The 217,405-nt window shown below is 65.6% G+C and carries 240 protein-coding genes, 4 tRNA genes and 2 pseudogenes (2 of these 246 running past the window's edge); 105 read left to right on the forward strand and 141 right to left on the reverse strand.

What is annotated here, in order from left to right; genetic code table 11:
* Positions 1 to 600: the 3' end of a SpoVR family protein gene (locus VJ109_RS01430; protein WP_324758487.1), read on the forward strand. The gene continues 1,434 nt to the left of window position 1, outside the view; 600 of the gene's 2,034 nt are visible here — the last part of the coding sequence; its start codon lies beyond the left edge, outside the window; it ends in the stop codon at positions 598 to 600.
* A gap of 63 nt (positions 601 to 663) precedes the next feature.
* Positions 664 to 1,050, forward strand: a complete 387-nt coding sequence (locus tag VJ109_RS01435; protein WP_324758488.1) for a secondary thiamine-phosphate synthase enzyme YjbQ — start codon at positions 664 to 666, stop codon at positions 1,048 to 1,050.
* A 31-nt stretch (positions 1,051 to 1,081) separates the two neighbouring features.
* Here the strand turns inward: VJ109_RS01435 and VJ109_RS01440 are convergent, their stop codons facing one another.
* Together VJ109_RS01440 and VJ109_RS01445 are read right to left on the reverse strand one after the other, a co-directional pair.
* On the reverse strand, positions 1,082 to 3,067 hold the full coding sequence (locus tag VJ109_RS01440; RefSeq protein ID WP_324758489.1) for an AMP-dependent synthetase/ligase: 1,986 nt from the start codon (positions 3,065 to 3,067) through the stop codon (positions 1,082 to 1,084).
* Between the two features lie 74 nt (positions 3,068 to 3,141).
* A complete protein-coding gene (locus tag VJ109_RS01445; RefSeq protein ID WP_324758490.1) occupies positions 3,142 to 3,540 on the reverse strand; it encodes an Hsp20/alpha crystallin family protein in 399 nt (132 codons plus the stop codon).
* Between the two features lie 150 nt (positions 3,541 to 3,690).
* Between VJ109_RS01445 and VJ109_RS01450 the strand changes: the two genes are divergently transcribed.
* The 5 genes from VJ109_RS01450 to VJ109_RS01470 all read left to right on the forward strand — a co-directional run bounded on the left by VJ109_RS01450 (position 3,691) and on the right by VJ109_RS01470 (position 7,781).
* The gene (locus VJ109_RS01450; RefSeq protein WP_324758491.1) at positions 3,691 to 4,536 is read left to right on the forward strand and encodes an NOP5/NOP56 family protein; all 846 of its coding nucleotides are present in this window, start codon (positions 3,691 to 3,693) and stop codon (positions 4,534 to 4,536) included.
* Positions 4,533 to 5,159, forward strand: a complete 627-nt coding sequence (locus tag VJ109_RS01455) for a fibrillarin-like rRNA/tRNA 2'-O-methyltransferase (RefSeq protein WP_324758492.1) — start codon at positions 4,533 to 4,535, stop codon at positions 5,157 to 5,159. Before VJ109_RS01450 ends, VJ109_RS01455 begins: the two co-directional genes overlap by 4 nt.
* Before the next feature lie 52 nt (positions 5,160 to 5,211).
* Positions 5,212 to 6,294 (forward strand): glutamate--cysteine ligase, encoded by a 1,083-nt coding sequence (locus tag VJ109_RS01460; protein ID WP_324758493.1) that lies wholly within the window; start codon positions 5,212 to 5,214, stop codon positions 6,292 to 6,294.
* 395 nt (positions 6,295 to 6,689) lie between these two features.
* Positions 6,690 to 7,235, forward strand: a complete 546-nt coding sequence (locus VJ109_RS01465; RefSeq protein ID WP_324758494.1) for a winged helix-turn-helix transcriptional regulator — start codon at positions 6,690 to 6,692, stop codon at positions 7,233 to 7,235.
* A 63-nt stretch (positions 7,236 to 7,298) separates the two neighbouring features.
* On the forward strand, positions 7,299 to 7,781 hold the full coding sequence (locus VJ109_RS01470; protein WP_324758495.1) for a phosphopantetheine adenylyltransferase: 483 nt from the start codon (positions 7,299 to 7,301) through the stop codon (positions 7,779 to 7,781).
* Between the two features lies 1 nt (position 7,782).
* On the opposite strand, the gene VJ109_RS01475 is transcribed toward VJ109_RS01470, so the two are convergent.
* Positions 7,783 to 8,091 carry a cyclin family protein gene (locus VJ109_RS01475; protein ID WP_324758496.1) on the reverse strand — a complete coding sequence of 103 codons (309 nt, stop codon included), beginning with the start codon at positions 8,089 to 8,091 and terminating at the stop codon, positions 7,783 to 7,785.
* Positions 8,092 to 8,181: 90 nt separating this feature from the next.
* On the opposite strand from VJ109_RS01475, the gene VJ109_RS01480 reads away from it, so the two are divergent.
* A tRNA-Leu gene (locus tag VJ109_RS01480) sits at positions 8,182 to 8,265 on the forward strand.
* A 304-nt stretch (positions 8,266 to 8,569) separates the two neighbouring features.
* On the opposite strand, the gene VJ109_RS19605 is transcribed toward VJ109_RS01480, so the two are convergent.
* Together VJ109_RS19605 and VJ109_RS01490 are read right to left on the reverse strand one after the other, a co-directional pair.
* Positions 8,570 to 8,812 (reverse strand): DUF8028 family protein, encoded by a 243-nt coding sequence (locus VJ109_RS19605; protein WP_491745815.1) that lies wholly within the window; start codon positions 8,810 to 8,812, stop codon positions 8,570 to 8,572.
* Between the two features lie 176 nt (positions 8,813 to 8,988).
* Positions 8,989 to 9,402, reverse strand: a complete 414-nt coding sequence (locus VJ109_RS01490) for a DUF8009 family protein (RefSeq protein ID WP_324758498.1) — start codon at positions 9,400 to 9,402, stop codon at positions 8,989 to 8,991.
* A gap of 151 nt (positions 9,403 to 9,553) precedes the next feature.
* On the opposite strand from VJ109_RS01490, the gene VJ109_RS01495 reads away from it, so the two are divergent.
* The 4 genes from VJ109_RS01495 (at position 9,554) to mce (ending at position 12,857) form a co-directional block, all read left to right on the forward strand.
* On the forward strand, positions 9,554 to 10,123 hold the full coding sequence (locus tag VJ109_RS01495) for a response regulator transcription factor (protein WP_324758499.1): 570 nt from the start codon (positions 9,554 to 9,556) through the stop codon (positions 10,121 to 10,123).
* Positions 10,124 to 10,239: 116 nt separating this feature from the next.
* Positions 10,240 to 11,922, forward strand: coding sequence for an acyl-CoA mutase large subunit family protein (locus VJ109_RS01500; RefSeq protein WP_324758500.1), 1,683 nt, complete (start codon positions 10,240 to 10,242; stop codon positions 11,920 to 11,922).
* Positions 11,923 to 12,188: 266 nt separating this feature from the next.
* Positions 12,189 to 12,425: an SHOCT domain-containing protein gene (locus tag VJ109_RS01505; RefSeq protein ID WP_324758501.1), complete on the forward strand. Its 237-nt coding sequence runs from the start codon at positions 12,189 to 12,191 to the stop codon at positions 12,423 to 12,425.
* Between the two features lie 42 nt (positions 12,426 to 12,467).
* Complete coding sequence (mce, locus tag VJ109_RS01510) at positions 12,468 to 12,857, forward strand: methylmalonyl-CoA epimerase (RefSeq protein ID WP_324758502.1); 390 nt, start codon at positions 12,468 to 12,470, stop codon at positions 12,855 to 12,857.
* A 202-nt stretch (positions 12,858 to 13,059) separates the two neighbouring features.
* On the opposite strand, the gene VJ109_RS01515 is transcribed toward mce, so the two are convergent.
* From VJ109_RS01515 to VJ109_RS01545, 7 genes and pseudogenes are all read right to left on the reverse strand, one after another.
* A complete protein-coding gene (locus tag VJ109_RS01515; protein WP_324758503.1) occupies positions 13,060 to 13,479 on the reverse strand; it encodes a DUF8147 domain-containing protein in 420 nt (139 codons plus the stop codon).
* A 155-nt stretch (positions 13,480 to 13,634) separates the two neighbouring features.
* Positions 13,635 to 14,273, reverse strand: a complete 639-nt coding sequence (locus VJ109_RS01520) for an NUDIX domain-containing protein (RefSeq protein ID WP_324760374.1) — start codon at positions 14,271 to 14,273, stop codon at positions 13,635 to 13,637.
* Positions 14,274 to 14,448: 175 nt separating this feature from the next.
* Positions 14,449 to 14,562: pseudogene (locus VJ109_RS01525) on the reverse strand (diphthine--ammonia ligase); the annotation flags it as partial.
* A 139-nt stretch (positions 14,563 to 14,701) separates the two neighbouring features.
* Entirely contained in the window at positions 14,702 to 15,421 is a 720-nt protein-coding gene (locus tag VJ109_RS01530; protein ID WP_324758504.1) for a diphthine--ammonia ligase, read from the reverse strand.
* Between the two features lie 35 nt (positions 15,422 to 15,456).
* Complete coding sequence (locus tag VJ109_RS01535; RefSeq protein WP_324758505.1) at positions 15,457 to 16,581, reverse strand: DUF373 family protein; 1,125 nt, start codon at positions 16,579 to 16,581, stop codon at positions 15,457 to 15,459.
* 40 nt (positions 16,582 to 16,621) lie between these two features.
* Positions 16,622 to 17,623: a signal peptide peptidase SppA gene (sppA, locus tag VJ109_RS01540; protein WP_324758506.1), complete on the reverse strand. Its 1,002-nt coding sequence runs from the start codon at positions 17,621 to 17,623 to the stop codon at positions 16,622 to 16,624.
* On the reverse strand, positions 17,623 to 18,363 hold the full coding sequence (locus VJ109_RS01545; RefSeq protein ID WP_324758508.1) for a proteasome assembly chaperone family protein: 741 nt from the start codon (positions 18,361 to 18,363) through the stop codon (positions 17,623 to 17,625). The genes sppA and VJ109_RS01545 overlap by 1 nt, the downstream gene beginning before the upstream one ends.
* 87 nt (positions 18,364 to 18,450) lie before the next feature.
* Here VJ109_RS01545 and VJ109_RS01550 point away from each other — a divergent pair, with 87 nt between their 5' ends.
* Both VJ109_RS01550 and VJ109_RS01555 read left to right on the forward strand, forming a co-directional pair.
* Complete coding sequence (locus VJ109_RS01550) at positions 18,451 to 19,359, forward strand: RsmB/NOP family class I SAM-dependent RNA methyltransferase (protein ID WP_324758510.1); 909 nt, start codon at positions 18,451 to 18,453, stop codon at positions 19,357 to 19,359.
* Positions 19,356 to 19,856 (forward strand): DUF7122 family protein, encoded by a 501-nt coding sequence (locus tag VJ109_RS01555; protein WP_324758511.1) that lies wholly within the window; start codon positions 19,356 to 19,358, stop codon positions 19,854 to 19,856. The genes VJ109_RS01550 and VJ109_RS01555 overlap by 4 nt, the downstream gene beginning before the upstream one ends.
* A 58-nt stretch (positions 19,857 to 19,914) precedes the next feature.
* Here VJ109_RS01555 and VJ109_RS01560 read toward each other — a convergent pair whose 3' ends face one another.
* Both VJ109_RS01560 and VJ109_RS01565 read right to left on the reverse strand, forming a co-directional pair.
* Entirely contained in the window at positions 19,915 to 21,462 is a 1,548-nt protein-coding gene (locus VJ109_RS01560; protein WP_324758512.1) for a DUF790 family protein, read from the reverse strand.
* 56 nt (positions 21,463 to 21,518) lie between these two features.
* Positions 21,519 to 22,856: a DEAD/DEAH box helicase family protein gene (locus VJ109_RS01565; RefSeq protein WP_324758513.1), complete on the reverse strand. Its 1,338-nt coding sequence runs from the start codon at positions 22,854 to 22,856 to the stop codon at positions 21,519 to 21,521.
* 93 nt (positions 22,857 to 22,949) lie between these two features.
* On the opposite strand from VJ109_RS01565, the gene VJ109_RS01570 reads away from it, so the two are divergent.
* The gene (locus tag VJ109_RS01570; RefSeq protein ID WP_324758514.1) at positions 22,950 to 23,570 is read left to right on the forward strand and encodes a hypothetical protein; all 621 of its coding nucleotides are present in this window, start codon (positions 22,950 to 22,952) and stop codon (positions 23,568 to 23,570) included.
* An 11-nt stretch (positions 23,571 to 23,581) separates the two neighbouring features.
* Here the strand turns inward: VJ109_RS01570 and VJ109_RS01575 are convergent, their stop codons facing one another.
* Complete coding sequence (locus tag VJ109_RS01575; RefSeq protein WP_324758515.1) at positions 23,582 to 25,348, reverse strand: YndJ family protein; 1,767 nt, start codon at positions 25,346 to 25,348, stop codon at positions 23,582 to 23,584.
* A gap of 5 nt (positions 25,349 to 25,353) precedes the next feature.
* Entirely contained in the window at positions 25,354 to 26,256 is a 903-nt protein-coding gene (locus VJ109_RS01580; RefSeq protein ID WP_324758516.1) for a DoxX-like family protein, read from the reverse strand.
* Between the two features lie 160 nt (positions 26,257 to 26,416).
* Between VJ109_RS01580 and VJ109_RS01585 the strand changes: the two genes are divergently transcribed.
* A complete protein-coding gene (locus VJ109_RS01585; RefSeq protein WP_324758517.1) occupies positions 26,417 to 27,100 on the forward strand; it encodes a nucleotide exchange factor GrpE in 684 nt (227 codons plus the stop codon).
* Positions 27,101 to 27,349: 249 nt separating this feature from the next.
* On the forward strand, positions 27,350 to 29,263 hold the full coding sequence (gene dnaK, locus VJ109_RS01590; RefSeq protein WP_324758518.1) for a molecular chaperone DnaK: 1,914 nt from the start codon (positions 27,350 to 27,352) through the stop codon (positions 29,261 to 29,263).
* A gap of 248 nt (positions 29,264 to 29,511) precedes the next feature.
* Here dnaK and VJ109_RS01595 read toward each other — a convergent pair whose 3' ends face one another.
* Complete coding sequence (locus tag VJ109_RS01595) at positions 29,512 to 30,024, reverse strand: hypothetical protein (protein WP_324758519.1); 513 nt, start codon at positions 30,022 to 30,024, stop codon at positions 29,512 to 29,514.
* 87 nt (positions 30,025 to 30,111) lie between these two features.
* On the opposite strand from VJ109_RS01595, the gene VJ109_RS01600 reads away from it, so the two are divergent.
* A complete protein-coding gene (locus VJ109_RS01600; RefSeq protein ID WP_324758520.1) occupies positions 30,112 to 30,915 on the forward strand; it encodes a hypothetical protein in 804 nt (267 codons plus the stop codon).
* Between the two features lie 59 nt (positions 30,916 to 30,974).
* Complete coding sequence (gene dnaJ, locus VJ109_RS01605) at positions 30,975 to 32,123, forward strand: molecular chaperone DnaJ (protein WP_324758521.1); 1,149 nt, start codon at positions 30,975 to 30,977, stop codon at positions 32,121 to 32,123.
* Between the two features lie 28 nt (positions 32,124 to 32,151).
* Here dnaJ and VJ109_RS01610 read toward each other — a convergent pair whose 3' ends face one another.
* Complete coding sequence (locus VJ109_RS01610) at positions 32,152 to 32,457, reverse strand: MazG-like family protein (protein ID WP_324758522.1); 306 nt, start codon at positions 32,455 to 32,457, stop codon at positions 32,152 to 32,154.
* Positions 32,458 to 32,535: 78 nt separating this feature from the next.
* Here VJ109_RS01610 and VJ109_RS01615 point away from each other — a divergent pair, with 78 nt between their 5' ends.
* Positions 32,536 to 33,291 carry a hypothetical protein gene (locus VJ109_RS01615; protein ID WP_324758524.1) on the forward strand — a complete coding sequence of 252 codons (756 nt, stop codon included), beginning with the start codon at positions 32,536 to 32,538 and terminating at the stop codon, positions 33,289 to 33,291.
* Here VJ109_RS01615 and VJ109_RS01620 read toward each other — a convergent pair.
* From VJ109_RS01620 to VJ109_RS01630, 3 genes are all read right to left on the reverse strand, one after another.
* Positions 33,283 to 33,468, reverse strand: coding sequence for a DUF7333 family protein (locus tag VJ109_RS01620; RefSeq protein ID WP_324758526.1), 186 nt, complete (start codon positions 33,466 to 33,468; stop codon positions 33,283 to 33,285). The genes VJ109_RS01615 and VJ109_RS01620 overlap by 9 nt on opposite strands.
* A gap of 59 nt (positions 33,469 to 33,527) precedes the next feature.
* Complete coding sequence (locus tag VJ109_RS01625) at positions 33,528 to 34,271, reverse strand: hypothetical protein (protein WP_324758527.1); 744 nt, start codon at positions 34,269 to 34,271, stop codon at positions 33,528 to 33,530.
* Positions 34,272 to 34,358: 87 nt separating this feature from the next.
* Complete coding sequence (locus VJ109_RS01630) at positions 34,359 to 35,150, reverse strand: aldo/keto reductase (protein WP_324760375.1); 792 nt, start codon at positions 35,148 to 35,150, stop codon at positions 34,359 to 34,361.
* A gap of 151 nt (positions 35,151 to 35,301) precedes the next feature.
* Here VJ109_RS01630 and VJ109_RS01635 point away from each other — a divergent pair, with 151 nt between their 5' ends.
* Positions 35,302 to 35,964 (forward strand): halocyanin domain-containing protein, encoded by a 663-nt coding sequence (locus VJ109_RS01635; RefSeq protein WP_324758529.1) that lies wholly within the window; start codon positions 35,302 to 35,304, stop codon positions 35,962 to 35,964.
* 1 nt (position 35,965) lies between these two features.
* Here VJ109_RS01635 and VJ109_RS01640 read toward each other — a convergent pair whose 3' ends face one another.
* On the reverse strand, positions 35,966 to 36,496 hold the full coding sequence (locus VJ109_RS01640; protein WP_324758530.1) for an SRPBCC family protein: 531 nt from the start codon (positions 36,494 to 36,496) through the stop codon (positions 35,966 to 35,968).
* Between the two features lie 142 nt (positions 36,497 to 36,638).
* Here VJ109_RS01640 and VJ109_RS01645 point away from each other — a divergent pair, with 142 nt between their 5' ends.
* Both VJ109_RS01645 and VJ109_RS01650 read left to right on the forward strand, forming a co-directional pair.
* Entirely contained in the window at positions 36,639 to 36,914 is a 276-nt protein-coding gene (locus VJ109_RS01645; RefSeq protein ID WP_324758531.1) for a MarR family transcriptional regulator, read from the forward strand.
* Positions 36,915 to 36,958: 44 nt separating this feature from the next.
* A complete protein-coding gene (locus tag VJ109_RS01650; RefSeq protein WP_324758533.1) occupies positions 36,959 to 38,032 on the forward strand; it encodes a tubulin/FtsZ family protein in 1,074 nt (357 codons plus the stop codon).
* Here the strand turns inward: VJ109_RS01650 and radB are convergent, their stop codons facing one another.
* Together radB and VJ109_RS01660 are read right to left on the reverse strand one after the other, a co-directional pair.
* On the reverse strand, positions 38,033 to 38,749 hold the full coding sequence (gene radB, locus VJ109_RS01655) for a DNA repair and recombination protein RadB (RefSeq protein WP_324758535.1): 717 nt from the start codon (positions 38,747 to 38,749) through the stop codon (positions 38,033 to 38,035).
* Between the two features lie 42 nt (positions 38,750 to 38,791).
* Positions 38,792 to 39,631, reverse strand: coding sequence for a hypothetical protein (locus VJ109_RS01660; protein WP_324758537.1), 840 nt, complete (start codon positions 39,629 to 39,631; stop codon positions 38,792 to 38,794).
* Positions 39,632 to 39,823: 192 nt separating this feature from the next.
* Here VJ109_RS01660 and VJ109_RS01665 point away from each other — a divergent pair, with 192 nt between their 5' ends.
* Positions 39,824 to 40,561: a hypothetical protein gene (locus VJ109_RS01665; RefSeq protein ID WP_324760376.1), complete on the forward strand. Its 738-nt coding sequence runs from the start codon at positions 39,824 to 39,826 to the stop codon at positions 40,559 to 40,561.
* Here the strand turns inward: VJ109_RS01665 and larC are convergent, their stop codons facing one another.
* Positions 40,562 to 41,791 carry a nickel pincer cofactor biosynthesis protein LarC gene (gene larC, locus VJ109_RS01670; RefSeq protein ID WP_324758539.1) on the reverse strand — a complete coding sequence of 410 codons (1,230 nt, stop codon included), beginning with the start codon at positions 41,789 to 41,791 and terminating at the stop codon, positions 40,562 to 40,564.
* A 32-nt stretch (positions 41,792 to 41,823) separates the two neighbouring features.
* The gene (locus VJ109_RS01675) at positions 41,824 to 42,240 is read right to left on the reverse strand and encodes a universal stress protein (RefSeq protein WP_324758541.1); all 417 of its coding nucleotides are present in this window, start codon (positions 42,238 to 42,240) and stop codon (positions 41,824 to 41,826) included.
* A gap of 129 nt (positions 42,241 to 42,369) precedes the next feature.
* On the opposite strand from VJ109_RS01675, the gene VJ109_RS01680 reads away from it, so the two are divergent.
* From VJ109_RS01680 to VJ109_RS01690, 3 genes are all read left to right on the forward strand, one after another.
* Positions 42,370 to 43,023: an L-threonylcarbamoyladenylate synthase gene (locus VJ109_RS01680; RefSeq protein ID WP_324758543.1), complete on the forward strand. Its 654-nt coding sequence runs from the start codon at positions 42,370 to 42,372 to the stop codon at positions 43,021 to 43,023.
* A 106-nt stretch (positions 43,024 to 43,129) separates the two neighbouring features.
* On the forward strand, positions 43,130 to 45,358 hold the full coding sequence (locus tag VJ109_RS01685; RefSeq protein WP_324758545.1) for a CDC48 family AAA ATPase: 2,229 nt from the start codon (positions 43,130 to 43,132) through the stop codon (positions 45,356 to 45,358).
* Between the two features lie 103 nt (positions 45,359 to 45,461).
* A complete protein-coding gene (locus tag VJ109_RS01690; RefSeq protein WP_324758547.1) occupies positions 45,462 to 45,848 on the forward strand; it encodes a hypothetical protein in 387 nt (128 codons plus the stop codon).
* A gap of 53 nt (positions 45,849 to 45,901) precedes the next feature.
* Here the strand turns inward: VJ109_RS01690 and VJ109_RS01695 are convergent, their stop codons facing one another.
* Positions 45,902 to 47,044, reverse strand: coding sequence for a CBS domain-containing protein (locus VJ109_RS01695; protein ID WP_324758549.1), 1,143 nt, complete (start codon positions 47,042 to 47,044; stop codon positions 45,902 to 45,904).
* Between the two features lie 108 nt (positions 47,045 to 47,152).
* On the opposite strand from VJ109_RS01695, the gene VJ109_RS01700 reads away from it, so the two are divergent.
* On the forward strand, positions 47,153 to 47,467 hold the full coding sequence (locus tag VJ109_RS01700; RefSeq protein ID WP_276220823.1) for a lycopene cyclase domain-containing protein: 315 nt from the start codon (positions 47,153 to 47,155) through the stop codon (positions 47,465 to 47,467).
* A 178-nt stretch (positions 47,468 to 47,645) separates the two neighbouring features.
* Complete coding sequence (locus tag VJ109_RS01705) at positions 47,646 to 48,134, forward strand: HTH domain-containing protein (RefSeq protein ID WP_324758550.1); 489 nt, start codon at positions 47,646 to 47,648, stop codon at positions 48,132 to 48,134.
* A 121-nt stretch (positions 48,135 to 48,255) separates the two neighbouring features.
* Here VJ109_RS01705 and VJ109_RS01710 read toward each other — a convergent pair.
* Positions 48,256 to 48,330 (reverse strand) — tRNA-Val (locus VJ109_RS01710).
* A 176-nt stretch (positions 48,331 to 48,506) separates the two neighbouring features.
* Here VJ109_RS01710 and trpD point away from each other — a divergent pair.
* From trpD to trpG, 4 genes are read left to right on the forward strand one after another with little or no spacing between them, the layout of a single operon-like run.
* Positions 48,507 to 49,502, forward strand: a complete 996-nt coding sequence (trpD, locus tag VJ109_RS01715; protein WP_324758551.1) for an anthranilate phosphoribosyltransferase — start codon at positions 48,507 to 48,509, stop codon at positions 49,500 to 49,502.
* Complete coding sequence (locus VJ109_RS01720) at positions 49,499 to 50,134, forward strand: phosphoribosylanthranilate isomerase (RefSeq protein ID WP_324758552.1); 636 nt, start codon at positions 49,499 to 49,501, stop codon at positions 50,132 to 50,134. The genes trpD and VJ109_RS01720 overlap by 4 nt, the downstream gene beginning before the upstream one ends.
* On the forward strand, positions 50,131 to 51,747 hold the full coding sequence (gene trpE, locus VJ109_RS01725) for an anthranilate synthase component I (RefSeq protein ID WP_324758553.1): 1,617 nt from the start codon (positions 50,131 to 50,133) through the stop codon (positions 51,745 to 51,747). The genes VJ109_RS01720 and trpE overlap by 4 nt, the downstream gene beginning before the upstream one ends.
* The gene (trpG, locus tag VJ109_RS01730) at positions 51,744 to 52,382 is read left to right on the forward strand and encodes an anthranilate synthase component II (RefSeq protein WP_324758554.1); all 639 of its coding nucleotides are present in this window, start codon (positions 51,744 to 51,746) and stop codon (positions 52,380 to 52,382) included. The genes trpE and trpG overlap by 4 nt, the downstream gene beginning before the upstream one ends.
* Positions 52,383 to 52,419: 37 nt before the next feature.
* Here the strand turns inward: trpG and VJ109_RS01735 are convergent, their stop codons facing one another.
* Positions 52,420 to 52,608: a DUF8029 family protein gene (locus tag VJ109_RS01735; RefSeq protein WP_324758555.1), complete on the reverse strand. Its 189-nt coding sequence runs from the start codon at positions 52,606 to 52,608 to the stop codon at positions 52,420 to 52,422.
* Positions 52,609 to 53,044: 436 nt separating this feature from the next.
* Here VJ109_RS01735 and VJ109_RS01740 point away from each other — a divergent pair, with 436 nt between their 5' ends.
* The gene (locus VJ109_RS01740) at positions 53,045 to 56,191 is read left to right on the forward strand and encodes an adenosylcobalamin-dependent ribonucleoside-diphosphate reductase (protein ID WP_324758557.1); all 3,147 of its coding nucleotides are present in this window, start codon (positions 53,045 to 53,047) and stop codon (positions 56,189 to 56,191) included.
* Positions 56,192 to 56,517: 326 nt separating this feature from the next.
* Here the strand turns inward: VJ109_RS01740 and VJ109_RS01745 are convergent, their stop codons facing one another.
* Positions 56,518 to 58,017 (reverse strand): sulfite oxidase, encoded by a 1,500-nt coding sequence (locus tag VJ109_RS01745; protein ID WP_324758559.1) that lies wholly within the window; start codon positions 58,015 to 58,017, stop codon positions 56,518 to 56,520.
* Between the two features lie 85 nt (positions 58,018 to 58,102).
* Between VJ109_RS01745 and VJ109_RS01750 the strand changes: the two genes are divergently transcribed.
* Both VJ109_RS01750 and VJ109_RS01755 read left to right on the forward strand, forming a co-directional pair.
* Entirely contained in the window at positions 58,103 to 58,228 is a 126-nt protein-coding gene (locus tag VJ109_RS01750; protein ID WP_324758561.1) for an HVO_2523 family zinc finger protein, read from the forward strand.
* A 57-nt stretch (positions 58,229 to 58,285) separates the two neighbouring features.
* Positions 58,286 to 61,180 carry a hybrid sensor histidine kinase/response regulator gene (locus tag VJ109_RS01755; RefSeq protein WP_324758563.1) on the forward strand — a complete coding sequence of 965 codons (2,895 nt, stop codon included), beginning with the start codon at positions 58,286 to 58,288 and terminating at the stop codon, positions 61,178 to 61,180.
* Here the strand turns inward: VJ109_RS01755 and VJ109_RS01760 are convergent.
* Positions 61,155 to 61,817: a TVP38/TMEM64 family protein gene (locus VJ109_RS01760; RefSeq protein ID WP_324758565.1), complete on the reverse strand. Its 663-nt coding sequence runs from the start codon at positions 61,815 to 61,817 to the stop codon at positions 61,155 to 61,157. The genes VJ109_RS01755 and VJ109_RS01760 overlap by 26 nt on opposite strands.
* Positions 61,818 to 61,892: 75 nt before the next feature.
* On the opposite strand from VJ109_RS01760, the gene VJ109_RS01765 reads away from it, so the two are divergent.
* The gene (locus VJ109_RS01765; protein ID WP_324758566.1) at positions 61,893 to 62,264 is read left to right on the forward strand and encodes a DUF5830 family protein; all 372 of its coding nucleotides are present in this window, start codon (positions 61,893 to 61,895) and stop codon (positions 62,262 to 62,264) included.
* A gap of 8 nt (positions 62,265 to 62,272) precedes the next feature.
* On the opposite strand, the gene VJ109_RS01770 is transcribed toward VJ109_RS01765, so the two are convergent.
* Entirely contained in the window at positions 62,273 to 63,208 is a 936-nt protein-coding gene (locus tag VJ109_RS01770) for a DUF7115 domain-containing protein (RefSeq protein WP_324758567.1), read from the reverse strand.
* A gap of 112 nt (positions 63,209 to 63,320) precedes the next feature.
* Between VJ109_RS01770 and VJ109_RS01775 the strand changes: the two genes are divergently transcribed.
* A tRNA-Met gene (locus VJ109_RS01775) sits at positions 63,321 to 63,464 on the forward strand.
* Position 63,465: 1 nt separating this feature from the next.
* Here VJ109_RS01775 and VJ109_RS01780 read toward each other — a convergent pair.
* Together VJ109_RS01780 and VJ109_RS01785 are read right to left on the reverse strand one after the other, a co-directional pair.
* Positions 63,466 to 63,681 (reverse strand): hypothetical protein, encoded by a 216-nt coding sequence (locus VJ109_RS01780; protein ID WP_324758569.1) that lies wholly within the window; start codon positions 63,679 to 63,681, stop codon positions 63,466 to 63,468.
* A gap of 352 nt (positions 63,682 to 64,033) precedes the next feature.
* Positions 64,034 to 64,189, reverse strand: coding sequence for a hypothetical protein (locus tag VJ109_RS01785; RefSeq protein ID WP_324758570.1), 156 nt, complete (start codon positions 64,187 to 64,189; stop codon positions 64,034 to 64,036).
* 83 nt (positions 64,190 to 64,272) lie between these two features.
* On the opposite strand from VJ109_RS01785, the gene VJ109_RS01790 reads away from it, so the two are divergent.
* From VJ109_RS01790 to VJ109_RS01805, 4 genes are all read left to right on the forward strand, one after another.
* Positions 64,273 to 64,482 (forward strand): hypothetical protein, encoded by a 210-nt coding sequence (locus VJ109_RS01790; RefSeq protein ID WP_324758572.1) that lies wholly within the window; start codon positions 64,273 to 64,275, stop codon positions 64,480 to 64,482.
* A gap of 742 nt (positions 64,483 to 65,224) precedes the next feature.
* Positions 65,225 to 65,494, forward strand: a complete 270-nt coding sequence (locus VJ109_RS01795) for a HalOD1 output domain-containing protein (protein WP_324758574.1) — start codon at positions 65,225 to 65,227, stop codon at positions 65,492 to 65,494.
* Between the two features lie 410 nt (positions 65,495 to 65,904).
* Positions 65,905 to 66,147 carry a UPF0058 family protein gene (locus tag VJ109_RS01800; protein ID WP_324758575.1) on the forward strand — a complete coding sequence of 81 codons (243 nt, stop codon included), beginning with the start codon at positions 65,905 to 65,907 and terminating at the stop codon, positions 66,145 to 66,147.
* A 505-nt stretch (positions 66,148 to 66,652) separates the two neighbouring features.
* Entirely contained in the window at positions 66,653 to 67,861 is a 1,209-nt protein-coding gene (locus tag VJ109_RS01805) for a DUF4352 domain-containing protein (RefSeq protein ID WP_324758576.1), read from the forward strand.
* 774 nt (positions 67,862 to 68,635) lie between these two features.
* On the opposite strand, the gene VJ109_RS01810 is transcribed toward VJ109_RS01805, so the two are convergent.
* A complete protein-coding gene (locus tag VJ109_RS01810) occupies positions 68,636 to 69,853 on the reverse strand; it encodes an ABC transporter substrate-binding protein (protein WP_324758577.1) in 1,218 nt (405 codons plus the stop codon).
* A 79-nt stretch (positions 69,854 to 69,932) separates the two neighbouring features.
* Positions 69,933 to 71,174, reverse strand: coding sequence for an ABC transporter substrate-binding protein (locus VJ109_RS01815; RefSeq protein ID WP_324758579.1), 1,242 nt, complete (start codon positions 71,172 to 71,174; stop codon positions 69,933 to 69,935).
* Positions 71,175 to 71,451: 277 nt separating this feature from the next.
* Between VJ109_RS01815 and VJ109_RS01820 the strand changes: the two genes are divergently transcribed.
* Both VJ109_RS01820 and VJ109_RS01825 read left to right on the forward strand, forming a co-directional pair.
* On the forward strand, positions 71,452 to 72,003 hold the full coding sequence (locus VJ109_RS01820) for a hypothetical protein (protein ID WP_324758580.1): 552 nt from the start codon (positions 71,452 to 71,454) through the stop codon (positions 72,001 to 72,003).
* 212 nt (positions 72,004 to 72,215) lie between these two features.
* A complete protein-coding gene (locus tag VJ109_RS01825; RefSeq protein WP_324758581.1) occupies positions 72,216 to 72,692 on the forward strand; it encodes an FKBP-type peptidyl-prolyl cis-trans isomerase in 477 nt (158 codons plus the stop codon).
* On the opposite strand, the gene VJ109_RS01830 is transcribed toward VJ109_RS01825, so the two are convergent.
* The gene (locus tag VJ109_RS01830) at positions 72,689 to 73,270 is read right to left on the reverse strand and encodes a GNAT family N-acetyltransferase (RefSeq protein WP_324758582.1); all 582 of its coding nucleotides are present in this window, start codon (positions 73,268 to 73,270) and stop codon (positions 72,689 to 72,691) included. The two genes, VJ109_RS01825 and VJ109_RS01830, sit on opposite strands and share 4 nt — an antisense overlap.
* A 106-nt stretch (positions 73,271 to 73,376) precedes the next feature.
* Here VJ109_RS01830 and VJ109_RS01835 point away from each other — a divergent pair, with 106 nt between their 5' ends.
* Entirely contained in the window at positions 73,377 to 75,419 is a 2,043-nt protein-coding gene (locus tag VJ109_RS01835) for an AMP-binding protein (RefSeq protein ID WP_324758583.1), read from the forward strand.
* A gap of 13 nt (positions 75,420 to 75,432) precedes the next feature.
* Here VJ109_RS01835 and VJ109_RS01840 read toward each other — a convergent pair whose 3' ends face one another.
* Complete coding sequence (locus VJ109_RS01840) at positions 75,433 to 76,599, reverse strand: MFS transporter (protein ID WP_434737285.1); 1,167 nt, start codon at positions 76,597 to 76,599, stop codon at positions 75,433 to 75,435.
* A 116-nt stretch (positions 76,600 to 76,715) separates the two neighbouring features.
* Between VJ109_RS01840 and VJ109_RS01845 the strand changes: the two genes are divergently transcribed.
* From VJ109_RS01845 to VJ109_RS01855, 3 genes are all read left to right on the forward strand, one after another.
* Positions 76,716 to 77,273 carry a type IV pilin domain-containing protein gene (locus tag VJ109_RS01845; RefSeq protein ID WP_324758586.1) on the forward strand — a complete coding sequence of 186 codons (558 nt, stop codon included), beginning with the start codon at positions 76,716 to 76,718 and terminating at the stop codon, positions 77,271 to 77,273.
* 700 nt (positions 77,274 to 77,973) lie between these two features.
* A complete protein-coding gene (locus VJ109_RS01850) occupies positions 77,974 to 79,089 on the forward strand; it encodes a glutamate-cysteine ligase family protein (protein WP_324758587.1) in 1,116 nt (371 codons plus the stop codon).
* Between the two features lie 98 nt (positions 79,090 to 79,187).
* Entirely contained in the window at positions 79,188 to 79,904 is a 717-nt protein-coding gene (locus VJ109_RS01855) for a type 1 glutamine amidotransferase (protein ID WP_324758589.1), read from the forward strand.
* Positions 79,905 to 79,942: 38 nt separating this feature from the next.
* Here the strand turns inward: VJ109_RS01855 and VJ109_RS01860 are convergent, their stop codons facing one another.
* Positions 79,943 to 80,920, reverse strand: a complete 978-nt coding sequence (locus tag VJ109_RS01860; RefSeq protein ID WP_324758591.1) for a phosphoadenosine phosphosulfate reductase family protein — start codon at positions 80,918 to 80,920, stop codon at positions 79,943 to 79,945.
* 130 nt (positions 80,921 to 81,050) lie between these two features.
* Here VJ109_RS01860 and VJ109_RS01865 point away from each other — a divergent pair, with 130 nt between their 5' ends.
* On the forward strand, positions 81,051 to 81,668 hold the full coding sequence (locus tag VJ109_RS01865; protein WP_324758592.1) for a stage II sporulation protein M: 618 nt from the start codon (positions 81,051 to 81,053) through the stop codon (positions 81,666 to 81,668).
* Between the two features lie 89 nt (positions 81,669 to 81,757).
* Here VJ109_RS01865 and VJ109_RS01870 read toward each other — a convergent pair whose 3' ends face one another.
* The 9 genes from VJ109_RS01870 to glmS form a co-directional block, all read right to left on the reverse strand.
* Entirely contained in the window at positions 81,758 to 82,360 is a 603-nt protein-coding gene (locus VJ109_RS01870) for a DUF7110 family protein (protein ID WP_324758593.1), read from the reverse strand.
* A gap of 198 nt (positions 82,361 to 82,558) precedes the next feature.
* A complete protein-coding gene (locus VJ109_RS01875; protein WP_324758595.1) occupies positions 82,559 to 82,891 on the reverse strand; it encodes a 2Fe-2S iron-sulfur cluster-binding protein in 333 nt (110 codons plus the stop codon).
* 122 nt (positions 82,892 to 83,013) lie between these two features.
* Positions 83,014 to 83,799 (reverse strand): ABC transporter permease, encoded by a 786-nt coding sequence (locus tag VJ109_RS01880; RefSeq protein WP_324758597.1) that lies wholly within the window; start codon positions 83,797 to 83,799, stop codon positions 83,014 to 83,016.
* Positions 83,792 to 84,778, reverse strand: a complete 987-nt coding sequence (locus VJ109_RS01885) for an ABC transporter ATP-binding protein (protein WP_324758598.1) — start codon at positions 84,776 to 84,778, stop codon at positions 83,792 to 83,794. The genes VJ109_RS01880 and VJ109_RS01885 overlap by 8 nt, the downstream gene beginning before the upstream one ends.
* Before the next feature lie 41 nt (positions 84,779 to 84,819).
* Entirely contained in the window at positions 84,820 to 85,866 is a 1,047-nt protein-coding gene (citE, locus tag VJ109_RS01890; RefSeq protein ID WP_324758599.1) for an L-malyl-CoA/beta-methylmalyl-CoA lyase, read from the reverse strand.
* A complete protein-coding gene (gene mch / locus VJ109_RS01895) occupies positions 85,863 to 86,963 on the reverse strand; it encodes a 2-methylfumaryl-CoA hydratase (RefSeq protein ID WP_324758601.1) in 1,101 nt (366 codons plus the stop codon). The genes citE and mch overlap by 4 nt, the downstream gene beginning before the upstream one ends.
* Positions 86,960 to 88,282 (reverse strand): methylaspartate ammonia-lyase, encoded by a 1,323-nt coding sequence (locus VJ109_RS01900; RefSeq protein WP_324758603.1) that lies wholly within the window; start codon positions 88,280 to 88,282, stop codon positions 86,960 to 86,962. The genes mch and VJ109_RS01900 overlap by 4 nt, the downstream gene beginning before the upstream one ends.
* Entirely contained in the window at positions 88,272 to 89,717 is a 1,446-nt protein-coding gene (locus VJ109_RS01905) for a methylaspartate mutase subunit E (RefSeq protein WP_324758604.1), read from the reverse strand. The genes VJ109_RS01900 and VJ109_RS01905 overlap by 11 nt, the downstream gene beginning before the upstream one ends.
* 3 nt (positions 89,718 to 89,720) lie before the next feature.
* Positions 89,721 to 90,161 (reverse strand): methylaspartate mutase subunit S, encoded by a 441-nt coding sequence (glmS, locus tag VJ109_RS01910; RefSeq protein ID WP_324758606.1) that lies wholly within the window; start codon positions 90,159 to 90,161, stop codon positions 89,721 to 89,723.
* Positions 90,162 to 90,281: 120 nt separating this feature from the next.
* Here glmS and mct point away from each other — a divergent pair, with 120 nt between their 5' ends.
* From mct to VJ109_RS01930, 4 genes are all read left to right on the forward strand, one after another.
* Complete coding sequence (gene mct / locus VJ109_RS01915) at positions 90,282 to 91,472, forward strand: succinyl-CoA:mesaconate CoA-transferase (RefSeq protein ID WP_324758607.1); 1,191 nt, start codon at positions 90,282 to 90,284, stop codon at positions 91,470 to 91,472.
* A gap of 49 nt (positions 91,473 to 91,521) precedes the next feature.
* Positions 91,522 to 93,957: an ATP-dependent DNA helicase gene (locus VJ109_RS01920; protein WP_324758608.1), complete on the forward strand. Its 2,436-nt coding sequence runs from the start codon at positions 91,522 to 91,524 to the stop codon at positions 93,955 to 93,957.
* 86 nt (positions 93,958 to 94,043) lie between these two features.
* Positions 94,044 to 94,205, forward strand: coding sequence for a DUF7563 family protein (locus VJ109_RS01925; RefSeq protein ID WP_276220728.1), 162 nt, complete (start codon positions 94,044 to 94,046; stop codon positions 94,203 to 94,205).
* 50 nt (positions 94,206 to 94,255) lie between these two features.
* Complete coding sequence (locus tag VJ109_RS01930; protein ID WP_324758610.1) at positions 94,256 to 95,329, forward strand: ArsA family ATPase; 1,074 nt, start codon at positions 94,256 to 94,258, stop codon at positions 95,327 to 95,329.
* Here VJ109_RS01930 and VJ109_RS01935 read toward each other — a convergent pair.
* From VJ109_RS01935 to VJ109_RS01945, 3 genes are read right to left on the reverse strand one after another with little or no spacing between them, the layout of a single operon-like run.
* Positions 95,326 to 96,141 (reverse strand): SDR family NAD(P)-dependent oxidoreductase, encoded by an 816-nt coding sequence (locus VJ109_RS01935; RefSeq protein ID WP_324758611.1) that lies wholly within the window; start codon positions 96,139 to 96,141, stop codon positions 95,326 to 95,328. The two genes, VJ109_RS01930 and VJ109_RS01935, sit on opposite strands and share 4 nt — an antisense overlap.
* 54 nt (positions 96,142 to 96,195) lie before the next feature.
* On the reverse strand, positions 96,196 to 96,987 hold the full coding sequence (locus VJ109_RS01940) for an endonuclease V (RefSeq protein WP_324758612.1): 792 nt from the start codon (positions 96,985 to 96,987) through the stop codon (positions 96,196 to 96,198).
* A gap of 2 nt (positions 96,988 to 96,989) precedes the next feature.
* On the reverse strand, positions 96,990 to 97,958 hold the full coding sequence (locus tag VJ109_RS01945; protein ID WP_324758614.1) for a rhomboid family intramembrane serine protease: 969 nt from the start codon (positions 97,956 to 97,958) through the stop codon (positions 96,990 to 96,992).
* Between the two features lie 107 nt (positions 97,959 to 98,065).
* Here VJ109_RS01945 and VJ109_RS01950 point away from each other — a divergent pair, with 107 nt between their 5' ends.
* Complete coding sequence (locus VJ109_RS01950) at positions 98,066 to 99,106, forward strand: zinc-dependent alcohol dehydrogenase family protein (RefSeq protein WP_324758615.1); 1,041 nt, start codon at positions 98,066 to 98,068, stop codon at positions 99,104 to 99,106.
* Between the two features lie 2 nt (positions 99,107 to 99,108).
* Here VJ109_RS01950 and VJ109_RS01955 read toward each other — a convergent pair whose 3' ends face one another.
* Positions 99,109 to 100,017: a response regulator gene (locus VJ109_RS01955; RefSeq protein WP_324758616.1), complete on the reverse strand. Its 909-nt coding sequence runs from the start codon at positions 100,015 to 100,017 to the stop codon at positions 99,109 to 99,111.
* 391 nt (positions 100,018 to 100,408) lie between these two features.
* On the opposite strand from VJ109_RS01955, the gene VJ109_RS01960 reads away from it, so the two are divergent.
* Positions 100,409 to 100,543 (forward strand): DUF7503 family protein, encoded by a 135-nt coding sequence (locus tag VJ109_RS01960; protein WP_324758617.1) that lies wholly within the window; start codon positions 100,409 to 100,411, stop codon positions 100,541 to 100,543.
* Positions 100,544 to 100,602: 59 nt separating this feature from the next.
* Here VJ109_RS01960 and VJ109_RS01965 read toward each other — a convergent pair whose 3' ends face one another.
* Positions 100,603 to 102,675 carry a hypothetical protein gene (locus VJ109_RS01965; RefSeq protein WP_324758618.1) on the reverse strand — a complete coding sequence of 691 codons (2,073 nt, stop codon included), beginning with the start codon at positions 102,673 to 102,675 and terminating at the stop codon, positions 100,603 to 100,605.
* A gap of 111 nt (positions 102,676 to 102,786) precedes the next feature.
* Here VJ109_RS01965 and VJ109_RS01970 point away from each other — a divergent pair, with 111 nt between their 5' ends.
* The 3 genes from VJ109_RS01970 to VJ109_RS01980 are packed head-to-tail and all read left to right on the forward strand — an operon-like array spanning position 102,787 to position 105,431.
* Complete coding sequence (locus tag VJ109_RS01970; protein ID WP_324758619.1) at positions 102,787 to 103,239, forward strand: DUF5788 family protein; 453 nt, start codon at positions 102,787 to 102,789, stop codon at positions 103,237 to 103,239.
* A gap of 1 nt (position 103,240) precedes the next feature.
* Entirely contained in the window at positions 103,241 to 104,977 is a 1,737-nt protein-coding gene (gene polX / locus VJ109_RS01975; RefSeq protein ID WP_324758620.1) for a DNA polymerase/3'-5' exonuclease PolX, read from the forward strand.
* Positions 104,970 to 105,431 carry a Mut7-C RNAse domain-containing protein gene (locus VJ109_RS01980; protein ID WP_324758622.1) on the forward strand — a complete coding sequence of 154 codons (462 nt, stop codon included), beginning with the start codon at positions 104,970 to 104,972 and terminating at the stop codon, positions 105,429 to 105,431. The genes polX and VJ109_RS01980 overlap by 8 nt, the downstream gene beginning before the upstream one ends.
* Here the strand turns inward: VJ109_RS01980 and VJ109_RS01985 are convergent.
* The 5 genes from VJ109_RS01985 to VJ109_RS02005 all read right to left on the reverse strand — a co-directional run bounded on the left by VJ109_RS01985 (position 105,426) and on the right by VJ109_RS02005 (position 110,623).
* Entirely contained in the window at positions 105,426 to 106,286 is an 861-nt protein-coding gene (locus VJ109_RS01985) for a hypothetical protein (protein ID WP_324758623.1), read from the reverse strand. The two genes, VJ109_RS01980 and VJ109_RS01985, sit on opposite strands and share 6 nt — an antisense overlap.
* A gap of 50 nt (positions 106,287 to 106,336) precedes the next feature.
* Positions 106,337 to 107,173, reverse strand: a complete 837-nt coding sequence (locus VJ109_RS01990) for a hypothetical protein (RefSeq protein WP_324758624.1) — start codon at positions 107,171 to 107,173, stop codon at positions 106,337 to 106,339.
* An 84-nt stretch (positions 107,174 to 107,257) separates the two neighbouring features.
* A complete protein-coding gene (locus VJ109_RS01995) occupies positions 107,258 to 108,397 on the reverse strand; it encodes an ABC transporter permease (protein ID WP_324758625.1) in 1,140 nt (379 codons plus the stop codon).
* Complete coding sequence (locus VJ109_RS02000) at positions 108,390 to 109,073, reverse strand: ABC transporter ATP-binding protein (protein ID WP_324758626.1); 684 nt, start codon at positions 109,071 to 109,073, stop codon at positions 108,390 to 108,392. Before VJ109_RS02000 ends, VJ109_RS01995 begins: the two co-directional genes overlap by 8 nt.
* A complete protein-coding gene (locus tag VJ109_RS02005) occupies positions 109,070 to 110,623 on the reverse strand; it encodes a COG1361 family protein (RefSeq protein WP_324758627.1) in 1,554 nt (517 codons plus the stop codon). Before VJ109_RS02005 ends, VJ109_RS02000 begins: the two co-directional genes overlap by 4 nt.
* 97 nt (positions 110,624 to 110,720) lie before the next feature.
* On the opposite strand from VJ109_RS02005, the gene VJ109_RS02010 reads away from it, so the two are divergent.
* Positions 110,721 to 111,200: a DUF5797 family protein gene (locus VJ109_RS02010; RefSeq protein ID WP_324758629.1), complete on the forward strand. Its 480-nt coding sequence runs from the start codon at positions 110,721 to 110,723 to the stop codon at positions 111,198 to 111,200.
* A 6-nt stretch (positions 111,201 to 111,206) separates the two neighbouring features.
* On the opposite strand, the gene VJ109_RS02015 is transcribed toward VJ109_RS02010, so the two are convergent.
* Positions 111,207 to 112,274, reverse strand: a complete 1,068-nt coding sequence (locus VJ109_RS02015) for a DUF5787 family protein (RefSeq protein WP_434737266.1) — start codon at positions 112,272 to 112,274, stop codon at positions 111,207 to 111,209.
* Positions 112,275 to 112,400: 126 nt separating this feature from the next.
* Here VJ109_RS02015 and VJ109_RS02020 point away from each other — a divergent pair, with 126 nt between their 5' ends.
* Positions 112,401 to 112,751 (forward strand): hypothetical protein, encoded by a 351-nt coding sequence (locus tag VJ109_RS02020; RefSeq protein ID WP_324758632.1) that lies wholly within the window; start codon positions 112,401 to 112,403, stop codon positions 112,749 to 112,751.
* Between the two features lie 212 nt (positions 112,752 to 112,963).
* Here the strand turns inward: VJ109_RS02020 and VJ109_RS02025 are convergent, their stop codons facing one another.
* Positions 112,964 to 113,392, reverse strand: coding sequence for a hypothetical protein (locus tag VJ109_RS02025; RefSeq protein WP_324758633.1), 429 nt, complete (start codon positions 113,390 to 113,392; stop codon positions 112,964 to 112,966).
* Positions 113,393 to 113,785: 393 nt separating this feature from the next.
* Positions 113,786 to 114,211, reverse strand: a complete 426-nt coding sequence (locus VJ109_RS02030; protein WP_324758634.1) for a bis(5'-nucleosyl)-tetraphosphatase — start codon at positions 114,209 to 114,211, stop codon at positions 113,786 to 113,788.
* A 166-nt stretch (positions 114,212 to 114,377) separates the two neighbouring features.
* Here VJ109_RS02030 and VJ109_RS02035 point away from each other — a divergent pair, with 166 nt between their 5' ends.
* Entirely contained in the window at positions 114,378 to 114,710 is a 333-nt protein-coding gene (locus VJ109_RS02035) for an uS10/mL48 family ribosomal protein (RefSeq protein ID WP_324758636.1), read from the forward strand.
* A gap of 25 nt (positions 114,711 to 114,735) precedes the next feature.
* Complete coding sequence (locus tag VJ109_RS02040) at positions 114,736 to 116,016, forward strand: amidohydrolase (protein WP_324758638.1); 1,281 nt, start codon at positions 114,736 to 114,738, stop codon at positions 116,014 to 116,016.
* 16 nt (positions 116,017 to 116,032) lie between these two features.
* Here VJ109_RS02040 and VJ109_RS02045 read toward each other — a convergent pair whose 3' ends face one another.
* From VJ109_RS02045 to VJ109_RS02055, 3 genes are read right to left on the reverse strand one after another with little or no spacing between them, the layout of a single operon-like run.
* On the reverse strand, positions 116,033 to 117,448 hold the full coding sequence (locus VJ109_RS02045) for a geranylgeranyl reductase family protein (protein WP_324758639.1): 1,416 nt from the start codon (positions 117,446 to 117,448) through the stop codon (positions 116,033 to 116,035).
* Between the two features lie 59 nt (positions 117,449 to 117,507).
* Positions 117,508 to 118,626: a pyridoxal phosphate-dependent aminotransferase gene (locus VJ109_RS02050; protein WP_324758641.1), complete on the reverse strand. Its 1,119-nt coding sequence runs from the start codon at positions 118,624 to 118,626 to the stop codon at positions 117,508 to 117,510.
* 39 nt (positions 118,627 to 118,665) lie between these two features.
* Entirely contained in the window at positions 118,666 to 118,809 is a 144-nt protein-coding gene (locus VJ109_RS02055; RefSeq protein WP_324758642.1) for a hypothetical protein, read from the reverse strand.
* Positions 118,810 to 118,885: 76 nt separating this feature from the next.
* On the opposite strand from VJ109_RS02055, the gene VJ109_RS02060 reads away from it, so the two are divergent.
* Both VJ109_RS02060 and VJ109_RS02065 read left to right on the forward strand, forming a co-directional pair.
* Entirely contained in the window at positions 118,886 to 119,395 is a 510-nt protein-coding gene (locus VJ109_RS02060; RefSeq protein WP_324758643.1) for a CinA family protein, read from the forward strand.
* Positions 119,396 to 119,430: 35 nt separating this feature from the next.
* Positions 119,431 to 119,937 (forward strand): metal-dependent hydrolase, encoded by a 507-nt coding sequence (locus tag VJ109_RS02065; RefSeq protein WP_324758644.1) that lies wholly within the window; start codon positions 119,431 to 119,433, stop codon positions 119,935 to 119,937.
* On the opposite strand, the gene VJ109_RS02070 is transcribed toward VJ109_RS02065, so the two are convergent.
* Positions 119,934 to 120,695, reverse strand: coding sequence for a PHP-associated domain-containing protein (locus VJ109_RS02070; RefSeq protein ID WP_324758645.1), 762 nt, complete (start codon positions 120,693 to 120,695; stop codon positions 119,934 to 119,936). The genes VJ109_RS02065 and VJ109_RS02070 overlap by 4 nt on opposite strands.
* A 117-nt stretch (positions 120,696 to 120,812) precedes the next feature.
* Here VJ109_RS02070 and VJ109_RS02075 point away from each other — a divergent pair, with 117 nt between their 5' ends.
* A complete protein-coding gene (locus VJ109_RS02075) occupies positions 120,813 to 121,118 on the forward strand; it encodes a DUF7565 family protein (RefSeq protein ID WP_276220684.1) in 306 nt (101 codons plus the stop codon).
* A 3-nt stretch (positions 121,119 to 121,121) separates the two neighbouring features.
* On the opposite strand, the gene VJ109_RS02080 is transcribed toward VJ109_RS02075, so the two are convergent.
* The 7 genes and pseudogenes from VJ109_RS02080 to VJ109_RS02110 all read right to left on the reverse strand — a co-directional run bounded on the left by VJ109_RS02080 (position 121,122) and on the right by VJ109_RS02110 (position 126,847).
* Positions 121,122 to 121,790 (reverse strand): DUF4166 domain-containing protein, encoded by a 669-nt coding sequence (locus VJ109_RS02080; protein ID WP_324758646.1) that lies wholly within the window; start codon positions 121,788 to 121,790, stop codon positions 121,122 to 121,124.
* A 185-nt stretch (positions 121,791 to 121,975) separates the two neighbouring features.
* Positions 121,976 to 122,065: pseudogene (locus tag VJ109_RS02085) on the reverse strand (transcription elongation factor Spt5); the annotation flags it as partial.
* Positions 122,066 to 122,190: 125 nt separating this feature from the next.
* Positions 122,191 to 122,628 carry a transcription elongation factor Spt5 gene (locus VJ109_RS02090; RefSeq protein ID WP_276220680.1) on the reverse strand — a complete coding sequence of 146 codons (438 nt, stop codon included), beginning with the start codon at positions 122,626 to 122,628 and terminating at the stop codon, positions 122,191 to 122,193.
* Between the two features lie 3 nt (positions 122,629 to 122,631).
* The gene (locus VJ109_RS02095) at positions 122,632 to 122,811 is read right to left on the reverse strand and encodes a protein translocase SEC61 complex subunit gamma (protein ID WP_276220679.1); all 180 of its coding nucleotides are present in this window, start codon (positions 122,809 to 122,811) and stop codon (positions 122,632 to 122,634) included.
* Between the two features lie 48 nt (positions 122,812 to 122,859).
* Positions 122,860 to 124,017 carry a cell division protein FtsZ gene (gene ftsZ, locus VJ109_RS02100; RefSeq protein WP_324758648.1) on the reverse strand — a complete coding sequence of 386 codons (1,158 nt, stop codon included), beginning with the start codon at positions 124,015 to 124,017 and terminating at the stop codon, positions 122,860 to 122,862.
* 92 nt (positions 124,018 to 124,109) lie between these two features.
* Complete coding sequence (locus tag VJ109_RS02105) at positions 124,110 to 125,462, reverse strand: D-aminoacyl-tRNA deacylase (protein ID WP_324758650.1); 1,353 nt, start codon at positions 125,460 to 125,462, stop codon at positions 124,110 to 124,112.
* Positions 125,462 to 126,847 carry a calcium:cation antiporter family protein gene (locus tag VJ109_RS02110; protein ID WP_324758651.1) on the reverse strand — a complete coding sequence of 462 codons (1,386 nt, stop codon included), beginning with the start codon at positions 126,845 to 126,847 and terminating at the stop codon, positions 125,462 to 125,464. The genes VJ109_RS02105 and VJ109_RS02110 overlap by 1 nt, the downstream gene beginning before the upstream one ends.
* Before the next feature lie 89 nt (positions 126,848 to 126,936).
* Here VJ109_RS02110 and aroE point away from each other — a divergent pair, with 89 nt between their 5' ends.
* The 6 genes from aroE (at position 126,937) to VJ109_RS02140 (ending at position 131,689) form a co-directional block, all read left to right on the forward strand.
* Positions 126,937 to 127,758 (forward strand): shikimate dehydrogenase, encoded by an 822-nt coding sequence (aroE, locus tag VJ109_RS02115; protein ID WP_324758653.1) that lies wholly within the window; start codon positions 126,937 to 126,939, stop codon positions 127,756 to 127,758.
* Positions 127,759 to 127,782: 24 nt separating this feature from the next.
* Complete coding sequence (locus VJ109_RS02120; protein ID WP_324758654.1) at positions 127,783 to 128,208, forward strand: helix-hairpin-helix domain-containing protein; 426 nt, start codon at positions 127,783 to 127,785, stop codon at positions 128,206 to 128,208.
* Positions 128,209 to 128,256: 48 nt separating this feature from the next.
* Entirely contained in the window at positions 128,257 to 129,729 is a 1,473-nt protein-coding gene (gene pabB, locus VJ109_RS02125; protein ID WP_324758655.1) for an aminodeoxychorismate synthase, component I, read from the forward strand.
* Positions 129,726 to 130,343, forward strand: a complete 618-nt coding sequence (locus tag VJ109_RS02130; protein WP_324758656.1) for an anthranilate synthase component II — start codon at positions 129,726 to 129,728, stop codon at positions 130,341 to 130,343. Before pabB ends, VJ109_RS02130 begins: the two co-directional genes overlap by 4 nt.
* Positions 130,328 to 131,200, forward strand: a complete 873-nt coding sequence (locus VJ109_RS02135; RefSeq protein WP_324758658.1) for an aminotransferase class IV — start codon at positions 130,328 to 130,330, stop codon at positions 131,198 to 131,200. The genes VJ109_RS02130 and VJ109_RS02135 overlap by 16 nt, the downstream gene beginning before the upstream one ends.
* 72 nt (positions 131,201 to 131,272) lie before the next feature.
* A complete protein-coding gene (locus tag VJ109_RS02140) occupies positions 131,273 to 131,689 on the forward strand; it encodes a Rieske (2Fe-2S) protein (RefSeq protein ID WP_324758659.1) in 417 nt (138 codons plus the stop codon).
* Between the two features lie 19 nt (positions 131,690 to 131,708).
* Here VJ109_RS02140 and VJ109_RS02145 read toward each other — a convergent pair whose 3' ends face one another.
* Positions 131,709 to 131,999 (reverse strand): transcriptional regulator, encoded by a 291-nt coding sequence (locus tag VJ109_RS02145; RefSeq protein WP_324758661.1) that lies wholly within the window; start codon positions 131,997 to 131,999, stop codon positions 131,709 to 131,711.
* A gap of 111 nt (positions 132,000 to 132,110) precedes the next feature.
* Positions 132,111 to 132,740 (reverse strand): FAD-binding oxidoreductase, encoded by a 630-nt coding sequence (locus VJ109_RS02150; RefSeq protein ID WP_324758663.1) that lies wholly within the window; start codon positions 132,738 to 132,740, stop codon positions 132,111 to 132,113.
* A gap of 144 nt (positions 132,741 to 132,884) precedes the next feature.
* Here VJ109_RS02150 and VJ109_RS02155 point away from each other — a divergent pair, with 144 nt between their 5' ends.
* The 3 genes from VJ109_RS02155 (at position 132,885) to VJ109_RS02165 (ending at position 137,170) form a co-directional block, all read left to right on the forward strand.
* Positions 132,885 to 134,660, forward strand: a complete 1,776-nt coding sequence (locus tag VJ109_RS02155; protein WP_324758665.1) for a 2-oxoacid:acceptor oxidoreductase subunit alpha — start codon at positions 132,885 to 132,887, stop codon at positions 134,658 to 134,660.
* Positions 134,657 to 135,520: a 2-oxoacid:ferredoxin oxidoreductase subunit beta gene (locus tag VJ109_RS02160; protein ID WP_276220658.1), complete on the forward strand. Its 864-nt coding sequence runs from the start codon at positions 134,657 to 134,659 to the stop codon at positions 135,518 to 135,520. The genes VJ109_RS02155 and VJ109_RS02160 overlap by 4 nt, the downstream gene beginning before the upstream one ends.
* 279 nt (positions 135,521 to 135,799) lie before the next feature.
* Positions 135,800 to 137,170 carry a cryptochrome/photolyase family protein gene (locus VJ109_RS02165; RefSeq protein ID WP_324758668.1) on the forward strand — a complete coding sequence of 457 codons (1,371 nt, stop codon included), beginning with the start codon at positions 135,800 to 135,802 and terminating at the stop codon, positions 137,168 to 137,170.
* Positions 137,171 to 137,198: 28 nt separating this feature from the next.
* Here VJ109_RS02165 and VJ109_RS02170 read toward each other — a convergent pair whose 3' ends face one another.
* A complete protein-coding gene (locus VJ109_RS02170) occupies positions 137,199 to 138,365 on the reverse strand; it encodes a hypothetical protein (RefSeq protein ID WP_324758669.1) in 1,167 nt (388 codons plus the stop codon).
* 125 nt (positions 138,366 to 138,490) lie between these two features.
* Here VJ109_RS02170 and VJ109_RS02175 point away from each other — a divergent pair, with 125 nt between their 5' ends.
* The 3 genes from VJ109_RS02175 to VJ109_RS02185 are packed head-to-tail and all read left to right on the forward strand — an operon-like array spanning position 138,491 to position 141,013.
* On the forward strand, positions 138,491 to 139,726 hold the full coding sequence (locus VJ109_RS02175) for a digeranylgeranylglycerophospholipid reductase (RefSeq protein ID WP_324758671.1): 1,236 nt from the start codon (positions 138,491 to 138,493) through the stop codon (positions 139,724 to 139,726).
* Between the two features lie 48 nt (positions 139,727 to 139,774).
* Entirely contained in the window at positions 139,775 to 140,491 is a 717-nt protein-coding gene (locus tag VJ109_RS02180) for an NAD(+)/NADH kinase (protein ID WP_324758674.1), read from the forward strand.
* A gap of 60 nt (positions 140,492 to 140,551) precedes the next feature.
* Positions 140,552 to 141,013, forward strand: a complete 462-nt coding sequence (locus VJ109_RS02185; protein WP_324758675.1) for a DUF7313 family protein — start codon at positions 140,552 to 140,554, stop codon at positions 141,011 to 141,013.
* 235 nt (positions 141,014 to 141,248) lie between these two features.
* On the opposite strand, the gene VJ109_RS02190 is transcribed toward VJ109_RS02185, so the two are convergent.
* From VJ109_RS02190 to VJ109_RS02225, 8 genes are all read right to left on the reverse strand, one after another.
* Entirely contained in the window at positions 141,249 to 141,518 is a 270-nt protein-coding gene (locus VJ109_RS02190) for a DUF7314 family protein (protein ID WP_324758677.1), read from the reverse strand.
* Positions 141,511 to 141,816: a DUF7315 family membrane protein gene (locus VJ109_RS02195; RefSeq protein ID WP_276220647.1), complete on the reverse strand. Its 306-nt coding sequence runs from the start codon at positions 141,814 to 141,816 to the stop codon at positions 141,511 to 141,513. The genes VJ109_RS02190 and VJ109_RS02195 overlap by 8 nt, the downstream gene beginning before the upstream one ends.
* 85 nt (positions 141,817 to 141,901) lie before the next feature.
* Positions 141,902 to 142,678 carry a cytochrome b family protein gene (locus tag VJ109_RS02200; RefSeq protein WP_324758680.1) on the reverse strand — a complete coding sequence of 259 codons (777 nt, stop codon included), beginning with the start codon at positions 142,676 to 142,678 and terminating at the stop codon, positions 141,902 to 141,904.
* Between the two features lie 4 nt (positions 142,679 to 142,682).
* Positions 142,683 to 143,486, reverse strand: a complete 804-nt coding sequence (locus tag VJ109_RS02205) for a cytochrome b (protein WP_324758682.1) — start codon at positions 143,484 to 143,486, stop codon at positions 142,683 to 142,685.
* Positions 143,487 to 143,488: 2 nt separating this feature from the next.
* Positions 143,489 to 144,352, reverse strand: coding sequence for a ubiquinol-cytochrome c reductase iron-sulfur subunit (locus VJ109_RS02210; RefSeq protein ID WP_324758683.1), 864 nt, complete (start codon positions 144,350 to 144,352; stop codon positions 143,489 to 143,491).
* 1 nt (position 144,353) lies between these two features.
* Positions 144,354 to 144,773 carry a DUF7318 family protein gene (locus VJ109_RS02215; RefSeq protein ID WP_324758685.1) on the reverse strand — a complete coding sequence of 140 codons (420 nt, stop codon included), beginning with the start codon at positions 144,771 to 144,773 and terminating at the stop codon, positions 144,354 to 144,356.
* Complete coding sequence (locus VJ109_RS02220; RefSeq protein WP_324758687.1) at positions 144,773 to 145,432, reverse strand: halocyanin domain-containing protein; 660 nt, start codon at positions 145,430 to 145,432, stop codon at positions 144,773 to 144,775. Before VJ109_RS02220 ends, VJ109_RS02215 begins: the two co-directional genes overlap by 1 nt.
* Positions 145,433 to 145,492: 60 nt before the next feature.
* Complete coding sequence (locus VJ109_RS02225) at positions 145,493 to 146,368, reverse strand: DUF7319 domain-containing protein (RefSeq protein ID WP_434737267.1); 876 nt, start codon at positions 146,366 to 146,368, stop codon at positions 145,493 to 145,495.
* An 87-nt stretch (positions 146,369 to 146,455) separates the two neighbouring features.
* Here VJ109_RS02225 and VJ109_RS02230 point away from each other — a divergent pair, with 87 nt between their 5' ends.
* Positions 146,456 to 146,938: a DUF7321 family protein gene (locus tag VJ109_RS02230; RefSeq protein ID WP_324758689.1), complete on the forward strand. Its 483-nt coding sequence runs from the start codon at positions 146,456 to 146,458 to the stop codon at positions 146,936 to 146,938.
* 52 nt (positions 146,939 to 146,990) lie between these two features.
* Here the strand turns inward: VJ109_RS02230 and nth are convergent, their stop codons facing one another.
* The gene (gene nth / locus VJ109_RS02235; RefSeq protein WP_324758691.1) at positions 146,991 to 147,674 is read right to left on the reverse strand and encodes an endonuclease III; all 684 of its coding nucleotides are present in this window, start codon (positions 147,672 to 147,674) and stop codon (positions 146,991 to 146,993) included.
* 130 nt (positions 147,675 to 147,804) lie between these two features.
* On the opposite strand from nth, the gene VJ109_RS02240 reads away from it, so the two are divergent.
* Complete coding sequence (locus VJ109_RS02240) at positions 147,805 to 148,332, forward strand: GNAT family N-acetyltransferase (protein ID WP_324758693.1); 528 nt, start codon at positions 147,805 to 147,807, stop codon at positions 148,330 to 148,332.
* 3 nt (positions 148,333 to 148,335) lie between these two features.
* Here VJ109_RS02240 and VJ109_RS02245 read toward each other — a convergent pair whose 3' ends face one another.
* Entirely contained in the window at positions 148,336 to 148,791 is a 456-nt protein-coding gene (locus VJ109_RS02245; protein WP_324758695.1) for a peroxiredoxin family protein, read from the reverse strand.
* Here VJ109_RS02245 and VJ109_RS02250 point away from each other — a divergent pair.
* Positions 148,790 to 148,915, forward strand: coding sequence for a hypothetical protein (locus VJ109_RS02250; RefSeq protein ID WP_324758697.1), 126 nt, complete (start codon positions 148,790 to 148,792; stop codon positions 148,913 to 148,915). The two genes, VJ109_RS02245 and VJ109_RS02250, sit on opposite strands and share 2 nt — an antisense overlap.
* Here the strand turns inward: VJ109_RS02250 and VJ109_RS02255 are convergent.
* Both VJ109_RS02255 and VJ109_RS02260 read right to left on the reverse strand, forming a co-directional pair.
* Entirely contained in the window at positions 148,902 to 149,186 is a 285-nt protein-coding gene (locus VJ109_RS02255; protein WP_324758699.1) for a hypothetical protein, read from the reverse strand. The two genes, VJ109_RS02250 and VJ109_RS02255, sit on opposite strands and share 14 nt — an antisense overlap.
* A gap of 48 nt (positions 149,187 to 149,234) precedes the next feature.
* On the reverse strand, positions 149,235 to 149,759 hold the full coding sequence (locus VJ109_RS02260) for a DoxX family protein (RefSeq protein WP_324758700.1): 525 nt from the start codon (positions 149,757 to 149,759) through the stop codon (positions 149,235 to 149,237).
* Positions 149,760 to 149,978: 219 nt separating this feature from the next.
* On the opposite strand from VJ109_RS02260, the gene VJ109_RS02265 reads away from it, so the two are divergent.
* Positions 149,979 to 151,439: an RtcB family protein gene (locus VJ109_RS02265; RefSeq protein ID WP_324758702.1), complete on the forward strand. Its 1,461-nt coding sequence runs from the start codon at positions 149,979 to 149,981 to the stop codon at positions 151,437 to 151,439.
* Between the two features lie 116 nt (positions 151,440 to 151,555).
* Positions 151,556 to 152,368, forward strand: a complete 813-nt coding sequence (locus VJ109_RS02270; RefSeq protein WP_324758704.1) for an RIO1 family regulatory kinase/ATPase domain-containing protein — start codon at positions 151,556 to 151,558, stop codon at positions 152,366 to 152,368.
* A gap of 4 nt (positions 152,369 to 152,372) precedes the next feature.
* Here the strand turns inward: VJ109_RS02270 and VJ109_RS02275 are convergent, their stop codons facing one another.
* On the reverse strand, positions 152,373 to 153,260 hold the full coding sequence (locus tag VJ109_RS02275; RefSeq protein WP_324758706.1) for a DMT family transporter: 888 nt from the start codon (positions 153,258 to 153,260) through the stop codon (positions 152,373 to 152,375).
* An 87-nt stretch (positions 153,261 to 153,347) separates the two neighbouring features.
* On the reverse strand, positions 153,348 to 153,899 hold the full coding sequence (locus VJ109_RS02280) for an NAD(P)/FAD-dependent oxidoreductase (RefSeq protein ID WP_324758708.1): 552 nt from the start codon (positions 153,897 to 153,899) through the stop codon (positions 153,348 to 153,350).
* A gap of 128 nt (positions 153,900 to 154,027) precedes the next feature.
* Here VJ109_RS02280 and VJ109_RS02285 point away from each other — a divergent pair, with 128 nt between their 5' ends.
* Positions 154,028 to 154,564, forward strand: coding sequence for a hypothetical protein (locus tag VJ109_RS02285; RefSeq protein ID WP_324758709.1), 537 nt, complete (start codon positions 154,028 to 154,030; stop codon positions 154,562 to 154,564).
* 2 nt (positions 154,565 to 154,566) lie between these two features.
* Here VJ109_RS02285 and VJ109_RS02290 read toward each other — a convergent pair whose 3' ends face one another.
* From VJ109_RS02290 to VJ109_RS02300, 3 genes are all read right to left on the reverse strand, one after another.
* Entirely contained in the window at positions 154,567 to 155,052 is a 486-nt protein-coding gene (locus VJ109_RS02290; protein WP_276220631.1) for an SRPBCC family protein, read from the reverse strand.
* Positions 155,053 to 155,089: 37 nt separating this feature from the next.
* Positions 155,090 to 156,346 carry a Glu/Leu/Phe/Val family dehydrogenase gene (locus VJ109_RS02295; RefSeq protein WP_324758711.1) on the reverse strand — a complete coding sequence of 419 codons (1,257 nt, stop codon included), beginning with the start codon at positions 156,344 to 156,346 and terminating at the stop codon, positions 155,090 to 155,092.
* A gap of 184 nt (positions 156,347 to 156,530) precedes the next feature.
* Positions 156,531 to 156,926 carry a hypothetical protein gene (locus tag VJ109_RS02300; RefSeq protein WP_324758713.1) on the reverse strand — a complete coding sequence of 132 codons (396 nt, stop codon included), beginning with the start codon at positions 156,924 to 156,926 and terminating at the stop codon, positions 156,531 to 156,533.
* Between the two features lie 158 nt (positions 156,927 to 157,084).
* Here VJ109_RS02300 and VJ109_RS02305 point away from each other — a divergent pair, with 158 nt between their 5' ends.
* Complete coding sequence (locus tag VJ109_RS02305; protein WP_324758714.1) at positions 157,085 to 159,733, forward strand: hypothetical protein; 2,649 nt, start codon at positions 157,085 to 157,087, stop codon at positions 159,731 to 159,733.
* Between the two features lie 121 nt (positions 159,734 to 159,854).
* On the opposite strand, the gene VJ109_RS02310 is transcribed toward VJ109_RS02305, so the two are convergent.
* The 3 genes from VJ109_RS02310 to VJ109_RS02320 form a co-directional block, all read right to left on the reverse strand.
* Positions 159,855 to 160,151, reverse strand: coding sequence for a DUF5789 family protein (locus VJ109_RS02310; protein ID WP_324758715.1), 297 nt, complete (start codon positions 160,149 to 160,151; stop codon positions 159,855 to 159,857).
* Between the two features lie 230 nt (positions 160,152 to 160,381).
* The gene (locus VJ109_RS02315; protein WP_324758717.1) at positions 160,382 to 161,254 is read right to left on the reverse strand and encodes a class 1 fructose-bisphosphatase; all 873 of its coding nucleotides are present in this window, start codon (positions 161,252 to 161,254) and stop codon (positions 160,382 to 160,384) included.
* Positions 161,255 to 161,487: 233 nt separating this feature from the next.
* Positions 161,488 to 161,775, reverse strand: a complete 288-nt coding sequence (locus tag VJ109_RS02320) for a PadR family transcriptional regulator (RefSeq protein WP_324758718.1) — start codon at positions 161,773 to 161,775, stop codon at positions 161,488 to 161,490.
* A 126-nt stretch (positions 161,776 to 161,901) separates the two neighbouring features.
* Here VJ109_RS02320 and VJ109_RS02325 point away from each other — a divergent pair, with 126 nt between their 5' ends.
* The 4 genes from VJ109_RS02325 to VJ109_RS02340 are packed head-to-tail and all read left to right on the forward strand — an operon-like array spanning position 161,902 to position 164,658.
* Positions 161,902 to 162,177, forward strand: a complete 276-nt coding sequence (locus VJ109_RS02325) for a DUF7111 family protein (RefSeq protein WP_276220624.1) — start codon at positions 161,902 to 161,904, stop codon at positions 162,175 to 162,177.
* A 50-nt stretch (positions 162,178 to 162,227) separates the two neighbouring features.
* Positions 162,228 to 162,650, forward strand: coding sequence for a cobalamin B12-binding domain-containing protein (locus VJ109_RS02330; RefSeq protein ID WP_276220622.1), 423 nt, complete (start codon positions 162,228 to 162,230; stop codon positions 162,648 to 162,650).
* The gene (gene meaB / locus VJ109_RS02335) at positions 162,647 to 163,693 is read left to right on the forward strand and encodes a methylmalonyl Co-A mutase-associated GTPase MeaB (protein WP_324758720.1); all 1,047 of its coding nucleotides are present in this window, start codon (positions 162,647 to 162,649) and stop codon (positions 163,691 to 163,693) included. The genes VJ109_RS02330 and meaB overlap by 4 nt, the downstream gene beginning before the upstream one ends.
* A 26-nt stretch (positions 163,694 to 163,719) precedes the next feature.
* Positions 163,720 to 164,658: an alpha/beta fold hydrolase gene (locus VJ109_RS02340; RefSeq protein ID WP_324758721.1), complete on the forward strand. Its 939-nt coding sequence runs from the start codon at positions 163,720 to 163,722 to the stop codon at positions 164,656 to 164,658.
* A gap of 6 nt (positions 164,659 to 164,664) precedes the next feature.
* Here the strand turns inward: VJ109_RS02340 and VJ109_RS02345 are convergent, their stop codons facing one another.
* The 3 genes from VJ109_RS02345 to VJ109_RS02355 form a co-directional block, all read right to left on the reverse strand.
* On the reverse strand, positions 164,665 to 165,051 hold the full coding sequence (locus VJ109_RS02345) for a Zn-ribbon domain-containing OB-fold protein (protein WP_324758723.1): 387 nt from the start codon (positions 165,049 to 165,051) through the stop codon (positions 164,665 to 164,667).
* Positions 165,048 to 166,214, reverse strand: a complete 1,167-nt coding sequence (locus tag VJ109_RS02350) for a thiolase domain-containing protein (RefSeq protein WP_324758725.1) — start codon at positions 166,212 to 166,214, stop codon at positions 165,048 to 165,050. Before VJ109_RS02350 ends, VJ109_RS02345 begins: the two co-directional genes overlap by 4 nt.
* A 228-nt stretch (positions 166,215 to 166,442) precedes the next feature.
* Complete coding sequence (locus tag VJ109_RS02355; RefSeq protein ID WP_276180846.1) at positions 166,443 to 166,640, reverse strand: DUF5800 family protein; 198 nt, start codon at positions 166,638 to 166,640, stop codon at positions 166,443 to 166,445.
* A gap of 462 nt (positions 166,641 to 167,102) precedes the next feature.
* Between VJ109_RS02355 and VJ109_RS02360 the strand changes: the two genes are divergently transcribed.
* From VJ109_RS02360 to VJ109_RS02370, 3 genes are read left to right on the forward strand one after another with little or no spacing between them, the layout of a single operon-like run.
* Positions 167,103 to 168,167, forward strand: coding sequence for a polymer-forming cytoskeletal protein (locus tag VJ109_RS02360; protein WP_324758728.1), 1,065 nt, complete (start codon positions 167,103 to 167,105; stop codon positions 168,165 to 168,167).
* A gap of 39 nt (positions 168,168 to 168,206) precedes the next feature.
* Positions 168,207 to 168,590, forward strand: coding sequence for a TFIIB-type zinc ribbon-containing protein (locus VJ109_RS02365; protein WP_324758729.1), 384 nt, complete (start codon positions 168,207 to 168,209; stop codon positions 168,588 to 168,590).
* A 60-nt stretch (positions 168,591 to 168,650) separates the two neighbouring features.
* Positions 168,651 to 169,832 (forward strand): redox-regulated ATPase YchF, encoded by a 1,182-nt coding sequence (locus VJ109_RS02370; protein ID WP_324758730.1) that lies wholly within the window; start codon positions 168,651 to 168,653, stop codon positions 169,830 to 169,832.
* 3 nt (positions 169,833 to 169,835) lie between these two features.
* On the opposite strand, the gene VJ109_RS02375 is transcribed toward VJ109_RS02370, so the two are convergent.
* The 5 genes from VJ109_RS02375 to VJ109_RS02395 form a co-directional block, all read right to left on the reverse strand.
* Positions 169,836 to 170,690, reverse strand: coding sequence for a UbiA family prenyltransferase (locus VJ109_RS02375; RefSeq protein WP_324758731.1), 855 nt, complete (start codon positions 170,688 to 170,690; stop codon positions 169,836 to 169,838).
* A 45-nt stretch (positions 170,691 to 170,735) separates the two neighbouring features.
* Positions 170,736 to 171,107: a hypothetical protein gene (locus VJ109_RS02380; protein WP_324758732.1), complete on the reverse strand. Its 372-nt coding sequence runs from the start codon at positions 171,105 to 171,107 to the stop codon at positions 170,736 to 170,738.
* 50 nt (positions 171,108 to 171,157) lie between these two features.
* Positions 171,158 to 171,454: a DUF8036 family membrane protein gene (locus VJ109_RS02385; RefSeq protein WP_276180832.1), complete on the reverse strand. Its 297-nt coding sequence runs from the start codon at positions 171,452 to 171,454 to the stop codon at positions 171,158 to 171,160.
* A 73-nt stretch (positions 171,455 to 171,527) separates the two neighbouring features.
* Complete coding sequence (locus VJ109_RS02390) at positions 171,528 to 171,806, reverse strand: ArsR/SmtB family transcription factor (protein ID WP_324758734.1); 279 nt, start codon at positions 171,804 to 171,806, stop codon at positions 171,528 to 171,530.
* A 183-nt stretch (positions 171,807 to 171,989) separates the two neighbouring features.
* A complete protein-coding gene (locus VJ109_RS02395; protein WP_324758736.1) occupies positions 171,990 to 173,111 on the reverse strand; it encodes a pyridoxal phosphate-dependent aminotransferase in 1,122 nt (373 codons plus the stop codon).
* Between the two features lie 143 nt (positions 173,112 to 173,254).
* Between VJ109_RS02395 and VJ109_RS02400 the strand changes: the two genes are divergently transcribed.
* Entirely contained in the window at positions 173,255 to 173,830 is a 576-nt protein-coding gene (locus VJ109_RS02400) for a hypothetical protein (protein WP_324758737.1), read from the forward strand.
* Between the two features lie 52 nt (positions 173,831 to 173,882).
* Here VJ109_RS02400 and VJ109_RS02405 read toward each other — a convergent pair whose 3' ends face one another.
* Both VJ109_RS02405 and VJ109_RS02410 read right to left on the reverse strand, forming a co-directional pair.
* The gene (locus tag VJ109_RS02405; RefSeq protein ID WP_324758738.1) at positions 173,883 to 174,995 is read right to left on the reverse strand and encodes a tyrosine-type recombinase/integrase; all 1,113 of its coding nucleotides are present in this window, start codon (positions 174,993 to 174,995) and stop codon (positions 173,883 to 173,885) included.
* A gap of 128 nt (positions 174,996 to 175,123) precedes the next feature.
* Positions 175,124 to 175,285 carry a hypothetical protein gene (locus tag VJ109_RS02410; protein WP_324758739.1) on the reverse strand — a complete coding sequence of 54 codons (162 nt, stop codon included), beginning with the start codon at positions 175,283 to 175,285 and terminating at the stop codon, positions 175,124 to 175,126.
* A 122-nt stretch (positions 175,286 to 175,407) separates the two neighbouring features.
* Between VJ109_RS02410 and VJ109_RS02415 the strand changes: the two genes are divergently transcribed.
* Both VJ109_RS02415 and VJ109_RS02420 read left to right on the forward strand, forming a co-directional pair.
* Positions 175,408 to 176,100, forward strand: a complete 693-nt coding sequence (locus tag VJ109_RS02415; RefSeq protein ID WP_324758740.1) for a metallophosphoesterase — start codon at positions 175,408 to 175,410, stop codon at positions 176,098 to 176,100.
* Between the two features lie 37 nt (positions 176,101 to 176,137).
* Positions 176,138 to 176,293 (forward strand): hypothetical protein, encoded by a 156-nt coding sequence (locus VJ109_RS02420; RefSeq protein WP_324758742.1) that lies wholly within the window; start codon positions 176,138 to 176,140, stop codon positions 176,291 to 176,293.
* A gap of 89 nt (positions 176,294 to 176,382) precedes the next feature.
* On the opposite strand, the gene VJ109_RS02425 is transcribed toward VJ109_RS02420, so the two are convergent.
* Positions 176,383 to 177,639 carry an NAD(P)/FAD-dependent oxidoreductase gene (locus VJ109_RS02425; protein WP_324758743.1) on the reverse strand — a complete coding sequence of 419 codons (1,257 nt, stop codon included), beginning with the start codon at positions 177,637 to 177,639 and terminating at the stop codon, positions 176,383 to 176,385.
* An 82-nt stretch (positions 177,640 to 177,721) separates the two neighbouring features.
* Here VJ109_RS02425 and VJ109_RS02430 point away from each other — a divergent pair, with 82 nt between their 5' ends.
* Entirely contained in the window at positions 177,722 to 178,876 is a 1,155-nt protein-coding gene (locus VJ109_RS02430) for a pyridoxal-phosphate dependent enzyme (RefSeq protein ID WP_324758744.1), read from the forward strand.
* Between the two features lie 11 nt (positions 178,877 to 178,887).
* Here VJ109_RS02430 and VJ109_RS02435 read toward each other — a convergent pair whose 3' ends face one another.
* Genes VJ109_RS02435 through VJ109_RS02460 form a run of 6 tightly spaced genes read right to left on the reverse strand, consistent with a single transcriptional unit; the run spans position 178,888 to position 181,745 of the window.
* Positions 178,888 to 179,490, reverse strand: coding sequence for a J domain-containing protein (locus tag VJ109_RS02435; RefSeq protein ID WP_324758745.1), 603 nt, complete (start codon positions 179,488 to 179,490; stop codon positions 178,888 to 178,890).
* Between the two features lie 49 nt (positions 179,491 to 179,539).
* The gene (locus VJ109_RS02440) at positions 179,540 to 180,298 is read right to left on the reverse strand and encodes a proteasome assembly chaperone family protein (RefSeq protein WP_276180810.1); all 759 of its coding nucleotides are present in this window, start codon (positions 180,296 to 180,298) and stop codon (positions 179,540 to 179,542) included.
* A 5-nt stretch (positions 180,299 to 180,303) separates the two neighbouring features.
* A complete protein-coding gene (locus VJ109_RS02445; RefSeq protein WP_324758746.1) occupies positions 180,304 to 180,486 on the reverse strand; it encodes an RNA-protein complex protein Nop10 in 183 nt (60 codons plus the stop codon).
* Positions 180,487 to 180,488: 2 nt separating this feature from the next.
* Complete coding sequence (locus VJ109_RS02450) at positions 180,489 to 181,289, reverse strand: translation initiation factor IF-2 subunit alpha (RefSeq protein WP_324758747.1); 801 nt, start codon at positions 181,287 to 181,289, stop codon at positions 180,489 to 180,491.
* Between the two features lies 1 nt (position 181,290).
* A complete protein-coding gene (locus tag VJ109_RS02455; protein WP_276180804.1) occupies positions 181,291 to 181,464 on the reverse strand; it encodes a 30S ribosomal protein S27e in 174 nt (57 codons plus the stop codon).
* Between the two features lie 2 nt (positions 181,465 to 181,466).
* On the reverse strand, positions 181,467 to 181,745 hold the full coding sequence (locus tag VJ109_RS02460) for a 50S ribosomal protein L44e (protein WP_276180802.1): 279 nt from the start codon (positions 181,743 to 181,745) through the stop codon (positions 181,467 to 181,469).
* Between the two features lie 326 nt (positions 181,746 to 182,071).
* Between VJ109_RS02460 and VJ109_RS02465 the strand changes: the two genes are divergently transcribed.
* Positions 182,072 to 182,344, forward strand: coding sequence for an HAH_0734 family protein (locus VJ109_RS02465; RefSeq protein ID WP_324758750.1), 273 nt, complete (start codon positions 182,072 to 182,074; stop codon positions 182,342 to 182,344).
* An 8-nt stretch (positions 182,345 to 182,352) separates the two neighbouring features.
* Here VJ109_RS02465 and VJ109_RS02470 read toward each other — a convergent pair whose 3' ends face one another.
* Positions 182,353 to 184,668 (reverse strand): DUF2298 domain-containing protein, encoded by a 2,316-nt coding sequence (locus tag VJ109_RS02470; protein WP_324758751.1) that lies wholly within the window; start codon positions 184,666 to 184,668, stop codon positions 182,353 to 182,355.
* Positions 184,669 to 184,762: 94 nt separating this feature from the next.
* On the opposite strand from VJ109_RS02470, the gene VJ109_RS02475 reads away from it, so the two are divergent.
* The 3 genes from VJ109_RS02475 to VJ109_RS02485 all read left to right on the forward strand — a co-directional run bounded on the left by VJ109_RS02475 (position 184,763) and on the right by VJ109_RS02485 (position 186,149).
* Entirely contained in the window at positions 184,763 to 185,530 is a 768-nt protein-coding gene (locus VJ109_RS02475; protein WP_324758752.1) for a glycosyltransferase, read from the forward strand.
* On the forward strand, positions 185,527 to 186,006 hold the full coding sequence (locus VJ109_RS02480; protein ID WP_324758753.1) for a GtrA family protein: 480 nt from the start codon (positions 185,527 to 185,529) through the stop codon (positions 186,004 to 186,006). The genes VJ109_RS02475 and VJ109_RS02480 overlap by 4 nt, the downstream gene beginning before the upstream one ends.
* 68 nt (positions 186,007 to 186,074) lie before the next feature.
* Positions 186,075 to 186,149: transfer RNA gene (locus tag VJ109_RS02485), tRNA-Met, on the forward strand.
* A 671-nt stretch (positions 186,150 to 186,820) separates the two neighbouring features.
* On the opposite strand, the gene hpt is transcribed toward VJ109_RS02485, so the two are convergent.
* The 22 genes from hpt to VJ109_RS02595 all read right to left on the reverse strand — a co-directional run bounded on the left by hpt (position 186,821) and on the right by VJ109_RS02595 (position 205,667).
* Positions 186,821 to 187,390, reverse strand: a complete 570-nt coding sequence (hpt, locus tag VJ109_RS02490; protein ID WP_276180792.1) for a hypoxanthine/guanine phosphoribosyltransferase — start codon at positions 187,388 to 187,390, stop codon at positions 186,821 to 186,823.
* A 44-nt stretch (positions 187,391 to 187,434) separates the two neighbouring features.
* Positions 187,435 to 189,312 (reverse strand): hypothetical protein, encoded by a 1,878-nt coding sequence (locus tag VJ109_RS02495; protein WP_324758756.1) that lies wholly within the window; start codon positions 189,310 to 189,312, stop codon positions 187,435 to 187,437.
* Positions 189,309 to 189,794, reverse strand: a complete 486-nt coding sequence (locus tag VJ109_RS02500) for a hypothetical protein (RefSeq protein ID WP_324758757.1) — start codon at positions 189,792 to 189,794, stop codon at positions 189,309 to 189,311. The genes VJ109_RS02495 and VJ109_RS02500 overlap by 4 nt, the downstream gene beginning before the upstream one ends.
* Before the next feature lie 87 nt (positions 189,795 to 189,881).
* On the reverse strand, positions 189,882 to 190,397 hold the full coding sequence (locus VJ109_RS02505; protein WP_324758758.1) for a type IV pilin N-terminal domain-containing protein: 516 nt from the start codon (positions 190,395 to 190,397) through the stop codon (positions 189,882 to 189,884).
* Positions 190,398 to 190,572: 175 nt separating this feature from the next.
* The gene (locus VJ109_RS02510; protein ID WP_324758759.1) at positions 190,573 to 191,139 is read right to left on the reverse strand and encodes a DUF7344 domain-containing protein; all 567 of its coding nucleotides are present in this window, start codon (positions 191,137 to 191,139) and stop codon (positions 190,573 to 190,575) included.
* Positions 191,140 to 191,258: 119 nt separating this feature from the next.
* Entirely contained in the window at positions 191,259 to 191,693 is a 435-nt protein-coding gene (locus VJ109_RS02515; RefSeq protein WP_324758760.1) for a type IV pilin N-terminal domain-containing protein, read from the reverse strand.
* A gap of 119 nt (positions 191,694 to 191,812) precedes the next feature.
* Positions 191,813 to 193,612, reverse strand: coding sequence for a Na(+)/H(+) antiporter subunit D (locus tag VJ109_RS02520; protein WP_324758762.1), 1,800 nt, complete (start codon positions 193,610 to 193,612; stop codon positions 191,813 to 191,815).
* Entirely contained in the window at positions 193,612 to 195,303 is a 1,692-nt protein-coding gene (locus VJ109_RS02525; RefSeq protein ID WP_324758764.1) for a cation:proton antiporter, read from the reverse strand. Before VJ109_RS02525 ends, VJ109_RS02520 begins: the two co-directional genes overlap by 1 nt.
* On the reverse strand, positions 195,300 to 196,781 hold the full coding sequence (locus tag VJ109_RS02530) for a monovalent cation/H+ antiporter subunit D family protein (protein WP_324758765.1): 1,482 nt from the start codon (positions 196,779 to 196,781) through the stop codon (positions 195,300 to 195,302). Before VJ109_RS02530 ends, VJ109_RS02525 begins: the two co-directional genes overlap by 4 nt.
* The gene (locus VJ109_RS02535; protein ID WP_324758766.1) at positions 196,774 to 197,145 is read right to left on the reverse strand and encodes a cation:proton antiporter subunit C; all 372 of its coding nucleotides are present in this window, start codon (positions 197,143 to 197,145) and stop codon (positions 196,774 to 196,776) included. The genes VJ109_RS02530 and VJ109_RS02535 overlap by 8 nt, the downstream gene beginning before the upstream one ends.
* The gene (locus VJ109_RS02540) at positions 197,142 to 197,618 is read right to left on the reverse strand and encodes a Na(+)/H(+) antiporter subunit B (protein WP_324758767.1); all 477 of its coding nucleotides are present in this window, start codon (positions 197,616 to 197,618) and stop codon (positions 197,142 to 197,144) included. The genes VJ109_RS02535 and VJ109_RS02540 overlap by 4 nt, the downstream gene beginning before the upstream one ends.
* The gene (locus VJ109_RS02545; protein ID WP_324758769.1) at positions 197,615 to 198,154 is read right to left on the reverse strand and encodes a DUF4040 domain-containing protein; all 540 of its coding nucleotides are present in this window, start codon (positions 198,152 to 198,154) and stop codon (positions 197,615 to 197,617) included. Before VJ109_RS02545 ends, VJ109_RS02540 begins: the two co-directional genes overlap by 4 nt.
* Positions 198,151 to 198,471, reverse strand: a complete 321-nt coding sequence (gene mnhG / locus VJ109_RS02550) for a monovalent cation/H(+) antiporter subunit G (protein WP_324758771.1) — start codon at positions 198,469 to 198,471, stop codon at positions 198,151 to 198,153. The genes VJ109_RS02545 and mnhG overlap by 4 nt, the downstream gene beginning before the upstream one ends.
* A complete protein-coding gene (locus VJ109_RS02555) occupies positions 198,468 to 198,743 on the reverse strand; it encodes a cation:proton antiporter (RefSeq protein WP_324758773.1) in 276 nt (91 codons plus the stop codon). The genes mnhG and VJ109_RS02555 overlap by 4 nt, the downstream gene beginning before the upstream one ends.
* Positions 198,736 to 199,812 (reverse strand): monovalent cation/H+ antiporter subunit E, encoded by a 1,077-nt coding sequence (locus VJ109_RS02560; protein WP_324758775.1) that lies wholly within the window; start codon positions 199,810 to 199,812, stop codon positions 198,736 to 198,738. The genes VJ109_RS02555 and VJ109_RS02560 overlap by 8 nt, the downstream gene beginning before the upstream one ends.
* A 105-nt stretch (positions 199,813 to 199,917) precedes the next feature.
* On the reverse strand, positions 199,918 to 201,075 hold the full coding sequence (coaBC, locus tag VJ109_RS02565) for a bifunctional phosphopantothenoylcysteine decarboxylase/phosphopantothenate--cysteine ligase CoaBC (protein ID WP_324758776.1): 1,158 nt from the start codon (positions 201,073 to 201,075) through the stop codon (positions 199,918 to 199,920).
* A gap of 54 nt (positions 201,076 to 201,129) precedes the next feature.
* On the reverse strand, positions 201,130 to 201,702 hold the full coding sequence (locus VJ109_RS02570) for a SprT-like domain-containing protein (protein ID WP_324758778.1): 573 nt from the start codon (positions 201,700 to 201,702) through the stop codon (positions 201,130 to 201,132).
* On the reverse strand, positions 201,703 to 202,470 hold the full coding sequence (locus VJ109_RS02575; protein ID WP_324758780.1) for a Nif3-like dinuclear metal center hexameric protein: 768 nt from the start codon (positions 202,468 to 202,470) through the stop codon (positions 201,703 to 201,705).
* A 35-nt stretch (positions 202,471 to 202,505) separates the two neighbouring features.
* Positions 202,506 to 203,315: a DUF8528 domain-containing protein gene (locus VJ109_RS02580; protein ID WP_324758781.1), complete on the reverse strand. Its 810-nt coding sequence runs from the start codon at positions 203,313 to 203,315 to the stop codon at positions 202,506 to 202,508.
* Between the two features lie 42 nt (positions 203,316 to 203,357).
* Positions 203,358 to 204,158 carry an agmatinase gene (gene speB, locus VJ109_RS02585; RefSeq protein WP_324758782.1) on the reverse strand — a complete coding sequence of 267 codons (801 nt, stop codon included), beginning with the start codon at positions 204,156 to 204,158 and terminating at the stop codon, positions 203,358 to 203,360.
* 5 nt (positions 204,159 to 204,163) lie between these two features.
* Positions 204,164 to 204,544, reverse strand: coding sequence for a translation initiation factor IF-5A (locus VJ109_RS02590; RefSeq protein WP_324758783.1), 381 nt, complete (start codon positions 204,542 to 204,544; stop codon positions 204,164 to 204,166).
* A gap of 61 nt (positions 204,545 to 204,605) precedes the next feature.
* Positions 204,606 to 205,667, reverse strand: a complete 1,062-nt coding sequence (locus tag VJ109_RS02595; protein ID WP_324758784.1) for a M48 family metalloprotease — start codon at positions 205,665 to 205,667, stop codon at positions 204,606 to 204,608.
* Between the two features lie 109 nt (positions 205,668 to 205,776).
* Here VJ109_RS02595 and VJ109_RS02600 point away from each other — a divergent pair, with 109 nt between their 5' ends.
* Genes VJ109_RS02600 through VJ109_RS02615 form a run of 4 tightly spaced genes read left to right on the forward strand, consistent with a single transcriptional unit; the run spans position 205,777 to position 210,417 of the window.
* Positions 205,777 to 206,802, forward strand: coding sequence for a DUF4129 domain-containing protein (locus tag VJ109_RS02600; RefSeq protein ID WP_324758785.1), 1,026 nt, complete (start codon positions 205,777 to 205,779; stop codon positions 206,800 to 206,802).
* Entirely contained in the window at positions 206,799 to 207,587 is a 789-nt protein-coding gene (locus VJ109_RS02605; protein WP_324758786.1) for a DUF7269 family protein, read from the forward strand. Before VJ109_RS02600 ends, VJ109_RS02605 begins: the two co-directional genes overlap by 4 nt.
* Positions 207,584 to 208,915 carry a DUF58 domain-containing protein gene (locus VJ109_RS02610; protein WP_324758787.1) on the forward strand — a complete coding sequence of 444 codons (1,332 nt, stop codon included), beginning with the start codon at positions 207,584 to 207,586 and terminating at the stop codon, positions 208,913 to 208,915. Before VJ109_RS02605 ends, VJ109_RS02610 begins: the two co-directional genes overlap by 4 nt.
* A complete protein-coding gene (locus VJ109_RS02615; protein WP_324758788.1) occupies positions 208,912 to 210,417 on the forward strand; it encodes a DUF7519 family protein in 1,506 nt (501 codons plus the stop codon). The genes VJ109_RS02610 and VJ109_RS02615 overlap by 4 nt, the downstream gene beginning before the upstream one ends.
* 24 nt (positions 210,418 to 210,441) lie before the next feature.
* Here VJ109_RS02615 and VJ109_RS02620 read toward each other — a convergent pair whose 3' ends face one another.
* On the reverse strand, positions 210,442 to 212,022 hold the full coding sequence (locus VJ109_RS02620; protein WP_324758789.1) for a succinic semialdehyde dehydrogenase: 1,581 nt from the start codon (positions 212,020 to 212,022) through the stop codon (positions 210,442 to 210,444).
* A 98-nt stretch (positions 212,023 to 212,120) separates the two neighbouring features.
* On the opposite strand from VJ109_RS02620, the gene VJ109_RS02625 reads away from it, so the two are divergent.
* Positions 212,121 to 213,125, forward strand: a complete 1,005-nt coding sequence (locus VJ109_RS02625; protein WP_324758791.1) for a deoxyhypusine synthase — start codon at positions 212,121 to 212,123, stop codon at positions 213,123 to 213,125.
* 8 nt (positions 213,126 to 213,133) lie between these two features.
* On the opposite strand, the gene VJ109_RS02630 is transcribed toward VJ109_RS02625, so the two are convergent.
* The gene (locus VJ109_RS02630) at positions 213,134 to 214,060 is read right to left on the reverse strand and encodes a hypothetical protein (RefSeq protein WP_324758792.1); all 927 of its coding nucleotides are present in this window, start codon (positions 214,058 to 214,060) and stop codon (positions 213,134 to 213,136) included.
* Between the two features lie 132 nt (positions 214,061 to 214,192).
* Between VJ109_RS02630 and VJ109_RS02635 the strand changes: the two genes are divergently transcribed.
* Positions 214,193 to 215,380 (forward strand): redox-regulated ATPase YchF, encoded by a 1,188-nt coding sequence (locus VJ109_RS02635; protein ID WP_324758794.1) that lies wholly within the window; start codon positions 214,193 to 214,195, stop codon positions 215,378 to 215,380.
* 104 nt (positions 215,381 to 215,484) lie between these two features.
* Here VJ109_RS02635 and VJ109_RS02640 read toward each other — a convergent pair whose 3' ends face one another.
* From VJ109_RS02640 to VJ109_RS02655, 4 genes are all read right to left on the reverse strand, one after another.
* Positions 215,485 to 216,033 (reverse strand): hypothetical protein, encoded by a 549-nt coding sequence (locus VJ109_RS02640; RefSeq protein ID WP_324758795.1) that lies wholly within the window; start codon positions 216,031 to 216,033, stop codon positions 215,485 to 215,487.
* A gap of 27 nt (positions 216,034 to 216,060) precedes the next feature.
* Entirely contained in the window at positions 216,061 to 216,621 is a 561-nt protein-coding gene (locus VJ109_RS02645; RefSeq protein WP_324758797.1) for a carboxymuconolactone decarboxylase family protein, read from the reverse strand.
* A 24-nt stretch (positions 216,622 to 216,645) separates the two neighbouring features.
* Positions 216,646 to 217,191 carry a hypothetical protein gene (locus VJ109_RS02650; RefSeq protein ID WP_324758799.1) on the reverse strand — a complete coding sequence of 182 codons (546 nt, stop codon included), beginning with the start codon at positions 217,189 to 217,191 and terminating at the stop codon, positions 216,646 to 216,648.
* Between the two features lie 71 nt (positions 217,192 to 217,262).
* A protein-coding gene (locus tag VJ109_RS02655; protein WP_324758801.1) for a DsbA family protein crosses the window boundary here: on the reverse strand, positions 217,263 to 217,405 show its final stretch. It continues 511 nt past the right edge of the window; only the last 143 of its 654 coding nucleotides appear in the window; its start codon lies beyond the right edge, outside the window; the stop codon is at positions 217,263 to 217,265.

A 217,405-nucleotide genomic window follows, 5' to 3' on the forward strand; every position in this document is an offset into this window, starting at 1 on the left:
CGATACGACGACATCGAGGCGGCGCTGGCGGACGTCGACTACACCAGCGGCTGGGACCGCATGCGGGAGGTCCGCGAGAGCCACAACGACGTGACCTTCCTCGATGCGTTCCTGACCCAGGAGTTCGTCGACAGCAACGACTACTTCACCTACGAGTACACCCACGCCTCGGGCGATTATCGGGTCACCTCGACCGACCACGAGGACGTCAAGAAGAAGCTGATGTTGCAGTTCACCAACTTCGGCAAGCCGACCATCGTCGTCGAGGACGGCAACTACCGCAACCGCAACGAACTGCTGTTGGCCCACCAGTACAACGGCGTCATGCTCGACATCGAGCAAGCCAGCGACGTGCTCAAACGGGTGTTTGAACTCTGGGGCTACCCAGTGAACCTCCTGACGATCGTCAAGGAGTTCGACGACCACGACGTGGAAGTCGCGAAACGCCGGGACCGCGAACCGGAACCCGAACCGGTCGGCAAGCGCATCCGCTACGACGGCGAGGCGGTCACCGTCGAGACGACCGACTGGTCGGAGGTCGAACACCTCACCGCGACGGACATCGACTACGACACGAAACCCGACGACTGGCTGGCCTGAGTCAGTTCGTTCGTGCCGGTTTCCATGGCAAAGCTACTCACGGGGGCGGCACCAACAGTCGATATGGGACGCGAACGGTGCACCGTCGAGACCGACGAGCGGACGACCGTGGTTGACATCACAGACCACGTCGCGGACGCAATACCACCCGAGGCGGACGGGACCTGTACCGTCTTCGTCAGACACACCACCGTCGGTGTCACGGTCAACGAGGCCGAATCACGTCTGTTGGGTGACCTCGCGGCGTCACTGACCGGATTGGTCGACGACGACGGCTGGGAACACGATGCCCTCGACGGAAACGCAGACGCACACGTCCGAGCGATGCTCGTCGGGCCGGACGTGACGGTCCCGGTCACCGAGGGGTCGCTCGATCTCGGGACGTGGCAGTCGATCCTGCTCGTCGAGTGTGACGGCCCACGTGAGCGGGCGGTCGACGTACGGTACTGACGGCGTGGTCGGCCCGGCGTCGAGACGGCGGTCACTGTCCGTCGCTGTAGTCGTCGCCGTAGATCTCCCGGAGTTTAGCCTCGAACTCCGTCCTGATGTTCCGGCGTTTCTTTTTCATCGATGGCGTGAGCAGATCGTTCTCGGCGGTCCACTCCCTGGGAACCAGTTCGAACTGTTTGATCCGCTCGACTTTCTCCAGGTCGGCGTTACACTCGTCGACAGCGACCTGGACCCACTCTCTGACTCGGTCGTCGTCGCAGCGCTCGTAGATATCCGCGGGTAGGTCGATCCCTTCGGCGTCGGCCCACCGCTGGAGTTCCTCGAAGTTCGGCACGATGAGCGCCCCGACGAACTTCTGGTCGTCGCCGACCACCATCACCTGGTCGACGCGGTCGCTCGTCGCGAACAGATCCTCGATGGGCTGTGGCGCCACGTTCTTCCCGGTCGAGAGGACGATGATCTCTTTGATCCGGTCGTGATAGATCAGATAGTCGTCGTCCGTCCGTTCGATGATATCTCCCGTACGGAACCACCGCTTGCCGTCGATCTCGGTGAACGCACGCTCACTGGGTCCGGGTTGGTTCCAGTAGCCGTTGGTGACGTTCGGACCGCGGACGAGCAGTTCCCCGAGTTCGCCGGTCACGTCGTCGAACTGGCTGGCGTCGACCACTCCAGTGTCGATACGCACCTCGACATCTGACACTGGGACGCCCAGTGTGCCCGGTCGGATATCCTCTGGGGGGTTAGTCGTGATGACCGGCGATGTCTCCGTGAGACCGTACCCCTCCAGGATCGTCAGTTCCATCCCGACGAACGTCTCACAGAGCGTCTTCGAGAGGCTCCCGCCGCCGCTGACCATGAACTCGATGTTGCCCCCCATCCGCTCCTTGACCGTGCTGTAGACGAGCCTATCCGCGAGTCCGTGTTTCGCTTCGAGGACGACACCTGGGTCGTCAGCCCGTGCGTACTCTCTGGCGACACTGACCGCCCAGTCGAAGATCCGTTGTTTGATCGGTGACTCGCTGGCCTGGTCGCCCATCCGGTCGAAGATCCGCTCGTAGACCCGAGGAACGCTTGCGCCGGTCGTCGGCTGGATCAGTTGGAGGTCGTCGGCAAGGGTGTCCGGGTGCTCGACGTACCCGACTGTCGCGCCCGAAGCGAACATGAAGAAATGCCCCGCGAGCCGTTCGAAAACGTGTGCGAGCGGGAGAAAAGAGATCGACGTCGAGCCGGAGCCGATCGCCGGGACATCGGGGTGTTTGTCCGGTCTGGGAGCGAGCCGTTTCCGCGATTGGTTGACGTTCGAACGGAAGTTCCGGTGGGTGAGTTGGACGCCTTTCGGCTGTCCAGTCGTCCCCGACGTGTAGATCAGACTGGCCAGATCACTCGGATCACGATCGTCGAGCCAGGAGCGGTAGGTGGACTCCTCGAAGCTGGCGACTCCACGGTCGTAAAGGTCGCCGAGCGTATAGATGTCGTCTCGATCGGACTCGTAGTCGTCGATCAGAACGATACCTTCGAGAGAAAGATTCGCTTCCACTTCGAGCACCCGGTCGAGGAGGTCGGCGTTCTCGACGATGACGAACTCGGCGTCAGGGTCGTCGAGCAGGTATTCGACCTGCTTGGCCGACGATTCGGTGTAGACTGTCGTGATTACGCCGCCCGCAGAGAGCACTGCGAAGTCAGCGAGTGCCCACTCCATCCGGGTCGAAGAGAACAGCCCGACGCGAGTGTCGTCTCTCACGCCGATATCCCGCAAGCCCGTTGCGACGTGCTTGACGATATCGTGCATCCGCTCGTAACTGATGGCCGCGTATTCGCCGCTCGGCGCCGAAGGGATGACCTCCTCAGTGAGTGATCGGTCGTACGCGCCGCCTTTGTACAGTTGCGCGTCGTCGGCGGCGTTGCGCTGGGCGGTCGCAGCGAACATCTCACCGAGCGTGTCGTCGCCGATAACTTCGTCCGTGTATTCGGTCTCCGCCGTCCGCCACCCTGGCGTCGACTCGGGGCCTACCATACCCCGTAATTCTATGGGAACAGACAAATATATACGGGGATTTCACGGTTCCCCGGTTGTCGAACGTTTCTCGATCACTCGCCGATCTCGATGTCGATACCCTCGTGGGAATCCGGTTCGAGCGGGAGTCGTACCTCAAGGACACCGTTTCGGTACCCCGCTGTGACGGTTTCAGGATCGACGGCTTCCCCCAGCGCGATCGTCTCGCGTAGCGAGCGACGCCGGACGCTCCCTTCGTCGCCAGCGTCGTGGTCGGCAGTGATGTGGAGTCGGTCGTCGTGGAGTCGGACGCCGATCTCGTCCGGTTCGAAGCCGGGCATGTCGGCGACGACGACGATCGCCTCGTCGGTGCGTTCGACTCGGACACTGTCGTCAAAGCCGCGTCCGACGCCTCGGTCCCCGCCGAACATACTCTGGCGCATCTGGTCGAAGAAACGGTCCATGTTCTCGAAGGAATTGTATCGTGGTTCCATGGCAGTATAGAGGGGCTTCGAGGAGATAAAGCCGTAGTAACACGTGATAGCAGCCGTCTACAGTCGGTCTTTCGGCTCGGTCGGGCCGACAGAGTCCGGCGACGGGCACGAAGGATGACACCTATACGCCGGTGTGTCCAGACGTTACGTATGACAGAGGACACTGACGGCTGGTTCGCCGGGCTGGACCCCGACGACGAGGCGGCCGCCGTCACACGCATCAGGGAGGGCGCGGCCGAGACCACCGCCGACTGGCCGTCCCTGGCCGTCGAGTCGGGGTTCGCCACGGACCGTAAGGAGTACTACGAGCGGCTGGGGGCGGCGACGACGGCAGCCGCCAGCGAGGCCGTCCGCGAACGCGAAGGGGCAGACGACCAGCAGCTCGTCCACGCCGTCAGGGCGATGGCCGACTGCGAGCGGACGGCCAACGAACTCACAGAGCGGGTCAGCGAGTGGGCCGGGAGCCGCTACGGGGAAAGCGGGACCGGGATCGACTACGCCCGCGAGGTCGCGGCTCGGACCCCCGACGACGGGACCGACAGCGCGCTCGTCTCGCTGGCCGAACGGACCGTCGAACTGACCGAGGAAGCCGACTCGTTGCGAGCGTTCATCGAACGGGCCGCTCCCGCTGTCGCGCCGAACCTCTCGATGCTGGCCGGCCCGGTGTTGGCCGCACGACTGCTCTCGCTGGCCGGCGGGCTCGAAGCACTCGCCAAACAGCCAAGCGGCACCGTCCAGGTGCTCGGTGCCGAGGACGCGCTGTTCGCGCATCTCACGGGCTCGGCCCCGTCGCCGAAACACGGCGTGATCTTCACCCACGAGTACGTTCGCGGGACCCATCCCGACGAGCGAGGGTCGGCCGCGCGGGCACTGGCGGGGAAGCTCTCGATCGCCGCGCGGATCGACCACTACAGCGGCGACCGGCGGCCGTCCCTACAGGACGAACTTGACGAACGGATCGAACGGATTCGCGGCCGACGAGGTGAGGACCAGTGACACTCCCCGCCGGTATCGAGCGACACGACTTCGACGGCGAGACGGGACTGGCGACGCGCGGTTCGCCAGTCTACGGCGAGCCGACCGACGGCGAATGGCGCCGGTGGGACCCACACCGTTCGAAACTCGGTGCGATGCTGGAACTGGGGATGGACACCGGGTTGGACGGTGGCGAGACGGTGTTGTACCTGGGGGCCGCTGCCGGGACCACGGTCAGCCACGTCGCGGACTTCGCCGGGCCGACCTACGCCGTCGAGTTCGCACCGCGGCCGCTCCGGGACTTGCTGTCGGCCGCCGACGACAGAGACCACCTGTTTCCGCTGTTGAAAGACGCGCGCCGGCCCGAGACGTACGCGCACGTGGTCGAACCGGTCGACGTACTCGTTCAGGACGTGGCGACCCGCGGACAGGCACGGGTCGCCGCACTCAACCGGCAGTTCCTGACAGATGACGGCCGCCTCCTGGCGGCGATCAAGGCCCGGAGCGAGGATGTCACCGCAGCCCCCGAAGCGGTGTTCGAGGACGTAGTAGCCGAACTCGACGACCACTACGAGATACTGGAGACCGAACGACTCACGCCGTACCACGAGGACCACCTCGGCGTCGTCGCACAGCCCCGATAGCGGTCGTCCAGTGACGGAAAACTTTAGCGCGTCGGTTCCGATTGTCGAGGCGATGGACGAGACGGGGTCGCGCGAGACGTTTACCCACGAGGGGACGCTTGGCATCGAAGAGGAGTTTTACATCGTCGACGAGTACGGCCGTCCGACCTCGGGGACGGACGAACTCGTCTACGAGTCCGAGCCGCCGGCGGTTCTCGAAGACCGCCTGGACCACGAGCTGTTCAAGTGCGTCATCGAAACACAGACGCCCCGCATCGACGATCCGGGTCGAGCGCGCGAACAGTTCTCGACTGTCCGGGACGCGCTGGTCGACCACGCCAGCGATCACGGCTTCGGGATCGCCGCCGCAGGACTGCATCCGCTGGCGAAGTGGCGCGAACTCGAACACGCGGAGAAGCCACGCTACAGAGCCCAGTTAGACCGGATCAAGTACCCACAACACCGGAACACGACGGCCGGGCTCCACATCCACGTCGGTGTCGACGACGCCGACAAGGCCGTCTGGATCGCCAACGAACTCCGCTGGCACCTCCCGCTGATGCTCGCGCTGTCGGCGAACTCACCGTACTGGAACGGCTTCGACACCGGGCTCCAGTCGGCGCGGGCGAAGATCTTCGAGGGGTTGCCAAACACCGGGATGCCGACGGCCTTCGAGGATTACGAGGCGTTCGAGCGCTACGAGCGACGGATGATCGAGACCGGAAGCATCGACGATCGGGGAGAACTCTGGTTCGACGTTCGGCCCCACTCGGGGCTCGGGACGGTCGAGGTCCGCGCGCCCGACGGACAGGCCGATCCGGATCGGGTGATGGCCTTCGTCGAGTACACGCACGCCCTGGTCGCCGACCTCGGTGCTCGCTACGAGGACGGCGAGTCCGGGACGGCGATGGGCCGAGAACTGTTAGACGAGAGCAAGTGGCGGGCGATCAGGCACGGCCGAGACGCCGAACTACTGGTGCCGGACGAGGAAGACCCACAGGCCGTCGAGACACTCGTCCAGCGTGAGTGTGACCGCCTCGGCGTCGACGGCCTTCGCCGGCTCGTAGACGCGGAAAGCGGTGCGAGTCAGCAGCGACGGCTCCGGTCAGACAGTGTCGTCGAGTTGTGCCACTCGCTTCGTCTGGACGAGCAGTAGAACACCGGCACCTCGGAAGTGAGACGGATGCCAGTCACCCCCCAGTGACCTTCCGTCGGTCGTTTGCTCCACCAGCCCTGTGAGCCGGTCCACTGTCACAGTGGCACTCACCGCGGACCGCCTCTGCACCGGTTCCGATACGACGCAGGACGGTACCGGCAGTCAGGACGACCAGCGTGCCATGCGACATCTTGTACTATTGACCAAGACAGTAAAATACCACAGGGAGACTCTCAGCGCCGATAGCCAGCCGGGGAAACGGCCGCTATTTATATGTGAGATTACTGGTGGGTATGAGATGAGCGGGCCGAACCGACCAGTTCGGGGGGGACGGCCCCACTGAGAGGGAGAGGGTTTTTCATCGGCGGCACCTTTTGTCCTCGTAGAGGCAACGCATGACAATCGACGACGAAACACCGGACGAACGAGACGAGGAAACCGAAGACGAAGTACGAAACCGAATCGAACAGGAGGCCGACCGTGCTGTCGAACAGTTCGACGAAGGGCTCGTCGACTTGCTCTCCTGGCTACTCGATACGGAGACGCGTTCGCGAATCTACGTCAATCTCCGGAAGAACCCGGGGAGTACGAGCGACGAAGTAGCAGACGGGACCGGGCTCTACCCGAGTACGGTTCGGGAAGCGCTGGCTGCGCTCCACGACGAGGACATCGTGACCCGGGAGAAACGCGAGAGCGACGGCGCGGGGAACAATCCCTATGAGTACAGTGCAATCGCACCGAGCGAACTGGTCAACACAGCTGTCGAGGACGTCCAATCGAGGCTCAATACAGTCTTCAACCTGGACGACTATCTCGATCGAGACGGTGGACCACTGCCGGACACAGGGTCAGCGGATAGTTCCGATCCGGTGACGATCTCGGTCGAGGACGCAGATCCGGACGACGATCCGGACGACGACGAAGACGAAGCGACGCCCTGAGACGTATCCACTCGGAGGGGAAAAGTCGACACGACTAAACCGAGCCACGCCGTCCTCGTCGGTATGAATGTCGCGCTGGGAGGGACGTTCGATCCCATCCACGACGGGCACCGCGCACTGTTCGAACGCGCGTTCGAGCTCGGGGATGTCACTGTCGGACTCACCAGCGACGATCTCGCACCGAAGACCCGACACGACGAGCGCCACATCCGCTCCTACGAGGAACGGAAGGCGGCGCTGGAGACGGAACTCGCGGCGCTCGCCACCGAGCACGATCGGGACTGGGCCATCCGTGAACTGGCCGAACCCACGGGAATCGCGACCGAACCACAGTTCGACGTGCTCGTCGTCTCCCCGGAGACGGAGACTGGCGGGAAACGGATCAACGAGATTCGCCGGGAACGCGGGCACGACCCACTCGAAATAGAAGTCGTTCCCCACGTCTACGCCGATGACGGCGAGGTGATATCCTCGACGCGGATCGTCCGCGGAGAGATCGACGAACACGGAACCCCGACCCCCGAACGCGACGGGCGATCCTCGTAACTTACCAGGAGGGCGCGTCCAGTCCCGCCCGTTCGAGGACGTCTTTCCAGCGCTGTTGAATCGTCAACCGGGAGACGTCGGTCGCCTCCGCGACGGCGGTCTGGGACCGCTCCTGGCCGGCAACCAGCGCGCCGACGTAGATGCTCGTGGCCATCGTCGCCCGTTTCGACCGCTCCTGATCGGGTAGCGCGGAGAGAAACAGATCGACAGCGTGTGAGCGTGCCTGGGTTCCGAGCCCGAGTCGGTCGGCGACGGTCTCGATCTCCGAGAGCCACTGCTCGTGTTCGACACGATCGCTCGCTCGGTACATACCTGCTGTTTGCCCCCGACGTACCTAAACCGTCGTATCCCGGATCGCAAACGAAGGCTTGATACTCCACTCGGCGATAGCACCTGGTGCGCGCGGGTTGCCGAGCCAGGAAAAGGCGTAGCGCTTAGGACGCTATCCCGTAGGGGTCCGCCGGTTCAAATCCGGTCCCGCGCATGAGCGAACGAAGTGAGCGAAGAGCAGGGCCGATTTGAACTCTGGGAGTCGCGCGCAACGTAGTGAGCACGTCTCCCTCCGGTTCACATCCGGTCCCGCGCATCACCGACTCGAACGGACGTGAGCGTCGTGTTTTGTGGCCGGCGGATTCTGAACCCTGGAAGACGAGCACCGCGAGTCTTCCTTCGGTTCAAATCCGGTCCCGCGCATACCATCTCCAAAGGAACGTGAAGAGTGGCATCGCTGGCCGACGTTAGAGAGGAACATAGTACGTCAGCGGTGTGTGACACACAAAAGCGGGAGTTCAGGGCCGGGAGTAGGAGTGGCCGATGAGCAGCGCGACCGCGTTACAGGTGATGAGGGCCAGGAAGGCCAGACGGGTTGCTGGTGACTCCAGACCGTACGCGAGCAGCGGAAGATAGAGGAACGGGAGTGTGATCGCGGTCCAAAAAGCCATTCCGCGAACGGGCGTCAGGATCGACTCACGGATATCCGTAAGCGATGTTTCCGGGAGGGCGAGCCATTCGTTCGTCGATGAGTTCGACATGGGACCTGTACCTGTATACAACGGGGGATCGCATATAACCGCGAGAGAGTTCGGGGGTTTTTGAATCGTTTTACGCGTTCGCGTGCCGTCAGACGACGTTTCACGACTATCGCAGCAGTTCTTAAACGTTTTATCGAGACCTCTCAGCGGGTATTGACGAGATTCGGAAGTGGCACCTACGGGCCGAGTATGATCAGTGAGACCTCCGTCCCCGTGCCGGGGAGGACAGTGGTGTCCCGAACGTGGTCGAGGATCGAGCCACGCCAGTCTTCGACCCGTTGTTCGTGGTACTCGCGGTGACGTTCGACCGAGTACGTCCGATCCGGGTCCGCACGAAGTTCGTCTTCCGTCCCGTCGGGTGTCGGGACCGGCGGTGCGTCGTCGGCCAGCAGTGTCCAGGGGTCGAGATGGATCGGCTCCGGTTCGGGGTCGGTCTGGACGACGTGCAGACGGGCACGCATCCGGCCACTGAACGGTGGGGTCACACGTAACACCGCGCGCTTCTCCTCGTGCATAGTCGTCTCTGCTGCTGCGACCAGATCCTCGGCGTGGATCGCGAGCGATGTGATCAGCGACGGATCGTCAGCCATCAGGCGTCCGTACGGCGTCGAACCACATAACGGGCCGTGTCTTGCCGAGTGAAGTATTCAAACGTGATAATGAAGGGCATGGATTTATGCTACCGTCAGACAGTTGTTCGACAAACTGCTCGTTCCGATGTTGGATAGAGACACAGTGCAGATGGACGATGACGCAAAGAGTGTCAGTGTCGTCGTGGTCGACGACGAACAGGACATTGCAGACCTGTACACGACCTGGCTCTCGATCGAATACGACGTCAGGACAGCCTACGATGGGGACGGAGCGCTCGATCGGATCGACGAAGCGGTCGATGTCGTCCTCCTCGACCGGCAGATGCCTGGCAAATCCGGCGACGAAGTGTTGAATCGTATCGACGAGCGCGGGATCGACTGCCGTGTCGTGATGGTCACCGCCGTCGATCCCGACTTCGATATCGTCGAGATGCCGTTCGACGACTACCTCACGAAACCCGTCACACGCGAGGAACTCGAAGGGACAGTCGAAGAAATGCTCACGCGAACCGCGTACGACGAACAGATCCAGGAGTTCTTCGCTGCGGCCTCGAAGAAAGCGACCCTCGAATCCGAGCGGAATCCAGCGGAGCTCGACGCCCACGAGGAATACCACGAAGTGAGCCAGCGCGTCGAGAACCTCCGGGAGGAGGCCAACAAGTCCGTCGAGGAGTTCGACGATTTCGAGTCGGTATTCAAGGAGTTTCCGAGCGGCTGATCGGCTGTTGTTCGACGATAGCTACATTTGTCAGACCCCGGCTCCCGTCGTCGATAAACGGCGAGATACTAGTATGATCGCGAACCCTTAAGCCCGCGCCGTCCGACAGCCCGAGCATGTTTGACCCCGAAGAGCTGGACCGTATCCGCGAGGCGAAAGCCGAGTGGGAAGACAGCGAGGTCCAGCCGACCGTCGACCGGTTCGGCGAACGCAAAGAGACGTTCACCACAGACACAGAGGGGCACGAGGTAGACCGACTGTACACGCCCGCTGACGTCGCCGACCTGGACTACGAATCAGACCTTGGGCTTCCGGGCCAGGAGCCGTACACCCGGGGTGTCTACTCGACTGGCTATCGCGGCCGGTTGTGGACGATGCGCCAGTACGCCGGAATGGGGACCGCCCGCGAGACCAACGAGCGGTTCAACTATCTCCTCGATCAGGGCCAGACCGGGCTCTCGATGGCCTTCGACCTTCCGACCCAGATGGGGTACGACTCCGACAACGCGATGGCCGCCGGCGAGGTCGGAAAGACCGGCGTCGCCATCGACTCCCTGCGTGACATGGAGACGGTCTTCGACGGCATCCCGCTGGACGAGGTTTCGACCTCCATGACGATCAACGCGCCCGCGTCGGTCCTTCTGGCGATGTATATCGCCGTCGGCGACCGGCAGGGCGTCGACCGCGAACAGTTGCGGGGAACCATCCAGAACGACGTTCTCAAGGAGTATATCGCCCGGAACACGTTCATCTATCCGCCCGAGCCGTCGATGCGGCTCATCACCGATATCTTCGAGTTCTGCGCCACGGAAGTCCCGAACTTCAACACCATCTCGATCTCCGGCTATCACATCCGTGAGGCCGGCTCGACGGCTGCCCAGGAGATCGCGTTCACGCTGGGCAACGGCCTGGAGTACGTCGAAGCGGCCATCGAGGCCGGGCTGGATGTCGACGAGTTCGCGCCACAGCTCTCCTTTTTCTTCGCCTCCTACAACAACATCTTCGAGGAAGTCGCGAAGTTCCGAGCCGCTCGGCGGCTGTGGGCCTCGCTGATGGACGAACGGTTCGACGCCGACAATCCGAAATCGAAACAGCTGAAGTTCCACACCCAGACCGCCGGCTCGACACTGACCGCCCAGCAGATCGAGAACAACGTGGTCCGCGTGGCCTACCAGGCGCTGGCGGCCGTCCTGGGTGGGACCCAGAGTCTCCACACCAACGGGAAAGACGAGGCGATCGGCCTGCCGACCGAGAAATCCGTGCGGACGGCGCTGCGGACCCAGCAGATCCTCGCCCACGAATCCGGGGCCGCAGACACCATCGATCCACTGGCCGGCAGCTACTACGTCGAGTCGTTGACCGACGAACTGGAGGCCGACGCCCGCGAACTGCTCGCGGAGGTCGACGAGCGCGGCGGGATGCGGGAGGCAATCGAGAGTCAGTGGGTCCAGCGCCAGATCCAGGACGTGGCCTTCGAACGCCAGCAGGAACAGGAAGCCGGCGACAGGATCATCGTCGGCGTCAACGAGTACAGAGTCGAAGAGGAGGACGACCAGGACATCGAGGAGGTCGACGAGGCACTAGAGGGGGCACAGAAGGAGAACGTCGCTCAACTGCGGACGGACCGCGACGACGAGGCCGTCGAGGCGGCACTGACGGCACTGGAGGAGGCTGCACAGGGCGAGGAGAACCTGATGCCGTACCTCGTCGACGCCGTCAAAGCCTACGCCACGACCGGCGAGGTCTGTGACGTGCTGCGGGATGTCTTCGGCGAGTACCAGCCCGGTTCGTCGATGTGAGGGGTCGGCCCGCGGACTTTCGATTCAGACGATATCGTTCCATGTTCACCTTGGTATCTGAACGACAATCCCATTGAACGAGGCCGCCGTACGATCACGTATGCGACGGCACTTCAACGAGGGCGGTCGACAGTGACGACGAGCGATCGCCGACTGGCCGGGGTCGTGGCTCTCCTCCTGGGAGGGCTGGTCGTTCTGCCCGTGATCGTCATGGGCTCCGTGACGATGACCGGCGGCGGGATGGGGGGCGGGATGTGGGGGGCGGAATGCACAGTGGCGGACCGGCTGGCGGTGCTGGCCCCGGCTGGCTGTGGGGAGTCAGTCCCGTCGTCCCGCTGCTGTTCGTAGCCGGCGTGGTTGGATTCGGATACCTGCTCGTGCGATCGGCCGGAACCGACAGTGTCGACGATCCCGCGATCGAGCGACTCCGCCGGCGCTATGCCAACGGTGAGGTGAGCGACGAGGAGTTCGAGCGCCGACTGGACCGGCTCCGGGAGAACTGACGCGCCAGCCGGAACTAAATACCGGCCGGGAGAACGCCGACCATGCGCTTCGATCACGCCGGTGTCGCAACCGACGACGCCGACACACTCGCCGAGTTGTATGCCGCTGCTTTCGACGCACCCATCGCCCACGAAGAAACGTTCGACGGGCTATCAGTGACGTTTCTCGACCTCGGGAACGGCTACTTCGAACTCTTAGAACCCCTGCCGGACGCCGAGGGCGCGATCCCGCAGTACCTCGACCGGAACGGACCCGGAATCCACCACGTCGCGCTAGCGACCGACGACATCGAGGCGGCGATCGCAGCCGCGGTCGAGGAAGGCATCGACCCGATCGACGAGGAGCCACGACCGGGTGCGTGGGGCCACGACGTAGCCTTCCTCCATCCCGGGACGACCGGGGGCGTCCTCGTCGAATTCGTCGAGCACTAGCGGCCCTACGCTGATTGTTGTAGCGATACGCGCCACCCCAAGCGTCGGCGTGAGCCAGGAACAGGCTCGACCACTGAGTCCGTTATACAACGGTCCACAGGGTATTGCGCGTACTACTTGCAACGAGTGAGACCTATCGCGCTGCTGTCGTGCGACCGCGTGTGCGGTGGTTTTCAACGGCGACGATCGTTCGGGAGCTTACTCAAGCAGATTCAGTCAATCTTCCGGACCGCTTATGTCTTGTCAGCAAGGCGACAGCAACCGCGAGGACGACACTCACACCGATTTGAACAGCGAAGGTGAATACGTCATCAGCAAACGGTACATTGACGTATCGAATCCCTGCAATTGTGACGAACGCGACACCGAAAGTGGCGTAGGCAACAAGGGCCGATGCAGCAATTCCGGAGAGTCGGTCAGCGGACACACTGACAACCCCGCCTGCAAGCAGACCGGCGATGATGCCGACGAAGACGCCGAGGATACCGATTCCAGGGGCTTCACCGGCTCCCAACAATTCGATTGTCGTAGCACCTGCCAACAGGAACGTACTGAGAGCAGTGCCCAGTCCAAGGGAAATTGTACGAGGGTTCATCAGTGAAACTTCGTGTTTGTCTGTCATAAACGTACAGACGGAATGGGGGCAAAAGGATTCGTTATGCTACGCAAACCCCGGTATGGACTGTTCACGACACGAGTCGCCATTGAAAATCAGCGCACACCCGACCGCACGACTGCAGTGTGATCGGTGTGTACATCGTTTCAATTGGTACTATACTACTCGCCGCCGTCGACGAACCGTTCCCAGATCTGTTCGGCCCCTTCGGTCAACTGCTTCGGGGGCTCGGCAAACCACGCGGCGCCGGTGAGTTCCGACTCGTCGACATCCAGCGATCCCTTCCTGTACTCGGCCTGAAAGTAGACATCCAGCGTATGGACCGAACCGTCGGCGTCACTATCCGGGTAGTACTTGCGGTGGAAGACCTCCTCGACACCGGTGATCGTACACCGGATGCCGGTCTGCTCGTGGACGCGCCGGACTGCCGCTTCCTGGAGGGATTCGTACTGTCCACCGTTGCCGTCGCCCGGCAGCGCCCACAGGTCCGCACCGCGACCCAGCACCATCAGGACCCGGTCGCGGGTATCGTGAGCGGCCTGTTCCGGGATATTCTCGCTCAGGTCGGGCAGCGAAGCGCCGTCGCGGGTGACGAAGACGACGCTGTTGCCGTCGTATCCGGTCCCTTTCGTCGCCGAGTAGACCTCACTGTACTCCTCGGGCGAGAGTTCGAACGTCTCCTCGGTGACGGGGACGTCGCCGTAGGAGGCTTCCAGCCGGTCGATCCGACCCGTGACGTTCTGTTCGTTGATCTTGTCGGCGATGTCGACATCGGTCTCCGTCTGTTCGGGGACCTGCATCGACTCCAGTTCCTCGCGCGTCTCCTCGTCGACCTCGTCCCAGTTGATCGTGAACCCCCCGCTTCCGGAGGCGCCGTCGTCCTCTGTCATACGTTTGTGGTGCCCGCCGAGGCGGATAAACGACGCGGTGACCGCTCGATCACACGCGCGACCAGCGTCTCCGACGCTGCGTATCTCATTCCAGCCACGCGTCCTCGATCCGGAGCGTCCCTCGGGTTCCGTCCCACTCCGTCTCGTAGTCCAGTTCGATCCGACGATCCATGTGCGGTCCGTCGGTCACCAGCGTCTCGAACTCGCCACCGTACCTTTTTCGTCGTCGGGTGTCCTCGTGCGCTCGACGAGCGCACTGCGGGAACCGCTCCTCGAAAAATCTACGCTAAAAAGCCGGTCACTCGTTCGTGACACTCACTCGTGACCGGTGAGTGAACTCATTCCAGCCACGCGTCCTCGATCCGGAGCGTCCCTCGGGTTCCGTCCCACTCCGTCTCGTAGTCCAGTTCGATCCGACGATCCATGTGTGGTCCGTCGGTCACCAGCGTCTCGAACTCGCCGCCTTCGCCCAAGATGTGAACGCCGTACTCGTCGTTGAGGGCTTCGAGGTCGTCCAGCGCGTCGGCGTCCAGCGTCCGGCCGAGCCAGGACTCGTCGAGGCCGTAGGCGGCCACGCGGATGAGACGGATCTCGAAGCCGGCGTCGAGCATCGCCTCCGCGAGCGTTCGGGGGTCCTCCTGCCACAGTGGGGCGAATACCTGCGCTTCCAGGCGCTCGGCCATCGCCTCGATCCGCGTGGTCTGGTACTCGCTCTCGACGGCACCGGCGGTCAGTCCGGTGATCCCCCCATCGAGTTCCGAATCGAGGTCCCGGAGTGCGGCCTCCAGCGGTTCGAGTTCCTCGTCGCCCTGCACGCCGGCATCGGGGACGTCGTCGGCACCGAAGTCCTCCGGTTCGACCTCCAAGAGTGGAACCCCCACGCTCTCAGCCGCAAGAGTTGCCAACTGTGTCGCCGGGACGTGATACATATACGAGTCCCCCTCGGGGTGGACCGTCACGAGCCGTTCGACCGGGTAACCGCGTTCGAGCGCCCGGTAGAGCGCCCACGAAGAGTCCTTGCCGCCGGAGAACAGCGAGACCCACGCGCCGTCTGTCATGGGAACGGGTAGCCGTCGACGGGGTAAATCGCTGTCTATTCGGCCAGTTCGCTCTCGATGTCGGTCCGGCTGACGTAGGTAGCGACCCGCACGCCGAGCAGGCTGATGAGGATACCCGCGAGGATGAACACCGCGAGTCGGGTCCCGGCCTCCATCGTGAACCCTTGAACGACGACGACCCCGAGGTCGGTCCGCGTGACACGGAACGCGTCGAAGACCCCGCCCCGTTCGAGGAAGTACGCGGAGAACCCACGGACGACGAGGCCGACAGCGACGGCACCAAAGGGAAGGTTGACGTAGGCGCTGCGGACCCCCTCACGCTGGATGAGTTCGTCCAGCAGTCGACCCAGCGAGGCCGCCAGCGCGGCCGCGGTGAGCCAGGGGACGCTGTCGAAGGCAAAGCGGTTGACCAACACGAACGTCGCCGGGTCTTCGATGTCCGAGACGCCGAGGGCGCCGGCAAACAGCCCCACGAGCGAGAGGCCGACGGCGACGACGTAGGTCACCAGCGACACCTGGCCCGAGTACAGCGCCTCGCGGATCTCGCCGGGAAGCCGCGAGAGGTACGTGTCGATCCCCAGCCCCTTGTAGATGAGAAACACGCCGGCAGCGGCGGCGATCGCACCGATGGCGATGGTCGTGCTGTTGGCGACGATCAGCAGGATCGGGAAGGCGACCATCGCCAGCCCGAGCGGGACCAGCACCGTCTTCCGGAGTTCCTCGTCGGCCAGGAACTGCTTGAGAAGGTAGTACGTCGACTCGATGTCCCTGGCCTGTCGGACCACGACCCGGTCGACGGCGTCGACCTGAACCCGGCTCTCGATGATGGGGACGAGTTGCTCGTCGTCGGCGCTGTCGACGACGACGATCGCGGAGTCGGGGCCGTACGTCTCGACGAGGTCCTCGACCAGTGTGGCGATGTGTCGGTCGGTGCCGACGGTATCTGTCCCGCCGCCGACGACGACAAGCAGCGGCTCGCTCCCCTCGGCTTCGAGTTCGTCGGCGACGCGCAACCCCTCGAGCAGGCAGTTGACGCGGCTGTCTTCCGGGTCTTCGACGCCGGTCTCGGTGATGAGTGGCTCGACAGACGACCGGCCGACGACCGGGTACTCCGTCGAGACGGGACTATCCCGGTCGATACACACCACCAGCGTTGTCACAAAGTGCCAGACGCACCCGTGAAATAAAAAACCCTCGCGGTCACCGACGGAACGAGACGCCGTCGATGTCGCCCGTGTCGTCGAACGCGCTCGCGACACCGGCCCCGAGTGCGAAGGCGACACGCTGGGCGCCGCCACGGAGCCGCCCGGCCAACCCCTGTTCGGGCGTGAACTCGCGGACGGCCGGCTCCTCGCCGAGTCGGTCCCCCAGCGCGGCCTCGACTGCTTGCCTGGTCCCGATCTCGTCGACGAGTCCGCGGTCTGCGGCCTCCTCGCCGAGGAAGATGCGTGCCTCCGTCTCCCGGAGGGTCTCGCTGTCCATCTCGCGGCCCTCGGCGACGGTCTCGACGAACTGGTCGTAGTAGTCGTCGACGATTCCCTGGAGGTACTCCCGGTCGTCCTCGCTCAGTTCTTTCAGCGGCGTCCCGGCGTCCTTGTACTCGCCGGCGGTGAACTGTTCGTAGGACAGTCCCACGCGGTCGGCCAGTTCCTTGGCGTTGACACGCGAGCCGATGACGCCGATCGAGCCGACGATCGACCCCTCGCGAGCCCACAGTTCGTCACAGCCGGCCGCGATGTCGTAGCCGCCGCTGGCACAGACATCCGTCGCGTAGGCGACCGTCGGGCCGTCGAAGCGTTCGGCCGCCAGCCGGATGTCCTCGCTGGGGACGATCTGGCCGCCCGGCGTGTTGAGCTTCAACAGCAGCGCCTGTGCGCCCTTGGCCTCGTCGGCCTGTTCGATCTGTTCGACGATGTCGTCGGCGCTGGCGCCGGTCGGCGGCGTCGTGATCCCGCCACCGCCATCACGGGTGATCGGCCCCTCCACGGCGACTTCGGCGACGTTGTAGGAGGGAAACAGCGTCTCGCCGACGTTGCCCGCGAGTTTGAGCGCGCCGAGTACCGTCGCGATGACCAACAAGATGCCGAGTAGATCGGCCAAGTCCGCCGAGAACCGGACGAACAGGATCCATCCAAAGACGGCAGCGACGAGGGCCGCAACGAGTGCGATCCCGAGCCGCGCGAGCCCAGATGTCGAGACCATTACTGGTACATCCCCAGCGGCCGCGCGCTCGTGCTGTCGTCCTCGGAGGGCTGGAGCTGGTCGGCCAGCCGCTGTTTGGCTTCCGCGATCTGGTCTGCCTGTTCGACGAGGGCCTCCGTATCGACCTCGAAGTCGCCGAGCGGACCGATAGCCGTCTGGAGGACCGCCCGCGCCGCAGCGGGGTCCGGGAACTGCCGGTCGGCCTCGACGACGAGACCGACACCAGTCAGACCGGTCCGCTGGGCCTCGTGGATGAGCGCACCGGTCGGCCCAGTGATGGCACCGGCTTGACTGGGATGGTCGATATCCGCGTCGGTCAGCATGCTCGCCCCGTCACCGGTCGAGATCCCATAGACCGCGGGTGGTTCCCCGTCCTGCTCGGCAGCCATCCCACTGAGAAACAGCGGCGTCACGTCGTTGGCGTCGAACCAACTGACGAGACAGCCGGCGAACTCGGTGGCACCCGACGGCGAGACGGGCGCGTCGCTCTGGAGGACCAGCAGATCCTCGTCGGCGTCGGCGTAGATGCGGACGGGCGGCCGGACGGTCGGATCACCCTCCGCGTAGACCGCGATCTCCGGGAGCCCGTCGCAGTGACAGGCTGCGTAGTACTCCATGTCGTAGATGTCGACGAGATGGTCGGCGGCGATCTTCCCGACGAGGCCGAGCCCGGGAAGTCCCTCGACCAGCGTCGGCTCGTCGAGGTCGATATCGTCCCGGTGTATCTGGATATGTGCCATACCCGAGTTATCGGCTGCCGTCGGCTTGAAAGCCGGGGCTACCGCCCTTCGAAACCCACAAGCGACCCGCCGGCGAACCGGGGGACAATGGAACCACTGGGACGGTATCGCCCGATCGTCGACGACTTCGGCGCGTTCCGGGCGGCCTGCGAGCGGCCGCTCCCGTCGGCGATCAGGGTCAACACGATCAAAGCGACTGTCGAGCGGGTCACCGCCGCGCTGGAGGAGGCGGGGATCGCCGCCGACCCGGTCGACTGGCACGACCGCCTGTTCGTTCTCCCGGAGGCGTCTGCCGGCGGCAACTGGCCGTACTTCCACGGCTGGACCCACGGCCAGGAGGAGGTCTCGGCGATCCCGGCGACGGTACTGGACCCACAGCCGGGGGAGCGGATCTGGGACGCCTGTGCGGCCCCGGGGAGCAAGACCACACAGCTAGCGGCGCTGATGGACGACCGCGGCGAGATCGTCGCGACCGACAACAATCTCGGACGGATCTCGGCGCTGCGGACCAACACCGAGCGCCTGGGTGTGACGAACGTGGCTGTCACCCACGAGGACGGGCGCAACCACTCGCTGAAGCCCTTCGGCGGCGCCGGCTACGATCGCGCCCTCGTCGACGTGCCCTGCTCCTGTGAGGGGACGATCCGGAAGAACCCCGACGCGCTCGAAGACTGGTCGCTCTCCCACGTCGAGGGCGTCGCCGGCGTCCAGAAGGGGATCCTTACCCGTGCCGTCCAGGTGACCGAGCCCGGCGGGACCGTCGTCTACTCGACCTGTACGTTCGCCCCCGAGGAGAACGAGGCCGTCTTGGACCACGTGCTGGAGGCGGAGGACTGCGAACTCGTCGACTACGATCTCCCGCTGACACACCGTGACGGGATCACCGAGTGGGACGGGGCGTCGTTCGACCCCTCCGTCACTCGGGCCAAACGGATCTACCCCCACCACAACGACACGGGCGGGTTCTTCTGTGCGAAACTGGAGGTGACCGGATGAGCAACGACAGCACGAAGTTCACGCGGTTGCCGGCGACCGACGCCGAGCGGGACGATCCCGAGCGGGCCACGCGGGACGCAGTCGTCGAGTTCTGGACCGACCGCTTCGGCGTCCCCGCGACGACCTTCGCCGATCACACGTTCTGGGAACGGGGGGCCGGGAAGATCTGGCTCTACCGGGGCGAGCCGCCGTCGCCGGTCGACATCGAGGGCCTGGGGATGACGTTCCTGCGGACACGCCAGGAACACTGGAAGCCGACCTTAGAGGCGGTCCAGCGGTTCGGCGGCCACGCTACGAAGAACGTCGTCCACCTCGACCGGGCGCAGGCGGCGACGTTCGTCGCCGGCGACGACCAGGAACTGGACTGGGACGGCGACTGGGGGTATCTGATCGTCACGCACGACCTGGCCGGCGAGTCCGACCCGGTCGGCGTCGGGCTCTACGTCTACGGCGAACTCCGCTCACAGGTCCCGAAAGGGCGTCGCCGGGACCTCTGAGCGGGACCGTCGAGTCTCGACTGGAGACGCGACACCTGCGCTGGGACCGTCCCGGGGCTCAGTCCGCCTCTCGCTCCCGGACCGTCCCGCCGCTGAGTCCGTCCCACTCGACACGGTATCCCAGCCGCGAGAGGACGGCGCTGTCGTCCTCGATGCCGTGGTCGTCCAGTATCGCCTGGACCTCGGCGAGCGTCTGCCCGGCCTCGATCCGCTCGCCGACTCTATCCAGGACGACAGGCCGGACGAGCGTCCGGCCGACCAGTTCGTGACCCGGGAAGGATTTGTCCTCGATAGCGTCCTCGCTAACGCCGTGTTCGTCCGCCAGGTCGGCAAGCGAGACCACGTCCGCCGCCGGTTCCAGCGAGTCTGGGAGGGAGTCCGCGCTCTCGGCGACCAGCTCCGCCTCGAACGGGCGGAGGGCGTCCCTGATGTCTTTCACGCGGACGCTCCCGCTGTAAGGGATCGCACGGTGGGCCTGTGCGTCGATGGCGTCGCCGACCCCCAGCGAGTCGTCGACCGCCACGAGCAGTTCGACGTCTTCGAGCGCGGCGAGGCGCGACAGCTTCTTCCGGACGTACTCCGGCGTCCAAAAGCCCATGATCTCGAAGTAGACGCGAAACGCCGATTCGTCGGTGGCGGTCGTCCGGACGCCACCCTCGTGGCCGGGTCGCCAGTCGAACGCGAAGTCGGGGACGACGACGTGTTCACCGGCCTCCAGTGGCTCCGGTTCGCGGATCAGTTCCCAGTCCAGGTCCAGCGCCTCGAACCGGGCCGCGAAGTCGGCCTCGACGCCGCTGTCGTATGTCACCTCGCTGACCGGCTCGACCCCGGGAACGGTCACGTCGGCCGCCGAGAGGTGGAGTTCCCGCTCGGTCCCGCGGTCGTCGATCGTCGCTGTCAGTTCCCACTCCGCGGTCGCCGCGACCGTCCGGAGGAGCCGCGCGAACCGCGTCCCGTAGCGTCGCGTGTTCGAGAACAGCGCGTCGGGGCCGGTGACGACGACCTCACGGCCGGACGGCGTCGAGACGATCTCGTAGAGCAACTGGAGCCGTTTGACCGCCGAGACGAGCGTCGTCGGCTCCGAGGAGCGGACCCGGACCTCCGTGGCGTCGAACAGCGCGGTCTGGGCCAGCGAGAGGTTGTACTGCGTCCGTAGTTCCGACGGACTCCAGCGGGGATCGAACGCCGCCATGACCTGCCGACTGTCACGGTCGGCATAGAGGGCGTCTTCGAGGACCGACGGGGCGACGCCGAAGTGGTCGCCGGCCGTCTCCAGGGCGGTCTGTCGCTCCGAGTCGGCGACGACCCCGACGGATTCAGCGGCCTCGAAGACACGGCGGCGGACCCGGCGCGGTTCGACCGGCGACTGCGTCTCGAAGGTCGCGTCCCGCTCCAGCAGTTTCGCGAACCCGCGAACCAGTTTGAAGTCGTCGGCGTCCCGCTCCAGGTCGGTAAGCGCCGCGTCGAGGGTCGCCCGCGTCTCGCCGACGTGGCCCTGATACACCCCGAGAACACGTGCGGCGAGGTCATCGGCCGCCGCGTCGACGAACTGCGGGTGGTAGCCACCGCCAGCCCGAGAGACCCGGAGCAGTTCCTTCGTCAGCACGCCGGGGGAGACGGCCCGGCGACACAAATCACCTCTGTCTGTGACGGTCCGCCGCGTTACCGCCGGCGTGCGGCGACGTTCTCCTCGGCGGTCTCCTCGGTGACGAGTTCGTATAGCAGTGCGCGTGACCCGTCGTCGGTCGGTCTGAGAATCCGCCCGAGCCGTTGAGTGAACTCCCGTTCGGACCCGCTGCCCGAGAGCACCACCGCGACGTTGGCGTCGGGCACGTCCACTCCCTCGTCGAGGACGTTCGCGGTGACGACCCGAGAGTAGTCACCCTCCCGGAACCGATCGAGAATCTCGCGGCGCTCGCCGGCGCTCGTCTCGTGGGTGATCGCCGGCAACAGGAACCGCTCTGAGAGCCGATATACGAGATCGGTGTAGGCGGTGAAGACGATGATCCGGTCCTCCCGGTGGCGGTCGAGGAGCGTCCCGAGCCGATCGACCTTCCGCTGGGCGTTCATCATCACCTCGCGTGCCCGCTGCTTGGCCAGCAGCGCCTCCCGAGCGCGCGGGTCGGTTCCCGACCGCTTGACGAGTTCCTGGTAGTCACTGCCGGAAGTCATACGGATATTCGACTGTGCGAGGTAGTCGGTAAACGTCGATTGAGCGGCCTCGTAGCGCTCCCGTTCGGCAGGCGTCAACGACACTTCGATCCGCTTGATGTCGTAGTCGGCGAGATGCTCGCCCGCTAGGTCGTCGACGCCGATGCGGTGGACGACCGGCCCGACGAGATCCTCGATCACCTCGTGGGCACCGTCGGGTCGTTCGAAGGTCGCGGTCAGCCCCAGTCTGGCCGGCGCGGCCAGGAGCCGAGCGATGTCGCGGTACCCCTCGCCGCCGAGGTGGTGGACTTCGTCGAAGACGACGAGGCCGAACTGGTCGCCGATCTCGTCGGCCCTGAGATAGGCCGAGTCGTAGGTCGCGACCGTGACGGGTTCGAGGCGTTGCTCGCCCCCGCCCAGTCGACCGATCGACACGTCGAACTCCCGGTCGAGTTCCCGCTCCCACTGGTCCAGCAGGTCGATCGTCGGGACGACCACGAGCGTCGGCGTCCCAAGGGCGACCGCAGCGGCGATGCCGACGACTGTCTTCCCGCTGCCGGTCGGGAGTTCGAGACATCCCCTGTCGCCGGCGTCGCGCCAGGCGTCCAGTGCCGTCCGCTGGTACGCCCGGAGGTCGTAGGTCGTCGAGAGCGACAGGTCGGGGAGCGACAGCACTCGATCCGTGTACGTGATTCCACGCTCGTCGAGTGTCTCTCGCAGGTCGGCGTACCGGTAGGCGGGGGCACGCCCACTTTTCGACCGCTCGTCGGCCTGTACGCCGGGGAGATCGGCCGGATAGTCCCCCTGCAGACGGACGGTCCCGGCATCGTAGCTGAGCGTCAGCGACACGTCGGGGACTCCGTAAGGCGGCGGCTTGAACGCTGCGGCACCGGCGCGTGTTGGGAGAGTAACACGTATCTACCTCCAGAGGTAATTGCTAGCATGGCACGATGGGTCGATCCCGATGAGACCGACCCGGAGACCTGGCGGGGGCGAGCCACCGATGGGCCGGCGCGGGGCGGGAACGAGTGTTTCTCGATCCTCCGGCGCGCGCGGAAGACACCGCTACCGTATCAGTACGAAGAGGACGTCCACCACGGCGAGGAACTGCGCGGACAGTTTCAGCGTCGAGCGTACACCGATGCCCGAGTGGTCTACAACGGTGGTGTCGACGTCGAGCGGCGGATCAAACTCCTGGCGAGAGGGGTTCTCTGGGGCGGTTCCGACACGAACCAGCGATTCCAGGCACAGTATCGGCGGGTCGGTCCGCCGACTGAGTCGATCCCGTTCGAGGAGTACACCGTCTGGTCCCGCTTCCAGTACGGAGTGATCGAACGCACCGACGACGGCGTTACCTTCGTCGCAGACGACAGCGAGCCCGAAGAACAGGTCCGATCGCTCGACTGGAACGAACTCTACGAACCGGTGCGGCAGCGGCTCGTCGAACTGGAACTCGTCCGGAACCCCCCGTTCGCCAGGTATCGCCTGCGAGAACTCGACGAGTGGGACGACTACCGCGCGCAACTGCGATACGACACCGACGCCTTCGGGTTCGGACCGTGAGCGTGGCCCTGTTACTCTGCCGTGGGTTCCGGCTCCAGTGATTCGTCGGTCGGCCGGATACCGTAGGTCAGCGTGAACAGCGTGAGACCGAGGGCTTCGACGCGGTGTGTCGCGCGGACGCCGTCGCCGTCGGGGACGACGACGAGTCGTTCGTTGAGCGGGAGCCGCAGGCCGACCCCGCCGACGACGAGATACAGCCCCGCGTCGTCGGCGTTCCCCGGCGTGGGGAACGACGAGAGCGCCAGTCCGTCGCCGTCGCTGCCGCCGTTTTCGAGGCGGAGGATGCCGGTCAGGTTCCCACCCGGGAGCGGAAACGCCACGCGGAGAAACGCCGTGTCGTCGGCGACGGAGCGATCGTAGACGCCGACGTAGGTCATCCGCCGGGCGTCGTCGACGCGGTCGGCGTTCGATCGTATCCACGCCCGCTGATCGGCCTGTCCCTCGCCGATGTCGACACCGACGACACGACCGCGGAGGACCGCGTCGCCGTCGATGGCCTGCCGTGGCACCGAAAGCTGTCCCACCCGGACCGCGATCGGCCGGTAGGGCGCCGCGAGCGTGCGCCACGGCGTGGCCCAGGCGGGGTCGACGGACAGCTCGTAGGCCCCGGAGTGCTCGTAGAAGCGTGTGACTGCCGGCGCCACCGCATCGGGATCGAACCCGTCGTGTGCGTACTCGTCGACGGTCGTGACCATCCCGGTCACGGCCGCGTCTGTCGTCACCCCCCTGCGGTCCAGGAACGCCGATCCGATACGCCAGCCACCGCGGAGTCGACCGAACGCGATGCCGGGCTGGCGGGAGCGAGTGGCGGGGATCGCCAGTCGCCAGCCCACCAACGCCGGGAGGGCGAACGCGTAGGCGTTGAGCTGGCCGTGGTAGGTGACCATCAGGTCGAACGACGCGGCGTTGATACCGAGGTAGGTCCCGCCCGTCGCCCGCGCGAGTCCGTAGAGGACCGCAAACCCCATCGAGACAGTGACTGCGATGGAGGCCACGCCGAGTAGCAGTCGCTGGACGCCGTTCTCCCGGCGAGGAACCACACCGACGAGAACCGAGAGCGAGAACACGGCGACAGCGACGGTAAAAGCGGCGACACCCGCGAACTCCACGGCAGCGGCGAACGGGAGATCGAGCGCGGCCGCAGTGATCCCGATGCCGATGATACCCGGGCCGACCACGACGATGGCAGTCGTCGCCCGGAGCAGCCGACCACGGTACCCACCCGGGGCGTCCCGGCCGGCAAGCCCCGCCAGCACGGGCAGGGCGGAGCCGGCGTAGTGGAAGTGGACGATGGTCAGCGTGACGATGAGTGGCTCGAAGACGAGCGCGGTCCCCGAGCGGTCGAACAGCAACGCGGCGCCGCCCACGACGATGTAGAGCAAGCCGGCGTCGACCGCCAGTTCCTCGACCGGCCAGGGACCGCGGCCGAGGAGCCGCCAGGCGCCGAAGCCAGCGACCAGGACGGTCACGAGCGTCCAAGGGGCCGCCACGAGCGTCGCCGTCGGTCCCCGCGGGAGCGCCAGCGAGACCACGCCGGCGACAGCGGCCACCGGCTGGCCGACCACGGCTGCCCGGTACCAGCCCGACCGGCTCCCGTCGCGGCGGGGCGTGTCTGCGAGTCGGAGCGCGAGCGGGACGAGCACGAGCATCGCCAGCGCGACGATGTCACGGATCGGCCCGAACACGCCGACGAGCACGACCGCGAGCCAGCCGGCCGCCCCGAGAACGGTACTGGCGTCGGCCAGTGCCGGGAGCCGATCACGCTCCGGGACCGCCATCCGAATCACTCCTCCGGCGGCGTCCGCAGGCAGTTCCGCGCCGTGGGGAGGTCGCCCGCGATCGAGCCGGCGACGACCCCGAGCGCGGCCATCCCGACGGTCGTCACGACGGGGTTGTACGGGCCGAGCGCGACCGCCGGGTCCGCGACGACCGCTCCGGCGGTCAGCCCGACCGGGGCGAGTCCGGCGAGATACGCCAGCCACGCCGAGCGCCAGCGCCACAGCAGCGCGACCCCGACAGCCAGTTCGAGGACGCCCAGTGCGATGACGGCCTCCTGGGCCATCGCGCCGAGGCCCAGTCGACGGAACGGAGCGAGTTCGGCCGGGTGTCCGACGAGCAGTTTCGGGACGAGACCCTGGTAGCCCCAGATCAGTGCGAGTCCCACGCGAGCGACTGCGTGGGCGAGCAGCGCCCGATAGCTGGCCTCCGGCGGCGTCCCGTCCTCGACCCAGCGGGCCAGCACGTCGAAACTGAGCGCAGTGGCCCACCCCAACAGCGGACGGAACGCCACCCGATCGATCAGGCGTCCCGGTGCTCCCCAGCGAGTGTCGTAGTTGTACTCCGTCAGGAACCGGAGTCCGTCGTCGGTCTCGACGTACCGCCAGAACCCCCGTCCCTCGGTGATGAGCGAGCGGGCCTGCTCGCTGGCGAAGGAGAGGACCGAGGTGGTCTCCTCGCCGTCCTCGTTCGTGGCGACGGACTCCCCGGTCCCCTCGACGGCGAGTCCGAAGCCGATCCCCGTCCGATAGGTGAACCGCTGTGGTTCGCCTTCTTCGCGGGGAAGGTAGTCGATCTCAGAGAACCGCAGATCCCACCGCTCGTGTTCGTCGGGCTCCTGTGTCCGCTCCCAGACCGCGTCCAGTGACCCGTCGACGCGGCGCTCGACGTAGATCGCGTCGTCGCTCATCGGGACCCCTCGCTCGCCGAGCCGCGACAGTCCCGGACCACGGAACCGGGCAACGGAGGCTGCATATATCGCGTCTGTCACCCCCTCGATATATAGTTCCCCGTGGCGCGACTGGTCGTGTTTCTGAATCCTTTTACCCACTCGTTCCGTTGGATCGTCCATGACCGAGCAGGACGCTGCCGAGGACGAGACGGGACCCGAAGACGGATCGGGTGACGCGACCGATGTCGACCTCGAAGAGGCCCCCGAGGGTGTCGATACGGACGAGATCGACCTGGACGATGTCGTCGGCGAGGAAGGGGAGTTCGAGGTCGACGACGACCTCCGCGAGCGTGTCGGCGCGGCCGACGCGGACGATATCGCCCGCGAACTGGCTGCTCTGCGTGCTCGGACAGAACGGCTCGAAGCCGATCGCGATTCGTTGGAAGCCGAACGCGACGAACTGGAGTCGAAGCTCAAGCGCAAGCAAGCCGACTTCCAGAACTTCAAAAAGCGGATGGAAAAGCGCCAGGAAGAGGAGAAACAGCGGGCCACCGAGGATCTCGTCACCCGCCTGTTCGGCGTCCGGGACAACCTCAAGCGGGCACTCGAACAGGACGAGGACGCCGACATCCGCGACGGCGTCGAGGCGACGCTGCGCCAGCTCGACGACGCCTTCGACGCGGAAGGCGTGGACGTGATCGAGCCTGACCCGGGGCAGGATGTCGACCCGACACAGCATCAAGTGCTCGCCCGCGTCGATAGCGACGAGCCCGCTGGCACGATCGCCGAGGTCCACCGGCCCGGGTACGAGATGGCCGAGAAGGTGCTGCGAGAGGCGCAGGTTACCGTCAGCGAAGAGTAGGAGACGGTTCCCTTCAGTCACCGTCTCCGAACAGCCGAGCGGTGACTGTGGAACCGCGAGGCGGCGGGTGCGGGACGGCGATCCGCGTTCGTGCTGGCCAGAAACCAGTCGAATTGCGGTGCGTGTTATACGCTCCGGTCGCTACTCGACGACTCCGCGAATTCTGTACACAGAAGGGTACTCTGTGGCGTTCTCTGGTCGACCCATCTAGCAACTTTTAACCGGCCCAATCCGGTAGAAGAGGGTAAGATGGCGAGCAACAAGATTCTGGGTATCGACCTCGGGACCACGAACAGCGCGTTCGCGGTCATGGAAGGTAACGACCCCGAAATTATCGTCAACGCCGAGGGCGAACGCACGACACCCTCCGTCGTCGCGTTCGACGACGGCGAGCGGCTTGTCGGCAAGCCCGCGAAGAACCAGGCGGTCAAGAACCCCGAGCAGACCATCCAGTCGATCAAGCGCCACATGGGCGAGGACGACTACACGGTCACGCTCGACGGCGAGGAGTACACGCCCGAACAGGTTTCGGCGATGATCCTCCAGAAGATCAAGCGTGACGCCGAGGAGTATCTCGGCGACGAGATCGAGAAGGCGGTCATCACGGTCCCCGCCTACTTCAACGACCGACAGCGCCAGGCGACCAAGGACGCCGGCGAGATCGCCGGCTTCGAGGTCGAGCGCATCGTCAACGAGCCCACCGCCGCGGCGATGGCCTACGGGCTCGACGACGAGTCCGACCAGACGGTGCTGGTCTACGACCTCGGTGGGGGAACCTTCGACGTCTCTATCCTCGATCTGGGCGGTGGCGTCTACGAGGTCGTCGCGACGAACGGTGACAACAGCCTCGGCGGCGACGACTGGGACGAGGCCATCATCGACTATCTGGCCGACGAGTTCGAGGCCGAACACGGGATCGATCTCCGCGAGGACCGTCAGGCGCTCCAGCGACTGACCGAGGCCGCCGAGGAGGCCAAGATCGAGCTCTCCTCGCGCAAGGAGACCCGGATCAACGAGCCGTTCATCGCGACGACCGACGACGGCCCGCTCGACCTGGAGAGCAAGCTCAGCCGTGCGAAGTTCGAGTCCCTGACCGAGGACCTCATCCAGCGGACCGTCGGCCCGACGGAGCAGGCGCTTTCCGACGCCGGCTACGACAAGGGCGACATCGACGAGGTCATCCTCGTCGGTGGCTCCACCCGGATGCCACAGGTCCAGGAGAAAGTCGAGGAGATGACCGGCCAGTCCCCGAAGAAGAACGTCAACCCCGACGAGGCCGTCTCGCTGGGCGCGGCGATCCAGGGTGGTGTCCTCTCGGGCGACGTCGACGATATCGTCCTGCTCGACGTGACGCCGCTCTCGCTCGGTGTCGAGGTCAAGGGTGGCCTCTTCGAGCGACTCATCGACAAGAACACGACGATCCCGACCGAGGAGTCCAAGATCTTCACGACCGCCCAGGACAACCAGACGCAGGTCCAGATCCGCGTCTTCCAGGGCGAACGTGAGATCGCCGAGGAGAACGAACTGCTCGGCGCGTTCTCGCTGCAGGGCATCCCGCCGGCGCCCGCCGGTACCCCGCAGATCGAAGTGACGTTCAACATCGACGAGAACGGCATCGTCAACGTCGAAGCCGAGGACAAGGGCTCGGGCAACCGCGAGGATATCACCATCGAAGGCGGTGCCGGCCTCTCGGACGAGCAGATCGAAGAGATGCAGGAAGAAGCCGAAGAGCACCAGGAAGAGGACCAGCAGCGCCGCGAGCGCATCGAGGCCCGCAACGAGGCCGAGGCGTCGATCCGCCGCGCCGAGACTCTCATCGAGGAGAACGAGGAAGAGGTCGACGAGGACCTCCAGAGCGACATCGAGGAGAAGATCGAGGACGTCCAGGAAGTCCTCGAAGACGAGGACGCCACGAAGGAGGACTACGAGGAAGTCACCGAGGAACTCTCCGAGGAACTCCAGGAGATCGGCAAGCAGATGTACGAAGGCCAGGCCCAGCAGGCCGCCGGCGGTGCGGCAGGCGGTGCCGCTGGTGCAGGGCCGGGCGGCGCTGCCGGTCCCGGCGGCGCGGGTCCTGGCGGTGCAGCAGGCGGTGCGGCCGGCCAGGGCGAGGAGTACGTCGACGCCGACTTCGAGGACGTCGACGAAGACGACGAGGAGTAACTGACACTCCCCGTCGGCCGGTGCAACGGTCCATCGGACGCAGTGCTGTTCGTTCTCGCTGTCGTTCTGTTCGCGGACATGAACCGGCTAAGGAGCTGGGCCGAAAAGCGTAGGTTGATCCGATAGCCGGCGGATGCCGGATCGGCCAGCGGGAGAGATGCCGACAGGGTTCGTCTGTCGGCATGTGTGAGTCGACGATACACCGGGATAGCGGGTCGCTGATTCCGATTCAGTGAGACGACGGGAGGTCAGTCGTCGTCGGTCAGCGTCACCTCGCCGACGGTGATGGATCGCTCGTCCGGAGCGCCGAGCGGCCGACCGGTCCAGACGACGGCGACGGTATCGCCGGCTTCGAGATAGAATCCGACAGAGGCGTCACTGTCGAGGTAGTCACCGTCCCCGTCGCTGTCGACGCGTGGGTCGTCGACGGTGAACGACTCCCCCTGTTCGACCGGTAGCTGGGAGCCGTCGGCCCAGACAACGGTCGTCGTGGCGTTTCTATCGGCGTCAGTCAGGACGACAGAGAGCCTGTGGGTACTGGCCCCGGTCAGCCGGTCGCCGCCGGCGTGAGTGAGCGTTACCGATCCGGTCTCGGCGTCGAATGCGGTTTCGACGGTGATATCGGGCGCCGAGGTCCGGAGGTCGGCGCCGGGACCGACGGCCAATGCGGCGAGGCCAGCGATGGCCAGTCCCGCCAGCGTCCAGATGGCCAGCCGCTCAGCAGTGATCCCACCCCGGTCAGCCGACGGTCGCCGTGTCATCGTTCGGTACTCCGCAGGCTCCGAAATAAGCCCCGCGGTCCCAGGAGGCGACGTGACACTTAGGTGATTGGGTCGAGACGGGGCGGTATGGTCGGGGGCGAGCGGACGAGACGTGCGGTATTGGCGGGTATCGGCGGGCTTGCCCTCGCCGGGGTCGCCGAGTACGTCTCGAACCCGAGAAGCGACATCGAGTTCGACTGGCCGCTGGGCGGCCCGCCGGACCCGGTAGACCGGACCTCGACACCGGCCCCACAGGGAACACCCGTGACTCCCGTGCCGACCGACGACGAAGGGGCGGGGACGACGGGATCTGGCGGTTGTCTGTCCGCGTTCGAATCGGGCTTCGAGCGACCGCTCGACGATCGGTTCCAGTCGTCCGGATACAGCGTCGAACGGATGACGGAACACGCCCGTTCCGGCGACTACGGCGTCTTGCTACGCGCACGGAGCAGCGACTTCGAGTCCGTACTCCGGTCGCGGGCGCGGTTCTGCGGGGAGGTATCGGCGTCAGTGTCTGGCCGGTACGTCGTCGAAGGCGGTGGGGGTGCGAACTTCAGCCTAGCGTTGGTCGATCCCGACTCCTTCGCGAAGGTTGCGGTCGGACCGATGCAGTCGGGAAACGCCGTCAAGATACAGGAGTGGGTCGGAGAGAGCGGGTCAGTGACCGGGTGGACCTCCCTCCCCCGGACGGTCGGGACCGACTGGTCGTCGCTAACACTGTCCGTGTCGGCGGAGACGGTGACTGCGACCGTCGACGGCGCGACCGGGACGTACGAGACGACGGCGGACTGGACCGACCGGCCCGTTCAACTCCAGTTGCGGACGAAGACGACGACCACCGGTCCGGACGTCGCCGCGGCGTTCGATGAGTTCCGAGTCAGAACGGAGTAGACGGTCCGTCCCGGACCCGTTCTTTTCAAGTACGTCAACCGTATATCCCACAACAACGAATGAGCCAGGACTTCTACGAGATACTGGGCGTCTCGCAGGACGCCTCTGAAGACGAGATCAAGGAGGCGTATCGGGAGAAGGCCAGAGAGTATCATCCGGATGTCAGCGACGACCCCAACGCCGAAGAGAAGTTCAAGCAGGCCAAGAAGGCAAAGGAGGTCCTGACCGACGAGGAGAAGCGCCAGATGTACGACCAGATGGGCCACGAACGCTTCGAGCAGGCCGAGAAGCGCGGCGGTGCCGGCGGCGCCGGCGGCCGCGGCGGGATGGGCGGGGACCCGTTCGGCGGCGCCGGCGGCTTCGACATGCAGGACATCTTCGATCAGTTCTTCGGCGGCGGTGGCGGCCGCGGCGGCGGGAACCGCCCGCGACAGGGTCAGGACCTCCAGACGCGCATGGAGATCGACCTCGAAGAGGCCTACGAGGGCGCGACGAAACAACTGACCGTCACCCGGCCCGAGCAGTGTGACGACTGCGACGGGAAAGGACATCCGCCAGGAACTGACTCGGAGACCTGTCCGGAGTGTAACGGCCAGGGCCAGACCACGCGCGTCCAGCAGACCCCCATGGGGCGGGTCCAGCAGACGGCGACCTGCCGGCGCTGTGAGGGCGATGGCACGCTGTACGACGAGACGTGTTCGACCTGTGGCGGCAACGGCGTCGTCAACAACGAGGCCAGTCTGGAAGTCGAGATCCCGGCAGGGATCGCCGACGGGCAGACGATGCGGATGGAACGAGAGGGCGCGCCGGGCGAACGCGGCGGTCCCAACGGCGATCTGCTCATCGAGGTCACCGTCCGCGACCACCCCGACTTCGAACGCGATGGCGACGACCTCTCGTATCAACACCCGATCTCGTTCCCCCAGGCTGTCTTCGGGGACACCATCACGGTGCCGACGCTGGACGGCGAGGTCGAGGTCGACGTTCCCAACGGGACCCAGAGCGGCGAGGTGTTCCGTCTGGAGGGCAAGGGGATGCCGCGTCTGCGCCGACGGGGCCAAGGAGACCTCTACGTCCAGGTCCAGGTCGTCACCCCGGATTCGCTCAACGGCGAACAGAAGGAGGCCCTCGAACAGTTCGCCGAGGCCGGCGGCGAGGAGGTCGAGGTCGAGGAAGGGTTCTTCGAGAAACTGAAGAACTCGCTGTAGCGCTCTGCCGGGTCAGGTCCGATCCTGCTTACTCTCCGCTGGCCGGCGTTTCCGCGTCGTCGAGGCGCGACTCGTATTTCGCCAGCGCCGTCTCCAACGCCTCGCCGGCGTCGACGTCCAGTTCCGAACACAGCGCAAGCAGCGCGAACAGCGTGTCCCCGAGTTCGTCCTCGGCGACGGCCGCACGCTCGGGGTCGCTCCCGTAGGCCGTCGACTCGTTGAGCTCCTTCGCGACCTCGCCCAGTTCCGAGGCCAGATCGAGCAGTCGGTAGGCTGGCGGTGCCGAGAGGTCGTTGTCGTCGACGAAGGCCGCGACTCGGTCCTGTTCGTCCATAGCGGAACGGATCAGGGCTGTCCTATCGGCGTTGCGGTTTCCGGCCGGTTTTTGCCCGAGCGGTTCCTACCCGAATCCATGCAGACACTCGGAGACCTCGTCGCCGCGGCCCGCGAACGCGAGGGCGTCCTGTTCACTGCTCCCGAGCGGAGTGCTCCCTACAGCTACACCGACTTCGGGACGAACGTCTGGAAGGGGGGGAACCTCCTGCGCCACTACGGTGTCCGCGAGGGGATGCGGGTGGCCGTCGTCGTGGGACCCAAGAACCCGACCGAGCGAGACGAACCCGGCTATCTCCGGGAGGCCCCGGACGCCGTATTGGCGTTTCTCGCCGCGGCGCTGGACGGTGCCGTCGTCGACGTGGACCCGCCCGGCGCCGTCGACGCGACCGCGCTCGTCGCACCGGCGGCGTGGCTCGACCGCTACGAACTCGGTCCGGGAACGAAGGCGCTGGCGTACGGCGGCCCCAGCGACGACCCGACGGTCGCCCAGTTCGAGCGGGAGTTGTGGAGCGAGAACCCGCTAGCCCCGCCGGCCGAGTTAGCCCCCGACGATCCGGCGCTCGCGGCCGACGAGACCTACACCCACGGGGCGTTGCTCGCGGCCAGCGAACGCGTCGCCGCCGACTCCGACATCGACGAGGGGACGACGGTCGCGCTGCGGGCGCCGATCACGACCGCTGGCGCGCTCGTCGCCGGCGTGCTCGCACCGATGCGGGCCGGCGGAACGGTCCTGCTGGGGCGGGACAGCGACGAGGTCGCAGACGTGGCCGTCGCTGTCGACGAGTCGGTCCCGGAAGAACGCGTGATTCGGCCCGCCGACGTATCAGTGTGAGGCGCGGTACTCGCCGTTTTTCATCCCGAGGAAGAACGCGATGACCGAGAAGACGATCATCGAGGGCAGGACCATCATAAAGACTGTCGAGGGAGTCATCACGGTCGTGAGCGCGACAGTCGCGACGGCGACGATCGCGACGAGTGGAACCACCGAGCGCGCGAAGTCGAATTGCATAACGGGCGGCGGTTAGAGCCACAGACCCGTAACTGTCGTGGTCGATCCCCCGTTCGGGTTCAGTCCTTCGGTCGGACCAGATCCGCGAGCGTCACCAACAGTCCCAGTAGCCACCCAAGCGGGATCGAGATACCCAGCCAGATGAGGACGTAGGCCAGGCCCTGGCGCTCGAAGTTCTCGATGAAGAACTGCGAGACCGCGTGTTGCCGACCCAGCACGTCGAACAGGAGCCACCGCGAGAGCGTATCACTGACGGAGAGTGCGACCTGCGGGGCTACCGTCGAGTACAGTGCCGCGACGACCGGCGGAAGGAAGATAGCCGTCACGGCGAACGGGTAGGAGAACAGGACCGTCGTCACTCGGCCACCGACCGAGCGGGTACCCACGGCGAGCGCGGCCGAGACGGTCGCCACACCGCCGGCAGCCGCGACGGCAGCCAGTTCGCCGGTCGAGAGATCGAACTGCAACCGGGCCAGCGCCGTCAACCCGCCCCAGGCGAGGACCGAGAGGAGGACAACGCCGACGAGGCCGATACGGGTCGCGGTCCCGTCGATCCGCCGGGCCTGATAGCGGACGACGACGCCGAACAGCACCAGCGGATACACCAGTGCGATGACCGGGACACCCAGTCCCGACCAGAGCCGGTACAACACCATCCCGAACTGCGAATCGGGGGTCCAGGTACCGAGCACCGTATCGCCAGCATCGCGCTGTCGCGGGTAGAGCAACTCCATCCACGTCTCGTGTAACCGTTTCAGATCGATACGGATGCCCCCGACGACCCCCTGACTCCCGACGGACATACGCGGTGGTTTCGCTCCACCGTGGTTAAAGTTTTGAGGCCCCGCCTCTCCGGTTAGACAGCCGACAGACGGCCGGTTCGTTCCGGTTTAGTTCCAGGCGTCCGGGCTGAAATCCGGGTTGATCCGACGGTCGGTCACCTCGATGTCGTCGATCCGGTCGATCTCCGCGTCGGTCAACGTCAACCCGAGGCTCCCGAAGTTGTCCACGATGTGGTCCCGACCCGTGGCTTTCGGGATCGCGGTCACGCCCTTCTCGCGGAGCCAGGCGAGGCTGACCTGGGCCTCGCTGGCGTCGTGAGCGGCTGCGATGTCGGCGAGTACGTCGTGGCCGAACACCTCCCCGCGAGCCAGCGGCGAGTACGCGACCATTTCGTACCCGTGTTCGTCGGCATGCGCCCGGAGCTCCTCCTGCTGGAGGAACGGATGCATCTCGACCTGGTTCGCGAACAGCGGGGCATCCAGGTGATCGATCGCCGTCTCGACGTGATGGGGTTCGAAGTTCGAGACGCCCACCCGATCGATCGCGCCGCGGTCGTGGAGTTCGTCGAACGCGGCGAGCGTCGACTCGGGATCGTACGTGTTCGCGGGCCAGTGGACGTAGAGCAGGTCGACGCTCTCGACCCCTAGGTCGTCGAGGCTCTCCTCGACCGTCGAGAGCACGTCGTCGTCGGCGAGGTTCGAGATCCAGACCTTCGTCGCGAGGAAGACGTCTTCCCGGTCGACGTCGGCCGCGGCGATCCCGTCGCCGACGGCGGCCTCGTTCCCGTAGGCCTGTGCAGTGTCGACGTGTCGGTAGCCCACGTCGAGAGCAGTCCTGATACTGTCGGCGCACTGACTGGGGTCGTCGTTCTGCCAGGTACCCAGTCCGAGCATCGGCATCTCCTCTGAACGCACTACTGGGTCGGTTGTGTGATCCTGCTGAGTCATCACCGCAGTTATGCAGTGGCCGTGAAAAACAGTTGCGAAACCGGCCGGCGGGAGCGACTCGAAACCGACATATTCAGGACGGGGACCCCCTAACAGTCCGCGTATGACAGACGGTAGTGCAGACGTGTCCCGCCGGGCCTTCCTGCAGACGGCCGCAGGGGCGACGGCAGCGTCGGCCGCTGCAGGCACCGCTGTTGCACAGGAAGAGGGAACCGACAGCGGCGGTGGCGGAGGCGGCGGACCGCCGGACTTCGGCGGCTTCCTCGACCAGGTCGGGAACTTCGAGGGGTCGGTCACCGACGCGACCGGACAGGACTCGGCGACAGTCGAGGTCGGCGTCGAAGCCAACGGCGGCGCGTACGGCTTCGGCCCGGCAGCGATCCACGTCGACAACGGCGCGACCGTCCAGTGGGAGTGGACCGGCAACGGCGGCGGACACAACGTCGTCTCTGCCGAGGGCGGCCCACTCGACTCCGGATCTGCAGTTGCCCAGAGCGGCGTCAACTACGAGTACACCTTCGAGGAGGACGGCATCTACCCGTACATCTGTGTCCCACACGAATCCCTGGGGATGAAGGGGGCCGTCGTCGTCGGGACGGACTACCCCACCCAGAGCACCGGCGGTGGCGGCGGTTCCTCCGGGCCGCCGGAGGTCCCCGGCAGCGCGAAGATGCTCGGTGTCGCCACCTCGTCGGTGCTGGTCGCGACGCTCGGGATGGCGTACATCTTCATGCGCTACGGCGGGAACTACGAGACCCCAGAGTAGGTCAGACCGAACTCGGTCCGGTGTGGATCTCCAGCTCCACGTCCCGGCGCTGTCCTTCGATATCCGCGACGACGCGTTCGACGATCCGCTGTGCCTCTTTCTCGATGAGCGGTTTTACCTTCTCGATGACCCACTCCATCGACACCAGCCGCGGGAGGTCGACGGCGTCCGAGGACGCCGAGTCCGGGTCGAACGCGATCCGGAGGACGACACGCGAGGCGTCCTCGACGTCGGCCGGCGCGTCTTCGGGGTCGGGATCGACCGCCCAGTAGCCGTCGGCGTCGATGTCTTTGACGATGCGCCAATCGATACGGGTCGGTCGCTCGACACCGGTCACCTCCGAGCGGGCGGTGTAGGAGAGTTTCCACCACGAGAACACGAGGTCGTACCGCGTGCCCGGAGTCCCGTCGCCGTCCTGCTCGACGCGGTCGATGTACTCCGAGTACCGTGCGTAGCCCGGAAAGTCCAGGAGGAACTCGTAGATCTCCTCCGCCGGCACGTAGACGACCGTGCTGACCTCGACTTCGTCCACACCATATACAGCGAGGCTCTCGCTCGTAAACTTTCGGGGGGCTTGGGCTCGCTGCTTCGGGGTATATATTGCCTATAGATTCCTGATGGGCATAAATTGGAACAGTAAATATTATCATCTTGTATCCGAAAGGGACGGTATCATGAGTGCACCAGACGCTGCACAGGTAGAGGTTACCGAGGAGACCGAACAGGCAGGCTGGGACGCCGTCAGCGACCTTCCGCCGAGCGCGAAGCTCGTCGCGAAAGTCCTAGAGTACAACGGGACGTTGACCCAGAGTCAACTCGCCGAGGAGACGATGCTGCCGCCCCGGACGGTCAGATACGCGCTAAACCGGCTCGAAGAAGTCGGCGTCGTCCACTCGCGGTTCTCCTTTTCGGACGCCCGCAAACGCATCTACACGCTCGCGTTCGAGTGAGCGGATGGACAACGTTGATTAGTTGGCCTGCCGACTAGTCGCGTATGAAAGTCGCCCTGATAGGCGTCGGCCAGGCTGGCGGGAAACTCAGCCAGGCCCTCGCCGAATTCGACCACCAGATGGGATTCGACGCCGTCTGTGGCGCGCTCGCGGTCAACACTGCGCGTGCCGACCTCCAGAACCTCGACATCGACACGATGTTGATCGGCCAGGACCGCGTGAAAGGCCACGGCGTCGGCGGAGACAACGAACTCGGCGCACAGATCATGCAGGAGAACGCGACCGAGGTCATGGACGACCTCGGCGGTCGCCTGACGACCGAAGCGGAGGCGATCATGATCGTCGCCGGCCTGGGTGGCGGTACTGGTTCCGGCGGCGCACCGATGCTCGCCCGCGAACTCAAACGCATCTACGACATCCCCGTCTACGTCCTCGGCGTCCTCCCCGGCCAGGACGAGGGCGGGCTCTACCAGGCAAACGCCGGCCGCTCCCTGAAGACCGCTGTCCGGGAGGCCGACTCCCTCCTGCTCGTGGACAACGACGCCTGGCGGGCAAGCGGCGACAGCGTCGCCGCCGGCTACGAGCGCATCAACGACGCGATCGCCCAGCGGATCGGCATACTACTGGCGGCCGGCGAGGCCGTCGAAGGCGTCGGCGAGAGCGTCGTCGACTCCTCGGAGATCATCAACACGCTCCGTGGCGGCGGTATCTCCGCACTCGGCTACGCCAGCGCGCCGGCCAGCGAGGAGACGACCGCGAACGTCAACACGATCACGAGCGTCACCCGCTCTGCGCTGCTGACGAGCATGAGTCTGCCCGACGCCGTCGCGGCCGAATCGGCACTGGTAGTGATCGCCGGCGACCCCGACCGACTCACCCGGAAGGGCGTCGAGCGCGCGCGCCGCTGGGTCGAAGACGAGACCGGCAGCATGGAAGTCCGCGGTGGGGACTTCCCGATGGACTCCGAGAAGATCGCGGCGCTGGTGCTCGTCTCCGGTGTCGAGCGCTCCTCCCGCGTCGACGAGTTCATGCAGCGGGCCGACGAGGCGGCCTCGCAGGAGGCAAACACCACCGACATCGAGGAGTACGCCACCGACGACCTGGATAGCCTGATATAACTACCGCAGCGACTCCGGAGTCGCATCGTCGGTTCCGACCAGTCCCGCGTCGGTGATACGGAACTGCGCCGTCTCGCCGGCGGGCTTGGCCCGGTGTTTCTCCAGGGTCGCCCGGCGGTTCCCACCACGGAACCGTTCGAGTCGGACGATCGCACCGGACCAGTGGTTCAGCGTGTGACCGCCAAGCGCCGTCGAGCGGTCGCTGTCGGGGTCGGTAAAGACCTGATTCGTAAACAGTACCGCGAGATCGTGTTTGCGGGCCAGCGAGAGGAGATGGGTGATCTGGCGGGCGACATCCCGGAGTGTCTCCCCGCCGTCCTCGTCGTCCCGGCGGAGCCGGTAGAAGCCCGTCGCGCTGTCGAGGACGATCAGTTCGACCTCGTCGGCGAACTCGGCGGCGTCCTGGACCGCCTCGCTTTGCTCGTCGTAGTCGAGCGCTTCGGAGACGATCAGTCGCCCGGCCAGGTCGTCGACAGTCTGGTCGGTCCCGCTGGTCCGGCCGGTCGCGATCTGTTCCATCCGGTCGGCCGACAACCCCTCGGTGTCGATGTACAGCGCGACGTCGCCGCTCGCGGCGACTTCCAGCGCCGCCGACAGCCCGAGGTTCGTCTTCCCGGCGGCCGACGGACCGTACACCTGCGTGACGGCACCCCGCTCTAACCCCCCGTCCAGTAGCTCGTCGACCGGGTCGCAGCCGGTCGAGACGTGGTCGCTCACGCCCGTCCGTTGGTCGCGTCCCGATAAAAACGCTCGCAACACTCAGTCCCGCCGAGGGAGAAACCGGTCGATGGTTTCGACGATGGCCTCGGGATCGTCCAGTTGGTCGCAGGCGAACCGTGCGTCAAGGTCCCAGCGCCGGTGGAGGACGATCGCCTCGTCGGTACTGCTGTAAGCGTCGAAGCGGTCCCAGGTGGTGACTGTCTTTCCGAACGGAATAGAGCGTCCGATACCGGCGTCGCTGAGCGTGTAGGTATGTGCCTGCGTTCTGTTGAACGGCATCGTCGCGGCCGGGAGCAGGAACTGGCCGACCGACAACAGCCAACTGTTGTGTTCGAACCAGAACACTGCACCCAGGCACACACAGCCGACGATGAACACCGGGAGCATCGCCAGGATCAGTCGGTTGCGTGCTCGGTCGGGCCAACCGGCCGTGAACGACTCGTGCTCGATCGCGCCGGCCAGGAGCGTCTCGGTGTAGCGCGACCGTGCGACGAACACCATCGCCATTCCCGGAACGACCGCGGCCAGCAGCCCGAAGAAAAAGCCCACGAGCGCGAGTACGCCGACCGCGGGCGCTGCCAGGATCGCACTGATCCCGTACCCGCCCGCCAACAGCGGCGGGAGCCAGCGGGCGCGTGAACCGCCCAACGCGACCGCGAGGCCGGTCCGGCGCCACGTCGCGAGCCAGCCGAGGCCGGTGACGACAGCGATCGCCAGGAGCGCGACGACGTAGAGGGCTGCGTCGTCGCCGACACCACCCCAGACTGCGGTCGCCGTAACCACCGGTGTGACGGCCAGCAACGCGACGTACAGACTCAACGAGAAGGCGAACGTGCCGTCGGTGCGACGGTCGGCCCGCTCGGCCGCGATCGTCGACATTTCCGGGAACTGTTCACAGTAGATATAAAAAACGATCGACCGGTTCGGCTGTCGCGAGCCGACACGCCGGGCGAGCCCGCCCCGACGGTCGGAGGCGCCGAGGTCGGCGGTCCCGAACCGACGATCGAGCCCTCGGGGACGGTCGCCCCCGGACGCCGGCACGCGTAAGTGAGTCACCGGACAACTACGGTCGTGATCGTCGTCGCGACCGAGGACTTCGAGGTGTACCACGGTGTCGTCAACGAACTCCGGGACCGTGGAACCGAGTTCACGACCATCGAGCCCGGCGACGAGTGGCCCGAGGACGCCGCAATCGCAGTCATCGCAGCCGGCGAACGCGTCGAACTCCCCGACGGCGTCCCGGTGGTCCAGGCGGACCCCGAGGAGCCACGGCGAGCGGTCGAGGCGGTCATGGCGACGCTCCGCGGGGAAGGCGGGCGGACGGTCGTCGGGATCGACCCCGGCGAGCGGCCCGGCGTCGCCGTCCTCCACGGCGAGACGGTCGTCGCAGCGTTCCAGGTTCCTGCCGCGAAAGCGGCCGAAGTCGTCGCTCGGGAGGTCGAGGATGCCGTCGAACCGGTGGTCCGTATCGGGGACGGCGCGCGGCTCGTGGGCTCGCGGCTGATCGACGACATCGAGGGCGTCCCGATCGAACTCGTCGACGAGACGGGGACCACGCCGTATCTCGGTACCGGTGCCCGCGGGATGGGTGACGTGCTGGCTGCGGTCAACATCGCCCGTCTGGAGGGCGAGGAGATCCAGAGCCGCGACATCGATCCAACGGCGGGCGAACTCCAGCGGATCAAGGACCGCTCACGGAAGGAGAGCGACACGAACCGCGCCATCGGCGACGCGCTCGCCCGACGGGTCGCTGTCGGCGAGTTGACCGTCGAGGAAGCGCTGGCGCGACACCGCGAGGGCGAGTCCTGACTACTCCTCGAAGGCCCGTTCGGCGCGCTCGCTCACTGCCCGGACTGACAGCCCGGTCGCCTCGGCGACTGCGACGGCGTCGTCGAACTCCGCGCTCACGTCGTAGATCGCGCCGTCGCTGTCGCTTGCGACCTTCACGTCGACGGTGTACTCCTCCCCACCGACCTCGACGCTCACAGTGACGATCTCGCGGTCCGCCACCCAGCGGTGGCCGGCGCCGTGTTCGCGGACGCCCAGCGTCCCCGTCTCCTCGGCGAGACGGCGGGCCACCCGCTGGGCATCCTCGGGTTTGCAGACGACTTTCACGAGGTGTCCTGGACGGGATTTCTTCATCGTCGTTGGCAGGATCGAAATGTCCCGTGCACCGGCCGCCGTCAGCGACCGCTGGAGGTCGCCCAGCACTTCCGGGGCCACGTCGTCGACGTTGGTCTCCAGGACGGTGATCTCGTCGCGGCGGAGTCGTCCCCCGTCATCGCCGACGGTCGCCCGGAGGACGTTGGGACGGTCGTCGAGAGCACGTCCGCCCGCACCGTAGCCCGACGATTCCACCCGGAGTGTGGGTAGCGTCGCGACACCGTCTGCGAGGTGCGCGAGGAGAGCGGCACCGGTCGGCGTCAGGAGTTCCGCGTCGACCGGGCCGCCCTGGAGCGACCAGTCGGCCCGCTCGGCGATCTCGACGACCGCCGGCGTCGGAACCGGATAGGTGCCGTGGCTCATCTCGACGGTCCCCCCGCCGGCCGACAGCGGCGTCGTCACGACACGCTGTACGTCGAGATCAGCGAGCAACAGACAGGTCCCGACCACGTCGGCGATGGCGTCGTCGGCGCCGACCTCGTGGAAGTGTGTCTCGGCCAGGTCGGTCCCGTGGACAGCCGCCTCGGCCTCTCCGAGAATCTCGAAGACAGCGAGCGCATCTCCCTCGACAGCCGACGGGAGCCCCATCCCCTGGACGATGTCGACGACCTCCCGATAGCTCCGGTGTGGACCGTGGCCCTCCGCGTGGCTGTGGCCGTGGTCGGTATCGTCGTGGTGGTCGTCCCCGTCGGTCCGGAGGACGTCGACACTGGTCGCGCTGATCCCTCCGCGGTCGACCGTCGAGACAGCGTACTCGACGGACAGCGTGGACTCGACCGTATCGAGTACGGACGGGTCGGCACCGGCCGCGAGCAGAGCGCCCAACAACATGTCGCCGGCGGCTCCCGTCCGGCCGTCGAAAACGAGTGTTCGCATACCCGAACGTGACCCCGGTCGGTAAAAAGCCCTCAGGAACGCCGGACGATATGCACGTCGTAGCTGTCGCCGGCCGCGGCTTCCCCGACCGGGACGACGATGTTGTCGGTGTCGTCGCTGCCCAGGAAGACGACGGTCGCGTCGACGTCACGGGCGACGCGTTTCACCATCTCGGAGAACTCGCTGGCCGACTGGGCGCTCGCGTCCTCGTAGCGCAGTTCGGCGTCGTCAGTCGTCTCCTCGATCTTTCGCTGGAGGTCGTTAGCGGCGTTCTCGACGGCGAAATCCTCGTGAGGATCGACGCGACGACGACGCTCAACGTAGTCCGAGCCGGTCGGGACGAAACTGACCGCGACGACATCGGTGTCCATGGCGGCGCCGTAGGTGACTGCACGGTCGAGTGCTGCCTTTGCGAGCGGCGATCCGTCGAACGGGACTAGAAAGACCATATCCCCGGTATCGGACCCAGCCTTATCAATCACGGCGATGGCGGCAGCCGTCGGTGGCTTTCGACGTGCCCGTGTGTAATCGTGACAACCGACCGCAACGGACATCACCGTCGGTCTCGGACCGGGGGTATGACCGCACCAGTCCTAGAGCCGACAGCGGAAGGCGTCGAGACTGCCGCGGACTGTATCGCGGACGGCGGTGTCGTCGTCGCGCCAAGCGACACGAACATGGCGCTGACCGTCGATCCCGACGACGCCGACGCGATCGAACGTGTCTACGAGATCAAGGACCGACCGACACACAAGCCGTTGACGCTGTTCGTCCGCGATCCGGACGACTGGCGGACGTTCGGCACGCATCCGGACCCCGAAGTCGTCGACGCGCTGACCGAGGCGTTCTGGCCCGGCCCGCTGAATCTCGTCGTCGAGCAGGCCGACAGCGGACAGCACGAGCGGCTCTCGATGGACGGAACGGTTTCGATCGGTTGTCTCTCGAACCCAGTGTGGCGTGACCTGGCGGGGGCCGTCGACGGTCCACTGGCGATGACCTCGGCGAACGAGTCCGGGACCGTCGACGACGACACCCTCATCACGGTCGACCGAGCACTCGACCACGTCGGTGACGCTGTCGACTACGTGTTGGCCGGTGACCCACAGGGGACGACGCGTGCTTCGGCGATCCTCTCGCTGGCAGCGGGCGAGGACGGCGAGGCGACGATGCTTCGGCGGGGCGATATCGACGCCGAAGCGATCGAGAGCGCCACGCCGTTGCGCGTCGACTGACCTGTGGTATCACGCCACATAAAAACTCGTCGCCACGTGATCTGTCCGCCGGTAGCATAAAGCATATCTCCCGGGATACCCGAGTTCTCTCTACCTTCACTCTACTATGAACGAAGTCCAACTGGAAGTGGCGAAAGCGTACCCGAACGACTCGGGGCGCGGGATCGCCCGGCTCGACCCCGATACGCTGTTGCATCTCAAGCTCTCACCCGGTGACATCATCGAGATCGAAGGCAGCGACACGACTGCGGCCAAGGTGTGGCGCGCCGACCGGCAGGACTGGAACACCGACACCGTCCGCATCGATGGCTTCACGCGTCAGAATGCCGATGTGGGCATCGGCGAGCGCGTGACCATCCGGAAGGCCGACGCCGAGAAGGCCGACAAGCTCGTGTTGGCACCGCCCGAGGAAGCGTCGGTCCAGTTCGGCTCCGACGCCGCGGGGATGGTCAAACGCCAGATCCTCAAGCGCCCGGTCGTCGAGCGCGACATCGTCCCGGTGATGTCCTCGACGAACCATCCGTTCATGCGCTCACCGGGCCAGGCCATCCCGCTGATCGCCGTCGAGACTGAGCCCGACGGCGTCTGCCTTATCACCGAGGACACCGAGGTAGAGCTGCGCGAGGAGCCGATCAGCGGCTTCGAGAAGACCGGCGGCGGGATCACGTACGAGGACATCGGCGGCCTCCAGAACGAGATCCAACGGGTGCGAGAGATGGTCGAGCTGCCGATGAAGCACCCCCAGATCTTCAAGAAACTCGGTATCGAGCCACCCCAGGGGGTGCTGTTACACGGCCCGCCCGGGACCGGCAAGACCTTGCTCGCGAAGGCCGTCGCCAACGAAACCTCCGCCAGTTTCTTCTCTATCGCCGGGCCGGAGATCATCTCGAAGTACTACGGAGAGAGCGAACAGCAGTTGCGCGAGATCTTCGAGGACGCGAGCGAAGAATCGCCCTCGATCATCTTCATCGACGAACTGGACTCCATCGCGCCGAAACGCGAGGACGTCACCGGCGAGGTCGAGCGCCGCGTCGTCGCCCAGTTGCTGACGATGATGGACGGCCTCGAATCGCGGGGCCAGGTCATCGTCATCGCCGCGACCAACCGCGTCGACAGCGTCGACCCCGCACTGCGTCGCCCGGGCCGGTTCGACCGCGAGATCGAGATCGGCGTCCCCGACGAGGTCGGCCGCGAGGAGATCCTCCAGATCCACACCCGCGGAATGCCGCTCTCGGATGACGTCAACCTCGCGAAGATGGCGACCGAGACCCACGGCTTCGTCGGCGCCGACATCGAGAGCCTCACGAAGGAGGCCGCGATGAAGGCCCTGCGCCGGTACCTCCCGGAGATCGACTTAGACGAGGAGGACATCCCGCCGAGCCTCATCGACCGGATGATCATCAAACGCGAGGACTTCAAGGGTGCACTAAACGAGGTGAGTCCCAGCGCCATGCGGGAGGTGCTGGTGGAACTCCCCAAGATGTCCTGGGACAGCGTCGGCGGCCTGGAAGACGCCAAACAGGAGGTCCAGGAGGCCGTCGAATGGCCGATGAACTCCCCGGAGAAGTTCGAGCGGATGGGAGTCACGCCACCGTCCGGCGTCCTGCTGTACGGTCCACCCGGTACCGGGAAGACGCTGATGGCGAAAGCCGTCGCCAACGAGACCGACGCCAACTTCATCAGCGTGCGCGGTCCGCAACTGCTCAGCAAGTGGGTCGGGGAAAGCGAGAAGGCGATCCGTCAGACCTTCCGGAAGGCCCGGCAGGTCGCACCGACGGTGATCTTCTTCGACGAACTGGATTCGCTCGCACCCGGCCGCGGTGGGGACATGGGCTCGAACGTCTCCGAGCGGGTGGTCAACCAACTGCTGACCGAACTCGACGGCCTCGAAGAGATGGAAGACGTCATGGTCATCGGCGCGACCAACCGCCCGGACATGATCGACCCGGCGCTGATCCGCTCGGGCCGGTTCGACCGGCTGGTGATGATCGGCGAACCCGACGTCGAGGGCCGCGAACAGATCCTCAAGATCCACACGGACGACACGCCGCTCTCGCCGGACGTGAGCCTGCGTGAGCTGGCCGAGATCAGCGACGGGTTCGTCGGTTCGGACCTCGAATCGATCGCCCGCGAGGCCGCCATCGAAGCCCTGCGCGAGGCCGACGACGCCGAGGAGGTCGAGATGCGTCACTTCCGGCAGGCGATGGACAACGTCCGACCGACCGTCACCGACGAGATCCGTGAGTACTACGAGCAGATGCAGGAGGACTTCAAGGGCGGCGGTTCCAGTCCCCAGCAGCGCCAGGGCGGCAGCGGCCGTATCGGCTTCCAGTAGCGCCGTTTCGAGCATTGGCGACTGTCCGCTTCGTTTCCCCGATCTGCGAGATGCCTACACTGTTAGGTTGTATTAGTATTACCGTGTACGGCCACCACCAGGTATGTCCAGCACGATTCCGGACCCGGAGCAGTACGAATGGACCTTTGAACAGCGTGGCAGCGTCGGTATCTGGTTCATGGAGGGATGGCGTGGCTTCGCCGACGAAGACCTGGAAGCGGCCAGTGAACACTACAGAGAGCGGGGCAAACGCACCGACATCGACGCGACACTGGCTGTCTTCGGTGACGGGACCAACCTCGCCAGGGAGACCCAGGAGTACATGGGCGAGGAGTGGTCGACCAACGGCGAGTACACGGATGTCGACAAGATCGGCTTCGTCTCGGACGGGACGACTGCGATGGCAGTGAAATCTCAGGTCGCGGTCCCGAATACGGAGATCGAGAGCTTCAAAGACCTCGACGCGGCCGTCGAGTGGGCACGGAACTGAGAACGGGAGTTCGAGCCCACAACGAGTGTGGGGCCGCGTTTGCGCTCGGTGAGCTACAGTTCGCCGAGCTTCCGAAGGAGCTGTCCGCGGTATTCCTCGTCAGCTTGAACGCCTTTCAGTTCGAGGACGTTCCGTTCGAGCTTGTCGAGCGCGACGTTGAACGCCGTCTCGGCGCCGTACCCCTCGCCGGAGCCGGCGGCCTGGCCCTTGTTGGTCCGGAGGCGGATCTGACACTGGATGAGCGGGGTGCCCCGGAGTTTCTCCTTGTGCTCGTGGAGACGGACGTGGGCGTGTTGGACCTGCATCGCCTGATACTTGTCCGCGACCTTCTCGATGGACTGTCGGATGTCCTCGCGGCTGATCGTGTTCAGGAGCTTGATGTTGGTGATCTGGACGTCCATGTGGTCCTCTTCGGTGTAGGTCAGCGCCCGGAGGACATCGGTCTTAGTGACGATGCCTGCGACCTTGCTGTCGTCGTCGGCGGGGGTGACCACGAGGCCCGCGTAGTCGTGTTCCAGCATCCGGGCGACGGCGTCCCGAACGGACTCGTCGAGGTCGGCGGTCGCGACCGGGCTGGACATCACGTCGTAGACCGGCAGATCGAGAATGCGTTCGATCTCTCCCGAGCGGTCGCCTCTGGTCGCCTTGTTCATATCGCGGACGACGACATCGACGATATCGTGTCGGGTCGCCATCCCCGTCAACTGATCGTCCTCGTCGAGGACGGGGAGCCGGGAGATACCGTTCTTCCGGAGGAGGTTGACGACCTGCCCGACGTTGGTATCTTCCGAGACCGTGACGACGTCTTTCGTGTAGATCTGCTCGACGGTCAGCGCGTCAAGGTTTTCGAGGACCGCTTCGAGGATCGCGTCTTCGGTGACAATCCCCCACAGGGAGTCCCCTTCGAAGACCGGTGCGAGTTTGGTCCCGCCTTCGACGAGCACTCGGGCGACCTTCCGCACGTCGTCGGTCCGCTTGACCTTGGGCGCGGAGCTCGTCATCGCCCCCGCTTTCGCGTTGTCCTCGACGTGGGACTGGACCAACTGTTTCTGCGTGATGACGCCAGCGTACTCACCGTTCTCGGTGACGATGATGCCCTTGGGATTCTCCCGCTCGAAGATCGACCGGACCTTCCCGAGGCGCTTGTTGGCGTCGACCTCGACAAACTCTCTGGTGGCGATGTCAGCAATGTCCATCGTGCTTCACACCGCGGAAGTTCGACGTGTAGGGTTATCAAGCTTGGTTTGGTTCCCGGCAAGGGAAACCTCGGACAGGTTTTAGAACCCGTGCTACGTCCATCGGATATGCTTCCCGACATCGGCGTTTTCGGCCCCTACACGTACCTCGTCACCGAGTTCCTCTGGGGGACAGTCGCGCTGGTGTTGTTGTACCGGGCAGATGCGCTCAGGATGGCGGCCCGGACCATCGTCGCCCTCTACCCGATCGCCTACGTCTGGGACTGGTATACGCTCACAGTCGGGGTCTTCGCGATCCGCCTGCGGACGGGCGTGGATCTCCTTGGCATTCCGATCGAGGAACACATCTTCATCGTGGTCGTTCCGGCGCTGGTCGTCGGCCTGCACGAGACGCTTCACCGTCGAGACAGTCACGAAATATAATGTTCCCGACACCGGAATTTCCGCTGGAAGGTCAGCCGGATCGTACCAACAACGATGGTAACCCGATCCACGAAACCACCCGAAATCGCCGGCTCAAAGGAATATATACAGTTCCGTGCTGTGTATACAGTACCCACGGTATCTATTTGTAGCTCCGTCTGTATGATTCGTAACAGACATGACCGAGAACACCCTGCCCCACGTCGAACTGTTCGTCCGATCGATGCTCCCTGACGGTGCAAACGAGCGCCAGGAAGCCGTCCTCGATCGCCTCGAACGCCTCGATCGTGAGGACGAGATCGCGGACTACAACGTCGTCGTCTGGGGCAAACAGATCGCTCCGGAGTCGGCCGCCGCACGCACGGCGGAAGGGAAGTACATCCTGAACCGGGTCGCGGAGTTCAAACAGTGGGCGCTCTCGAACAACGTCTCGCTCGAATCGTTCTACCAGACTGCCGACGTTGAGTCCGAGGTCACCGACGATGCCTACACCGCGATGATCCTCCCAGTCATGGGGCTGGCCGAGTACCGCGAGGCCGAACTCTCACACGTCGCACCCTGCACCGAGGGTGATGTCGTCCACACGATCATGGACCGACTCGACGCCATCGAGGACGGCCGCGAGAGCGATATCAGCCGCGATGGCGCCGACGTGAGCATCGTCTGAAACCGTAGCCGACCACACAGTAGACGCACAGGTTCTCAGCGGTCGCAATACTCGGAAGGACAAGTTCGGCTCGACCACACAGACGGTTCTGCCGTCCGTGAGTTGTCCGCGACAGAAAGTATGGGTTCGGGCGGATTTGAACCGCCGGCCTCCTCCATGTCAAGGAGGTGTCATAACCGACCTAGACCACGAACCCTCGCTGCCTCGTACACCTCCTTCTTGCCGGGGGGTATAATTGAAGGTTTCGGATTCGGTATCCGCACGTCGTCTGTTGATTCGACCCACACGGGACCGGAATCGGCCCGGCCCGACAACGTTAAGTCAGTGTACGGATTTGTACATCACAACACGAAATAGTTCATTGGTGATTCCATGCAGGAGTACATCGAACGCGTCACAGACGGTGAGGACCTGACACAGGACGAGGCTCGCGAGGTCGCGGGGCTGGTCTTCGAGGAAGCGACGGACGCCCAGATCGGTGCGCTGCTGACGGCGCTCCGGGCGAAAGGCGAGACGGAGGCCGAGATCGCCGGCTTCGCCCAGGGGATGCGTGACGCCGCACGCACCATCGAGCCACAGCGGGAGACGCTCGTCGATACCTGCGGGACCGGTGGGGACGACTACGACACGATCAACGTCTCGACGACGAGCGCCATCGTCGCGGCGGGAGCCGGTGTCCCCATCGCCAAACACGGGAACTACTCGGTCTCCTCCTCTTCGGGAAGCGCCGACGTACTGGAGGTCGCGGGCGTCGACGTCGAGGCCGAACCGCCGGCCGTCGAGGACGCCATCGAGGCGCAGGGGATCGGGTTCATGCTCGCGCCGGTGTTCCACCCGGCGATGAAAGCCGTCATCGGCCCGCGCAAGGAACTGGGGATGCGGACCGTCTTCAACATTCTCGGCCCGCTGACGAACCCTGCCGGGGCGGACGCGCAGGTCCTGGGCGTCTACGACCCCGGTCTCGTCCCGATCGTCGCGGAGGCGCTCGCGCGGATGGAGGTCGAACGAGCCCTGGTCGTCCACGGCGACGGCCTGGACGAGATCGGAATTCACGGCGAGACGACGGTCGCGGAGGTCACCGGCGACCGGATCGAGGAGTACACGATGGTGCCGGAGGACATCGGGCTGGAGACCGCCGACATCGAGGCCGTCTCGGGCGGCACACCCGAGGAGAACGCCGAGGACCTCCGGGGGATCGTCGAGGGGACCGTCGACGGGCCGAAACGGGACATCATCCTCGCGAACGCGGGCGCTGCCATCTACGTCGCCGGCGTCGCCGACAGCCACACCGAGGGCGTCGAACTGGCCCGACAGGCCATCGAGTCGGGCGACGCGGCGGCCAAGTTGGAGGACCTGGTCGGGGTATGACGCGGGTCAAGATCTGTGGCGTGACCTCGGCCGAAGACCGCAAGGCCGTCGTCGCGGCCGGGGCCGACGCCGTCGGCGTCATCCACGGCGTCCCAGTCGAGACGCCCCGCGAGGTCGACGAGAACACCGCCGAGCGTCTCGTCGGGGGCGTCCCGCCGTTCGTGACGAGCGTGCTCGTGACGATGCCGGCGACGGTCCAGGAGGCTGTCCGCCGTGTCGAGGCGGTCGAACCCGACGCCGTCCAGGTCCACGAGGGACTCTCCCCGACGGAACTGGGGGCACTGCGGCGCCGGATCGCACAGCAGGTCGTCGCCGTCGTCGACGCGGCGGCCGACGACCTCGGGGCCTACGCAGCACAGGCCGACGCGCTGCTGGTCGACTCCGTCGACGAGTCGGGCGCGGGCGGAACCGGAGAGACGCACGACTGGGAGCGGACCCGGGACCTGGTCGCCTCCCTGGACGTGCCGGTCGTGCTGGCCGGCGGACTGACCCCCGAGAACGTCGCCGAGGCCGTCGGGACGGTCCGCCCGTTCGCCGTCGACGTCGCAAGCGGCGTCGAAGCGCGTGGCGGCGTGAAAGACCACGACGCAGTATCGCGATTCCTCGCCAACGCCGCGGGGGGAGCCGCGTGACGCTGGACCGCTCGCGCGAGCAGTTCGTCGCCGACGCGGAGGCCGACCGGCCGGTGGTGGTCCGCGCCGCCGCGGAACTAGATGTCGACGTGGACCCGCTGACCGCCTACGCGGCGCTGACCGGCCGGACGACCGACGTCGACGCCGGCGACTACACGTTCCTGCTTGAGAGCGCCGAAAAGGTCGCTTCCAGCGATCCGGACGGCGCCTTCGCCCCGGAGACCGACGACCGCCACGCGCGGTTCTCGTTCGTCGGGTACGACCCCCGTGCCGTCGTCACGGTCACCGGCGACGACAGTGAGGTCGAGGTCTTCGACGACCGGTACGCCGGCCTCGTGACGACCGACGGCGGCGACGTGGTCGACGACCTCCGGGCGGCGATGCCCGACGTCGAACTGCGTGGGTTCCCGGAGATGGACCGCCAACACCTCGACGGCGGACTCGTCGGCTTTCTGGCCTACGACGCGGTCTACGACCTCTGGCTCGACGAGGTCGGGCTAGACCGGCCCGACTCCCGCTTTCCGGACGCCCAGTTCGTCCTGACGACGGCGACGGTCCGGTTCGACCACGTCGAGGACAGCGTCGAACTGGTGTTCACGCCTGTCGTCCGCGAGGACGAGGACGCGGGCGCTCGCTACGACGAACTCGCCGCCGAAGCCGACCGCGTCGAGTCGGTACTCTCGGATCTGGAGCCGCTGGTTACCGGCGGATTCACCCAGGTCGACGAGGTCGCGGGTCCACAGGACGAGTACGAGGACGCCGTCGAACGAGCCAAGGAGTACGTTCTCTCGGGCGACATCTACCAGGGAGTCATCTCCCGGACCCGCGAACTGTACGGTGACGTCGACCCGCTGGGACTGTACGAATCGCTGCGCTCGGTCAACCCGTCACCGTACATGTATCTCCTCGGGTACGACGACCACTCGATCGTCGGAGCCAGTCCGGAGACGCTGGTCTCCGTGGCCGGCGACCGCGTCGTCTCGAACCCCATCGCGGGCACTTGCCCGCGAGGGAACTCACCGGTCGAGGATCGCCGCCTCGCCGGCGAGATGCTGGCCGACGACAAGGAACGGGCCGAACACACGATGCTCGTCGATCTGGCGCGCAACGACGTTCGCCGGGTTTCTGAGCCCGGCTCCGTTCGGGTCGACGAGTTCATGAACGTCCTCAAGTACAGCCACGTCCAGCACATCGAGTCGACGGTGACCGGCACGCTCGACGACGAGGCCGACGCCTTCGACGCCGCGCGGGCGACGTTCCCCGCCGGAACGCTCTCGGGCGCGCCCAAGATCCGCGCCATGGAGATCATCGACGAACTGGAACCGTCGCCTCGCGGTCCCTACGGCGGCGGCGTGGGCTACTTCGACTGGGGCGGGGACACCGACTTCGCGATCGTCATCCGCTCGGCGACCGTCGAGACGGGCGCGCCGCTGCCCGCCGGCGAGGGGACCGCCGACCGCGTCACCGTCCAAGCGGGGGCCGGCATCGTCGCCGACTCGGACCCCGCCAGCGAGTACGAGGAGACCGAACAGAAGATGGACGGCGTGTTGGTCGCGCTAGAGGAGATCAGGACCGGCGAGCGAGCCGAGATAGCTCCGGAGGGCGAGCGATGAGTTCCGCCCGACCAGCCGGCGAGGACGCCGTCCCCGAGAACATGCGCGTGCTGTTCGTCGACAACTTCGACTCCTTTACGTACAACCTCGTCGAGTACGTCTCCGAACACGCCGAGACCGAGGTCGTCCGCAACACGGCCTCGCTGGCTGATATCGAGGCGTTCGACCCGGACGCCATCGTCCTCTCACCGGGACCGGGCCACCCGAAGAACGACCGCGACGTGGGCGTGACGCTTCCCGTCCTCCGGGAGGTCAGCCCCGACGTGCCGACACTGGGAGTCTGTCTCGGGTTAGAATCGGCGGTGTACGCCTACGGCGGGAGCGTCGGTCGCGCTCCCGCCCCCATCCACGGGAAGGCCTCGCCGATCGACCACGACGGCGAGGGCGTCTTCCGGGGCCTCGAACAGGGGTTCCAGGGTGGGCGCTATCACTCGCTGATCGCCGAGTCGGTCCCCGAGGCGTTCACCGTCTCGGCGACCACGACCGAGGCGACCGCCGACGGCGAAACCGAACTCGTGATGGGTGTTCGCCACCGCGAGTACCCGATCGAGGCGGTCCAGTTCCACCCGGAGTCGGTCCTAACTGCCGTGGGCCACGACGTCATCCGGAACTTCCTGCGCTCGGCCGACGACTGAACGCGGACCGAACTCCCGGTCGCCCGAAAACCACCTCTCAGAAGAACTGGAACCCCAAAACACCCAAGATCCAGACGGTCGCGACGACGATGATGGCGATGACGACGAGTCGCCAGGCGACTTTCATCACGACTCGGCCGACGAGCAACACCAGCGCGATAGCGACGAGGCCGGCCAGCAGCGCCGGGAGGCCGGGAAGACTCCCGAGTTGTAGGACGGAGAGCATACTAGTACGAGACCGTTCTGGCACAAATACTTCGTGGCTGTTCCGGTACGATTGCTCACTGCTCCTCGGTAGTTTCGAGACGGAGTGACCGCTATCTCCAGTCGAAACCCCCGTTCGTTTCCACTGGATGTTCCAGTTCCGTCTCGTGGTTGGGGGAGATCCGGTTTCACTTTCACCGCGGTCTGATCAGTATTAAGAAGCGACCGCCGTTGCTAGTGGTCGTACACGACGGCGAGACGAGCCGCGCTGTTGCATTGCCCGACGACCACCGTAGTCACGACTTTCGTACAGCTACGGAATCCGACAGAATCCGCAGACAGAAGCGTTATACGACATCCATGAGTACAGATGTGCCGCCAGAAATGACAGGAATTGGGTCAGCCGTAGATCGGGGTATCGACCGACAGACGACCGCTGTCGGGGAGACGATGGACAGATGAGCGACGCGGAACTCTCCGCCGACGAGATCTCGCTGCCGATCAAGCGCACCGAGGGAGAGACACTCGCCGATCGGCTCACTGACAACGCGTATCACAACATCCTGCCGGCCCGGTATCTCCGGAAGGACGCCGACGGCGACCTCGTCGAACAACAGGAGGACCTCTTCGAACGGGTCGCGAAGAACATCGCGCTGGCCGAGGCGGTGTTCGAGGCCCGTAAGCAGGACACCGAGGTGACGGTGACGCCGGACCAGCTCAAACCCGACCATCCTCGGCGCGACGAACTCGCCGACGAGGTCTTCGGGAAGGGGACCAGCGTCGACGACGACGTCGAGACGACGCTCTCGGAGTACAACGTCAACAAGTTCGCCTACGACACTGTCGTTCCGGAACTTCCCGACGACGTTCGCGAGCACGTCGAGGAGACGGCAACGGAGTTCAAGGAGTCGATGGAGCGACTCTCCTTTATGCCGAACTCGCCGACACTGATGAACGCCGGCGACGAACTGCAGCAGCTTTCGGCCTGTTTCGTCGACTCGCCTGAAGACGACATCGACGACATCCACCAGACGGCAAAGGAGGCCGCACAGGTCTTCCAGTCCGGGGGCGGCATGGGCTATGCCTTCTGGCGCCTGCGCCCCTACGGCGACCAGGTCGGTTCGACCGGTGGGATCGCGTCGGGACCGATCACGTTCATGCGGACCTACGACCAGATGTGCGAGACGATCGCCCAGGGCGGCGCTCGACGGGGCGCCCAGATGGGCGTCATGCGCGTCTCCCATCCCGACGTCATCCAGTTCATCCACGCCAAAAACAAGGACGTCTCGCTCGCACACACGCTGCGGCTCAACGACCCCGACGACTTCACGCACAACTCTTTTGCCGACGCCTTAGAGGAAGCCCGCGATCTCATCGGCGAGGACGGAAAGGTTCCGAAACACCTCCGAAACGCCGTCGAAGGCCATCTCTCGAATTTCAACATCTCCGTGGGGATCACCGACGCCTTCATGGACGCGCTGAAGCACGGCGAGGAGTTCACGTTCACCAACCCGCGGACCGACGAACCCCACATCGCCACCGAGCAGACCGAGGAGCTCTACGAGACGTTCGGCCTCGGCGAGTACGTCGAGGCCGGCGAAGTGCTCTCGGTGCCCGCAGAGAAGCTCTGGGAACGGATCGTCGAGGGCGCTCACGAGAACGGCGAACCTGGCGTCATCTACCTCGAACGGGTCAACAAACAGCACAGCTTCGACGTCGAGGAACACCCAGATCACCGGATTCTCGCGACCAACCCCTGTGGCGAGCAGCCGCTCGAAGAGTACGAGGCCTGTAACCTCGGCCACATCAACCTCTCGACGCTGGCCGCCGAGGACGCCCCGGACTGGCGCGTCTGGGAGGCCGCCCACGCCGACGAGTACGACACCGAAGCCGAGGCCGTCGGGGCCTTCCTGGAGGAAGCGATCGACTGGGACGAGTTCGACCGCCGCATCGAGATGGGCACCCGGTTCCTGGAGAACGTCGTCACCATGTCGGATTTCCCGGTCGACGAAATCGAGCAGAAGGTCCGGGAGATGCGCAAGATCGGGCTGGGTATCATGGGCCTGGCACAGCTGTACATCCAGCTGGGAATGAAATACGGCTCCGAGACCTCGAACGAGGTCGCCAGCCAGCTGATGGGCCACATCAACCACGGCTCGAAGGCCGCGTCACACGAACTCGCACAGGAGCGCGGGACCTTCGAGGAGTGGGACAACTCCAAGTACGCCGACCCGACGGAGTACCGCGAGTGGTTCGAGCACCAGACCGGCGAGGACGCCGACGACTGGGCCGACGGCTACCCGATCCGCAACCACAACACGACGACGATCGCCCCGACCGGGACGACCTCGATGATCGGCAACACGACCGGTGGCTGTGAGCCGATCTACAACGTCGCCTACTACAAGAACGTCTCCGGCGACGTCCAGGGCGACGAGATGCTCGTCGAGTTCGACGACTACTTCCTCCGGGCGCTGGAGGAGAACGATCTCGATGTCGAGGCCGTCAAACAGGAGGCCCAAGAACAGATGGCCAACAACGAGTTCGACGGTATCGACGGCCTCACCACCGTTCCGGACGCTATCGGCGAACTGTTCGTCACGACCGGTGCCCTCCCGGCAAAGAGTCACGCCGGGATCCAGGTCGCCTGCCAGCAGGGCGTCGACTCGGCCATCTCGAAGACGGTCAACGCCCCCAACGAGTCCACTGTCGCGGACGCCGCCGAAGTGTTCGAGTACATCTACGACCACGGCGGCAAGGGCGTCACCTACTATCGCGACGGCACCCGCAGCAAGCAGGTGCTGACGACGCGAGCCCAGAACACCGAGTTCGCCGACATGGACGCCGAGGAGATCGTCGCACAGATCGAGGAGGTCTTCGGCGGTATCGAAGGATTCCTCGACAACGAGGCCGTCCAGGCTGCCATCGACGACTCCGTCGAGTCACTGTTGGACGCTGCCGACGGCGAGCAGCCGGAGTTCGCCGAGAAGCGCTCGCGACCGGACGTCCTCCACGGCGTCACCCAGCGTATCGACACCGGCTACGGGAAACTCTACGTCAACATCAACGAAGACCCCGAGGCCGAGCGACCGTTCGAACTGTTCGCCAACATCGGCAACTCCGGCGGCTTCACCGCCTCCTTCACCGAAGCGCTGGCCAAGACCATCTCGACTGCATTGCGTTCGGGTGTCGACCCCCACGAGATCGCCGACGAACTCCAGGGAATCCGGTCGCCGAAGGTCGCCTGGGACAAGGGCGAGCAGATCCAGTCGATCCCGGACGCCATCGGGACCGCACTCCGGCGGTACCTCGACGGCGAGGTCGACAAGGCCTATCCACAGCAGGCCACACTCGAAGAGACAGCCGAAGACGAGATCGACGGAGAACAGGCACCCGTCGATAGCGCTACGCAGACCGACGGTGGACCGGGTGCGACGGCCGCACAGCCAGACACCGATGCCGGGACGGACGCTAGCGCCTCGGCCGATCAGCAGGAGATCATCGACGCCGGCGAGAGCCCGGAATGTCCGGAATGTAGTTCGCTGTCGCTGTATTACTCGGAAGGCTGCAAGACCTGCGAGTCCTGTGGCTGGTCCGAGTGTTGAACTGGGAACGGAACTGAGACGCTGGAGCGTGTGACAGACGGAGCCGTCTTCGATTCCACCGCCCGCACCGGTTTCTACCGCGGAACATCGACCCAGCCGCTGATCCAGGCTTCGTCCTCGGACGGGGCGTACGCGACCCTGATACCACCGAATTCCGTCACCTCGACCGATCGGTCCGGCAGTGAAGCGGTGTCTCGCCAGCTCCGGCTGGTCACCAGGACCGCCTCCGATATCGGCTGCAGAAACAACACATGACAGCCGTCAGTCGGTCCCGGACTGTCCTCGTTATCGTGTCGGTACCACGGGGTAGGGACTTCCTACGCCGATCAAGCGAACTGTCGGGAAACCCAGCCGCTCGGGCCACTCGGGTACGTTCCGGTCTCCTCGCGTGGCTGGACCGTGCCGTCCTGATCGATCATCCGGACGACGACGGTGTGGCCGCCCGAAGGCGGTTCGTAGGTGTAGGACCACTGTCGCCAGACATCGTTATCGGGTAGCGGCTCGGACAGTGTCGCCGTCGTCCACGTGTCGCCGCCGTCGGTCGAAACCTCGACCGCCGAGACCCCGCGGGTCCCGGCGTAGGCGTGTCCGCCTACCTCCCGCTCGCCGCTGTCGAGCAGTTCGGTGTGATGCAGTTTGGCGACAGCTTTGACCGGGCCGGTGCCGTGCCAGCCGCGTTTCTCCCAGTAACCCTGCGCTTCCTGTTCGAGCACCTCGATCTCGGTGACCCACTTGACGTTGATCTCCCCCCAGTGGCCCGGGACGAGTAGCCGGACGGGATAGCCGTGGCTCCGGGGGAGGAGCTTCCCGTTCATCCCGTAGACGAGCAGTCCGTCCCGGAGCGCGTCGATCGGGAACTCCTCGAAGTAATCGTCGGCCGCTCGAACCATCACACACTCACAGCCGCTCTGGACGCCGGCTTCCTCGAGGAACTGCTCGACCGGGACCCCCGTCCACAGTGCGTTGTCCATCTTCTTGCCGTTGAGCGACTCACCGACACAGCGCAGCGTCGAGAACTGGTTGCGGGCCTCCATCGTCCGGAGCTGTTCGTAGTCGAGAGAGAGTTCCTCCTCGACGGTGCCGGTGACCGACAATGACCAGTCGGCGGCGTCGACCGAGGGATCGATCGAGTTGATGTCGACCTCGAAGAACTGGTCGCTGACCAGTGGTTCCAGCCCGGCGACGTCCAGCCCGTTCGCCTCGGCCCTGTCGAGTTTTTCCTGGGCGTCCTGATGGTCAGCCCCGGGAGCCTGGAGCGGGGGGGCGTCGTCGGCAGTGACGGTCGGTGACCGGCCGCGCCCGACCGTGACCCCGACGGCAGAGGCGCCCAGCGCCACCCCGACGGTCCCCAGCGCTCGCCGTCGCTTCGCCGAGATGGGGGCTGTCACACTGCCGGCAGCGTCGAGCGCCTGCGCGAGGACGACTACGCCGGCGGCCGGGAGCGCCGCGCCCGCCGACAGGACGACCTCGTCGGTCAGGATCACGGCACCGACCCAGACGACGATCGCCGTTCCGAGCGCGGGGACGGCCCGGTTGTTCGCCGCGTCGCCGAATATCAGCGCCGCTCGGGCCGCCAGAGCAACGAACAGCACGGTCAGCCCGACTGCGAGCAGGAAGTTGAGCTGTTGTCCCAGGCTCCCCAGCGTCGTGATCGCAAACGAGACGATCGCCCCCGGCATCGTCCGGGCGAGGGCTCGCTCGACCGGCGACACGAGAAACGCCGGTGAAACACCCGTCAGCGCGTACGATCCTGCGACGCCTGTGACGCCTGCAGCTCCGCTGACGAGTACCCGCCCCCAGCGAGTATCCAGTAGATCGTCGGTCATACCTGCTCTCAGGAGTCGCCGGCAAAAGGTGTTGTTCCAATTTCGTTCCCAAAGAGCAATAGTGGTTCCGCGCCTGAGAGTGGATATGAGCGAGGAGGCCGGCGGACGGCCCTGTCCGCGATGTAGCCGGCAGTTGTACCATCGCCACTGCAAGTACGTCTGTCCGGATCACGGTGTCGTTTATGACTGTGCCGATACGTTCTACGATTGATGGACGCGTCTCGCCTGCTGGGCGGATTTATAATGATGGCTCTACTGATCTGTGGTAATGAGTAGCGGACCTGGCGAGATCCGCGTGCTGCACGTCGACGACGAACAGGACCTCGGCGAAGTCGTCGCGATGCACCTCGAACGGATCCACGAGGAGATCACCGTCACCCACGTCAGGTCGGCACGGGAGGGCCTCGACCGACTCGGCGAAGCGGCGTTCGATTGTGTCGTCAGCGACCACGATATGCCGAACATGGACGGGCTGGAGTTCCTGCGGTGTGTTCGGGCGGACTACCCGGACCTCCCTTTCATCCTCTTTACCGGCAAAGGGAACGAAGAGATCGCGAGCGACGCGATCTCGGCCGGCGTCACCGAGTACCTCCAGAAAGACGTCGGGACCGACCAGTATACGGTGCTAGCAAACCGCATCGAGCGAGCGGTCAGCGAGCGGCGAGCGAAAACCGCACTCGAAGAGTCCGAGCGGATGCTCTCGACGCTCATCTCGAACCTCCCGGGGATGGTCTACCGGGCCCGTAACGAGCCCGACTGGCCGATGGAGTTCGTCAGTGACGGTGTGAGTGATCTCGTCGGCTACGAGGCCGAAGCGATCGAGAGCGGGGAGGTGTCGTGGAGTTCCCTCATCGACGACACCGAGATCGACCGTCTCTGGAACCGTGTCCAGACCTGTATCGACGCCGGAGAACCGTTCGAGGTGAGCTACCGCGTCACGACGGCCGAGGGGCGGACACGGTGGCTGTGGGAGCGCGGACGGGTCGTCGAAGAGACGGACGACGGCGTCGAAATCCTCGAAGGGTTCATCACCGACATCACCGCTCGGAAGGAACGGGAACAGGAACTAGAGCGCGAACAGGAGTTCACCGAGGACCTCATCGACGCCATCGACGACGCCTTCTATCTCATCGGGACCGACGGACGGCTCCTCCGCTGGAACGACACGCTTGCCACGGTAACTGGCTACAGCGACGAGGAACTGGCAGGGATGGACGGCGCGGAGTTGCTTCCCGAAGCCTACCACGAGAAACTGGAAGCGGCACTCGATCCACACACCGACATCGGCGACGGGGCGTTTCAGGCCCCCTTGTTGACCACGGACGGCCGTGAGATCCCGTACGAGTTCCGGGGCTCGGTCATCAAAGACAGGGACGGAGGCGTCATCGGAATCGCCGGCATCGGCCGGGATATCACCGAACGTCGCGAGCGCGAACGGAAGCTCGAACAGTACGAGACGCTCGTCGAGAACGTCGGCGATCCGATGTTCATCCTCGACGAGGACGGGCGAATCCAGATGGCCAACCGAGCGATGGCCGAGCATCTGAGCGAGGATCGTGACGATGTCGTCGGCATGCCGGCACGGACGTACATCGAGGACGACGACTACCAGAAGGGGCTCGAGCTGACGAGGGAGCTACTCAAAGCGGGCGGAACGGAATGGCGGACCTACGAGATGCAGGTCACGACCGCTGACGGGGAGACGCGGGTGATGGAGAACAACATCGCGGTCCTGACTGACGACGAAACGTTCATCGGGACTGTCGGTGTCGTCCGGGACATCACCGAGCGAAAGGAACGCCAGCACAAGCTCAAACAGTACAAGACGCTCGTCGAGAACGTCGGCGACGCGATGTACGTCCTCGACGAGAGCGGGACGGTTCAGATGGTAAACGAGGCGCTTGCGGACCATCTGGGATACGACCGTTCGGCGATCGTCGGCGAAGACCCGACCGAGTTCATGCCCGAAGCGGATGTCCAGCGTGGGGCCGAGATCATCCAAACGCTCTGTAACGACGACGACCGGATCTGGGAGACCTTCGAGATGGAGACGATCGACGCCTCGGGCCAGCGGACGATCAACGAGGACAAGATCGCACCACTGCTGGAGGACGGCTCGTTCGTTGGGACGGTCGGCGTGATCCGGGATATCGCCGACCGAAAGCAACGCGAGCAGGAGTTAAAGCGATACGAGACGATCGTCCAGGCTGTCGGCGACCCCGTCTACACGCTCGACGACGAAGGGGTATTCACGTTCGTCAACGATGCAATCGAACCGTTGACCGGATACGACCCCGGGGGGCTGGTTGGCAATCATATCAGTACGATCATGACCGAGGACGACATCCAGCGCGGCCAGGAACGAATCCGGGAGCTGCTGGCGGAGCCGGAACAGGACCACGTCACGTTGGAGATGGACATCGTGACTCGCTGGGGCGAACACGTCCCCTGTGAGAACAACATCGTGCTGCTGCCTTCCGAGGACGGGACTTTCATCGGAACCGCGGGCGTCATCCGAAACGTCGCTGACCGTGTCCAGCGGGAACGACAGCTCTCGGAGTTCGCGAGCGTCGTTAGTCACGACCTCCGAAACCCGCTCAACGTCGTGCAGGGGCGGCTCTCACTGGCGGCCGAGACGGGTGATATCTCCCATCTGAACGACGCCATCGACTCCGCGGACCGGATGGAGCAACTCATCGACGAACTGCTCACGCTGGCCCGAGAGGGGGAGATGGTTGGCGAGACCAACCCCGTCGATGTCGGTCTCATCGCCGAACAGGCATGGGAGAACGTCGACGCTCCGGTGGCGTCCCTGTCGGTCGTCGACTCACCCGCTATCGAGGCCGATGCCGCTCGGCTACGGGAACTCCTGGAGAACCTGTTTCGCAACGCCGTCGAACACGGCGCCGACCACGTGACGGTTACCGTCGGGCCTCTGGAGGGGGCCGACGGGTTCTACGTCGCCGACGACGGCTCCGGCATCCCCGAGTCCGAGCGGGAGCGAGTGTTCGAGCGAGGGCACACGACCAGCCCTGACGGCACCGGCTTCGGGCTCGCGATCGTCGAAGACATCGCACAGGCTCACGGCTGGACGATCGAACTCACCGAGAGCCAGGCTGGCGGCGCACGGTTCGAGTTCAGGACGACTCCGGACGACCGTTGACGTGCCGGTACGCCGGCCCGGCAACCAGGAGTACCGCCAGCACGCCCCCGAGAACGAGGACGTGTGGGAGCGCGTCGACCGAGAGGCCGTCGAGCGCGAGCGATCGCATCGACGCGCCGGCGATCACCTCGACGACGACCCAGGGGATCTCGCCGACGAACGTCCCGACGACGAACGCCCGCGTCGAGACACCGGCGAAACCCGCTCCGTAGGAGACTGGATCGGCAGGCACCGGCGAGAGCCGCGCGGCCAGGACACCCCGTGTCTCGCCGGTCACCTCGATGAGTCGCCGGCCGGAGTCGCCGAGCCAGCCGAACATCCCGCCTCGCTCGCCGGCTTCCAGGGCGAACCGGTACGGGATGAGACAGGTGACCAACGCGCCCATCAGTGCGACCGGGATGCCGTACTCGATTCCGAGGACGAACCCGACGAACGCCGACAACGGCATCGTCGGCCACGCGAACAGCGGCCGGATCAGATAGAGACCGACGATGACGCCCGCGAGATAGACGGGGTGGTCAGCGAGATGCATCACCTCCGAGACCACCCGCGCCGGCGAGAGCAACAGGGTCGCCAGCGCGACTACCACAACCAGTCCGGCGCTCCCGACCAACTGTCGTTTCGCGAGACGGTCCATCTACTACTCGTACCGACTGGGATCGGCAAACCTCTTGTGGTAAGGGTTAATCCGCCGGGGGTCCCACGGGCGGGTGTGCCAGCCGACGATCAAGACCCCGTCGAACTCGGGGTCGAACTGCTCGCCCACCTCGAACACGCCGAGCTATCGGTCGCGGACGCGATCGACCGCATCGAGACAGTGACGACGAACCCACAGCTCCAGCGGGAGATCCTCGATACCGCGGTCATGCGTGGCGTCGTCGACCGCGAGAACGGGCTCGTCCGCCCGCGTTCACAGGGCACGTACGTGGACTTCGAGGCCGACGTGATCGTCCGCGAGGGGTCGTTCTCGTGTTCGCGCTGTGGTGCGTCTATCAGTACCGGGCACTTCGTCCAGCTCGACGGCGGCGAACTCGGCCCGTTCGGCTCGACGTGTATCAGGAAAGTCCTCGGACGCGAGACCTGAGCCGCGGACTAGCGGCCCTGCCGGAGTTCCGCGATGAGTTGTTTGATGACCTTCTCCTGGCGCTGGAGCTGTTCGTTCTGTTGCTCGACCAGCTCGGCCAGTTCCTCGACCTGTGCTTCCAGCGCGGCGAAATCGCCGTCGGTCCCGGAGCCGGAGGCACCCGCGTCGGCCGAGTCGGTCGGCTCCCAACCGCTCTCGTCGGATCCACTCGCCTCCGTCCCCTCGGCCGCGGCCTCGTCGTCGCCGACCAGCGGATCGATCCCAGCGTCGAGTCCCAGCCCCGACACGTCCGACTCGGAGTCCTCGTCCTCGCCCACCTTCTCGTTGAGCGCATCGAGCGACGATACGTCGTGGTACGCAAACAGCGCTTGCTGGAGCGTCCGGCGCAACGACGGCGCCTTGTTCGACGGGGCTTTGATCCGCTCGGGGCGGCCGTCGACCGAGAGGACGATCGCCGTGGCGACGCTCCCCTCCTCGAACTCCAGGCCCGTCACCGCTTCGAAGGCGAACTGTTCGAAGTCGCCGTCCCAGGTGACACTGCCGACGTGTTTGAGCAGCTGTGCGGACGTGACCACGAGCGTGAGTTCGCTGAACCGATAGACGCCAGCGACCGTCTCTTCCTCGTCGAGGACGCCCGCTGCACTGAGTGAACTCTCCAGCAACCGTTCGAGGACACCCTCGCTGCGTTTGACCGGGACCGAGAACTCACGTTTCGTGTCGACGTAGGCGAGCGAGAACGTCGCCTTCCGCCGTCCTTCCGAGACGGAGAGACGCTCGAACTCGTAGGGGAACGCCTCGACTCCTTCGTCACTCAGCAACCCCTCGCCCCGGTAGACGAGCGTCCGGGACGGCGTGAAACAGACGATATCCTCGTCGCCGAGGCTGACGCCGGCCTGGACCTCCTCGTCCCCGAGTTCTTCCCGGACGAGGTCTGGTATCTCCATGGTCAGTACGTCCGGGTCCGGTGGCTTAAATCCGCGGGTGGGAGTGTCCCACAGGACCGACGGAGATGGGAACCTTCAAGACGGAAAGCGGCCAAGCAGGCATTGCACCCGCGCCCGGGTGGCTTAGCTGGACATAGCGCCGCACTCATAGGGTCGTTTGACTCATGCGGTACCAACCGGCATGACCCGTGGGGTGCTCGTCACACCCCGGACCTGGGCCATGCGGAGATCGAGGGTTCGGAGCCCTCCCCGGGCACTTATCTGAAGGTTACATGCCCATAGATGTCAGTCCGTAGACGGTCGACTGGCGGCAGACGCGGTTCCTCACTGACGGCGGCTACCAGTACGACAGTGCCGGCCAGCACGCCGCGCTCCTGAATCGGGGTGCCGTGTACGCCCTGGCTGTCTACGCGGACGACCCGCGGCGGCTGGTCGCGATCGCCGTGATCCCGGCGACGCTCGTCGATGAACATCTGCTGGTCGCTGGCGGGAGACCGGCCGCGACGAGGGGACGCTTGCGCAACTGGGCTGGATGGGGACTTTCGGCGAGCTTCCGAGAGGTGAGGCCAGTGAGTAGCGGTGAAAAATGCGTACCGGGGCCGAGGTGCCGCGTTCGGCGAGTCAGCCGGACAGACTGTCCACGGCGTTTCAAATTCCGGGCGCTGTCGGCTACGTTCGTCTGGGAGGCCAGGCTACGTTCCCATGTCAGAGGCACCTGGTTCCCGACTTGTTGTCCAGTCTATAGGGATAACAATCCCCATTTTCACCAGCATCCTCACAGGCGGTTTGCATCCGGTCCCGTGCCTGGAGGGGGTGCGTCGATGGCTACCGCTGGTGTGGTGGCTCGTGATCATCGGGGAGGAAGATACTCTCACGATCCGGGTCGTGGAAGACATCCAGCGCTCGGAGCGTCCCAGCGTAGGCAGCCACCATCACGAACACGAAGCCAAGCAGGGCGGGGAAGAGGTATTGGAGGACCATCACCTTCCTCCTACGCACGCCTTCGGCTAAGGACTTGCTGGTCACCGACTGTCGGTGTCGACCCAGGAGGTGAGCGGTGACCGATGCCCGCCACTACGCAAACGGGCGCCCGCGACGAGCGACTGCGCTGTCCGAAGTTGAAACAGGAGATGAACGACTCGCGCCCGTCGCCCCAGGACGTGATCGAGGCGATGTACGCCGCCTGGAGGACGGACGGTCGGAACCCGCTCTGGCTCGACGGTGCCGAGACGAGGCTGAACGGCACGATATCGTTCCGCGTGACACCGCCGTAGCCGGTAACTGGTGAGTGGCAACGCTGTTGTTCGACATGGTTTTTCCAGATAGATCGGGAGAAAACAAAGAGTTTGGACCGCTGTTAATCTCTCTGTAAGTGATAGAAGCGGCTTGCTGAATAGAGAGGTTGCAGTCAGCAATGCACCGTGGTTTCGTTCGGCTACTCGTCGCTGAACCACACGCTCAGTGTGAGTGCGAGTTCATCAGCGGTTTTCCCACAGTGAAACGCTATCGCCCTCTTCGAACCGAATCCACATCGATTCTAAACCCTGGTTGGTCGCGTCTGACGGGTAGCAGACATACGTAGAGATCGGGGCGTGTTCCTCAAGCAGAGTGATCGACAGTTCTGGTCGAGGAACGGGTTCACGGCGGTCAGTCATGTTATGGGAAGGCTGATTTCGGGACTGGTGTCGGACGGGGGCACGGTGGTGTCGGTAGAGACGTTTGCTGAATGGTGCATACACCAAGATACGACACCCTCGATCATAAGCTAACCTACCAGGTGCGTGTGATATTCTCAGTCATACAGAAGTAAGCGTCCCGTACACGCCCGATGCAACCCAATTCATCGGACCAAATATCGGAGTCATGCCCCGATCCAGTCAGGTTTTCTACATCTGTCAACAGATAGTTGGCAGTCTCTCTTTTCGAGTAATAGGTCGCACAGGTAAGTATCGACAACCACGGCAATAGATAGTATATCAGTTGAATAACTTTTACCACCACGAACATGTACCGAATATGGCCGAAACACGGGATTTCCACTACGAAGCGGATACGACCCATCCATTGAGTTCGGAAGTTGTCACAGCGATCGCGAAGGCCCACGATGAGGATGTGCTTGACCAAAAGTGGCGCATCAGTGATGACATCAACACGGACGCACTCGACGGTCTCTTCCAGGACCATCAACTCGACACAACGCTCCAGTTCGAGGCGGATACAGTGACGGTTACAATCAGGGCGGACAGGGACGGAAACCCCAGCATCAAAATTGAATCACATCGATAAGGGCACTCTGTACTAATCACAGTGGGGAGAGGGTGGTAGGTGGAGAGATATTGAAACCCGATACTCAGTGACATCGTATTCGGCTTTCTTCGTGCGTTGCAAAACCGGCGGACTTACTCAGCATGTGTCGTAGCCAAGGATAATCCGTCGCTCTGTCACTGGCTCTATTACTATTTATTAATTGAAATATCGTGTGGGTTAATCCTTCTTCGGAAATATAGTGGGTATGGGAGACAACCACATGGTTTAGTTGATCAGACACTCACCCCCACCCACCAACCCCACCCCACAGCCATCGTCTCCCACTTCGTTCCGATTTCGATCACAAATTACGGATGGATCAGAAACGAGGCACAATTCACATGTCCCACCGCAGCCGTTCAAACACGCCACTCGACTGAGACACAATCATGCGCAAAAAAGAGTCTATTCACGTTCACGCTCTGCTCGCGGAAGTCACACGACAACTGATCGAAGACGAAGCCATGTCGGTTGAGGGGCGTGCTGCATACGATTTACTCGGGACACGTCCATCAAGCATTCACGAGTCGAAAGAAAACCACCGCAAAGCGATTATGGTCCTTTGTAATGCCATCGAATCAAGCCTCGAAGAGACGCACACTGATGGACAGAAGCAATCGGCACATCGATAACGGGAGTTACTTCTCGTTCCCAGCGACTACCCTTTGCCGTGGTACCTCCTTCGCTTGTATGTAGTAGATGCTACCTACCACCAGTAGAGGGGTTCAGCAACACCGAGTGACCCACTCCTCGTTTTTCGACAAGGCGGTTCGACCCCATCTCAGAACGATTGTATAACGCGCCTGCCCGGCCAACGGCCGTAGTCACACACCAGCAGTGCGTCGAAGTACAACAGTGAGCGTGCTGTGTCTGCTCGACGGGCTCCGGGTCGAGGAAGCCGATGTCGACGAGGGGGCCAAGGAAACACGGCTGCAAGGACCGAAAGATCGGCTCACGGCTACGATGCTACTGACGATGAGGGAGAGCAGTTACAAGCCGAGATTACCGAGCTTGAAGACCGTATCGAGGAACTCACATCGTTCATATCTGCTACGTCCGATCACATCTCCTCAACCGGAGGGGAGCCGTTCGTGACCCGGCCAAAAGACAGTTATCGAGCTGCCCGCTCGCACCGGTATGCACCGACGGACAGTGTTGGCCACCGCAGGCACGATTCTATTCGCCGGCTGCAGTTCGCTCTCCGAACCAGATGAGGCCGACCCATCCTCAACTCCGACGGAGACGACGACTCCAACGGAGACGCCAACTGCGACGCGGACAGCGACTAAAACCCCGACCGATACACCGACAGAGGTGACGGACACACCAACACCAGAGCCACCGAACTACCAAGTCTCCAATCAGACTCCTCTCTCGGATTCGTACCAGCTTGATAAGCCGTGGCCACTCGAATTTACTGTCACGAACATCGGAGATGAGGCAGGCGAGTTCAGCACAACGCTGCAGCGCCAATCAGAGACGGGAGCATGGCGCGATGTACAACGGTTTGAAGAGGTCATTGACTCGGGAGAGAACCGCTCATTTTCGGCGTCAATCGACGCGCCGCCGGAACCCGGAGAATTTCAGTATCGACTGTCCGGCACTGGCGTGTCGTGGACACTGGAGTTCGTCAAGCCGGCCGATTTCGCTTCGGTAATCACCACAGCACCTGATCAAATCGAGATCGGTGAGACGCTTGGAGTGACCGTTTCGGTGACCAACACTGGCGGCAAAGCGGGGTCAGCTACCGTCTCGGTCGGTGCTCAGCCACAGAACGAGACGATGACACGCAGTACCGATGAATTCAGCATCTCTCTTCAACCGGGAGAGTCGATAACGAAAGATATCACGCTCGGCTCGTTTCCGTACCTGGGGACGCTTGAGCTTATGCTGAACGACGAGCGTATCGGGACAACCGTCGATGTCGTCGGTAAGCAACTATCGCTCGGCGGGAGCTACGTTACTCCGAAGGAAGTGAAGCTCGAAGCCGAGGCCATAGAGCTCATTGACTCGTATACATACGATAGCGGTGACAACACGTATACCCATTCCGCGTCGGATGGCTCACAATTTGCCTTGGTGACATTCCGATCCAAGAATCACGGCTCGCAACCCATCGACGTTCCAGAGCTGTTCGAGATTTATCTACTGGATTCTCGCAACCAGTACGAATCTGGTAGCTACCGCCAAGAGACAGATGAATATGATGGTGGAACACTGTTCAGCGGTGCTGTCAAACGAGGGATCATCCTGTATGAAATCCCAGACTCCGTCACAAAATCTGATCTTCGGGTGGCATGGACTGGGAACTACGCTGAGGGAGATGTTGCGATTCGCTGGTCCTAACCAGCCTATTAAACGACATACGAAGCAGCGTTCCAGATACGACACCTCTTGCAGCAAAAGGGAAAAGTTATCCGACTGTTGTACTCCTAAAACAAACAGACGGTTCCAGACCCACGTTACTAACTGGGATCTCTGTATCTCACACGTCGGTTCTGCGCCTGTATCTATCTCGGCGACGGTGCTTTGGAGTATGGCTTCCGCTTCACTGCTCAGGTGCCAATGTACGAACTCCTGTACCTGAATTTATACATTCCACGTATATGTCGTCGAACCCTATCAATCAATAACCATGTTCAGCATGACTGCCGAGCTCAGCGACGGGACAACGATCGACGACGTGCAAGAAGTCGTCGAAGGCTCTCACGGTGTGCATTTGAAAAAGGAGGTCGAAGGGGGAGACATGGCACGAGTAGCGTACATTCCATACTCCCAACTCATCCACGTGTCATTAGATAATTGATATTCTTCTCCGCCTTCAGGCGGAGTCCCCCTCGCTTCTCGCTCTCTGAGACAGATATATCACTAGACCGACTAACCCGAGAACCCCGTATGCAACACCCCGAGCTTTTGGCATTGATAGATTTCGCTTTGTGGCGTCGCTATAGATATAGTAGCCGACTATCGGCCAGAAAATCAAGAGGGACAGGGCAACACGGATGAGGACTCCATTGTACGCGGTGAGCCAATCCATAAGTAAAAGAGGTATCTATCAGTGAAAAAGAATCGCCTCAATCAGTGGGCAATGCGTTCGGGTAGTGGGTGAGAGAGACTGGTCTAGAAATCCCCGTTGACGATGGCTGTGAGCTTCTGGCGGTCGAACAGCCGTTCGCCCTCGGGGATGTCCGGATAGGGTTCTCCAGCGGCGTACCCGGGCCACTCCCCGAACCGATCCGGGTAGAATTGCTTTGCGGTCATCTCCAACTGGAAGAGGTTCATCAGCGGACCCTGCCGTGGGTTGCCCGATGCGTAGAGACGATCGTTCTGAACGGCAGTCAGTTCCGCTCCCACGCTGTGATCACGGATGGCTTGTTTCGTCTCGGGGACATCGTAATACGAGGAGATGCCGTGATTCATGATGATGACGTCCGGGTCGGCATCGAGCATCGCTTCGTAGTCGATGAGTTTCCCACCGTATTCGTCGGTCTCGATGTCCGTGAATACGTCATCGGCGTCCAACGGACGAGTGTGTGCGAAAAAATACCCTGGCTGGTTGAGTTTGTGGACGTAGAACGAATCCTCCGATAGCCGGGGGTACACCATACCGACTGTCGGCCGGTCATTCGGTGACGGGAGGTTCGATTGGATGTCGCTCAGAAGGGTCTCTTTGAGAGCGAACAGTTGCTCGAAGCGCTCCCGTTCCTGTAACACTTCGGCGTACATCTCGGTGAGTTCCCAGACCGTGTAGTACTGATACGAATCGCGCCAGGATTCGGGCGGTTGACGGTGCTTTCGGCTGTACATGTTACCGAAAAACGGCCCGACGTTTTCCTCGACCTCTTCGATATCAGACCTGTTCCATCCGTCGAGTGAATCGACGTACGATGGATCGAGGAAATGGGCATCACTATCCAGTTCGTACAGTGTCTCCTTGCTGTAACTGCCAGCATCCTTGAAATCGATCCAGTCAGTTGCAGTGTCCAGCGTGGAGTAGTAGAATTCCAGCGCAGGAACGGAGGTCGACGGACGTGTCGTTGATTGTACCGCCGTACCGTGACCGAGCGCCGCCGTGATATCGATAGTGGCCGTCGAACTCCCCAAGACGTTCTGTGGAACCGTCTCAAACGTGACCGTCCCCATCGGGGCCATCGTCACTGAATACGATCCGTCTTCAGACGCGGGCGTCCCGGTTGTCGGCGTCTCAGTCGATGCCGATCCCGATTCGCTGGTGGTACTCGAACAGCCGCCGAGCAGCGCGCTGCCGACAATCGCTCCGCTATACTTTACGTAGTCCCGCCGCGTCAGTCTCTCGTGACCGCACTCATCGCCTGCCATGTTTTTAGGCTAGCCTAAATATTTATAACTGCTTCGGTTCTCCGGCCGACCAGACTCACTGCTGTGGCACAGTCGCCATTCAGTTCCCGGTGACGATGCTCGCGACCCGCTCTCGGTCGAACAGTTGTTCGTCCTCCGGGAATTCGGGATAGTGATTGCCGTCTTCGTAGGCGGGCCACTCGCCGAAGATATCGGGATAGAGCTGTTTCGCGGTCATCTCGATCTGGGAGAGGTTCATGATCGGCCCTTGGTAGCGCATCCCCTGTGCATGGACACGGTCGTTCTGGACGGCGGTCAGTTCCTGCCCAACCGGATGAGAGGTGAGCGTCTCCCGGACAGTCGCCATGTCGTAGCGCGGCGTCATCCCCCAGAGATGGAGGATGACATCGGGATCAGCCTCAAGCATCGTCTCGTAGCCGACAGAGCCCCAGAGCCCGTCCCACTCCGCACTGCCGAATGCGTCGGTGGCAGCGAGCGGACGGGTGTCGGCGAGCCAGAACCCCGGACGGTTCAGGTGGTACGCCCAGAACTGTCCATCACCGAGGGTGACACGGACGGCAGTCGGTCGGTCCGATTTGGGTGGGAGGTTCGACTCGATCGTCGCGAGGAGGTCCTTGTGGACTGCATTGAGTCGCTGGTATCGGTCACGCTCCTGAAAGACATCGGCGACACGTCCGAAGAGCTCCCACAGCGTGTAATACTCGTACTGGCCACTGTAGGGTTCTGGCGGGGTATCGTTGGTACCGCTGTAGAAATTCCCGAAGAACGGCCCGAGGGTCTCGGAGATCTCCTCGATGTCGCTCATGCTCCAGTTGTCTTGTGTGAGCGCCCACGCGGGGTCCAGAAGGTGAACGTCGCTGTCGAGACCGTAGAAGAACTCCTTCGAGAAGTTGTTGAACGGGTTCGGGAGCCCCTCCCAATCGAACGAGACGCCGTCGAGCCGTTCGTAGTAGTGGTTCATCGTCGGGCCGGCCATATCGGGGACGAACATCGAATTGACGGCGTCGCCGTGGCCGAGCGCGACCAACATATCCGGGTACTGGTTGTAGATCGTGAAGACGTTCTCCGGTACCGAATCGAATTCGACCTCGCCGACCGGTGAAAGCGTCGCGGTGTAGGAGCCGTCATCCGTCGCTGTGGTCCGTGCAGGCGACGCGGTCTGGTCCGTTTCGGGAGTCACCTCCGTCTCAGCGGGCTCGTCGGTAGCGGAATCCCCACTGCTGCCCGTACAGCCTGCGAGGAGTGCGCTGCCCAGCAGCGAACTGCCACCAGCGACGTAGTTCCGCCGCGTCAGTTCGTCGGAGTCGTCGAGAAAGTCCATGTTTTGGCAAGCCTAGTGCAGATATAAGTCGCTTCCGGATTTTAGGCCAGCCAAATACTGAACGAGTGGCCCCTCCACAAGAACCTTATCAGAATCGTCATCAAGTTGGCGTATGAATCGGCGTGCCCTCCTCGCCGCTGTCGGTGCCGCCGTCCCGTCTCTCGGTGGATGCCTAGCGAGTGCGCCAGGCGGATCCCAAGCGCCGGAACCGACAGCGACTCCGCAAGCCCGAGCAGAACAGTCGCCGTCACCGACGGATTCGCCCACGGAGACAGCTGTGTCGACGGAAACCACGAGGGACGATCAGCCGACGCTTTCGGATTCACGGGGTCCGACGCGCGGTGAGAGCGATGCCGAAGTGACGACCGAGGTCGTCGAGACCGACGAGAACGTCGAGTGGGTCGAAGCGGAGCACGCGGTACGGTACGTCGCTGCCTGGAAGCACACGAACCACGAGGAAGTCCAGGAGGGTGCGAAGCCGGAACGGGAACCAGTGTACGAGACGATCCCGTTCGAACAGTGGGCTCGGACGGAGGCGTTCACGGCCGCGGCCCGAGCGGCTGCGGAACACGCGAACGGGGCGCTCGGGACCGACGAGGTCGGTGGCGGGATCACGAGCAGCGTCGACGGAACGGATCTCGCGCCTTTCGTCTCGGTACAGACGGTTCTGGACCGTGAGGGCGAGCCCGTCAGTGAGACGTCGGTTACCTTCGACCAACTCGTTGCAGTCACACCCGCGACCGTCGCCGTGACCTACCGTCTCGACGACCAGTCGGTCCAGTTGGAACCACCCATCTATGCCCGCTACAGCGTTCTCCAACAAGCGTAGTGGAACGGGAGGCAATCCTGCCCCGGATATCGGTACAGTCGCACGACCGTGCGATCTGGTTGGGCTCCGCTAGCCGGTAGCTGAACGACCGGAGGGCCGGACGCGGACGAAGGTACACCTTCGGCGTCGATGACGCTCGTCTGCTACCGCAAGCCTCTGTGAGGCCGGCGTTCGACGAGACGTTTATCCCGTTGGTCGCCACAGATCCACCCATGACCATCGAAGCGGGCGACGGCGTCACCGTCGAGTACGTCGGGCGGTTCGAGGACGGGACGATCTTCGACACCTCCCGGTACGAGGTCGCAGCCGAACACGGGCTGGCCGAGGCACAGGACGCCGATCCCGACAGCTACAAGGCCCTCTCCTTTCGGGTCGGTAACCGGGACGTGATCGCCGGGCTCGACGACGCGCTCGTGGGCCTCAGCGAGGGCGAAGAAGCCACGATCACGGTCGACCCCGAGAACGCCTACGGACCGGTCGAAGCCGAGAAGATCAGGGAGTACGACCCCGCGACGTTCGAGGCGATGGTCGGTGCAGAACCGGAGGTCGGGATGCACGTTCACGCGGAGAACGACCTGCACGGCGACGTGACCGCCATCCGCGACGACAGCGTCGAAGTCGACTTCAACCACGAACTCGCCGGGAAGACGCTGGTGTTCGAGATCGAAGTGCTCGACGTGTGGGGCTAGCTGGTGTCGTACTTGTAGGTCGCTTCCTCGGGATCGATCCCGAAGTCCTCCGCCGACTCGTCGGGTCCGGATTCGGCCATCTCGTCGGCCGATGCGGCCTTGAACCGCTCCCGGAACCGGTCGGGCATCCGGAACCGCTCGACCTGGAGCCGGAGCGGGACCGCCCCGGGCTGGATGTTCTCCTGTTTGGTCACCAGCCGGTCGCGGAGCTTCTCCGGCAGCTGTTCGGGCTCGATGGACTCGAACCCGAACTGCGCGAGGTAGTCGGCAGCGTTCGTCAGCGAGTACACCACGTCGAACTCCTCGTCGGCCGCGTACTCGACGAGCCGTTCGATGACGTGGGCGCCGACCCCCTGGCCGCGCCACTCTTCCAGGACGCCGATGCTCGTCAGTTCACAGTCGTCGCCGTCGTCGGTCTTGTGGATACGGATGCGGCCGAAGCCGGCCTTCTCGTGGCTCTCCTCGTCGATGGCGACGACGTAGTCACGGGAACGGAACGCTGTCTCGTCGAGCCCCATCGCTTCGATGTGGTCCAGCAGCCAGACTTCCTCGCGGTTTTTCGCGTCCCGGACGTACATATCCCGACGTTGGCCGGCCACGGCAAAAGGGTTTGCTGGTGGGCGGTCGGGCCGGATCGGTGCAACCCCACACAACTACTTTGGGGAATGTCATCGAGAGACACGTATGGGCAGCGACGGCGGCGACTACCGACACGTACCGTCCGAAGCGTTCGTCGAATCGACGAACGTCCGTGAGTTCATGCGGACCTACGGGATCGAGGACTACGAAGGACTCGTCGAGCGGACGACCACCGAACTGCCGGGCGAACCCGACTCCGGCGTCGAGTGGTTCTGGGACGAACTCGTCGACTACCTCGGCATCGAGTTCTTCGAGGCCTACGACAGCGTCAGAGAGCGCCAGTCCCGGACGGTCGCCGGCGAGACCTACGACGGCCCGCAGTTCACCGATTGGTACCCCGGCGGCCGGATCAACGCCGCCCACAACGTCCTCGACAGACACGCCGCCCGGGACAGCGGGTCGCGCAACCACGCCGCGCTCGTCTGGGAGGGCGAACCCGGCGACGTCCGCGAGGTGACGTTCCACACGCTGAACAGGCAGGCCAGTCGGGTCGCCAACTACCTCGAATCCGTCGGCGTCGGGACCGGCGACACCGTCGGCCTCTACATGCCGATGGTCCCCGAGGTCGCGGCGATCCTCTATGGCTGTCTGAAGGTCGGTGCCGTCGCGGTCCCGGTCTTCTCGGGGTTCGGCGTCGACGCGACCGCGACCCGTCTCGCGGACGCCGACCCCTCGGTGCTGTTCACCGCCGACGGCTTCTACCGCCGTGGCTCGGTCATCGATCTCAAGGGGACGGCCGACGAGGCCATCGCGGACGCTGCCGACCGTGTCGACGGCCCGGGCGTCGAACACACCGTCGTCTACGACCGGGTCGGGACGGCGGAGCACCCCGATCGGACCCTCCAGTGGACCCGCCGCGACGAGTGGTGGGACGACGCCGTCGGCGAGCGACCCGACAGCTACGCGGCCAAACCGCTGCCCAGCGGCCAGACCTCGATGCTGTTGTACTCCTCGGGGACGACCGGGAAACCGAAAGGGATCGTCCACACCCACGCCGGCGCGCTCCTCCAGGCGGCCAAGGAGGTGTACTTCGGGTTCGACCACAAGCCCGCCGATCGGTTCTTCTGGGTCAGCGACATCGGCTGGATGATGGGTCCCTGGACGCTGCTGGGCAACCACGCCTTCGGCGGCACCGTCTTCATGTACGAGGGTGCGCCCGACTACCCCGAACCGGACCGCTTCTGGGGGATGATCGACCGTCACGATCTGACCGTCTTCGGCGTCTCGCCGACGGCGATCCGGGCGCTCCGCAAGCAAGGCGATGAGTGGCTCGACGGGCACGACCTCTCCAGTCTGCGGCTGCTCGGTTCGACCGGCGAACCCTGGGACGAGGAGAGCTGGGAGTGGTTCTACGAACACGTCGGCGGCGGATCGTGCCCGATCATCAACATCTCCGGCGGGACCGAGATCATGGGCTGTTTTCTCATGCCCATGCCGATCCAGCCGCTCAACCCGGGCACGCTCGGCGGTCCGGGACTGGGAATGGACGTCGATGTCGTCGACGACGCGGGCGAGTCCATCCGCGATACCCACGATCGGGGCTATCTGGTTGCACGGGACTCCTGTCCGTCGATGACGAAGTCGCTGTGGAGCGGCGACGAGCGGTACGTCGAGGAGTACTGGTCGACCTGGCCCGACCTCTGGGACCACGGCGACTGGGCACAGCGGGCCGAGGACGGGCTCTGGTACCTCCATGGGCGGGCCGACGACGCGCTCAACGTCGCCGGCCGGAAGGTCGGCCCCGCGGAGGTCGAGGGCGCGGCGATCGAACACCCGGCGGTCAACCAAGCGGCCGCCGTCGGCGCGCCCGACGAGACGACCGGGACCGCCGTCGTCCTCTACGTGGTCCTCCGTCCCGACCGCGACCCGAGCGACGACCTCGCGGACGCCATCCGGGAGACCGTCGGGGCGGAACTGGGCACCCCGTTCCGGCCCAGGGAGGTGCTGTTCGTCGACGCCTTCCCGAAGACCCAGAGCGGGAAAATCGTCCGCCGGGCGATCGCCGCAGCCTATCGGGGCGAGGCCATCGGCGACCGCTCCAGCATCGAGAACCCCGAGGTCCTGGAGGCTATCGGCGACGCCACGTAGCTCCCGTTTACGGTCAGTCAGCCGGCCGTTCCCGGCCGGGAAGCTCCAGGCGCAACAGCCCCGGGAGCGCGACCAACGCGACCACCAGTTCCGCGCCACCGGCGACGGCGAACGCGGCGAGATAGCCGACCTCGCCGGCGACCAGTCCACCCACGAGGATGCCCGCCAGGAACCCGACGCTTCCGGCGGCGTTGAACCCGGCCATCGCCCCACCGCGTTCGGCGTCGCCGGCCAAATCGGAGACGAGCGCCATCGTCGCGGGTGCCATCAGCGCCCCGATGACGCCGACGACGACCATCCCCAGACCGGCCGTGAGAGCGGTTGGCGCCAGGCCGACGGCGACGACGGCAAGTCCGTACAGCGAGGAGCCGACGGCGACCGGGACCGTCCGTCCGACCCGGTCCGAGAGGACCCCGAAAGGGTACTGCAACAGCGCGAACGGCGCGAAAAACAGCGCGAGCATTACCCCCGTCTCGGCGGGCGTCAGCGAGAACACTGTCCTGAAATATAGTGTACCTACGAGGGCGAAAAAGCCCGCTGTCATTCGGTCGACGAAGCCGAACGTGTAGGGAATCGCCAGCGTCGGCGTCCTTCGGAGACCGGTCAGCGCGTCGCCGATCCGGCTCCCGTCTGCCGGGGCGCGATCCGTCGCTAGGGTGGCGAGAGCGGCGACGACGAACAGGAGTCCGCCGGCCACTGCCAGGGGAAGCGTCGGTGCGACGCCGTACAACTGGCCGCCCAGCGGCGCACCCAGCGCCGTCCCGGACCCGATGGCGATGCCCGCCGCGCCCATGTTGCGCCCGTGGCCGCCGGAGAGGTCCATCAGCATCGTCATCGACAGCGAGAAGGGAGCGATCGTCGCCGCGCCCTGGAGCGCGCGAACGACGAGGATCGTCTCGAAAGAGACGCTGGTCACCCCCGGGAGCCACGCCAGTAGCCCGTACAACAGCCCGCCGACGACAGCCCCGCCGACGATAAAGGGAAGGCGACGCCCGGTCGCGTCGCTCAACACGCCCCAGACGCCGGCGAAGGCGACGAATGCGGCGAACTCCGCGGCGAGGAACCACATGCTGGCGTCGAGGTCCGTCTCGGCGCCCAGCGCCCGCACGAGCGTGTCGACCCCCGGGTAGAGCAACACCTGTGCGAGCAGGACGGCGAAGACGACCCCGGCGAGGACCATTCGCTCCCGGCGGACGCTCACAGGGGGGGCGTACGGCGAGGGAAGGAAAATACGTGTCGGCGAACGGTCGGCTCCGAGTGTTTTTCCCCGAAGGAGCACGAACGGCGAACACGGAGATGATTCCAGCCACGGAACGGGGGGTATCGCCGGTCGTCTCGACGGTCCTGTTGGTCGCGGTAGTCGTCATTCTCGCCTCGACGGTATCGGTCGTCGCCTTCGGCTTTACGAGCCAGGTCGGCGAACCGGCGCCGGTCGTCGCCCAGTCCAGCGGCCAGCTCGTCCGGGACGTCACTGGCCCCGGTGGTCGTTACGACCAGGTCGTCAACATCACACACGAGGCTGGCGATACCATCAAGGTCGAACACGTCGAGGTCGCCGTCGACGCCAGCGACGCCTGTGGCAAGCGCGGTCGACTGGTCGACCTCCCGGACGAGGCTGTCGGCTCCGGGAGCCCGAACCATATCGAGGGCGACGACATCTTCGACTACCACTCCCCAGAGGGAGGCGCGCTCGATCCGACCACCGGCGACACCGAGTTCAGTGCGGGCGACACCATCCGGTTCCGGCTGACAAACGGGGCTTGCTCCCTCGCCGACGGCGACAGGATTACCGTCCGTATCGTCCACACCCCCTCGGGGGCTGTCGTCGTCGAGAAGACGCTAACTGCCTCCTGAGTCCGCGCCAGCGGTCAGGTCGGTGCCGCCGAGATCAGTATCCAGTGCGAAGCCGCTTTCAGCGGGGACTCACGTCGTCGCGACCTGCTGGAACCGCCCGAGGAGACAGATCGCCAGGCCGGCGACGACGCCGAAGAACCCGACGTTGCCGTAGAGGTAGCCGGTCGTGTGGCCGATCATGACGAACCCGCCGCGAGGATGACGGCGATACCGAACAACTGGAGGGAGCTGTTGTCCATACCAGCGACACCGGAGGTGAGTGGAATGAACGTACCGGTGTATGACAGGGAGCCCCACGACAGCCCGACGAGCGGTCCAAGAGCGACCACACTGGACGAAACAGGCCAAATACGCCCGGTTCCGTGTCCCGACACGCGATGACGACGCGAGTATCACCCGTAACTGGACAGACTTTTGCCTTTCTCTCATATTGTGCATTTATCAGTAATTCTGAAGCCATGTTGAGTCCGATATAAGGTATTATATCCCATTTAGTCGAAGGACTCTTGTTCGAGAACTATGTTAGATTGTGTCATGACATTTCGGCCACGGTGAGCCGACGACCGACCGCTGGCGTCACTGACGAACGACCGTCGCCTGTCGCGTGACCGATCGGGTCACGACAGCCGATGGCGGACCGCACATCCGAGCAGTGTGCGCACGATAACCGAACCAACAGACTGTGTCACCGAGCGATTCCATGCGACGAAGCGTCGAGGTTGAGTACTGGGTAATCGACGGAACCGGGCGGCTCGTCGACCCGGAGGGACTGGTCGACGCATCGCCGGGCGCGGAGCGTGAGTTCGTCCGACCGATGCTGGAGGTGAAGACGACACCCTGCGAGACGACGGCGGAACTCAGGACCGAACTGTTCGAGCGACTCCGGCGGGTGTTAGAGCGTGGTCGGGAACTCGACAAACGGCTCGTCCCGCTGGCGACGCCGCTGCACACCGACGAGATCAGGGAGCTTCCCAGCGACAGGACGCGGATCCAGAACGCCGTCATCGGGGACGACTTCGCGTACGTCCGCCATTGTGCGGGGACACACGTGCACGTCGAACAGCTCCCCGGACGAGCGGTCGACCAGTTGAACACGCTCATCGCACTGGACCCGGCGCTCTCGCTCGTCAACTCCGCGCGACATTTCGAGGGACGGATCGTCGCCGACGGCGCCCGGTCGAAACTCTACCGGTGGCTGGCATACGACGACCTCCCCAACCAGGGGACGCTCTGGCCGTACGTCGAGGATACCGCCGAGTGGAACAAGCGGCTGGAGCGTTGTTACGAGTCGTTCCTCGAATCGAGCATGGACGCGGGCCTCGACCGAGAGGCGGTCGAAGCGAGTTTCAACCCCGAGAGCGCCGTCTGGACCCCGGTCCAGCTCCGGGAGGAGTTCGGGACCGTCGAGTGGCGGTCGCCGGATACGACCGTTCCGAGCCAGGTCGTCCGACTGGCCGACGACATCGCGTCGGTGGTCGAGCAACTCCGGGGCACGGACCTCGAGATACACGAGGAGACCGAACCGGACATCGGCGCGGTCGGTCCCGGCGGCGACACCGTCACGTTGCCCCCGTTCCGAACGGTCGTCGAACACGCCGACGCCGCGATCCGTGACGGGCTGGATTCGCCGGCGCTGCGGTCGTATCTCAAGACGTTCGGGTTCGACCTCTCGGCGTACGACCCCGTCTCGGGGGCCATCGACCAGGAGACGGTTACGAAGGCCGAAGCGCGGGAACACCGGCTGGAACACGCCAACCAGCTAGAGCGTGATCTCCAGCACTCGGGCTCGACGACCAGGGTTTCCGAGGGGGTGTGACACGCGGTGAGCTTTGCGGCGCCGCGGCCGGCCACACGGCGTGGCAAATCCTGACAGGACACCGGCGCATTTGTGCGGGGAGCCTGTAGAGACATCCAATGGCTCGGACACGGCTCGCGCTGTTGAACGCCGCTCACGCCGCCGAGGACACCCGCCGCAACTTCCGGCGCGAGATCGACGCCGAACTCGTCGAGTTCCACTGCCCGTCGGGCGAACTCCCCGACACGTTCGCCTTCGACGGCTGTGTCGTCACCGGTTCGAAGGCCTCGGTGTACTGGGACGAACCCTGGATCGGCCGGCTGAAAGAGTGGGTCGGCGAGGCCATCGAGGCGGGGCTGCCGTTCCTGGGAGTCTGTTACGGCCACCAACTCCTGGCTAACGTCCTCGGGGGCCGCGTCGAGCCGATGGACGAGTACGAGATTGGCTACCGGACAGTCGAGCAGGACGGCCAGAACCGGCTGCTCGACGGCGTCGACGACGACTTCGTCGCCTTCACGACACACTCGGATCAGGTCACGAAAGCGCCCCCGGGAGCGACCGTCTTCGCCCGGAACGACTACGGCATCCACGGGTTTCGGAAGGGACGAGCCTTTGCCGTCCAGTTCCACCCGGAATACGATACCGAGACTGCCCGGACCGTGACAGAGGCGAAAGACGAGCTATCCGACGAACGGATCGCGACAGTACTGGCGGGAATCACCGACGAGAACTACCGGGCTGCCTGTGAGGCGAAACAACTGTTCGACAACTTCCTGGGGTACGTGGCCGAGGTCACCCCGGATCGGACGGTTTCGGCGTCCGACCGCGCCGACTGAGCGTCGGCGGCGTGTCGACAGTCAGTTCCGGGCCGGCCTTACATGTAGCCCAGGTCGCGCAGGCGCTCCATCAGGTCCTCTTTGTCCTGGGCGCGGCCGGCGCGCTCGGTCGTGTTCGCCATGTCCTGGAGCCACGCGGGTTCTTCGGCGGACTTGTCTGTGCTGACCTCGCTCCCCAGCGATCGGAAGCCAGCGAAGTACTTCGGCGAGACGGGAACGTCTTCCTTCTCGATGCCCTCGGGCAGATCGTCCTGCCCCTGCGGGACGTAGCCGTCGTCGGGGTACCCCTCGACTGTGTCCGGGACGACGAAGTTCCAGAAGGCTTCCCAGACGTCCGGCTCTGCGAACTGAAGAATCGACTGGACGCGGTCGTGGGGCGGGTAGATGTCGGGATCGTGACGCGGCGAGAAGAACGTCTCGTCGGCGCGGGACTCCTGTTCGTCCCAGCGGATGCCCGAGATGATGCCGTCGACATCGTGCTCCTCGATGGTGTCGTTGAGCGCGACGGTTTTCAGCAGATGGTTGCCGACGTAGGTATCCAGCAGGAACGGGAACGTCTCTTCCTCGTATTCGAGGATGTTCCGGATGTGGTGCTGGTTGTGCTCGGAGAGGGCATCGACCGGAATGTCGTCGCCGGGTTCGAGCCCGTTCTCGTCCACGTAGTCGCCGACGTCGGTGTTGCGAGCCCAGATGACATCTAGGTCCCACTCCTCGGCCCAGTGCTCGACGAACTCGATGAGTTCGTCGAAGTGCTGATAGTGATCGATGAACACGACCGGCGGCACTTCGAGATCAAAGCGGTCGGCGACCTCCTTGACGAAGTACAGCGTCAGCGTCGAGTCCTTCCCGCCGGTCCACATCACGACTGGGTTCTCGTACTGTTCGAGGCCCTTTTTCGTGACCTCGATGGCCTTCTCGATCTTGTGGTTGACCGTGGGGTAGTCCTCTGGCGACTCGCCCTCGCCGTCGCTGTAGTCGACGTCGAGATAGTCCGGGAACTCAGTTGTCTTGGACATCGTGTAATGAGATATAATTAGAAGCAGTAAGTATTTTTTGTTCCGTCGACAGATATGTGAGCGGTAGGCACGCGTCGATCGACGGCAAGACCCCGAAACATATAGCCGTCTACGACGTATTCCGAGAGAGATGTACAGGCCGCAGTCCTCTCCCAGCGAGATCGCTCGGCGGTGGCTGGCGCTGTACGTCCCCGTTGCGGCGTTGATCCTCGGTGGAAGTACGCTGGTGGGGCTAGTGCTTGGTAACGCGATCCCGCTAGATGCACTCCCTGCCGGGGGCGAGGCCGGATCGACCCCGTTTCTCCCGTCGGAGATCACTACCGTCTCGATCGCCGTGAACAATCTGACGGCGGTGTTCGTCATGTTGCTCGGGGCCGTCTCGATCGGTATCGTCACGATCCTCGGCCTGGTACTGAACGGGCTTCTCATCGGTGTTGTCGTCGGACTCGCCGGTCAAGAACTGTCGCCGATCGTGATCCTCGCGCTGCTTTTGCCACACGGTGTCATCGAGATCCCGGCGTTGCTCGTCGTCGCCGCGATCGGACTCCGCTTCGGTCGCCTGACGGTCCGCTACATTCGCGGGACAGAAACCGAGTTACTGACCGAACGAGACCTCAAGGAGGCGGGATGGCTCGTCGCCGTTTCCTGTCTGCTCATCGTCGTCGCCGCCTACATCGAAGCGAACGTCACGTTCGCGATCGCCGAGCGTGTCGCCGACGGATCGCTCTCGGGACTCCCATCGTCGTGATAGCCACAAGCTGACGGGTCTCGACACTGAACGGGAACGTCGCGGAGACCAACCGGGACAGAGCGAAAAGCCGACCAGAGGAGGGTGTCTCAGTTGATGAACTCGTTGTCGCGCCAGTTGACGCCGTCTTTCTCCTCGTCGTCGCGTGGCTCCTCGGCGACGTTGATGACAGCAGGACGCTCCTCCCCGTCGACGATCCGTACCGCTTCCAGTTCCTCGTCGACGGCGGCGATCGCTGTCAGCGTCCCCTTCTCGGCGATCTTGGCGACCTCACAGAGGACCTCGAACATCTCGTACTGGAGAGCGGTGTTCTGGAGCACCGTCTCGCGATCCCCCTTGAAGCAGGCGTACTCGACGAGTTCCGATTCGATCTCTTCCTCTTCCTCTTCGAGAGCTCCCCACTGTGGCCCACCGCCGGAACTCCCGGTACTTGCCGCGCCGGGCGGCCCCATCTCGTCGGGGTCTTCCTCGTAGACACGGTTCTCCGTGACGCTGGCTTTGAGCTGTGCAGTCGGCGTGTACTTGCTCATGCTGTCGTCGTCCGCGACGGCACTGACGATGAGCGTGTTGTTCCGTCGGGTGATGTCGACGTCAGCGACGCCAGGTGGCAGGTCTGGATCCTCAAAGAAATCGTAGGCGTCTTCGAGTGGCAGTTCGAGTGTCGAATGAAGTCTGTATACGCGGCTGGTCATAGTTGGGAACGTGTGTGGGTGGTCGACGGCCGTCCGCTGACGCTACAGTCAGCCTGATATACGAGACACTCGCTTATATCATCTGTCCTTCGCAACTCGACCGACACGAACAGGCGAGAACCGAACGAACAAGTCGATCAACTGCCGAAGAGTTGCCACGTACGTGACTTGAAGGGTAGGAACGCGACGTTCAGTCAGTTAATCGTCGGCAGCCGCGGTATCGGTATCATCCGCCACACCGGCCTGATCGATGCTCGGCGGATACTCGCCACGATCCAGGACGAGGTCCGAAGCCGGGCGAGCCATACATGTGAGCGCGTACGACTCCCGTTCCTGCTCTGTCAGTCCGCGTGCGGCGGGCTGGACCACCTCACCTTCGAGAATCTCGGCTGAACAGGCCAGACACATTCCGACCCGGCAGGAGTACTCCTGTGCGATACCCTCCTCAAGACAGCGCGAGAGGATCGTCTCCTTGTCGGAGACGGTGATCTCCTCGCCCGTCCCCACGAACTCGACGGTGTAGTCGGTCATAGAGTGCCGTTCGGAACCCCGGGACAAAACTCTTTATCGGTCAGTGTTCGTGGAGCGTGACGGGGCGCTGTCGTCCCGGATCGGTCAGTGAGTCTCGCTGTCGAGTTGTGACGGCGCGGTCATCAGACGGCCTCGACGCGGCGGAACAGTGCCGCCCCCAAGGCGACCATCATCACGCTGGCGACGAGCATCGCCGCGAAGTCCAGCGCCAGGGACCGCTGTGAGACACCGACCAGTGCCCCCCGGAGCCCGTCGACACCGTAGGTCAGCGGGTTGAGGTAGCCGACGACACGCAGCGGCGCCGGGAGGTTCCCGAGCGGGTAGAACGCCCCCGAGAGGAAAGCAAGCGGAAAGAGCGCGAAGTTGACGATGAGGTTGTATCCTTGAGTGTCTTTGAACTGTGAAGCGATCGCAAGCCCCAGGCCGATGAACGTCGCGGCGATCAGCACGAGGAACCCGACGGCGACGACGACGCCGACTGCCGAGACCGGCCGAAACCCCAGGGGAATCGCCAACACGAGGATGAGCAGCGACTGCAACAGTGTCGTCGTCGCACCCCCGGCGATACGCCCGACGACGATCCCGGTCCGGCTGACGGGCGCGACCAGGATCTCCTTGAGGAAGCCGACCTCCCGGTCCGAGAGGACGGCCAAGCCGGTAAAGGACGCCGAGAACAGCATCGTGAACCCGAGGATACCCGGGACGAGGTAGTCGAGGTAACTCACGCCGGCCGGGACGGAACCGAACTGTACGTCACGGAAACCGAAGCCGAAGAACACGAGGATGAAAAACGGGCCGAGCAACAGGCCGACGACGCGGCTCTTCGCTCGCCAGAAGCGAACGAGATCCCGCCGCCAGAGGCCGTAGACGGCGACGGCCTCACGGCGGAGCCGGCTGCCTTCAGTCACTGTCGTCACCCCTGGATTCCGTCGCCGCTTGCTGCCCGTCCGCCGCCTCTGCCTCCGTGACCGTCCGCCCGGTGAGCGACAGAAAGACCCGTTCTAGCGTCGGTCGATCCACCGAGACCGTCGTCACGTCGGCGACCCCGCTGGCAGCGGTGACCAGTGCCGCTACACGGCTCGGCCCGTCGTCGACACCGACGTCGAGGCCGTCGTCGTGGTCGGTCAGCGATCGGACCCACGGCGTTCCCCGGACCGCTTCGGCGACTGCACCGGGTCGGTCGGTTCCCAGTCTGACCACGTCCCCGCCGAGGTCGGCTTTGAGCGACGCGGGCGTGTCCAGTGCGACGATACGCCCGTCGTCGACGATCGCAACTCGATCACAGAGGGCGTCCGCCTCCTCCATGTAGTGAGTCGTCAGAACCACGGTAACGCCAGCCTCGCGGTTGAGCCGAGCGACGTACTCACGGACGGTCTTGCGTGTCCCCGCGTCCAGGCCGACCGTGGGTTCGTCCAGAAAGAGGACCGCAGGTTCGTGGAGGAGTCCGCGGGCGAGTTCCAGCCGGCGAGCCATCCCCCCGGAGTACTCGCCGACGCGCTTGTCGGCGTCGTCCGTGAGATCGACGAGGTCGAGGACCGTCCGGACCCGCTGGCGGCGGTGCTCGCCGCTGACGCCGTACAGTCGGGCGTGAAAACGCAGGTTCTCGATTCCAGTTAGCTCGTCGTCGAGGGCCGGTTCCTGGAAGACGACGCCGATGTTCGAGCGGACGGCGTCGGGGTCGGCCACCACGTCGTAGCCAGCCACGCGGGCGCTCCCCTCGCTGGGCCGGAGGAGCGTACAGAGCGTGTTGACGAGCGTCGACTTCCCGGCTCCGTTGGGTCCGAGCAACCCGAGAATTTCGCCCCCGGAGACGGAGAGCGAGACCCCGTCGACGGCGACGAGGTCCCCGTAGCGTCTGGTCAGCCCGTCGACCTCGATCGCGTTCATACCGCCCTCTCGGACCCGGACGGGCTTGAGAGTGGTCCCGGTCAGTTGAACCGGAGTTCGACCGACAGCGCCCGGTCGAGCAGGCGTTCCTCGTAGTACTCGGCGGTCTGTTCCGGATGGGTCTCGTCGACCGCTCGAACCGTCTGGACGGTGTTGGCGAAGTTCTTGTAGGTCGCCTCGTCGACCATCTGTCCGTCGACGACGACGGCGCCGGTCCCCTCGCGTTTGGCGTCGTTGAACGATTCGACCTTCCGTAGCGCCTCCGTCAGTTCGTCGGTCCGGGGCATGTGGATGCGGTTGGCCTGAGCGGTCTGTTTGGGATGCAGCGACCACGAGCCGTCGATTCCGATGGTCGCCTCGTGTTCGACCTGGTCGGCGTACCCCTCGGCGTTGTAGTAGGTGACGCCGGCCCGCTCGTGGAACAACTGGTCGAACGGGCCACCGATGGCAGCGACGCCGGCGGCGCTGGTCTCGTTCGAGAGCGCCTCCAAGAGTCCGTCCCAGCGCGGGCGGTCGCCGTCCAGCGCCCGACCGCCCAGTTCGGCGGTGTAGTCGACCGGCCCGAATATCAGAGCCGCCAGCCGCGAGTCGGCCCCGAACTGGCAGATCTCCCGCAGGTCCGAGCGGGCCGGCGCGGTCTCGAAGATGATCGCCATATCGAGCGCGCCGTCGTCCAGGCCCGCGTCGCGTTCGGCCGCTGCCAGGACGCCGGCAGCGTCGCGCACGTCGTCGACCCGCCCCACCTTCGGGACGACGAACCCGTCGAGGTGGTCGCCGACTTCGGCGGCCAGCCGGCGGACCTGTTCCCGGCCCCGGTCGCGGAACCGCTGGTCGTCGTAGGCCCACTCGACGCGGGGGAGGACGTGCCCGGCGAAATCGGGGGCGTATTCGGGGAGCTGTTCGACCACGTTGTCGACGGCCTCGGCCTTCATCGACGGGGCAGTCCCGTCCTCGATGTCGGGGACGAGCCAGTCCGGCGTCTGGAACCCGTCGCTGGTGAGCCCGGAAGTGAGGAACTTCGCGCTATCGTCGCGGGGGACGGCAGCGGGTGCGGTCTGGAACGTTCGGCAGAGTCGTGTAGCTGTCATCGGTGGGATCGCTGAAGCAGTGCGGTTCGCCGGCCGGAGTAGACCGGGGTGCGGTGCTGGTTGTAGGCGACGTGTTCGAAGGTGACAGCGCCGGCCCGTTCGGGGCCGGTCTCGCCGTCACAGTCGAGGACGCGGGTGAACCCGTAGATCGTATCGCCCAGTGTGACGAAGTCGTGGAACCGCTCGGCGTCGTAGCGCCACTCGCGGTAGGTCGCTTCGTCCGACCGGGCGTGTGCCAGCGCGATGGATCGGGTAACGTCACCGTAGGCGACGATGTCCCCCGACGGCGAGTCGGCCATCACGTCGCGGTTGTGGTGTTGACGGGCGGTGTTGAGCGTCGAGAGGGGGAGCCCGGAGACCAGCCCATCGTCCATCGTTCGACCGCGTTCGTGGGCGTAGGCGACGGCAGCGTCGGTCTCGTCGGCACGGTCAAGCGCGGCCCGGAAGTCCTCGAAGTGACCGCCCCCGGGTGTGACAAGCGTGTCTGGAACGGCTGGACCGGCGTCGCCCCCGTCCTCGCCGTCACCGGAGTCCGTGACGGTCCCGCTCCCGTCGGTGGCGGTCGGTTCGCGCCGCGGGATCATGTTGGTCCGCTCGTAGCTGACCAGTCGGTCGCCAGTCTCGCGGTCGCGACCGACCGTCTCCCAGGTGACGATCCCGTACTCGGGCCGCGAGGACGATGGAGTCGTCTCGACAACCGTAGAGGAGACTGCCAGTTCCGTCCCAGGAATCGGGGTCCGGTGGATCGTCACGTCGTCGCGGCCCAGGAAGTAGCCGCCCTTCTCCGAGAGGTCCTCGACGGTCACCCCCATTACGCAGGCCAGGAGATAGTCGGGATGGACCGGGACCGACTCGAACCCGCGTTCGCGGGCTCGATCGGGTCGCCAGTAGGCCGGGTCGTGGTTGAGCGTCTGGCCCATCCAGTCCTCGCTGCCCGCTTTCGAGAGGACGAGACCGGGGTCGTGGGTGAGTTCGTCGCCGGGTTCGAAGAACTCGAAGTAGTGGCCCTTCTCGCGTATCTCGGCGCGGTCCAAGAGCGTCTCGAACGTCTCCCCGTCCGAGAGGTCCAGGGCGTCTGCGTCGGTCCAGTCGGTCATCGGCGGGTCCCCCCGTCGGAGGCCGTCGGGCGGGTCCCGCCGTGTGGTCCGTCGGCGTGTTCGCTGTCTGTGGTATCTCCGCCTGTCCGGGCCAGCGTCCGTCGCATCTCGTTCGTCACGATCATGAACCCCTCGTCGAACCCCATGCCGGGCTTCGCGAGCACCTGGGCCGCGTCGGTCGCGAGCGCGACGTTCGCACAGGCCCGTGCGGACGTGGCCGTCTCGTTGCAGGTCCCGCCCAGATACGTCCGGGTGTCGGTTCCATCACAGTACAGCACGGCCTCCGCCGAGCGGTGGATGCCGCCCAGGTCCGGCGTCTTGATCTGGACCACGTCGGCCGCACCCGCGTCGACGAACGCCCGCACGTCGTCGAACGTGTTGCACCACTCGTCGGCGACGATGTCCACGTCGACGCCCGCGTCGGCCAGCCCGTCCCGGAGTTGGGCCATCCGACGGATCTGCTCGGCGCGGTCGCCGGCGTCCATCGGTCCCTCGACCTGGAGCGGGTACGGCCCCGCCGCCTCCCCCAGCGACCGGAAGTAGTCGACGACCTCGGCCCGGTCGTACGGCGGTCCGAACACCTCCCCGAGGATGCCGTAGACGTCGAGGTGAAAGCGCGGCGAGTACGTCGCCGGCCCCAGTTCGTCGGTCCGCTCGCGGAGCCAGGCGACGTACTCCCGGAGCCCCTCCCCGTCGGCCCCGACCTTCTCGACACTGTTGAACAGGCCGTGAGGCAGGACAGGGACACCCTTTATCAGCATCTTCTCGGCGTTGATCCGCCGTTCGTCGCCGGACTGTCCGAACACCGGGACGGGCGATTCGGCCATTTCGGACCGGTAAGCAGCCGAGACCACGCCGGCGGGCGTCTGTCCGGTCGCCCGAGCGGCCGCGTTCAGGAGCGCCTGGGAGACGCCGTACCGGACCGCGGTGTGGAGGCGGTCGCCGTCCGAGCGAGCGGGGTTGAGGTCCTCGACGACGGTCGCGTTCTGGCGGAACATCGTCGCGTCCCGGCCGCGTAGTTCGTCGGCGACCTGTCCCTCGACGACCGGTTGGTACTTGCTCGCTCGGAAGAGGGGGTCACGCCCGCCGGCACCGGAGTACTGGACCGCGGCGCAGTCGCCGGTGACGACGGAGCCGTCGGCCAGTTCGAGTTCGACGATCAGGGATTCGCCGGCCTCCCGGACGCGGTCGAAGCCGGCGGTCGCCGGCTGGCCGTCGTAGTCGAACCCCTCCCGGGTCGCCCCTTGCTTGATCGCGCGCTGGTCGTCGAAGAAAAACCCGGAGAGGCCCGGGACCGCGCGGACCGACTCAATCCGCATCGCCGGCACCCCCCTGGGGCCGCCCGATCAGCCGGCCGTCGCTGATGGCGTCGACATCGTCGGCGACCATCCGGAACGACTGATCTCTCCCCTCCGTCTCGGCGCGTTCGCCCAGCCGAGCGGCGTGCATCTCCCTGATCTCGGCCGACAGCGCCAGGTCACCGAACTCGAAGATGCGGACCCGGCCGTCGTCGTCACGGGCCGGCAGGACCGCGCCCGCCGCCGCGTCGCTCGGGGCGAAGGGCACGTCCAGCGCACCCGAGTCGAAGGCTCTGATGACACCCTGTGCGACGTCGCCGTCGCCGGCGTCGATGACTGTGTCCATCAGGTCGCGGGTCGCCCGCTCGATGAGCCGCTGTTCGTCGTCGATACCGCCGAGGTCGATGTCCTGTTCGATGAGCATATCGATGAGTTGTCGTGTCGTGCGGAGGCCGGCCGCGTTGGCCTCCTTGGTCGGCACCCCCTGGAACTCCTGGGGCGACTTCGTGATGACCTTGTCCGGTTGTGCGACGGCGGCCGTCGCGCCGCCGAGGCCGATGACGCCGCTGGCGCGGGCCTCGTCGGGCGGGAACCCGCCCATCCACTCGTGGAAGACGGTGGTGACTGTCACCGCGTCGGGGAGATACTCCTCGCCCAGCGAGCGCAACGCTCGCAGCGCGGCCACGTCCTGGACGAGGTTCCCGACCTGGCCGTACCCCAGCGTCAGCGAGCGAACGCCCTGCGTGGCGGCGAGTTTCCCCTCGATCAGCATGACCGCGATAGCGATACAGGGCGGGACCAGGGTCCCGGTCAGCGGGCCGAACGGCTCGCGGTTGATCGTGACCCCGCGCTCGGTGTAGGCACCACAGAGCCGGTCGACGAACTGCCAGTGTTCGATGGTCGTCGCCAGGTCGTGCCGTTTGGTGTAGGGGATGTTGTACGAGATGGGGCCACCCTCGAAGCTCTGGAAGCCGCCAGCGAGAGTGACCATCGCCAGCAGGCGGGCGTCGGGGGTCCCGTGGCGCACCTCGATGGGGGCGTCAAGCGCCCGGACGAGCCGCCGGCAGTCCTCGACCCCGTGGTTCACCGCCGGGAAGCCGTTGAGTTCGTCGGCCTCGCCGTTTCGGGAGGCCGCGAGTCCCTCTTCCGCTTTCTCGTACTCGTTGTCCCGCGTGTACGAGTCGATCGTCGTTGGCAGGAGGTCCGCACCGCCGTCCTCCTGGAGGTACTCCAAGAGCGAGATCTGGTCTTCGAGGCAGGGGACGCCGGCGCGTGGCTGGAGCAGCGGCCGATCCGCGGACTCCAGAACGGGGGCGAACCGCTTGCCGGGCGGCAGCGACTCGTGGAAGGCGACGGCCTCCTCGAAGTCGACTTCCCGGCCGGTGTGCCAGTTGTCCCGCAACTCCGATGCGATGCGCTGTAGCTCGTCAGCAGCGAGCCGGCTGTCTGTGGGCATCGCTCAGCCCTCGACGCTGACGCGGTCTGTCTCTGCCGTCGTCAGCTCCAGGTCCTGTCGGAGCGCCGCGATGGCCTCCTCCGGATCGGTCTCGGCGTCGAAGACCCGGTCGAAGCCCATCCCGCGGAACGTCCGGCGGGTCTCCTCGAACTCGTCCTGGCCGACGGCGAGGTTCCCGCCGACGTAGGTCCAGACGTCGAGTCCGGCCTCGTCGAGGCGGTCGTGAAACCCCTCGCAGTCCTGCCGGGCGTGCCCGTACAGCGAGGAGACCAGTACAGCCTCGGCGTCGTGGGATTTGGCGGCAGCGACGAAGTCGGCCTGTGCGGTCTGGACGCCGAGGTTGACGACCTCGAAGCCAGCGGCCGAGAGCGCCTGCTCAAGAATCGTGATACCGACGACGTGTGCGTCGGAGCCGATCACGCCGAGGATGACGGTCCGGGGCATGTACCCTGTGGTGGTGGAGGGGGAGAGATAAAGTTAATGGTTTATAATGATAAAATCCCCTTATACAATCTATAATGATTTATCACCAAGATTTATCAGGAGTACCCTCCTCGCTCCGCTATGGGTGCGCTTGCCGACCTTCGGGTGCTCGACCTGACCCAGGTCCTGGCCGGACCGTACTGTACGATGTTGCTCGCGGATATGGGCGCAGACGTGGTAAAAATCGAGCGCCCCGGGGGCGACCTTATCCGGTCGAACCCGCCCTACGCCGAAGACCCCGAGTCGGAAGCGTACGGCGGCTACTTCCAGAGTGTCAACCGCGGCAAGCGCTCGCTGGAGTTGGACCTGCGGACCGACGAGGACCGCGACGCGTTCCACTCGCTGGTCGAACGGGCCGACGTGGTCGTCGAGAACTTCAAGGCCGGGACGATGGAGCGGTTCGACTGTGGCTACGAGACGCTGCGGGAGCACAACCCACAGTTGATCTACTCCTCGATCCGAGGGTTCGGTGACCCGCGCACGGGCGAGACCGAGCGACAGGGCCAGCCCTCCTTCGACCTCATCGCCCAGGCGCTTGGCGGCGTCATGGAGATCACCGGCCAAGAGGACGGCCCGCCGACGAAGGTCGGGCCGGGCGTGGGCGACCTCTTCACCGCCGCGCTCAACGCCGTGGGCATCCTCGCGGCTGTCCACCACCGCGAGCGGACCGGCGAGGGCCAGTACGTCGACACCGCGATGTACGACGCGATGATCTCGCTCTGTGAGCGGACGGTGTATCAGTACTCCTGTGACGGGGAAGCCCCGACGCGACAGGGCAACTCCCACCCGACGCTGTTCCCCTACGATGCCTTCGAGACCGCGGACGGGTACGCCGTCGTCGCGGCGTTCTCGGACGGCCACTGGCAGACCCTCTGTGAGGCGATGGAGCGGCCGGACCTCGCCGCGGAGTACCCCGACGCGGCGTCGCGGCTCGCGAACCGCGACCACTTGCGGGCGGCTATCGCGGCGTGGACCCGCCAGCACGAGACCGACGCCGTCGTCGACCTACTCGACGGTCGTGTCCCGGCTGCACCGATCCAGACGACCGCGGACATCTTCGAAGATCCCCACGTCCACGCCCGCGACATGCTCGCAGACGTCTCCCAGCCCGGTGTCGACGCGGAGATGACCGTCGCCGGCAGTCCGATCAAGATGACCGAGACGATGCCTGAGCCGCGCGGTCGGGCTCCCAAGTTGGACGAACACCGGGCGGAACTGCTGGAGGAGTATCCGTCGAAGAGCGATCCACAGCCGGCCGAGAGCGACGACTGACGGGACCGAACCCGGCGGTTCAAATACCGGGACGCCCAACCCCGTTCCGATGCGAGAGACGGCCTCGACCGACGACGAGCCCTGGCGCGAGTACTTCGGCTTCCCGGAGCCGTACGAAAACCAGGCTGACGCCGTCGAACGCGCTATCGAGGCCGGGAAATCCCGGGGCTTTCTCGCCATGGAGGGTCCCTGTGGCACCGGAAAGACGATGGCGGCCCTGACCGCCGGCGCTCACCTCGTCCGCGAGACGGAGCTGTACGACCGGATACTGGTCGTGACGCCGGTCAAACAGCAGCTCCAGCAGTTCGTCGACGACCTGCGGACGCTCAACGCCGGGATCGAGGACCCCTTGGACGGGATCGCGCTGGTCGGCAAACGCGACCTCTGTCCGTACGGCCGCGAGGGGAAATTCCCCGATGACGCGGGCACGCACGACCGCTGTGAGGACCTGCGGGAAGCGACCGCTCGCCTCGTCGAGGACGACGGCCGCAGCGACGGGGCCGCCGTCGCCGAGACCGCGATCGACGCCGAGATCGACGACGAAGATCAGTGGTGGGACCCCCGGAAGGGACAGGACCTCGCCGCGGCGGCCCGCCCGGACGCCGCCACGCAGACGCGCCTTGGGGAGGACACGCTGGCGACTGCGGGGGCCGCCTCCCCGTACCGGCCAAACCAGCCCACTGCCCCCGAGTCGATGGCCGAAGGCGACGATCCGCCGCTGTACTGTCCGTTCGAGGCCGACTGGTACGCCCGGAACAAAGGGTCGCCCGTCGACTTCTCGGCCGGGCCGGAGAACGTCGTCACCATCGAGGACTACCTGCCGGCGGCCGTCGAGCGGGGCACCTGCCCCCACCGGGTGATGAGTGTGATGCTGGACCAAGCCGACGTGGTCGTCGGGAACTACAACCACCTGTTCGATCCCGGCTCTCGGCCCCTGCTGTCGGGCGTGCTCGACGACTCGACGTTCGTCGTCGTCGACGAGGCCCACCGCCTCGAAGAACGGGTTCGGGACCTGCTGTCGGACCGGCTGGGCAAGCAGACGATCAAACAGGCCCGCAACGACTGCGATCTGCTGGTCCAGCGCGCCCAGCAGAGCGCCGACCACAAACGGCAGGTCAGGGACGTTCTCTCGGCACGGGAGGTGCCCCTGGACGCGGTCGACCAGGCCCGGAAATTCTACGACGACCTCCTGCGATGGCTCGACGATCGGATCGAGTCGTTCCTCGATGCCGAACACGAGGGATGGCGGGCTGACCCGGCGACGCTCCCCGACCGGGACCGGGAGATTCCCCTCCGGGACCCCGAGACCGTCGAACGGGACGAACTGACCGAGTGGGCCGAGCGGAAGGGGTATGACGGCGGCGTCTGGCGGACGCTTGCCCAAGTCGGCGCGGCCGTCGAGGACGTCATCGACCAGTTGGGACTGACGCGCCAGCCGGTCTGTGCCGCCGTCGGTGCGCTGGCCGGCCAGTGGTGGGAACGGGACCACTCGACGTTCCTCCGGGAGATCGAACTCGAACACTCCCCCGCCGACGCCCGACAGACGGACGCCGACTACGAGGCCGTCTACACGCCCGGACTGCTCTGTTACAACTGCATGCCGGCGACGGCGCTGCGGGACGTCTTCGACGACCTTGGCGGCGGTGTCCTGATGAGCGCGACATTGGAACCGGTTGACGTGTTCACGCGGGTCTCGGGACTGGACGCGCTGGCAGCGGACGACGGCGATGACGAGGACTCGCGCCCGGTCCGGTCGACGACCTACGACCTGCCGTTCCCGCGGGAGAACCGGGCGTCGTATCTCGTCGACGCGCGGCCCTTCACGGCTCGCAACCGCGGGGACCCCGAAGCGATGGAACCGCTCGGCGAGGAGTGGAACCGGACCCGCGACGAGTACGCCCAGGCCCTGCGGGCACTGGCGCGCTCGCCGGGCAACGTCATAATCGCGATGCCGAACTACCGAGAAGCGGCGTGGGCCGGCGCCTACCTTCAGGAGACCGTCGACAAGGCCGTCCTGGTCGACGAAGCCTCCAGCAACGAAGCAACGGAAGACCGCAAACAACGGTTCTTCCGCGGTGCGGGGAAGGTCCTGGTTACCTCCACTCGGGGGACGCTGACCGAGGGGGTCGACTACGACGGCGAGAAACTGTCGACCTGTGCGGTCGTCGGCGTCCCGCTCGTGAATATCGGCTCTCCCCGCGTCCGTGCGGTCCAGCGGGCCTACGGCGACGCCTTCGGCGAGGACAACGCCTTCGAGTACGCGCTGACCGTCCCCGCAGTTCGTCGCGCTCGACAGGCCATCGGGCGGGTGATCCGCGGGACCGAAGAGGTGGGCGTCCGAGCGTTCGTCGGCCGACGCTACACCCCCGACGCGCGACACTCCGTGTTTCCGTATCTGCCCGCCGGCGAGCGCGAGGAGTTCACGCGGATGACCCCGGAGTTCCTCGCGGGCCAACTCGACACGTTCTGGCGTGACCGGACGTGACCCGCTGGATTCGACAGTTGTCGCTGAATCGGAGTATGTCGCGGGCAACAGAAAACATATATTCTTTGAGGAAAGTCTTCCATGAGATGCCCGAGTGTCAGAATTGCGGTGAATTCGTGACGGAGCAGTACGTACGGGTGTTCACACCCGAGGCAACCGAGGCTCACGGGCCACGCGTCTGCCCCAACTGCGAGGACAAACTCCGGGACGGTGCCGAAGTCCGCGAAGCCCGCTCCTCCAGGCAATAACGCGGTCTGTTTTCGGGACATACTCAAGGCCAGCAGTGCCTACCTCGCGCATGGACCACGAACTCGATGTCGAAGCTGTCGATCGTATCGACGCGCCGACCGGCGTCGACGCCGCCGAATACGTCCTCTACGGCGGCAAGGGCGGCGTCGGGAAGACGACCTGTGCGGCGGCCACGGCACTGGCGTCTGCTCGGGACGACACCGCGACACTCGTCGTCTCGACGGACCCCGCCCACTCCCTCTCGGATACGTTAGAGACAGATATCCCGGCGACGCCGACCCGCATCCGCGAGGAGATCCCGCTGTACGCCGCCGAGATCGACCCCGAAGCGGCCGTCGGCGAGGGGCCACTCGGGATGGACGACGACGCACTGGGCGGTCTCGGACAGATGCTTGGTGGCGCCGGCCAAATGGGCGGTGAGGCCGGAGCGGGCGAAGACGTGCTCGGCGACGAGGGCGGCCTGCTCGGCGGATCGATGCCCGGAGCCGACGAGGCTGCGGCGATGCGACTGCTGCTCGATTACGTCGACGACGACCGCTTCGATCGGGTGGTCATCGACACCGCACCGACCGGCCACACGCTCCGACTGCTCGAACTCCCCGAGACGATGGACTCGATGGTCGGAAAGATACTCCAGATGCGCGAGCGGTTTTCGGGCATGCTCGGGAACCTGACCGGGATGTTCGGCGACGACGAGGAGGTCGACGCCGAGCAAGGTATCGAGGACCTCCGGGAACTGAGCGACCGGATCGAACACTTGCGGAGCATCCTCCGTGACCCGACACAGACGGACTTCCGCATCGTGATGGTTCCCGAGGAACTCTCCGTCGTCGAGTCCGAACGGTTGCTCGGTCGGCTCGGTGAGTACGGCGTCCCCGTCAGCACCGTCGTGGTCAACCGCGTGATGCAAGACCCAAGCGAGGTGCTCGGCGAAGCCGTCGACATCCCCGGGCCGAACCACGCGGAGTGTTCGTTCTGTGCGCGCCGCTGGGACGTCCAACAGCGCGCGCTCGCCCGGTCACAGGAACTGTTCCAGGGCCACGACGTCCGTCGGATCCCGCTGTTCGCCGAGGAGGTCCGCGGCGAACGCCTGTTGAACGTCGTCGGGGCCTGTCTGGACTAGCCCATCAACTGCCGGAGCAGACCGAAAGCGGTGTCGCGCCACCGCTCGGGGACGTACTCGGCGAACAAGAGGAGTTTCGCACCCTCGCCGACGGGGTAGCGCGGTTCCGGATCGCTGTTGTTGGCCGCGTCCCGGACGGCGAGCGCGACGGTTCCGGGGGTGACGCCCAACGCGTCCTGGACGCCGGTCAGCCGGGAATCCTCGCGTGCTCGGTAGAGCCAGTCGTAGGCGCCGCTCGCGCTCTCGGGTTCCGCTTCGGCCGGTTCCTCGCCGTCCCGGATCGGCCCGGGTTCGACCACGACGACGTCGACGCCGAACGAGTCCGCCTCGACGCGCAGTGCGTCGCTCAGCCCTTCGAGCGCGGACTTCGCCGCGGCGTCGGCACCGCGACCGGGCGTCGAGAGCCGGCCCGTGATGCTGGAGACGTTGACGACGGTCCCGTTCTCGCGAGCCCGCATGTGGGGCAACGCTTCCCGAATCAGCCGGTGGGGTCCGTAGACGGCGACGTCGAACTGCTCGTGGAGGTGTTCGGTCGAGATATCCTCGACAGCGCCGAACCGGGAGATCGAAGCCGCGTTGACCAGACAGTCCAGTCGGCCGGTCTCCTCGATCAGGTCCTCGACGACCCGTTCGCACTCGCGGGCGTTCGTCACGTCCAGTTCCGCCGTGGTACAGCCCTGTTCGGCCAGGTCGGCGATCGCCTCCTCGTTAGGGGCAGTCGCCCACACTGTCCAGTCGTCGGCCAGGAACGCCTCGGCCGTCGCCGACCCCACTGCCGCGGACGCACCCGTGATCAGCACCGTCTTCGCCATTGTCTGTCCGGGGAGACACGCCGTGGGCAGTTAAGCACACCCGGTCGCCGGCGGTCACGGGACCTCGGTTTTCGCCTCGTCGGCCGCCCGGTCGGCCAGCCGAGTCGGCTCGGGGAGTTTGTACCCCGCTGCCGTCGCGAGCACCAGATCCGTCGCCGTCTCAGCGCTCGCGCGATGGCCGGGGCTGACGACGAGCGGGTTGACGTGGCGGTTCGGTGAGTCGTACTGTCGCGTCTGGACGGCGTCGCCGACGTGGGTCCCTGCTGTCGCCGTTTCGATCGCGTCGTCGGCGTGGATCGGGACGCGGGTTCCCTCGGGAAAGCCGCCGTCGAGCGGCCGCTCGGGCGCGCCACAGAGGAGGTTCTTGGCGACGCCGACCGTCGGCACGTCGACGGTGACGCCGACGTGTGTCGCCAGCCCAGCCTCCCGGAAGTGGATGCGACCGCTGCCGTCGACCAGCAGAACGTCGGGATCGTGTTCGATCCGGTCCAGTGCTGCGAGGATCGCACTGCCCTCCCGGAACGAGAGCAAGCCGGGAACGTAGGGGATCTCGGTTCGCTCGACGGCGTGAGTCCGTTCGACGACCGCACCGCCCTGCGTGACGACCACCGCCGAGACAGCCCTGTCGTCGACGAACGCCTGATCGACGCCGGCCACCAGCGGTGCGCTCGCCGCCTCATCCGAGAGTGTCGTCTGCTCGCTGTCGCTGGACGCGGGAATCGTCTCGGGATCGACCGACAGATCGTCATCGAAGACGGCCGTCTCGGCGATCTCGCGCTGGAGCGTCTCCATCGCTTCGCGGGACAGCGACGGGTCCGGAACGAACTCGGGGCGGACGACCCGCATCGTCACGGCCGTCGGCGTCCAGGCCCGCCGGGACCACCTGGACCGCCCGGGCCGCCGCCACGGCCCACCTGGAGTTGCTGTGGGACGCTCGTCCGGCCCTTGATCCGGTTCCCGTACCAGAGCCCGATCCCGAGGCCGATGAGATGAGCGGTGTGTGCGATGTTCCCGCCGAGTAACCCGCCGGTCCCCGGTGCGAACGTTCCCAGGACACTGAGCAACAGATAGAACCCCGTAATCGCCCAGATCGGGACCGGGATCAGGAAATACAGCAGGACACGCAGGTCGGGGTTCAACACGGTGAGGAAGGCGAGAATCGCCAGGGCAGCGCCGCTTGCTCCGAGGACGCCGTAGCCCCCACCGGACTGGATATACTGGAGCCCGACCTGTCCCAGTCCCGCGAGCGCGCCGGAAGCGAGGAAGAAGAGCGTGAACCGCTTCGACCCCAGCTGTCGCTCGACGATGCGGCCGAAGAAGTAGATGATGATACCGTTTCCGAGGATGTGGAAGAAGCCCGACGGGTCGTGCGAGAAGATCGATGTCACCCACGTCCAGACGTAGAGGGGGTTGTCCGGGTGGAGGACGAAGATCGACTGCCACAGCTCCGACCGGGAGTAAAAGAGGGGACTCGAGATGCCCAGGACGAGCCGTCCGACGATGTGTTCAAGGATGAACGTGATCGCCATCGCCGCGAGGAACACGTAGGTCATGTTCCCGCGGAAGTAGCCGAACACGCCGCCGGGGCCGGTGTCGATCCCGAGCCTGTCCGCGAGGCCGGCCGACTGCTGGCGGCCGGGGTTGTTCACGCTGTCGTCGAACCCGCTCTCGAAGACCGCCTGCGGATCGTTCCAGTTCTCCAGGCCGGGGCAGTCGTGGGCCTCGGGGAGCCGGTGCTCCGAACAGTAGGTCCCGCCACAGTGCCCACATTGGTAGGGCATGCTCTCTGACTTGCCACAGGCGTCGCACTCCGACATTACCGGGGGTACGTGCGGACAGGGCAAATGAATTGTGACTGTGCGTCTCCGGACCCAGACCGGCAGGTCGCCGTCGGGCTTTTGTGGGGCGGTTCCCAACGACGGGCATGCGCGCTGCCCGCTATCACGGCCCGGGAGAGATCAGCATCGACGAGGTGCCGGACCCGACCATCGAATCGCCGACCGACGCCGTCGTCCGGGTGACACACACGGCAGTGTGTGGCTCGGACCTGTGGTTCTACCGCGGCGAGAGCGACCGCGAGGAGGGCTCTCGCGTGGGCCACGAGCCCATGGGAATCGTCGAAGAAGTCGGCGAGGAGGTCCGCCACGTCCAGCCCGGCGACCGGGTGTTCGCCCCCTTCTCGATCAGCTGTGGCTCCTGTGAGTACTGTCGGAAGGGGCTACACACCTCCTGTAAGAACGGCGGGTTCTGGGGGAGTGCGACCGACGGCGCACAGGGCGAGCAGATCCGTGTTCCACAGGCCAACGGGACCCTCGTCCGGGTACCCGACCGGTACGCCGACGACCAGGACGTGCTGAAGTCGGTCCTCCCGCTGACGGACGTGATGTGTACCGGCCACCACGCGGCGGTCAGCGCCGGCGTCGAGGCCGGCAGCACGTGTGCGGTCGTCGGCGACGGCGCGGTCGGGCTCTGTGCCGTACTGGCGGCCCGGCGACTGGGGGCGAACCGTATCGTAGCGCTTGGCCACCACGAGGACCGCCTGGAGATCGCGGAATCCTTCGGCGCGACGGACACCATCTCCGCTCGGGGCGAGGCTGCCGTCGAAGAACTGCGGGAACTCACCGCCGGCGGCGTCGACCACGCCATGGAGTGTGTCGGCATGGGCGCGGCCATGGAGACCGCGATCGACATCGCCCGGCCGGGCGGGACCGTCGGCTACGTCGGAGTCCCCAACGGGGTCGAGGACGGCGATCTCGTCGATTCGCTGTTCGGAAAGAACGTCACGCTCGCCGGCGGTATCGCCCCGGTTCGTGCCTACGTCGACGACCTGCTGGAGGACGTGCTCCAGGGGACGCTCGATCCCTCACCGGTGTTTACGAAGACTGTTGATCTCGAAGGTGTTCCCGAGGGATACCGCGCGATGGACGAGCGGGAGGCGATCAAGGTGTTCGTCGATCTGACCTGAGGTCAGTCTTCGACGGCCCGGAGGACGCCGATCCAGGCCGGTTCGCCATCGTACTCGATCGAGCCGCCGGAGACCTCGGCGGTCACTGTCTCCCCGCCCTCGCGGACACCCGTGAACTCGGTATCGAACGACTGGGGATCGTCGTCCTCGGAGCCACGAACGGCATCAAGGAAGCGGTCGCGGTCCTCCGCGGTCGTCAGTCGCTCGGGACTGGCACCGATAAGCTCGTCCTGCGTGTAACCGAACGTCTCCGCGAGTTTCTCGTTGACGTAGACGAACTCCCGGTTCTGGATGATACAGACCCCGGCAAGCTCCTGCTCGACGAGTCGCTGGTACCACGACAGCGCGTTCCAGAACTGCTGTTCGGTTCGGTACTGCTCGACCGCGTTCTCGACCCGGTTGGCAAGCACCTCGTACTGGTCGGTGCCCAGCTCCTTTTGCATGTAGTCGGTGACACCAGCAACGATAGCCTCGCTCGCGATCTCCTCGCTTCCTTTCCCGGTAAAGAGGATAAACGGGAGTTCGGGGTACTGTTCGCGGACGATTTCGAGGAACTCAAGCCCGTCGGTGGTGGGCATCTGGTAGTCGCTGACGATACAGTCGAACTGCTCGTCGCTGAGCCTGTTCAGCGCGGCGACGACGCTGGTCTCGGTCACGACGGTGAAGTCGTCGTTGATGCGTTCGAGGAACGTCTCGACGAGGTTCCCGATCTGTGGATCGTCGTCCACGTGAAGGATTCGGGTGGCCTCTCTGTCGTCGATCTTCGCCAGCGGAATCGGGACCTCGGTCCGTGTCGGATCGGGCGAGTCGGACGATTCGGTACGGATCAGCGGGACGGAGCGGTCGCCGGTAGTCGAGCTTCCCCGGAGAACGGACCGGGAGAGCCCGACAGTCGTCTGTCGGTCCGACATTACCGACCCATCCCCAGCAGCTGGTGCAGGGCGTCTCGCCGTCGGATCTGGCCCCGAACTCCTGTCGGGACCACACCGCGCTCGGAGGTGTGCCGTTTGTTCATCGATGCGTGACTCTACTACCGTACAGAGTAGCTAGTTACAAAACGATACTGGTGGTCGCTATTATATATCGCTCCGCTATCACTCCCGGCAACCCAGTGAGGGTCGGTGACAGTCCGAGCAGCGAAAGGCGTCGGTGACCGCCCCGAAACGCACTCTCAGCGCCGGAGACGCCCCGTTGATAAATAAGCACGTATCTCAGAGTTGATTAATCGTTAATCTTATCTATAATATGTACGTTCTATTCAAATATTTTTACATATCCTCCCTCTGACAGAGTTTCTGTATCATGTCCGATACCATCATGAAGGAGTACCTGGCTGACCACCCACGAATGATCGGCGCACTGTTCACCGTCCTGCTGTTGCTGTCACAGGCTGGGAACGTGGCCGCGAACAACGGCGCAAGTATCAGTGGACCATAAACGAGTCCCTGGCATCCGATAGCGCATAGCTCGTTTCCATGCTGACGCCTTTATCAATACTACAGCAACATCTGTTCGTCCATCGACGTACTCCAGTGTAACTCGTTGTTGTAGCGGACCGGAATCTCCTCCAGATTTAGGAATTGGACGAGTTCGTCATATGACACGGTGAACGAATCCAAAGTACCTGAACTCAGGAAATACGTGTCATTGTCGCTGATAAACGGGAGAAATACAGTTCCCAATCCCCTGTCATCAGTGGCATAGGTGACTATCTCGGCCTCATAACCGGCGTCACATTCGGTGATATCGAGTAGGTTCGGTGTGCCGCTTGGAGCCTGTGTTACCGTGATGCCGCCGTCGCCGACGACGATGTACTGCCCCCCCATCGGACTTACCTCACGGGAGACAGTGAGCGCGGTCCGGAGCGGGAACCCGCTGTTGAGCAGCCGTGCGGTCGAACTCCCGATTTCGATGGCAGCGTCGTTGAGGATCTCGTTGAGGGTGACGATCCCCCCGATCGCCCCGTTCTCGACGAGCGTAAGCCCCTGGTGGTAGGAGTTACACGCGTTCAACAGGAACGTATCGACGCCGACGGTGTCGACGGTCGCGGCGTCGAGTTTCCCGTCCTCGCAGGTGAACCCCTCGTGGTCGGTGTGGCCGATGTAGTGGAAGAAGTCCGTCTCGGTGGCCATCACCTCGGCAAGTTCGTCGGTCGTCAAGTTCTCGCGGACAGTCACGTCAAAGGGGAGGTCGGCGCGGTTGCCGTACACCTCGTCGGCGACGCGGCGCTCCTGGTCCATCCGGGCGTCGTTCTGGACGACCGTGATCGAGATGTCCCCGGCCGTCTCCTCGCGATCGAGGCGGTTCCGGAACGCGTCCGCGGTCAGTTTGCTCGCGCCGATAGGGATGCTGTCGCCGATCCAGGCCTGTTCGAGCGTATCCGCCGACCCCGGTTCGACGTACTCGGGCTCCGTCTCGGTGCCGGTGCTGGCGGATCGGGTGATGATATCGTCCCGGGTGAACTCCCCGTCGAGTTCCGCGGGCACGCTGGGTTCGCTTGGCCCGGTTCCCTGGCGCGTCCGGACGATAGCGAGGTCGTCGACGACGAACGGAAGCTGCTCGGCGTTGGCCGCGACCGGGTCGATATGGGTCGTCAACCGCCACTCCGGAACGTGGTCGGCGACCAGTTCGTAGGGAACGTCGAGATACGCCGCCACCTGTTCGGTGAGCGGACGGTCGTACAGCGTGGCGAAATCGATGTCGACGAGGGGTTCGATCTCCCGGCGCTCGTGTAGATCGAGTTCGTAGTACCCTTCGGTTCTGGTAACACAATCGAAGAAGAACAGCTGTTTGAGCGTCTGCTCGACCGTGCGTTCGTATCCGTCTGGTCCGGAGAGGGAGTACTCGAACCCGTCGTCGGTCGTCAACCGCGGCGTCGGCGCCGGTTCCAGCGAGGCACCGAGGTAGTACGCGAGCGGTGCGGCGACGAAGGCCGCCGACAGCGTCGGCGGGAGTTCGAGGGTGATCCCCGTCTCCGGGCGCGTGATCGTCGCGGGGATGTCGAGTGAGTCCCCGAGTTCGAGCGCCGGCGGGTGTCCCCGAAGCGTCGGGTACGACCGCTCCGGATCGGTCGTCTTGAGCGCCGAACCGAACGTCTCGATGGCGGCCAGCATATCCCTCGGGTCCGTCGTCGTCGTCACCGTGGCGGCCGGCCGCTCGTGGCGCGAACGTGCGCCGACCGCCACGGTCGTCGGCGCGTCGAACTCGATGCGGGTCTGGTCCATGTCGACGCTGACTTCGACGGCCGATTCGACCCGGACGTAGGTCTTGATCTGCGTACAGAGGTCGATGCTGTAGTCACCCGCGGGCACCGACGCCTGTTCGAACTGCTTGACTTCGGCGACCGTCTCGCCGTCGGCGTCGCGGACGTACACGGGAACGACGGTCGGGAGGACCAGTGAATCGGTCTCGAAGGTGACGGCGCGACTGACCGGGAACCGGAACGAGTCGGCGTCGGCCGGCTGTGGTGAGACCGATTCCGATGTCCGGAGTTGGTAGCGCTGGCGCTCGACGCAGTCGATGACATCGATTCCTGGCCGCTCGGCGAGCGGTTCGAACGTGACGTTCATCTGTCTCCGGAGAGCGGTCGCTGCTCGTGTGTCTATGTAGCGTGCAAGAAGCGGAAAAAGATATCGTCGCGAGCGAAACGGAGAAAGGTCCCGGTCCCGAACGGTCTGTCAGTGAAGGAGTTCGAGCGCAAACAACTGTTAGAGCGCATCGAACGGGAAGGTGCGACGGTCGGCGCCGACATCCCCGACGAGATCATCGTCCAGGGTGAGGAGATCGAACTGCAGTCGTTCGTCTTCGAGATCAAACGCCGGGAGACGATCCCGCGGGGCGAGCGCGATCGGGTCGACCGCGCGAAGAAGAACCTCCGCCGGGAGCGTCTGCAGCGCAAGCAGCGCATCGAAGACGGCGATGTCAGCTACGACCGAGGCGAGGAGCTGGCAAACGCCATCATCGGGATCGATCGGGCGCTGAACGCACTCGAACAGCTCGGTCCGGCCAACATCGAACAGGAACAACGGGCACAGGAGGCCGCCGACAAGAAGCGATGGATGAAGTTCCTGCAAAAGGCACTGGGCCACGAGGACGCCGACTCCGGTACCGGGCGTGCCGGGCGAGGGAGATAACATGAGCCGCAACGACGAGGTCGCGACAGAACTCGAAGCGTTCGCCGACCTGCTGGAGGCCAAGGGTGTCGAGTACAAACCCCGCGCCTACCGGCGGGCGGCCGAGAACATCCGCGAGTACCCCGGTGCGATCGAGGGACTGGCCGCCGACGGCGAGGACGCTGTCGGCGAGATCGACGGCGTCGGCGACGCGATCTCCTCGAAGATCGTCGAGTACGTCGAGACCGGCCAGATCGGCGAACTGGCCGAACTGCGCGAGGAGTTACCCGTCGACATGGAGGCGCTGACGGCCGTCGAGGGCGTCGGCCCCAAGACCGTCGGGGACCTCTACGAGGCGCTGGGGATCACGACGCTGGACGAACTCGAAGCGGCCGCCGAGGCCGGCGAGATCCAGGAGGTGAAGGGCTTCGGCGCGAAGACCGAGCAGAACATCCTCGACAACATCGATTTCGCACGGGAAGCCCACGAGCGGTCGCTGCTGGGCGAGGCCAGGCCCTACGGCGAGGAGATCCGGGACTACCTCGCGGGCGTCGACGCCGTCGAGCGCTGTGCGCTGGGTGGGTCGATCCGGCGCTGGAAACCGACGATCGGCGACGTCGACGTTCTGGTCGGCAGCGACGACGACGAGGCGGTCGTCGAGGCGTTCACCGACTGGGACGGGACCGACAGCGTCATCGAGGCCGGGGAGACGAAAGCCAGCGTTCGCGCGGGTGGTGTCCGGGTCGACCTGCGCGTGGTCGTCCCCGAGGAGTTCGGCGCCGCGTTGCAGTATTTCACCGGGAGCAAAGCGCACAACGTTTCGGTCCGCAACCGAGCCATCGAGCAGGACCTGAAAGTCAACGAGTACGGGGTCTTCGATATCGAGAGTGTCGAAGACGACGACCAGCGGGCGGGCCGCCTGGTCGCAGGCGAGACCGAGGAGGCGGTCTACGAGGCGATCGGGATGGCGTGGGTACCGCCGGAGCTGCGCGAGGACCGCGGCGAGGTCGCAGCCGCGACAGCCGGGGAACTGCCGGACCTGCTGGCCGAGGGCGATATCCGTGGGGACCTCCACACCCACAGCGACTGGTCCGACGGCGGCTACTCCATCGCGGAGATGGTCGACGGCGCTGCGGAGTTCGGCCACGACTACATCGCGATCAGCGACCACGCGACCGGTCCGGGAATGGTCGGCGGGGTCGGTGTCCCGGACGAGGACCTCTGGAACGAACTCGACGAGATCGAGGCCGTCGCCGCCGACGCAGAGATCGACGTCTTCGCCGGCGTCGAGGCCAACATCGCGCCCGACGGCTCGATCTCGGTCGACGACGACCTGCTCGCGGCGCTGGACATCGTCGTCGCCTCCCCACACGCCGCGCTGGACGGGGAGGGTACCGATCGGCTGGTGACTGCGGCGAAACACCCCGAGGTCGACGTGATCGGGCATCCGACCGGTCGGTTCCTCAACCGTCGGCCCGGGCTCGACATCGACGTCGAACGGCTGGCGACGGTCGCCGCCGACCACGGGACGGCACTGGAGATCAACGCCAGCCCGGCCCGACTGGACCTGACAGGGAGTGCGGTCAAACAGGCGACCGAAGCCGGGGCGACCGTCGTCATCAACACGGACGCACACGGCCCCGGCGAGTTCGAACAGATCCGCTACGGCGTCCACACGGCCCGTCGTGGCTGGGCCGAGCCAGGAGACGTACTGAACGCAGAGTCGGCCGACACGGTCCGTGAGTTCATCAATGAGTGACCGTGATCGTGACCCCCTGGTCCTGGACGCGATGCTCGGGACGCTGGCGACGTATCTCCGGATGTGTGGGTACGACGCCGCCTACGCGCTGGACCGGGACGCCGAAGCCAACGCGGACCTGCTGGCGCTGGCCCACACGGAGGCTCGACGGCTCGTGACACGGGACGCCGACCTCGCCCGAGCGGCGCCCGACAGCGTGTTGCTCACCGAGCGGGCCGTCGACGACCAGCTCCGGGAACTGGCGGACGCCGGGTTCACGTTGGAACTCGCGGACCCGCCGACGCACTGCGGGACCTGCAACGGGCGCCTCGAAGCAGTCGACCGGACGGAGCCGACCCCGGAGTACGCGCCCGACCCGGCCGACGAGCCGCTCTGGCGGTGTCGTGACTGCGGCCAGCACTTCTGGAAGGGGAGCCACTGGGACGACGTTGCGGAGACACTGGCGTCGCTATAGTTCGCGGTACTCGACGCCGTATTCCAGTTGTGTCGCCATCGTCGAGAGCACGTCCCGAAGTCGCTCGAACTGCTCGGTGTCGTCCGGACAGAGCCGATCCGGCGGTGCTTCACGGAGCCGGTGTAACGTTCCGAACACCACCCGTCCGAGCGAGGACTTCGCCCGGGATCGATAGGTCCGCCAGTCGAGCGTGATCTCCTCCGTCCGGGTATCGACCAGGACCGTCTCCAGGTCAGAGAAGTGATACACTTCCTGTATCAGCTCCTGGTGCGGATACATCTCGATCCGGGTCGCGTCGAGGGAGACGGTCCCCCGATCGGCGGTCTCGACCTCGATCTCACCGACCGGAAACAACCCCGTCGCCGGGATCGGCGCTAACGCGGCCTCGACGGCGTCCTTGAGGGCGGCGTTCGGTTCGTGGAACCACCGACTCGCGGTCTGCTTCGGTACGGAGTCGTACCGCCAGGACCCCTCACCGACGGTCGTGATCCGTTTGATGCCACGCGCCCGCCAGGAGATGACCCGGTGGACCGGGATCGGCTCTTCGGTATCTTCGACCGACAGTGCTGACAGCACCGCCTGGCGGTCGTCCTCGTCCGCCCGGAACACGGCCGTGTCGGTTCCACCGGCACGGTCGAGCCTGTCAAACGACCGAATAGTCTCCAGCGACTCCTCGGCGTGGGCAGCGAGCGTCTCCTCGTCGACGGCCAGGAAGACCGCATGTCCGTGATCGAGACACGTCGAGACGACGGCGTTCTCGGCTCGGACCCACGTGGCTCTGCTCACCTGTTCGCTCGACATGTTCGTCACGATGCCGTGTGTCGCATCGTCGGTGTCCGGGTCCGGAGCGTCCACGGACGGGCGTACTGTGTGGACCGGTTAAATTCTGCCGGGACCGAGCCGGCTCACCGGAGCTGGCTGGCGACGCCCGGCCCGGCCTCGCGGTCGTGCCGGCGGACCTCGAAGTCGTAACAGAGCCGGTCGCTGATCAGTTCGAAGGCGGTCGCAGCCGTCGACAGCAGCTCTTCGTCCGGGGGATGGAGCAGCCGTGGCGGCGACTCTCGGTGACGGTCGACCAACCCCCGCACCATCCGGCCCAGCGAGGACTGCGCCTCCTCGCGCCAACTGGGCCAGGAGAGCACCAGCTCACAGTCCCGCTCGTCGACGACGACCCCCTCCAGTTGCTCGTGTGGGTACCAGCGTGTCGTTCCGTCGGCACGCCCCAGCCAGATTCCTTCGACGGTCAGTTCCACGACAACGTCTGCAACGTCCCACCGAGCGAGCGCGCCGTGTGGGAACAGCGCCGTACACGGAACGTCGGTAAGCGCGGTACGGAGATCTGACTTGTACGTTCCGGGCTCGTCGACCGCACGGACGGCCGGCTTCCGCGGGACGGAGTAGTAGACCCACTGGTCGGCGTCACGGTCGAAGGCGACGATCTCGGCGATCCCGTGCTCGCGCCAGGTCGGGACCGTCTCCCTGCTGGGATCGACAGAGAGGTGTTCGGTGGGCAAGGCCGCGTCCGCAGGGGTGAGTTCCACCGTCGGTTGTGTAGTCGACAGTGGTGAGTAATCGGGATCGGGACGGCTCCCCAAAGCGTCGTAGACCGCCGGCGCGTTCTGTTCGAGATACGAGCCGGCCAGCGCGACGTGGACGGTCAACCCGGCAGAAAGGAGCGTCTCCAGGACAGCGTTCTCCGCGCGGACCCAGGCGTCAGCCGGGGCGACATCTGCGTGTGTCACCACTCGGTGAGTCGTATTCCCGTAATCGTCTGCGGGCGGCCTCACAGCAGGAGGTGGGGAGTCCCCGGGAGAAAAGCAGTCCGGTCAACTCCGCAACGCTTCGACCGGGGGCTCCCAGGCGGCCCGATAGGCGGGGTAGATGCCGCCGACGAGCGCGATGGCGATGCCGAACGCGAACGCACCCAACGGGACGACGGCGTTTCCCGGCAGCAGAACCGCCCACAGCGGGAGATCGGTGTTCAGCGCCACGACGACCACGGTCAGGACACCCAGCAGAGCACCGATGGCACCGCCGACGACCCCCAGCAGCGTCGCCTCCACCAGCAGGACCCGCAACACCTCCTGGCGGTGGATGCCGACCGCCCGCAGGACACCGATCTCGCCCCGTCGTTCGGAGACGGTCATCAGCATCACGTTGAAGATGCTGACGCCCGCGACGACCAGGGAGACGCTGGCGATCGCCAGCAGGAACCCGTTCAACAGCTCGAAGAACTCCGTGATCTGGTCGAGGACGCTAGTCAGCGAGAAGACGCTGACACGCTCCTGGCGGGCGTTGAGGCGCTGTTCGACGCCGTCGGCTATCGCCCGCGCGTCGGCCGCCGAGTCGGCCCGGACGACCACCTGCGAGAAGCCGGGCGTGACGAACTCCTCTTCGGGGAGGACGACGGCCGAATCGGCCTGGAGCGGCGAGATACTCGCGATCTCGGGCAGGACGGCGACGACACGATACTGGTTGCCTTCGACGGTTATCGTGCTCCCCTCGCGTAGCCCCAGTTCGGTCGCGATGTCCGCGCCGACGATCGCACCCTGTCTGTGGGTCGCCGGGACGGCACCGCTTCCGTTCCCGAACAGCGCACGCGGAGTGTCGGTCCCGTAGATCTGTGTCACTGTCTGGCCGCCGCCGGCGCTGACGCTTCCTCCAGTCGTCTTCAGGGGGATCACCGTACCGCGGCCGTCGGCGGCCCGTTGGATCGCCGCCAGGTCCCGCGTGTCCAGCGTGTCGGTACCGCTGCCCTGTGCCGGGCTGACGATGACCTGGTCGCCGAGTCCGCCCAGTTCCTCGGTCGCCGCGACGCTGAGTGCGTTGCCGAGCAGGCCCAGCGTCACGACGGCGAAGACGCCGATAACGATGCCAAGCGCCGCAAGCGCCGCCCGGAGCCGCTGGCGCGAGATGTTCCGGCGTGCCAGCGCGACCGCCGGAAACCGGCTCTCGCGGTCAGTCACGCTGGATCACCCCGTCGACGAGTTCGACGGTCCGGTCGGCGTAGTCGGTCACGAGGTCGTCGTGGGTGACTGCCACGACGGCGACACCCCCCTCGCTGATCCCGCGGACCTCCTCCAAGATCCGTGTCCCCGTGTCGCGGTCGAGGTTCCCCGTCGGCTCGTCGGCCAGCAGGATTGCCGGCTCGTTGATCAGCGCCCGGGCGATGGCGACACGCTGTTTCTGCCCGCCGGAGAGTTCGTCGGGCGTGTGATCCAGCCGATCGCCGAGTCCCACCCGTTCCAGCAGGTCCCTGGCCCGGTCGGTGGCGTCGCCGGGGAGGAACGCCGTCGGCAGGCGGACGTTCTCCAGCGCAGTCAGGGTCGGGAGGAGGTGAAAGTCCTGGAAGACGAAGCCCAGCGACTCCCGCCTGGCGTCGGTCCCCTGGGCAGGGGACAGTCCCGCGGTCGGCTCGCCCCTGAGTTCGACACGGCCCGTGGTCGGTTCGTCGAGCAACCCCATGACGTTCAACATGGTACTCTTGCCGCTGCCGCTGGGACCGACGACGGCGACTACCTCGCCGGCCTCGACCGCGAAATCCACGTGCGAGAGGGCGGTCACCGCCGTCGGGCCGTCGCCGTACCGCTTGGTGACGTCGACGAGGCGGAGCGGTGGCACGGAGTCCTCAACCCCGGTCATCGTCGGCGTCGGCGGACCAGTACGATCACCGTCACGGCCAGCAGGACGACGACTGCACTCCCGGCCGCGAGAGCGGTGGCCGACGAACCGGAGTCGCTGTCGGCGTCGGGTTCGGGGACCGGAAGCGTCGCTGTCCGTCGGATCTGCTCGCCGTCGGTCATGTACGTGACTTCGACGGTGACGGTACTCGCGTTCGCCACGTCGGCCTGTGCGGTCAACTCGAAGGGCGCGAACTCGCTGCTGGCGACGGTCCCGACGAAGTAGGTTCGCTGGGGGTACGCCGGCGTGACGCGGTCGTCGGGGACGACCCTGACGACGGCGCTCCGGATCTCGCCGGTCCCGGTGTTGGCGAGGTTTCCGTCGAGACGGAGCTGTCCGTCCTCGTCGAGACTCACGTCCGTCCCGGTGATGGTCGCGTTGCCTCGCCGGGCGCTGTAGTTGTAGGCGACGGCCGACTCCCCCGAGCGGTCCGCGAGCCGGTAGGTCGCGACGAACCGGACCCCGTCGACCCCACGGACATCGGAGAGGTCGGTCTGGACGGTCGCGGAGTCGCCCGGTTCGAGCCGGTCCGTGACCGTGAGCCGGCCGACCTGACCCAGCAGTGCGCCGTCTGCCGAGCGGGCGGTCAGGACCACCCGGTCGACGGGCGCGTTGCCGAAGTTCGTCACCGTCACGTCGACGAACGCGGGGTCCCGCTCGGCCTCGTCGGACTGCTGTTGGAGCGCGCTCCCGCCCCCACCGCCGACCAGCCCCGCCAGGCCACCCGCCACCTGGTCGGTTTCGTCGGTCGTCGCCGTCGGCCGGGCGCGGACACCGACATCCTCGATCAACGGTTCGACCGTCACCGACCGGCTGTACCGTGCCGTCGACACCGCCCCGGTGGGATCGGTGTAGGTCGAGCCGATCGTGAGTTCCCGATCCCCGGGGTCGCCCGCCCGGACATCGAACGCGAGCGTTGTCGATGCCCCCGCAGCGAGTGTCGCGACGGTCCGTCGCGTCTGCTCGCCGCGTTCCGGTTCGGTCACACGGACCTCGACGTTCCGGAGTGGCCCCGTTGTGGGGTTCGAGACGGTCGCCTCGACCCTGTTGTCCGTCCCGGCGACCAGCGTCGCGTTCCGGACCTCAACGAGGGGCGCACCCCGCTCGACGCCGATCGAGAGCGGTCGGGTCGAGCGGACGCCCTCGTCGTCGCTGTCGGTCCCACGGGCGACCAGCCGGAGGTCGTAGACGTCCGGCTCGTCGACGGTGAACGTCACCGGGACCGAGAGGGTCTCGCCCGGCGAGAGCCGACCGAGGTCGGTCGCTCGGCCGAGCTTGTTCCCGTCGCTGTCGACGACAGTGACGTTGTCCAGTGTGATCGGCGTGTCGCTCCCGCCGGAGAGCCGGAGCGTCGTCTCGGCGGTGATCGGCGCACCGGCCGTCGGCGTCCCCGGCGAGACCGTGGTGTCGGTCAGCGTGAGTCGGGCGTCGGCACCCGCAACCGGGACTGTCAGGCCGAGGGCGAGCAGCGAGAGCGCGAGAGTGACCGCGAGAACACGAGAGTCCTGCATCTACGAGAGTGAAGGCCTGAACGGACAAATACCTCTCGCCGGACCCGGCTACGTGACTCCAGAACGCTTGTTACACCCCTGGCGTTAGACGGAGGTGATGACCCTCTCGGACGAGGCCCGCCAGCGGCTCGCCGACATCGTCGAGCGCCAGCCGACGAAAAACGGCGAACTACAGGAACTGTGGGACATGGACAGCGGGAGCGAGGTCCACCAGTATCTGGAGTCGGAGCTCAAGGAGTACTACTACCGTAACGACGACAGCCTCATCTGTGCGACGCCGGAGGCGACCGCGCTCATCGATGGCGAAGATTCGGAACGTGTCCAGACGATCACGGTGACGCCGCTGCAGCAGGCCGTCGTCGACGTGATCGCCGCCCCCGAGGAGGAGAGCCAGAGCGTCGTCGCCGTCCTCCACGCGTTGCGCGAGGCCGGCGAGGACCCCGAGGTCGACGACGTCCGCTCGGCGTTGCGCAGTCTCGCCGACAAGGGTATCGTCGAGACGATCCAGAAGACGGTCCCGACGTTCCGGCTCGCGGTCGCCCGAGAGAACCTCGACATCGAACTGGCCGAGGCGTGAGCCGGGTCACCGCTCTCCCGGCAGTGCGGGTCGCTGTCGTCGTCGCCGATCGTCCAGCAGCCGTTTGATCGCCGCACCCGGCCCTCCCTCGACGGGCCAGCCCTTCGACCGCCAGGTGGGCGGTTCCGGTTCGAACGCCGGACACGAGCCACGGCACTCCCCCTGGGTCGGGCGACACGCTTTCGCGTCACAGTACGGGAAGACGCCGCTCTGGGCTCGATCGAGCCGGAAGTGTCGGCAGTCCGGCCGCATCGTCGACGCGTAGGCACGCCAGCCCCGTTCGTAGGCTCGCTCGGCGATTGCCAGCCGTTTCTCCCGTTTCCACTCCGCGTCGACGTACTCGAAGCGAGCGCCGCTGACTCCGTCGTCGGGCCGTTCGAGAATCCGGGTTCCTGGCTCGTCGGGCGAAAGCGTCCGGGGCTGCCAGACCCGCTCGGCCGTTCCGGCGTCGGTGTCGACGGTCAACACGCCGGCCTCGGCGGGCATATCTGTCAGCAACACCGGCTCGATGTCGTCGCCGGTCGCCGCCGTAGCGACCCACACCTCGTCGGCCAGTCCCAGCGCCACGTCCCGTTCCAGTTGAGAAACCAGGTTCCTGGCCGCGCTGGCGTCGAGGTCGGGCTTGTTCTCGATTGCGACGATCCGGGTTATCCAGTCGGGATAGGGTGCTCTCCGGCGAATCTCGATCCGGTTGCCCCGCTTGCGCGTCTCCAGCGCGTCCCGACCAGCCAACTCGTGGATCGATTCCCGCACGTACCGCCAGGGGTAGCCGGGGTCCGGCAGGGCGTCCCGGTAGTACGTCCACGCCGCCGGCGCGTTCCGGAGGACGTGCAGGTGATCGGTGTCGAACGCGTCGGGGCCGAAGGCCGCCCGTCGGCGGAGTGCGTCGGGGTCACACTCTACGACGATAGTGTCCCAGCGGCGTCGCTTCGTTCCGAGTTGGCGAGCGACCAGCACCCCATCGCCCTCGTGGTTTGGCTGCCAGTCCCGCTCGGCCCACTGACAGACGGCGAGTTCGAACACGAACTCGGAATCAGGACGGTCCACATCCGCAGTAGGCCGCCGCCGACGCAAATAGCTGACTGCCTCCCGTCGATGAGCACCGACCGTTCCGCCGGACAGTCGTCCGGCGATCAGTATACTTCCGGAATATATACGAAAACAATTATTTACCGTCGATGAGCGGACCATAACGAACCCATGTCAGGCCAAGGTACATTCGATCAGTACACAACGATTCAGTGGATCGCGGCAGTGATCGTCGCCATCATCTCCTTCCCGATCGGACTGGCGGTCCCGATCTACTTCTACATCAAGTCGAACAACGGGACGGCCGCCGAGCAGGGCGCCTGGGAGGCGTGGGGCGTCATCCTCGCCGGGATCATCGGGATCATCGCCGTCGAGTTGGGCGGCGAGACGGGTGGGAAGATCGCTATCGCGATCGTCGTCCTCCTCCCGATCCTGCTCATCGTCGCCGCCGTCCTCGGGAGCTTCGTGCTGGGCCTCGGCGGCACCGCCGGTGCAGTAGCTCCTGTCGCCGCGGCGCTGTAGTCACTCACCGGACCGTTTTTGTTCCAGTTCACGGTCATAGGCGTGTTCTACGTCGGCCCCTTCGAGAAACTCGAAGGAGAGGTGCTCAAGCAACGATAGCGTCTCGGTTTCGAAAGTGATCTACCGAAGGATGGTCTCACAGGGTCACCGAACTCGTTCCCCCTCAGCGTTCACCCTGCTCTGTGGTGTGGTACTCGTTCGATAACACCCGCTTACTGATTCAGGACACTTCCAAGAACGCCCCCGATAGTGTACCCGATCGGGGAGAATAGTAGGAGTCCGAACAGGTTGGTGAGCGCACCGAGTCCGGACAGCAGCGCCATTCCGGCACCGGATCCCATCGCGGTTTCACCGCCGGACGCCGCACCGATGGCCCCACCCATGATGATCTGACCGGGAATGTAGACGATATTAAACGCAACTGCAGCGAGCATTCCAGTGGCCAGAGCGAACTTCACTGCTGTTTTGGTGTCAGTAATCGATGTGAAGACGGCGACAACAGCGGCCCCAAGAGCCACTTCCTTGAACAGCGGAACGATACGGACGAGATTGAGTATCGGGACGAAACCGGTTACCAGCAGGACACCAAATATAATTCCGAACGATTTCTTAAATTTTTCTTCTTCGAATCCGAATATCATAGTACAATCAGGTGTCAGACAACGGGGATAATTAACTGTTCTGGTTTGCAGAAGACGATACCGGCTCACATACCATGGACGGCCCAATATACGGATAGTACTGCTGTAAGAGCGTCCACCTCTCTTTTTTGTTAGTAACCGTATGTTCGTATCTTCGCAGGCAGACATAACTGTCAAGAATCCGGTTTTCCGCCTCGGACCGTTAGTAGGTCGCCATCGCGATCGTCGGACTCCTCCCGATCGTCCTCATCGTCGCCGCCGACTCCGGGGTCTTCGTCCACGGGATGAGCGGATCACCGGCGTCGCCGCTCCGGCCGCCGTCGCGGCACTATCGTCACTCCTCGGGGCGTTCCCGTCCCCCGGAAAGATGTCGGACCGCCCCCTGCGAACCGGTTACTCCTCTAGTTCCTCGTCGAGGAACTCGTCTGCCTCTTCGAGGATCTCGCGGGGGCCGTCCTGCGTGACCGTGTTGATCGCCTGGTCGTAGTCACGCCACTGCATGTCACGGTGTTCGTTCGACAGTTCCGCGGACGCTTCGTAGGACTTCGCGACGAACAGGTGGACCGTCTTGTGGATGGTGTTGCCGTCCGCCTCGAAGACGTAGTCGTAGTCCTCGCGGAACCCGTCGAGCAACCGGAAGTCGCTGATCCCGGCTTCCTCCTTGACCTCGCGGATCGCCGTCTGTTGCAGTTCTTCGTCGCCTTCGACACCGCCTTTGGGGAACTCCCAATCACCTGGCCGACTCTTGAGCAGGAGGTACTCACGCCGGCCACGCGTATCGCGAAAGAGGATCGCTCCCGCGCTCGTGGCCTCTATCATTACCCAGATTTACACGACCGATACTTAAGAGAATACCGGAGACAGCGGGGCCTCGGAGGCGATTGGTCTGATTCCATCCTCGATCTAGTACGTCGCTGGGACAAACGGGCCGGCCAACCGAAACCACGTGGTATTTTGCCGACTGTCGCCAAGAGACGACCAAGAGATGCCTTTCGTCACGACACTCACGCTCACGAGCGGGAATCACGACCAACTCGACGAGACAGTCACGGAGATCAAACAGAGCGCCGAGCGCAAGGGCGTCGAACTGAAAGGACCGCATCCGAAGCCACCGACGGATCTCCGGGTCCCCCAGTCCAAGACGCTCGGTCCCGACGGCGGCCGGTTCGAGTCCTGGCACTACACAGTGTATACCCGGACCATCGAGATCGTCGGCTACGAGGAGTTCGCCCGGTCAGTGGCCCAGCGGTCGTTCCCCGGCGGCGTCCGCGTCGAGGCCGGCGTCGAACAGCGCACGCAGGTCGGTAGCGGAGCATAAGACACTGGAGGCCGTCGCCCTCGCTATGGAGCAGTCCAGCCGCGACCGTCTGGTCGAACTGCGACGGGACCTGCATCGCTATCCCGAACCCGCCTGGCGGGAATACTACACCACCAGCCGCATCGTCGCGGAACTGGAACGGATCGGCGTCGACGACCTGCTCGTCGGCCCGGACGTTCTGGACGCCGACGCCCGGATGGCGGTCCCCGACGACGACGAACTCGACGCGTGGCACGACCGCGCGAGGGACGCAGGTGCGCGTTCCGACGTGCTGGAACGGACCCGCGGCGGGCTTACGGGGGCGATGGCCGTCCTCGACCGCGGCGAGGGGCCGACGGTCGGGCTCCGGGTCGACATCGACGCCTTGCCCATCACCGAATCGACCGGGGGTGACCACGCACCCGCCAGCGGCGCGTTCCGCTCGGAGAACGAGGGGTACATGCACGCCTGCGGCCACGACGCCCACGCGACCATCGGCGTCGGCGTCCTCGAAGCCGTCGCCGAAAGCGACTTCCAGGGGACGCTGAAGGTCTTCTTCCAGCCCGCCGAGGAGGTCATCGGCGGCGGCCGGGCCGTCGCCGAGAGCGGGCACCTCGACGACCTGGACCACCTGCTGGCGATCCACATCGGGCTGGACCACCCGACGGGCGAAGTCGTCGCCGGCGTCGATGGCTTTCTCGCGGTCCGGCAGTTCGAGGCGACCTTCGAAGGCGAGTCGGCCCACGCGGGCGGGCACCCGTCACAGGGACGGGACGCTATCCAGGCGCTGGCGACGGCCGTCCAGAACCTCCACGCGATCCGGCGCCACGGTGACGGCGCCACGCGGGTCAACGCCGGTGTCGTCGGGGGCGGGACGGCGACGAACATCGTGGCCGAGCAGGCTCACATGGAAGGGGAGGTCCGGGGCGAGACGACCGAACTGAAAGAGTACATGAGCGAGCGGGCTGATACTGTCATCGACTCCGCCGCGACGATACACGACTGTGCGGTGACCGTCGAGACGACCGCCGAGGCCCCGAGCGCCGAGAGCGACGCCGATCTCGCGGCGGTCGTCTCAGAGGTGGCCGGCGACGTCGCGGGCGTCGATAGCCGACTGGACAGCGACGACCTGGGCGGGAGCGAGGACGCGACCTACCTGATGAATCGGGTCCAGTCACAGGGGGGCCTGGCGTCGTTCGTGGGCATCGGCACCGACCATCCGGGCGGCCACCACACGCCGACATTCGACGTGGACGAACGGTCGCTGGCGATCGGTGTCGACGTGCTCGCGGGGACGATCGAACGGCTCGGCGAGAACCCCGTATAGCGACGGACCGTAGCGCTCAGTACTTCGGTTCGGCGCCGGTGACCTCGTAGATGTCGTCCATGATGGCGTCCCGTTCGCGCTGCCACTGCTCGAAGCCGGCACGGTCGTCCGGATACTGCTCGTAGTGGTCCAGCAGGCGGTCGGCCAGTTGCTTGGTCTGGTAGAGGTCGTAGATCGTCCCCCAGTGGCCGACGCTGTTGACTGCCATCTTCAGCTTCAGCCCGAGACCGATGCTCGTCGACCCGCCGTACAGCGCCTCGGCGAGCTTCTCGCCGGGCATCGCCGCCAGCAGCGCCATCAGGTCGTCGATGTCGTAGGCCGTCGTGAAGATGTTGTAGACGTCCAGGGCCGCGTACCGCGAGCCGAAGTGGTCCATCACGTTGACGTTGTACTCCCAGAGGGCGGCCTCCTCGCCGGTTCGGCCGTCCTCGATGGCCTCGATGGCCTGCTCGGCGGCGTAGGTGCCGGCGTAGGCCGCGCCGGCGATTCCCCCGCCGGTCGTGGGGTTGACGTGGCCCGCGGCGTCGCCGACGGCCATGAACCCGGGCGCGACCGCCGAGTCGTACGGCCGTCGGGTCGGGAGCGCGGCGCCGAGTTTGTCGGTGACTTTCGCGCCGTCGAACTCCTCGCGGCGGTCCAAGTCACGTTTGAGGCTGTCGACGAGTTCCATGGGCTCCTCGTTCATCTGGAACCCCAGCCCGGCGTTGATCTCCGTGTCCGTCCGCGGGAAGTACCAGAGATAGCCCGCCGAGCGCTCGGTGGGTTTGAACACCAGGGCGTCGTCCCATTCGACGGGCTCGTCGACCTCGATGATCTCCCGGTAGGCGGAACAGAACTGCGAGTACTGGACGTTCGTATCGAAGCTGGCGTCTTCGAGGTCGGTCTTGTCCTGGAGGATCGAGAGCGCGCCGGCGGCGTCGATGACCATCTCGGCGTCGTAGGTGACCGGATCGCCCTTCCGGATGCCGGTGACGCCGGTCACACGCCCGTTCTCGTCCTGACGGACGTTCTGGACGACGGTGTCGTAGTGGAACTCGACGCCGGCCCGCTCGGCGCCCTCGATGAGACAGCGGCCGTACTCCCAGCGGTCGATGACGGCCAGTTCGCCGGGCACGGGGATCTCCAGGACGGTGTCCTCCTGTGGGATCTCGAAGCGGCCGTGGTCGACGCCGGTGTTCGTAAACGCCGGTTCGAGCTGGGACTTCGGGATCGCTTCGGGGAAGTCGCTGGCGCCTTTCAGCGCGTCGCCACAGGCGATGTGGCCCGCCTCGTGTTCGTCCTTGCGCTCGACGATCACCACGTCGTACCCGGCTTGGGCGACCGTCGCCGCGGCGTAACAACCCGAGGTTCCGGCGCCGACGACGACGACATCGGCAGACACCGACCGTGTGGTAGTCGCGCCCCCGGTGGTGCTGCCATCGTAACTACTCATAACCGCTGATCCTGCCCGGAAGGGCAAAATCGTTCCGACTGGGTACAGCGACCGCCGAGTCAGGCGAAAAAGCGCCGCAACCGTTCGGCGGCCGTCTCGACCCGCGGTGTCACCAGGGCAAAGCGGATCGCGCCCGCACTGGCACTCCCGAACGCCTCGCCGGGCATCCCCGCAACGCCGCCCTCGTCGATCAGTTCGTAGACGTTCTCGAAGCTCCCGGGGAACGACGGGAACCGCGCCATCACGTAGAAGCCGCCCTCGGGGCGGTTGTAGTCGGCTCCCACGTCGTCGAGTGCCCCACAGAGCGTCTCGACGCGTGCGGCCAGCCGGTCCCGACACCGGGCGTAGTAGTCCGGCGGCGTCGTCGCCAGCGCACGCTCAATGGCGTACTGGGCGGGCCGGCTGGTCGTGATGTTCGTGAGCATGTGTCGCGTCTTGGCCCGCTCCAGCAACTCGCCCGTGGGACCGTTCGCCGGCGGGAAGACGGCGTAACCGACACGGAACCCGGTGATCGCCATCGACTTCGAGAAGCCGTTGGTGGCGACGACGTTGGGCGAACCGGTCGCCAGCCCGGAACTGAACCGCCCGGCGTAGTCGAAGTGGTCGTACACCTCGTCGCTGACCAGGAGCGCGTCGTACTCCTCGGCGATGGCGGCGAACTCGGCCATCGTGTCGGCGCCGTAGACAGCGCCGGTGGGGTTGTTCGGCGTGTTGACGACGATGACCGCCGTCTCCTCGCTGGCGGCCTCGCGGACTGCGGCCGGACGGAGGTGGCCGCTGTCGTCGACTGGCACCAGCGTCGGCGTCGCCCCGAGGAAGTTCGCGCGGCCGGCGTAGTAGGGGTAGACCGGATCGGTCAAGAGGACCTCCTCGCCGGGGAAGTGGTCGAGTCCGCCCAGCATCGCGAGGTGGTTCGCCTCGCCGGTCCCGTTGGTGACGACGACCCGATCGACGGCGATGTCCCGGCGGGCGGCGATCCGCTCGCGCAGGCGGCGCAACCCCTCGCTGGGCGCGTACTGGAACTGCGCGGCGTCGGCTTCAGCGTAGTCACGGAGGCCGTCCCGGATCCCTTCCGGCGGGTCCCAGTCCGGGTTCCCCGAGACCATGTCGACCACGTCACGGTCGGCCCGGCGGGCGTACTGCATGACCCGGAAGAACTGCGGTTCCTCGTAGTCCATACCCGCCCTCGTCGGGCCGGTGCCGTCTGTCTTTCCTTCTCAGGAGCGAACGACAAGCGTCACGACGCCGGCCAGCAGCAACAACACGCCCCAGAGGAGGTCCGGGCCGGGCAGGACAGCCAGGAACAGGGTCACGACTCCGGAGGAGACGAGCGACCACCCGAGCGTCGTCTGGTATGCCATACCGCCACTTGGTGCTGTGGCTTGAAAGACCCTGGCCTGCTCAACGCTTATTCCGGACGGGGGCCTACCGACAACCATGTCCGACTCGTCGACAGCGGTCGAACAGCGCGTCGGGGACCGACTGCGCGAGCGAGAGGAGACAGTCGCCGTCGCGGAGTCCTGTACCGGCGGGCTCGTCGGATCGCTGGTGACCGACGTTCCCGGCTCCAGCGACTACTTCGACCGCTCGGTCGTCACCTACTCCTACGGCGCGAAACAGGAGCTCCTGGCGGTCGCCCGCGAGACGCTGGACGAACACGGCGCAGTCTCGGAACCCGTCGCCGCTGAGATGGCCCGTGCGGTCAGAGACACCGCCGGGACCGACTGGGGCGTCGCGACGACTGGCGTGGCCGGCCCGGGCGGGGGGACCCCGGAGACGCCGGTCGGGACGGTCCACATCGCGGTCGCTCACGCCGCTCCCTGGGAGACCGGCGAGTCGGGCGTGCGCGTCGCCCGCTACGAGTTCGACGGCGACCGGACGACGGTCAAAGAACGGATCGCCAGACAGGCGCTGTCGGATCTCCTCGCGGCTACCGATGAGCAGTAGGAAGACCTTTCGGCGTCCCCTCCAACGGTTTCTCCGTGAACAAACGCGGCCACGTCCTGAACGCCGTCCTGTTGAGTATCGGCCTGGGGTACGTACTCGATCCGTCGGGCGACATCTCGACCTTTGCGACTATGGCGGAGGTGTTCCTCCCGGTCGTGCTGGGTGCGCTGTTTCCCGACGTGGACACCGCCTTTGGCCGCCACCGGAAGACTCTGCATAACTTGCCCATCCTCGCGATCTTCATGGCACACCCGATCTACCACGCCGGCAACCTCCAGTGGGTCTGGCTCGGCGTCCTGACCCACTACGTGCTGGACTACCTGGGATCGAAACGCGGTCTCGCGCTCTTCTATCCGCTCTCCGATCAGGAGTACGCCTTCCCCTGGGGCGTGGCGACGACGAGCGACTGGGCCGAGCGGGTCACCGTCGCCATCACCGTGATCGAACTCCTGATAATCGCGGCGCTGGTCCACGTGCTCCCGCAGTATCTCCCGCCGGAGGTCACACAGGTGCTGGCCGAGAACACCGCGCTCATCGCCTAGTAGACCTTGCAGTGGTCGAAGCGCCCGTCGTAGGCGACGTGGTCGGGATGGGTCGGCTCGGTTCCCTGGAGCATCAGCCGGTCGAACTTCCCCCAGGAGTTCTCGAAGCCGAGATGTGCGAACTCCAGGGCACGTTGGGCGACGTGGCTCAGCCCGTGCCGGTGAAACAGCCGCCGGGGCGCGTCGGCCCGGAACGCCCTCGCGAGCGCGTCGGCGTCGTCGACCGCCCGATCGAACGACAGCCAGGCCTCGCCGACGGTCCCACGGAGGTGCGCGTACGACGAGGCGAACGTCTGGATGCCAGTCTCGCGGGCGATCTCGCGCGCCCGCCGGTTGTCGTGCGGGAGGTGTTTGGGGTTGTACACCTCGATCGAGTCGATCGTGTCGGCGTAGGTCCGCACCTCCTCGCGCCCGAAGCTGACGTTCAGGAAGGTCGGATGGGGGATCAACACGGCCGCATCCTGGCGCTGTAGTTCCTCCATCGTCGCTTCCAGCGTGATGAAGTCCGGCACGGGTTCGTCCAGCCCGATCGCCAGGACGTGGCGGCGGTGCTGCCAGGTTCCGGTGAACAGCTCCCTGCCCGGAATCACTGCCAGTTCGTCGTCGGAGTAGCGAGCTGCTTGCTCACGGATGTCCGACAAGCGCGTGAAGTGTGGTGCGTACACGATCGCGTCCATGCCGCGGGCCTTCGCCCGCTCGACGACCCCCTCGTCGAGGACCTTGACGTGCACGTCGACGTTGAACCCCTCACTCGTCACGTCGAATACTCCTGTCGTCGACACATTATGGGTTTCTATTCGTCACTCGGTTTCGGTCAATCTTCTATCAGGAACGGGCAGTACCCTTATACGAGCGGCTCGCGTCGTCTCCGCCAAATGACGCGGTGGGAGTGTGCGATCGAGGGCGACGACCGACAGTTCGACAACGTCGAGGATCTCATCGTCCACCAGTCGACGGACCACGAACGCATCACCTGCCAGGTGTGTGGCACCGTGATCCCGGACGGCTACTTCGCGATCAAACACGCGTTCGACGAACACTCCCGAGCGGAGTACGTCCGCGCCTACGACGCGTCGGCCGGGGACGTTCGCCGCCGTGAGAGCGTCAAAGAGGCGATCGAGGCCGCGGCCAACATGGGCGAGGTCATCGACCGCCTCGAAGGCGGCGACGGGTCGTACTGAGAATTACCGCGGCGGAAGCGTGGTCAGCCCGTGCCGGCGTAACGTCTCCGGAACTGTTTCGCGTGCCTCGACGGTCTGTGTGAACGATCCTCGATAGCTGAGGATGCGCCCGGCCAGCGCGTTCTCGACGACGGCGTCGATGTGGAACCGCCCGTCGCTCTCGTCGTAACGGTCCCGGACCTCGACGCTGGCCGCCAGCGGTCCCGGGAGTGGGACGTACGTCGACCCGAGCCTGGCCCACTGGCGCCCGCCCTCGACGACGAGCGTGCCGTCCTCGACGCGTGGCCGTAACTCGGAGGCGACGAGTCCGTGCCCACCCAAGAAATCGAGCAGGCGTCCGTGCTCGTCGTCCCAGACCGTCAGGGAATCGAAGTGCCGGGTCGTCCCGTCGAACGAGAACGTCCGCCGCGTCGTCATCGCCTCGTGACCGCCGTCGGTCCGGAACCCGACGGTCGTCACGGTAAACGGAACGTCGCTTCCCTGTTCGGGGAACAGTAGGTCGTCGACGGTCATCCCGTACAACACCGGAACCATGTGGAGCGCGCGGCTGATTTCCATCCATCCCCGGCCGATACAGGCGTCATCGTCGATCCCGACGCTGTACCGCTCGCGGACCTTCGGGTGCAGATCCGCCGCTGCTTCGCCCAGGGCACGCTCGTAGACGCCGGTCATCGGAATCCTCGCCGGTCACTCGCTCCTCGAACGCTACACTGACCGCTCGCCGACACGTCTGTCATGGATGGAGTTGGGAGCGAACGTGGATTAATCGTGGGGACGGGAGTGACTCCCGGCGGCTCCAGTCCTCGAAAATTGTCGCGGCTTCGCTCGTCAGCAGACGGTCGAGACGTGTCGCTGGATTACCGCTCTTCGGAGTCCAGTACCCGGATCTGATCCCCGCGGACCGTCACGGGAATCGGCACCGTCGCTTCGTACAGTTCGACGGTCACGCTGCCACCTTTTTCGGCGTCGGGTGCGCTTCGCGCACCCTCCTTGAAAAACGTGGGCGAAAAACCCGGACGGCTCGCTCACTGCGTTCGCTCGCGTCCGGAACAGCAATCTACCGGGCGTCAGGTTACCGCTCTTCGGAGTCCAGCACCCGGATCTGATCCCCGCGGACCGTCACGGGAATCGGCACCGTCGCTTCGTACAGTTCGACAGTCACCTGGTCTTTGCCCTCGTCGATGCGCTGGACCTGGGCTTTCTCGCCTTTGAACGGGCCGGCGATGAGTTCGACGATGTCGCCCTCGGCGATCCCTTCCACGTCGGGTTTCGGCGAGAGGAAGTGCTCGACTTCCGCCATCGAGGACTCGCCCTGAACCACGCCGTTGGCGTGGGGAATCTCGTCGAGGATGCGGTCGAACACCGACGCGTCGTCGGCCTCGACCATGACGTAGCTGGTCAGCGAGTCCGGCGCCAGCGCGGCGTGGATGCTCTCTTCCTCACGGTTGATGATCATGTCGGCCACGGTCCGTTCCTGGCTGGCCGTGGTCTTGACTGCGTAGATCCCCATCTGTTACACCGGCTTGCTACCGGGGACGAAGGTCATCACCGCGAAGATGATGAACCCGATCAGTCCCACCAGCACGATGCCCGCGCCGGCGATCTTCGCGATCTGTGAGAACTCGTCCCACTCCGGTGTACTCGCAAGTTTGAGTACACGGATATAGGAGTTGAGGTCGTACGGAACGTCCATAGCGGGCCGTACCCACTGACGGCTTTTCTATATTGTGGTGTCGGCCGCTCAGTCGACGTAGTCGATGTCCTCGCCGAGTTGCTGGGAGGCCCGTTCCTCCTGGGCCTCGCCCTGACCGTAGATCTGGGGGCTCTCGACGCCGGTGACGACGATCATCGTCTCCATCTTGCCGTCGAACTCGTTGTTGACGGAGGCACCCCAGATGATTCGGGCGTCGGGATCGATCCGGTCGTAGATCTCCTCGACGACGCCCTCGGCCTCCTCGATGGACATGTCCGGACCCCCGACGACGTTGACCAGGGCGGAGTTGGCCCCGTCGAACTCTACGTCCAAGAGCGGCGAGCGCAACGCCGATCTGATGGAGTCTTGGGCCTTGTTCTCCGAGTCGGACTCACCCAGTCCGATCATCGCGACGCCACCGTTCTCCATGATGGTCCGGACGTCGGCGAAGTCGACGTTGACGAGGCCGGGCTTGGTGATGAGTTCGGTCATCCCCTTGACCGACCGCATGAGCACACGGTCACAGATCTTGAACGCGTCCTGCAGCGGCATGCTGGGCGCGTAGTCCAGCAGTCGGTCGTTCGGGACGACGATGACCGTATCCGAGACAGAGCGGAGCCGTTCGAGGCCAGCGTCTGCGTTGGCCCGCCGGCGCTCCCCTTCGGCGGTGAAGGGAATCGTCACGATAGAGATGGTGAGCGCGCCGGCCTCCTGTGCGGCCTGTGCGACCACGGGGGCCGCACCCGTCCCGGTGCCGCCGCCGAGACCAGCGGTGACGAACACCATATCGGAGCCGTCGATGGCCAACTGGATGTCCTCGATGTTCTCCTGGGCGGCCTCCTCGCCGATCTTGGGGACCGAGCCCGCACCGCGACCACCGGTGCGTTTCTTCCCGATGAGGATCTTCGTGTCGGCCTCAACCTCGTCCGCGAGGTGCTGGGCGTCCGTGTTGGCGGCGACGAGTTTCGCCCCGTGGATCCCCTCCTCGGTCATCCGTGTGACCGTGTTCCCGCCGGCCCCCCCACAGCCGACGACCGTGATCTTCGTCTCCAGATCTTTGACGACCGACGCCAACTCCTCGTCGGTCATCTGTCCGGCAGTCGACATCTCTTCGGTTGACCCTGCTTGTCCGTCCGTCGTTTCCGACGCCGACGATGACCCCTCGTCCTCGGCCTCGTCGATGGCGTCGTCGATAATCGAATCCATATTTAAATCCCCGTTACAAGCGAACTGTCTTATGTTTTCCCCCTGTGTCGGACGCCCGGCAGACGCACACGACGGACCGTTTCAGCTGGACATTACAGTTCGAACCGGCGTATACGCTCGCGTTGGAACCGCTCAGGGGAGATCTGCTCTCCGTCGACTTCCACTGGCTCCCCTGCCGCGAGCCGTCCGAACTTCGGCCCTTCGGGGATGCCCGCGGTCTCCGCAAGCGACGGATCGAACGCTGTCTCGCGGGCACGGAGTTCGCCGTCTTCGCGCGTGACGCTGTCGTATTTCCGCTCCAAGATAGCTGTCAGTTCGTCGATGATCGGCCGCCGACCGGCCTCGACGGGGACGGCGAACGGGCCGGTGACGACGGTGCCGTTCTGTTCGGTCACGAACGCGAGTGCCGACCGTTCGACGCACTGTCTGGTCGCCTCGCGGTCGATCCCGCTGGCCGCCGTCAGGAGGTCCGTCGGCAGGTCGACGACCGACCACTCGTCGGTCTCGCCCGCCCTGTCACCGAACCGGAGCCCGTCCTCGACCGTCACCAGTTCGGTTTCAAGCGCGTGGACCCGCTGGAGAGGGACTCCAGTCGTCTCGCGGACGAAGGTCTCCTCGACGACGCGGACACCGACCGATTCGAGGTCGGCCGCGATCTCCGGCCGCTCGCCCTCGAACAGTGCAAAGTCCGCCCCGCTTGCCTCGGCCGCGTCCCGGAGGACCGCCCGCCGCTGCGCGTCGTCGTCCGCCCACGCCGCGAGGTCGTCCAGCGACCAGTTGGCGGCGATGTGCCCGACCGTCCAGTCGGTCTCTCGGAGGACCCGTTCGAACCGGGGCGCGTAGTGGCCGCCGCCGATCCCCAGGAGCTGTCGGCGGGTCCCGTCCTCGCGTGGCGCGTCGGGGGCGACGCCGTCGAGGTCGAGGATCGCCCGCGCGACGGCGCGCGCTGCCTCGGGATCGCGCCACTGCTGCTCGGCGCTCCCGACCTCGACGAACATCGACGGGACGCCGACCTCGGTCGGGCCGTGGTGGGTACACTCCATCCCGACGGCGTACTCCTCGGGCGCGTGTTCGGACAGGGCCTCGACGACCCGGCGGTGTGCGTTCGGACAGGCCCGGGCGAATTCGCCGTCGGCGCCGCCGAACTCCGCGGCCCCGAAGTTGCCGGTGTGGTGGGCCGTCAGGAGTTCGTCGGTCTCGCCGGCGTGCCGGGAGGCGAACACGAGCAGGTCCGGAGCGTCGAACGCGGCAGCGACCCCGTCCAAGTCCAGGTGGAGGGCATCGAACTCCCGGAGTTCGGCCCCGTCGGTCCGGTAGACGGTTCCGCCGCCGTCGGCGTCCGATCGGCCGTCGTCGATCGATTCGGTCCAGTCGGCCTGTTCCAGTAGATGCTCGCCGACGTGTTCGGAGGCTTCGTCCGCCCGAGAGATGACGATGGCGAGCATCAGTCCGCGTTGTCGAGGTGGACCGGGTCACGGCCGACGGCCGTCCGCACGGCGTCGCCGGCTAACCCGAGGAGGTAGACGAGCGCCTGCCAGCGCAGGGCGAACAGTACGACGCCGGCGACGATGTAGACGCCGGTGTAGACCAACAGCAGTTCGTAGCTGTCGATGGGCAGGACCACGTAGTCCCGGATCAACGCGAATTCGAGCAGGACCTGCGAGATAAACAGCACGAACAGCGCAAGCGCCTCGCGGAGACTGATCGTGAAGTTGACCAACAGCGCCAGCGCGAAGAAGGACTGGCCGGCCGTGATCCAGATCTCGGCGGACTGTCGGGCGTCGAACGGGAGGGTTCCGTAGGCACCCAGCGCGATAGAGTAGATGACCGCGATCGTACCGATCAGTAGCGTCCACTGGTTGAGCTTCGAGGAGATGAGCGCGTTGAACCCAGCCGTCGACCGGGCCTTGTTGACGAGGACGGCGACGACGATGAGTTCGGGCGACTCACTGGCCAGGGGCGCGATCCACTGGATCATGAAAAAGGAGGGGATTCCCAGATCGAGCCCGATCTGTTCGAGCCCGTGAGCGAACGGTTCGACGGCGGTGAAGATCATCAGGCCCGAGTAGCCAAACAGCACCAGGACGGCCAGCGGGCGCCACGGGAGCGACCACTGCTGGAAGTACTTCGGGACGCCGACGGTGTGGTCGGACTGTTCGATGTCGGATTTCAACACCAGTCCGATGTAGGCGACGTAGAGCCCGACCAGAAACAGCGTATCGAATCCGCCGATACCGCCGCCGAGCGGGACCAGAAAGGCCCACGCGGTCGCCAGCAGCAGGAAGCTGATCTCGGTCGCGATGTCGGTGTCCAGTTCGACAGCGTCGTTCAGGAACCCCTCACGGCGCATCACCGCCGAGTCGCGGGTCTTCGCAGCGCGCCAGATCGTAAACAGCGCGATCCCGGACCAGCCCAGGCCGATCAGGATTCGGTTGGCGCCGGTCATGTTCGCGATAGCCAGGTTGGCGTCGTGACAGGCCTGGGCGAGTTCCGTCTCGCCGGCCTCGATCGCCGCCGACGAGAGCTCCCCGCAGGCGGCGGCCGTCGCCCCGCCCGCCCCGGCGTTCCAGGCGAACAGCGCGTCGACGGCGTATTCGGGCGCGACAGCCAACACGGCGAGAACTGCGATGGCAAAGGCCCTGGGCACGTCTTTCTCCGCGGTCTCGGCGCCCCAGGCTAGGAGGAACGAAGCACCGAGGATCGCCAGTCCCGAGACGGCGACCTCCGCGAGCGTACTCGGGTGGATACCGAGCAGCGAGACGGCGACCCAGCCGGCTGTCAGCGCGACCGCGAGCGCGACCAAGACCAGGGGATGACGGAGACGACTCACTACCAGTATTCAGCACAGGTCGTCGTGAAAAGGTTGCGAATCCGGGCAGAGAGCGTGACGTTCATGTCCGGCGCGTACGCGGACAGCGTATGGATGTGTACGCGCTCATCGGGAACCCCGTTGGCCACTCACTGTCCCCGCCGATGCACGAGGCGGGCTACGACGCGATCGGGCTCGACGCGAAGTACGTCACTTTCGAACCAGCGGCGGACGCCGGCGCGGCCGCCGTGGACGCCGCCGACACGCTCGGCGTCGACGGGCTCAACGTCACCGCCCCGTTCAAACAGGACGTACTGGGGGCCGTCGAACCGGCACCGCTCGCCGAGCGGATCGGTGCGGTCAACACCATCGATTTCACCGGCGAGACACCGACCGGCCACAACACGGACGCCGTCGGGGCCGTCCGCGCGCTGAAACACCACGACGTGACCCTTGACGGGACCGCGGTCGTCGTCGGCGCCGGCGGGGCCGGTCGCGCGGCCGCCTTCGGGCTGGCCGACGAAGGGATGACCGTCAGGATCGCCAACCGGACCGAAGCCCGCGCTCACGACCTCGCCGATGCGGTCCCGGGCGCCAGCGGCCACGGACTCGACGGGCTGGGTGAGTTCCTCGCCGACGCCGACGTGCTCGTCAACGCCACCAGCGTCGGGATGGACGAGGACGAGACGCCGGTGCCGTCCGGGGCACTCCACGGCGACCTCGCGGTGCTGGACGCCGTCTACTCGCCGATCGAGACTCGGCTCCTCCGGGACGCGGCCGCGGCCGGTGCGAGGACCGTCGACGGTGCCTGGATGTTACTGTATCAGGGTGTCGAGGCGTTCGAGATCTGGACGGGTCGGGACGCACCCGTCAGCGCCATGAACGAGGCGCTGCGGGCGGGCCTGGGGTCGGCCGCTCCAGCAAGAGATTAGTGTCGGGCTGTGATAGAGGACGGTATGGGTCTGCTCCAGAAACTGAAATCCGCCCTCGGACTCGACGGGACCGAGTCGGCCACGACCGCCAGTGGGTCCGGCGACGTGGACGTGACCGTCGAGCGCGAACCCGCAACCGAGTCCGAAGACGCCGTCAAAGGGACCGAGACGATGGTGTCGAACACCGACGGAGACAACGAGGCCGAGTCAGCCGAATCGGAGACGGCCACCGGGTCAGCCGACTCCGAGACCACAGCGGAGCCCGAGGGCTCCGACGACGGTGTGACAGCGATCAAAGGGATCGGCCCCGCCTACGCGGAGCGGCTCTCCAGGGTCGGCATCGAGACGGTCGGCGAGTTAGCAGTCGCCGACGCAGCCGACATCGCGGCGGAGACGGACCTCTCCGAGAGCCGCGTCTCGGGGTGGGTCGAGCGCGCACGGGAGTACTGATCGGACGAACCGCAAGCGAATTAGTCGCGCCGCTGTTTTGCATCGATGATGCGAACGGTCGAAACTGACCGCGAGACGTTCGAGCGGGTCGCAAGCGACGCGCCCGCCGACGCTCGCGTGCCGGTCGAAATCCGGACTACCGTCGATGACCCGTTCACTGCCTACCGGCGTGCCCGTGAGGGGACTGGCGGCGTCTACCTGGCGACGACCGGCGGCCAGTCCGGCTGGGGCTACTTCGCGACGGCACCCGCCGACTTCCACGAGGTCGGCCCCGACACCGGCGAGAGCCTGGACGCGCTGGCGGCCGTCCTCGACGGCGAGGCGCTGGCCCGGGGGCCGTGTGACGTCCCCTATCCCTGTGGAGCCGTCGGCTGGCTCTCCTACGACATCGCTCGTGAACTGGAGGCCATTCCCGACTCCGCAGTCCCCGACCGCGCGCTGCCCCGACTCCAACTCGCGACCTACGACCGGGTCGCCGCCTGGGAGGAGCCCCGCGGCGGCGGGTCGGTCGAACTCCGGGTGACCGCCTGTCCCCGGCTGGACGACCACCCGGACATCGGAGTAGCCTACGAGTTCGGCAAACAACACGCGCTGGAACTGGCCCGCCAGGCCGTCGAGGGCGATCCGTCGGTCGGCGACCCGCCGGTATCGGCCGACGAGGCGCGCTTCGAGAGCGACTGCACCCGCGAGGCCTTCGCCGAACGCGTGCGGACGGTCAAACAGTACATCCGGGACGGCGACACCTTCCAGGCGAACGTCTCCCAGCGCCTGACAGCGCCGGCGGCCGTCCACCCTGTCGAGGCGTTCGACGCGCTCCGGGCCGTGAACCCGGCACCGTACTCCGCACTCGTGGAGTTCCCCGGGGTCGATCTGGTGAGTGCCAGCCCCGAGCTCCTGTTGCACCGCGACGGCGAGCGACTGGTCACCGAACCCATCGCCGGGACCCGGCCCCGCGGGGAGACCCCCGACGCCGACGACGAACTGGAGCGGGACCTGCTTGCCGACGAGAAAGAGCGCGCCGAACACGCGATGCTCGTCGACTTAGAGCGCAACGACCTCGGGAAGGTGAGCCAGTTCGGCTCGGTCGAGGTGACCGACTACCGACGGGTCGACCGCTACTCGGAGGTGATGCACTTAGTCTCGGTCGTCGAGGGGCGACTGCGCGAACGGGCCTCGCTGCGGGACGCCGTCGCAGCGGTGTTCCCCGGCGGGACGATCACCGGCGCGCCCAAACCCCGGACGATGGCGATCATCGACGAGGTCGAACGGACCCGACGGGGTCCCTACACCGGCTCGATCGGCCTCTTCGGCTTCGACGGGCGGGCGACGCTAAACATCGTCATCCGCACGCTGGTCCGCTACGGCGAGCAGTACCATCTCCGCGTTGGCGCGGGAATCGTCGCCGATTCGGACCCCGACAGCGAGTACGAGGAGACCCTGGACAAGGGTCGTGCCCTCGTGACCGCGGTCGACGAGGCGCTCGGGGAACGGGCCGACCTCTCCGTGGAGGGACGACGATGACGGGCGAGACGGCGCCGACGGTCTTGGTCGTCGACAACTACGACTCCTTCGCCTACAACCTCGTCCAGTACGTCGGCGAGGTCGTCCTCCGCCTGGGCGGCACCGAAGACGACGTCATCGTGCGGCGCAACGACGCCGTCGACATCGACGACATCCGCGAGTTGGACCCGGACGGCATCGTCGTCTCGCCCGGGCCGGGGACTCCCCAGGAAGCAGGCGTCTCGATGCCGATCTTCGCCGACCTCTCGTATCCGACGCTGGGGGTCTGTCTGGGCCATCAGGCGCTGTGTGCCGCCGCGGGAGCACCCGTCGGTCACGCCGAGTCGGTCGTCCACGGCAAGTCCTCGGCGGTCACCCACGACGGCGAGGGTGTCTTCGAGGGAGTCCCCGACGGGGTCGAGGTCGGCCGCTACCACTCGCTGGCGGTCGACCGCGACGAGTTGCCGGCCGTCCTCGAAGAGACCGCCTACACCGACGACGAGGCCGGCATCGTGATGGGTGTGCGCCACCGCGAGCGGCCACACGTCGGCGTCCAGTTCCACCCGGAGAGCATCCTGACAGACCACGGCAAGACAATGATCGAGAACTTCTGTCTCACATGCAGTATCACGTAGACGGCCGGCTCGTCCCGGCCGAGGAAGCGACGGTATCGGTCCGCGACCGCGGGTTCATGTACGGCGACGCCGCCTTCGAGACGCTGCGGGTCTACGGCGGCGATCCCTTCCGGTGGGACGCCCACCGCGACCGCCTCCAGCGAACCGCGGAGACGCTTGGGTTCGGGGCGGCCGTGCCTGACGACCTCCGTGAGCGGGTCGACGAGACCCTGGCGGCCAACGACCTCCGGGAAGCGTACGTGAAAGTCTCGGTCACCCGCGGGGTCCAGCCCGGGAAGCTCACCCCCGACCCCGAGGTCGAGCCGACGGTCGTCGTCATCTGCTCGGAACTCCCGACGGGTGGCCGCGACGGCGACCCGGTCTGGGACGGCCCGGCCGACCTCCAGACGGTCCGGACCCGCCGGATTCCCAGCGAATCACTGCCCGCCGACGCCAAGACCCACAACTACCTCAACGGAATCCTCGCTCGCCTGGAACTCCAGCGTGCAGCGCCCGACGGCGACGCCGCCGACGAAGCGCTCGTCCGGGACATCGACGGAACCGTCGTCGAGGGCGCGACGAGCAACCTCTTTTTCGTGGCCGACGACGCCATCCGGACCCCCAGCACAGATCTGGACTTGCTCCCCGGGATCACCCGGGAGGTCGTCGTCGAGTTGGCCCGGGAGGAGGGGTTCCCGGTCGAGGAGGGCGCGTACACGCTCGACGACGTTCGCGAGGCCGACGAAGCGTTCCTGACCAACTCGACGTGGGAGCTCCGTCCGGTCGGGACCGTCGACGGCATCGACGTGGGAACCGGACCGATGACGAAGCTCCTCCAACGCCTCTACGACGAGCGAATCGAGCGCGAACACTACTGAGCCGGGGGGCTGGCGAGCGGGGCTCGGCGGACCGGGGCGTTGAAAACAGTGTCACCCCTACATCGGCCAACGATGGACGAGGACAGTCGTATCGCGGCAGTCAACGAGATCCCCGAAGACGGGAGTTTCCTGTTTACCGTCCGGGACGGCTTCGACACCGAGGAGGCGATCCTGGTCCGTCTCAGCGACGGTGTCGTGGCCTTCGAGAACTACTGCCCACACTGGCGGGACATCCGCCTCGACAAGGGCAGCGGTGCGCCCCGCCGCGGCGGCGAACTGGTGTGTGAGAAACACGGAGCCACCTTCGAGTGCGACACCGGCCACTGTACGTACGGTCCCTGTGAGGGCGCTGTTCTGGAGGAAATCGAGGTCACGACCGAGGACGGTGTCGTCTACCTGACTGACGACCGCTACGAGTTCGAGAAGCGGGGGTCGTCTGGCGACCACGATCTGTCATCCCGCGGTCGGATCGGGTTCTCCGGGCAGTAAGGTCGACCGGTCGGGAGCCTTACCCGATCCGGTAGGCCGGTTCGGTGATGCTCTCGCACTTGCACTCGGGACACCGACTGGGTCGGTTCGTCAGGTCGTCGAAGTCGCTGAACCCACAGTCCTCGCATTCGGGTGGCGCGACGAGCAGTTGCTCGTCCGTCGGTTCGAGGGATTTCGCGATGTGTTCGACGTGTGTGAGCGCGTCGCTGGTCCGTATCTCGAAGGCGGTCGCGATAGCGCCCGCGGCCATCGCTTCCTCGCGCAATCGATCAGCGATGCGCTGGCGCGTCGTCCGACTTGCCTCGCGCATGGACGGAGTTAGCACGAACGGGTTATAGGTTTTGTTGCGCTGGGACGGAGCGCCGTCCCGTGTGGCTGTATTCGACCGATAGAGTGCCAGCCGAACAGCAGTGTGACCGGATCAGCCGAAGTTCTCGACTTTCGCGTCGTCGGCATCGACACCGGCCGCACCGAGGGCTGCCGTCGCTGCGTCCAAGAAATCGGCGAAGCCATAGATGAACACCTGTCCGCCGTCGGCGACAGCGTCGGCGACAGCCTCGGTCAGTTCCTCGTCGTCTCCCAGCAGGTGGACGACGGCACCGGCCTCCCGCAGGGCGTCGAGACGGTCGACGTGGATCGGGTCGTCGTCCTGGTAGACGACAGCGACCTCGTTGCCGTCTGCCAGTGCTCGTTCGGCGATTCCGACAGCCGGACCGACACCGGGACCGCCGGCGACGACGACCGCTCGCGACTCGCCCTCGTAGTAGTCCGAGCCGAACGGTCCGGCCACTAGCAGTTCGTCACCGGCAGCCAGCTCGGCGAGCTGTGGGGCGACCTCGCCGTCGGGATCGATGCCGACGGTCACCTCGAAGGTCCCCTCGACATCCGGCGAGGAGATCGTATAGAAGCGCGACTCGTCGTCGCCGGGCAGCGTGACTTTGACGAACTGGCCTGGTTGCGCGTCGAACTCGGCAGGCGTCTCGATATCGATAGCGATCGCGTCAGGCCCGACCGAGTGAACCGCTGTGACGGGCAGTGAACGTTCGTCCATATCGGCGAGGAAGGACGGCCCCGACAAGGTGGTTTCGGTCGATTCTACCGGAAGTATTATCGATTGTTTCACATCCGAGTCCCCTCGCGCGTGCGGGCGCACACAGAAGCCTTTTCTTCCCCCGCAGGCTACCCGTGCGGTAGTATGCCAGAGGACCTCAACTGGGCCATCGGCGGAGAAGCCGGCGATGGGATCGACTCTACCGGGAAGATCTTCGCGCAGGCGCTCTCCCGGGCCGGTCGACACGTCTTCACCTCAAAGGACTTCGCCTCCCGGATTCGCGGGGGCTACACCGCGTACAAAGTGCGGACCTCGGTCGACCGCGTAGAGAGCGTCGTCGACCGCCTCGATATCCTCATCGCGCTGACCGAACGCACGATCCACGAGAACGAGGACGAGCTGCACGAGGACTCGGTCATCATCTACGACGGCGAACGCTCGACGATGCAGGACGTCGAGGTTCCCCACGGCGCCACTGCCCTAGAGGTCCCGCTCAAGCGGTTAGCCGAGGACGCCGGCGGTGCGATCATGCTCAACGTTGTGGCGCTGGGCGCGGCGTGTGAGGTGACGAGCTTCCCGATCGAGAACCTCGACGAGAGCCTCCAGAAACGCTTCGGCGACAAAGGTGAAGCAATCGTCGAGAACAACAAACAGGCCGCCCGGATGGGACAGGAGTACGTCCAGGAAGAGTACGACCAGAGCTTCGACTACTCGATGGAGACCACCGACGAGGACTACGTCCTGCTCAACGGCGACGAGGCCATCGGGATGGGCGCGATCGCTGCCGGCTGTCGGTTCTACTCCGGCTATCCGATCACGCCCGCGACCGACGTGATGGAGTACATGACCGGCCGGGTCGATCAGTACGGCGGCAAGGTGGTCCAGGCGGAGGACGAACTCTCCGCGATCAACATGGCACTGGGCGCGGCCCGTGCCGGCGCTCGCGCGATGACCGCGACGTCCGGACCCGGTATCGACCTGATGACGGAGACGTTCGGGCTGGTCGCGACCAGCGAAACGCCGCTGGTCATCTGTGACGTGATGCGGTCCGGCCCCTCGACGGGGATGCCCACCAAACAGGAACAGGGCGATCTGAACATGACGCTGTACGGCGGCCACGGCGAGATCCCCCGGTTCGTCGTCGCACCGACGACCGTCTCGGAGTGTTTCTGGAAGACCGTCGAGGCGTTCAACCTCGCCGAGAAGTACCAGACTCCGGTCTTCCTGGTCTCGGACCTGGCGATGGCTGTCACCGAACAGACGTTTTCCCCCGAGACGTTCGACATGGACGAGGTCGAGATCGACCGCGGGAAAGTCGTCGACGAGGACGAGATCGACGCCTGGCTCGACGAACAGGGCCGCTTCCAGGCGCACTTCCCGGCCGCCGACGGCGTCTCGCCGCGTGCGTTCCCGGGGACGACCGACGGCGCACACATGACCACCGGCCTCGAACACGACGAACTCGGGCGCCGGACCGAGGACACCGACGTGCGCATCGAGCAGGTCGACAAGCGCCAGCGGAAAGTCGAGACCGCTCGGGAACAGGAGAACTTCGACTACCGCGAGTTCGGCGACCCCGATGCCGATACGCTGGTGCTCTCGTGGGGGTCGAACGAGGGTGCGATGCGTGAAGGGCTGGAACTGCTCGACGAGGAGGGGTACGACGTCCGGTTCGTCTCGGTGCCGTACATCTTCCCGCGGCCGGACCTGACCGACGAGGTCGAGGCCGCCGAGAAGGTCATCGTCGTCGAGTGTAACGCGACCGGGCAGTTCGCCGACATCGTCGAACACGACGTGTTAGAACGCGTCGAGCGTATCAACAAGTACAACGGCGTCCGGTTCAAAGCGGACGAACTCGCAACAGAGGTCAAGCAGACGATCGATTCAGACAGCGGTACACAGGAGGTTGAAGCAGAATGAGCTCAGACGTTCGATTCACAGATTTCAAGTCCGACAAGCAACCGACGTGGTGTCCCGGCTGTGGTGACTTCGGGACGATGAACGGCATGATGAAGGCCCTGGCCGAGACGGGCAACGATCCCGACAATACGTTTGTCGTCGCCGGGATCGGTTGTTCCGGCAAGATCGGGACCTACATGCACAGCTACGCCCTCCACGGCGTCCACGGCCGCGCCCTGCCGGTGGGCATCGGCGTGAAGATGGCCAACCCCAACCTGGAAGTGATGGTCGCCGGCGGCGACGGCGACGGCTACTCCATCGGTGCCGGCCACTTCATCCACGCCGTCCGCCGGAACGTCGACATGTCCTACGTCGTCATGGACAACCGCATCTACGGGCTGACCAAGGGCCAGGCCTCCCCGACCTCGCGCGAGGACTTCGAGACGGGGACGACTCCCGACGGGCCGAAACAGCCCCCGGTCAACCCGAAGGCCCTGGCGCTGTCGGCCGGTGCGACGTTCATCGCCCAGTCCTTTTCCTCGGACGCACAGCGACACGCCGAGATCATCCAGCAGGCCATCGAACACGACGGCTTCGGGTTCGTCAACGTCTACTCGCCGTGCGTGACGTTCAACGACGTCGACACCTACGACTACTTCCGGGACGCCATCGTGGACCTCGACGAGACGGACCACGACCCGAACAACCGCGACCAGGCCAAGGACAAGATCCTCGAATCCGACAAGGAGTACATGGGCGTGCTCTACCAGAACGAGGACTCCGTCCCCTTCGAACAGCGTGAGGGTATCGACTCCTCGATGGCCGAGATCCCCGACGGTGCTCCCGAGGGCGCGATGGACCTGGTGCGGGAGTTCTACTAGACCACCGTTTTCCGGGTTCGGGTGCTCGAAGCGCACCGCTCACCGCGAGAAAGGCCAAACTCGCGGCGCAGCCGCGAGTTCGGTGTCCTGCGAGAACGCCGCGACCGCAGGACTCGAAAGACGAGCGGCGCGAAGTTCTGTGGACCGACTCGTTTCGCTCGTCGGACGCTCGGCTAGCCGCTATCGAGACGCCTGTGAGACCACGAGTCGGCTGCGTCGACCACTCACACCCAACAGCGTTGGTGGCGGTGACTTACGTCGGCGAACCCTCGACCCTGCATGAACGTCTTCTGGCACCAGCGGGACCTCAGAATCCCCGACAACCGCGGGCTCGCACTGGCCGCGAACGACGGGCCTGTCGTCCCCGTCTACGTCGTCGACACGGAGATCCTGACGAAGATCGGGAAACGCCAGCGAGCGTTCTTCTTGCAGGGCGTGCGGGCACTGAAGCGGGCCTACCGGGAGCGGGGAAGCGACCTGCTCGTGCGATCAGGCGACGCTGCGGACGTGCTCGCGACCGTCGTCAACGAGTCCGGCGCCGACCGGGTGGTCTACAACGAACACTACCGCCCGGCCCGACGGAACCGACAGCGCCGCGTCGACGAAGCGGTGTCCACCAGATCCGTGACCGACCTCCTGTTGGTCGACCCAGAGCGGCTGGCCCCCCGCTACGAGAACCACAGCCGGTTCTACGACGACTGGCAGGCCGAGCACAAACTGCCGCCGGCCGAGACACCGACTAAGGACGAACTCGCCGATTGCTCCGACGAGACGACCGTCCCCGACCTCACGGCGGACATCGAGTTGCCGACCGCGGGATATGAGGCCGCACGCGAACGGTACGACCAGTTCCTCGCGGACGGCATCGAGACGTACAACGACACCCGCGACGACATGACAGCCGCCGTCGAGCGCCCGGTCGGTGCCGTCTCGCGACTGTCGCCGTACCTCGCTGCGGGGATGATCGGGATTCGGGAGGTCTGGAAGGACGCCAGCGACCGGAAGGCCGCGATCACCGGCAGCGCACAGCGCAACGTCCAGAAGTACCGCTACGAACTCTCCTGGCGCGAGCAGAACTACCACCTGCTGTACTACAACCCCGACCTGCTGTCGGCGAACTACAAATCCTTCCCCAACGACATCGCCTGGGAGAACGACCCTGACCACCTCGACGCCTGGAAGCGCGGCGAGACGGGCTATCCGCTGGTCGACGCCGGGATGCGACAGCTAAACGAGGAGGGGTACGTCCACAACCGCCCCCGGCAGAACGTCGCCTCGTTCCTGACGAAACACCTCCTGACGGACTGGCGGGAGGGGCTCCGGTACTTCACGAAGCAACTGGTCGACCACGACCCGGCGACCAACGCCGGCAACTGGCAGTGGATCGCCTCGACTGGCACCGACTCCGTTGACGTGCGCATCTTCGATCCGGTTTCCCAGATGAGCAAGTACGACGACGACGCGGACTACGTCACCGAGTACATCCCCGAGCTACGGGGCGTCCCGGCGGCGAAGATCGTCGACTGGCCGACCCTCTCCGAGGGCGAGCGCGAGCGGCTGGCACCGGACTACCCACACCCGATCGTCGACCGAAACGCAGCCTACGACCGCGCACAGCGGGTGTTCGAGGAAGCGCTCGGGAAACGATAGATGCGGTACCCGCGGATGACCGCCCCGCTCAGAACGATCCGGGCAACACGTCGGGCTCGCCCGAGCGATAGATGTACTCGGCGGCGATCCCCGTCAGCGGCGAGTCCGCGTCCGTGGCGTACTCCCCGGCCAGGTCGAGGTACTGCTCGGTGATATCGAGGACGTGCCGGTAGCCCGCCTCCGCGTCGGGCGCGAGCAGGTACTCCGCGGTCACCGGCGTCAACTGGCCCTCCCGGCGGTCGTCGTCGTAGTCGTCGACGTCGTCGAGCCAGATCTGTGCCCCGATGATCGCCAGCACGATCGACTTCGCGAAGGCCGGCTCGATGTCCAGGCCAGCGAGTCGATAGAGGTCGAGCATCCCGTCGTAGAGGACGCCCACGCGGGCGTACTGGGTCTTGCTGTAGGGGAGCGCTTTCTCCCGGTCGGCGAACGTCGGCGGGTCCTCCTCGTAGTCGGCGAACTTGTACTCCGAGCGGATCGCCTCGATTGCGTCCTCGTCGCCGGCTTCGGCGTCGGTCATCAACTCCCGGAAGTAGTCGTCGCGGTCCTGGTGAGCCTCGCTGTAGTCGACCGCCCACTGGTAGGCCTCCTCGACCACCGGCGGCATCGCCTCCAGCAAACCGTCGAGATGGGACTGCAGGGCACCCTGGGCCGTCTCGGCGACGCGGCGTAGATCGTCCTCGTCGGCGTCGAAGTCGACCTCGAAGTCCTCGAACTCGTCGTCGTTGATCGCGTCCCGCATGTCCCCGTCGATCAGCGCCTCGATGGAGAGGCGGGTCATCTGCTCGGCGCGGACGACCATCTCCCTGGGCGAGAGGGACTGTGCCGGGCCTTGCTCTAGCGCCGCCTCGTCGACATCGGGGACGCCGTCGGCGATACTGTCGGTCACGGGGTCGCCCGGTGCCTGCTGACGGGCGCTCCGGTAGACGTACCCCAGCGTCAACTGTGCGGGCAGGATGAGCTTCGTGTCGTAGTCGAACGAGACGGGGTGACCGAACTCCTCGGCCAGTGCCTCCTCGACCCGGGCGTTCACGTCGGCGACCATGGCTTCGGTCCGGTCGTCGACCTCGGACTTCAGCGAGAGGCTGCCGTAGTCGAAGATCCCGGTGTCGGCGTAGTACCCCAGTACCGCACGGAGGGCAGTCGGGAGGCGGCGGCGATCCGCGAGCGCGCCGGCCACAGAAGTACGTATCATGATTCGTCTCCCCGCGTTGGCCAGTCGTGTGGCTGGTGGCGTCTTTACCCTTTCGAGAACGCCCGGACCCACAGTATCTCGGTGGATTCAGCAAGGTTGATTACCGCGAGGTGTAACCACCGGTTATGAGCGAGCGCTTTGACGTGGTGATCGCGGGGGCAGGGCCTGCGGGGGCACAGTGTGCCCGGGACCTGGCGCAGCGAGAGTACGACGTGTTGGTTCTGGAGACGGAATCCGAAGACGAGTTCCCACGTCAGAGCAACAAGTCCACGGCCGGAACGTTCCCCTCGGCGATGACGGCGTTCAACATCCCGGACGACGTCGTGATGAACTACACGGACGATGTCGTCCTGGAGTCACCGAACGACCACTACGTCCGCACACAGACCGGCGCCGTACTGGAGTTCGCCGACTTCAAGCGGTGGCTGGTCGCGGAAGGCCGCGAACACGGGGCGACCTACCGGTTCGATTCACGCGTCTCGGCGCCGATCATGGAAGACGGGGAGATCGCCGGTGTACGATACGCCGGCGACGAGGAGGTGTACGCCGACATCGTCGTCGACGCGACGGGACCGGCAGCGCCGCTTGCCAAGAAACTCGGAGTCTGTGATCTCCAGCGGGACCACCAGGCCATCGGCATCGAGTACGAGTTCGAGAATATCCAGGTCGATCACCCCCAACACGCCGATCTGACCGACTCGATGATGTTGCGCCTCGATCACGACCTGGCACCGGGTGGCTACTCCTGGATCTTCCACACCGGCGCGGACACCGCCAAGGTCGGCCTCTGTTACATCCAGAACGAGGCCCACCGCGAGAACGCCCGCGACGGGTGGGCTATCGACGACTATCTGGACCACTGGCTCGACACCGATCCCCGCTTCGAGGATGCCACGCGCATCGAGGGGACCCAGGCCCACCGCGGATCGGCCCACATCCAGCCGCCGTCGTCGGTGAGTACGGACAACTTCATGGCCATCGGCGACACCGTCCCGACGATCGACCCGCTGTGGGGTGAAGGGATCCACAAGGGGATGAAATCCGCCCGAGCGGCGGCGGCGACCGCCGACGCGGCGCTGACGCCGGACACGCCCGATACGTCGGCGGACTCGCTGGCCGTCTACGACCGCCTCTGGCACAGCGACGTGGCCCCCAACCAGCGAAAGCGCCTGCTGATGACCGAGTTACTGTACCTGGCACCCGACGAACGGTACGACCGGTTGATGCGTGACCTCCACAGGAACGACTCGGACACGCTCACGGAGGTCAACAACGGGAACCTCCGGGCGATGACGAAGCTGTTTCATCTCTCGGACGCGCCGCTGCTGTGGGAGTACGCTCAGCAGAAGCTCCCGATCTGAGCGCACCAGGGCGGCAGGCTTTTTTTCGGGCTGACCGAACAGCCGGTGATGAGCACCCGTTCCGTCGGCGTTGTCGGTGACGAGTCCGTCGCCGAACTGCTCAGAGACGACGACTGGACAGTCGAGTGGCGGACCGACGGGTCAGTCCCCGAGACCGATTTCGTCCTCGCTGTCGGCCAGCCGGCGTTCGCGTCGGTCGCCCGTTCGGCCACAGACTCCGTGGTTCTCCCGGTCGACGCCGGACGGGGTGTACGGAGTGTCCCGCGGGACTCGGTCCGGAAAGCGGTGGGGTCCCTAGCGGACGCCAGGACCGAACGGCACCACACGCTGTCTGTCGTTCGTGGCGACGAGCGCGTCGGGGAAGCCGTCTGGGACGTGACACTCGTCACCGAAGACGCGGCGCGTATCTCCGAGTTCGGCGTCGAGACCCCGACGGATACGATCGACGCGTTCCGTGCCGACGGAACCGTCGTCGCGACCACCGCCGGCTCGTCGGGATACGCCCGACGGGCCGGTGGCCCGGTCCTCTCCCCGTCGCCTATCGTCGCCGTCGCTCCGATCGCACCGTTCGCGACGAACCCCGAGCACTGGGTCGTCCCGATCGAAGAACTGACGCTGACGGTCGAACGAGACGAAGCCACTGTCACGCTGTTGATCGACGACACGCCAACCGGAACTGTCGACAGAGGGGAACCCGTGACGCTGTCACGAGCCGGGACCGTTCGGGTCGCCGTCGTCGACGAGAGCCGGCCGCGGTTCACCTGAGGCCGGTCTCGCCGGCGCCGAGTGGAAAGACACTAATGGGATTCGGACTGAGACTCACGTATGCAGCCATCCGTCACGCTCTTCGGGCCACTCGACACCATCATGGGGAGTACAGCCCCCGGTGGCGTGCTCGTCATCGAGTACGTTATCATGGGACTGGTGATCGCTAACCTCGTGACGCGGCAACTGGCCCACAGACGACACACCAAGCAGTACGAGGACGGCGGCGCGGACGCGCTCGGCCGCCATCCGGCCCACACCGCGAGCAATGTCATCCTCATCCTCACCTCGTTTTACTACATGACCCTGGCACACCACGGTGGGATGGTCATGTCGATGCTCGTTCTCGGTGCAGTCATCACCGACTTCTTCGAGTTCGAGGCACGGAGGGTCGAAGCGCGCCGGGATGTCCCGCTCGAACGGCCGAAAGGATCGATCTTCGCGGCGATGCTCGTCCTGCTGTACGCCAGCTACCAGAGCCTTTTCTGGGTTATCGCCGGCCCTTGGGACTCCGTCGTCTAAACACGAACACGGTTTTTCCCGCACAGTCGCCGACGAGCGACAGGTTCGTCGACTCCACCCGAACGCTGTAAAACGTCGACGTACAGACGCCTCCACCGGTAGCAGAAAACGGTACGTAGTGTACTCAGACAGCTCTCCAGATGAGGCTCGCGTTGTCCCGCTGCTTTTCGGTATCGAAGAGCGAAACTGGCCTGTGGCCGGAGACGGATCGACTCTGAAAAAGTTGTGACGGCGATTAGGCCGACCGTTCGTCGAGATATTCGCGGAGTTCGTCGAAGGCAGGGATGAGGACCCAGAAAGTGAGCGCCCCGAGGATCGCGAACCAGAAGGACACATCGCCCAACATAAGCGCCGTCTGGTCGAAGACGGTCGGGTTCTCCAGGGTAACCTCGCCGGTGAGTTGTGCCCCTTCGAAACTCGGCGTCCGGTACCAGCCCGCGACGGTCATCCAGCCGAGGCCGCCGGTCATGAGGATAGCGAAGCCCTTGATGAATTCGTCAGCCATTATCAGATGGTTCGGCAGCGTCGTCTTTAGACTTTCCCATCTCCTCGGTCCGAAAGCGCGTCGAGAACGCGTAGACGACAGTCCCGGCGAGGATGAGACCGATCCCGGCGATGGCGACCGGGGCGTCGATCTCGGAGACCGGTGCCGACGCTCTGTTGGTCGCGACGTCGACGAGGATGAACCCACCGACGACCGAGAGGATCGCAAACAACGTCGAGAACACCGTGACGGTCTTGTAGACACGTACCGGGACGACGACGTCCCGTCGGCCGCTATCGCCGGACTGGTCGTTCGTCATCGGTCTATCTAGGGGCGGGAGTTACTTTACTGCGGCGAGACGGGAGCGGCCGTCGGCGACCCGACGGAACCGATAGAATCCGGAGTTACTTCGGCGGCCGCAACCGGTAGTACCGGCGGTTGAGATCGAACATGTACCCCTCCCGCATCGTCTTCAACACCGCGTAGGTGATCGTCGCACTGACGAACGGCAGCAGGAACGTCAGGTCGAACAGGAGATGGGAGTCGATCGGGAGGAGGTTCTTGATCGACAGCGCCGCGATGGTCAGGCTGAAGATGACGCCGGACATACCGACGGCGGCCCAGAACGGCTGCTCGACCGGCCGGCGTGCGGACCCCTTGTTGAGGAAGGGGACGATCGCGACGAACCCGACGACGGCGACGTTCGCCAGGACACCGTAGGTCCGGTCGGCCATGAGCTTCGATCCGCCGAGGATCGAGAGGTCGGGGTTCAGCGGCCCGAGTTTCAACAGCCCGAACGACCAGTAGAGATACCAGTCCGGCAGGATCGGCTGGGGCGTCACCCCGGAGTTCGCCGGGTTGGGCATCTCCGGCGGGAGCGCCGCCGAGACGAACAGGATCATCCCGACGAAGAAACTCGTCAGCGCGAGGTTGCGCATCATCTCGTGGGGCCAGGCCGGGAACGCGAGCACGTCACGCTCGACGTAGTCCGACTCCTGGCGCAGGTCCTGATCCTCGCGGCGGGCACGCTCGAAGTACTCGTAAGTCAGCCGGGAGAGTCCCTGGGTCCGGGTCTTCCGTTCGGACCACGTCGGGGTCTCGTCGTCCGGCGCGACGATGCCACCGCCCGAGCCGTCCGTGCGGACGTCCTCGGATTCCGTGTCTGTGTCGTTGTCGCTCATAGTATCAGTGTGGTTCCGCGATGCCTTGCATCCAGACGATGCCGATGTGGACGGCGATCACCGCCGTCGTGATGAACGGCAGGAAGAACACGTGCAGGATGTACATCCGTTGCAGTGTCGACTGCGAGAGCGTGAACCCGCCGAACATCAGCTGTGCGACCCACTCGCCGATCAGCGGGATCGACAGCGACATCTCGACGCCGATCTGGCCGGCCCAGTAGGACAGCTGGCTCCACGGGAGCAGGTACCCGGTGTACCCGAACACCAGCGTCAGCGAGATCAGCACGATCCCGATGAGCCAGTTCAGCTCACGCGGTTCCTTGTACGCGCCCGTGAAGTAGACACGGAGCATGTGCAGGAACACGGCGGCGACCATTACCTGTGCGGCCCAGCGGTGGACCGACCGCAGGAAGTAGCCGAGGTTGAGCTGGCCCATGATGAGCATCACCGAGTCGTACGCCACTGTCGGCGAGCCGTCCGCGGCAGCAGCCGCCGGCGCGTAGTAGAACCCGAGCAACGCGCCCGAGATCGCCGCGACGATGTACGCGACCGTCGAGAACGACCCCAACGCGTACAACGGGTACCAGTACCAGAACTTGTTATCGAGGTTGTACTGCTCGGTGTGGCTCTTGGGCATCTGCATGTTGACCTTGTAGTAGAGATCCTCCAGGATCTCCAGGTAGTCAACGACCCGGAGCCGTTTGTCGAGCCAGATGAGTGCGGTCAGATACACCGTCTCGATGGGCGAGAGGTCCCGCTTTTTCATCCAGCCTTTGTGGTCGTGTTCGTCTTTGCGTTCTAGGCTCATGGTTACTCAGTCTGTGGGGGCCGTGGTAGCGCCACGAACGTCGTCTGGACCGGACTGAACGGGTCGTAGACGGACTGGTGACAGCCACAGTAGATCTCGTTTGCGGCGCCGAAGTTCGCACTCCCCGCGTTCTTCTTGAATCCGGGCACGCAACAGAAGTGCGTACACTTGTTCAGCCACGCGATGAATCCCTGATCGGTAGCCGCCGAGATGAACGACTGGACGTTGCTCGGGAGCTCAGCGTACTCCCCCTCGCCGTTGGCCATCCGCTCGACCTCTACCGACCGGAGTATCTGGACCGGGATGGATGTCACGTCACCGTCAGAGCGCCAGGTCACACTGGCCGGTTTCCCGACGCCCGCGCGACCGATACCGTTGCCCCACTCCTGGTAGTCCGAAAACATGTCGACGGTCAGCGCGGTACCGGCTTCATACTCGCCCTGCCAGGAGAACGTTCCGGGGCTGTGCCGGAAGGCGTTGTCCTGGTCGGCCTGTGGGTAGATCCCTGCTGCGGTCTGCATCCCACAGTACTGGAACCACGCCGAGGAGTAGTCGATCCCGCTGCCGCCGAAATCACGAGTGATAGCGGCACCAGCGGCCTCATCGTACTCGGGCCAGACGCCGTTGATCTGGCCACCGTCGATCTCGATCGGAATAATCGGCATCCCACGTGGTGCGGGGCCGTCCGTGTTCTCGACTCCGACGAACTGTGTCGTCCCTCCGCCTTCACCGGCCGCGTCCGTGGTCGCGTCGACGGCGGCGAGCCCACCAGCACCGACGCTGGAGAGGGCTGCGCTGCCGACGACGCCTTTCACGAACCGACGGCGACCGGTTTCGGCGGGGTATTTGTCTTCGTCTAGTGGCATGTTACTTCTTGTAGTATGGATAGACTGCGCGTTTGATCGTGTCGACGAGCTGTTCCTCGTCGAGGGCCGTCGTCCCGTCGACGTCTTCCTGGCGGACGTAGAGGTCTTCCCACTTGCGGCGGCGCTTCTTGACGATCATCACGTCGGGGAGGAACTCCTTCCGATACAACAGCATGATAAACGCCAGATCCAGGAAGATGACCGTCAGGACGCCACCGAGGAACATGTTGGCCTCGATGAGCCTGACCGTCAGCGTCGTCCCGATACCGGACGCCCATCCGGCCAGCATTCCGTAGGTGAACAGCCCGACGAAAAACACCTGGATGACCGTCAGGAGGACGATCCCGACGGCCGCTGCGGTGCTCTCCCGAGGCGGTTCGTACCGGTGGATGTCACCGTAGGTGGAGCCTTCCGAGGCCATCAGTTGTTCCCTCCGCTGGTGTGTGGCGATTCACCGTATTTCAGCGTGAAGAAGGTGAACACGAGCGGGAGGAAGATGGCGAGTCCGGCACCGATCCCGACGAAGTGTGGCTGGATCGGGACGCCGGCGTAGTGAGGGTCGACTTCGACCGGACCGCCGCCACCGATCGTCTGTGTCGGGTAGTCGGACCCGACGGCGATGGCACCTTTCATCTGGAGCCCCTCGTGTGGGACACAGTAGTACGTGTAGATGCCGTCCTCGTCGAGTGTCACCTCGTAGTTGACGCCGCTCGAGGAGACGGCGCTCCCGGAATCGAGCGTCTCACCGTTGTCCTGGACGACGTTGTGACCGCCGCCTTCACCGGTCCACTCGAACTGGACGGTCGCGCCGTTGTCGACGTGGACCGCCGGCGGACCGAACCCGTACGCGCCGCCGTTGGCTTGGACACCAACCTCGACTGTTACCGTATCTTGCCCGGTTGCGTCGACGGTACTCGTCGGTCCGTCGAAGTTCCCGACTTGGTCGAGGTAGCCGCCGTAGTCCGGGACCGTCTGGCCACCGCCGCCGTCCTCCTGGGCGGCTGCCGAACCGGTGGCACTGAGGGCGGCCGCTGTCCCGGCGGCGCCCCCTGCGGTCCGGACGAACTCCCGTCTGTTCATGTACACGTGTGGCTCGGGACTGAGTTTGTATAAACCCACCGAATACACCCGCTTGCGGTGTCACGTCCCCGCTTCGTCGCTCGAATCCGTGCCGGCTCGATCCCCGTCATATTCGGGTTCGATCTCGGGAACGAACTCCGGGCGCTCCCCGTCCTCCAGGCCGATCGCTCGCAACCGGTCGCGGTACTCCTCAGCCCGGAACTTATCGGAAAGTCTGGCGTTGGCGACGGTGAAAAACAGGACGAGCGAGACGCCGACGAAGGCAAACCCCGCGACGAACAGCAACGCGATGCTGGTCCCGGCGTCGCCGACGATGCCCGCCGTCGCCAGGCCACCGCCCACGATGAGTGCGAGGCCGGCAAGCAGTTGCGCACCGGCGATGGCCTGGAGCATCCAGTTGCCCAGTTCGCCGCCGCCCTCGGGGACCGCTTCGGGTTCGGGCAACGGGTTCCGCGGAACCTCCTCGGGGACCTCGTAGGAGTCCATCGAGCACAGCGCGACGGTGGGTTTGACATCCCTGAGTACCGTCCCCTCGCCCTCGATACTGCCGTCGGGGTAGACGACAGCGTACCCCTCGTCGGAGTAGGCGAGGATGTGTGGCGGTTCGTGGTGGCGCTCGATACGGGCGAAGACGTCCCTGTTTGCGACCCGCGTGAGCAGGTCGCGTTCGACCCGGTCCAACAGTTCCTCGTCGGTGATCCAGGTCTCGGCGTCGAAGACGGCTTCCCACTCCTCGGCGGACATCTCGGCCATGTCGGCCGGGCCGAAGTCGTCGAAGTCGTACTTCTGTTCGACCTGTTCGCGGAGTTCGTCCATCTCCGCGTCCGTGGTATCGGCGTCAGGGTCCGAATCGGACTCGTCTACGGACTCGTCCGGAACGGAAACCGGCTCACCCACACCAGTGTCGTTGGAAGCGGTCGAATCCGGATCGGCCATTACACACAGGTAGGGTCCGCACGGTCTTACACTTTCTGACCTTCGCCATCCGGCACGTTTTAGCACACGCTGTTCTAACCCCCGATCATGGTCTCTGACGGGGTCATCGCCACGGTCGCCCTGGTGTCGGTGACACTGAGCTTCCCCTGTTTCGTCTACGGCGCCTACTACATCATCGAGACCGAGCCGGTCACCTGGGACGTGCTGATGCATCACCTGAAGTTCGTCGTCACCGGACTGGTGTTGACGACGGTCCCGATGCTCGGCTGGATGCTGCCCCGGCTCCCTGACCAACTCGGTGGGTTGTCGGCGGTCCACGCCTACCTCGGGCTCCAGGCCTACGCGCTGCTGGCCTTCGGCGGGACCGGGATCGTCCGCATCTTCCGGGCAAAACAGAGACACGATCTCTACAACGACTACGACGAGGACCTCTTGTTGGACGAAATCGGCGGCGATACGATGAGCCACTGGCGCTCTCGGCTCCGGATCGGCGTCTTCGGCTACGTCATCTTCTGGATGCTCGCCTACGTCGTCGGCCTCGCTCGGTACGTGCTCCGGTACGCGGTTTGAGCGATCCGATCCGAACAGCCGTCGATTCGCACGGTCTCTTGCCGACCCCCGATCACCAGGCCTCACCGCTGGCCAGATCGATCTCGCTGTCGCCTTGCTCGGAGGGACAGATGTCCGCGAGCACGCAGTCCGCACACGCCGCGCTGCGGGCGCCACAGACCGCCCGGCCGTGATCGATCAGGAGGTGGGTGAACTGCTGCCACTCCGATTCGGGAACGATATCCAGCAGGTCCTGCTCGATTGCTTCGGGCCGTTCGGTCTCGGTGAGCCCGAGGCGCCGCGAGAGGCGCTGAACGTGGGTATCGACGACGATCCCCTCGACGATGTCGTGTCCGTGCTGGAGGACGACGTTGGCCGTCTTGCGGCCCACACCGGGGAGGTCGGTCAGTGCCGACATCGTGTCGGGCACCTCGCCGTCGTGTTCCTCGACGATCGTCTCGCCGATTCCCTTGAGATAGCCGCCCTTGTTGTTGTGAAACGTGATCCCGTAGATGTCCTCGGCCAGTTGCTCCTCGCTGGCCTCGGCGTAGTCCTCCGGCGTCCGGTAGCTCTCGAAGAGATCCGCGGTCACCTCGTTGACCCGTTCGTCGGTACATTGTGCCGAGAGGACGACCGCGACCAGCAGTTCCAGCCGGTTCGAGTAGTTCAGCGAGATAGTCGAATCCGGGTATTCCTCGTGGAGCCGGTCGACGACTGCTTCGGCCTGTGCCTGGCGGCTCTCCAGCGGTGTTCCCATATACGCGTTCCGGGACCGGTCCGACTTTGGCCTGTCGTTCGTCACCCACTACGACCCCCGACCGTCGGTGACTGGTACCAGTTGTTATACCGGGAGAACGTTCATCCAGCAGTCGCTCGTCCGTTCGACTATGCCCGGTCCCACCTTCCTTGACGGCGACGAGGTATCGCTCGCGACGATCGAGGACGAGGACACCGAGTTCGTCCACGAGACGGTCAACGACCCCGCAGTCCGCGACGGACTCTCCTTCGCCCGGCCACAGAGCGAGCAGACCGAACGCGAGTGGATCGAATCGATCGGGGACCCGGAGACCGACGACGTCCACTTCCTGCTCTGTGTCGACGACCCCGTCGGCGTGATCGGGCTGAACCGGGTCGCGCCGACGACCGGCGCTGCCGAACTCGGATACTATCTGACACCCGAGGCGTGGGGGAACGGCTACGCGACCGACGCCGCACGGACCGTCGTTGACTACGCGTTCGCCGAACTCCGCCTCCACCGCGTCTATGCGCGGGCGTTCGCCGGAAACGATGGGTCCCGGCGAGTGCTGGAGAAGGTCGGCTTCGAACACGAAGGCGTCATGCGCGACCACTGGTTCCGCCAGGGCGAGTACGAGGACGTCCACATCTACGGCCTGCTGTCCGTCGACTGGGAGTAGGCGTCACAGCGTCGAGACGGCATCGAAGAGTGGATCGAGGTCGGGGGCCGTCCCCGTCCCGTCGTCGGCCCACGCGAACTGGACGCGACAGCGACCGTCGACGAGAAACGCCGCCCGTCGCGTCGTTCCATCGGGGCGCTGGACGCCGAACTGTGCGTCGACGCCGGCGTGATCGACCAACAGCGGGAACGGGAGACCGAGGTCCGCCGCGAACTCGCGGTGTGTCTCGATCCCGCCCGGGGCCACGCCGAAGACCGCGATCCCGTCGGTGAGCGTGTCCCAGTTCGCGTCCCGGAGCGCAGCCAGGTATCGCCGGCATCGGGGTGTGAAATCCTCGGCGTAGAACGCGACGACGACGGGCGCCTGTCCGGCAGCAGCGGAGAGTCGGTAGGCGCCCGTCTGTCCACCAGCGGTCCCCTGGAGGTCGAAGTCGGGCGCCGCGTCACCAGCGTCGAGCATGGACGAGAGGAGACACCCCTGGGAGAAGAACCTGGCCGTCGTGACAGTCCTCCCGCTCGTCGGCGTCGGCGGAACGGGGAAAATCAGGATGAGTCAGTCTCCGACACGGTTCAGTCGGCGGTGACTTCGCGGCCGGCCGTGGTTTCTTCGGGGACGGGCGTGACGAGTTTGTAGGCGGCGTAGACGCCCAGGACGGCGATACCGGCCAGGACGAGCCCGGTCCGGATCGTCGGGTCGATCATGGGGGTCGCGACGACTTCGCCCGCCTCGTTGGTGAGAGGGACCGGGCTGTAGGGTTGGCCGGCGAGGATCTCGACGATCCCGAGGACGACCACGCCCAGTAGCATCAGTCCGCCGCTCAGTGCCATTGCCGCTTTGTCGATGATGTCAGTCATTGGGAGTCTCCTTGGTTGGGTTGGGTTCGTGTTGTTCGTTCGTGTGGGTCAGCCCAGCAGGTACTTGAGCCGGGGGCGCTGTCGGACGAACTCCGTCTTTTCGATGATTGCGTCCAGCCCGTAGTACCGTCCGGTGCCCAGGACGATCATGGTGATGAACAGCAGCAGTCCCATGAAGTCGCTGTTGACCAGGCCGTTGCCGAAGCCGGCGTTGCCGATCCAGAACAGGATCATGAAGATGACCCCGCCGAAGGAGGCAAACCGCGTCAACACGCCGGCCATCAGCGCCAGCCCGATCAGCGTCTCGAAGAGGGGCACGCCCGGCGCGATCAACCACGCCAAGTTGTTCCCCATCCAGACGGGGATCGGCCCCAGTACGGTGCCGGTCATCTGCTGCATGTAGGCCGGCCCGTAGCCGTAAGCCAGCCCGTCCTCGATGAGCTTGGTCACACCTGCGTGGAAGAACCACCAGCCGGTCAACACGCGCAGCGTCGCCAGCCAGTAGGCGGTCCACGGGCCGTCGAGCTCTAACTCGAACGCCTCGTCCAGGGGGTTGCTTGCTTGGTAGGACATCAGTGTTCCCTCACATGTGTAGATCCGACTGAGAGGACCATATAAACAGCCCCACGTTCCCAACGACTGAAAACGGTTCTGAGGGGCTGAAAATGAGGAATTCTGTACGTTCGGTCGTATCGCGGTGTTCGGGGAGGTCTTTTTCCGTCCGTCGGAAGCGTGGCACGCACTCCCGGACGACCGTGACCTTCAACACCGCCAGTAGGCTAGCAGTCGATAATGACCCTCGAACTCGAAGGTGCCCACACCACGGCACGCGTGATGGTCGACGACGACTCCCTCGTGGAGGAGGGGTGTCTCGACCAGATCAAGACACTCATCGACCACCCAGCTTTCACCGAACCGGTCCGGGTGATGCCCGACACGCACTGGGGTGCCGGTGCACCGATCGGATTCACGATGCCGCTGGCCGACCGTGTCGTCCCGAATATCGTCGGTGTCGACGTGGGCTGTGGGATGTGTGCGACGAACCTGGGGCCGGAACTCCCGCTGGACGACGCCGAGCGCGAGCGCCGCGTGCGTGAGGCAGTTCCCATGGGGCGGTCGGTTCACGACTACGACGACGCCGTCCACTTCGTCGAGGAGTTTCCCTTCGACCGGGCCAACGACGTCTTCGAGCAGTTCGACGAAGCCTTCGCCGAGCGGTTCGGCGAACACGTCGACCCCATCGAGTTCGAGTTCGACGGCTACGACGGCGACTACTTCGAGGGGCTGTGTGACCGCGTGCTCGCGGCCCAGCGCCAGGGGATGGACCACATCATCAAGAGCGCCGGGACGCTCGGTGGCGGGAACCACTTCGTCGAGTTCGCCCGCGCCCGCGAGTCGGGCGACTACTGGCTCGTCATCCACAGCGGCTCGCGGTACCTCGGGAAGTCCGTCGCGGAGTACTGGCAGTCGACGGCGACCGACCGCCGGACCATCGGCGCACTCCGGGAGGAGATCCCCGAGGAGTACACCCAGTTCCTGAAGTTCGACCCCGACACCGTCGAGTCCCGCGACCTCTACGAGTGGGTCACCGGCGGCAAGGGCGAGTCCTACCTGGAGAAGGACCGCCTCCGGCGCGAACTCGACGGCTCTGAGATCGAGGAGGCTTTCGACAGGCTCGGACGGCTCCAGGACGCGATCCACAGCGACGACGGCGACCGGAACACCGATCTCGACTGGCTCGAAGGCCGGGAGGCCCACGGCTACTACGTCGACATGCTGTTCGCCCAGCAGTACGCCCGCTGGAACCGCGAACTGATGAGCGACGCCATCTGTGCGGCCATCGGCGTCGACCCCGTCAACCGCTTCCAGAGCGTGCACAACTACATCGATTTCAGGGACCTGACGATCAGGAAGGGGGCGACACCCGCCCGCGAGGGCCAGCGCTTGGTCATCCCGTTCAACATGGCCGAGGGGTCGGTCATCGCCCGCGGAAAGGGCAACGACGACTACCACCGGACCGCTCCCCACGGGGCCGGCCGCGTGATGAGCCGCACACAGGCCCACGATGTCGTCGATATGGACGAGTTCGCCGAGGCGATGGACGGCATCTACTCGGAGTCGGTCGTCGAGGCGGTCCGGGACGAGGCACCGATGGCCTACAAGGACGTCGACACCCTCCTGTCGGCGATCGAACCCACCGCCGAGATCGTCGAGTGGCTGGATGTCGTCCACAATCTCAAGGCGACATCGTAGGCTATCGTAGAATTTGAAAGCGTTTGGACGGTCGACCGGGCGGTCATCCGACGATATCTTTCAGATTCTACGATAGGGCACAAGCCCTATCCCCGGCCCAGACCTCTGTGCGGTCGATGGCGTTCCGGCGGTTCCTCCGGGGGACGGTCCCCTGGGACCAACTCGAAGGTGTGATTCGGGCAGTGATGGACCGGTACGAGGAGTCGTCGGCCCGCGTCGAGTTTCTGGAGGCGGACAACTGGCTCTCGACGCCGCTGGTCGTCAACGACCACTGGTTCGTGAAAGTGATCACCCAGCAGAACTCGCTGGTCCACGCGCTGCTGACGACGGGCCGGAACCTCGGTGCGTTCTCCTCGGGGACGGAAGGGTTCTTCGAGCATTTCGGGACCCCCTACGAGATGGCCGAGCACGAACTGGCGGCGACCGAGCGGATGCGCGAACTGGGCATCAACGCGCCGGAACCGGTCGAAGCCTTCGAGTACGAGGAGATGGGCGTGGTCGTCCTGGAATATCTCGCGGAGTTCGAGACGTTCGACGACCTCAGTTCCGAGACAGTTGCGGGCCACGCCCCGACGGTGTTCGAATTCCTCCACCGGATGCACGAGGACGGACTCGCACACGGGGACTTCCGGTGTGAGAACGTCCTGCTGGCCGACGGGGAGGTGTACTTCATCGACGCGACGAGCGTCCGCGAGGACGCTATTGCCGACGCGCGGGCCTACGACCTGGCGTGTGCGCTGGGCGCGCTCGAACCGATCGTCGGTGCCGACACGGCCGTCGACGCCGCGGCCCAGTACTACGATACGGGGGCGTTGCTCGCCGCCGAGGAGTTCCTCGACTTCGTCAACATCCGCCCGGACCACGACTTCGACGCCGGGGACCTCCGGGGTGCGGTCGAGAAACTCGCGAGCGGCGGTCCCCCCGAGTGAGCGGTCACTCCGGGACCGACCGCGCTCGTGCGGCGGTCGCGACACCGACCAGGACGACCGTGCCGCCGACGAGCGTCGCCGTGCCCGGCGCTTCTGTAAGCACGACGAACGCGAGCAGTGCGCTCCCGAGTGGTTCACCCAGTAGCGAGACGCTGACCAGACTGGACTCGACGTGTTCGAGCGCCCAGTTGAGGACCGTATGCCCGAACACGCCCGGCCCAACGGCCATCGCCAGGAACAACAGCCACTCGTGGCTCGGATAGCCACGGACCGGTGCCCCGCTGGCGACCGTAAACGCGAGGAGACACCCAGCGGCGACGCCGTAGACGACCGTCACGTACGGCAACAGAGGGAGCCGCTGGCGCAGCGACCGGCCCGCGAGCAGGTAGCCGGCGGTCATCAGGCCCCCCAGCGCAGCGAGGGCGTTCCCGTACAGCGGGGCCGGTCCGACGCCACCACCCAGCAGGTCCCCGAGCGACATCACGATCATTCCGGCGACGGCGACGAAGACGCCGACGGCCGTTTTCCGGCTGACCCGCTCGTCGAGGACCAGCCACGCCCCGACCGCGACGAACAGCGGGTGGGACTGGACCAGCGTCACCGACGCCGCGACGCTGGTCCAGGAGAGGCTCTCGAACCACGCGACGAAGTGGACCGCCAGCGCGACGCCGGTCGCCGCCGCTGCCAGGAGGTCCCGCCTGGAGAGCGCCGACAAGTCCTCGGCGTGACGCCCGAGCGCGACCGGGGCGACCAGCGCCGTCGTGAACAGGACCCGATAGAACGCCGCGACAACGGGCGGGGCGTCGCTCCACCGGATCAGGATCGCGCTGGTGCTGACCGCCAGCACGGCGACGACGAGTGCGGTTCTCGGGGTGACTCGGCGTCCCGACACACCGCCCGGGACGGTCCAGCGGGACAAGAAAGTGGTCGAGTGTGGCCGATCGGGTCCGGAAGTCGTCGAGTCCGGAGCGAGTCTCGGTTACTCGGCGTCTTCAGGTACGTCGAAGTCGTGGAAGTGCTCGCCCTCTTCGTTCGAGAGGATGTCAAGCGCCGCCGCCCCGCCGTCGCCGGCGGAGATGATCGCCTGCCACTCCTGGTCGCGGACCATCGCGCCGGTCGCGTACGCGTTCTCGACGCTCGTGGCCATCGAAACGTCCACGTCGACGAGGTCGCCGTCGAAGGCACAGCCCAGCGACTCCGCCAGCGAGCGGTCGGCACCGGTCGCCAGCACGAGGTACGTCGCCTCGACGGTCTCGTCGCCGACCGTCGCGGCGAACCCGTCGTCGGTCTCTTCGACCGATTCGACCTCGCCGTCCCGGATGTCGGCGCCGAAGCCGGCGACCTGTTCGCGGGCGTCTTCCTGGAACGCCGAACCGTCCTTCGAGTCGATCCCGAGGTAGTTGAACAGGTGGGCCTTGTGCATCCACGTCTCGTCCGTGTCGTAGACGACCGTGTCGAGGCCGTTTTTCGCGGTGAACAACGCTGCGCTGAGGCCGGCGGGACCGCCGCCGACGACGAGTACGTCAGTCATACAGGTAGCCATGGGAGCGGGACGGCAGAAAACCCTACGGGTGTGTACGACCATCACATGACCGCCGTCGCTACAACCACCGTTTGTCCGATCTGAAGGCTTATTCCGGGCCTGGCGGTCGTTCGGATATGGAGCGACGACAGTATCTCGCGGCGCTTGGTGGGTCGATTACCGCCGTCGTCGGTGGGACCGCCCTCGCGAGCGGGACACGCGTGGATATCGCTCTCGACGGGTCTCTCCACCGCGGCGGAGGTGAACCAGCGGCCACGACGAAGCGAGTCACGGACTCCTCAGTCGAGTACTCCCCGGAGTCGAATCGCGTCGAGGACGGCAACGGGACCGAGCCGTTCCGGACGTGGGCGCGTCGGGCAGCGATCGAACACGCCGCGGAGACTGTGTTGCCGATCGTCGACGGCCGTCTCGACGAGGACATCTCCGGGCTGGGGCGGGGGATCAGGAGCCTGCTGTTCGGCCTCGTTGTCACCGTCGACCACACTGTCACGCGAAACAGGGACGGCGAGGTGGTGAGCGAACCGACGGTCCCGATGGAACGCGTCCTGGCGGTGGCGCCACGGACGATCCGGGCGACCGTCGAACTGGCCGGGGAGTCGTTCGAGCGATCCGTCCCGGTCGCCGTCGGCCACAGCGAGACGCAGTACCTCTGAACCTACGCCTCCAGCAACTCCTTGGTCGTCCGATGCCGGTACCGGAACATCGGTTCGAAGCCGACGACACCCAGCGGGCCGACCGCACGCCCGAGCGGGCCGCCCGGCAGTTCGTACTCGACGCTGTCCTCGACGATGGTCGCGTCCGGACCGTCGGCGACGAACCGGTGGGTGTGTTCCCAGTGGGGGAACGGCCCCTCGCGCATCACGTCGCGGAACATCGCCTCGCCGTCGCCCTCCTCTCGGGCGACGATGTCCGAGACCCAGCGCTGGCGCGGGCCGACGCCGAAGGGCTGGACCGTCGAGACGACCGTCGATCCGACTTCCAGTACGTCGGGGTCGAGTTCCCCGTCGGGTCCGCGTGCCTCCTCGATACGGAGATGCATCCAGTCGGGAGTCAGCGCCACGAGACCGTCACCCGCGGAGTGGAACTCCCAGACCCGTTCCAGCGGCGCGTTCACACGGACCTGTCGGTCGTAGGTATCCATATCCGCAGTTGGGTCGGGACGCGCAAAACGTCGGCGGTTACGGCCAGATGCCGCCCTGTTCGGCGGCGTCGACGACGCGTTTGATAGCGACGACGTACATCGCGGTCCGGAGGCTCGGCGCGTCGGTATTCTCGTAGGTCTCGATCAGATCCCCGAAGGCCTCGGTGATGACCCGTTCGAGTTCCTCGTTGACCCGCTGTTCGGTCCAGGAGAAGCGCTGTCGGTTCTGGACCCACTCGAAGTACGATACCGTCACCCCACCGGCGTTGGCCAGGATATCCGGGAAGACGTAGACGTCACGCTTCGTCAACACGTCGTCGGCGTCCGGCGTCAGCGGTCCGTTCGCAGCCTCGACGACGATGTCTGCCTGGACGTCCGGTGCGATCTCCCGATCGATGGCGTTTTCGAGTGCCGCAGGAACGAGCACGTCGACATCCATCGTCAGCAACTCTTCGTTGGTCAGCGTCCCCGTCGCGCCCTCGAAGCCCGACAACGAGCCGGTCTCGTCCTTGTGGTCCTTGGCCGCTCGCGTGTCGAGACCGTCCGGGTCGTGGACGGCACCGGAGGAGTCCGAGACCGCGACGACGCTGGCACCGAGGTCCTCGATGAGTTTCGCCGCGACGGAACCGGCGTTGCCGTATCCCTGGACGGCGACGGTCGCGTCCGTGATGTCCTTCCCGAGATAGTCGAAGGCCTCCCGGGTCGTAAGCATCACCGAGCGGCCGGTGGCCTCGACCCGGCCCGCGCTCCCGCCGGAGTCGGGTGCTTTTCCGGTGATGACGCCCGGTTCCGTCGTGTTCTCCAGGGTCTCGTAGGTGTCCTTGATCCAGTTCATCTCCCGCTGGCCGGTGTTGACATCCGGCGCAGGGATGTCCCGATCGGCCCCGATAAACGGGCGCAGTTCCTTCGCGAACGACCGGGTGATCCGTTCGAGTTCGGCGTCGGAGTAGTCGTCGGGATCGATCTCGACCCCCCCTTTGCCGCCGCCGTAGGGGATGTTGACGGCGGCACACTTGTACACCATCCACCCCGAGAGGGCCTTGACCTCGTCACGGGAGACCTGCGGGTGATAGCGAATTCCGCCCTTGTAGGGACCCCGATCGCCGTTGAACTGTGACCGATAGGCTCGGAACACCTCGACGGACCCGTCATCCATCTCGACGGAGAGGTTGGTCTCGACCACCCGTTCCGGATGTTTCAACCGTTCGAGTACGTCGGTCGAGTAGGGGAGATACTCGGCCGCGTCGTCGATCTGCTCTTGCAGACTTTCGAACGGATTGACATCGCTGGCCATGTCGGGAGTTGAGGGAGTGACCGCAAAAGCGTACCGCCGTTTTGCGCCAGTCCATCGGTTCCGCCGGCCGATTCAGCCGACGACGACGAGTCCGCCGTTGACGAAAATCGCCACTGGGCTGTCACCCAAACGGGACCGTTCTCCCTGCCTATCGGAGTGTCGATACCCTCCCGGTTCCGTCCCGTCAGAGGAACTGCCAAGCAGCGATGCCGGCCGCCACGAAGACGGCGAAGAGAGGGGCTCTAACGCGGATACCGGTGGATAGTCCGACGATGCGACCGAGGATGCGGCCGACCGGCGGGAGGATCGAGACCCCGGCGAGGACGAACAGCACCGTCGGGAGATCGGCGGTGATCGCGAAACCGGCGACGATAGCGACGTAGCCGACGATGTAGCTGGCCCGGTCGGCGAGAGCGGTCCGGTCGTCCGTTCGATTGCCAGTCCCCGCGTCGTGGGCCGCCTGTCGCTTGACGTAGTCGTCGAGGCGTTTGGCGGCCGCCTCGTTCTGTGGTTGGCCACACCGTGGGCAGAAGTTGACCGAACCGTTCAGCGAGAGCCCACACGCATCACAGTCCGGCATACGCCAGTACCGTCTCGGCACGCGATTATGAACATTGTGATGAACTGACTCGGTTCGTCGATTATTGCTGGTGAGAATCCGTCCCACAAACATAAGAGCGCCGAGCGTCGATATACCGGCCAGCACCGCCTTCGATAGCGGCCACAGGTCCCTGATCGATGACTCCGACACCTCACCCTCTCGCTTCGACCGATCGACGCGCCCGCCGGCGTCTCGGCGTCGCGCTCGTCGTCGCGCTCGTCGTCGTCGGCCTGTGTCTCCCCGGTATCGCCGCTGGGCAAGCGGACCAACCAACGCCCAGTGATAGTGCCAGGAACGACACCCAGGACCGCCCCCAGCCCGAGGTGAATTTCGTCGACGAGGACGGCGACAACAAGACCACAGTCAACACGAACGGGAGCAACACCGACGCGCGACTCTCGATCACGACCCGGCCCCCCCACAGGCCGGTGACGGTCAGATCGGACCAACTCACCGCGCCCCAGTTGTTCCGGATCTTCGCCGGCCAGTCGCCATCGGGTGTCCCCAGTGATGCGGTTCCGGGGAACATCGAGGACGCGACGACGGTCAACGGAGTTGCGATGTTCGACAGCGCTGTCGACGGCGCCGATAGGAAGATCGTCATCGTCGACCCCACGGCCTACGATGGATCGACTGTCACCTTCGAGGAAACCAGCGCAGCCGACTACACGTTCGAGTTTACCACGATCGGGACAACCGACGGCGTCGCCGCGACCGAACGTATCTCCGTGGTCGAAGATCCCAGCTCGGCGACCTTCGGAAACCCGGTCTACGAGACGACTGCGGGCGATCTCGTGACGGTGACGGTGTCCTTCGAGAACACGGACGCCGGCTACGTCATGATCGGTGGCGACGAGCGGACCAGCGGGACCGGGCTCCGGAACTACATAGACGTGTTGTACGTCGAGAACGGCGCGACGTTTACCATCAACACTCGTCTCGTCGGGACCGACATGCCGTCGGAAGCCGTCTACCGACCGGAGAGCGGGACGGTCGTCAGCTACGCACAGAAGTACGGTGCGACGACCGATCCCGACGCCACCACGGAGTTTCAGGACCTCTCGTTCGAGAACCAGAACGGCTCGGAGGTCGCCGGAACGCTCGCGGAGTTCCGGGACCACGTCGGTATCGGCGAGATTCCGCGGCCGCTCCAGCCCGCTCGATATCGACTGGTCGCCGGTGCCGGCGGCGACATCGTCGTCAGGGACGACGGCGTGCCCGACTTCCGGTACTCGTTAGCACGGTCGAACCTCCGCCTGACCCAGCCGGAGATGGGGACGGCGACGACCTACGTCGCCCCGAGTCAGAACGCCGACGAAGTCGCCGGGACGAGGACGCTCCCGAGCGGCGCCGTGGAAGCGTCGAACGTCACCATCGGTGACCGTCTCGTCGTGGAGTTCGGCGGGAACGGGACGATGGGCGCGTTGACGCACGTCGCGGGCGACCAGGAGACGGCGACCGCCGCCGAACTGGAGCACCTCCTCGGGGTCCGTCGGCTACAGGAGGGTGTCAATCTCACCATCACGGAGGTCGATCCCGGCGTGAACGAGGGGCCGAACCGGGTGGACTTCCAGACTGCTGCACCACAGGACGTGGTCCTGCTGACCGAGGCCGGCCCCGAGAACAAGCGGATCGACCGGTTCTACCTGGTCATCGATACGCGCTATCGCCGCCCGTTCCGTGAGCAGCCCGAACCCGGCGACCAGTTCCGCGTGGAGTTCACGTACGAACTCCCGCCCGGAGAGCGCTACCGCTTCGCCGAGACCGGCCCGGGCACCCGACCGCCGGCGTTCGACCCGGCGAACGAACCCGCCGAGGACGGGACCGAGCACTTCCCGTACGTCACTGAGGAAGCGACCGCCACGACGACGTTCACCTTCCAGAAACCCCGTGTTCGGTACGACCAAGTGAGCAGACAGGGCCGGCTCGTACTGGAGCCACAGGGGGGCGCACAGCTTTCGGGGACGACGAACCTCGCGCCGGGAACGCCCTACTGGATACGTGTCGTTGCGGGGGAGCAACGACCGGCCAGGACGATCTCGGTCACGCAGGGAACCGTCGGGTCCGACGGGACCTTCGGAACGATAGTCGACCTCGCGACGCTCGACGCGGGCGAGACGATCGACGTGGAGTTCTACACGACCAAACCCACCGCTTCCGATGCGGACCAGCGCCTTCTCGACGAACGCCGGGGCGTGACCGTCGCGGACAGCTCGGCGCCCGCTGACTTCGAGATCACGAGCATGACCACCGAGGCGACAGTGACGGAGGGCGAGTCACTGTCGAATTTCACCGCGACGATCCGGAACAACGGCAGCGTCGAGGGGCAACAGAACGTGACGCTCTCGATCGAGAACGAGACGGTCGCCAGCCAGGTCGAACTGCTGCGGACCGGCGAGTCGGTGATCTACACCTACGGGACAGTGTATCCGAACCGCGAGCCCGGGAGCTACAACGTGACCCTCACGACCGGGACCGACAGCGCGGAGGGCGCATTGCTCGTCGAGGGCACGCAGACACCGACCTCGACGCCCGTACCCGACGCGACTCCGACGCCCACCGCCGACGCGACAGCGACACCCACACCGTCGACGACACAGGACCAGACGGTGACGCCGACCCCGGCCCCGACGACGGGAACACCGACGACCAGTGGCGAACCACCGTCGGAGGAGTCCGACCAGAACGCGCTCCCGGTCCCGCCGCTCGGCCCACAACGGACCCGGGACGCGCTGAGCGCGACGGCGATCGTCGGCGGAGCCTACCTCGTCGACTACTTCCTATAGGGGCGTGTCAGAGTCCCGATCAGGTGCCGACTCTTTCCACGTATAAACTGAAACACCCATTCAGTCCGCGTGCATCTCTTTCACCGGACCAGTTCCGGAGTTAGAGGAGCGATAGCGATCGTCAGAACGAGACGGTGGATTCGTCCTCGGGTTCGGTTCCGACCGCCGTCCCGCCCCGATCATCGTAGTACTTGCGTCCGATGAACGTGTCGTCGAGGTTGCCGATGATTGCGGTGTAAAGCGCATCCGATGTCAGGTACTCCTGCTCTTCGACCGGATCTAACACCTCTTGAATGGTCACCGAGTCACCGGAGGGGGACGTTATCTCGGTGGTGCCGATCTGTTCGATCACAGCCGGATGCGTCACGGGGAATTCAAGCGTCTCGTCGATAATCTGCTCTGTTTCTGAATATTCCATCTCTCTTGTCCGGGGACCGATCGTCCAGTCCCGCTGTGGACACCGGTAGGCGCCGGAAGTGGATTAAACCCGACAGTTTTCACCGGAAATATATTTTTGAGTATGTGAAATACAGCGACTGGCGTTCGTTCTAGCTCGGGAACAGCAAAAGTGTGAATACTGTATTGACAGCTCGCGGGAAACCCCAACAGAGCTACGAACGCGAGGAACCGGCCGCCGACGCGCCGCCCCTAGAGGCGCGTTTCCAGTCGATCGATCAACTCGGGGTTGCCCAGGTACAGCGGCGTCCGCTGGTGGAGGTCGTCGGGGTTCGTCTCCAAGATCGACCGTGTCCCGTCCGACGAGCGCCCGCCAGCAGTCTCGACGACGTAGGCCATCGGCTGCCCCTCGAACTGGACGCGGAGCTTCCCCTCCGGCCGGGACTGGAGCGCCGGATAGGAGAACAGCCCGCCGTAGGAGAGGACCTGGTTGATGTCGGCGATCATCGCCCCGCCGTACCGAAGCTTCAACTCGCGGCGGATCTCTTCGGCGAAGCCCTCGAAGGAGTCCGTCCAGGAGTCGACGCCGCCGCCGAACCCGAAGACGGTCGGCTCGGCGGGGATGGTCACGTCGTCGTCGATGAGTCGGTAGTCGTCGTCCTCGACGATGTACTCCCGGACGCGGCCGTTCCGGGCGACCACCATCGAAGTCACCGGACCGTAGATGACGAACCCGGCAGCCAGCAGATTCCGGCCGTGTGTCGGTGGCTGCTCGCTGTAGATACCGAAGATCGTGCCCATCCCGCTGTTGGGTTCGAGGTTCGACGAGCCGTCCAACGGGTCCATAGCGACGTGGAGACGGCCGTCGGCCGTGGCGAGTTCGTCGCGCTCCTCGCTGGCGTAGGTCGCGATACCGTCGATGGCGAGCAACCGCCGCTCGAACAGTTCGTCGGCCCGAACGTCGGCGGCCAGTTGCTCGTCGCCGCTGGGGTTGACGCCGCCGGACTGCTCCCGGTGTGTCGAGATCGCGGTCCGGACCGCCGGCGCGGTGTCGGCGATCGTCGAGATAGTCTCGTCGACGGTGCTGTCGGTCGTCGCGGTGGCGCTGTCGAGTGACTTGCTCATTGGTTCGAAGACAGGGGTGAACAGCAGTCGCAGGGTGATCGGCTGGGTCGGCCGGATGGGGTAGCGTCGGTGGAACGCATCGAATGATATCTCTCTCGGGAGGGTTAAGTATCTTATCTCTGACAATTACTACGCTTCGAGTAAATCGTTCGATTTCCGCCGTATAATCCCGATAAGCGCCTGTGAACTTCTACCAGAGCGAGTAAAAATTGTTCGTACCAGATACCGAATTATTATTCATCACGAAGTTGCGCACCCATCCACTCGTACTGCTTCCGGAGTCGGCGTCGGCCCGCCTCGGTCAGCGAGTACTTGTCAGTGATGCCGTCAGCCCGGTGGGTGACAAAGCCCGCGTCTTCGAGCGCCTCTAACGCGCCGTAGAAGCTCTGTGGTTCGATGCGCGTATCGTACCGGGATTCGAGGCGGGTCTTGAGCCGTTGGCCGCCGAGTTCGCCGTCCTCGGCGCCGGCCAGCAGGACGCACATGTCTCGCCGTCGGCCACTCTGGAGCCACTTGGGCATGTACGGATGGAAGTCATCGGGGGGTTCGGCTCTTTCGACTGCGACTGCCGACTGGAGCCAGCGACGATCCGACCGACAGTACGTGGAACCGGTAGCTTCGACTGTCTGGAGTCCAACCCCAGCGTGATGACCGACACCGAAGCAGTCGCGGACGGCATCACGGCGACGTACCGCGAAACCGACACCGAGCGTCTGCTCACCTTCGAACGCGACGGACGGACCGCCGCGATCGCCCAGAACGTCGAGGGGTACGCGATGCTGAAGGTCCGGCCCTCGGCCGACGGCGACGAACTGGAGCGGTACTACGGGTTCGATATGGCCTTGGACCACGCCGCCGAACTGCTCGGGACGGAGGCTCACTCCCTGCCGGTTCCCGACGCCGCCAGTGACATGGGGATGTAGGCACGGCCAGCGGGCAAAGAGTGAAACCAGATGACGTGGTACGGAGTCATATGAGCGTCGAGCAGGAACAGGAGGAGCGAACCATCCGGTGTCTGGTGGCGAAAGTGGGACTGGACGGCCACGACCGGGGCGCCCACGTCATCTCGCGAGCACTCCGTGACGCCGGCTTCGAGGTGATCTACTCCGGGCTGCACCGATCGCCAGATGAAGTCGTCCAGGCCGCCGTCCAGGAGGACGTCGACGTAGTCGGCATCTCCATTCTCTCGGGAGCGCACAATACACTGGTCCCGAAGATCCTCGACGGCCTCAAACAGTACGACGCCTTCGACGACCGGTTGATCCTGGTCGGGGGTATCGTCCCCGAAGACGACCAGGCGGAGCTACACGAGCGGGGCGTCGACGAGATCTTCGGTCCCGGCGCGTCGATGGACGAGATGATCGCGTACATTCGGGAGCACGCCCCCGAGCGATGAGCGACCTCGTCCCGGACGTACTCGCGGGGAAACACAGCGCCCTGGCCCGCGTGATCACCAACATCGAGAACCGTGCGCCGGGCTACCGCGAGCAGGTCTCCGCGCTCCACCGCCACGCCGGCGACGCGGACGTGATCGGCGTCACCGGCAGCCCCGGTGCCGGCAAGTCGACGCTCGTGGACAAGGTGGCGGCCGCCTACCGCGAGCAGGGACTCACGGTCGGGGTCATCGCGATCGACCCCTCGTCGCCGTTTACTGGTGGTGCCGTCCTGGGCGACCGCATCCGGATGGCCTCGAACGCCGGCGACATGGACGTGTTCTTCCGGTCGATGTCCGCCCGCGGATCGCTGGGCGGGCTCTCGACGGCGACGACCGACGCCGTCACCGCCCTGGATGCGTTCGGGAAGGACAAGATCATCGTCGAGACGGTCGGCGCCGGGCAAAACGAAGTCGACATCGTCCGGACCGCCGACACCGTCGCAGTGCTCGTCCCGCCGGGCAGCGGCGACGACGTCCAGATGCTCAAGGCCGGCATCCTCGAAATCGCGGACGTATTCGTCGTCAACAAGGCCGATCTGGAGGGCGCCGACAGGACCGTCCAGCAACTCAAGGAGATGCTCCAGGGCCGCAGCGGCCGACCCGACACCGGCCACCACGGAACCATCACGGGGGCGGACAACGAAGGTGGGGCCGTCTCGACGACCGAATCTGCCGACTGGCAGCCGCGAATCGTCGAGACAGTCGCGAACCGCGGCGAGGGCGTCGAGGACTTCCTCGAAGCGCTGGGCGCACACGCCGAGTATCTCGACCGGACCGGCCGCCGGGAAAAACAGGCCCGTGAGCGGTACGCCGCCGAGATCCGGACGCTCCTGCGCGAGGACGCCAACGGCCTGCTGTCGGCCGAACTAGAGCGTCGCGGTGGCCTGGAGTCGTTCCTCGACGAAGTCGTCGAGCGCGAGACAGATCCCTACAGCATCGTCGACGAGTTGCTGGCGCCGCTGCGGGACTGTCTGGCCGAAGAGAGGGATTCCCACCACGGTTAAGCCGGTTCCCGCCCTCGTCTCGACGTATGAAACTCCGAAAGGCCCTGGGTGTCGCCGCCGGGACCGTCGGCGCGACGGCGCTCGCGAACCGTCTCCTCCGGTCCCGCGCTGGTGAGTTCGAACCGTTCCTCGACGGGAGCCAGCGGAGCTACCGCTGGCGCGGCTTCGACATCGCTTACACCGAAGCCGGTGACCCGGGCGATCCCGATCTGGTCCTCTTTCACGGGATCAACGCCGCGGGCAGCAGCCACGAGTTCCACACGGTCTTCGACCGCCTGGCCGAGGACTACCACGTCCTGGCGCCGGACCTCCCCGGGTTCGGCCACTCCGACCGCCCGCCGCTTCTGTACTCGGGGTCGCTGCTGACGACGTTCGTTCGGGACTTCCTCGACGACAACGCCGAGGACGCGACCGTCGTCGCCTCCTCGCTGACGGGGGCGTACGCCGCGGCCGCGGCCCGTGAAGTCGCGGTCGAGAAACTGGTGTTGATCTGTCCGACCGACAGCTCGATGGGGGACCGCAATGTCTGGCGGCGCTCCCTGTTGCGCTCGCCGCTCGTGGGGCAGGCGGTCTACAACCTCATCGTCTCGAAACCCTCGATCAGACACTTCCACGAGGACCACGGCTACTACGACATGGCCAACCTCACCGAGGAGGTCGTCGACTACGAGTGGCTGTCGGGCCACCAGCCCGGCGCCCGGTTCGCCCCGGCGTCGTTCGTCTCCGGCTTCCTCGATCCCGAGGAGAACTTGGGCGACGTTCTCGCGGATCTTGACGTGCCTGTGACGCTCGTCTGGGGGACCGAGGCGGAGATCACGCCGCTCTCGAAGGGGCGTGAGCTGGCCGACCGGGCGGACGCGAAACTCGTCTCGCTCGACCAGTCGCTGTTGCTCCCACACGTCGAACACCCCGCGGCGTTCGTCGACATCGTCCGCGGTGAGACGACTGTTCCGGTCGAAGAATAGGCGGTGTCAGCGCGGACGGAAGACGACCAGTCGGTCCCCTGTCGTCACCCGGTCGCCGACCGCTATCCCGACCGTCGTCCCGATCTCGACGGCGTCGGGGTCGATACCGCGGACGATCCCCGTGACCGAGACCGGACCGAACTCCGCCACCGCGGTGACGTAGGGCGCGTCGTCCTCGAACTGCGGCGTCGGGACGGTGATCGTCGTGTGCGTGGTGATCTCGCCGGCCTCCGGAAGCCGCTGTTCGGAGAGGTCCCGGGAGCCACAGGTCGAACAGACACGCCGGGGCGGCAGCCAGCCGTGGCCGTTGGCACACTCGACGTAGTAGGCCTCGCCGTCCGCGATGGCGTCGAGCCACTCGTCGTACTCACCGTCGGGAGCCTGCTCGCTCATTCTGCCACCTCCAGGACGTGGACCGTCGTCGAGGCAACCGTCCCGCCCGCGTTGTGTGCGACGCCGACCGTTCCGTCGGGGACGGCGTCGGCCCGCGGGTGGGAGCCATCGAGAAGCCAGGTGATCGTCGCCAGTTGTGCGACGCCGGTCGCACCGACAGGGTGGCCCTTCGCTTTCAGCCCTCCCGAAAGGTTCACTGGCTGTTCGCTGTGTCGGTCGGTCTCGCCGTCCGTCGCAGCGGAGATCCCCTCGCCGCGTTCGTAAAGCCCCAGCGACTCGATAGCGAACACTTCAGCGATGGTGAAACAGTCGTGGACTTCCGCGACATCGATGTCCTCGGGACCGACGCCGGCGTCGGCGTAGGCCTCCTCGGCGGCTTTGTCGGCCGCTGGCGTCTGTGTGAGGTGGGGCCGGTCCTGTAGCGCGAGGTTGTCCCCGCCCTGTCCGGTGCCGCTGATCGCGACCGGTGCGTCGAGCCCGTGGTCCTCGGCGTAGGACTCGGTGGTCAGTACCGCCGCAGCGGCCCCGTCGGTGATCGGACAGGCGTCGTACAGCCCGAGCGGACTGGCGATCGTCGGTGCCTCCAGAGCGTCCTCGACGGTGATCTCCTTTTGGATCTGCGCGTGGTCGTTGACCATCGCGTGTTCGTGGTTCTTGACCGCGATGTGGGCCAGGTCCTCGTGTGAACCGCCGTACTGATCGAAGTAGGCGCGTGCCATCAGTGCGTACGCTCCGGGGAAGGTCATCCCGGCCCGGACCTCGTAGAGGTCGTCGGCGGCGATCGCGAGGGCGTCGGTCGCCCCAGCCGTCCCGATGTTTGTCATCCGTTCGGCGCCGCCGACGACGATGACATCTGCCTCACCGTTCCGGAGCGCCTGGACTGCGCTCCGAACAGCGACGCCGGCGGAGGCACAGGCGGCCTCGAACCGTGTGGCCGGCGCATCCAGCCCGATCGCTTCTGCCATCAGCGGCCCCTGGTGGCCCTGATGCTCGGCCAGTTCGCCCATGAAGTTACCGTAGTAGAGACTATCGACATCGTCGGGATCGACGCCGGCGTCGTCGAGTGCTTCCAGGCCTGCCTCGGCGAACAGATCGCGACCGGTCCGTTCGGGGTGTTTCCCGAACTTCGTGACACCGGCCCCGGCTACACGTGGGTCTGACATTATCTATCAGTGTGTTCCAATTGTTTAAATACCTGCCGCATATGCGGAAACCTATCAGCGAATTTTACCGTCGAGACCGCAATAGGGCGATCGATTGTCCTGTTTTCCAATATATTCCCACGAGGGAATTATACCCCACGTAGGTATCGAGTGAGGGCGGGACTCTTCGCCGAACGAGTGGTCCGAGGCTGTGAAAACGCAGGACTGTGAGAACGCGCGGAGACCCGGTCAGTCGACGATCTCGGCGACCCGCTGGGGCTCACCGGAGAGTGACGGGTCGGACTCGACAATCTGTAACACTTCGTGATCGGTAACGTCCGGGTAGGACTTCTGGATCGCGTCCTCGATGAGCGCTTTCTCCAGGCGGAACTCGGTCCCCTGGTACACGACATCGACGCCCTGTTCGTCAAACGAGAGAGCCGTCATGTGGTTCGATAGGAGCGGTGCGGATAAAAGTGTAGCTTCTCGGCCCCACAAGACAGTTACTCCCGACACCGGAACCGTCACTATGGCGAAGGCTGTCGACCTCTCGGTGTCGACACGGACCCGGCAGTATCTCGTCGTCGGCGTGCTTACCGGCTGGCTCCTCCTGGTGATAGCGGCCGCGGTACTTCGGGTAGGAGTCCCGTCACTGGGTGTTGTCCCCACAGTCTGGCTCGGAACCGTCGTCGTGTCGGTCCGGTATCTGGGTGGGCCGGGCGAGGGGTCGACCTGGGACGCGATCCCGGAGTGGCAGTACGACGGCCGCTTTGCTGGCGCGGGCGGACTCCTTCGGAGCGAACAGCGCTCCGGGAAGCCGACGGGGAGTGACGGAAGCGTCCGACGTGCGTCTGACGTACGTCGTGCGCACCCTGAGGCTTTAATACGAGTGGAACCGCTTGTTGACACGTGCCATTCGGTTCTGACCCGCTCTCGGAACTCTCGATCCCCGACGGGACGACCGTCGAGGAACACGACCTGGTGACAGAGGGCGACGTCATCGTCGGCGGGCAGAGCACCATCGAGTTCGGCGTCCGCGGTCAGTCGGTCATCGCCGACGAGCGCGTCCGATTCGGCGGCCACATCGAGGCCGAGGGCGACTGCCGGCTGGACATGTGGTGTGACGTCGCCGAGAACGTCCTGGTCGGCGAGGACGCCTACATCGGCGAGCGCGTCCACATCGGCGGCCAGTTGCGCGTCGCCGGCGACCTCGACATCGGCGACGATGTCGATATCGAGGAGGGGTTCGAGGCCAACGGCTGGATCGTCATCCGCAACCCCATGCCGACGATCGTCTTCCTGTTCGTCTACCTCTCACAACTGTTACGGATCGGGGAAGACGAGGCCGCACAGGACCTCGTCGACGAGATGGTCGGCGGCGACCACGACCACGAACCGGTGTTGATCCCACGGGGCGCGACCGTCTCCGACGACACCTGGCAGGTCTCGACGCCCGCAACGGTCGGTGACGACTGTCGGCTCCACGGCAACATCCGCGCCGAGTCACTGGAAGTGGGGCGTGATACCACCGTCTTCGGCAGCCTCCGCGCTCGTGAAGACATCGCCGTCGGCCGCGGGACCGAGATCAAAGGCGACGTGACTACCCGTAACGGGGACATCCGCGTCGGCCCCGGCGTGAAGGTCTGGGGCGACATCTCGGCGGACAACGTCGACCTCCACGAGAACGCGACCGTCGACGGGACGATCCGTGCTCGCGGCGAGATGCGGATGCACACCGACGAGGTGATCGAACGGCCCGACGAATCGGCCGCGGCGATGGCCGAGATGGCCGAGGAACTGGAAGACGACGAGTCAAGCACCGACAGCGACGACGATGCTCAGGGGGAGACGGTCCCGACGGCAGCGGACGATACGTCCGGGGATGCCGACGACTCCGACGCCGACAGCGTCGACCCCGACGACAGCAGCGACGACCGCGACGCCGACGACGAGCGGGCAGAACCGGCCGAGTGACCCCTCACGTTTTAGTGGCTCGACTTTGTTTCACCCCCTATGGACTCGAATAGAGAGCTAGCGTGTCCACAGTGTGATACACCGTTCGAGCAACGCAAGGTCCAGGGTGTCGTCGTCGACTTCTGTCTCACGTGTGGCGGGGTCTGGCTCGACCCCGGCGAACTTCAGGAGTTGACCGGCTACAAACGCCACGCCACGCACAGCACACACGACGACATCGACGAGCACGAACACGAGGACGACGACTACCGGTTCGACGTCGAGGACGGCGAAGTCGAGGATCGTCAGGACGACTCCGACGGCGGGCTGCTGGGGTTCGTCGCGGACGCGATCGACGGTGCTGGCGACAGTGACGGCGACGGCGGCGGTGGCGGCGGCTGGGGCGGTGGTGGCGACGGCGGCGGTGGCGGCGGTGGCGAGTAAGCCACACGGACGGCTCACGGAACCGAAACCCCCTTTTCCGCGACTGCGGTAGCCCGTCGCATGCTCTCGATCGCGCTTGCCGGCAAACCCAACGCCGGGAAGTCGACGTTCTACAAGGCGGCGACGATGGCCGACGTAGACGTCGGGAACTACCCGTTTACCACCATCGACGCCAACCGCGGGGTCAGCCACGTCCGGACCGACTGTCCCTGTCTCGCGCTCGACGAACGCTGTGGCGACGAGCACTGCCACGACGGCAAACGCTACGTCCCGGTCGAACTCATCGACGTTGCCGGCCTCGTCCCGGGTGCCCACGAAGGGCGAGGGCTTGGCAACCAGTTCCTCGACGAACTCACCAACGCCGACGTCATCCTCAACGTCGTCGACGCCTCCGGGGGGACCAACGAGGAGGGCGAACCCGTCGAGATCGGCGAACACGACCCCGTCGAGGACGTCGACTTCGTCGAACGGGAGATGGATCTCTGGCTGGCCAGCATCGTCGACCGTAACTGGGAGTCGGTCGAACGCGCGTCCCGTTCGCCCGATTTCGACATCGACGAAGCGCTGACCGAGATGCTCGCCGGCGTCGGCGCGACCGAACTCGACGTGGCCCGGACGCTGCGGGGGATGGACTACCCCGAGGACCCCATCGCCTGGACCGACGACCACCGGGAGACGCTGGCGAGCGACGTCCGTCGCCGGACCAAGCCGATCGCCGTCGTCGCCAACAAGGCCGACATCGCCCCCGATGACAACGTCGAGCGCCTCCGGGATGCGGCCGAGGTCGTCGTCCCCGCGACGGCCGACGGCGAACTCGCGCTCCGAAAAGCCGCCGACGCCGGTGTGATCGACTACGATCCGGGCGACCCGGATTTCGATGTCGTCGGCGACATCAGCGACCAGCAGCGTGAGGGCCTCGACCGCATTCGCGAGGTGATGCACCAGTGGGGTGACACCGGCGTCCAGCAGGCGCTGGACACGGCGGTCTACGATCTGCTCGATCACTTCACGGCCTATCCCGTCCAGAACGATACGAACTGGACCGACGGCCAGGGGAACGTCCTCCCCGACGCGTTCCTGCTCCCGCAGGGATCGACGCCAACGGACCTCGCCTACGCCGTCCACTCGGACATCGGCGACGGCTACATCCACGCGGTCGACGCCCGCAAGGAGATGCGTATCTCCGACAGCGAGGAACTCGAAGAGGGGTCGGTCATCAAGATCGTCAGCGACGCGAACTGAGCGTCACGAGAGCGGCCGGAACCACACCGCGGCGACCAGGACGGCCAGGAAGAGATACGACCCGCGGATGAGCAACATCGTCGCCAACTCCGAGTCGGCACGGTGGGCCACGGCCGTGACGGCACCGAACGCGATCGCAGCGCCGGCGGCGGTCGGCGGGACCGTCGGGAGCGCCACCGTCAGCGCGACGATCCCGGCCATCGCGGCCACCAGGAGGCCGACCGCCGCGCGCCGCGCCCGGGCCGGCCCCAGCAGGACGGCGACCGTCCGCTTGTCGATGCCCCTGTCGTAGTCGTAATCTTGCTCGTCGTCGATGATCTTGATGCCGGTCAGCAACGTCAGAAACACCGCCGCCAGCCCGAGAACCCGTGGCGAGAACGCCGTCGCCTGGGCGTAGTACCCCCCCAGCAGCGCCAGCGCGATGCCCGTCGGGTAGCCCATCGTCGCCCCGGCAGGATGCATGTCCAGTTGCGGGGCGTGTGCGTACCCGACGACCCACGTCGGCACGGTGACGGCGGCCGCCAGCGGCCCGACGAGGAGCCAGAGTCCGACGGTACAGGCCGCGAACCCGACGGCAGCACCCACCAGCGCACCCCGGCAGGCGCTGCTTGTCAACGGGTGGTCGTCGTCCTCACCTCGGATATAGAAGTCGACGTAGCCGTCCTTGACATGGGCGGTATAGACGGCGAAGAACATCGCACCAGCGTGAAGCCCAGCCACCGGGAGATCGACGTTGCCGGCCAAGAGTGCGCCGAACAGCGACGTGGCCAGCGGTGGGAGCATGAACACAGGATGGACCTGTGACAGCAGCGCTCGACCCGCTGCCGAGACCCCCCTGTTGTGTCGGGCAATTGCCATACGGTCCCAATGGAGCGAGACGGGAAAAAGTCTCGTCCGCCCCGACTACCGCCAGTTGTCCCGGGTCAACACGAACGGCGAGATGTGCGACGCGAGCCGGCGAGCACCGTTCTCCGTGGCCGCGTGGAGTTCGCCGGCGACCGGACCCGCCTCTCCGCCGATTCCCTCCGTCTCCGAGACCGGGTCAGTTCCGGTCGGGTACGGGCGACGGGATCGGACACGGTTTCGGAGTTTCTGGACCGTCTCCGTCGTGAGTTCGGCGTCGAGATGCTGAAGGTCGTACCGGACGATGTAGCCGCGTTCGCCGATCCGAACCGCCACCACCGGTTGTCCCCTGTCGGCACACCGCTGCCAGATCTCCCGTTGTTCTTCGGCGGTGTCGTAGATCGGCACGTTCGACGGGGCGAGGTGTTCCATCGACCCTGGATACGGACTGAACCGGTATCCACCCTTCGCCTCCTGTCCGGTCAGCGCAGCGTCGTGTAGCTCAGCCCCGCGATCGCGACGAACTGCAACGACCGCAACACCAGGACGGCCTCCTGGACGTGTGGGTCGCCGGCGTAGAAGCTCTGCATCGAGAAGAAGAAGTAGACCGCGATGGCGTTCTCCGCGAGCATCGCGACGGCGAACGCGAGCAGGCCGGCGACCAGTCCGGTCCGGAACGTCGCGTAGTTGCGCGCCCACACCCCGACCAGTGGGAGCAACAATGCGACGTTGATGCCCGCGAGCACTGCCGCGGCGGTGATGAGCGGTCCCATCGCCATCAGTGGGACACCTCTCGGTCGTCGGTCGCTGCCAGTGGTGTTCCGGTCGGGCGTCGGTGTGTCGTGGCCTCGGTCATGTGTCCATCTGCTCGACGATCTCGTCAAACGTGTCCCGGTACTTGTCGAACCGATCAGTGAGGAAGTAGAGTTTCGCGTAGTCCTCGTCACCGGACTCGACGACGCCGTGGTCTTCGAGTTGCTCCATGTGGTGGCGGATCGTCTTGTACCCCACGTCGAGTTCGTCGGCGAGTTCGTTGGCGTTCATCGGTCGGTCCGAGAGGGCGTCGATGATGCGCGCTCGGTTGGCTCCCCCGCGTGTCGCCGTCAGCAGGTACCAGAGCGCTTTCTCCATCGCACTGTCTTGGGGAGTTGTGTTCCTGCCCCGTGTAAAACGTTGTCTCTCTTCGGTCGGATCTCCCTCGGGCCGTCCGTCCTGTCGGTATGACACACCAGATTCGTTCGAAGGGGCAACCGCTGCCACCATAACCGTTGTTCGTACTCCGTTCCGAGACTCTTCCAATTTCGGCGACGGGAGCTACCGGACGGCCTCGGTGGCGGCCGCCATGATGTCGATTGCTTCTTCGAGCGTCTCCATGTCCGTGGCGTAGGAGATACGTGCGTAGCCCTCGCCGCCGGCACCGAAGGCCTCGCCCGGGACGACGACGACACCGCGGTCAATGACGGCATCGACCCAGCCGTCCGGGACCTTCGGCATCGCGTAGAAGGCCCCCTTCGGCGTCGGACACTCCAGCCCCATCTCTGCCAGCCCCTCCAGTAGCACGTCACGGCGCCGTTCGAAGGCCTCGCGCATCTCGACGACGGGCTCTTGTGGGCCAGTCAGGGCGGCCTCGGCGGCGTACTGGGCCGGGGCCGACGCGCAGGCCTGTGCGTACTGGTGGACCCGGAGCATCCGCTCGATCCGGTCGCTGGCCCCGGTAACCCAGCCGAGTCGCCACCCGGTCATCGAGTAGGCCTTCGAACAGGCGTTGACGACGACGACGTTGCCCGAGTCGGTGAACTCCGCGGGCGAGCGGTGCTCGCCCTCGAAGACCTGGTGTTCGTACACCTCGTCGGAGAGACAGAGCACGTCGTGCTCCTCGGCGATGCGCGCGAACTCCCGCATGTCCGCGGGCGACTGGACCGCGCCGGTCGGGTTCGCCGGCGAGTTGACGATAAACGCCGCGGTGTCGTCGGTGATAGCGTTCTCGACGGCCTCGGGCGCGAGCGTGAGGTCCTCGCGGAGCCCGACCGGCTTCGGCGTCCCGCCCGCGAGGTTCGTCAGCGCGTCGTAGGAGACGAACCCGGGGTCCGGGAAGATCACTTCCTGCCCCGCGTCGACGTGGGCCTCCAGAGCGATATGCAGCGCCTCGCTCCCGCCGGAGGTGGCGATCACGTCCGCGGGATCGACATCGAGGTCGTTGTCCCGGGCGTGCTTCTCGGCGATGGCCTCCCGCAGTTCCTGGGTGCCCTTGTTCGAGGTGTAGGCGTCGGCCTTGCCGGCGCGGATGGCGTCGACCGCTGCTTCGCGGGCGTGGTCCGGCGTCGGGAAGTCCGGCTGACCGAGTCCGAGGTTGATCGCGTCCTCGCCGGCCGCCTCGAACACTTCGCGGATGCCCGAGATCGAGACCGCTTCGACACGGCGTGAGAATTCTGTCATACTCGTTTCGGGGGCGCCCGTCCCGATAATTCTTCCCGATTGCGCCGTCGGTCTCCCTTCGACGGCCGACGACTGGCCCGTTCCGAACAGTAGTATTCCCGACAGGACCGAACCATGATGTCGTTCGGAATACAGTATCCGGCATGGACCCGCCAGGATACACCCGCCGGGAACTGGTCACAACGGTCGGTACCGGGCTTTCGATCGCCGTCACCGGATGTCTCGGAGGGGGAAGCGACGCAACACCGACGCCGGATCTCCCCTTCGAGCGCCGGATCGACCCGTCGCGGACCTATCTCCGGACCCAGTCCGACGACGCGGGCGACGCCCAACCGATCGATCTGTCGGCGCTGGCGGTGGCCGCGGGACAGTCGATCCGCATAGAGCGGGTCGGGTCGTTCTCCGGAAGTTCGAGCGGGACTGGGCTGACCGCCGTCTTCAGCGGCAGCGATCGGTTGGAGTCCTCGGACGTCACCGAGCGAGTGCCCGACGCGATCGACGCCGGCGAGGACTACGAGACCAGTCCGACCTACAACGGGGAGGCGCCGACAGATATCCCCGAAGATTTCCTCATCGCCGACAACGAGGGCGACCAGACGAGTGTCACGGTGACGATCCCCGACGGCGCGACACACCTGTTCGTCGCGGCGATCGACAACTTCTACCAGGACAACAGCCCCGGCGATCCGCCCCTGGCCGTCCGGATCACCTCGCCGTGACCGAACGCCGGATCGACCGCGATCACAGACCGTGGCGAACGGACTCAGACGATCACTCCTCGTCGAAGATGTCGGTGTTGTCCTCGGCCAGCTCGCTCGCTTCGATGTGTGAGTACATCTGACTCGTCGTCGACGGATCTGCGTGTCGGAGCGTCCGCTGAGCGGCCGCAGCCCCGCGCTCGCGGTAGAGCTTCTCGCCGACGCCACGGCGGGCACCGTGGAGGGTCAGGTACTCCCCGTCCTCGACGTCGAGCCCGGGGATATCGGCGTCCCGACTCCAGCGTTTCAGGAGGGATCTGACGCCGGAGGTCGTCAGCGACGGCAGTTCGATCCCGTTGTCGAGGACGAACGTCCAGGGATCGGCGTCCGGCCGGTCGTAGCCGGCGGCTTCGATGACTTCGTACAGCGTCGGCGTGTGTCGCGACGGGAAGACGGGCCAGTCGTCGTCCGGTGGCGAGAGGAGTGTTCGGAGGCGAGCGAGCGGTCGGGACGCCTGCTCGGGCAGCGGTGTCGGCTCGATCTCCTGGTTCTTGCCGAGGACGGTGATCGTCCCCGCTTCGAGATCGACATCGCTCCAGGTGATCCCCGTCCGGCGGGGGTCGTGACGGTCCGCGAGGACCTCGGCACCACGGACGCCGGTGTACGCGAGAACGGCCGCGATCGCCCGGTCACGGACCGGTTCGACGGCATCGAGTCCCGTTTCGTCGACGGCCTCACGGGCGCGATCGTCGAGGTACGTCAGCAGCGCCTGTCGCTGCTCGGGTTGCCAGAACTGCCGGTCGGCGTCGTTTCCGGAGGGTTTCGGCGGCAGTTGGTCTTTCGCGCGGCCCTTGTCCGCCGGGTTCTCGGGGATGTACTCCCACTTGGTCGCCCACGAGAGAAACGCCGAGATCTGGCTGTAGTAGGTCCAGGCCGAGGATGCGGCGATCCCGTCGTCGGCGTCGGCCTGCCCGGCTCGAACGCGACGGGTGAGGTGATCGGCGTAGCGGGCCATCGTCTTGACCTCGACGTCGTCGAGCGTGTGGACGCCGCGGTCGGCACACCAGTCGATCCAAGTTCCGACGACGCGTTCGAGATTGGCAGCGTAGTTGGGGCTCTTGCCGTCGACGAACTCCGCGAGGGCGTCCGAGAGGCACGGGGAACCACCGGTGTCGTCGACTGTCATCGGATCGGGCGATAAGAGGGGACCGTGGCTCCTAAATCCACCGCACAGGAGGGGAGTTCGGCGTGAGTGCTCGGACATCGAGCACGTGATCGTCCACCCGGCGGTCCGTGCCAGCGTTCCGACAGCGACTATTCCTCGACGGCCGCGCGGAGATCGTCGATCGCACTCTCCAGTTGTCGCAGGGTCGCGTCGGCGTCGGCGTAGCCCTTTTCGTAGTCCTCGTATGCCGCGTCCGCGGCCGTCAGAAACTCGGTCACCGCCGTTTCGGCGTCGGTCTCCTTTTCGTTCATATCCCGAACAACGTCCGGACGACTGAAAAAGCGTTCACTGTGTGACGCCGGCAGCGCGGGCGATCGCTTCCGAACCGCCGGGTGCGTCACGGCTTTGTATGCCCGTCTCCGAGGGCGACTGTATGCCCACAGCAGGCTCGATCACGTTCGACGACCGGGCCGTGATCCTCGACGGGACACTCGTGGTCGCCGACCTCCACGTCGGCCGGGGAACGGGCGGGTCCCTGGAACTCCCGGTCGGGTCGAACGCGGAGATGGTCGAGCGGTTCAGATCGCTGATCGACCGCCACGACCCCGAGGAAGTCGTCGTCGCCGGCGATCTGTTACACTCGTTTCAGACGGTTCCACGGACCGTCGACGACACGGTGGCCGGGTTCGAGCAAGCGTGTCGGGACGCCGGTGCCCGCCTGGTCGTCGTCCCCGGGAACCACGACACGATGCTCGATGCAGTCTGGGACGGGCCGGTCGAGTCGACCACCCGCATCGGTGAAACCGTCGTCTGTCACGGCCACGAGGAGCCCGCCACACGGGGCGAGCAGTACGTGATCGGCCACGACCACCCAACCATCGAGATCGAGGGCCAGCGCCGGCCCTGTTATCTGGTGGGGACCGACCAGTACCACGGGAGCGAGGTGGTGATGCTCCCCTCGTTCAACGCGCTCAACGCCGGGGTCGTCGTCAACGAGATGGACGCCGCCGACTTCCAGTCCCCGTTGGTGACCGACGCCGACGGCCTGGAACCGATCGTCTGGGACGGCCAGGGCCGCGAGACCCTCTCGTTCCCGCGGCTCGGGGAGTTCCGTCGGATGCTGTAACGGTAGGTATTTGAGGAACGGCGCTGGACAGCCGAACATGGTTCAGACTGGTGCTGCACTCGCGCTCATCGCGATTACGCTGCTCTCGCTGCTGGCACTGTACTTCGCGACGATCAAGTACGTCTCGGACGTGTTGACCCCGGAGGAGCACGAACACGAGGGAAACACGAATAGCGGCGGTCCGGTCGCGTAGGCCGCCGCTACTGACGGGTTCGGTTGAGAACGCCCGTAGCGACCGCGGGAGGGGTCGCCGGCCGCGACCCCGTTCCGGGAATCGGTGGCTTACTCGGTGAGGAGCCCGGCAGCCACGCGACCGCTCTCTAAGGCCCCCTGGATCGACGACCAGCGGGTGTAATCCCCGGCCAGAACGACCGGTCCCGGCGGGTCCTCGGGGTCGGGCAAGCCGGCGCGGAACCCGGGCGGCTGGGCGAACTGTGCCAGCGGGACCCGGTCGGTCCGGAGCAGTTCCAGATCCTCGAAGCTCGCCGCCGGATACCACGAGCCCAGCGCCTCGCGGACCGCAGCCGAAAGCGCTTCGTCGTCGTCCTCGGGCGATCCCAGGAACGTCGCGCTGTACAGTTCCATCCCCTCGGGTGCGTACTCGGGGGCGACCGCCGACATCGGTGCGACGGTGTTGGGCCGGTCGTCGGCGGCGTTGAGGACGATCCGTTTCCCCATATCCGGCGCCCGGTTGGTCGGCAGCGCGAAGTACTGTGTGACACAGCCGACGATCTCCGTCGTGATGCCGGCCACGCCCGTCAGATCGGCGGCCGTTCCGGGATCGGTCGCGACCACGACGCCGTCGGGGGTCAGCGTCTCCGCGCCGACCTCGACGGTAGCCCCGTCACCCTCGCCGGAGACATCGGTGACCGTGCGCTCGGTCTCGATGGTGGCACCGGCCGCCCGAGCACTGTCGGCCAGTTGCTCGGGCATCGCCTGCATCCCCTCGGCCGGGACGAAGATCTCGCCCTCGCTCAGCATCTTGTACGTGTACTCGAAGACGAGGCTGTCGGTCCCCAGCGAGCGATCGAGCGTGATGCCGCCGTAAAACGGCGCTGCGAACCGGTCGGCGAACCGCTGTGAGAACCCCCGCTCCCGGAGGTACTCCGAGATCGTCTTGCCGCCGCCGCTGAGGAGCGATTCTGGATCACGGCCGGCCAGTTCCCGCTGGAGCGTGAACAGGCGGAGTTTGTCAGCGAAACCGATCTCCCGGTTGAACGCCGTCTCGACCGCTGCCGTCGGGTTTCGCAGCGGGTCCGACAGCACCGATCGGTGGTTCGGCCGCGCGATGGTCGCGCCCGGCGTGAACGGCCGCGGCGACAGCGCCTCCACGTCGAGTTCCCGCTGGACTGCCGGATACGCCGAGAACAGCACCTGGAACCCCCGGTCGAAGGTGTAGCCGCCCTCGTGGACGGTCCTGACCCGCCCGCCGACCTGTTCGCTGTCCTCAAACACCGTCACGTCCTGTCCGGCTTCGGCGAGGTGGCGCGCGGCGACCAGTCCCGCCAGTCCGCCACCGGCGACGACGACATCTGTCATTGTCGGTCGTTGTGCTGCCCCGACCAAGAGCGTGCTGGAGTGTGACCGACAGTATTTGTGGCTCCCAGCCACAGTGGGGAGTATGGAGACGACAGCGACGTTCCGTGGCCTCGCCTGTACCGTGTGTGGCACGACGACGGCCGCCGACGCGGCCCGGTGCCCGGACTGTGGTGGGACGCTCGCCGGCGACTACGACGCCCCCGCGCTGGCTCCCGAAGACCTCGCGGATCGAGCAGCGCAGGCAGCCGCCGTGTTGCCCTTCGAGACGGACACGCTGGTCAGTCTCGACGAGGGTGGGACCCCGTTAGTCACGGTTCCCCCGCTGGCGGCCGAACTCGGCGTCGAGGCCGTCTACGTCAAAGACGAGGGCCGGAACACGACCGGCTCGCTCGCCGACCGCAAGCTCTCGGTCGCCGTCACCGGGGCCGTTCAATCGGGTGCCGACGCCGTGGCAGCGCCCTCGACGGGCAACGGCGCACAGGCCGCTGCGGCCTACGCCGCCCGCGCCGACATCGACTCGAAGGGGTACGTCCCCTCGCGGTGTCCGTTCCTCAACAAGGCGATGGTCAACGTCCACGGCGGCGACATGCGCGTCGTCGAGGGCCGCTACGACGACGCCGTCGAGGCCTTCAAGGAGGGTGCGGGCGACCGCTACAGCGTCGAACCCGGCCACCCGTTCCGCGTCGAGGGAGCCAAACCGGTCGCCGTCGAGACGGTTGCCGACCTCGACTGGACCGCCCCGGATGCCGTGATCCACCCCACCGGCCACGGCGAGAGCCTGGTCGGCCTCGAACGCGGGTTCGCGGCCGCCGCGGCGTCCGGCCTCGTCGACCGCGAGCCGGAGCTGTACGCCGTCCAGCCCGACGGGTGTGCGCCTGTCGCCGACGCCTGGATCGGGGACAGTGAGACACCCGCTCCCGTCGAACACCCTGACACGATCGTCGGTCCGCTGGAGGTGCCCGACCCTGCGGCGGGAACCGCCGCGCTCGCCGCCGTCGAATCCTCCGGTGGGGGCGCTGCCGCCGTCGACGACAAAGCCGTTCTCCAGGGCGCTGTCGACGGCTGCGAACTCGGCCCCGAGGTCGGTGCCACCGGCGGGACTGCCGTCGCCGGCGCTCGCGAACTCGCGGACAGCGGTGCCTTCGCCAGCGACGACGTGGTCGTCCTCGTCAACCCAGTCGCGGGTAGCAAGGAGGCCGACCTCCTGCGGAGTCACCTGATGAGTCAGGGGATCTGATCGACGAGGGGTCAGGACGCCACGTGCTGTTTGGCCATGGTGTAGGCCTCCCGAACGCGCTTGAACTCGTCCTCGTCGCCGCCGTGGTCGGGATGGACCTCCTTGACCCGCTCGCGGTAGGCCGACCTGATCTCGGCGGCGGTCGCACCGTAGTCCAACCCCAGTTCCTCGAAGGCGTGCATCGCCGGGTCCTCGGATTCCTCCGGGTCGGGACCGAGTGTCACCTCGGGGACCTCGAACGGGAGCCGAGTCCCCAGGTGGATGCCGGGCATCTCGTGTTCGACCAGGACAGGGTAGGTCGGCGACCGTTCGATCCGGTAGTAGGCCCGTGCGTCGAACGTGATCGCTACGTCCCGTTTCGGGAGATAGAAGGCGACGTGTTGGCCCTCGACGAAGTGGTTCTCGGCGTACTGCTCGTCGATAGCCGTCAGATACTCCCGGAGTTCGGCCCGCCGTCGTCGTTCACCGCCGTCGCTCATCCGGCGAGCCTGCTGTTTGGCGGGAAAGAGTCGGCTCGCAGCCAGGAACAACCCGGCGACGAGGACGCTCCCGGCAACGCCGAGGGCCAGGCCGAAGACGAGCCAGTCCGGGAGCGTACTCAGTTGTGACTGCACGGCTCCGTGTTGGACGTGAACGGTAAAGAAATTCTCGCTCTTCGGTCCCTTACCCGATGTAGCGCAGGTCTTCGTCGGAGGGAGCGGGGGCGTTCTGTTGCTCCATCTCCTGGATCTTGCGGACGACTTCCTCCATCTCGTCGGCTCGCTCTTCGAGCGTCGCGAAGTCGACCTCGAAGCCGACGACGGTCTGGAGGACTTCGAGCACTGCCTGTGCGCTCTTTGGATCGACCAGATAGCCGGAGGTTTCGCCCATCAGGCATGCGGCCGGGAACCCGCGGCGCTTGCCGAGGCCCAACAGGAGCCCGGAGACGCCGACGATCCCGCCGGCCGGTTCGTCGTCTCTGAACTCGACGCCGGCCTCGGAGAGCGTCTCGGCGAACTCGTCGGTCGTGGTCGCGCCCAACACGTCGTACTCCTCGATGAGTTCGCCCGTCGGAACGCCCCCGAGCGCGAACACCTCGTCGACACCGAACTCGTCGGCGACGTCGAGGAACGTGTCGGTCAGTCCGTAGTGGCCCTCGGTGTCCTGTGCCTGGTGGTTCCCCGAGAGGACCAGCATGTCCCGGCCGTCTTCCGGCGTGACGGCGTAGAACTCCGCAGCGGCCAGTTCGGCACGGCCCTCGTCGATGCTGACCTGTGGCGGGAAGTGTGTCGAGTAGACTTTCCGCACGAGTTCGCTTTCGAGTTCCTCTAGCAGGTGTTCTGCAGCGAGTTTCCCCACGTGGCCGACACCGGGAAGTCCCTCGACCAGTACCGGCTCCGACAGGTCGGGGTCGGCGACGGTCTCGACGTCGTATTCGTCCATACCGCCTAATCTCGGTTGCGGCGCTTAAGAGAACGTCGATACGAGCCATGCGGGTCCGCCGGGTCGAACGGCGCGGGCACGCTGTTGACCGCGTTTCCCCCGCAGTCGGGACACGTGTCGCCAAGCGTGTACACTGGGCGGTCGTGTTCGGCCTCCCAGTCCGCACAGACGTGGATGTCGGATTTCACGCCTACTCGTCGTCTTCGTGGCGCTCACGGTGGAACAGCGCCGTCCCGCCGTGGTCCTCGACGAGTTCGCTGGCACGAGCGGCGCTGTCTTCGAGCGCGCCCTCGGCGGTCTTGTAGTCGGGCGCCTGGACCTGGATGCGGTACTCGGGCGAGCCGACGTAGGTGACTTCCAGTTCGATCTCCTCTGGCACCTCGCCGTTGCCCTCGGCGGCCTGCAGTGCCTCCTTGATGACATCGACGCCATCGTGATCGGGCACCTCCAGATCGACGTAGCCGGTGACGTTGACGTAGGGAACCGAGACGTTGTCCCGCGCAGTCTCGACGATGGCCTCGATCTCGTCCTCGTCGAGGTCAGTCTCTTCGAGGGCTTCTTCGCCGTGGATCGCAGCGGCCTCGAAGCCGTCGTACAGCGATCCGAACTCGGCGAGCAACGCGTTGGCGACGGCACTGTAGCGCTCGTCGTCGATGTCCTCGCCGAAGGCCAGTTCCATCCAGTTGTCGGCCTTCTGCTCGTTTTTCCACTCCTGGATCTTCTCCTTGCGCTGGTGGTCGTTGACGTCCTTGATCGAGAGGTCGATCTGTTGGGCGCTCTCGTCGACGTCCAACACTTTGGCGACGACAGTTTGGCCCTCGTTGACGTGGTCACGGACGTTCTTGATCCAGCCGCTGGCGACCTCGGAGATGTGACAGAGACCGCGCTTGCCCTCGTACTCTTCGAGGTCGACGAACACGCCGAAGTCCTCGATCTCGTCGACCTTGCCGACGACGAGTTCGCTCGGTTCGGGCCAGCCGCTGTACTTCATCCTATCGGGCCTCGACGACGGCGGTCACTTCACCTTCGATCTCGGCCTTCCCACCGGTGGGGTGAGCGAGGGTGTGGCCACAGACGGCACAGGAGACCTCGGAGGCAGCCTTCTCGAAGATGGTCTGTTCGTTCTCGCAGTCCGGACAGGCGACGGTGACGAAGCTTCCAGCCATGGTTACTCCTGGAACTCCAGTCGGCCGGCGCGCCATCCCTCGCGGAGGTGAGCGCTGCCACAGTCCGAGCAGCGGTACTTCAGGTCCGTCTTCTTGGTGGGTTTGTCCCCACCGGGGACCTTCGAGAACTTCCCGTCGTTCCCGATGCCGGAGTTGCGCTCGCGCTGGCGGTCGATCCACTTCATCCCGGTCTCGCGACCGGAACGGACCTTCTCGACCTCGTGTTCGTGATGCTCGTTACAGTGCGGACAGTACGTGTTGAATCGTCGCGGCATCTCCATAGATATCGACCTTACAGGTCGGTTCGATATGCCCGCTTAAAACCCCGACGGTTCCGATTTTCTCGTCCCGGATGGCTGCCCGCTCGCAGTCCGTCTCTCCCGACGACGTGGCAGTCGCTCAGCGGTGTTAGAGAGACGGGGTAGGTCAGTCAGCGGTGGCCCACGTTTTGACACGTGGACTGAAAGGTGCTGTCGGACCGTGCCGTCTACGTATCTCTCTCGCCTCCTGGCGTAAAGCCTCTCCGGTCCGTGCGGCACTGGCCCTCCCGGACAACACCAGGGCCTCCTTCGAAGTCACTAAGTGCGCCGTTTGCCAAGGGCCGGGTATGAAGAAACTCATCGTCCACGGGGACGCCGGCTTCCGGAAGGGCGGTCGTATCGAGTACGACGGCGAGGAGTACGAGGTGTTCGCCGTTGCCCGCCAGGGCGAGTGGCACGGCCCCGACCGCCCGCAGCTGTGGTGTACGGTCGGCAAGGCCCGCGAGGAGGAGACGTTCAAGAAACAGGACTACATCCCGATGCACCTGGATACCGAGGACATCGACGCCGAGGCGATCACCGTCATCCGCGAGAAGGCCCCGCCCAGCGCCGAGAGCTGATCGCCTCGCTACTGGACCCGATAGATCGTCACGCCGCCGGCTTCTTTCGCGACCGTCACCTCCGGGAGGTCGCCGATCGTCACCGTCCCGTAGCGGTTGCGCTCGGCCGGTCCGACGTAGACGTACGTGACGTCGTACGTCGAGAGCAGCCGACGCTGGGCGCTCTGGTTGCCGGTGTAGATCGTCTCCACGTCGCCGACACGCTGTTGGTAGACCGTGTCGTTCCGGTACTGTGCCTCGTGGTACCACCCTGCGACCGTCGGGAGGCCTGTCAGGCTCGCCGGGGCGCTGGCTCCCTTCCCCTCGCTGGGGACCCACTGGTAGCCCGCGGGTGCGGCGGTGACGATCGTCGGTTGGCCCTGCCGGTCGTCCAGCCACCGAATCGCTTCGGCTTCCTGCGGGTGTGCATCGTCGAGGTACGCCTGGCCGTCGAGCGTCAGGTCGCCGGCCCGGTCGGCGTGGTTCGACAGCGCGAACACGCCGTACAGCGAGGTCGAGACGACGAGGACGGCGACGAACACGCGCATGCCGACTGTCGTCGCGGCCCGGACTCGGTCCGCGGACGGCCACGTGGGTCGCCAACGGGTCACCAGCCAGGCAAGCACCGGCCCGACAGCGACGGCCCAGAGAATCCACACCTGCATGTAGGTCTTGAACACGGTGTTCATCCGGCCGATGTTCTCCCGGACGAAGACGAACTCCACGATGAGAACGAGGCCGGCCCCGGCCAGGATCAACACGGCCTCAAAGCCGACGGGGCGGTCCCCGCCGTCTGCAAGCGCCGGGAGCGCGTCGACACCGTCCGAGAGCGTCGGTCCACGGGACAGCAGCCATGCACCGACGAGAAGCGGGCCGAGGAGGCCGACCGCAGCGATATCGAGGGCTGCCCCGACCGCGACGAAACCGACCACAGCAGCGCCCGTCGCCAGCCGCGACCGGGTGTCGGAAAGCGTCCCTGCGACGCGAGCGTAGAGATACATCCCGAACGGGAGCACGAACGGCCCGTGGACCGCCAGCAGTTCCACGAGCGAACTCCGGTCGGGCAACACCGCCAGTTCACGGCCGCTCGCCGGACCGAGCCAGAACGGGAGCGACCAGACCAACCCGAGGACGAGGACGACGACAGCGACAGCCAGTGCCGCCCCGATCCGGACGAGTTCACCGCCGAGTCCGTCGACGCGGAGCCGTCGGGCGTACCGCTCGGGCAGCAGCGTCGTCGGCGCCGCCGGCGCGACGGCGACGGTCAGCATGGCGAGGCCGGCCACCGACGGGAACGACCAAGTGTTGGTGACCGCGATGAGACCGCCCACAACCGGAACTGCCCCGAACAACAGCCCGAGCCGTCGGCGGCGTTGTGCGGCCGGCGTCTGGTAGTAGCTGAAACACAGTGCCCCCGCGAGCAACAGGAACCCCGTGCTCATCATGTGGGCGTGCATGTCGCCGTTGAGCCAGGCGAACAGCGGGAACTCGTCGATGACGGGCGCGGCAGCGGGTTCGTAGGTCCCGAAGTCGGCGGGGTCGTCCTGGATCACGCGGCTGGCGTCCCAGTAGCTGAACGACCGTGGACCAGTCGCCAACCCGCTCAGGTCGTACCCGGCCGCGGCCGCCAGCGGCCGGGAGAGCGACTCGGGCAGGAGCCAGACGAGGAACTTCGCCGGCGTCGAGAGGTTACTGGCGATGCCGACGAAGAAGGCCGCGAGGCCGGCCGAGAGCCGGCGCGGGAGGTCACGGTCGGCGGCGACGGCCCCGGCCAGCCCGTAGGCTGCGGTCACCAGCGTCGCGTAGAAGCCCGCCAGCGCGAGGTTGTAGGCGTACTGGCCCGCCGTCCCCGTCAGTCGAGCGAGTGTCGCGGCCAAGAGATGGCCGCCGTAGTAGTACGCGACGGGCTCGCCAGCGAACCACATGTCCTCCGGTGGGATCGTCTCGGCCCGCAACAGCGACTGCAAGAGTCCGAAGTCCAGGAACTTCTCGCCGCCGACGGGGACGATGGCCGGATCGACCGCACGAATCCAGACCACCAGCAGGAACGCCAGCGAGAAGACGGCCGCCGCCTCGGCGTAGGCCCGGCCGTCGACAGAACGGCCCCGAGACGCCACGACGACGGTTACCGCCAGAAGGACGGCCAGCGCGAGCCAGACCGCGACGCTCAGGGAGAGTCGGCCCACGACGTAGACGACGAGCCACAGGATCGAAAGCGCAACTGGGACTCCGAACGCGACCCCCTTGTCGGCAAAGCGCGGAAAGAGGACCGTCGCGGCTGTCGCCCCCGCGTACAGCAAGAGGAGATACAGGGCGAGCCACGTGGCAACGAGCGCAAACTCCATCAGTGGTGTGGCCGCGACCCTGGAGTATACGTCTTTTGCACGAGGCCGGAGAGCTTCGAACCGTTTTTACTCACCGCCGGCACACGGTAGCACAATGTCGCCGACCGTCGGTGTCGTCGTCCCCGCCTACCGACCCGACGTAGCCCAACTCCGGCGCTACGTCCAGGCCATCGACGACACGCTCTCCCCGACGACGATCCTCGTCGAACTCGACGCCCCCAAAAGCGGCGTCCTCGAAAAACTCACAGACCTCCCCGCCCGAGTCGAGTCGGTCCCCTACCGCCGTGGCAAGGGCGCCGCGATCACCGCGGGCTTCGAGCGCTTAGAGACCGACGTGCTCGCCTTCGCCGACGCCGACGGTTCGACGCCGGCCGAATCCCTCCAGGCAGTCGTCGATCCGGTCGTCCAGGGATCGGCCGACCTCTCGGTCGGGTCGCGACGCCATCCCGACGCGACCGTCGCCAGCCACCAGACCCGCGCCCGGCGGTTCCTCGGTGACGGGTTCGCCTGGCTGGCCGGGCAGTTGCTCAGCGTCCGGCTGTACGACTACCAGTGTGGCGCGAAAGCCATGGACGCCGAGGCCTGGGAGCGCGTCCGTGTCCACCTCTACGAACCGGGCTTCGCCTGGGACGTCGAACTGGTAGCGATGGCCGGGGCACTGGACCTGCGCGTGACCGAGGTTCCCATCGAGTGGGAGGACCAGCCCGGATCGACGGTCTCGCCGGTCCGGACCTCGATCGCGCTGTTTCGCGCGCTGCTCGCGTCCAGACACCGCGCGAAACAGCTCCGTGATAGTACGCTCCATACGGCCATCGCCGCGCGCCGTGAGGAACCGACCGCGCTCGTCAAACGGGACCGATGAGTTCCCCGGGCGACCGCTTGCGCCGGGCCGTTCCCGACCGGTTCGACTCGCTGGTCTCGGGCGTCCGGTTCGGCCAGTTCGTCTCGGTCGGCGTCGTCGGCGCGGTCTGTGACACCACGGTCTTGCTCGTTCTGACCGAGGTGCTGGGCGTCTTGCCCGAACTGGCGACGCTCGCAGGGATCGAAACCGCGATCCTGGTCATGTTCGCGATCAACGAGCGCTGGACCTTCGCCGAAGAGGGCGATCCGGAGTCGCTGCCCCGGCGTCTGCTGCGCTCGCACGTCGTCCGGGCCGGCGGTTCGACCACCCAGTTTCTCGTCTTCGTCGTCATCTACCGGCTGCTGTTCGTGCCCCTGACCGTCGCCGGGATCGACCTCTGGATACTCGTCGCCAAGGGAGGCGGGATCGGCCTCGGGATGCTCGTCAACTACGTCTTCGAGAGTATCTTCACCTGGCAGGTCCATCAGGGGGAGTAGCGCGTCACGAACTCACGGACGGCAGGTGAATCACAACCCTTAATGAGGGGCCTCGGTTACGAAGAGGTAGCGGGATGGGATAGCCAGGAGATTCCGGCGGGCTCATAACCCGCAGATCGGTAGTTCAAATCTACCTCCCGCTACTTCCTCTCGGTCGTTTCACATTTCTGAGACGGTCGGACTCCTCGAAGCGGTAGCATAGCATAGACAGGCGAGCGCTGTCATACTACTTGTTCCATCACAGTCATCAGTCATTAGAAATCCGTTCTCTGTCGCGTCTATCAGCAATCTAGCGGGGAGTGGCTGACCACACATATAAGTACCTATAAATTTACTGAGCCAATCAACTGCGTCACTCGGATTATATACAGTTCGGAGTCCAACCTCGGTCAAAGGTTCCGCTAGTGGGGGAATAAATCTCAAGTAGCAAGCCTTGGCTGGCGCAATGCCGGTTCCCGTGTATTATACCGCGAAGTGAGACCCACAGACCCTGGCAAAAGGTGACCGATGGGGTGAAGAAGTCACCACGTGGTAGAACTACTCAGTTTCGTAGATGTGCCAAGACTAGCAAAACCCTCAGACCGTACTAATCTTGGGATACTAATTCAAGAAAAACATACCCAATATGACAAACACACTGCGAGCCAGTGATTGGTCGTAAACACCGATTCCATGGCAAACACCCCAGAGAGTGCCTGAAATCGCAGTATTCAACATCACTGCTGGTGACAGCACCCCCCTACGGGAACCAGTTCTAGTCGTCGATCGGTCCTCCTGTATCCATATGGGCGGAAGAATTTGCCAAGGTTGGGAGCTACCCGTCGCCGTTCTCGTCGACGACGACGACCTCGCCGTCGTCGACGGTGACGTTGATGAGCGTCTTCGCGTCGTAGCCGGCCTCGTCGAGTTTGTTCGGGCCGTCGGCTTTCTTGATGACACAGACGATATCACGGATGTCGGCACCGATCTCCTCCAGGGCGCCGGTCAGTGCGGCCAGCGTGCCGCCGGTCGAGAGAACGTCGTCGAGCACGAGGACCCGGTCGCCCTCGTAGACGTCGTTGACGTACATCTCGCTCTCGGAGTAGCCGGTCACCTGCGAGAGCGAGACCTCGCCGTCCAACCCGTACTGTCGCTTGCGGACGACGACGAGCGGGATGTCGGTCATCAGCGAGACGGCTGTCGAGAGATGGATTCCCATCGCCGCCGGCGTGACGATCTTGTCGACGCCGTCGAGTTCGGCCTTCCGGATGATCTTGATGACGATCTCACGGAGGAGTTCGGGACGCAGCATCGGGACTCCGTCGCTGATCGGGTGGACGAAGTAGTGGTAGCCGTCTTTCTCGATGATCGGGGCCTCGAGGAGTGACGCTTTCAGCTTGTCCATGCCGACGGTACTTCGAGGCCCTACAAAAGTTCTCCGTCAGCGACTCAGAACAGTTCCAGCAGTTGTCCGATATACCGAACGATCGGGAGGGCGTGGGCGTTCCCGAGGGCGTAGTACTCGACGACGGTCAACCAGGCGAATATCGTCGTGAGACCCGTCGCGACGCCGAACAGCCCTGCGCCCACGCGACCGAACCAGCCGTCACTTCGCCCGAACAGCCCCCAGGCCGCCAGCGGGGCGGCACTGCCGAGCGCGAGCAGCGCGTGGAGCTGGAACGCTTCGCCGATACCGTTGACCGAGAGCGCGACGAAGACGACGAGCAGTTGTCCACCGAGCAGAACTGTCACCGCGAGTGCCCAGGCGAACGAACGGAGATACTGGTCGAGCGCGTCCCGAACCGACGGGGTACGGAAAAGGAGGTAGATCCCCAGTGGGTAGAGGACGAACAGATACCGGACCGTCACCTGTGCGTGCAATGGGAGCCGTGAGAGATAGAGGCCACACACGCCGAGAGCTGCCAACACGGCGAAGCTGTCGACGACTCGTGTCGGCGAAAGCACTCGGCTGGGCAGTCCCAGTGATTCCCGACGGCGCCAGACGGCTGGGAGAACCCCGACGGTTGCGGCGAGTATCGGTGCCGACTCCAGGATTGCGAGGTTGACGGCCTCCGTGTTGTCGTTGTTCAGCGTCCCGGATGCGTGGCCGGACCGAAGAAACGTCAGGAACACGTCCTCAGGCTGGGAGAACGCTGTCCTGAAGCCGAGAAGCAGTTCGCCGCCGAGCAGGGTGAACGGGCGAAGGATCGACAGAACCGGGTCGGGTATCGGGATCCCACTGGACCGTCCAGAAGAGCTCTGCCCCGCCGAGGCCGCGGTCGACTCCACTGCCGGACCCGCATTCCGTAACAGTCGGGACGGGGTTACCACAGAGCCGGTCAGCAGTTCGTTCGTAACGAGGAACGGAACGAGTGCGAGCGCCGAGACGGCGGCGATCGTGGCCAACGCCCGCGGACCGTTGTCGGCTGCCGTCGGGAGATCGACAGCCGCCAAGACGACACAGAGCAGCAGCGCTTCGGGAGCGTGAACCCAGGCGTAGAGCATCACCAGTGCGTACGCGAACGCACGGAACACGGCCGGGCGGCGGATCAGCCCGTCCGTCTCAGCGGCTCGGCTCCGGTAGAGGAAGTACATGATCCCCACTGCTACGGTCGCCGTGAGGACGTGGCGCTTCGGGACCGTCGCCCAGATCACCAGCGGCGACCCGAGGACGTACACAGTCGCTCCGAGGACCCCCATTCGAGGACCGTCAATACGACGGAGCAACCGGTACAGTACGACCGGGCCGAACGCGGCAACCGTCATGTGGAACAGTTGAAGCGCGTAGAGATGCGCTGCCCCGTCGTCGAGCGGGGTCGCGAACACGACGTTCGCGGCGAAGACGACGAGCACGAGGACGCTACCGGCCCAGACGATCGCGTCGCTGTCGAGTACCCTTCGTGTCTGAACGACGACACCGAGCGCTAGAATCGACCACAGCGCGGCGATCCCGATCCGCAGCGAGGTGATCGCGTCGAGGGACTCGACCAACGCCAGAAACGGGAGCGAGAGGACGATCGCACCGTAGTTACGGGCGATCGTCCGACCACCAGCGGAAGTCATACCGGGCGTGTCGAGGTTCCCCCCGTAGACGGCCTCAGTGATCCCGATGTGGCCGTTCGAGACGGCGTACAGCCCGTTCACGATCGTGTACGTGTCCGTGATGAAGACGGTGGTTCGCCACGCGAGCATGAACAGACAGAGCGATCCCAGGAAGATCGCCAATCCGATCCGATCGCCGAACAAGACGGTCCTGAGTCGTGCCCAGGTCGACAGTCCGGTCCCGGCGTCGGTCCGACGGAGCGATGCGAACTCGATACTGCTCATTCGACGACCTCGATCGTGGTGTTCTGTGTGGCAACGCGCTCCCGGCCGTCGGAATCTTCGAGCCAGATCGAGAGCGTCGCGTCGAATTCGGTCGTCTGGCTCGGAACACCGGTTAGTGAGTCGGACTGGAGTGTCGCGTCGTACCGGGTCCCAGTCTCGGGACCCAGGAAGTGTGTCGTCCCGCGGGAGTAGTTCAGTTCGGGCACTGCAATCTTGTACGTGAGGACCGGCGCACCCTCGAACGTTTCGAACCGAACGGTCGCCGGCGGAACGACGAGATAGTTACTCCCGGAGCCAAAACCACCCCGCTCGATCGTCGCTCGCTCGGGGAACTCGACGCTGTCGACGGTTGCAGTTCCCTCGCCGTATGTAGGCTGTGTGTTCGTGAACGTGATCCCAGGAACGAGCGGCCCGGAGACGAGGGCTGTGACCACGATGAGTGTCCCGACGGCGACGGCGGTCCCACGCGTGGCGTCCATCATTACAGTCCATCGCATGGACGGAAATAAACCCATCGCGGGACCGGGACAGTTGCTAGCCGAACGAAAATACGAGAAATCGTGGGTCAGTTACGCTTCGGGGCCGGCGTCCTGTCCGAGGGTGGCTGACGTGTCACCCTCCGGCGGTTCGTAGACGACACGGATGTTGTAGGCGTCGTCCACGCCGGCGCTGATGGAGTTGCCGGCGGCGACTTCGGTCTTCCCACCGACGGCAGTGTCCCAGCTATCGTCCTCGTTCGTGTCGTCGATGTCGACCGAACCAGTTGCTGGGGAGCTCCATGAGGTACTCCCGCTTGTCGCATCCACCCATCCACTTCCGCGGAGGTAGAGACTCCCACCCTGGATAGTGTCTCCACCGTCGTGGGTGATCGTCAGGATACCTTCGTCCGCATCGCTACCCGATACACTTTCCTCGAAATCGAACGTGAAACTCGCCTGTGGCGTCGTTCGTTGCGTCTGGTCCCCCAATCCGAGGACGAACGAGGCGGTGACCGCCGCGAGGATGACGGTGATCGCGACCATCAGGATGACCCCGATGACCGGCGAGACCGCGTCGTCGTCGGTGAACAGTTGTTTCAGATCCATAGTTGTGTCTGCGCACAGCCACCTGTTACGAGCAACGCCCCACCCTATCGAGGCAGATCTCACACTCGTCGGTGGCGTGCTGCTAGCGACTACGTTCGAGAGGATACTTATATCCAACTATAAAGAGAGAAATTTACACATAGAGTGTCGAATGTATCGTCGGCCTCGGATGGTGCTATTCCCGTTGGTTCGACATATACTCGCTGAGGGTCATCTCCTGACCGGCGTAGGTATGGTAGACGGACGAGAGAGCGAACACGACAGTGATCAACGTCGCCCAGACGAGCGGCGAGATGAGGGTGAACGGATAGACGCCGACCCAGAGGACGGCCACGATTGCGAGACTCACCGCACTCAGAGAGAGGTAGTATTCCCGCCAGGGGAACTCTCCTGCCGAAACGATCTCTAGGTAAACCGTTAGTTCCTGTGTCTGTGGGGTCGTCGAGATGAGATTGTCGTCACTGTCGTACTCGACGATCCCGGCCTCGTCCAGTCGGGGAAGATGTGTCTGCTGGAGCGTGGTGTAAACCCGTTTTCGCTGTGCGCTGGAGACATCTGTCGAGTCACAGTCGTACTCCATCGCCGCGACGTGGGAAGCCAGATCGCCGAGATCAACAGGGTCGCTGTGTTCCCGGAGATACTCGAGCGCATACCGTCGGCGCTCGTTCTGGAGAACTTCGAATATCTCGCCTTTCGAGAGCGAGTCGTCGGCGTCCCGGACCTGCATCGCTTGGTTGCTCATTTCTGTGTCTCCCCATCGCCATATCCCAATGCTCCCATCGTAGAAAGAAAATGGTGAGCGGACACTAATAACGATACGGTTGTTCCGCGCGGAAGACGGTTCCGCGAGTCAGGAACCGGTTATGCGTTCGGACCGGTCCACCGACCGAGCGTCGCGGAGTTGCCGCCGTCGTTGGATTGGTAGACGACACGAACCGTAGCGGAGTCACTCACGCCCGAGATAGGCCAACTGTTACCAGCTCTGACTTCGCTGCTTGAACCGACAGTACCGGACCACTGACCACCGTTACCGCCTGCACCACGAACGTACAGTTCGGTTTCTGAGATGGAGTCACCACCGTCGTGAGTGATTGTCAGTTCACCAGAGCCACCACCGGCTGCCTCGTAATCGAAGCTAAAGGTAGCCTGCGGCGCTGTATTACTAACCTGGTCACCGAGACCGAGGACGAACGTTGCGATAACTGCGGCGAGAATGACGGTGATCGCGACCATCAGGATGACCCCGATGACCGGCGAGACAGCGTCGTCGTCGTCGAATAGTTGTTGGAGTTTCATAGATTGTCGTTGTCCAACACGCCCAGGAGAACCGCACCAGCCACTCTCACAGGACGCGCTTACTCGGAAAATGGTATCACCGCATATAAATGTACAGGAGTCACTATCGGAATTGAGAATTACCCCAGTGCCAACAGCGCGAGAGCGACGAAAACGACGAGAACGAGGATGCTGAAACCGATTCCGGCACGAAGCGGTCGTCCGCTTTGCTCGGCTTCAGCCCGCCCCTCACGGAGATTCCGGAGCGATTCGTTCGGTTCTCTGACAATAGTTCCGAGGGCACTGGTTCCACGGACGACCGCCCGATCGGCCCCGGCGTAGAGTTCCGTCACCCCGACGACGAGCGCTCTCGTTCCGTAGAAGACGCCGGGGTTGTACAGCGAATCGACATCGGGGACGCGTCCGAGCCGTTTCAACGGTCGCTTTGTCACGGCAAAGCCGATCAGGCCAGCGACCGCCAGTGCGAAGCCTTCGACGAGATGGTCGGCAGTGTAGGTCGTATAGACGTGCGAGATCACGTCCCCGTCGGTCACGTCGAACGGGAGGATAGCGAACAGCGCGCTGTCGAAGACGCCATACGCGATACAGAGCGCGGCGACCGACAGCATCGCGACCGTCTGACCGCGGTTCGCGTCGGCCACGCTGCCGTCGTACTCCCCGTGGAAGAAGGCGTAGTAGCCGAACTTGATGAACGACATGAACGTGCCGACGCCACCGATGTAGAGGAGCCACTCCAGGGTCGTCAGCCCGCCGACGTACACCGGCCCGTGGACGAAGTCGTAGTGACTCCCCGCGATGACGATTCCCTTGCTCACGAAGCCGTTGAACCCGGGGAACCCGGCGATCGACAGCGCCGCCACCGTGAACGCGACGGCGGTAATGGGCATCTCGCGGGCGAGCCCGCCGAGTTTCTTCAGGCTCTCCTCGCCGGTCCGGTAGATGACGACGCCGGCGGTCATGAACAGCAGGCCCTTGTAGAGGATGTGGTTGAAGACGTGGGCGAACGCGCCGGCCTGGGAGAGCGCCGTCCCGATGCCGACGCCGGCGACCATGTAGCCGACCTGGGACTGGATGTGATAGGAGAGCAGGCGGCGCATGTCGTTCTGGAACAGCGCGAACGTGGCGCCGAAGACGGCCATCCCGCCGCCCATGTAGGCGATGGCCTCGTTGCCCGCGGGGAACGCCCGGTACATCCCGTAGACGCCGGTCTTGGTCGTGAACACACAGAGGAAGACGCTGGCGGCGATGTGTGGGCGCGGGTACGTGTCGGGCAGCCAGGCGTGGAGCCCGATGAACCCGACGTTGACCCCGATGCCGACGGCAGCGAGCGCCGCCGGGAGTCCTGGGACGATCCCGACAGTCTCGGGACCGCCGGGGATCGACCCGAACAGGAACGTGTCTTTCACGACGTAGGTCTGGAGGATCGCGGCCATCAACAGCGTCCCGCCGATCCCGTGTAGCAGTGCGTACCGGAAGCCGGCACGGACCGCCTTGCCGCCGTAGTGCCAGACGAGCAGCGTACTCGTGACGGCCATCAGTTCCCAGAAGAAGAGGAGCGTGAGCCAGTCACCGGCGAAGACGGCACCGAAACTCGTCGCGACGTACGAGAGCGCGAAGCCGGTCTGGACGCCCTCGGCCTCGCTGGCATAGGAGTACAGCACGGCGACGACGCCGATGAGTGCGAAGATCAGCCCCATCAGCCTGGAGAACTCGTCGACGTTGAACAACACCGCTCTGAATCCCAGGAACGTCGTCCGGAAATGTGCACCCGCCGGGACGAGCCAGACCCAGGCGACGGCCACGCCCGAGGCCAGCACACCCAGTGCGTGGCCGCTCCGGCGAGGCAGGAGCGCGACCAGGATCGCGACCGGGAGCAACACGGCGACCGGCGGAATAGCCGTCAACGCCGAGGTCGCCATCAAGCGACCACCCCTGGGAGGTTCCCGACGATAGTGGTGACGACCCTGAGGAACACCGCCTGGTTCGGGACGATCCCCAGCAGGAGCGACAGCGCCGCCGCGGTGAGGATCGGCCCGAGCATGAACCAGGTGCTCTCACCGCCGCGCCAGTTCCGGACGTCCCAGCCGCCTTCGGGCGGGCCACCGTGGTGTTCGACGTCCTCGTGGCGCTTCCCGAGGTGGTCGACGTGTTCGGGCTCCGGGACGCTCTCGTCACTGTGGTCTCCGTCGCCACCGTCAGTCCGGACAGCTGTGCCGCCAAGCCCGCGCTCGACGAGCGGTTTCTCGTCGTGTGCCTCGGGCGACTCGAAGAACGCCTGGTAGACGATCGGCCAGAAGTACGCGATGTTGAGCACCCCGGAGACAAGCAACACGGCGGCAAAGACCGTCCCGCCGCCATCCACAAAGACCGTCCCGCCGCCATCCAAAGCGCCGATAACGAGGTACCACTTGCTGACGAAGCCGGCGACGAAGGGGATGCCGGCCATCCCCGCGGCGGCGACGCCGAAAGCAGTCATCGTCAGCGGCATCCGCTTCCCGATCCCCGCCATATCGCTGATGTCGTCGGTGTGTGTCTCGACGTGGATCGCGCCCGCACAGAAGAACAGCGTGAGCTTCATGAACGCGTGAGCGGGGATGTGCAACAGGCCGCCGATCAGCGCGTCCCCCTCCAGTAGCGCCAGGCCCAACACGATATACGAGAGCTGGCTGATCGTCGAGTACGCCAGCCGGCGCTTGAGGTTGTCCTGACGCAGGGCGATGACACTCGCCGTCAGTAGCGTGAAGGCCGCGATCGCCGCCAGGGGCAGGTGCATCCCCAGGTCTCGGAGCACGTCGGGACCGAACACGTCCAGAACGACTCTGGCGACACCGAAGACGCCGCTCTTGACGACGGCGACGGCGTGAAGCAGTCCCGACACCGGCGTCGGCGCGACCATCGCGTCCGGGAGCCAGGAGTGGGCCGGCATCAGCGCCGCCTTTACCCCGAACCCGGCCGCGAGCAGCGCGAACGCGGCCCGGGCGAGCGTCGGGTCCGCAGTGGCCAGTTCCTCGATCCCGCCCGGCGCGAACGCCGTCGTCCCGGTCAGGAAGAAGACGAGGATCGTCCCGCCCAGGACGGCGACGCCACCGCCGAACGTATACGCGAGGTACTTCCGGCCGGCCCGCCGGGCCTCGTCGGTCTCGTCGTGGGTCACCAGCGGGTACGTCGAGACCGTCAGCAGTTCGTAGAAGACGAACAGCGTCACGAGGTTCGCGGCGAAGGCGACCCCGATCGCGGAGGCGAGACTCGCCGCGAAGGAGGCGAAGTACCGCGTCTGTGCGTGTTCGTCCAGCCCGCGCATGTAGCCGATGCTGTAGAAACTCGTGACGATCCACAGCAGACTCGCCAGCAGACCGAAGAGGATCGCGAGCGCGTCGACCCGGAGCGCGAGCGTGATCCCCGGGCCGAACTGGCCGATCGTGAGGGAGAACTGGTCGCCGGCCAGCACTGCCGGGACCATGCTCGCGACGATACCGAACTTCGCGAGCGCGACGGTGATCGTGACGCCCTCCCGGACGTTCGGCCGGTTCTTCAGCGAGAGGATCACCGGGATAGCCAGCGCCGAGACGAGTATTGCCAACAGGGGTCTGAGCGATGTAACGTCGGTCATGGGTTCAGTAGCGGCGGAAGCGTGTCGATCAGCGTCTGTTCCAGCGTCGGGACAGCGGCGGTCAGCGCCACCGCGAGGACGGCAGCCACGACGACGACGGCGAGCATCCCCGGCGAGACGGAGCGACCGCCATCGGCGACGGTCGGTTCGTCCTCGCGGATGGTCGGCTCGGCGAAGTAGAGCCGTTCGACCAGGCGCGCGAAGTACGCGAGCGTCAGCAGCGTACTCGCCAGCAGGACGACGACGACCGGCCAGAGTCCGGCCTCGACGGCGCCGACGACGATGTACCACTTGCCGACGAAACCGACCGCCGGCGGGACCCCGACCATCGCCAGCGCGAGGACGGCGAAGCCGCCGGCTCCGATCGGGGACCGCTCGGCCATCCCGGCGTAACCGTTGACCGCCGACGCGCCGGTGTCGCGCTCGATGATCCCCGTCGCGGCGAACAGTCCGCCCTTCATCACGGCGTGGCCCAGCAGGTGGACCGTCGCGCCGACGACCGCCGTCGGCGTCGCGATGGCGAAGCCGGCGACCACCAGGCCGAACTGTGACACCGAGGAGTACGCCAGCATCCGCTGGACGCTGTCCTGGGAGACGGCGAGCACGCTGCCGGCGACGATGCTCACCGAAGCCAGGCCGACGAGCGCCCAGCGTGCGGCCGGGACGGCCGTCAGGAAGTCGACGGTGAACACCGAGAACATGATCCGGGCGAGCGCGTAGGCCGACACGGTCGAGACCAGCGCCGAGATGAGCGCACTCACGGTGTCGGGCGCGTTGTCGTAGGCGTCGGGCTGCCAGGTGTGCAGGGGGAACAGCGCAACCTTCACGACGAGACCACCGATCATCAGGGCAAAGGCCGTGACGACCAGCGTCGAGTCGTAGCCGACCGCGGCGAGTTTGTCGGCGAGGTCGGCCATGTTGAGCGTCCCCGTCGCCGCCAGCGCGTAGCCGACGCCGAGCAGGTACAGCGACGCGCCGACGGTCCCGATGATGAGGTACTTCAGCGCGGCGACGGCCGCGCTGGCCTCGCGACCGCTGGCGACGAGCCCGTACGCGGCCAGCCCCGTGATCTCCAGGAAGACGTAGAGGTTGAACGCGTCGCCGGTGACAGTCATTCCGGAGAGGCCAGTCACCAACAGGAGATACTGGCTGTAGAAGGTGTTGGCGTGGGGGCCGGCCCGTCGTGCGTACGCGAGGAGCGCGAGCGCAACGAGACTGACGAGCAGGACGACGGCCGCCGAGAGCCCGTCGACGACGAGTTCGATCCCGTAGGGAGCGACGAACCCACCGAGGACGTAGGTGACGGTTCCCTCGGTGACGACCGTCGCGGCCAGCCAGACAGCCAGCGCGGCGTGAACCACGAGCGTCGCCGCCGCGACCGGCCAGCCGGCGCGGTCGGAGACGAGACTGGCGATCAGCGGGACGGCGCCGCCGACGATCGGGACGACGACCAGTAGCGCAGGAACGTGTTCAATCATAGTAGAGCTGTTTCAGCGTGTCTTCGTCCAGCGTCCCGTACTCCGAGTAGATGCGGATGATGAGCGCCAGCGCCACCGCGGTGAGGCTCACCCCGACGACGATAGCCGTCAGGATGAGCACGTGCGGGAGCGGGCTGACGTACGGGCCGGCGCCCTCCTCGACGACCGGCGGGTTCGCACCCGCCTGGTAGGCCAGCGTGATGAAAAACAGGAAGATACCCGTCTGGAAGATGTTCATCCCGATGACCTTCTTGACGAGGTTGGGTGACTCGACGAGCATGTACAGCCCGATCCCCAACAGCAGGACTACCGCGTAGTAGTTGTAGTGTGTCGCGAGCAGATCGAGTTGAAGCGGATCGATCATCGTTCACCCTCCCGTGGCTCGTCGGTCACGTGGCCAAAGCCCGCGGCAAGCAGGAAGAAGAGACCGATCGCCACGCTGGCGACGATCGCGCCGATCCCCAGTTCGACGAGTTCGATACCGTACTTGCTCGCCTTCTTGATGATGAACGTGTACTCGGTGTACTCCAGGAACGTTCCCCCGAGCGCGATCGATCCGAGCCCGATCGTGGCGAACGTGAGGACGCCGCCGGAGGCGAGCGCGGCGACGATACGGATGTCCACCCAGTCACGGGTCGACCCGATACCGTAGGCGAACGCGAGCATCATCACGACGGAGCCGGCGATGACCCCACCCTGGAACCCGCCGCCGGGCGAGTCCGCGCCGTGGAACATCACGAACAGCGCGAACGTCAACACGAACGGGGCGACGACGCGGACGGTGGTCATGATGATCGTACTCTCGACGTACAGTCCGGGTTCCTGATCGGCGCTCATGCGAACACCTCCTGTCTGAGGACCGACAGCGCGGCGATACCGGCGACGAAGACGACAACGGCCTCACCCAGCGTGTCGAACCCGCGGTAGGCCGCAAGCACGGCCGTCACGGCGTTGTGGACGCCGGTCTGGTCGTAGGCGTTCTCGATGTAGTACTGGGTCACCTCGCCGCCGGTGACCGGCGCCGTCGGGTCGCCGATAGCCGGCAGCGCCGGGACCGTCGCGGCCATCACGGCCACGAAGACTCCGACGCCGAGGACGGTCCTGACGCTGACGGGTTCGAACAGGCGGTCCTCGTCGGGTCGGACCGTGTTCGCCAGCGCGAGCAGGAACAGGATCGTCATGATGCCCGCGCCCACGGCCGCCTCGGTGAGCCCGACATCCGGCGCCTGCAAGACGAGCCAGATGATCGAGACGCCGAGGCTGTAGGCCGCGAAGGACATCACCGACGCCAGCACGTCCTTGAGCATGGCGGCGCCGACGGCACACGCCAGGACGAACCCGATCAGCGCGATCTCGACGGTCGTCGGCGTCATCGCTCCCCCTCCCGGTCGTCGGTCGTCCAGGGCTCGATCCCCTGGTCCTGTGCGGCCCGGGCGATAGCGTGGGCCGCCGTCGGGTTCGTCAGGAACATGAACACGAGCAGGAAGACGGCCTTGATCGTCGAGAGGTCGGTCTGTAACGCCAGCGCGACGGCGCCGATCGAGAGGACCGCCCCGAGCGTGTCACTCTTGGATGCCGCGTGTGCGCGTGTGTAGACATCCGGGAGCCGGATGATGCCGACGGCAGCCACGAGGCCGAAAAAGGCCCCGAGGACGCCCAACGCGACGGCCGCCCACTCGACGGGCGTCACAGTACGCCCCCCTGTTCGACGTTGAACTTCGAGAACGCGATCGAGAGCAGGAAGTTCAACAGCGCGTAGACGAGCGCCACGTCGAGGAACACCGGCTGGTCGAGTGCGGCTGCCACGAACGAGATCGCGATGACGGTGTTCGTCCCCGCGACGTTGACCGCGATGACCCGGTCGTGAGCCGTCGGTCCAACGAAGACACGGATCAGGGCGACGCCGGCGAAAACGACGAACGCGGCCGCAAGCGCAAGGAGCGCGGTTTCGAACTCAATCATCGCCGGTCACCTCCTCTGCCGGTGGATCGTCCGCCGGGCCGTCGTCGCCCCGTTCCCGCGGCGAGGCGATCGCGGCCGCTTCGCGGCCGTAGAAGACGAACCGGACGGCCCGTTCGAGCGCGCCGTCGAACAGGTCCTCGCGGGCGCTCCCAGTCAGCGAGTGGATGTCGAACGCGCGGTCCGTGACGCTGACGGTGAGCGTCCCCGGGGTGAGGGTGATGCTGTTTGCCAGCGTCGTCACCGCGGCGTCACCCCAGACGGCCGCGCGGAGCTGGACGACCTTCGGATCGATCGGGAGCGACGGGTGAAGTACCACGTAGGCGATCTGGAGGTTGGCGATGGCGATCTCCCACAGGAGGTACGGGATGTAGACGAGCAGACGGACGAGTTGGACGGGGAGTCGAGTCACGGAGGGCTGTCGACTGAACGTGACCGGGGCGAGCAGGGCCGTCACGATCGTCGCGGTGATCGCCCCGGTGAGGAAGTCGAGGGGCTTGTACGCGCTCAAGAGCAGATAGAACACGTACGAGGCACCAAACAGCGTGAGATACTTCGGGAGCGACGCGGCCCGGGCCAGCGCCGTCGGCCGTGTGCGCCGTTCGACCGGCGCACGTTCGATCTCGAACTCGCCACGCGAGAGTTCGACCTCCAGCGGGCGCAGCATCGGTGCCGCTCCGCCCGGGCGGTACTCCGGGTCGAGGACGATCCGATCGATTCCGTGTTCGGTCGCGTACTCCAGGAGGGCGTCGGCGTAGTCCCCGGGACTGAAGAGATAGCGGTCGGAACCCAGTACGTTCTCGGTGATTGTGAGCAAGTCGGGCGGTTCCGTGCCGAGGTCCTCCTGAACCCAGACGTCGACCCGGTCCAGCAGTTCCGTCGCTGCACCCAGTTCCGCCGGGGCGTCCGGATCGACCGATCGGGTGCTGGCGACGACGACGAAGTGGAGTTCGACCGGTCGTCCCTCGCCCGCGGTCGCCTGTGCCTGCTCGACTGCGTACGCGACGGTGTTGCGGACCGTCTCGGAGTCGGCGACCGGAACCAGCAGACGACGTGCGTCAGATTCGGTCACGATAGTTCCTTGAAAATCCTGGTTTTGTATGTCTGACGAGCGCTACTGTCGTTACCACCTTCGAGTTACGGGACACGCAAAACTATTTCGCAATCCACTGGACGATTACCCGAGGACGGCGGCCAGTTCGTCCGCAACCCGCGCCCCCAGGCCCGCCTTGTCGCCGGCGTACTCCGTCGCGCTGTCCCCGTCGACGAGCAGGGCTCTGGTCTCGGTCGCGCCCATCACGCTCGCGTCGTTGGCGACGACGAACGCCAGGTCGGCCCGGTCACGGAGCCCCCGGGCACGCTCGACGAGGGAGTCGTCGTCACCTTCAGTCTCGACTTTGAAGCCGACGATAGGGAGCGATGGGTGGTCCTCCCGCACCGTGTCGATGAGTTTCGGCGTCGGCGTCAGTTCCAGTGTCAGGTCCGACTGGCCGCTCCGGATCTTCTCGGGCGCCGTCTCGACGGTGTAATCCGAGATCGCCGCACTGGAGATCAGTGCGTCGGCCGTCCCGGCCAGCTCGGAGACGGCGGCAGTCATCTCGGCCGCGCTCTCGACGCGCTCGACGGTCGCGTAGGGAACCGACGGGCCGTCGTGGACGAGCGTCACGTCGGCACCGCGAACGTGACAGGCCCGTGCGACGGCACGGCCGGTCCGGCCCGAGGCACGGTTCGAGAGTGTGCGGACGGGGTCGATCGGTTCGGTCGTCGCGCCGGCGGTGACGACGACGTGGTGCCCCGCCAGCGGTCGGTCACCGACCGCACGAGCCACGCCCGTGACGATCGCCTCCTCGGTCGCGATCTTGGCTTTCCCCTCCTCGATTCGCGGGTCGACGAACGTGACTCCCCAGGACTCGACCCGGTCGATCGCGTCTATCACGCCCGGGTGGTCGTACATGGGTTCGTGCATCGCCGGCGCAACGACGACCGGGAGACCAGCGCCAAGGGCCGTCGTCGCACACGTCGTCACGGGCGTGTCGTCGACGGCAGCAGCGACCTTCCCGACGGTATTTGCGGTCGCCGGCGCGAGCAGGAGTACGTCTCCCCACCCCTCCCGCCCGCAGAGGGCGACGTGTTCGACCGCCCCCGTGATCTCGGTCACCACGTCGTTTTCGGTGGCGAACTCGACGGCCCAGGGGTGGACGATGCCGCCCGCGCTGTCGGTCATCACGGCCCGGACGCTGGCACCCTGCCGGCGGAGTTCGTGGGCGAGTTCGACCGTCTTCACGGCCGCGATAGAGCCCGAGACTCCGAGGACGACGTTGACTCCCTCAAGCATACGCCGTCGTTGGCACCCGCGGGGTAAAAGGTCACCCGGAGCGGGACGGGCCGGTCACTCCGGCCCGCGATCGAGGACGAGATCGGCACCACAGCAGTCCGATCGGTACCGCTCACGTTCGCGGACGAGTTTACACTCGCGGTAGCGCCGGGCGACGAGGCGGTCACACTCCCGACAGGTCAGGACGTACTTCGGGTCCGCGAAGGACGGGCAGTGAACGTCGGTGTCGAGGGCGGCGGCCCGCCGGCGGAACGCCGGGCCGTGATCGGTCGTCCCGTCACGCTGGTACTGCTCGACGTGGATCAGTTCGTGGCGGAGCGTCGCCTCCCACTCGGACCGGGCGAACGACTCGAAGGCCTCGCGGGTCAGCGACATCGTACACGGGAGCGGGCGGCCGTCGGCCCCGGGAACGCTGTCCCAGTCGTACGGGTCGCCGACGGTCGCCTCCGGGAGCGTCGGCCGTTTGACCGCGGCTGCCCGTCGTTTGGCCCGCGTCGAGACCGCCCACTCGACGAGGTCGAACCGGACGTCGACGCCCCGCTCCCGGCGGACCCTCCGGCAGTACTCACGGGACCAGGCGATCAACTCCTCGTCCGTGTCGACGGCGTCGTACTCCGGAGCGACCATCTACAGCCCGGTCGGACAGTCCAGGAACGTCGTCGTCGGTCCCCACTCCTCGATCAGCGCGGCCAGCGACCGGACGCCGAAGGTCTCAGTCGCGTAGTGGCCCGCCAACAGGACGTTGACCCCAGCCTCGCGGGCCTCGTGGTAGACCTGCTGTTTACCCTCGCCAGTGACGAGCAGGTCGGCGTCGGCCACGACGGCTTCGTCCAGCCAGTCGACGCCGCTGCCGGTGACGATGGCGATGTCCTCGACGCGGTCGGGGCCGAAATCGAGCAGTTGGACCGACTGGCCGCCGGTGTCAAGCGACGACTCCAGCGCCGCGGCGACGTCGTCGACGGAGCGGGGGTCGGCAAGGGTACCGGCCTGTCCGATATGCTCCGATCCCATCGAACCGAACGGGCGACGGTCGGTCAGTTCGAGCAGGTCCGCGACCCCGGCCGCGTTCCCGAGTTCCTGGTGGCCGTCCAGCGGGAGGTGGGCGACGTACAGCGCCAGGTCGTCCTCGATCAGCGGGGCGATCCGGTCGTAGTTTGTCCCGGTGACCCGCTCGATGCTCCCCCAGACGAGACCGTGATGGGTGACCAACAGGTCCGCGCCGGCCTCGCTTGCCCGTTCGATCGTCTCGACGGCGGCGTCGACGGCCACCGCGACGTGATCGACCGAGCGGTCGCCGGGGCCGACCTGGAGCCCGTTCGGGCTCGCGTCGACGTCGGCGTAGTCCTCGATAGCCAGTCGCTCGTCGAGTCGCGTTGCGATGTCGCCTGTGTCCATAGCCGGTGATTGCCCCGCCCGGCTGGTAGGTGTTCCTACTCCGGCGAGACGATCTTGCCGTCCCGCTCGTCGATCAGGTCCCGGTCGATGGCGGCGTCAACGATGGTGTCGAACTCGCCGGGCTGGATCTCGTAGGCGTTGACGGCGACGGCCTGTATCTCCGACCGGTCGACCGGGAGCTCCCGGTTCTGGAGAAGCCGCATCACCTTGTTGTACTCCAGGCGGGTCAGCCCCTGGCCGTCGTCGGCCCCCCCGTCGTCCGATTGCTCGCTCGCGTCGGTATCCGACGCCGTCGAGTCGGTCGGCGACTCCTCGGGCGACCCCTCCCGCTCCCGACTGGGCTCGGTCGACTGTCCGTTCTCGCTCGCTCGGTTCGGATCAGGTCCGTCGTCTGTCCCGTCCGTCGCGGTGTCCGTCCGCGTCTCGTCAATGGCCCCATCGTCATTTCCGGGAGCGGGTTCCGTTCCCGCGTTCGGATCGTCGTGGCTCCCAGTCGCAACTCGCGACTCGCTGTCGTCCTCGGTCTCGTTGGCGTCGCTGAGGTCCATCGGGTCCGGGGTCGGTTCCATGCCGGACTCGTCGAGCATCCCCGTCAGGTCCTCGTCCTCGGCGGCGCTGGGGAGTGTCTCTGCGTCACCCGTAACGCCGTCCTCGGGCGATCCTTCGCCGGCCGCCGCGACGACGGACTCGACGATGGTCGCGAGCTTTCGCCGGCAGGTCGGACAGAGCACGACGCTCTGGCCGTCAGTCCCGGCCGGCTGGAGCGCCCGGGGGACGACCGGGTACTCCGAGAGCGAGGCGTCCAGTGCCGTACCGCAGAAGTAACACGACGAGAGGCGGTCCATATCTCGGCATACGCCCCCGCGATCTTAAAACGGGGCGCAGTCTCACCCGTCCGCGTGCGCGAAGACGAACGTCCGGAGGAGTTTCGCGGCCAGCGTCGCAGCCTGGCCGTCGTCGCGGTCGTTGACCTCGACGACATCGAATCCGATCGCGTGTGGCGCCACCGCCCGCAGGACCTCGTGCATCGTCGACGGATCGAGCCCGAACGGTTCCGGTGTCCCCGTTCCCGGCGCGAACCCCGGATCGGCCGCGTCGATGTCCACCGAGAGGTAGGCCCGCTCGTCGTCCAGCGAGGGCGTCCAGTCGGGGACCTCCGCGGGCGGGACGACCGTCACGTCGCCCTCGGCTGCCCGGTCCCACTCGGCTTCACTACCGGTGCGGGCGCCGAGAATCACCGCCCGATCAGCACTCGCGAGCGCGTGGCGTGTGACCGTCGCGTGCGAGAGCGTGTCGCCGGCGTACGACTCCCGGAGGTCGAGGTGAGCGTCCAGACAGACGAACACGTCCGGGTCCAGCGCGCGGACGGCGGCGACGGTGACGGTGTGTTCGCCCCCCAGTAGGAGCGGGACGGCACCCTCGTCCGCGAGGTCACCCACCGTCCCTTCGAGGAAGGTGAGATACTCGTCGGTGTCGGCCGTCGGCCCGACATCGCCGTGGTCGTAGACGGCCAGGTCAGTGAACTGCTGACCGGTGTGGTGGTCGTAGTCGTCGAACTGCTCGGAGAACTCGCGGGTCCGGCGCGGACCGAACCGCGTCCCGGGCCGGAACGACGTCGAGACGTCGAGTGGCGCCCCGACGATCGCGTAGTCGGCGCGGGCGCGGTCGGCGTTCGCACCGGGAAACATCGGCGTTACGTGCGCGTGATCTTGCGCTGGTCCTCGTATTCGAGGTACTCGATCTCGTCATCGGGGCTGAGCTCGACATCGTCGGGCATCAGCATCGTGAACGTATCGTAGGTTTCGAGGTCCATGACCTGTGCGTCGGTGCCGTCGACCGAGACGACCTGTCCCTGCTTTCGGTTGATGATCGGGATCCAGACCTTCGCGTCGACCGGTTGGGACAGCGAGCGCTTCTTGCTGTCGAAGACGCCACGTGCGTCGATCCTGGCTTTCGCACTGCCGTGTTTGCCCGGCTTGGCCGTGCTGTATGAATCGATCTTACACGGCGTGTCCTCGATCATCACGTAGCTACCTTCGTCGAGTTCGCGAACTTCGGTCTGCTCTCTTGCCATACGGCCGGATAACCCCCGTTGTGGCATAAACGGTTTGGAATGTGGCGCTCCGAGGCGGGCATCAGGACGCCGATTCGACCGAACGGAGTCGATCGATCCGGTCCGCCGTCGGCGGGTGTGAGCGGGTTTCGACGTGGAACCGATCGGTCTCGGTCCCCGTCCGGAAACCCCCAGCGAGGAAACAGAGTCCACGAACGCCCTCGTAGGCGCGTCGCTTGTCGGTTTCCGGCGTCACCGCGGCCTCGCTGTCCAGCGTCTCCAGGGCCGTGACCAGCGCGGCCGGGTCCCCGGTCAACAGTGCCGCGCTGCGATCGGCAGCGTACTCGCGGTATTTCGAGAGCGAGCGACTCAGGACGACGACCGGAGCGGTAAATACCCCGAGCAACACGCCGCCGAGAACGACCGTGATCCCGGCAAGGACGACGAAGCCGAGGGTGAATCCGAGGCTGCCGACCGGGGCGGCCACGATTCGAGCGCTCAGGACGTACGCGCCGCAGACGGCGAGCGCTCCGACGACGAGTTTACTGCCGCGTTCGCCCGGAAGCATGTCGTCCAATAGCCCGTGTTCGCCGTTAGTCAGCGCTGGCAGGAAGCTAGCGAGGGTCATGACCGTCGCGTCCCGGTTCTTGACGTGCATCAGTTCGTGGGCCAACACGGCGTCGAGTTCGTCGCCGGAGAGCGTCTCCAGCAAGCCGTCGCTGACGACTAGTGTGGCGCTTCCGATGGTGCCGACGGCGAAACTGTTGGGGACCGCGGAGTCCGCGACCGCGATCGTCGGGGGTTTCATGTCGGCGAGCTGTGCGAGCCGGTGGACGCGTTCGCTCAGGTCGGGGTACTCCCGTTGGCTCACTTCCCTGGCGTCGACCTTGTTCAGTGTCCGCGCGCGGGTGTATCGGAGCTGTCCCCAGACGAACAGCGACAGCGCCGGCAACAGAACCGCGAGCCACCACGCTACCTGGGCCGATAGCCCGCCGAAAGGCAGCGCCGCGGCGACGGCGTCGCGGAGGGGTGCAAGCCACGGCGTCAGGAGGTATGCGGCCGTCGCGACTACCGCGAGGTCGACGACCAGCAGGAGCGCAAGCGTCAGCAGGATCCGTCTGTTGAGGTGGGTATCTCTCCCCATAGGGCGTATGGAATCTAGCTGTCAGTGAATAAAAATAGTTCTGGTGGTCGATCGGAGAGCGTCGAAGTAATGACAATATTTTATATTCGTTGGCAAGAAGTATTGGATAGTGCCTTCCAGTCTCATCCGCGCCGCCCTCGCCCTCCTCTGTGCCGGCGCTGTGGTGTTCGGGACCGCATTGTTCCCCGCCGCGCTGGACGTGGAACTCCAGCCGTCGGGTCCGGAGACCGTCGGGTCGGACGCCACCAACCCCACCGAGAGTCTGCCGACCGACACCGGCGACAGTCCGGCCACGGAAACACCGACGGCAACGCCGACGCCGACAGAAACAGCCGCCCCGCCACCCGACGACACCGGTGACGCCGATCCGAGCCTCGGCTGGCTCGCGCTCGTCCCGAAGCTGTTCGGGCTCGTCGTGTTGGGCGGGCTCGGCTACGTCGGGCTCGTGTTGCTCCGTGCGGCCGACATCGGCGTCGGGGACAGCGGCCTCTCGCTGGGCTGGCTCAGACTGCCCTCGCTGCCTGCGCCGATCGGGAGCGCCCTCCAGCTCATCCCGCAGGTGACCACGACCGTCCTGCTCGCCGGCGCGGCGATGCTGGGCCGTGTCGCCGCCAGCGTCGGAACGATCGCCGGCGGGCTGGGGCGTGGGATCGCCTCGGGGCTGGGACCCCTCGGCCGGATGCTCGGCCGGAGCCTCGGCGCGCTCCCGGTGGCGTTCGGCGCACTGCTGGCAGCCCCCCTGCAGGCGCTGGGATCGCTGGGCGGCTCCGGCGGCCTCCTGGCGTCGCTTCGGGGTGAGATCACGCGTCCCGAGTTCATGCAACCGGACGATCCGACGACGGAGGACGCCCGGGCGGTGGCCTCGACGCCGGTCGAGGAGCGCGAGCCCGACCCGCCGACGCTCCGGGAGGCCTGGGAAGCGATGGTCGAGTTGGTCCCTGTCCAGAACCCGGCAGCGACGACGCCGGGGGAGTACGCCCGCACGGCTATCGACATCGGCCTCCCGGCCGCGCCGGTCCGTCGGCTCACGGAACTGTTCCGATCGATCGAGTACGGCGGTGCCGACGCGACGAGTTCCCGGACCGAAGCGGCACGCGACGCGCTCGATCAGATCCGGAAGGGAGGTGACGAATGACGAGCCAGACCACGACCGTCGAGCCGACGGGAGACGAGCGACTGGCTGCCGACGACGATGGTGTCGAGGTACCGGACGAGCCAGTGCGGAACCGCCACGCCGAAGAGGACGAGCGAAGCCACGACCGTACCCGCGTGGATGCGCGGATCGACCGTGAACCCGCCGGCCGGCTCTGGCTCGTGTTTTCGGTTACCGGTCTCGCCGCCCTCGGGGCCGCTGCGGTGGTCGTGACGTTCCCCGGGCTCGTCGACGTGACGGCGAGTCCTGACACGGTGGGGCAACTCCGCAGCGCTGCGCCGGTTCTGGGGGCCGCCATCGGCGCTCTCGGTCTGTACGGCCTGTACGACAGACACGAGTCGCCGGAGTGGGAGAGCGACGAACCGGTCGAACTGCCCGCTGCGAACCCGGAGATGACCCAAGGGACCGAACAGACGGTCGTCGGTGCGGACATCGACGAGCTACTGGAGAGTATCGACGGCCGGGTCGATCCGTACAACGGCCTGGAAGCCAGTTACGCCGCCGACATTCGCCGTGAGCTACGCGGGACAGCCAAGCGAGTCATCGCCGATTCGACCGGCGTGTCGGAGTCGGTCGCCGCCGAAGCGGTCGCAAGCGGGCGCTGGACGGACGACCAGCGGGCGGCCTCGTTCCTCGGTGATGAAACGGTCGCCGACCCGTCGCTGGGCGTCCAGCTCCGTGACTGGGCGTCCGGCGAGGGGTTCGACCGGAGGGTCGAAGCCACGCTGGGGGCGATCGAGCGGGTCGAACGGGGTGATCTCCGATGAGTGAGCGCCTGAACGCCCGAGGTGACATCGGTATCTGGGTCGCACTGGTCGCCGGCGCGGTCGGTGTCGTCACCGGCAACACGGCCGTTTTCATGGTCGCCGTCGTCGGACTCGTCTACGCTGCCTACGAGGCGGCCGCGAGCGTCCCCGAACCGGAGTTGACGATCACTCGCGCGTTGGAGCCGGAGACGCCACTCCCCGGGCAGGCCGTCGAAGTGACCGTCACGGTCCGTAACGACGGGCTCGACTACCTCCCGGACGTACGGATCGTCGACGGTGTCCCGGACCGACTCCGCGTGACCGAGGGGTCCCCACGGTTCGGGACGACCCTGGATGTCGACGAATCGGCGTCGTTCACCTACACGATCACCGCCCGCCGTGGCGAACACGCGTTCGGCGAGACGACGGTGGTGTGTCGTAACCTCACCGGCGGCGCAGAATACCGGACAACCGCCGAGATCGAAACGGAACTGGACTGCTCGACCGACGCGGAGCGACTCGACATGCCCCCACAGACGCTGCCACAGAGTGGACGGGTCCAGGCGGACGCGGCCGGCGAAGGCGTCGCGTTCTACGCCATCCGCGAGTACCAGTCCTCGGACCCGATGAGCCGCATCGACTGGAACCGCTTCGCCCGGACGAACGAACTGGCGACCGTAGAGTTCCAGGAGACGAAAGCCGCCAGCGTCGTCCTGTTGGTCGACGCGCGGCACCCGATCGCCGCCGAGCCGCGGGCACCGAACGCCGTCCAGTACTGCACCTACGCCGCGGAGCGACTGGCGACCGCGCTCCTGGAGGAGGAGAACCACGTCGGCGCGGCCGTCTTCGACTCCTGTGCGTATCTCCGCCCGTCCGCCGACCGTGTCCAGGCCCGGCGAGTCCGCGAGTTCCTGCTCGAAGAGATCGGGGGGAGCGACGGCTACCGCGCGACCGCCGAGGGGACCGACTGGTCGGTCAGCGATATGAGCGGACAGCGCTTCTTCGAGGGGATCGACGGGATCGAGCAGCGCTACGGCGTCGCAGACGGCGGGGACCCGATCAAGACACTCAAGCGATCGATCCCGTCCGAAGCACAGATCGTCTTCTGCAGCCCGCTGTTGGACGATACCGCCGCCGACGTGGCCAAACGCTTCGCCGCCTACGGACACGCGGTCACCCTCGTGACGCCGGACGTGACCGGTAGCGAGACGCCTGGCGCGACACTGGAGTCCCTGGACAGGGACGATCGCGTCGACGACCTGCGCAGCGCCGTTCGTGTCGTCGACTGGAACCCCGACCAACCGCTGTCGAAGGCGCTCCTGCAGGCGATGGGGGGGTGGTCGGCATGAGCGGGATCGACACGCGGCCGGTCCGTTCGACGGCGACGCTCGCCGGCGTCCTCGCAGTCCTGACTGCGCTGGCCGTCGGTGTGAGTATCGGCGATCCGCTCCCGGTCGTGTCGGCGGTCGGCGGCGCGGTGTTACTCGCGGGCGGGACCTGGGCGCTCGGCGAGGAATCGAACGCACGTGTCGCCGCCGGCAGCGTCATGGCAGTCGCCGGCGTCGTCGGCTTCGCGCTCACGGTCGTGTTCGCGGCCGGCGGGAGCAGGCTGGCAGCCTTCCTCGGGCTGGCGATCGGAACGATGTACGTCCTCTTAGACGCCGTCACCGACTCGATCGACGACGGGAACCAGATCGGTGCTGCACTCAGAGAGAGCGGCAACGCCCTCCTCGTCGGTATCGTCGTTGCGGTCCTGTTGAGTGTCACCGCGCAGTACAACGTCCTCTCGGGAGTGGTCTTCGGCGTGAGCGGGCTGGCCGCGATCACGCCTTTCGTCGGCTTCGTGACCCTCCAGATCGGTGCGGTCCTCGTCTTGCTGCTGTTGAATCGGGTCGTCCCGGTGCTGGAGGGGTGGCTCCCCGACCCCGGCAGCGGTGATCGGACGCTCGATACGCTATCGGAAGTCGGGATGTCCAGAACCGAGGTTCCCGTGACCGTCTGGGCGGTCCTGGGTGTCGAAGGCGTCGTCGCCCTGTTCCCCCAGGCACAGGTCCTGTTCAACGCGTTCCTGGCCGGGACGCCCGTCGTGGGTTCCCTCCTCCGGGTGGCGCTGAGCGGGCTGTTGCACGTCCCGCTGGTGGTGCTGGCCGTCGGGCTGCTCGGAATCTTGCTGGCGAGCGGGCTCCAACGGTGGGTCGTCGACTGGCTCGGCGACGACCCCGCGAGGACGCTGTCGCTACAGAGCGGTGGTATCGTCGCCGTCGTCGCGACGATCCTCGGGACCACAGCCGTCTCGCTGCTGGGCATCGACCTCTTCGGCAGGAGTACAGCAGTCTCCAGTCTCATCGGGCCGGCAGCGGTCATCCTCGGTGGGCTCGTAACGGCCGTGTTGCTGATCGGAGTCGTCGTCGCGGTCGTGCCGTTGTTGTCCCACCGCGGATTCCTCCCGCAGCCGGCCGGCGGATTCGCACTGGGCAGCGCAGTGCTGTTCCTGACGATCCTGCTCGGGGCGGAGTTGGGCGTGCCGACAGTGCTGGTCATCGCCGGGAGCGCGGCCACGCTGTTGATCTGGGACGCCGGCGCCCACGCCAGCAGCATCGGTCTCCAGTTGGGCCGTGACGCGGGGACGAGCGACAGCGAGTTCGTCCACGTCACCGGTACCGGGCTGGTGCTCGGGCTGGCAGTCGTCGGTGCGATCGCCGCGCGCTATCTCGTGGTACCGGCCATCGCTCCACCGCAGACGAGCGCGTCGGCCCTCCGCTCGGCGATCGCTCTGTTCCTCATCGTGCTCGCGATCCTGGCGCTCGGGCTCGCACTCTCCGTGCGGTCGGACTCGCCGGTCGCCGAGTGACGACCCGGCACCGGTTGTCCACCCTCACAGCCACGGTGGAAACCGACGCTTGAGTCGACGAACCGCGCCGATACCGAGGATCGCACCGCGTGCAACGATCCCCGCCGGAACGGCGTCGATGGGGACCAACGGCGGGCCACGTTGGCTCGTCACGGTCTGTGTCTCGGTGAACTTGCTGATCCCCTCCGGGCCGTGTCGGCGGCCGATCCCGGAGTCGCCGACACCGCCCATCGGCGCGTCCGTCGACGCCCACATCCCGGCGAAGGCGTCGTTGACCGACACCGAGCCGGCCCGGATCTGTCGGGCGAGTGATCGCCCGCGTTCGCGGTCGGCCGTCCAGACGCTGGCGTGGAGGCCGTAGTCGGTCGCGTTTGCCTGTCTGACGCCCGCTGTCGCGTCGGCGACGGGTTCGATCGTGACGACCGGGCCGAACGTCTCCTCCGTCGCGGCGGTTGCCTCGGCCGGGAGGTCGGCGAGGACGGTCGGCTCGTAGAACAGCGGCCCGACATCTTCGCGTCGCTCGCCCCCGGTCAGAACAGTCGCACCACGAGCCCGAGCGTCCTCGACGTGGGTCTCGACGACCGATCGCTGTGCCTCGCTGATCAGCGAGCCGACATTCGGGCCGAAGTCGAAGGTCGCCCCGAGCGAACGGGAGGCGGTCGCCTCGACGAACCGATCCCGAAACTCAGCGTAGGCGGACTGTTCGACGTAGATCCGTTCGAAAGAGAGGCACAACTGGCCGGCGTTGGCGTAGCTCCCCCAGACGAGCGCGCGGACGGCCGCATCCAGATCCGCGTCGGCGAGAACGATCGCCGGGTTCTTGCCGCCCAACTCCAACGAGGCGTCGACGAGATGCTTACCGGCGAGAGAACCGATCGCACGGCCGGTCTCGGTGCTGCCGGTGAAGGTGATCTGGTCGACACCGGCGACGAGTGGCTCGCCGAGCGGTTCCCCCTCGCCGGTGACGACCTGGACCGTCTCCTCGGGAACGCCCACCTCGACGAGCAGTTCGTGAGCCAGCAGTGCCGTAAAAGGTGTCTCCTCGGCGGGTTTGAGGACAACTGTGTTGCCGGCAAGCAACGCCGGGAGGAAATCCGAGATCGCGAGCGTAAGCGGGTAGTTCCACGGTTCGACGAACCCGGCCACGCCCACCGGGTCGTGGTGTGTCTCGACGCGAGTGAGCCCGGGGAGACGGCTGCCACGACGGGAGCCGGCGAGCTGTTCGGGTCCGTTCTCGGCGTAGTAGTCGGCGGTGAGCACGACGTCGAGGACTTCAGCTAGCGCGTCGAGGCGGGTCTTGCCGGTCTCGACCTGGATCACGTCGAGCAGTCGCTCGCGGTTCGCGAGGACGCTGTCGGCGAACCGCTTGAGGACGGTAGCACGGTTTTCGACCGACCGTGCTGCCCACGCCGACTGTGCCGAACGGGCTCGGTCGACGGCTGCGTCGATATCGGCCGGTCGACAGCGCGGAACCGTCCCGACGACCTCGTTCGTGTACGGGGCGGTGACCGGCAGGGCCTCACGACTCCCGACCGTCGTGACCCGATTCCGAAGGCGGTCACAGGTCGTCTCGTCGAGGCGGTCGCCGACTGACTCGGCTGCCATTGCGTCTCAGTAGGCTCCCACTCGTATGTGGTTTGCCCTGCCTGCGAGGTGTGACGGAACCGGTCGGTTGAAACCGGCGGCAGTCGGAGACCCCGGTGATGACCGACCACGAGGACCGGGAGACGTTCCACCACGACCCGATCGGACACGCCGAGGCACGGGCGGGGATGACCGTCGGCGAACTGGCAGACAGCTACGGCGAGGCCGGGATCGGCGCGAACGACCTCCACGAGGCCGTCGACGTCTACAGCGAGATGCTCGACGACGACGTGACCACCTTCTTCGGGCTGGCCGGGGCGATGGTCCCGACGGGGATGCGCGCGATCGTCAGCGAACTGATCCGGGACGGCCACATCGACGTGTTGGTCACCACCGGGGCGAACTGCACGCACGACAGCATCGAAGCCATCGGCGGCAAACACCACCACGGCGAGGTAACTCCGCCGGAAAAGACCGAACGTGAACACGACGAGACGCTCCGTGACGAGGGCGTCGACCGGATCTACAACGTCTATCTCCCCCAGGAGCACTTCGCGCTGTTCGAAAACCACCTCCGCGAGGAAGTGTTCTCGGAACTCGAACCCGAAGGCGCCGTCTCAATCCAGCGCATGACCGAGGAACTGGGACGGGCCAACGCCGCGGTGAACGAACGTGAAGGTGTCGCCGAGGACGCGGGTATCCTGGCGGCAGCCTACGAGAACGACGTGCCGGTCTACTGCCCGGCTGTCCAGGACTCGGTGCTGGGCCTCCAGGCCTGGATGTACTCCCAGACCAGCGACTTCACGCTGGACGCGCTCGCGGACATGACCGACATCACCGATATCGCCTACGAGGCAGACAGCGCGGGCGCGATGGTCGTCGGCGGCGGCGTCCCCAAGAACTACGTCCTCCAGACGATGCTCGTCTCGCCTGACGCCTACGACTACGCCGTCCAGTTGACGATGGACCCCTCGAACACGGGCGGCCTCTCCGGTGCGACCCTAGAGGAGGCCCGGTCGTGGGGGAAACTGGAGAAAGACGCCCGGAACGTCTCGGTGTACGCCGACGCGACCATCACGCTCCCGCTGGTGGTCGCGGCGGCCCGGGAGCGGGTCGGTGAGTAGCGACGCCGTCACCGAGGGGGTTCGAGCCCGGTGAAGTACCACTGACCGTCGTATCGAGCCAGCGCCGCCGGGCTGTCGCTCCCGATCGAAAGACGGTCACGCAGATCCTCGAACGCAGCGGAGTCCGGCTCACAGTCGGTGTAGGTCCCGTCGACGGCCTGATCGACGATCTCCCGTTGTCGATCCGTCAGCCCGTCGAGGACGACGCCGCGTTCGCCCCCGACGTGCTCGACGAACGCCTCCGGGGACTCGGCGACGAGTTCGGTACTGACCGTCGTCGTCGTGATCTCGACCGTTCGCTGCTCGCTGAACGTCAGTCGGAGCAGGGTATCTTCCCACTCCAGGTACCACGTCTCCCGTTCCGGGACGAACACCGAGCGGGTCCGGGCGTCGGCGCGTTCGTACGCGAACGTGACGGCAAACGAGTCGTAGTGGGGGGCATGGATCAGATGTGAGTTCCCGATGGCATCGCGCAGCGACTCACGGTCGTGGGGTGGGAGGTCGGGAAACGACAGCCGGTGGTCGTCCCCTGCCGGTTCGTCGACGTCGATATCGACCGCGTACTCGTAGCCGGGCACCGTCGTCCCGTCGTGGTCGGCGGTCCCGACGCGGTAGTACCGCGGCTGCGGCCCCGTGACGACGTAGTCCGTGTGTGGCTTCGGGGAGTAGTAGCCCCGAACGGTAGCCTCGCCGGACTCGGACCCCAGCGCGTCCGCGACGACCGTCCGCGTCGCGTGTCCCAACCCGTCGACGGGCGTACTGAACTCGTTCGAGACCCCGACAGGTGTCGCCTCGTCGAACGATAGATGGACGCTGTTCGGACACTGATCCGATCGCTCGGAGGGACCCAGACAACCCGCGAGGCCAGTGACAGCAACGCTGCCGACCGCCTGCAACGCACGGCGTCGAGAGCAGGGGAGGGAAGGGCGGCTCATGTCAATGCGGTGTCCTGCCATGCGCATAAATATACAGGTCGCCGAGACGGGCCATTCCGCGTGCATGGCACTCACACACGCTCTCACTCGCTTTGACAACGTTTTAGCCGTCGATTCGCCTCTAGTGGTCCAATGAGCTACAAGATCGGACTCGTCGGCAAGCCCTCAGTCGGCAAGTCCACGTTCTTCAACGCGGCGACGATGAACGACGTGCCCGAGGGTGCGTACCCGTTCACGACGATCGATCCCTCCGTCGGCGAAGCCTACGTCCGAGTCGACTGTGCGGCCCCGGAGTTCGATCACTCCTGTACGCCCAACCACGGCTACTGCTCGGAGGGGGTGCGGTTCGTCCCGACCCAGTTGGTCGACGTGGCCGGTCTCGTTCCTGGTGCCCACGAAGGAAAAGGGCTCGGCAACCAGTTCCTCACCGATCTCAACGAGGCCGACGTGCTCGTCCACGTCGTCGACTTCACGGGCGAGACCGACCTCGAAGGGGAACCGACCGACGACCACGACCCCCGCGAGGACATCGACTTCCTGGAGAACGAACTGGACATGTGGTACCTCGACATCTTAGAGAAGGGGATCGAACGCTACCGCTCGGGGTATCACGGCGAGGACGCCGATATCGAGGCCGACCTCGCCGAACAGATGTCCGCCTTCTCGGTCAGCGAGGAGGAGATCAAACAGATCGTCCTCGCGCTGGAGCTTGAGCTGGATCCGGACGCCTGGGACGAGGCCGACCGCGAGCGACTGGCCCGCGAGATCCGCATCCGGACGAAACCGATGCTCGTCGCGGCCAACAAGATGGACACGCCGGCGGCCCAGGACAACTGGGCGACGGTCACCGAGGACCCTGAGTACGAGCACCTGACGTTCGTTCCGGTGTCGGCCCACGCCGAGAAGGCGCTGAAAAACGGCGACGAACAGGGCGTCCTGGCGTACCGACCCGGCGACGACGACTTCGAAGTGACCGCCGACCTCCCCGAGGAGAAAGCGGCCGGCCTGGAACAGATCCGGGAGTTCGTCACCGAGTTCGGCGGGACCGGCGTCCAGAACGTCCTGGAGACGGCGCTGTTCGAAGAACTGGGCGCTATTGCCGTCTTCCCCGGTGCGCGCACGCCACAGGAGGACGGAACCTTCCTCCAGGACTGTTTCGTCCTGCCGGACGGATCGACCGCCGAGGACTTCGCGTACTTCCTGCATACCGACATCGGCGAGGGGTTCCTGCACGCCCACGACGTTCGCTCGGGCCGGCAGGTCGGGGCCGACACGGAACTCGACCACCGGGACGTCGTCGAGATCACGACGACGAACTGAACCGGGAGCCACACGACTGGCTCCAGTCCGAACTCGTCCCGTTCGAAACGAGCAACGGAGGAACTGGCGAGTCGGTGCCGAGCGCGGACGTATTGATCGACGAGCTACAACACCAGATAGGCGATCAGCGCGACGATCAGGAGCTTCTTCACGAGGAGGACCGCGATGATCGTCTGTGTCATCGAGAGGGCACGAACCCGCCGGATTCCGCGGCGCACGATCGCCGGGGCGCCGGCCAGTTCCCGCGCCAGAAGCCCCAGTTCGGCACGGAAGGTCTCGCCGATCGACCCCTGGCCCTGTTCGTAGCCGGCTTCGGCCGTCGGGACCCAGCGCTGCCCGCTGTACTGGAGTTCGACGAGTGACCCTTCGAGGTGGTCGACCTGTTCGAAGGCCAGCCCGTTTGTCTCACAGAGTCGTTCGAGCCTGGCGATACCGCGGTCGCTGTTCAGATCGTAACTGAGCCGGGTCGGTTCGGTCGCCCAGTCGAACCGACAGCGGAGGACGACCTCGTCCGTACCGACCCAGACATCGACGATCTCCGCTAGCTCGACGGTTCCCTGGGTCTCCTTCTTCTTCCGCCGTAGGTGTTCGTACTCGTCGGTATCGGTCGCGCTGACGGAGGGGGTATCGGTCATTCGCGGGTATTCGTTCATTGGACCCACAGCGATATAATCCTTCTCTCAGTCGGTGGGGTCGAGGTCCGTCTCCGTCGGTTCCCAGCCGACGAAGGTCGTCTCCGGGGTCACTCTCATCGCGTCGATGAACAGCCCGGTCCCAACGTAGTGACTGACGAGCAACGCGATCGCGACCAGTTCGTCGGGCTCGAAGTGGGTCCTGGCCCGTTCGTGTGCCTCGTCGGTGACCGCCCGGTCACAGTAGGCCCGGACGTACGTCACCAGCGCCGCGGCGTCGTCGGCCAGCCCGTCGGTCCCCCCTCGACCGATGGTCCGGATCGTCGCCAGCGACAGCCCGGCTTCCCGAGCCTCGAAGACGTGCTGATGCCACTCGTATCGGTCCCCCAGCGCCCGTGCAGCCGCGAGAATCGCCAGTTCGCGGGTTCGTGGCGGGAGTGCGGCGTAGAGCACGTCCAGATACTCCAGCAGACCGGCAAAGACCTGCGGGTTGTTCCCCATCGCCCGGGCGACGTGGAGGTCGTCGATCGCCAGCGAATCGAACAGCGCCGGGGCCGCCTCGACGACCGTCGAAGAGTCCGGCAGCGGGACGCGAGCGTCGGGCTCCATGCGGTCCTGTTCACACCGGCCCGCTTAAATATCGACGGGACAGCCGCGGATCTCACCGCCACGCATCCCCTCGGCGAGCCAGTGGATCGAGAGGGTCACCACGACCACCGCGCCGACGGCGAACTCCAAGCCGTCGAGCGGGAGAAAGAGCAGCGTCGTCGAGACCCCAAACAGCGACAGCAGTCCCAGTAGGACCGCCGAGCCACAGGCGGCACAGCCAGCCCCGAGCGTTCCCAGGATGACACCGGCAGCGCCGGCACCGCCCTGCTGGAGCGCCAGCCCGTGCTCCCGGAAGTGGTAGGTCACCAACGCGATATCGACACCGGTCAACAGGGCGACCGCGACCAGGAGCACACCTTGCAGCGGGTGAAAGGAGGTCCCGACGAACGGATACAGCTCCAGCAGCACGATCAGCCGGTCAGCAAGCGGGAGTGAGCCTCCGAGGACTAGATCGAAGACGAGCGGGATGTTCAACGAGACGGCGAATGCCGATAGGGACGCGATCGCCGCGAGAGCCGCCACCACGGCGTACCCGGGCACGCCCAGCACCAGCCGGACCGTCCGTCCCATCAGCCGCCAGTCCGCTCGACTGGTCGGGAGCCTAACGGCCCCGCGAGCACGCCGAAGACCGGTACGGACCGTCATTCGCTCTCGCCGAGTGCCCGTGCGACGATCTCGTAACTGACGCTGCCGGTGACTTTGGTGACGAACTCGCCGTCCTCGAACAGCAGGATGATCGGCGTCGATTCGCCCAGTCCGGCGTTGTCGGCCGCCGAGATATCCG

The organism is Haloarcula montana (assembly GCF_035666295.1).
Lineage (GTDB): Archaea > Halobacteriota > Halobacteria > Halobacteriales > Haloarculaceae > Haloarcula > Haloarcula montana.

What these genes read in the sequence shown, in the direction of transcription:
- VJ109_RS01805 (WP_324758576.1), top strand. Translation starts at nt 66,653, where the DNA reads ATGCACCGACGGACAGTGTTGGCCACCGCAGGCACGATTCTATTCGCC.
- VJ109_RS01610 (WP_324758522.1), bottom strand. Translation starts at nt 32,457, where the DNA reads ATGGACGAACAGGACCGAGTCGCGGCCTTCGTCGACGACAACGACCTC.
- VJ109_RS02020 (WP_324758632.1), top strand. Translation starts at nt 112,401, where the DNA reads ATGTCAGGCCAAGGTACATTCGATCAGTACACAACGATTCAGTGGATC.
- VJ109_RS01955 (WP_324758616.1), bottom strand. Translation starts at nt 100,017, where the DNA reads ATGTCGGACCGACAGACGACTGTCGGGCTCTCCCGGTCCGTTCTCCGG.
- VJ109_RS02040 (WP_324758638.1), top strand. Translation starts at nt 114,736, where the DNA reads ATGGAGCAGTCCAGCCGCGACCGTCTGGTCGAACTGCGACGGGACCTG.
- VJ109_RS02230 (WP_324758689.1), top strand. Translation starts at nt 146,456, where the DNA reads ATGGTCTCTGACGGGGTCATCGCCACGGTCGCCCTGGTGTCGGTGACA.
- VJ109_RS01630 (WP_324760375.1), bottom strand. Translation starts at nt 35,150, where the DNA reads ATGCCGATGCTCGGACTGGGTACCTGGCAGAACGACGACCCCAGTCAG.
- VJ109_RS01830 (WP_324758582.1), bottom strand. Translation starts at nt 73,270, where the DNA reads ATGTACGTCCGGGACGCGAAAAACCGCGAGGAAGTCTGGCTGCTGGAC.
- VJ109_RS01490 (WP_324758498.1), bottom strand. Translation starts at nt 9,402, where the DNA reads ATGGCTGACGATCCGTCGCTGATCACATCGCTCGCGATCCACGCCGAG.
- VJ109_RS02190 (WP_324758677.1), bottom strand. Translation starts at nt 141,518, where the DNA reads ATGGCTGACGAATTCATCAAGGGCTTCGCTATCCTCATGACCGGCGGC.
- VJ109_RS01925 (WP_276220728.1), top strand. Translation starts at nt 94,044, where the DNA reads ATGCCCGAGTGTCAGAATTGCGGTGAATTCGTGACGGAGCAGTACGTA.
- VJ109_RS01520 (WP_324760374.1), bottom strand. Translation starts at nt 14,273, where the DNA reads ATGCAGGTCCCCGAACAGACGGAGACCGATGTCGACATCGCCGACAAG.
- mch (WP_324758601.1), bottom strand. Translation starts at nt 86,963, where the DNA reads ATGACCGACTGGACCGACGCAGACGCCCTGGACCTCTCGGACGGGGAG.
- VJ109_RS02035 (WP_324758636.1), top strand. Translation starts at nt 114,378, where the DNA reads ATGCCTTTCGTCACGACACTCACGCTCACGAGCGGGAATCACGACCAA.
- aroE (WP_324758653.1), top strand. Translation starts at nt 126,937, where the DNA reads ATGGATGTGTACGCGCTCATCGGGAACCCCGTTGGCCACTCACTGTCC.
- VJ109_RS02285 (WP_324758709.1), top strand. Translation starts at nt 154,028, where the DNA reads ATGGAGCGACGACAGTATCTCGCGGCGCTTGGTGGGTCGATTACCGCC.
- VJ109_RS02505 (WP_324758758.1), bottom strand. Translation starts at nt 190,397, where the DNA reads ATGGATCTGAAACAACTGTTCACCGACGACGACGCGGTCTCGCCGGTC.
- VJ109_RS02240 (WP_324758693.1), top strand. Translation starts at nt 147,805, where the DNA reads ATGCCCGGTCCCACCTTCCTTGACGGCGACGAGGTATCGCTCGCGACG.
- VJ109_RS02465 (WP_324758750.1), top strand. Translation starts at nt 182,072, where the DNA reads ATGAAGAAACTCATCGTCCACGGGGACGCCGGCTTCCGGAAGGGCGGT.
- VJ109_RS02430 (WP_324758744.1), top strand. Translation starts at nt 177,722, where the DNA reads ATGGAGACGACAGCGACGTTCCGTGGCCTCGCCTGTACCGTGTGTGGC.
- VJ109_RS02080 (WP_324758646.1), bottom strand. Translation starts at nt 121,790, where the DNA reads ATGACCGGCGTCTACGAGCGTGCCCTGGGCGAAGCAGCGGCGGATCTG.
- VJ109_RS01885 (WP_324758598.1), bottom strand. Translation starts at nt 84,778, where the DNA reads ATGAACGCGATCGAGGTCGACGGGCTGACCAGACGCTACGGGGACCTC.
- VJ109_RS02540 (WP_324758767.1), bottom strand. Translation starts at nt 197,618, where the DNA reads ATGAGCGCCGATCAGGAACCCGGACTGTACGTCGAGAGTACGATCATC.
- VJ109_RS02525 (WP_324758764.1), bottom strand. Translation starts at nt 195,303, where the DNA reads ATGACCGACGTTACATCGCTCAGACCCCTGTTGGCAATACTCGTCTCG.
- VJ109_RS02090 (WP_276220680.1), bottom strand. Translation starts at nt 122,628, where the DNA reads ATGGGGATCTACGCAGTCAAGACCACGGCCAGCCAGGAACGGACCGTG.
- VJ109_RS02060 (WP_324758643.1), top strand. Translation starts at nt 118,886, where the DNA reads ATGTCCGACTCGTCGACAGCGGTCGAACAGCGCGTCGGGGACCGACTG.
- VJ109_RS02270 (WP_324758704.1), top strand. Translation starts at nt 151,556, where the DNA reads ATGGCGTTCCGGCGGTTCCTCCGGGGGACGGTCCCCTGGGACCAACTC.
- dnaK (WP_324758518.1), top strand. Translation starts at nt 27,350, where the DNA reads ATGGCGAGCAACAAGATTCTGGGTATCGACCTCGGGACCACGAACAGC.
- coaBC (WP_324758776.1), bottom strand. Translation starts at nt 201,075, where the DNA reads ATGCTTGAGGGAGTCAACGTCGTCCTCGGAGTCTCGGGCTCTATCGCG.
- VJ109_RS02185 (WP_324758675.1), top strand. Translation starts at nt 140,552, where the DNA reads ATGCAGCCATCCGTCACGCTCTTCGGGCCACTCGACACCATCATGGGG.
- VJ109_RS01855 (WP_324758589.1), top strand. Translation starts at nt 79,188, where the DNA reads ATGGCTCGGACACGGCTCGCGCTGTTGAACGCCGCTCACGCCGCCGAG.
- VJ109_RS02105 (WP_324758650.1), bottom strand. Translation starts at nt 125,462, where the DNA reads ATGCTCGCCATCGTCATCTCTCGGGCGGACGAAGCCTCCGAACACGTC.
- VJ109_RS02210 (WP_324758683.1), bottom strand. Translation starts at nt 144,352, where the DNA reads ATGCCACTAGACGAAGACAAATACCCCGCCGAAACCGGTCGCCGTCGG.
- VJ109_RS01625 (WP_324758527.1), bottom strand. Translation starts at nt 34,271, where the DNA reads ATGTCCGTCGGGAGTCAGGGGGTCGTCGGGGGCATCCGTATCGATCTG.
- VJ109_RS01770 (WP_324758567.1), bottom strand. Translation starts at nt 63,208, where the DNA reads ATGGAGATACCAGACCTCGTCCGGGAAGAACTCGGGGACGAGGAGGTC.
- VJ109_RS02315 (WP_324758717.1), bottom strand. Translation starts at nt 161,254, where the DNA reads ATGAGCAAGTCACTCGACAGCGCCACCGCGACGACCGACAGCACCGTC.
- VJ109_RS01570 (WP_324758514.1), top strand. Translation starts at nt 22,950, where the DNA reads ATGGCACGATGGGTCGATCCCGATGAGACCGACCCGGAGACCTGGCGG.
- VJ109_RS02265 (WP_324758702.1), top strand. Translation starts at nt 149,979, where the DNA reads ATGACCCTCGAACTCGAAGGTGCCCACACCACGGCACGCGTGATGGTC.
- VJ109_RS02350 (WP_324758725.1), bottom strand. Translation starts at nt 166,214, where the DNA reads ATGTCAGACCCACGTGTAGCCGGGGCCGGTGTCACGAAGTTCGGGAAA.
- VJ109_RS02515 (WP_324758760.1), bottom strand. Translation starts at nt 191,693, where the DNA reads ATGAAACTCCAACAACTATTCGACGACGACGACGCTGTCTCGCCGGTC.
- VJ109_RS02165 (WP_324758668.1), top strand. Translation starts at nt 135,800, where the DNA reads ATGAACGTCTTCTGGCACCAGCGGGACCTCAGAATCCCCGACAACCGC.
- VJ109_RS19605 (WP_491745815.1), bottom strand. Translation starts at nt 8,812, where the DNA reads ATGTCGAACTCATCGACGAACGAATGGCTCGCCCTCCCGGAAACATCG.
- VJ109_RS01965 (WP_324758618.1), bottom strand. Translation starts at nt 102,675, where the DNA reads ATGAACGTCACGTTCGAACCGCTCGCCGAGCGGCCAGGAATCGATGTC.
- VJ109_RS02140 (WP_324758659.1), top strand. Translation starts at nt 131,273, where the DNA reads ATGGACGAGGACAGTCGTATCGCGGCAGTCAACGAGATCCCCGAAGAC.
- pabB (WP_324758655.1), top strand. Translation starts at nt 128,257, where the DNA reads ATGCGAACGGTCGAAACTGACCGCGAGACGTTCGAGCGGGTCGCAAGC.
- VJ109_RS01815 (WP_324758579.1), bottom strand. Translation starts at nt 71,174, where the DNA reads ATGGACTTTCTCGACGACTCCGACGAACTGACGCGGCGGAACTACGTC.
- VJ109_RS02475 (WP_324758752.1), top strand. Translation starts at nt 184,763, where the DNA reads ATGTCGCCGACCGTCGGTGTCGTCGTCCCCGCCTACCGACCCGACGTA.
- VJ109_RS02470 (WP_324758751.1), bottom strand. Translation starts at nt 184,668, where the DNA reads ATGGAGTTTGCGCTCGTTGCCACGTGGCTCGCCCTGTATCTCCTCTTG.
- VJ109_RS02330 (WP_276220622.1), top strand. Translation starts at nt 162,228, where the DNA reads ATGAGCGTCGAGCAGGAACAGGAGGAGCGAACCATCCGGTGTCTGGTG.
- VJ109_RS02630 (WP_324758792.1), bottom strand. Translation starts at nt 214,060, where the DNA reads ATGAGCCGCCCTTCCCTCCCCTGCTCTCGACGCCGTGCGTTGCAGGCG.
- VJ109_RS01445 (WP_324758490.1), bottom strand. Translation starts at nt 3,540, where the DNA reads ATGGAACCACGATACAATTCCTTCGAGAACATGGACCGTTTCTTCGAC.
- VJ109_RS01745 (WP_324758559.1), bottom strand. Translation starts at nt 58,017, where the DNA reads ATGACCGACGATCTACTGGATACTCGCTGGGGGCGGGTACTCGTCAGC.
- VJ109_RS01555 (WP_324758511.1), top strand. Translation starts at nt 19,356, where the DNA reads ATGAGCAACGACAGCACGAAGTTCACGCGGTTGCCGGCGACCGACGCC.
- dnaJ (WP_324758521.1), top strand. Translation starts at nt 30,975, where the DNA reads ATGAGCCAGGACTTCTACGAGATACTGGGCGTCTCGCAGGACGCCTCT.
- VJ109_RS02005 (WP_324758627.1), bottom strand. Translation starts at nt 110,623, where the DNA reads ATGCAGGACTCTCGTGTTCTCGCGGTCACTCTCGCGCTCTCGCTGCTC.
- glmS (WP_324758606.1), bottom strand. Translation starts at nt 90,161, where the DNA reads ATGCCCCGGACCGTCATCCTCGGCGTGATCGGCTCCGACGCACACGTC.
- VJ109_RS01750 (WP_324758561.1), top strand. Translation starts at nt 58,103, where the DNA reads ATGAGCGAGGAGGCCGGCGGACGGCCCTGTCCGCGATGTAGCCGGCAG.
- VJ109_RS01700 (WP_276220823.1), top strand. Translation starts at nt 47,153, where the DNA reads ATGCTTCCCGACATCGGCGTTTTCGGCCCCTACACGTACCTCGTCACC.
- VJ109_RS02345 (WP_324758723.1), bottom strand. Translation starts at nt 165,051, where the DNA reads ATGAGCGAGCAGGCTCCCGACGGTGAGTACGACGAGTGGCTCGACGCC.
- hpt (WP_276180792.1), bottom strand. Translation starts at nt 187,390, where the DNA reads ATGGACAAGCTGAAAGCGTCACTCCTCGAGGCCCCGATCATCGAGAAA.
- VJ109_RS02650 (WP_324758799.1), bottom strand. Translation starts at nt 217,191, where the DNA reads ATGGGACGGACGGTCCGGCTGGTGCTGGGCGTGCCCGGGTACGCCGTG.
- citE (WP_324758599.1), bottom strand. Translation starts at nt 85,866, where the DNA reads ATGACAGCTACACGACTCTGCCGAACGTTCCAGACCGCACCCGCTGCC.
- VJ109_RS02225 (WP_434737267.1), bottom strand. Translation starts at nt 146,368, where the DNA reads ATGGCCGATCCGGATTCGACCGCTTCCAACGACACTGGTGTGGGTGAG.
- VJ109_RS02305 (WP_324758714.1), top strand. Translation starts at nt 157,085, where the DNA reads ATGACTCCGACACCTCACCCTCTCGCTTCGACCGATCGACGCGCCCGC.
- VJ109_RS02615 (WP_324758788.1), top strand. Translation starts at nt 208,912, where the DNA reads ATGAGCGGGATCGACACGCGGCCGGTCCGTTCGACGGCGACGCTCGCC.
- VJ109_RS02075 (WP_276220684.1), top strand. Translation starts at nt 120,813, where the DNA reads ATGACGCGGTGGGAGTGTGCGATCGAGGGCGACGACCGACAGTTCGAC.
- VJ109_RS01960 (WP_324758617.1), top strand. Translation starts at nt 100,409, where the DNA reads ATGTCCGATACCATCATGAAGGAGTACCTGGCTGACCACCCACGAATG.
- VJ109_RS01645 (WP_324758531.1), top strand. Translation starts at nt 36,639, where the DNA reads ATGAGTGCACCAGACGCTGCACAGGTAGAGGTTACCGAGGAGACCGAA.
- VJ109_RS01720 (WP_324758552.1), top strand. Translation starts at nt 49,499, where the DNA reads ATGACGCGGGTCAAGATCTGTGGCGTGACCTCGGCCGAAGACCGCAAG.
- VJ109_RS01635 (WP_324758529.1), top strand. Translation starts at nt 35,302, where the DNA reads ATGACAGACGGTAGTGCAGACGTGTCCCGCCGGGCCTTCCTGCAGACG.
- VJ109_RS02215 (WP_324758685.1), bottom strand. Translation starts at nt 144,773, where the DNA reads ATGGCCTCGGAAGGCTCCACCTACGGTGACATCCACCGGTACGAACCG.
- trpD (WP_324758551.1), top strand. Translation starts at nt 48,507, where the DNA reads ATGCAGGAGTACATCGAACGCGTCACAGACGGTGAGGACCTGACACAG.
- mce (WP_324758502.1), top strand. Translation starts at nt 12,468, where the DNA reads ATGCGCTTCGATCACGCCGGTGTCGCAACCGACGACGCCGACACACTC.
- VJ109_RS02045 (WP_324758639.1), bottom strand. Translation starts at nt 117,448, where the DNA reads ATGAGTAGTTACGATGGCAGCACCACCGGGGGCGCGACTACCACACGG.
- sppA (WP_324758506.1), bottom strand. Translation starts at nt 17,623, where the DNA reads ATGGTCTCGACATCTGGGCTCGCGCGGCTCGGGATCGCACTCGTTGCG.
- VJ109_RS01840 (WP_434737285.1), bottom strand. Translation starts at nt 76,599, where the DNA reads ATGGTCCTCGCCGGGGTCGTCTTCGCCGTCCTGCTCGCACAGGTGTTG.
- VJ109_RS02025 (WP_324758633.1), bottom strand. Translation starts at nt 113,392, where the DNA reads ATGATATTCGGATTCGAAGAAGAAAAATTTAAGAAATCGTTCGGAATT.
- VJ109_RS02405 (WP_324758738.1), bottom strand. Translation starts at nt 174,995, where the DNA reads ATGACAGTCGACGACACCGGTGGTTCCCCGTGCCTCTCGGACGCCCTC.
- VJ109_RS02160 (WP_276220658.1), top strand. Translation starts at nt 134,657, where the DNA reads ATGAGCTCAGACGTTCGATTCACAGATTTCAAGTCCGACAAGCAACCG.
- VJ109_RS01615 (WP_324758524.1), top strand. Translation starts at nt 32,536, where the DNA reads ATGCAGACACTCGGAGACCTCGTCGCCGCGGCCCGCGAACGCGAGGGC.
- VJ109_RS02050 (WP_324758641.1), bottom strand. Translation starts at nt 118,626, where the DNA reads ATGGACTACGAGGAACCGCAGTTCTTCCGGGTCATGCAGTACGCCCGC.
- VJ109_RS02410 (WP_324758739.1), bottom strand. Translation starts at nt 175,285, where the DNA reads ATGAACGAAAAGGAGACCGACGCCGAAACGGCGGTGACCGAGTTTCTG.
- VJ109_RS02440 (WP_276180810.1), bottom strand. Translation starts at nt 180,298, where the DNA reads ATGGACGAATACGACGTCGAGACCGTCGCCGACCCCGACCTGTCGGAG.
- VJ109_RS02460 (WP_276180802.1), bottom strand. Translation starts at nt 181,745, where the DNA reads ATGGAGATGCCGCGACGATTCAACACGTACTGTCCGCACTGTAACGAG.
- VJ109_RS02250 (WP_324758697.1), top strand. Translation starts at nt 148,790, where the DNA reads ATGGACGAGAGGAGACACCCCTGGGAGAAGAACCTGGCCGTCGTGACA.
- VJ109_RS02625 (WP_324758791.1), top strand. Translation starts at nt 212,121, where the DNA reads ATGACCGACCACGAGGACCGGGAGACGTTCCACCACGACCCGATCGGA.
- VJ109_RS01875 (WP_324758595.1), bottom strand. Translation starts at nt 82,891, where the DNA reads ATGACCGACTACACCGTCGAGTTCGTGGGGACGGGCGAGGAGATCACC.
- VJ109_RS02590 (WP_324758783.1), bottom strand. Translation starts at nt 204,544, where the DNA reads ATGGCAAGAGAGCAGACCGAAGTTCGCGAACTCGACGAAGGTAGCTAC.
- VJ109_RS02260 (WP_324758700.1), bottom strand. Translation starts at nt 149,759, where the DNA reads ATGTCCTACCAAGCAAGCAACCCCCTGGACGAGGCGTTCGAGTTAGAG.
- VJ109_RS01575 (WP_324758515.1), bottom strand. Translation starts at nt 25,348, where the DNA reads ATGGCGGTCCCGGAGCGTGATCGGCTCCCGGCACTGGCCGACGCCAGT.
- VJ109_RS02510 (WP_324758759.1), bottom strand. Translation starts at nt 191,139, where the DNA reads ATGAGCAACCAAGCGATGCAGGTCCGGGACGCCGACGACTCGCTCTCG.
- ftsZ (WP_324758648.1), bottom strand. Translation starts at nt 124,017, where the DNA reads ATGGATTCGATTATCGACGACGCCATCGACGAGGCCGAGGACGAGGGG.
- VJ109_RS01920 (WP_324758608.1), top strand. Translation starts at nt 91,522, where the DNA reads ATGCGAGAGACGGCCTCGACCGACGACGAGCCCTGGCGCGAGTACTTC.
- VJ109_RS02180 (WP_324758674.1), top strand. Translation starts at nt 139,775, where the DNA reads ATGAGCACCCGTTCCGTCGGCGTTGTCGGTGACGAGTCCGTCGCCGAA.
- VJ109_RS01695 (WP_324758549.1), bottom strand. Translation starts at nt 47,044, where the DNA reads ATGGACATTGCTGACATCGCCACCAGAGAGTTTGTCGAGGTCGACGCC.
- VJ109_RS01505 (WP_324758501.1), top strand. Translation starts at nt 12,189, where the DNA reads ATGCACAGTGGCGGACCGGCTGGCGGTGCTGGCCCCGGCTGGCTGTGG.
- VJ109_RS02385 (WP_276180832.1), bottom strand. Translation starts at nt 171,454, where the DNA reads ATGGCGATGGGACCGCTCATCACCGCCGCGGCAGTGCTCGCGGGCATC.
- VJ109_RS02290 (WP_276220631.1), bottom strand. Translation starts at nt 155,052, where the DNA reads ATGGATACCTACGACCGACAGGTCCGTGTGAACGCGCCGCTGGAACGG.
- VJ109_RS01580 (WP_324758516.1), bottom strand. Translation starts at nt 26,256, where the DNA reads ATGAGCGACGACGCGATCTACGTCGAGCGCCGCGTCGACGGGTCACTG.
- VJ109_RS02200 (WP_324758680.1), bottom strand. Translation starts at nt 142,678, where the DNA reads ATGAGCGACAACGACACAGACACGGAATCCGAGGACGTCCGCACGGAC.
- VJ109_RS01945 (WP_324758614.1), bottom strand. Translation starts at nt 97,958, where the DNA reads ATGTCGGAGTGCGACGCCTGTGGCAAGTCAGAGAGCATGCCCTACCAA.
- VJ109_RS02175 (WP_324758671.1), top strand. Translation starts at nt 138,491, where the DNA reads ATGAGCGAGCGCTTTGACGTGGTGATCGCGGGGGCAGGGCCTGCGGGG.
- meaB (WP_324758720.1), top strand. Translation starts at nt 162,647, where the DNA reads ATGAGCGACCTCGTCCCGGACGTACTCGCGGGGAAACACAGCGCCCTG.
- VJ109_RS02455 (WP_276180804.1), bottom strand. Translation starts at nt 181,464, where the DNA reads ATGGCTGGAAGCTTCGTCACCGTCGCCTGTCCGGACTGCGAGAACGAA.
- VJ109_RS02570 (WP_324758778.1), bottom strand. Translation starts at nt 201,702, where the DNA reads ATGGTCGCTCCGGAGTACGACGCCGTCGACACGGACGAGGAGTTGATC.
- VJ109_RS02595 (WP_324758784.1), bottom strand. Translation starts at nt 205,667, where the DNA reads ATGGGGAGAGATACCCACCTCAACAGACGGATCCTGCTGACGCTTGCG.
- trpG (WP_324758554.1), top strand. Translation starts at nt 51,744, where the DNA reads ATGAGTTCCGCCCGACCAGCCGGCGAGGACGCCGTCCCCGAGAACATG.
- speB (WP_324758782.1), bottom strand. Translation starts at nt 204,158, where the DNA reads ATGTTTCCCGGTGCGAACGCCGACCGCGCCCGCGCCGACTACGCGATC.
- VJ109_RS02365 (WP_324758729.1), top strand. Translation starts at nt 168,207, where the DNA reads ATGGACTCGAATAGAGAGCTAGCGTGTCCACAGTGTGATACACCGTTC.
- VJ109_RS01950 (WP_324758615.1), top strand. Translation starts at nt 98,066, where the DNA reads ATGCGCGCTGCCCGCTATCACGGCCCGGGAGAGATCAGCATCGACGAG.
- VJ109_RS02095 (WP_276220679.1), bottom strand. Translation starts at nt 122,811, where the DNA reads ATGGACGTTCCGTACGACCTCAACTCCTATATCCGTGTACTCAAACTT.
- VJ109_RS01545 (WP_324758508.1), bottom strand. Translation starts at nt 18,363, where the DNA reads ATGGCACATATCCAGATACACCGGGACGATATCGACCTCGACGAGCCG.
- VJ109_RS01705 (WP_324758550.1), top strand. Translation starts at nt 47,646, where the DNA reads ATGACCGAGAACACCCTGCCCCACGTCGAACTGTTCGTCCGATCGATG.
- VJ109_RS01870 (WP_324758593.1), bottom strand. Translation starts at nt 82,360, where the DNA reads ATGACCAGCCGCGTATACAGACTTCATTCGACACTCGAACTGCCACTC.
- VJ109_RS02400 (WP_324758737.1), top strand. Translation starts at nt 173,255, where the DNA reads ATGGACCCGCCAGGATACACCCGCCGGGAACTGGTCACAACGGTCGGT.
- VJ109_RS02205 (WP_324758682.1), bottom strand. Translation starts at nt 143,486, where the DNA reads ATGAGCCTAGAACGCAAAGACGAACACGACCACAAAGGCTGGATGAAA.
- VJ109_RS01800 (WP_324758575.1), top strand. Translation starts at nt 65,905, where the DNA reads ATGCGCAAAAAAGAGTCTATTCACGTTCACGCTCTGCTCGCGGAAGTC.
- VJ109_RS01760 (WP_324758565.1), bottom strand. Translation starts at nt 61,817, where the DNA reads ATGGACCGTCTCGCGAAACGACAGTTGGTCGGGAGCGCCGGACTGGTT.
- VJ109_RS01680 (WP_324758543.1), top strand. Translation starts at nt 42,370, where the DNA reads ATGACCGCACCAGTCCTAGAGCCGACAGCGGAAGGCGTCGAGACTGCC.
- VJ109_RS02575 (WP_324758780.1), bottom strand. Translation starts at nt 202,470, where the DNA reads ATGGACACAGGCGACATCGCAACGCGACTCGACGAGCGACTGGCTATC.
- VJ109_RS01795 (WP_324758574.1), top strand. Translation starts at nt 65,225, where the DNA reads ATGGCCGAAACACGGGATTTCCACTACGAAGCGGATACGACCCATCCA.
- VJ109_RS02340 (WP_324758721.1), top strand. Translation starts at nt 163,720, where the DNA reads ATGAAACTCCGAAAGGCCCTGGGTGTCGCCGCCGGGACCGTCGGCGCG.
- VJ109_RS01660 (WP_324758537.1), bottom strand. Translation starts at nt 39,631, where the DNA reads ATGTCGACGATCGCGGCCGAGCGGGCCGACCGTCGCACCGACGGCACG.
- VJ109_RS01595 (WP_324758519.1), bottom strand. Translation starts at nt 30,024, where the DNA reads ATGACACGGCGACCGTCGGCTGACCGGGGTGGGATCACTGCTGAGCGG.
- VJ109_RS01900 (WP_324758603.1), bottom strand. Translation starts at nt 88,282, where the DNA reads ATGCGGATTGAGTCGGTCCGCGCGGTCCCGGGCCTCTCCGGGTTTTTC.
- VJ109_RS01450 (WP_324758491.1), top strand. Translation starts at nt 3,691, where the DNA reads ATGACAGAGGACACTGACGGCTGGTTCGCCGGGCTGGACCCCGACGAC.
- VJ109_RS02375 (WP_324758731.1), bottom strand. Translation starts at nt 170,690, where the DNA reads ATGGCAATTGCCCGACACAACAGGGGGGTCTCGGCAGCGGGTCGAGCG.
- VJ109_RS01550 (WP_324758510.1), top strand. Translation starts at nt 18,451, where the DNA reads ATGGAACCACTGGGACGGTATCGCCCGATCGTCGACGACTTCGGCGCG.
- VJ109_RS01475 (WP_324758496.1), bottom strand. Translation starts at nt 8,091, where the DNA reads ATGTACCGAGCGAGCGATCGTGTCGAACACGAGCAGTGGCTCTCGGAG.
- VJ109_RS02425 (WP_324758743.1), bottom strand. Translation starts at nt 177,639, where the DNA reads ATGACAGATGTCGTCGTCGCCGGTGGCGGACTGGCGGGACTGGTCGCC.
- VJ109_RS01440 (WP_324758489.1), bottom strand. Translation starts at nt 3,067, where the DNA reads ATGGTAGGCCCCGAGTCGACGCCAGGGTGGCGGACGGCGGAGACCGAA.
- larC (WP_324758539.1), bottom strand. Translation starts at nt 41,791, where the DNA reads ATGCGAACACTCGTTTTCGACGGCCGGACGGGAGCCGCCGGCGACATG.
- VJ109_RS02495 (WP_324758756.1), bottom strand. Translation starts at nt 189,312, where the DNA reads ATGAGCAGTATCGAGTTCGCATCGCTCCGTCGGACCGACGCCGGGACC.
- VJ109_RS02645 (WP_324758797.1), bottom strand. Translation starts at nt 216,621, where the DNA reads ATGGAGCCCGACGCTCGCGTCCCGCTGCCGGACTCTTCGACGGTCGTC.
- VJ109_RS02480 (WP_324758753.1), top strand. Translation starts at nt 185,527, where the DNA reads ATGAGTTCCCCGGGCGACCGCTTGCGCCGGGCCGTTCCCGACCGGTTC.
- VJ109_RS01690 (WP_324758547.1), top strand. Translation starts at nt 45,462, where the DNA reads ATGTCCAGCACGATTCCGGACCCGGAGCAGTACGAATGGACCTTTGAA.
- VJ109_RS02010 (WP_324758629.1), top strand. Translation starts at nt 110,721, where the DNA reads ATGACCCTCTCGGACGAGGCCCGCCAGCGGCTCGCCGACATCGTCGAG.
- VJ109_RS02320 (WP_324758718.1), bottom strand. Translation starts at nt 161,775, where the DNA reads ATGCCCAAGTGGCTCCAGAGTGGCCGACGGCGAGACATGTGCGTCCTG.
- VJ109_RS01790 (WP_324758572.1), top strand. Translation starts at nt 64,273, where the DNA reads ATGCCCGCCACTACGCAAACGGGCGCCCGCGACGAGCGACTGCGCTGT.
- VJ109_RS02220 (WP_324758687.1), bottom strand. Translation starts at nt 145,432, where the DNA reads ATGAACAGACGGGAGTTCGTCCGGACCGCAGGGGGCGCCGCCGGGACA.
- VJ109_RS01650 (WP_324758533.1), top strand. Translation starts at nt 36,959, where the DNA reads ATGAAAGTCGCCCTGATAGGCGTCGGCCAGGCTGGCGGGAAACTCAGC.
- VJ109_RS01435 (WP_324758488.1), top strand. Translation starts at nt 664, where the DNA reads ATGGGACGCGAACGGTGCACCGTCGAGACCGACGAGCGGACGACCGTG.
- VJ109_RS01845 (WP_324758586.1), top strand. Translation starts at nt 76,716, where the DNA reads ATGATTCCAGCCACGGAACGGGGGGTATCGCCGGTCGTCTCGACGGTC.
- VJ109_RS02420 (WP_324758742.1), top strand. Translation starts at nt 176,138, where the DNA reads ATGGTTCAGACTGGTGCTGCACTCGCGCTCATCGCGATTACGCTGCTC.
- VJ109_RS02535 (WP_324758766.1), bottom strand. Translation starts at nt 197,145, where the DNA reads ATGATCGATCCGCTTCAACTCGATCTGCTCGCGACACACTACAACTAC.
- VJ109_RS02325 (WP_276220624.1), top strand. Translation starts at nt 161,902, where the DNA reads ATGACCGACACCGAAGCAGTCGCGGACGGCATCACGGCGACGTACCGC.
- VJ109_RS02500 (WP_324758757.1), bottom strand. Translation starts at nt 189,794, where the DNA reads ATGATGGACGCCACGCGTGGGACCGCCGTCGCCGTCGGGACACTCATC.
- VJ109_RS01500 (WP_324758500.1), top strand. Translation starts at nt 10,240, where the DNA reads ATGTTTGACCCCGAAGAGCTGGACCGTATCCGCGAGGCGAAAGCCGAG.
- mct (WP_324758607.1), top strand. Translation starts at nt 90,282, where the DNA reads ATGGGTGCGCTTGCCGACCTTCGGGTGCTCGACCTGACCCAGGTCCTG.
- VJ109_RS01930 (WP_324758610.1), top strand. Translation starts at nt 94,256, where the DNA reads ATGGACCACGAACTCGATGTCGAAGCTGTCGATCGTATCGACGCGCCG.
- polX (WP_324758620.1), top strand. Translation starts at nt 103,241, where the DNA reads ATGAGCCGCAACGACGAGGTCGCGACAGAACTCGAAGCGTTCGCCGAC.
- VJ109_RS01940 (WP_324758612.1), bottom strand. Translation starts at nt 96,987, where the DNA reads ATGCGGGTCGTCCGCCCCGAGTTCGTTCCGGACCCGTCGCTGTCCCGC.
- VJ109_RS01755 (WP_324758563.1), top strand. Translation starts at nt 58,286, where the DNA reads ATGAGTAGCGGACCTGGCGAGATCCGCGTGCTGCACGTCGACGACGAA.
- VJ109_RS01905 (WP_324758604.1), bottom strand. Translation starts at nt 89,717, where the DNA reads ATGCCCACAGACAGCCGGCTCGCTGCTGACGAGCTACAGCGCATCGCA.
- VJ109_RS02030 (WP_324758634.1), bottom strand. Translation starts at nt 114,211, where the DNA reads ATGATAGAGGCCACGAGCGCGGGAGCGATCCTCTTTCGCGATACGCGT.
- VJ109_RS02620 (WP_324758789.1), bottom strand. Translation starts at nt 212,022, where the DNA reads ATGGCAGCCGAGTCAGTCGGCGACCGCCTCGACGAGACGACCTGTGAC.
- VJ109_RS02380 (WP_324758732.1), bottom strand. Translation starts at nt 171,107, where the DNA reads ATGGAACACCTCGCCCCGTCGAACGTGCCGATCTACGACACCGCCGAA.
- VJ109_RS01935 (WP_324758611.1), bottom strand. Translation starts at nt 96,141, where the DNA reads ATGGCGAAGACGGTGCTGATCACGGGTGCGTCCGCGGCAGTGGGGTCG.
- VJ109_RS02295 (WP_324758711.1), bottom strand. Translation starts at nt 156,346, where the DNA reads ATGGCCAGCGATGTCAATCCGTTCGAAAGTCTGCAAGAGCAGATCGAC.
- VJ109_RS02355 (WP_276180846.1), bottom strand. Translation starts at nt 166,640, where the DNA reads ATGACGGCTCTCTCGTTTGACGAACAGGGCGTCGATGTCGTGTACCAG.
- VJ109_RS01860 (WP_324758591.1), bottom strand. Translation starts at nt 80,920, where the DNA reads ATGTCCAAGACAACTGAGTTCCCGGACTATCTCGACGTCGACTACAGC.
- VJ109_RS01495 (WP_324758499.1), top strand. Translation starts at nt 9,554, where the DNA reads ATGGACGATGACGCAAAGAGTGTCAGTGTCGTCGTGGTCGACGACGAA.
- VJ109_RS02300 (WP_324758713.1), bottom strand. Translation starts at nt 156,926, where the DNA reads ATGCCGGACTGTGATGCGTGTGGGCTCTCGCTGAACGGTTCGGTCAAC.
- VJ109_RS02415 (WP_324758740.1), top strand. Translation starts at nt 175,408, where the DNA reads ATGCCCACAGCAGGCTCGATCACGTTCGACGACCGGGCCGTGATCCTC.
- VJ109_RS01780 (WP_324758569.1), bottom strand. Translation starts at nt 63,681, where the DNA reads ATGTTCATCGACGAGCGTCGCCGGGATCACGGCGATCGCGACCAGCCG.
- VJ109_RS02555 (WP_324758773.1), bottom strand. Translation starts at nt 198,743, where the DNA reads ATGATTGAGTTCGAAACCGCGCTCCTTGCGCTTGCGGCCGCGTTCGTC.
- VJ109_RS01460 (WP_324758493.1), top strand. Translation starts at nt 5,212, where the DNA reads ATGGACGAGACGGGGTCGCGCGAGACGTTTACCCACGAGGGGACGCTT.
- VJ109_RS02255 (WP_324758699.1), bottom strand. Translation starts at nt 149,186, where the DNA reads ATGACTGACATCATCGACAAAGCGGCAATGGCACTGAGCGGCGGACTG.
- VJ109_RS01865 (WP_324758592.1), top strand. Translation starts at nt 81,051, where the DNA reads ATGTACAGGCCGCAGTCCTCTCCCAGCGAGATCGCTCGGCGGTGGCTG.
- VJ109_RS02530 (WP_324758765.1), bottom strand. Translation starts at nt 196,781, where the DNA reads ATGATTGAACACGTTCCTGCGCTACTGGTCGTCGTCCCGATCGTCGGC.
- VJ109_RS01685 (WP_324758545.1), top strand. Translation starts at nt 43,130, where the DNA reads ATGAACGAAGTCCAACTGGAAGTGGCGAAAGCGTACCCGAACGACTCG.
- VJ109_RS02580 (WP_324758781.1), bottom strand. Translation starts at nt 203,315, where the DNA reads ATGGACCGCCTCTCGTCGTGTTACTTCTGCGGTACGGCACTGGACGCC.
- VJ109_RS02135 (WP_324758658.1), top strand. Translation starts at nt 130,328, where the DNA reads ATGCAGTATCACGTAGACGGCCGGCTCGTCCCGGCCGAGGAAGCGACG.
- VJ109_RS02130 (WP_324758656.1), top strand. Translation starts at nt 129,726, where the DNA reads ATGACGGGCGAGACGGCGCCGACGGTCTTGGTCGTCGACAACTACGAC.
- VJ109_RS02150 (WP_324758663.1), bottom strand. Translation starts at nt 132,740, where the DNA reads ATGGACGAACGTTCACTGCCCGTCACAGCGGTTCACTCGGTCGGGCCT.
- VJ109_RS02635 (WP_324758794.1), top strand. Translation starts at nt 214,193, where the DNA reads ATGAGCTACAAGATCGGACTCGTCGGCAAGCCCTCAGTCGGCAAGTCC.
- VJ109_RS02280 (WP_324758708.1), bottom strand. Translation starts at nt 153,899, where the DNA reads ATGACTGACGTACTCGTCGTCGGCGGCGGTCCCGCCGGCCTCAGCGCA.
- VJ109_RS02390 (WP_324758734.1), bottom strand. Translation starts at nt 171,806, where the DNA reads ATGGAGAAAGCGCTCTGGTACCTGCTGACGGCGACACGCGGGGGAGCC.
- VJ109_RS01675 (WP_324758541.1), bottom strand. Translation starts at nt 42,240, where the DNA reads ATGGTCTTTCTAGTCCCGTTCGACGGATCGCCGCTCGCAAAGGCAGCA.
- VJ109_RS01735 (WP_324758555.1), bottom strand. Translation starts at nt 52,608, where the DNA reads ATGCTCTCCGTCCTACAACTCGGGAGTCTTCCCGGCCTCCCGGCGCTG.
- VJ109_RS01850 (WP_324758587.1), top strand. Translation starts at nt 77,974, where the DNA reads ATGCGACGAAGCGTCGAGGTTGAGTACTGGGTAATCGACGGAACCGGG.
- VJ109_RS01585 (WP_324758517.1), top strand. Translation starts at nt 26,417, where the DNA reads ATGACCGAGCAGGACGCTGCCGAGGACGAGACGGGACCCGAAGACGGA.
- VJ109_RS01600 (WP_324758520.1), top strand. Translation starts at nt 30,112, where the DNA reads ATGGTCGGGGGCGAGCGGACGAGACGTGCGGTATTGGCGGGTATCGGC.
- VJ109_RS02170 (WP_324758669.1), bottom strand. Translation starts at nt 138,365, where the DNA reads ATGATACGTACTTCTGTGGCCGGCGCGCTCGCGGATCGCCGCCGCCTC.
- VJ109_RS02245 (WP_324758695.1), bottom strand. Translation starts at nt 148,791, where the DNA reads ATGCTCGACGCTGGTGACGCGGCGCCCGACTTCGACCTCCAGGGGACC.
- VJ109_RS01740 (WP_324758557.1), top strand. Translation starts at nt 53,045, where the DNA reads ATGAGCGACGCGGAACTCTCCGCCGACGAGATCTCGCTGCCGATCAAG.
- VJ109_RS02155 (WP_324758665.1), top strand. Translation starts at nt 132,885, where the DNA reads ATGCCAGAGGACCTCAACTGGGCCATCGGCGGAGAAGCCGGCGATGGG.
- VJ109_RS02310 (WP_324758715.1), bottom strand. Translation starts at nt 160,151, where the DNA reads ATGGAATATTCAGAAACAGAGCAGATTATCGACGAGACGCTTGAATTC.
- VJ109_RS02610 (WP_324758787.1), top strand. Translation starts at nt 207,584, where the DNA reads ATGAGTGAGCGCCTGAACGCCCGAGGTGACATCGGTATCTGGGTCGCA.
- VJ109_RS02055 (WP_324758642.1), bottom strand. Translation starts at nt 118,809, where the DNA reads ATGGCATACCAGACGACGCTCGGGTGGTCGCTCGTCTCCTCCGGAGTC.
- VJ109_RS02370 (WP_324758730.1), top strand. Translation starts at nt 168,651, where the DNA reads ATGCTCTCGATCGCGCTTGCCGGCAAACCCAACGCCGGGAAGTCGACG.
- VJ109_RS01470 (WP_324758495.1), top strand. Translation starts at nt 7,299, where the DNA reads ATGAATGTCGCGCTGGGAGGGACGTTCGATCCCATCCACGACGGGCAC.
- VJ109_RS02000 (WP_324758626.1), bottom strand. Translation starts at nt 109,073, where the DNA reads ATGACCGGGGTTGAGGACTCCGTGCCACCGCTCCGCCTCGTCGACGTC.
- VJ109_RS01785 (WP_324758570.1), bottom strand. Translation starts at nt 64,189, where the DNA reads ATGGTCCTCCAATACCTCTTCCCCGCCCTGCTTGGCTTCGTGTTCGTG.
- VJ109_RS02640 (WP_324758795.1), bottom strand. Translation starts at nt 216,033, where the DNA reads ATGAACGAATACCCGCGAATGACCGATACCCCCTCCGTCAGCGCGACC.
- VJ109_RS02450 (WP_324758747.1), bottom strand. Translation starts at nt 181,289, where the DNA reads ATGAAGTACAGCGGCTGGCCCGAACCGAGCGAACTCGTCGTCGGCAAG.
- nth (WP_324758691.1), bottom strand. Translation starts at nt 147,674, where the DNA reads ATGGGAACACCGCTGGAGAGCCGCCAGGCACAGGCCGAAGCAGTCGTC.
- VJ109_RS01465 (WP_324758494.1), top strand. Translation starts at nt 6,690, where the DNA reads ATGACAATCGACGACGAAACACCGGACGAACGAGACGAGGAAACCGAA.
- VJ109_RS01620 (WP_324758526.1), bottom strand. Translation starts at nt 33,468, where the DNA reads ATGCAATTCGACTTCGCGCGCTCGGTGGTTCCACTCGTCGCGATCGTC.
- VJ109_RS01515 (WP_324758503.1), bottom strand. Translation starts at nt 13,479, where the DNA reads ATGACAGACAAACACGAAGTTTCACTGATGAACCCTCGTACAATTTCC.
- VJ109_RS02520 (WP_324758762.1), bottom strand. Translation starts at nt 193,612, where the DNA reads ATGGCGACCTCGGCGTTGACGGCTATTCCGCCGGTCGCCGTGTTGCTC.
- VJ109_RS02195 (WP_276220647.1), bottom strand. Translation starts at nt 141,816, where the DNA reads ATGACGAACGACCAGTCCGGCGATAGCGGCCGACGGGACGTCGTCGTC.
- VJ109_RS01825 (WP_324758581.1), top strand. Translation starts at nt 72,216, where the DNA reads ATGACCATCGAAGCGGGCGACGGCGTCACCGTCGAGTACGTCGGGCGG.
- VJ109_RS02395 (WP_324758736.1), bottom strand. Translation starts at nt 173,111, where the DNA reads ATGACAGAATTCTCACGCCGTGTCGAAGCGGTCTCGATCTCGGGCATC.
- VJ109_RS01530 (WP_324758504.1), bottom strand. Translation starts at nt 15,421, where the DNA reads ATGACAGACGGCGCGTGGGTCTCGCTGTTCTCCGGCGGCAAGGACTCT.
- VJ109_RS02120 (WP_324758654.1), top strand. Translation starts at nt 127,783, where the DNA reads ATGGGTCTGCTCCAGAAACTGAAATCCGCCCTCGGACTCGACGGGACC.
- VJ109_RS01980 (WP_324758622.1), top strand. Translation starts at nt 104,970, where the DNA reads ATGAGTGACCGTGATCGTGACCCCCTGGTCCTGGACGCGATGCTCGGG.
- VJ109_RS02145 (WP_324758661.1), bottom strand. Translation starts at nt 131,999, where the DNA reads ATGCGCGAGGCAAGTCGGACGACGCGCCAGCGCATCGCTGATCGATTG.
- VJ109_RS01835 (WP_324758583.1), top strand. Translation starts at nt 73,377, where the DNA reads ATGGGCAGCGACGGCGGCGACTACCGACACGTACCGTCCGAAGCGTTC.
- VJ109_RS02605 (WP_324758786.1), top strand. Translation starts at nt 206,799, where the DNA reads ATGACGAGCCAGACCACGACCGTCGAGCCGACGGGAGACGAGCGACTG.
- VJ109_RS02545 (WP_324758769.1), bottom strand. Translation starts at nt 198,154, where the DNA reads ATGACGCCGACGACCGTCGAGATCGCGCTGATCGGGTTCGTCCTGGCG.
- VJ109_RS01810 (WP_324758577.1), bottom strand. Translation starts at nt 69,853, where the DNA reads ATGGCAGGCGATGAGTGCGGTCACGAGAGACTGACGCGGCGGGACTAC.